Raw genomic sequence first — 230686 nt, 5'->3', positions numbered from 1 at the left:
CATTCCAAAAATACCAATGATAGATAACTGCACGACAGGGTAATACTTCAATTGTGCAAGTAATGAGGAGTTGCGATAGTATATAAACTGATACCCCGTAATGTTCCCATCTGTACGGAGTGTCACGAGAAGGGGCTCGTGCTCCGACTCCATAATTTCCAGTTCTTCCTTGAGAATCTTATTTTTTTCTTTGGGTGTCACGGCCCGGTCTACTTTGGGAATGTTTCGAGACTGAAGCGGCTTTCCTATTTCATCCGTCACGATTACTGGGATGGACTTATTGGATACTATGATTTCCTCAAACACAAAATTCATGTCAGAATTGTTTTGCTGATTGGCTATGTACTCCAAAGTACTTGCATATAGGCCAATGTGTTTCTCCTCGCGACTTTTGAGTTGGCCGACAAGGACATTCGTATAGTAAATGGAAACCAAACTGATAAACACAGAAACCCCAAGTACAACCCATTTGAATTTGGATCGGTTTTTATAAAGATTAAGTGAAGTGTTTGGTTTTGTACCCGCCATCTGAACTACTCGTAATAATGCCAACAAATATAAGAAGCACAACGAGACCACCTAACGAATGGCAAGACATTCCAAGAAACAAGAGTGGCTATTCTAAGAATCATTCTATTTCATATTTAGAAATTAGATTCCTATCGAAATCTATTGATTGGAATAATCCAAAAAAATTAATTTTTTTTGTCATCTTTGAGCTTGAATTGAATACTGAACCTAACACCATGTTTCTAAGACCCATTCTAGCTTTACTCCTTGTGAGTTTATGTACACAAGTGATAGCCCAAGATCAAGACAAAATGATACGTGTCACAGGTACTGTGACAGACCCCAACGACAACAAGGCGATTCTTGCCAGTGTTTTTTACGAAAAGCTACCCTACTATGACGACATGGGGGTCTCCAAAACAAATCAGTCCAATGGGGTCTACGAACTCTATATGATCGAAAACCAAAAATACATTCTCAATGTCAAGGCAGATGGATACAAAACAATAAGTGAAGAGTTTGTCGTAACAGACAAAGGGATTGGACTCATCGAAAAGAATTTCAAAATGGAGCCAGATGCCATGCATGAAAAAATATCACTCGACAATCTAATTTTTGCAAGAGGAAAATCCGTCATCACTCCAGAATCATACGAAGAGTTAGATGCCTTAGCAGATTGGCTCGACCAACGACCTAACACCATCATTCAACTTGAAGGACATACTGATTTTCAGGGAAATGCTCAAGCCAACTTAGAGCTTTCCGAAGAGAGAGTTTTAGCCGTCAAAGAATATTTAATCAAAAAAGGAATTAAGAAAAGCAGAATTCGTACAAAAGCCTTCGGAGGGACCGAACCTTTGACACGAGAAAGAACACCCGAAGCTCGTACAAAAAACAGACGAGTAGAAGTAAGAATAATTCAACAATAAAATAATTTGAATATCTTTGATTCCTGCCAGTCTATGATTCAAATTTACATCAATCGTATCTAACCTGAATGAAGAAATTTACCATTCTCCTCATTATAGTATTACTAGGCACTAGAGCATCGGCTCAAGAGACTGTACAATGGGCATCTGAAGTCATGTTTGTCACCTCAGAATTGACAGCTTTGCAGTATGCCGCAAGCCAAGCTCTTCATTCTCCAAATGTATATCCATCGGGCGGAGAAAGCCCAAATGCCTGGCGACCCGCTAAAACAAATGGCCAAGAATATATAGTTGTCAAGTTTGACGAGCCTATTCGAGCACAACAAATTGCAATAGCAGAAACCGAAAACCCAGGTGCTGTCAGCAAAGTCTTCGCCTATGATTCATTAGACAATGAGTATCTACTTTTCGACCTGAATGCAAGACCCATTCCTCTTCAAAGTAGACTACTCAATTTATTCTTTGAAAAAACACCTTACCGCATTGCCTACATTCGAGTAGATCTCGACTGTACAACCGTACCAGGATACAATAGTATTGATGCCATCGGGTTATCTTCTTCAAACATACCAATTAGTGTGTTGATCGAACTCGCAGATAATGTCAACAACAACTTGAGTACAGAAAGACTAAGCACTAATGTAAACAGTGAATATGTCGAACTCGGCCCTTTGCTTTCGCCAGATGGCAAGCGGCTGTATTTCAGTAGAAGGAGCCACCCAGACAATGTCGGAGGAATGGACGACTATTCAGATATTTGGTATTCTGAACTTGACGAAGAGACTCACGAATGGCTACCCGCCAAAAATATCGGTGCACCTCTCAACACTCCTGGACCCAACTATATTTGCTCGATTACCCAAGTAGGTGACGAAACGATTTTGCTCTTAGGCAACCGCTACGAAAAGAGAGGCAGAATGGGAGAAGGCATATCCATGTCAAGATCAAGTGACGGAGACAAATGGGATAAACCAGAAAACATCGATATCGAAAACTCCTACAACTATTCAGATCAGGCAGATTTTTATATGAGTGCTGATACCGAAATCATCATCATGTCATTGGAGAGAGATGATACCAATGGAGATAGAGATCTCTATGCCTCATTCAAAAAGCCCAATTCGGAAATGTGGTCCGAACCGCTCAATATGGGCGTAACCATCAACTCTGCTGATGCAGAATATGCCCCTTTTCTAGATTCAGACAATGAAACCCTCTACTTCACATCCAAGGGGTTCCGAGGATACGGTGGGGCAGATATCTATGTATCCAAGAGATTGGATGATACATGGACCAACTGGTCTTCTCCAGAAAACATGGGAAGAGGAGTCAATGGACCAGAGGATGACACATATTTTAACTTACCTGCTACAGGTAGCCATGCCTATTTCACACGAGGGTCTTCTGACGAGAATACTGATGTCTTCCAGTTCCGCATAGACGAACTATTCATCGACCCAGAGAAAGAAATGCCTGAAGAAGGAGTCATTGCAAGTACAGACGAACCTGTAGAAGAAGAGCCTGTGGTTGCCGCTGCTCCGGTTGTCCCAATCACCGAAATATTCGTAACCGTCAAAGGCCAAGTGATAGACGAAGAGACCAATCAACCTATCGTCGGAAAAATCATCGTAGAAAGACTACCCGACGGCCTTAAAGTAGGTGAAACACAAACTGACGAAAATGGCATCTACGAATTCAAAGTAAGATCAGGAGCACGCTATGGTTTCTTGGCTGAAAAACGAGGATATCTTGCTCAGAATGAACACATCGATCTAAACGAAGAAACAGAATCTAGAACAATAGTTCAAGACCTCACACTCAACCCAATCCATACAGGAGCGGCTGTTGTACTCAACAATATCTTCTTTGATTTTGATCAAGACGAACTCAAAACAGCATCTTACCCTGAGCTACACCGTATTTTGGAAATGCTGCAATCAGGAGAAATTGAGAAAATAGAAATCTCAGGCCATAGTGATTCGATAGGTGACAAAGACTACAACCAACAACTATCCAAACGTAGAGCAAATTCGGTTTACAATTATTTCAAATCACACGGTATAAACACCAGTAGAATGGTCACCGTCGGCTATGGAGAATCTCAACCAGTAGCATCCAATGATACTGTAGCAGACCGTAAGCAGAATCGACGAGTTGAATTCAAAATTCTCGAATAAAAGCATTAGAATTGAAGGCTCAAGTTTGAGCCTTCAATCATCTTTAAACTCATTGCCTTGACACTCGTCCAGCTAGAATATATCGTCGCTCTCGACAATTACCGTCATTTTGCCCTTGCGGCAGAAAAATGCTTTGTGACTCAACCCACGCTAAGTATGCAAATTCAAAAGCTGGAAGATTCACTTGGTGTGAGCCTCTTTGACCGATCCAAACACCCCGTACAACCCACCGAAATCGGCAAGAAAATTTTGGAACAAGCACGAGTGATTCTCAACGAATCGCAGCGCATCAGCGAAATCATTGACGAAGAAAAACATGATATCAAAGGCGACATCAGAATCGGGGTAATTCCTACATTGGCTCCCTATCTTGTCCCTCTTTTCATTTCTAGTTTCATCGAAAAGTATCCTTTTATCAACCTACAAATCTCCGAGCACATGACGGATAGTTTGGTTGACCTACTAAAAAAGGATCAAATTGATATTGGTATACTTGTGACCCCTCTCAAAGAAACGGATTTTAAGGAAATTCCGCTTTTCTACGAAGAGTTTTCGCTCTATGTCTCACACCGTCACCCATTATACAACAGTTCAAAAGTAGAAGCCAGTGAACTCAACCCTGAAGGTTTATGGATATTGAACGAAGGACACTGCTTTCGTCAACAAACACTCAACATCTGCAATGTCAGTCGCTCAGAACGCTACAACAATCGTGTACACTACGAAAGTGGGTCGCTAGAAGCTCTCAAAAAACTTGTTGACAAACGGGGAGGCTATACTTTGATTCCGGAGCTTTTCACATATGATCTAAGCAAAGACGACAAATCCAAAGTCAGAAAATTTACAGAACCTATTCCCACTAGAGAAGTAGGACTGGTGATTAAGAAAAGTTTTGTGAAGCATAAAATGGTCAAGGCACTTCGTGAAGAAATCAACACATGCCTTCCTGCCACTTTGACAAGTCAAAAAAACACTACAGTCATCAAGTTCTAAAACTTCAGACGGAGTAAAATTCTCCGCATAAAAATTGGCCTATGCACAAAATCAACCTATAAGAAGAATTCTAAGAACTACTTATTGATATCGGTTTTCAAATTTTCGATCAAATCCGAAAATTCACCTAGCGTAGCGTTTTTGAAGTCTACTACCGTTTTGCGTAGCTTGTCCACATCGACACTAAACCGCTCGGTTTCATCGCCTAGTTTCAGCTGTGCACGACTAAAAATCTTCCGACAATTGTCCGCCTTCTTACCAAGAATGGTAGTCAAATCAGAATAATCAAAATTGAACAGTTCCTTTAGTACAAATACTGCGCGCTCTGTCGGAGCAAGTTTTTTAAAGATCAAAGACATAGCGTGAGTTACTTCACATTTCAAATCCAAATTTGAGAAATCAGGAGTGAAACTTACAGATACTGCTGCAGGGCTTACATTATCAATCAGTTCCTCTCGCTTGATCTTGATAGATTTCAAATAATTCAAGCACTTGTTTGTAACGGTTTTTGTCAGATACGATTTCGCATCCTGTATAGTATGTGTATCCAACCTAAGCCAACTAAAAAAAGTGTCTTGTACCAAATCTTCGGCAGTCGACCGACAGCCTACGAGGTTGTAAGCGACTGACATCAAAAGGGGGCGATATGATAAAACCTCTGTCTGTGACATTCTAAGGGCAAATTTACAGAAAATTCTTGCATTTGTGTCTATATGAATAAACCATTAAGATTTCGCGACATTTATTCTATATCATTTATCAAATAATTTGACCAAATAGACAATATTTTGAATACTTTTGGATTTTATTAATAGAAATGAGTTTACAGGCTTCAAAGCAGTTGCATTTGAAATTCTTAAGACTAATTCCTGCTGAAAATCAGTAGCGAAACGGTTTGCAATTTGTTTTGTTGAATTTTGTAGCTATTTTAGGAGTTCGAATAAAATTTGATAATTGTTATGAAGAAATTTATTCCTTTCTTAAACGCATCAGCGTTTATCCTAGGACTAGGTTTTGCATTAAGCTCTTGTGGTGGAGGTGGCGGACATGCAACTAGTCAAAATCCTGGGAATTATAGTTCCGTAACGGGACTAGAATACAACGAAGAAGGTGCATTTGAAGTCAGTGAATTTAGAGGTCAGCCTGATGGGCCGAACTTGCGATTCATTGAAGGTGGACGTACCATACTCGGAACTTTCGAGGAGGACATCATGCATACCAACAACAACCTGGAAAGGACTGTGACGGTAGCATCGTTTTACATGGATGAAACAGAAGTAGCCAATGTGCACTGGTTAGAGTACCTACACTATGTGCGCATGGATTCATCTGCAGCATTTTTCAAGTCAGCATTGCCAGACACGACTGTATGGTCTAGAGAGTTGGCATACAATGACCCTTATGTTGATCATTACTTGAGGTACCCTGGTTTCCGTTTTTTCCCAGTAGTGGGTGTGACATGGAAACAAGCACAAGATTACTGCAGCTGGAGATCAATTGTTGTCAACCAGAAGCTCGCTGAAGAAGCAGGCTACTACGAAGACTATGAGGGTGGGGCAGAGGCCGAAACCAAACCAAACCAAAGAATTCCTTTGGAAACTGGTTTTGTATTGCCGAACTATCGACTCCCTACTGAAGCAGAATGGGAGTATGCTGCACAAGCTCTTATCGGTACACAATGGTTGGATGAGAACCAAACGCACAGACGTCTCTATCCATGGGATGGTCACGCACTCAGAAATCCATACGGCAAAAAGATTGGTACATTCATGGCCAACTTCAAAAGAGGTCGTGGAGACTATGCCGGTATCGCTGGTAAGTTGAATGACGGAGCAATGATCACCACATACATTTATGATTATCCTCCAAATGATTTCGGTCTATACAACATGGCAGGAAACGTAAATGAGTGGGTACAAGATGTATACCGTCCATTATCTTACCAAGATTTTGATGATCTAAACCCAGTCAGAAACGATGGTTTCTTGGATGAAGAAGATGGTTATGATTTTGAAAATTTCCAATCACTCATCAGTGACAGAGTAAGAGTATATAAAGGTGGATCATGGGCAGATGTAGCTTATTGGATGTCACCTGGTACGAGGAGATTCTTGGCCGAGGATTCTGCCACATCTACCATTGGATTTAGATGTGCGATGATTAGAGCTGGAACCAACTACTAATAATCCTTAAATTAAGGAAAGCATTTAAGGCTTGTTGCACTGCAGCAAGCCTTTTTATTTTCCAGTCGCCAAGCATGCCACAGACAGAGCTTTCACACCATGATCTAGAAGTAGTTTAGAGATCGACGTGATAGTAGCCCCTGTTGTAATCACATCATCAACCAGCAAGACACGCTTCTTTTCCAATATTGATTGATTCACCACTTGATATTCAGATTGATTGCTCTTGAACCTGTCCAAACGGCTTTTTTTCGCCTGAGACGTTGACATAGAAACACGTACAATAGCGTGTTGCATGATTGGAGTTCCCAACACTTTACTCATCCCCTTAGCAATCTCTAAAGACTGATTATATCCCCTTTTTCGCATGCGAGAGAGGTGCAAAGGGACAGGAACAATACAATCAAATTGAAGCTTATCGGACACCATTGCATGTCCCAACCATTTGCCCAAAACAAAGCCCGTTTGAGACGATCCCTGGTACTTTAACTGACGCAGCAGCGTCTGAGCCATCCCATTCTTCTGATAGCGCATATAAGCGTAAGCCGCTTCAATTTCTATCACACCACATAAATACTCATACAATGGATTGTCACGTACTTTATAATAATCTATGAGAGGTAGATCCATTCGGCAATGCAAACACAGCAACTCTTCACCATCAACAAGTGGTCGAGCACAATTTGTACAGGTCATGGGATAAACCAAAGAGACAAATCCCTTCCAATATTTGGTTAAATTCATATCTTATCGGGCTTTCTTCAAGATAATTATAGATTCCTGTATAGAGGTCAATTATCTTTGAAAATAGAAGTAGATAGAATGAAAAGAGATCTTGATTTGGACCGGAAATGGCTCAAACTACGCGAGTCATTAAAAATTGTCATTGGAAAAAAACCCAGTGATTTAAATAGCATTCTATTCTTGATCGGCGTACAAGAATTGGGTAGGGGACATGTTCCATTTTCCAAAGAAGAAAAACAAGACCTGATTCATATCGGTATATGCAAAGTACTCAGTCTATCAGGATACTATACACTAGAGGGACTCGATGAAGAAGGCTGGCCTCATTGGATTGAAGACAAGAAAGTACCGAACCTGAATTTGATGGAACAAGAAAAATTACTGAAAATTCATACTATGGAATATTTTGAGAAAGAAATAGGTTTAGTATTTTGACCATGCGCAATACACTCCATTCTCTTATCATATTATGTGCTCTAATATCGTGTAAAGATATAGACCAGCATAGTATTGAATCTGATTCACGTGAAACACTCAACATCAATTTCACCAGCAGTATACTCACGTTAGATTCTACACAAAACAAAAATATAGCTGAGCAATTCGTCGTAGAGCTCTCCCAACCCATTGAAAAACAAGAAGCCGCACCATACGAAATCACACTTGCAGATACGGATATTCTCTACCGTCTCCACGCACTAGACTCTAGCAGCAATATCCAAACTATCAATCTCAGGTTCCTTAAAAATGAAGAAGCCATACTTCATGAGTTTCGGGAGAGAAATATTGATATCATTCAAGTGTCATCCCGAGACTCTTCCAAGATAAAGTCCGTTCATTTTTTAAACCAAATACTATCCAATAAATACAGCGAGTTCAAAGCGATTAGAAGTAACACTGCCTTTGTAGAGTTTTATACTTTTGAAAACTTCCACAATCTAGAAGATATCATTCTATGTAGAGACTGGTTAGGCTTGGACTCTCTTGATATACAAATTGATACAACCACACTTCTACATAATAGTTTAGAAGACACTATCACCATAGGAATTCAAAAATTGCCCGAGTTAAAAAATGCCGTTTTAGACCCACGTTTTTTGGCAAAAATCAGGGTAGAGGTACGGAATGAATCTGAGAACACGCCGTATAAGCCTTTCATTTCTAAAAAATTGATAAAAATTGACTCATTAAGTTCTGATAATCAATACATTATAAGATCAATCAAACAATCTTTCAATTCATCGTCAAAAACGAACGCAATTGGTGTTTTCAACATATATCCAGAGTATTTCATAACTCCACGGACACTTCAAGGGTTAAAAGACTATGAAAAGCTATCGAAGCAGATCGAACACATCTATTTCGAAAAGATAACGAGCTATTGAAAAAAGAAACACAACATAGAGCAATCAAACTAACACAAAAGATACAGGCGTATAAAAAGAAACTGTTTTTGAACAAACTCATCAAAAACGGAATTCTCTTCTTCATCGTTTTGCTCAGCTCGTATCTTATAGTCAACAGCTTAGAATTTTCCTTTCGCTTTTCTGAGTCAGGCAGATTTTCTCTATTGCTCCTATTATTCGCCACCTTTTTGTTCACGCTCATTCGCTATCTCATACTACCACTCTATCACTATCTAAACAGTAGCAAACAGATCAGCGACAAAGATGCTGCGCGAGAAATTGGCAAATATTTTCCAAATCTCGATGATAAATTACTGAATACTATACAGTTACAGATAAACCACCAAGAAACCTCTTTACTTAAAGCAAGTATTGAACAGCGTACAAACGAACTATCGGTTTTTGATTTTAACACAAGCATAAATCTCAAAACTAACTACAAGTATTTACGCTATTTACTCTTCCCTGCAGCATTGATACTACTGCTACTCATGATTATTCCTCATTTCTTGACGGAGAGTACCCATCGAATTATCCACTACGATAAAGAATACAATGATGCATTGTTTCATGTGAAACCTGCTTTTGAAACATTTGTTGCTTTCAAAAACGAACCCTTTACCATTGAGATGGTTGTAGAAGGAGAGGCCGTACCCGATCAGTTCTATTTGAAAGCTCACGGCAAAACGAACAAAATGAAATTCAGTGATGCAACACACATCAACTACCAATATCCGAGAGTACAAAATGATTTTTCCTTCCAAATCTTGGCTGGAAACTACAAGTCCAAAACCTATACGATAGAAGTCAGATCAAGACCAGACATCAAAAACCTCAATATACAATTACAATATCCCCCGTATACGGGTCTAGAAAACACTAAGATTTCAAACAATGGCAATCTTACAGTACCCGAAGGAACCACAGCGCACTGGACAATTGAATCTATAGAATCGAATGGCATCAGTTTACAAATGACAGAAGACACCATCGAAATGCAATCTCCACATCAAAATCAATTTACCGCATATAAACAGCTCCTCCATACCCAAGATTATCAAATACAACTCCGTAATCAGCACGGTAAGAACAAACAGCCCATTTCATATCAAATAGATGTAATCAAGGATCAATTTCCAATCATAAACCTACAAACGATATCAGATACTACCTTGTACCAATATGTAATAGTCACTGGAAGTATCATGGATGATTACGGGTTTAGTAGCTTAGAATTCATCTATGAGGTCCATGAGGAAACCAAAAGACTACCTATGCAATTGGTCTCATCGCACAACGCTCAAAACTTCTTTTATCAATTATCCTTAGATTCGATCGATCTACACCCTGGAGAAATACTCCACTATTATGTTCGCGTATACGACAATGACGCAATCAATGGATACAAACCAGCACGCTCTCAAAAACATAGTTTCAAACTACCTGATAATACAGAAATCGACGCAGAAATAGAAAAAACTGCTGCTCAAGCGAAATCAGATATCCATAGGACACTTGACAAAGCAGAAGACATTCGTGAACAAATAGAAGAGATACAACGAGATCTCAAAAAGAACAATAACAACAACTGGCAAGAAAAGAAAAAAATAAACACCCTACTACAAGACAAAAAAGGGCTCGAAAAAGACATCCAGCAATTAGCTAAAAAGCACAAAGAATTGACAGAAAAGCAAAATAAATTTCATAAACCCAACCCAGAACTACAAAAAAAATCCGCACAGTTACAAAAATTGATGGAAGATATCTTGGATGAAGAAACAAAAAAACTTTATGAAGAGCTACAAAAATTATTGCAAGACGATCAAAGCAAAACGAATTTGGACGAATTGATGCAAGACATTCAACAAAAGGAAAAGAATCTTGAAAAGGAAATAGAACGCGCTCTGGAAATGTTCAAACGCATGCAATTCGATTACAAAATGGATGAAATCATCCAAGATCTTGATCAACTTAAACAACAGCAATCTGATCTCGCACAAGAAACAGGTGAAAAAGATACGAACCTCGAAACAACTCAAGAAAATCAAGAGGAGCTCAACCAAAAGTTTGATCAACTTCAAGAAGAGATAGACAAACTAGAAGAACTCAATGAAAAGCTCAGCCAACCCGAAAAACTAGATGACCTCAGTACGGAACAAGAAGAAATCAACCAAACTCAAGAAGAAATCAACCAAAGCCTAGAACAAGGCAAACGCAAAAAGTCACAAGAACAACAACAAAAAGCAGCTGAACAAATAGAAAGTCTCAGCAATCAGATGAAGTCCATGCAGACTTCAATGGAAATGGAAATGTTACAAGAAAATCTTGATCATCTACGAGATATACTCGACAACCTACTCAAGCTATCCTTTGATCAAGAAGATCTCATGGAAGAATTCAAAGCAGTCAATCAAAGCGACCCCCGTTTTGTCTCCTTATCTCAGCTACAACTCAAACTCCGAGATGATGCAGTCATTATTGAGGACAGTTTACTCTCATTGGCTAGTAGGGTATTTCAGATACAAAGTTTCGTCACTCGTGAACTAGATGCCATGAACAACCATATTGAAGCCAGTCTGCAAGGCATGAAAGATCGCAAAAAGAATGATGCGGTAGTCAATCAACAATACACAATGACCTCCATCAACAATCTCGCCTTGCTTCTCAACGACGTACTACAACAATTGCAGCAGCAAATGGCAGAATCCATGGGCATGCCACAGCCCGGACAAAAAGGCAAGAAAAAGCCCATGCCAAGCATGTCACAGCTCCAACAAGAACTCAGTAAGAAAATTCAAGACCTAAAGAAAAGTGGCAAAACAGGAAAACCACTCTCTCAAGAATTAGCAGAACTCGCTGCAGAACAAGAAATGATACGTCAACAGCTCCAACAAATAGAAAATGAGCTCAATAATGGGGACCAAGGACTCTCAAACAATCTAAAAGACATCATCAAAAAGATGGAACAAACCGAAACAGATCTCGTCAATAAGAACATCACGCAACAAACCATACAACGCCAACAAGACATCTTGACTAAGATGCTACAATCCGAAGATGCACTAAGAGAACGAGAACTCGATCAACAAAGAGAAGCACAAACAGCACAAGAAGAAATCCACAACACAGCCAAGAAATATGAGGAATACATCAAAACCAAACAATCCGAACTGGAGTTGTTGCAGACATTACCCCCTAAAATGAACCCTTACTACAAGGAAGAAGTAAATAAATACTTCCAAAGGTTAAATGAACAATAATATATTTGTGACCGCTAAAACAATTAACAATGGACGCCATTAAAATTCAGATCCCGTCACTGTCAGAAAACATTCGAATCATCGAAAGCTTCATTGACAATGCCAAAGAGAAATTCCAATTTGACGATGACATCTATGGCAACATCATGATCGCTGTGACAGAGTCCGTCAACAATGCTATCGTACATGGCAACAAGTCAGACAAGGATAAAAACGTCGATTTGTCTCTCAAGCTAGAAGACAGTCTCATCCTGTTCACTATTCAGGATGAAGGTGAGGGCTTTGACTATGACACATTACCTGATCCTACAGCACCTGAAAATCTAGAAAAACCAGGCGGTCGAGGCATCTTCCTAATGAAGAATCTATGTGATGAAGTCAAATTTGAGGATGATGGAAAGAGAGTCCAACTTAGTTTTTACATCCACTGATGCACGAAATTCATTTCTTCTACGAGGATACTGACTTCACTATTAGCAAAGAAGCAACCCTACAAGATTGGATACATCACTGTATTCAAAATGAAGGATACGAACTCACCAGTATCAACTACATCTTTTGTTCGGATGAGTACCTAAGACAAGTCAACATAGACTACCTCGACCATGACTACTATACAGACATCATCACCTTTGACAATTCAGAGGAGGAAAAGCATGTAGAGTCTGACATATTCATTAGTATAGATCGGGTAAGAGAAAACGCTCAACAACAAGACACTGCATTCGAAACGGAACTCAAACGAGTCCTCATCCATGGAGTACTTCACCTTGTCGGATACAACGACAAGACAGAGAGTCAAAAAATGGAGATGAGAGAAAAAGAGAATGCTTATTTATCTTTGCCGCAATTTCAAATATAACACAACAAGTGCTCCACGTGGAACACCTCATCGATCGTCGAAAAAGGTTTCACGTGGAACACTTCTAAGGAGAATAATATGTTTCCAGAATACGACGTAATAGTAGTAGGGGCAGGACATGCAGGTTGTGAAGCCGCCGCTGCAGCTGCCAACATGGGTTCAAAAGTCATGCTCATCACCATGAACATGAACACCATAGCACAGATGTCTTGCAATCCCGCAATGGGTGGCGTTGCAAAAGGACAGATCGTACGTGAGATAGACGCGTTAGGAGGATACTCCGGTATCATATCTGACAAATCCATGATACAATTTAGGATGCTCAACAAATCCAAAGGACCTGCCATGTGGAGTCCACGTACACAAAACGATCGCATGCGCTTTGCAGAAGAATGGAGACTCGCACTAGAACGAACACCCAATGTAGACTTCTGGCAAGAAATGGTCACTGGATTGATTGTCAAAGACAATCATATCAAAGGCGTTAGAACCTCTATGGGTATAGAAATAAAAGGAAAATCAGTTGTTCTCACCAATGGAACATTTCTCAACGGAATCATACACATTGGAGAAAAACGCTTCGGAGGTGGACGCACAGGAGAAAAGGCAGCAACAGGTATAACTGAACAACTCATCGAACTTGGATTTGAATCAGGCAGAATGAAAACCGGTACACCTCCTAGAGTAGATGGTAGATCCCTCAATTGGGATGTGATGGAAGAACAACCCGGAGATACTGATCCTGGAAAATTTTCATTCACTGATACCAAATCTCTTGTGAATCAACGACCGTGTCATATCACATATACCAATCCTGAAGTACACGAAATACTCAAAACAGGATTCGAGCAATCCCCAATGTTCACTGGAAGGATAAAAGGATTAGGTCCAAGATATTGCCCATCAATCGAAGACAAAATCAACCGATTCGCTGAACGCGATCGACACCAAATATTCGTCGAACCAGAAGGATGGAATACTGTAGAAATATATGTCAATGGATTCTCCACCAGCCTACCAGAAGATGTTCAGTACAAAGCCATTACAAAAATACCTGGGTTTGAGAATGTCAAAATGTTCAGACCAGGATATGCTATAGAATACGACTACTTCCCACCGACACAACTCAACGCAACCTTAGAGACACGTCTAATCAGTGGTCTATACTTCGCAGGACAAATCAACGGAACTACCGGATATGAAGAGGCAGCCAGTCAAGGACTCATGGCAGGTATCAATGCACACAACAAAATACACGACAAAGGAGATTTTGTACTCAACAGATCCGACGCCTACATCGGGGTACTCATCGATGATCTTATCAATAAAGGAACAAACGAACCCTACCGTATGTTCACTTCAAGGGCAGAGTTCCGGATACTACTCAGACAAGACAATGCGGATGTACGATTAACTCCACTTGGACATCAACTAGGTTTAGCTTCTGAAGAAAGATTAGAAAGAGTAAATCAAAAGATAAAAGAAACAGATCAGTTCATCGCTGATCTCAAAAAAATCAAAGTTAAACCAGAAGAAGTCAATCCCATACTAGAAAAACATGGATCAGCTATCATCAAAGAAAAAGCACCAATCATCAATTTCTTGAGAAGACCAGAATTCGAAATAGATGACATACTCAAGCTACATCCAGATGCACAGAACAAAGCAAATGAACTGACACCAGAGGTCATACAACAAGCTGCTATATTAGTCAAATACGAAACATACATAGAAAAAGAAAAAAGCCTAGCAGACAGAATGGGTGATTTAGACAACAAAAAAATACCGTCCAATTTCAACTACAAAGAAATACCAGCACTCTCATCAGAGGCCAAAGAAAAACTATCTAAGATTCAACCAACGAATCTCGGACAAGCCTCAAGAATCAGTGGCGTCAATCCTGCAGATATTTCAGTTCTCATGGTCTATATGGCAAGATAAATATGTACGAAAAAATAGAAACCTGCCCGTCGTGCAATTCCAAAGAATTCACCAATCACTTGATTTGTGACGATCATTCCCTGACCAAAGAAAGCTTTGCCATCATGAAGTGCAACAATTGCAATTTGCTCTTCACCAGTCCCAGACCAAATCAAAAATCCATAGGTCGATACTATGCTTTTGACGATTATATATCTCATACCGACAAAGCCAACAACCTTACCAATAGGATCTATAAACTTGTCAGAAACTATACGATCAAAACCAAATACAAACTCCTGGACCGTCTCAGTGAAAACAAAACCATACTCGACATAGGCTGCGGTACAGGACAACTCCTACAACACCTCAAAGAAAAAAATTGGACAGTAACTGGCATAGAACCTGATCCCTCAGCACGAGCGATAGCCATACAGCATCTCAAAGAAAATATATACCAAGACTACCAGGAGTTACCCAATAAGAAATATGGTATTATCAGCCTTTGGCATGTACTAGAACATGTACATGATATCAATGGAACTCTACAAAAAATAAGAACACATCTATCCAAAAAAAGTAGGTTGGTCATCGCTTTGCCCAACTGCGACTCCTATGATCAAAGATTCTACAAAAATCATTGGGCAGCTTACGATGTACCCCGACACCTCTATCACTTCAATCAACAAACCATCACTGAGTTGATGAAATACAATGCCTTCGAATTGGTAGAAACTATACCCATGAAATTCGATTCGTTCTATGTCAGTTTGCTCAGTGAAAAATACAAACGCGGTAAGAGCAATTATCTCAAGTCGTTCGTGATAGGATTATTGTCCAACAGATGGGCAAGCAAAAACAACAACAACTATTCTAGCATCATTTACATATTCAAGAAAGTATGAGAAAAGCACTTCTACCCATTCTGCTCAGTATAATCTCCCTATACATATACTCATGCGCTACCCAAGGTTCGCCTACTGGAGGGCCTAAAGACACCATTCCACCTATACTGCTCGAAAGCAATCCAGAACACAAGTCCATCAACTTCAAAGGAAAAGAATTTCATTTCTCATTTAGCGAAAGGATAGATGCCAGCAAACTCAAACAAAAACTCATCATTACTCCTTTTATCGAAAACAATTACAAATTTAGAAGCAAGAAAGACGAACTCTTCATTGAATTTGAAGAAGACTTTGAAGACAGTACAACCTACACCTTCAATTTCTCCGATGGAGTAGTAGATCTAACCGAAAAAAACCCCGTTGAGAATTTTACCTTAGCTTTTTCTACTGGACCCTACATAGATTCGATAAGCGTCGAAGGTCATATATACAATCAATACACCAACAAGAAAATAGAAAAAGCCACTGTAGCCTTATATGCAGTCAAAGATACGCTCAACATCCTAACAGGAAAACCAAGGTACTTCACCAAAACAGATACTTCAGGATATTATCGCATTGAAAACATCAAAACAGGATACTACTTCATCTATGCATTCGAAGACGCCAACAACAACCTCAAATGCGAACCAGACACAGAGCCCCACGGCTTCATCAAAGATTCCATCAACCTGTATAGTCATTTAAGTGAGCAAGACATACTCATACAGCTACTCAATGTGAATACATTCAAAAAGATTCGATCCAAACAAACTGGTTCCTACTTCGATATTCTTTACAACAAATTCATCAAAGAATACACCTTGACCAAACTCGATACTACTCAAAACTTGCCCATACCACAAAACAACAAAATCAAAGAAAACACAATCATCAGAATGTATCATGACTCCAGTTACAGATATGATCAGGACAGCCTTGGAATTATACTCACCGCCAAGGATACGGTCTACAACCAGATTCGAGATACTGTATATGTCAAGTTTACCGAAAGCAAACGCAAACCCGAAAAACTAAACTACAGTGTAAATCCTAAGGATAAGGCTTCAGTAGATCAAACATTTGACATCAGTCTATACTTCACCAAGCCCATCACAGCATTTTATAAAGACAGTATCACAAGGCGTTACGATACACTGATCGCACAACACATGCCTGATAGTCTTTTCACATGGAACACCAATCATACGCAACTCACCATCCATGAAACTCTAGACAAACGATACTTTCAAACCCATGTGGATAGTTTGTTATTGACCATCATCGATTCCACGCTTGACGCCACGGACAGCCTCTCAATGGACAGCCTCTCAATGGACACTCTCAAAATGCAGCAACGAAAATACCTCGAACGCCTGAATACTGATCACTTGACCTATATCTTTCCTAAAGGCACGTTTATAAGTTTAGAAAGCGACACTGTAGATCAATTGGATCGAACGTATTCGTTCAAAAATCCGGAGAACTATGGCAAAGTCTCAGGTGAAGTTATCACAGATCATACACACTACATTCTACAGCTCGTCAACAAGGATCACAAAGTGTTTGCACAGTTGCACAACCCCAAGAAGTTTACCTTTACCTATGTCAAACCAGGTAACTACAGTCTTCGAGTACTCATTGATATCAACAAAGATGGTATCTGGTCTCATGGCAATTTGTCTCTACAGGTGGCACCAGAACCTATTTACTTCTATACCGATCGATTCGATATACGTGCCAACTGGGAAATTGAAAACATCCAGGTCATGTTCTAAACTCTGTGGATAACTCGTGAAAACAGCCGTAACAATGTGTGGACTAAATCACAACAAATACCAACCAACTTCAGATCACTCACTGACCCCAAGGATAACTTTCCAAAAGTCGAACATATCCACAAATAATATGCATGACCCAAATGAACAATTGAGTAATCAACAAAAGAAAAATAAGTGTGGAAAACTATATTAATCCTTAAATATCAATAAGTTAGAATGTAGATAAGTTGTACTTAACCGTGGACTAATAAACGAGTCCTTCACACTCTCTATCCAACCACTGACTTATCAACATATCTACACAGATAGTAAATAATAATAGTTTATTTATAATCTTATATAATATTAAAGAGAAGAAGAAAAGTGTGGAAAAGCATTCATGAAGAAAATCTTAATTGTCATAGCAATATTAATTCCGGGGCTTGCCGCGGCACAAAATAATCAACAGATCCAGTTGGCCAATGAATACTACGTCAACGGAGATTTCGCAAAGGCCAAGGATGTCTACGACGAGCTGGCGAAAAACTCTGTGAACATACCAGATATCCACAACAACTATTTTAATGTGCTGATGACTCTCAACGAGTACAGTACGTTGGAAAAATATCTCAAAAAAACATTGAAACAATACCCTTCGAATGTCTATTATAGAATAGATGAAGGAATCTATCTCAAAGCGACCAATCATGAGGATCAAGCGAATAAAATATATGAACAACTTATTGTTGATATCAGGAGCAACGGATTTTTGATCCGCACTGCTGCGCAGTATTTTATCAGTAAACAACTCACCGAGTTTGCTAAGCAAACATATCTTGAAGGGAGAAAGCATAGTGGCAATCCAGAAGATTATGCTTTAGAGCTAGCGAATGCTTATCGTATATTAGGCGAGAAAGAAAAAATGGTCAACGAATATCTCGCCTTCGCTTCGCTCAGGCCACAAAATTTGCGTTATGTCAAAAATCTATTGCAGAATATCCTACAGGATGAAGAAGACATGACCAATTTTCAAAAAACGCTTTTGGTCAATATTCAAAAATACCCCAATGATAACATGTATTCTGATTTACTCATTTGGGCCTTTTTGCAGCAGAAGGATTTTCATGGTGCTTTCATTCAAGCACGGGCCATCACCAAGCGTATGAAAGAAAATGGTTACCGACTCATGGATATAGGAGCGATTGCATTGACCAATGGAAATTTTGTCGAGGCGGAAGAGATTTTTGAGTACATAGTAGAAAACATGCCAGAGAGTCGTTTTTATATTTCGGCACGACAGCAATTGATCAAAGTGCGTCAAGAGAAAGTTAAGAGTACCTTTCCTATTGATTATCCAGCTATCCGAAAATTGACAACTGATTATCAACAGTTGATTCGCGAAATGGGTTTGAACCAAGAAACACTTGAAGCTTATCGTCAAAAGGCCCTTCTTCATGCATTCTATCTTGACGAGAAGGATTCGGCGATTACTATTCTCAACGAAATCATCTCAATACCTCGTGCCGATCTACGTATCAAATCCATGAGCAAATTGGATCTTGGTGACATCTATATTCTCATAGATGAGCCCTGGGAAGCGACTCTGCTTTATTCACAAGTAGAAAAAACCAACAAGTCTAGCAAGATTGGCTATGAAGCCAAGTTTAAAAATGCACAGCTCAATTACTTTATGGGCAATTTTGAACTGGCAAAAAGTCACTTGGATATTTTGAAGAATGCAACGACTAAGGAGATTGCCAATGATGCCATGTCTCTGAGTCTACTCATACAGAATAACACGGCATTGGATACCTCTGATTTTGTGCTAAAAAAGTACGCTGATATTGAGCGAGTCGTGTTTCAAAACAAACTCACCGAGGCTAAAACCAAATACCAACAAATGCTCGTGGATTATCCAGGTCACTCACTCACAGATGAGATCTATTGGCAGCTTGCACAAGTGAATATGACATTGGGAGAATTTGAGAATGCGCTGTTGAATCTCGAGGTTATTGAAACCAAATATGGGAATGACATCTATGGCGATGATGCGATGTTTCTTAAAGCCAAAGTGTTGGAAGAAAATCTGCTAAACAAAGAACAGGCAATGGATGTGTACAAAGATTTTCTATTGACTTATCCAGGGAGCATCTATGTATCAGAAGCCCGCAAGCGATTCAGACGTTTGAGAGGAGACAGCAACTATCAATAAACCGTTTGGTGTGTTGACAACTAATCATTAACTTGGTATGCATGCATACCAAAATTTGTATATCTTTAGCTTTGAAGGGAAGAAGTGTAAGATATGAAAAAAGAACAAACGGTTGATTATCACATCAAAGTTGTGTGGCATGCGATTTCAAGAATGTACAATCAAGGGGGTCTGGAGAGAGGAATCACCGCTTCATCAGGATTTGTATTACTCAACATAGATATTGAAAAGGGTACGCCCGCGACTAAAATCGCGCCCATGCTTGGCATGGAAGCCCGCAGCTTGACGCGAATGCTGAAAAACATGGAACAAACAGGTTTGATCTACAGGGAAAAAGACCCAAAAGACAAACGGTCAGTGAAAATCATGTTGACGGAAGAAGGCAAAAAGAAGAGAGAGTTTTCAAAAAAAGCTGTTTTGTATTTCAACGAAAGTGTCCGCAAAAAAGTCTCGGAGGAAAAACTCTCTGCATTTTTTGACGTGATGTCATCTATAGAAGAAGTCATAGAAGAAAACAGAAACATAGAACAACAAATAATTTTGATCGAAAATGAATAGAGCCATCAAAAAAGTTGCTGTGCTGGGTTCCGGTATCATGGGATCAAGAATAGCATGTCACTTCGCCAACATCGGAGTGGAAGTGCTGCTGCTCGATATAGTTCCACGTGAACTAGACGATGCAGAAAAAGCCAAAGGACTGACACTCGCCGACACGACTGTCAGAAACCGAATTGTAAACCAAGCGTTTGAATCCACCCTTAAAGCCAAACCTGCCGCGCTGTATGATAGCACCAAAGCATCACTGGTCCAGTTGGGAAATTTTGACGATGATATGTCCAAGATCGCCAACTACGATTGGATCATCGAAGTAGTCGTCGAAAATCTGGATATCAAAAAACAAGTCTTCGAGACGGTAGAGAAATTTAGAAAGCCAGGAACACTCATCACCTCCAATACCTCAGGGATTCCGATACACCTGATGACCGATGGACGTAGTGATGATTTTAAAAAGCATTTTTGTGGCACGCACTTTTTCAACCCGCCACGTTACCTGAGATTGCTTGAGATCATCCCGACCAAAGATACAGATCCAGAAATCGTAAAATTTTTGATGAACTATGGCGACTTGTTTTTGGGAAAAGAAACTGTGCTTTGCAAAGACACTCCGGCCTTCATCGCCAATCGGATTGGGATCTACGCCATCATGTCTGGGATGCACACGGTCGAAAAAATGGGACTTACCGTCGGCGAAGTGGATCGCATGACAGGACCGATCATCGGTCGTGCCAAATCGGCGACCTTTCGTACGATGGATGTGGTCGGCCTAGATACTACGGTCAAGGTAGCGACTAATCTCTACCAAGGTTTGCCAAAAGACGAATCGCGTGACACATTTCAGCTGCCGCGCATCGTCCAAGAACTCTACGACAAAAAATGGTGGGGAGACAAAACCAAACAGGGTTACTTCAAGAAAACCGTGGATGAAAATGGAAAAAAGGAGATCTTAGAACTGAATCTCAAGACCATGGAATATGGTGAGCGAACCAAAGCACACTATGAGAGCCTCTCTAAGGTCAAAGACATCGAAAACGTCAAAGAACGTCTCCCGATCCTCGTTAACGCTGAGGACAAAGCAGGAGAGTTTTACAGAGCGACGTTCTACGATATGTTCAAGTACTGTTCCTACCGAATCCCTGAGATCGCCGATGAGCTATATAGGATCGATCAGGCGGTCGCCGCAGGCTTTGCTTGGGAGATTGGTCCATTCGAGACCTGGGATGTCTTAGGCGTCAAGGAAACGGCTCAAAAAATGGAGGCCGCTGGAATGAAACCCGCCGACTGGGTAGGAGAGATGATCGCTGCAGGGCATGATCGATTCTACAAATTCGAAAACAGCAAAAAACTCTACTACGATATACCGACCCAATCCTACAAGGTAGTACCTGGTACTGAGGGATTTGTAATTCTGGAAGCCTACAAGGAGAACAACATTGTCTTCCAAAACCCAGGTGCGACAGTCTACGATATCGGGGATGGTATCCTAAATGTCGAGTTCCATACGAAAATGAACGCCATCGGTGGCGAAGTGATCGAGGGTATCAACACGGCCATCTCTATGGCCGAAGAAAATTTCCGCGGCGTGGTGATCGGTAACGAAGCACAGCAGTTTTCGGCAGGAGCCAATCTCGCGATGCTGTTCATGTTTGCTTCGGATCAGGAGTATGACGAGATCGATTTGATGATCCGTCAGTTCCAGCAGACGATGACACGTGCACGATTCTCGGACATACCGGTGATCTCTGCGCCATCTGGCTTGGCCTTGGGTGGGGGTTGTGAGTTGTCGCTGCATTGTGACGGGATCCAGGCACATGCTGAGACTTACATCGGATTGGTGGAAGTAGGTGTGGGCCTCATCCCAGGTGGGGGAGGTACCAAAGAGTTTACACTCCGTGCCTCAGACCAGTACGCTACGGGAGATCCAGAGCTCAACGTCCTACAAGAGTATTTCATGAATATCGCTACAGCGAAAGTTGCCACGTCGGCAGCTGAAGCAGCTGGCATGCATATCCTCAAGGATTCGGATCGAATCACCCTCAATCGTTCTCGACTTTTGGCGGATGCCAAAGCACGAGCCATCGAGATGGCCGAAGCAGGCTATACTCGCCCGATTGAGCGCCAAGATATTAAGGTACACGGACGCAGTTCGATGGCGATGTTCGAGGCAGGTGTGACAGGCATGCTCTATGGCAATTATATCTCAGAACATGACGCGAAAATAGCCAAAAAATTGGCCTACGTCATGAGCGGTGGAGATTTGACTTCCAGCACTTTGGTGTCAGAGCAATACTTGCTGGATTTAGAAAGAGAAGCATTCCTCAGTTTGACGGGAGAACCCAAAACTCTGGAACGTATCCACAGCATCTTGTTCAAAGGAAAACCGCTTAGAAACTAGTATTTAGATCCAAGAGCCAAGATTATAGAATTAAGACAACATGCATAACTACAAAGAATTGAAGATATGGAAAGAGTCGATCCAATTGGTGAAAGACTTGTATCCTGTACTCAATTCTTTTCCAGAAGACGAAAAGTACAATTTGATTTCGCAGATAAAAAGATCCTCCGTATCGGTACCTTCCAATATCGCGGAAGGAACCTCACGCAAATCGAATGTAGATTTCAAACGCTTTTTACAAATCAGTTTGGGGTCACTTTTTGAGATGGAAACGCAGTTATACTTGTCTTGTGAACTAGGTTTTATGGCTAGTCAGGATTTTAAGTTGTTTGAAACGAGAATTAATGAATTGCAAAAAATGATCTACGGGTTTTCTAAGAGTCTTGACTCTTGATTCTTGAGATCTCAAAATCTAAACAAATGGAAGCATACATAGTCAAAGGATATAGAACAGCAGTTGGGAAATCAAAAAAAGGTGGATTCAGATTCACCAGACCTGATGATCTCGCTGCAGATGTGATCAAGCACCTCACGGCACAAGTGCCCGAGCTCGATCCGAAAAGAATCGACGATCTCATCGTCGGCAATGCCATTCCCGAAGCGGAGCAAGGCATGCAAATGGGTAGGATGATTTCGCTGCTGGCTCTGCCAGTCGAAGTGCCTGGCCTGATTGTCAACAGATACTGTGGTTCGGGATTGGAAACTATCGCGATGGCTACCGCCAAAATCAAAGCGGGAATGGCCGAGTGTATCATCGCGGGTGGTACCGAGTCCATGTCACTCGTCCCGATGATGGGATACAAAACTGCCCTCAATTGGGAAATTGCCAAGAATAACCCGGAGTACTATTTGTCCATGGGTATGACAGCCGAAGAAATTGCCAAGGATTTCGGGATCACACGTGAAGCAGCTGATCAGTTTGCAGTCAATTCGCACGACAAAGCTCTTGCTGCGATCAAGGACGGAAAATTCAAAGACGAGATCGTACCGATCACCGTCAAAGAAACCTACATCAATGATGAGGGCAAAAAAGCCGAACGTGAATATGTGGTGGATACTGATGAAGGTCCAAGAGCCGGCACTTCTATGGACGGTCTGGCCAAACTCCGCCCTGCTTTCAAAATGGGTGGTCAAGTCACAGCAGGTAATTCGTCGCAGACCTCTGATGGAGCAGCTTTCGTCATGGTGATGTCTGAGAAAATGGTGAAGGAACTCAAACTCGAGCCGGTTGCGAGATTGGTGACCTATGCCGCGGCAGGGGTGAACCCACGCATCATGGGTATCGGACCAGTCGAGGCAATTCCGAAGGCATTGAGACAGGCAGGTTTGAAACTTAACGATATTGAGCAAATCGAACTCAACGAAGCATTCGCTGCGCAATCACTCGCCGTGATCCAAGAGGCAGGACTGAACCCAGACATCGTGAATCCAAATGGAGGAGCAGTGGCACTCGGTCACCCGCTCGGGTGTACAGGAGCGAAGCTCTCGATCCAACTGCTCAACGAAATGCGCCGTAGAAAACAAAAATACGGAATGGTCTCCGCCTGCGTCGGCGGTGGACAAGGTGTCGCTGGCATCTACGAGTTTTTGAGCTAAACGAAGATTTCAGCGAAAAACAACAAAGGCTTTCCAATATTGGGAAGCCTTTGTCTTTACAAAATCACTCCAGTGGAAAACTCAGGTCTTATCCACAAATACCACCTTGCCTTTGTCGGCTTGGATGATGTCTTCGCAGAATTGGCGGTACTCCTCGTATGCTTCTTTGGAGAATCGACCTTTGTTCTTCTCAAGTCTCCGTGTGTAGATCAGTTGGTGGTTTTCGAACTGATAGCTATTCTGATAGGTGCCAAACTGTGTTTCTATGCTCGTGCTTTCGGGTAGATACTCGATGTGGTATTTTTCGGGTAGCTGATAGACGATGCTGTCCATGTCTGTATATTCGAATGTCAAAACCATGTCTGTTTTTCTGTCTTTGACACGCTTGGGTTTGGTCTTCCATTGATTCATGAGGTTGGGTGTGATGAAGAGGCGTTTGCCTTGGTCCGCCGCAAGAGCACGAATGTTGAGTTGTGCAGTCTCTGTGATCGTAGGGATTTTGTCTTTGGTTTCGACAAAATCAAAATCAACGATTTGAAATTCAGAAATGTCCGTGTTTTTATATATCCACTTTTCAAGTTTTTCATCACCATCGTTGATGATCCAGTTTAGGTTGCCGTTTTCGTATTGCAAACCCGAATATTTGATTTGAAGTTTTGCCGTTGCATTTCCGTCTTCTAGTATCTGGACTGTGGCATAGCTCTCTTGGCGATTGACAGTTTTGTCATAGATGGTGGTATGTGCAATTTTTCCCCCTTCGGGCGTGATCAGTAGTACATCACGGTCTCCGGTGAATTCGCCTTGGTAGCCAAAGGGGTTGGTTTGACTCGTGCATTCGAGCCAGATCGTGTCTTGTTGATTGGGGACACATAGAATGATGTGGTTGAAAACATCTACGGGGAAATCAAAATCTAATTGTCTAACAGGAGGACGATCCCCACCATAGACCAGCGTATAGTAGGATTCTATCCCGATGCTTTGCAATAGTGCGTGCGTATAATTGGAAAGTGCTTTGCAATCACCATAGCCCAATTCATCTACCGTGCTGGCAGGGAAGGGCTGCATACCACCTATACCGAGTTGGATGCTGACGTAGCGTGTTTTGTTTTGGACGTATTGGTAGACTGCTTTGATTTTTTCTTCGTCAGTACTGAGATTGGTGGTGAGTGCTTTGACCTCTTGAACCGTCGCTTGGCTTAGGTCTCCTCTTCCTTGATTGAGGCTAAGTTGCCACAGTCCCATGTTGTGCCACGAATTGAAATCGCCGCTGTATCCATCATAGTGGAACGCCGAAGGAGAAGCGTAAATCACGGGGGTAAAATCCGAGACAGGTGGCCCATAGGGTTCGTGTTCCACAGCTTTGACATGAGCAAAAGAAATGCTCGACGTGGTGATTCCGTCCTGACTGACTATGTTGAGTGTTTTGTTTGTATTCACGAGTTTGAAATTTGGTTGTAGTTCATCTGGTGCGATGACTGTATAGTTTGACTCTACAACTGCTAGATTTGAAGTGGGGCTAATGTACCAATCCGGTATCGAATAGGTGTATGCACGTTCTTCTTCATATTCGAACTCTACAATGTATGGGTATTGATTTTGAGTCAGATCCAAATGTTGATAGCGGCTGTCGTCGAAGATCGTGCCCCCCGATGTAGCACTTCTGTCGTAGATATCGGATTTTTTGGATTTGGCGACCAATTTGCCAAATTGGTCGTAGCGCTTGCCTGTAAACGAGTTGATTTTGGTGAGTTTGTCATAGCCTATGGTTTCAGACGCCAGTCTTTTGGCTTTGGCATTTAGGATTGCTATCACCTGATGGCTGTGGTAGATAGCTTTCTTCTCGTCGATGATTTCGAAGGTTACTTCGTCAATGAGATATACCGCATTTGCATTTTCTTTGAGGCTATCTGGGATTTGATCGATTCGATAGGTTTGGGCCTGTGCCAAAGAAAATGAGCTGAGTGCTACACAGCACCAGCTCATCCATTTTTTATATTTCCAATTCATCGTTTAGGCTTTTTTCAATACGATTTGTTCGTTGAGTTTGGCAATCATTTGTGCGTAAAACTCTTTGAGATAAGGGTATTCATCTTGTAGATAGAGTGTTTTGTGTATTTTGAACCGAGTGAAAACCGTGAATTTGTTTCCTTGCGGTATGATTTTATATGTGAAGGATGCAGTACGGTTGGGCATGGCGAGGGAAAAGGCCTGAGGAATTTCATCGAGTACATAGCCCTCAGGTATTTCGAAGGACACGTAGTAGTCTTCCTTGATTGGGCTTGGATAGCTGACAGGATAGGTGCGCTCTTGCACATGGTAGATGTTTTTTTCTAAGTGCTCGGTGATGATAGGGTTGAAATAAATGAAGTTGCCCATTGCTTCTGCCCCATTGCTATTTTTGAACTGTATCGATTCGACGAAATGCTTGCCGATGTCTTTTGGATTGGAGAGGCTTAGACTGTCTATTTCCCAAGGTGATTTTTCAATGAGGTCGTTTTTGAATTTTTCTTCTCCATCATAGAAGTATGCTTTGCGTTTAGTTAGTGCGTTGTATCCACCATAGGACTTGTTGAGTAGGCCTTCGATCGAACCGTCCTCACGGAGGGTGATGTTACCAGTTATTTTCGATTCGTCGCTTTCCTTGCTGTTGAGTTCCACCCATCCCGGCTTATCTTTGGATATGGTGTACCCGCGTCCGTTGAGACAGCGAGTGGGTAGTACGCCTATTGGTAGATATTTTTCGGTAGCATCGAGCAGCATGTATTCCTCGCCGACCCAGGCTTTGCAGATCACATAGTTGAATTGGCTTGTGCTTGCGTTGAACTCCTTGACCATGCCATGTGATCTCGTACTTACTAGTACAGGTTCTGCTTTAATGTCTGCTTTGTTGAGGAAGTTTATCAATAGGAAATTGATGTCGGCTGATGAGCCTTTTCCTGCTTCGTAGAGTTTCTGCTCATTCTCGCGGGCATACTTCGAGGATACTCCATCCCAGGTCATATGTTTGGATACGACTGCAAATATCTTTTCAATTTTTTGTTGCTCGGTGTCTGACTCCTCAAGGTGTGCATCTAGGATGGATTTGCTCAGCGATCCGGCACCTCGGGTTCTATCTCCGAAATAATCGTGTTCTAACATTTCGGAGTTGACGGATTCCCAAGTCCCACGATATCTTTTGGGTATTGATCCAGGGAAATCAATAAGCTCCAACTCATAGTTGATCATCGAAATGAAATCACTGGGGGTCGTAAGGTTTGGTTCTTTGACAAATGCTGGAACATCTTGCATTACGATGCGCTCTTCGTCGAAGCGCACATTGTAGGTTTGTAGAGAAGCGGGGGTTCGGCTATTAAAGTCGGAGCTCGCTGCGATTCGCACCTGAAAGGATTGATTGCCCATTTCGTGCTCACTGATAGTGGGGGCCAGATAACCTTGAAAATCCTTTTGGTATTTGTAATAGTCGATGAATTTGGCTTTGTACTCACTCCATACTACAGGGATGTAGTATTGGAATTGCCACCCTTGGAAGTTGAACAGGAAGTCGGAAGTGATGCGGTAGGTAAATTCAATGACCGAACCGACCTTGACGGCAGGCATGGTTATCTTGATTTTGTCATGGTTTTCGTCGATTTCTTCTTCGAAAATAGACTCCTTCTCCAGTTTGGTTTTGACGATGCTGCCATCTTCTAGGTTGTAGGTATAGCCTTTGAGCTGGCTGTACGTTTCTTTTGCACTGGATTGCTTGTACAACTGAAACGAGTGGTTGGCATAATCATACCCGTCCTTGGTCAAAATCTTGATGCGGGTAGTTCGCTCGTGGATCACTTGAAACTGGTCCGTACCATAGTCCATGAAAGACTCGCCATAGTCGCAGAGCACCACTGCACTGGCCGATGAATCCAAGGCGTAGTGGGTCATGCTGAGTTCTTCCTCCGATATTTTTCCGAATTTGACGGGTGTTTTTTGAGCGAAAGCGGTCGAAAATAAAAATAAAATCGAAACCAGTAGTAGGGTAGGTTTGAAGTTGGTCATAGTAAAGTAGCGTTATATGTAATCCGCAATAAAGTAATTCTACGAAGGATATACAAATGTCAATACAAGAGCTAATCAAAAAATAAAATACAGTCGTAGGTGTTTGAGAGGTGGTATTTGCCTCTCGCTATCCAATTTGTTGTGCTAGAACATCCTCAAATTTTGATACCGAATAGAGGGGTGATACCTTTATGCATATGAAAAATCTATCCCCAATCCTCTTCGTACTGATGGCCCTAACGGCCTGTACGACAGATCAAAAAGAGAAGACGCAAGCCACAGATCGAAAAGCCGAACAAGATCTTGTAGGAAAATGGACGAACCTGTCGCTATTGGTGACGATGAAGCGGTTGGAAGAGAGCGATTCGGTACTGCAGGCCAAGGAAGGAGAGTGGGAGCGAGTGCTCAAAATAAAACCAATAGAGACGACATTTTTGAAGGATAGTACGTTTGCTTCTGAGTATTATACTCTCGAAGGTCAGAAAATGAACACGACATATGGCAAGTGGTGGGTGGAGAAGGACTCTCTGGTCATGCTCACTGAGTCGGGAGAAACTCGCTATGATTTCGAGCTGACGGGAAACCGTGTTCGGTTTCGTGCCACACTGGATTGGGATGGTGATGGTCTAGCGGATGATTACTATGATGGTGTTCAGGTGAGAATGGATTAATATTGCCCCAAAATTTCTTAAACTATGTTGAAAGTAGGAGACCAATACACCACCGAATTTATCATTACCCAAAAGCAGATTGAGGCATTTGCGGAATTGTCTGGTGACAAAAACCCCCTTCATCTTGATGCGGCATATGCTGCAGAGACGCCTTTCAAAAAGCCCATCGCACACGGGATATTCTCGGCCTCATTTATTTCTAAAGTACTGGGTATGGATTTTCCCGGTGAGGGGACATTGTATCTGTCACAAAATTTGTCGTTCAAGCGCCCGGTATATCCAGACCAAGCCTATGAGGTTCGAATGGAAATAATAGAGACTGTAGAAGGTAAACACACAGGTACGATCAAAACCCAAGTTTTTGACAAAGAGAAAAACAAACTCGTCGTGGATGGTGAGGCACAGGTCCGTCATCTGGATCAATTGCCCTAGGCTCTGTTCTCCAACGAATAAACCAACAGGATGAATAAGTCGATATATTTAGTACTTGTAGCAACTGGAATGTACGCATGTACTCCTCGCCCCACCGATCCAGAGGATACACCGGCAGTGCTTCAAGAGTCAAGTACAAAACGAAGCCTCACAGATCTAAGTTATACGTACCGAGAGGATATCATCGATCGTCTGTTTGACGAAGCGGTGAACGAGGACCCTAAGTTGGAAAGCTTGGTGGGTGCTTTGGGATCTATGGATAAAGTTTCGTGGGATAGTTTGGACGCTTACCGGTCTTATACGCAGACTAATGAGCAATACTGGAGCAGCTTCAAGGAGTATGTGTCTCAGTTCAACGATAGTACTTGGGAGAGACCCATGCACTTGCTCCTTGATTCGCTCCAAGAAATTCAGCGCCAACGAATGGCTCAGCATACGAGCGCTGAGGAGCATATCCAAGAAAACCAAAAGAGACTTGCTGACCAGGTCGTACTACTCAAAGTCTGGGTAACACAGTCCATGATGCAGCGTTATCAGCAGAATGAATTGCCAGATTTAGCGACGCTCAAAGCCATTCAAGAGAGGTACGACTCCCTGATTCGAGAAGTAGAGGCAATCCATAAACTCTCTCAATGAAGGGGGATGACCAAAATCATGTTTTAGAAGCAGAGGGAAGTGTCCCTCGCTAGCATTATCTTTTTTATCTTTGACCGTTTTACAAACTATACGAACATGTATATAAAAAAGGCAGGTAGGATCTTGTTGATTTTGTTTTTGATCAACGCAGTGTTGGTATCTACTCACAAAGGGGAGTTTTGGCCCTTCAGTATATATCCTATGTTTTCTATGGCAGGAAAGCCATGGACTCGAGCGATTCTTCGCGATGTGACGGAAGTACCGGACTCGTTGATATGGCAGACACATGACTACCCGGATTTGCCAGGCCTACCCATCTCTACGATAGAGATAGGGGTGGATCAGATCGATTATTCCAATTTCGTCTGCAAGACCAAAAATTGGGACGAAAAACGCCTCGAAGCGCTTCGCTATATGATCGGAGAGGATGTGCTTGGTGACCGCAAATTTCTAGCGATCAAAGTTTCTGGTCGATTGGTTGGAGACGATAGTGTAGAAGCCAAGGCTTTACCCTTTATCTTGATGGACCAAAACAAATTTTTATTGAATCAATCTCTCGACAAATCTGCCTATTACTCGGATGAAAGCAATTAATTTCACTTTAACCAATTTGTTTGGAGACGGTAGTCCAGTGACTACTGGTCAAAAACTGTTTTTCAAATTATTTGAACTTTTCGTGGTGTATGCCTCGATAGATTTGGCTTGGTTTTGGGCCAACTATACGCTCAAGATACAGGATGTGGTTCTGCCATTGGGTATTGCTGAGCATATTGATATCTCTTTCATGCATGGCAATATGTTGCCGCTGTATGTCGCAGGTGTCATGTCGTTGACTTGTGTATTGGCATTTTTTAGAATCGGTCCAAGTTGGTTGTATTTGCTCTCTGCATTGTTGCTGCACTTATTGTATGCGGGCCGTTTTTCGATTGGCGAGATTCCACATAGCTCTAACTTTGTGGGCTTAAGCATATTGGCAACTGGTGTAGGCTTTGTGGTATACAAGGATCCTGACAACCGCATTCCTATTGTGATGGGCTTGGTGCTGTTCTTTGTGGGTTTTGGGTATACGACGGCAGCATTTTCTAAGTTGATTGCCACTGGCTTCAATTGGGTTGATGGTCGTCATTTGTGGATGTGGATGACAGAGAAGAGTGTGGACAACCTGTCCAAGTACGGTGTACACGAGTACAACTTTTTGCAAAAATGGGCTTTCATCAGTATCCCAGTAGCAATGCTGAGTTTGATTGTGGGTATTGGGACGGAGTTTTTCGGTTTTCTTCTTTGGTTTAGAAAAACGCGACCTTTCATGGCCATACTCGTCATGGGTATGCATGTCGGTATATTCATGACGATGAATATTTGGTTTGGAAAATTTATGATGGAGCTTATCATCATTGGTTTCCCATGGGGCGCATGGTTTGACAAACTGGATCTTAGCCGGATTGCAAACCTCAAGCTCATCAATAAGTAGTCAGTAGTCTTTGACTTAATCTATAAATGAGTTTTTGATATGGTCGAGTTGGCGGATAGCTACCTCGATTTCTTCTACACCAGTGATGATGAGCATGAGTTTCCCTTTCATCTCTTTGATCTGGTAGTCCTTGGGGTGTTGCTGAATGTAGGACATGACTTTGCCAAATACAGGCGATGTATAATAGCGGTCGTTTCCTTGTGGCGGAAAATAGCACCTCATGCGCCCGTTTTTGATGATCAGTTTTTCGAAACCGAGATCGATTGAGAGCCATCTCAACTTGACTGTTTCGAATAGTGCCAATACGGATGTTGGGATTTTTCCGAATCGATCTTGTATTGATTGAGAGAAGATCGCTAATTCACTATTGGTTTTTATGTTATCAATTTGGGTATAGAGGCTGAGTCGTTCGGTGATATTCTTGACATAATCTTCTGGGATCAAAATTTCCAAATCTGTCTCTATGATACAGTCATTGATGAGTGTTTTGGAGAGGTCTTTTTCTTGATCAGCAAAAAGTTCTTTGAACTCATTCTCTTTCAGGTCTTGTACTGCTTCATCGAGGATTTTGTGATACATATCGAATCCTATGTCTGTGATGAAACCACTTTGTTCTCCACCGAGGAGGTTGCCTGCACCTCGAATGTCCAAGTCTCGCATGGCGACTTTGATTCCATCTCCAAGGTCTGAAAATTCCTCCAGAGCGCTGAGGCGCTTACGCGCGTCGGTCGACAGTTTGGAAGTTGGGGGCGTAAACATGTAACAAAAGGCTTTTTTGTTGGAGCGTCCTACTCGGCCTCTCATTTGGTGTAGGTCTGACAACCCGAAATTTTGCGCACTGTTGATGATGATCGTATTGGCATTGGGAATATCGAGACCTGATTCGATGATATTGGTCGAGACCAGGACATCATATTCGCCTTCTATGAATTTGAGCATGACCCTTTCCAATTTTGGTCCGTCCATTTGGCCGTGAGCCACACCCACCCTTGCATCAGGGACTAGACGGTGGATGAGGTTGGCTATGCTTTCGATATCGCTGACCTTGTTGTGAACGAAAAATACTTGACCTCCACGACGCAGTTCGTAACTGATAGAGTCACGGGTGATTTCTTCGTTGAATACGTGCAACTCTGTGGTGACGGGCTGACGATTGGGGGGTGGAGTAGCAATGATGCTGAGGTCTCTTGCCCCCATCAGTGAGAAATGCAACGTACGAGGAATTGGAGTGGCGCTCAGAGTGAGTGTATCCACATTGACTTTCATTTCCTTGAGTTTGTCTTTGATTTTTACCCCAAACTTTTGTTCCTCGTCAATGATGAGTAGTCCGAGGTCTTGGAAGTTGACATCTTTGTTGACGATGCGATGTGTACCGATGAGTATGTTGACCTTGCCCTGCTTGACTTTTTCGAGCACATCTTTGATTTCTTTGGTCGTACGAAAACGGTTGATGAATTCAACGGTCACACCAAAATCTTTGAGACGGTTTTGAAAGGTGTGGTAGTGCTGCATGGCGAGGATGGTTGTCGGCACGAGTACGGCCGTTTGTTTACCTTCGACGCTGGCTTTGAATGCTGCACGGATGGCAACCTCGGTTTTTCCAAAGCCCACGTCTCCACAGACGAGTCGATCCATCGGGTGGGCTTTTTCCATGTCGACTTTGAGGTCTTCTGTGGCTTTGGCTTGGTCGGGTGTATCCTCGTAGACGAATGACGTTTCCATTTCTGTTTGCAGATAGGTATCTGGCCCATAGGCAAATCCAGGGGCGGCTTTGCGTTTGGCGTAGAGAGCGATGAGTTCTTTGGCGATGTCTTTGACCTTGCTGCGAACTTTTTTCTTTTTATTTTCCCACTCGGGAGACCCTAGCTTATTGACCTGTGGAGGGCCACTTTCCTTGCCGCTATATTTGGAGATCTTATGCAGTGCATGGATACTGAGGTAGAGTAAGTCATCGTCACGATAGATGATACGAACGGACTCTTGTTTGTTGCCGTTGACCTCTACGGTATCCAGTCCCGCGAAACGCCCTATTCCATGGTCCACGTGTACAATATAATCCCCAGGGTTGAGCGTACGCAGTTCTTTGAGCGTAAGCGCTTTGGATTTGGAATGTTTTTGACGGAGCGCATATTTGTGATAGCGCTCAAATAGCTGATGGTCTGTATATAGTGCTAGGCGAGCATTGTTGTCGATGAAGCCTTCACGAAGACTGAGTACTATGCTGTTGAATTTGACAAAGGGATTGACCTCATCAAAAATAGACTCTAACTGTCGAATGGGTTTTTCGGAGTCTGATGCGATGATGGTAGCATAGTCTTTTTGCTGATAGCTTTCGAAGTTTTCGGCCATCAGCTCAAAATTCTTTTGGAAGGAAGGTTGCGGACTTGCTTCAAAATGGAATTCTTTTCCTCCCTTGCTATAAAAGCGGTTGCCAAATTCGATCTTCGCGTATTTTTCGATGGCCTTTTGGAAAGTATCACTGGTTTCGAAAAGTAGCTCAGGCTGGAGTACAATGCTCGACTGTCCACTGGCAGCCATGATGCTGTCAAAACTAACGCTAGCTTTTTCGAAGTACTTGTCAAGGATATCCAATGTGTGGTGCATGTCCTTGACCCAAATTTTCGAGTTTTTGGGGACATAATCCATGAAACACTGTCGCTCCTCTTCGAGGAGTTTGGTTTGGATATTGGGGATGATGTTGACGGTTTTCATGTCGTCTTTGGACAACTGAGATTCGGGATCGAAGGTTCGGATACTTTCGATATCATCACCAAATAGCTCGATGCGGTAGGGCAACTCGCCCGCATAAGAATAGACATCTATAATCCCGCCGCGTACGGCAAACTGGCCAGGCTCGTAGACGAAATCGTCCTGTTCAAACCCATAGGTGACGAGTAGCTCTGTGAGAAACTCGGTATCGACGGATTCTCCGACACGGGCAGTCCAGGTGTTTTCGACGAGGGATTTTTTGTTGATGACTTTTTCGGTCAGTGCTTCGGGATAGGTGACGATGAGCTCTCCAGTGCTGGCTTTGTTGTTGATGCGGTTGAGGATTTCGGCGCGCATTAGGATGTTGGCATTTTCTGTTTCCTCAAACTGGTAGGGGCGTTTGTAGGAAGAGGGAAATAGGAGAACCTCTTTGTCTCCTAGCAGGTTTTGGAGGTCATTGTGAAAGTAGGCCGCTTCTTCTTTTTCGTGTAGAACAAAGATGTGGTTCTGATGATTGGTCTGAAATACCGAGGCGGCTATCAGCGCATCCATGCTACCGACTAGCCCTTTGATTCGTATGTTGAGGTTTTCGTTGGCCTTGATACTTTCGGCGATACCGATGACTTGGCTATCGGCGCGGTAGATGGATAGAAGCTCTTTGCTTTTCAATGTTCTCTTTTTTGTATGCGAATATTTGCCTTTTGGTTGAGTAACCTAGGCACATGCATCCCTACGTGAAACTAGTTTCTCAAGCGAATAAGGAACAAAGGTATGTCCAATTGGCGACTCTTATCAGTGATAAATAGATGCTTTGGCAAATTAATTAGCTGATCTGCAACCTTCAGGGGTGAAAATCCATTTAAAGAGTAAGTAATAAGTTCTAGTTAGTATTATTGATATTTCGGACTATCCCTAGTCCGTGATGTTAAGGTTAGGTTAGCAATTCAGCACCCTCGTTTGGGGGTGCTGAATTCATGTTAGGGCTAGATTGTTTATCTTTTCATTTCGCATACTACAGGCTTATCTTGACCCAAATAAACAAAGTTGTTTTTTTCCCACCCATAGTTTTATTGCTGCTGACATTGGCGATGAGTCAGCTGTACCCCGAAATATTTGTTGAGTTACTTTCCAATGCCAATGTATGGGTGTTGCGCCACTTTGGATGGTTGTTTTCCTGGACAGCTTTTGCCATGGTTCTTTTGGTATTTGTGATTTATGTCTCCCCCTTGGGGAAATGGAGAATTGGAGGAGAGGATGCTCAACCGTTTTTGACACGGTGGAAATGGTTTGCAATCACGACGTGCACTACCATCGCTACGGGTATTTTGTTTTGGGGAGTGGCAGAACCGATTTTTCATTTGAGCGCCCCACCAGAAAGTTTGGGTATGGAACCAGGGTCTTCAGAAGCTATGATTTTTGCCATGTCTGCATTGATGATGCATTGGACCTTGACCCCTTATTCCATCTATACCTTGGCCGGAGTGGTCTTTGCGCTTTCGTTTTATAACATGAAACAGCCTTTCAGTTTGGGTTCGATGGTTAGTCCTTTGATTGGCAAAGAATTGCACCCAGCATGGTCCAACTTCATCGATGTGCTGTGTCTCTATGGTTTGGTGGCGGGGATGGCAGCTTCTTTGGGGGGAGGATTGCTGAGCCTCATGGGAGGGTTGAGACATGTGCTGGGTATAGGAGAGAGTGCAGGGCTGTTGTTTGTGATTGCAGGAGCGATTGTCTCGACATTTATCCTGTCTGCCGTATCGGGATTGATGCGTGGGATTCGGATTTTGTCAGACATCAACATTCGTGGCTTTATTGTACTGGCCGTTTTTGTGCTTGTGACAGAGCCGACATTGCAACTGCTGGATCTGGGAGCCAAAGGGGGCTGGTCCTACGTGCTGCATATGGTGCCTAGGAGTGTCAATTGGTCAGGGCAACTGTCACAGTCCTGGTTCGACGATTGGACGGTTTTCAATTGGGCCAACTGGATGGCGTGGACACCTATCACTGCATTGTTTTTGGGTAGACTTGCGCGGGGGTATACGGTGCGGGAATTTATTCATTTCAACCTCCTTTTTCCTGCTCTGTTTAGTGGCACATGGATGGTGATTTTTGGAGGGAGTGCTTTGCTCATGGACCAGTCTCAAGGAGGAGTGCTGACGACAAGTCTATATACTTTGGGGTCCGAGAGTTTGATGTATAAAATACTAGATGATCTGCCTTGGTCGAGACTCTCGAGTGTGTTGTTTGTGTTCTTGATCTTCATTTCCTATGTTACTGCGGCAGACTCCAATACCTCGGCTATGAGTGCATTGAGTACAGTGGGGATCACATCAGCCCAAGCAGAAGCCCCTGTGCGGATCAAAATCATATGGGGTACATTGATTGGACTCGTAGGATGGGTGATGGTCAGTACTGTGGGAGTCGAGGGTATACGAATGACCTCCATTTTGGGAGGGTTTCCGATTTTGTTTTTGTTGATTGCAGTGGGCCTTGCCGCGGTTCGGATGGTTGTCCAATCGGTGTGCGATAGACATTCGTAGGATTATTTGTCAGGACAATTTGTGCTTTGGAGTATTATTTGGAATCTTTATCAAAAAATTAAAACAACATGAAATTAAGAAGCATTTTGGTTCTCGTACTGTCATTTTCGAGTCTTGCCGTTTTCGGTTGGGGCAAGACAGGGCATCGTGTCGTAGGAGATATCGCCTACTGGCACCTTAGTAAAAAAGCAAAGGGAGAAATACACGGTATACTCAAGCACGAACACCTCAACATGGTGGGCAATTACATGGATTTTATTCGTTCGGACAAAGACAACAACTTTATGGTACCGTGGCATTATTGTACAGTGCCTGATGGGGAGACGTATGAAGAAGCAGGTACTCCTGAACAAGGAGATGCGGTAGTCGCGATAGAGCGAATCATCCAAGAGTTGAAAACGAAGCAGTTTACTCAAGGAACGGAGTTGGAGAACTTGAAATACCTTGTTCATCTTGTTGCAGACATTCATCAGCCTCTGCATGTCGGTACGGGTGAAGACAAAGGAGGAAACGATGTGAAGGTGACTTTCATGTGGGAGCCAACTAACCTGCACAGCGTTTGGGACAGTGGGCTGATCGATTATCAGCAGTTGAGTTTCACAGAGTATTCGAAGTGGGTCAATCATATCTCAGAACAAGAGTTGGAAAAATGCCAGTCCGAGGGAATCGATGTATGGATTGATGAAGCCAAAAGCTATCGCAAAGCCATATATGATATCCCCGAAGACGGAAAGTTGTCTTATGAATACAATTACAAAAACATAGGGATCGTCAACGAAAGATTGCTAAAAGCAGGAGTACGTTTGGCAGGAATCCTCAATGAGATATATGGCTGATCATAGCAGAGGTGTAAGATAGAAAGGGAGCGTACACCAAAACAGGACTTTATGATTGAGTTCCGTTCTATACTTAGGGCGGACTTTTTTTTGCCTTTATGGGCTAAGCACCTTTCGTTCTTTACCTATGTTATTTTGCGCCAGGTCCTATGATCTATTAGGGTACCGGTTGACGGTGTGTATTTGTTGAGAGTAGTTTTTGCAGTACCGAATACCTACTCCAAAGCTATATTTATACGTACAGTACTCATAATATACTGATAAATGGGTATTGTATGCGGAAGATAAAAGTAGGTACTTTGTAATGAACAAGCCTGACTACTGAACCAAGAAAAGTCTAAGGAGTATGAAAAAATCAATACAGTTGATAATCAATATTATATTGTTTGTACTGTTGTTATTCAGTTTTCGGGTGTATTCACAACAAACCAAAGTGAGCGATGATTCAATAATCGTCGTAGGACAAAAACCAAACTAACCTAGTTTACCTACTAGTATACCTAACCTATGGGGGGTTCATTCAATGAGCCCCCCATTTTTTATATAAAAAAAGCAGGCAAAGCCTGCTTTCTACATATTTGATATTTTCTGTGAATCGGATTCAGTTTTACTCTTTCAAAAGGGCAAGTCGTTCATTTGTACATTGCCACCTGTGATGATAATTCCTGTTTTCTTCCCAACAAAAGTGTCCTTGTTTTTGAGTAGTGCGGCTACTGCTACCGCACTTGATGGCTCTATGACGATTTTCATACGTTCCCAGACCAATCGCATCGCTTGTATGATTTCATCTTCGGTCACACAGTAGATGTCATGTACATATTCTTTGATGATGGCAAAATTGAGCTCACCTACTGACACCAGTAGTCCGTCTGCGACAGATTTTGGATCTTTGACACCTTGGAGTTTTCCTGACTGGAATGACAAATAAGTATCGTTGACAGCTTCGGGTTCGGCGAGTATCATCTTGGTCGTAGGACTCACATACCCGAGAGTCAAGGCAGAGCCTGCTGCTAAGCCTCCACCACCTACCGGTGTGATCATGTAATCAAGGTCTGGCTGTTCTTCGATAAATTCTTTGGCGGCAGTAGCCTGTCCTGCAATGATGCGTGCATCATGGTATGGGTGTACTTGTATCGCTCCAGTCTCTTCGATGACTTTTTTACAAGCAGCTGCTCTGGCTTCCTCCGTAGGTTCACAGAATGTTATTTGTGCCCCGTAGCCTTTCACCGCATCGATTTTGACTTGTGGAGCATTGTGAGGCATGACGATGTAGGCGTTGACACCTGCTTCTGCAGCCGCTTTGGCTACCGCTTGAGCGTGGTTGCCTGACGAGTGCGTCGCGAATCCATTTTTCCTCTCTTCTGGACGGTAGGACATGATCACGTTGGCTGCTCCTCGCATTTTGAAAGCGCCTATTTTTTGAAAATTCTCACATTTGAAAAACACTTCCCCACCGACCATCTCATCGATGGTACTTGAGGTCATGATTTGTGTGTTGTAGATGTACTTGTTGATTCTAGTGTGTGCTCGTTTGATGTCACTCAAGCTTGGAAAGTCCATGTTTTTATCGTTTACTTTTTCGGGTGCGAATTTAATCTTCTAAAATTTCTAATACCCTATTTGGGTAATCTGATATGATCCCATCTACTCCCCAGTGGATGAGTTTTTTCATATCCTTTTGATCATTGACCGTCCAGGGGATCACCTTCATGTCGTTATCGTGGAGATAAGCGACTTTTTGGCTGTCGAGCATTGGGTGATAGCAGCTGTAGATCTCTGGGTTAAAACCCAGTACGGTCAAATTTTCTTCGATAGGGAGTGTGTTTTCGATCAATACCGCGAGGGTGATTTCGGGGTGTTTTTCGTGATAATATTTCAATACGCGAAAATCGAAAGATTGGATGTTGAGATGTTTCAAATCCATTTTGTTTTGGGTGATGAAATCGTAGACTAGCTCAGAATATACCTCTGGACTAGGATGATACTGGTCATCACTCATCGTCATGCTTTTGATTTCGATGTTGTAGTGTATCGGGGGGAGCTGGTTGGCATGAGCATAGGCTTGTGTTGCAGCGAGCATGTCTTTGAATAGCGGCTTGTAGACTTTCAATTTTTCTTGGTCTGGAAACCGCTTGTTGAATTTTGACCCCACGTCATATTTTTTGATTTGCTCATAGTCCATCCTATAGATGTTGTGCTGTAGCTCTTCGGTCTTTGGGATCTCCTGGCCCAAGGAGTCGAGTGCTATGGCGTGATTCATGTAGGGCTCGTGTGAGATGACCAATTGATGGTCTTTGGTGACGGCTAGATCGAGTTCTAATGTTGTCACCCCTAGTTCCAGAGCTTTGAGAAAAGCCGGGATGGTGTTTTCAGGCATGAGCCCTCGTGCTCCGCGGTGTCCTTGGATATCTATGTTGGCATGTTGCATTTCGTTTGATTTTTGACTGCAGCCTACGACGCAGAGGAATAGGGCAACAGGGAAGAGTACGTTTTTGTACAGTGAAAAGTTCATGACTTGGTTTATTTGAGTGTGATACTGATGGGGCAGTGATCTGACTCGAGGTATTCGCGGTGGATTTCTGCTAGATCGAGTCGATCGATGAAGGATTCGCTGAGTAGGAAGTAATCGATTCTCCAGCCGACATTGCGTTCGCGTGCTCCTGCCCGATAACTCCACCATGTATAAGCATCTGTCGTATCAGGGTGTAGCTGGCGAAAGGAGTCAACTAAGCCTGCTGCAACGAAATTGTCCATGCCATCGATTTCCGTTTGAGTGAATCCTGCAGACTTGTTGTAGTTGGCTTTGGGACGGGCAAGGTCTACATCTTTGTGTGCCACATTGAAGTCTCCGCAGACGATGACGGGTTTGGTTTCTTCGAGTTTTTTGAGGTAGGTCATGAAGTCTGCGTCCCAGCCTTGGCGGTAGTCAAGTCGACTCAGGTCGTTTTTGGAGTTGGGGACATAGACATTCGTCAAAAAGTAATCTTCGAATTCTACAGTCAATATACGCCCTTCTTGATCATGTATATCGATACCCAATCCTCGAGAGACACTGAGGGGTTCTTTTTTGGTGAGGATGGAAGTACCGCTGTAACCCTTTTTGACGGCACTGTTGGAGTAGGTATGATAGGGGATATCTCCGAGTGCTTCTAGGATTTGATCATCCTGAGCTTTGGTCTCCTGCAGGCAGATGACGTCTGCATTTAGAGATTGGATTGATTGATGGAAGCCTTTTTTGATGGCCGCTCGGATTCCGTTTACATTCCAGGAAACTATTTTTTCGCGCATAATTACTTCAATTTCAAACAACCAAATCTAATGAATGTGATTTATTCCTCACGGTCAATTCATGTTTAATGAATGTTATTTATTGAGCCGATAGTGCTTGCTGATGATCCACTGAAAAGCTGTATGTGGTAAAATTCGTTTTAGTTTAGCGGCAAGCAAATCCAAAGGTTTTCCGACAGCATAGCGCAACTTTGGTTTTCGTTTGTTGATGATGTGTTCTATCAAGCGTGCGATTTTGATCGAATCCTCGCCGAGGAGCTCTCCTTTGATGATGGTTTCGTGTGCTTGGGCGAAGGAGGTTTTGTAATCTGTGTCGTCTTCGACCGCAGACACAATGCGGTGTTGAGAGATGGATGTACGAAAGTCACCAGGCTCGACGAGTGTCACAGAGATGTCGAATGGTTGTAGTTCCATGCGTAGACTCTCCGAATACCCCTCCAACGCATGCTTGCTTGCCGAGTAGTAAGATTGGAAGGGGATGGCGAATAGCCCAGCGAGTGAACTGATATTGATGATTTTGCCACGACGAGCTCTTCGCATATGGGGCAGTACGGCATTAGTGACTTGTACAGCACCCCAAAAGTTGGTCTCGAAAGATTGACGAGCATCTTCGGCTTTGGTGTTTTCAGCCGAACCAAGGACTGAGATGCCGGCGTTATTGATGAGTACATCAATTTGTCCTTCTTTTGTGATGATGTGATTTACAGCGTGAGTGATGGACTTGGCGTGTGTGACATCCATCTGTAGGAGGTAGGGGTTGTCTTCGTTTTTTTTGCGGCTGGTGCCGTAGACGCGGTAGCCGAGTGCGAAGAGGTAGTCAAAGCAAGCTTGCCCTATGCCAGAGGAAGCTCCGGTAATCAATATGATCAACGAATCGTTCATAAGTAGGCTGCTCCGAATACCCCAGCTGAATCACCGAGTTTGGGTTTGAGAATTTGTGTATGACATGTTGGATTGAATACGAATCGTTTGACGGATTCAAAGCCTTCGGTATATAGTGCATCGATATTGCCGACACCACCACCTATGACGATTACGTCTGGGTCTATCATGTTGATGATTGTCGAGAGCGCTAAGCCGTAGTAGTGTATCAATCGCTCGTAGGTCTGTTGTGCAAAGATATCAGAGGATCGCATGGATAGAATGTCAGGGAGCGAGGCTTCTTGGCCACTGATTTGCTTATAATACCGTTGGAGGTGTGGGCCAGCGATGATCGTTTCGGTACATCCAATTTTGCCGCAGTAGCAGAGGCCGCCGCTGGTGTCCAAGTAGTTGTGTCCCCATTCTCCACCTATACCATGTGCTCCATTGATGATTTGGCCGTTGATGACGAGCCCTCCACCGACTCCTGAACCGATGATTACTCCGAAGACGACATGGGCGTTTGGCGCATGCTCGGGGACACATCCCATTTGTGTTTCGGCCAAGGCAAAGCAATTGGCATCATTGGCCATGGCTACCGAGACACCTATTTTACTTTCTAGGTCTTGATGTAGAGGTTTGCCGTTGAGGTGTACAGCGTTGCAGTTTTTGAGCAACCCGGAGAGGGGATCGGTGGTACCAGGGGTGCCGATTCCGATGTGTTTGGGTGTCAAGCCAGAGTCTGATTTCAATCCGTCTATGAGGAGGTTGATTTGTGACAAGACATGTTTGTACCCATTATTTGCTTCGGTGGGTATCCGTTTTCTAGAGATTATTTGTTTGGTATGGGTGTCGAGTACGACTCCTTCTATTTTTGTTCCTCCTAAATCTATTCCCCAGCGTATCATTCAAATACCGTCGCATCGACTATTTTTTGGTTCAATTCATCAAGTTCTTTTTTCTTCTGCTCGGAGGACCAACCTAGCTCGTTTGTCATTTGTTCGGCGACAAAGTCTTTGTGCGCATTGACACTGTCTATGTCAAAGAACAAGCGGCCCGTCCTGTAGATGAAAAAATCAGTGAGGTGCAAGACCCATTCCTTTTCTATGCAAAAGCGAAGCTCTGCTTCGATCAAAGAGGACCCATCTGCATTTTGGAGGATTTGAGTTGACTGTTTGCCGTACAGATCTACCAAGTATGAGATATCTTGAGCAGAGGCATAAGGGTGACTTTGGACCAATTTTTTCTTATACCTGGCAATGGATTTGATGTTCTTGAAGCCATTGCCAGGTAGTTTGTATTTTTTTGTTTTGCACTTAGGGACTTTTTGACGGGTGTTGTGGTGACGGATATCGAGGAGGGTTTCTACCGCTCGTTTGGCCATTTTTCGATAGCCAGTGAGTTTGCCTCCTGCGATGGTGATTAGACCTTGTTCGGAGATAAAGATTTCGTCTTTTCGAGAAATCTCTGAAGCAGATTTGCCTTCTTCTTCGATCAATGGACGAATACCGGCCCAAGAAGAAACTATGTCAGTAACTTGGAGTTGTGCCTCAGGAAAAAAATGATTGACTGAGGCAATGATATAGTCTACATCAGTTTTTTCAGTTTTGACCTGGTCGGGTGTTTCGACATAGGTGGTGTCTGTAGTGCCGATGTAGGTGATGTCTTTTTTCGGAATGGCGAACATCATTCGTCCATCGGGTACATCAAAATAAATCGATTGCTTGACTGGAAGCTTTTCAAACGGTACAACGAGGTGTACTCCTTTGGTCAAGTGCAATTTTTTGCCTTGGACAGATTCCTGAAAACCGCGTAATTGGTCTGACCAGGGGCCAGCAGCATTGATTACATAGTCGCTGTAGATATTGACTTCTTCGCCGGAGAGTGTGTCTTTGATTGTGATGCCACTGATTTTACCGGCCTTTTGGATGAAAGCTGTACAAGTGGCATAGTTGAGGATTTTGGCTCCTTCATTTTGTGCAGCTTTGAGTAGTTCGATGACTAGGCGAAAGTCATCGGTTTGGTATTCGGAGTACAGTCCACCTCCTTCGACCTTGGCTGGGTTGAGGAGGGGCTCGAGAGCAAATGTCTCTTGAGGGGAGAGCATTTTACGTTGGTCTTGTTTTTCTACATCGGCAAGTACATCGTAGACCATGAGGCCTACGGAAGCGATGATCTTGCCATAGTTGCCGTCTTTGGTGAGTGGGAGCAGCATTTTTTCGGGTCTAACGAGGTGCGTCGCGAGTTTGTGGAGTATGGCTCTTTCTTTTCCTACTTCTCGGACTAGCCCAAACTCGAGTTGTTTGAGATAGCGTAGTCCGCCATGTATAAGTTTGGTTGACTTGCTACTGGTACCAGAGGCGAAATCATTTTTTTCGACAAGAGCTACCTTGAGCCCACGAGTGACTGCATCCAACGCGATGCCTGCTCCCGTGATGCCTCCGCCGATGATGACCAAATCGAAGTAGTCATTTTCCAATGTTTCGAGGGTCTCTTTTCTATGATCTAAAGCTTGCGTCATCTATGCTTAATTTCTGCTCAAATTAATCAATTCTTTGTTTAGGCCATGCTATCCTTTGGATTCTTAATCTTCAGATAATAGAGTGGAGGATCTAGGCAGAATGTCGTATTTTGCTCATGATCATGACAGAGCTTGAACAATATATTGAATCGAATTTTGATGTTCCTCCTTCGGAAGTCGCTGCGCTGAGTACGCTTTTTGAGCAAGAAACCCTGGAGAAGCACAGTTTTTATGTAAAGACAGGTCAGCCTTGTGGTTGTTTGAGTTTTGTCCGTAGTGGATACTTGAGGGTTTTCAAGTACTATGAAGGAGAAGACATCACCCAATGGATATCTTCTAAAGGCGAGTTTATTGCAGAATTGTCAGGTTGGATTTTTGGTACGCCCTCTCGATGGAATATTCAGGCGCTGACGGATTGTGAACTATATACGATATCCCCGTCTAATTATCAGCGTATCTCTACTGTAGTACCACAATGGCCTGCGTTGGAGAGGCGCTTCATAGCCAAGTGTTTTGTGAGTTTAGAGGATCGAGTGTTTTCGTTTCTTTCCCTGTCTGCAGAAGAACGTTATCTGAGGCTTTTTGAAGTAGACAAGGAGCTGATCAATCAAATACCGTTACAATATCTAGCGTCAATGTTGGGTATGTCTGCGGAGACTTTGAGTAGAATTCGTCGTAAGTTGAGTTCTTGACTTATGTCAAGCGTCTTGACTCGAAGAGTTCTCATTTTTGTGCCCAACGAAATATCAATCATGGGAACAATGGATTTAGAAATTGAAACGAGTATCGTAATAAGCGCTAGTGCAAAGGAAGTCTGGGAAGTACTAATGGATTTTGAGAACTACCCGATGTGGAACCCTTTTGTACAACAGATTTCTGGTGTGGCGGAAGTAGGAGAAAAACTTCGTGTTCAGTTACCTGGAATGGTTTTTGAACCTAGGGTGCTGTGCCTGGATCATATGAGCGCATGGTCTTGGTTGGGAAAGCTATGGATCAAAGGGTTATTTGATGGAGAGCATTATTTTCGTTTGGTACCTGATTCTGAAGGTCGTACTGTTTTTGTGCACGGCGAGCGGTTTGGAGGCTGGTTAGTTCCCTTGTTGCGTAGAAAACTGGAAAGCGAAACAAGGGGTGGTTTTATGGCTATGAACAAGTCTTTGAAGGATAGAGTAGAGCGAATGTCTGCGATGAGCTAGAAAATGAGCGAGGATAGTTTTGATGGAACGTTTATATATTGTAATATTGCAATGAAACATTGTCAACAATGGGGATAACAAAATCAGAGATATTCACAGCTGAGCAAAATAAGTTGGCTACATGGGCTAAAGTACTGGGGCACCCAGCACGTATTGCGATCTTGCAGCACATGATGGAGACCAATGCATGTGTATGTGGAGATTTGGTAGAGGTTATTGGCTTAGCACAGCCGACTATCTCACAGCATTTGAGAGAGCTCAAGCAACTTGATTTGATCAAAGGCAATATCGAAGGGACCAGTATTTGCTACTGTATACATGAAGCCAAATGGCAAGAAATGGAAGATTTGCTTACCGGTTTTTTGAGATTGAGGCCTGGGGTCAAAACGGATTGTTGCTGATAAAAAAATTTGAATCTATTAATCGTATTATAGCAATATATAAACAACAGTATCATGAAGATATCAGAAATAAAAGCGCATTTGAACGGGCTGGAGCAGATTGCTTTTCAGTTGCCTGATGGCTCTTTGGTGCCGAGCCATTTTCATGTGACAGAGGTAGGCAAGGTCACCAAAAATTTTATCGACTGTGGTGGAACAGTGAGAAAGGAAGAGGTTGCTAATTTTCAACTTTGGAATGCCAACGACTATGATCATCGTCTGCACCCCGAAAAACTCGTACACATCATCGAACTTTCTGAAAAAATCCTGGCACTCGGAGATCTACCGATCGAGGTAGAGTACCAAGGAGATACCATAGGCAAATACGGTCTAGAGTTTGATGGCAATCATTTTGTATTGACGACTACACAAACAGACTGCCTTGCCAAAGATCAATGTGGTATACCTTCGGAAAAACCCAAAATCAGGATTTCTACCAAGCAACAAGAAGCACAGGGATGTTGCACTCCAGACTCAGGATGCTGCTAGGATGAAGATAGAGCTGATCACGGAGTCTAACTATCCTCAGGTTGCGCAAATTTATCAAGAAGGAATCGATACAGGCATAGCCACTTTTGAGCAAGAGGCTCCTAATTGGGATCGATGGGATGCCGCGCACTTGTCTTGGAGCGGGATAGTGTTGTCAGACGCAGGAGAGATGCTCGGTTGGGCAGCTCTGACCCCTGTGTCGGACCGTTGTGTCTATAGTGGTGTGGCGGAAGTTAGTGTATATGTCTCTACATCGGCGAGAGGCAGAGGGGTCGGTACTCTGCTATTGCGTGAGTTGATCACACGCAGTGAGCACCATGGAATCTGGACATTACAAGCCGGCATCATGCGTGCCAACCTTGCCAGTATCCAATTGCACGAGCGCTGCGGCTTTCGTAGGATAGGCTACCGCGAAAAGATCGGTCAGCTTGATGGAGTTTGGCACGACAATATCATTTTAGAAAGAAGAAGTAAAACCATAGGAACTTAACAAATTAACATGAATTTTGAAGCTATTGAAAGTGTCATTGCTGGATTGGATATCCAGACGATTGATGCAGAGCGAAAGAGAACACTACAGCCCCTCGTCGACTATATTCAATCTCAAGTGAAGGCAGGAGAGTCGGTTCGCCTCAATTTTATCTGTACACATAACTCACGGAGGAGCCACTTGTCGCAGGTCTGGGCACAGGCGATGGCAGAGCATTTTGAAATCAACAATGTATACTGCTACTCAGGAGGGACTGAAGCTACGGCAATGTATCCGATGGCTGCTCAGACTCTGAGTGATCAGGGCTTTGATGTACGGACGTTGGCAGAGGGGAGCAATCCTATCTATGCCATCAAGTATGCCGCTACGGCACAGCCGCTGATCGGTTTTTCTAAGACTTGGGACGATGATTTCAATCCTACGTCGGGTTTTGCAGCAATTATGACGTGTTCGAGTGCAGACCAAGGCTGCCCATTTATTGCAGGAGCCGACAAGCGTATTCCTATTACTTTTGAAGACCCTAAAGCTTTCGACGGGACTCCACAGCAAGCAGAAAAGTACGCTGAGAGGAGTTTACAGATCGCTACGGAGATGTATTTGGTGTTTTCTTTAATTCAAAAATAACATGACCACAGCACGAAAAAAACTGAGTTTCCTCGATAGTTACCTGACACTATGGATATTCCTAGCGATGGGAGTCGGTGTTAGTTTGGGCTATTTTGCCCCTTCAATTCCAACGGCCATCAACGGCATGAGCAGTGGGTCCACCAACTGGCCCATCGCTATCGGTCTTATCCTCATGATGTATCCGCCGCTTGCCAAAGTCAATTATGCCTTATTGCCCAAGGTATTTCAGAATGTGAAAATCCTTACTATCTCTCTGGTTCTCAACTGGGTCATTGGTCCCGTACTGATGTTCGTGTTGGCGATCTTGTTTTTGCAAGATTATCCAGAGTATATGGTGGGATTGATTTTGATTGGCCTGGCACGTTGTATCGCGATGGTTCTCGTTTGGAATGATCTCGCAGAAGGTAGCAGCGAGTATGGAGCAGGTCTCGTTGCACTCAATAGTATATTTCAAGTCTTTGCCTATAGCTTTTATGCTTGGTTATTCATCACGGTTCTTCCTCCATATTTTGGGTTTGAAGGAGCGATTGTGGATATCTCTATTGCAACGATTGCAGAGAGTGTGGCCATTTATTTGGGGATTCCATTCCTTTTGGGTTTTTTGAGTCGATTGATTTTGGTCAAGGCCAAAGGAGAAGCATGGTACAAAGAGAAATTTATCTCTCGAATTTCTCCTATGACACTCATCGCATTGTTGTTTACGATCGTGGTGATGTTTTCGCTCAAAGGGGAATTGATCGTGGAGATCCCTATGGATGTACTGACGATAGCCGTTCCATTGTTGATTTACTTTGCCTTGATGTTTGTGATTGGTTTTTTTATGAGTCGTGCCATGGGGGCAACTTACGATCAGAACGCTGCGATTGCTTTCACAGCGGCTGGCAACAATTTTGAGTTGGCTATTGCAGTAGCGATAGCGGTATTTGGGCTCAATTCTGGACAAGCCTTTACTGGAGTCATAGGACCTCTTGTGGAGGTACCTGCTTTGATTTTGCTCGTCAGAGTTGCTTTTTGGCTCAAAGCCAAATACTATAAATGACCCGAAAGTCAAAAGAATAAAAAAGAGCCAAGGCAATGTGTTTGTCTTGGCTCTTTTTGTAAGCGCATAAACTTAGTGCATCGTTTTTCTTTTGCTGATGAATAGGATCAAGAATACGACAGAGAGCAAAACAGGAATCATCGCGATGTTGGCGAGAGTGGCTTGTCCAGCAGCCAGCTCCAAAGCCTCTCCTGTCAAACCTTCGGCTGCCTTGGTGGCTCGATGCCCTTCGATCCACCCTCCAATGATGGGTTGGAAGATCGAGAGCCCGAGCATTCCTACTCCACCAATCAAAGACATACCGAGAGCACCTGTTTTGGGTTGGTGCACGGCGACAAATGAGATCATGTTGGGCCAAAAATAACAAACACCGATTGCGAAGAAGACAGCTCCGACGTAGACCATGCTACCAGTCGCAGTACTCAAAAAGTAAATGGCTAGAGCCGATATGATCGCTGAGCCGAGCAGCACGCCGGTGATGTTGAGTCGATGGATCAGTGGACCGGCAAACATGCGGCCTACAGCCATCAGTACAGTGACGAGTGCCAACACCAACAGAGGCTGTGCGCCTGAGTTGGCGAGGATTCGCTCGACCCACGATTGAGTACCTAGCTCCGTAGTGGCTGTGAGTGCCATGCAGATGAGCATCACCCAATAGAGCGGAGAAGTCAGGATGGCTTTGAAATTTTCGGCTGTGGATGCACTGGACTCTTGTCTAGTTTCGGGAAATTGCTGTCCTCTAAATAGCAGAAAATAGATGATGGCAGGGATGTACATGATGGATAGTTTGATTTGCCATCCTCCACCTATGTTGGCGATCAACAGCGCTAGGATGGATCCGATGGCTATTCCTCCTGGAAACCAAACGTGAAAACGGTTGAGCATTGTGGCTTTGTTGTCCGTGTACATCGAGGCGATCATCGGATTGTAAGCTGCTTCGACCATGCCGTTGGCAAAACTGATGAAGAAGGTAGAGAAAAACAACGTATAGAAGCTGTTGGAAAGGATTGAAAAGGTGATGCCTATGAAGTGGCAAGCAAAAGCGACATTGCCGATTCTTTTGGGCCCGAGGGTGTTGTAGAGCGGACCTCCAACTAATGTGGCTATAGGAAAACCGAATATCCCCATAAAATTGATCCAGCCGAGTTGTTGGTCACTGAGACTCATGTCTGCTACTAGGTCATTCATGATGCCTGCTCGTATGCCAAAGGCAAAGGCAGTAGTGAGTAGTGCAAAGCAACTGGCGATAAATAGCCGGTTGCGATTTAGTGTTGATGTCATGTTTGAAAATTTAGTCTTTGGTAATATTATCTAAAAGTTTTCAAAACTAGGGGAGACATATGGTTAGAATCAAGAGGGCATATGTTTAGCGGAGAGCGTTTCGCAGTGTTTGGGATTTGGCTTTGACCTCTTTGGGCAGGATGATTTGGCCTTGCCCGTCTAGGACAAGGTAGCGTGGGACCCAGTCCAGTACGATGTAGTTGGACAGAGGAGTGTTCCACCCTGAGGTCGTTCGGTAGTGCTCGCCTGGTATTTTGTACTTCTTGATGGCTGTTTTCCATTTGTTGTCCTCTTTGTCTACAGACAAAAATATGTACTGCACACCGTGGTCTTCGGTATCCTGCATGAGCTGTCGTAGGTCCGGAAGGCTGACGATACAGTCACGACACCAAGAAGCCCATAGATCGAGAACGATTTTTTGACCAGTATGTGCGGCGAGTACTTGGCCAAGAGTTGTTTGTTGATCGTCAAATGAGATCAGTGCCATCGTCAGCACACTATCTGGCATAGTACTGCCCATGAGGTAGGACGGTGCGGGTTTGTTTTGGGCCTTACCCAAAAAAGGAAACGTAAGAATGACGAGGAATATGGAGAGAATCTTCATAAAATAAATAGAATGTTCGAGACACTGGGTTTAGTCCCGAGAGTTGCCAGAGTTAGAAATTGACCTTCACAGTATGAATTATCTTGCATACGCAGTAAAATTGGTTTTTACTTTTCGATTTGCAAACCCTTTGACCTCCTAAATGTATGAAATACCTGTTGATGACCGTTCTTCTCAGCTTGTCGATAGCGACAGCAGTGTTAGGTCAGTACCGTACTGTCCAAGCGTCAGACTATGCGTTGCTCAAGACCGAAAACCAGAGGGCATTGTTGATCTTGTTTCCTGGATATGGCGGGAGTAGTGAGACGATCAAGAGGGAGTTGGATATTGTGGAGAAAGCAACCAGTCTTGGGGTGTCTGTTTTGTTGATGAGTTTTAATCAGCATCTCTATTTGAAGCCCAAAGACCAAGAGTACTTGGCACAGAAGCTGCTTGAAGTGGTAGAGGAAAATCATCTCAAGAAAGACCGTGTGGTGATTGGTGGGTTTTCAAGTGGAGGCAATGTGAGTTTGCTCCTGTCGAATTACTTGATCAAGAGTCACCACGATGTACAGCCCCAAAAAGTCTTTGTGGTAGATGCTCCTGTAGATCTGCGGGCTCTTTACTTGGTGGCAGAGAAGAATGTCGAACGCAATTTTTCGGAGGCATCGGTCCAAGAGGGACGCTGGTTGATGAATCTATTGAATGCGGAGTTGGGTGACCCAGAGGAGGGGATCGAACAGTACGAGCGTTTCTCTCCATATACTGCCGAAACCAATGATATCCATAATGTCGCCTCATTGCGCAAAACACAAGTGCGGTTCTATACCGAACCGGACATCGAATGGTGGCGTGAAAACCGGAAAAATGAGCCTGAGGATCTCAATGCTTACTCGATCAAACAACTGGCTGATCGGATGATGGCGGAGAGCAAACGTGCAAATGTAGAGCTGATCACCACTGAAAACGCTGGCTTCCGAGCGAATGGAGAAAGGCATCCACATGCTTGGTCGATTGTAGAAGTTGATGAGTTGCTCTCTTGGGTATTGAAGCAGTAGATGGGAGCGAGGGATACTTTCCCCTCAAATACCGACTGGAAGACATGTAGCTTGTATATCTTTGGAGTTTGTATATTGACTAGCATGGGCTATGAGAGAAAAAACTGTTTGTGAGGAGCAAAGCTTTTTGCAAATACACCGGGAGCATGCCGTATCGTTGCGGAATTTTCTCTACTATCGTTTTGGTAGTATGGAGAAGGCCAAGGATTGCGCGCAAGAGGCTTACCTTCGGCTTTGGGAAAACTGCAGTAAGGTCACCTTTGACAAGGCGAAGAGCTACCTCTTCACTGTCGGCAATCGCTTGTTTCTGGATGCCGCTGCTCACCAAAAAGTGGCATTGAAGTTTGAAAAGCGCGAGAGCCGTAGCGAGAAGCAGTACGAAAGTAACCCTGAGTACCTCTACCGTGGAGAGGAGTTCCAAAGCCAGCTCGAAGAGCTTGTTTCGAGTTTGCCAGACAAACAGCGAACGGTATTCTTGATGAGTCGTATCGACAAGCTACCCAATCAGGCCATCGCAGATACGCTAGATATATCTATCAAAACCGTAGAAAAGCACCTTTCGTCGTCTCTCAAAAAACTCAAAGAGCAGATGGACGAATTAAATAATTTTAAAATATAGTAGGGTATTGACCTAGCTAAGCGTTGTATATCCAGAGAAGAGACAGCATGTCAACGAACCATCCACATATCGAAGAACTACTCCACCTATGGATCCAAGGAGATCTGTCGGACGAAGAGTTCCAAGCCAAAATCGGAGCACGTGATTTCGCCAAATATCAGCAGATCCTCCAGGAAGTAGACCGATGGACGCCCGCGGTAGACGAGGAAACATTTGACCCGAGAGAGATTATAAGTCCTAAACCTATCGCCAAAAGCAGGAGGCTTTGGCCTATTGTGTCTGTCGCTGCTTCTGTGGCTTTGCTCATAGGAGCATTGTACTTGCTGATGCCGAAGGGGACGAGTTATCATACAGGTTATGGAGAGAAAAGGAACATTTCCTTGCCAGACGGTTCGCAGGTAGTGTTGGCCTCTCATTCTACCTTGAGTTGGGCAGATGAGAATTGGACTGAAGACTCGCGGCGAGTCCAGTTGGTAGGCAAGGCTTTTTTTGATGTCGAACCGGGGAGTCCATTTTCGGTATGGACTAGTGAGGGGTATGTAGAAGTGCTCGGGACGGAGTTTGACGTACAGAGCTATTCACTGGGTATGCAGGTGGTTTGCTATGAGGGCCAAGTCCGTGCCACCCATGGAGAGGCCGACAGTAAGATAATCTCCGCAGGGGAGTCGAGCCTCTGGGTCGATGGAGAGTGGGAAGAGACCAAAGAAGTGACGGATGACAAGCCGGTATGGATCAACGGTAACCCGGCATTTCGCAATACGCCATTGCGACTGGTGATCCAGGAGATGGAGGCTTTGTTTGGGATCAAGATAGTGGTGGGAGAGGTAGATTTGAACCGTAGGTTTACAGGATCAATTCCACAAGATAGTTTGGCGGTGAGCCTAAAAATAGTATTTGACACCATGGGTATCAAATACAGTCAGAAAGGCCAAGAGGTCTTTTTGTCGAAAGACTGATAAGACATGAGGAGGAAATTTTGGGGATGCCTACCGATGTTGCTGTTGACATGGAGCGCTATCGCGCAAAATACGACAGAAACCTTGGAGGTGGTTTTGGAGCGTTATGAGCAAGAGCAGGGAATTAAATTTTCGTATGATGCGGAGCTAGTAGTTGAGCTGACAGGAGAATTTGATTATCAACCAGATGTTAGGGACTTTGTTTTGGAAGCAGAAGTGTCACTTCCGGTGCAGTTTGATGAGGTTTCTGAAGGCTATTATGTAATCAAGACGGCAGAAAGACACTATGAACTAACGGCGTGGGACTCTCTGGGTCAAGAGATGATTGTCCCCACAGATATCATGGTGCTCATCAATGGCGATCCGATCACCTTGGAATACTCGTCCAAGTATGTGGGTTTTGACTATCGACCCAATCTCAGAGACAGTGTGTTGATATACGCCCTGGGTTATGGAAGGAAGTCTGTGTCGGTAGGACGTCTGCTACGAGAAACCTCACTCAATATCTCGCTGACCTATGTGGAGATGCAACTCAAGGGCATCACCATCCAAGAGTATCTGACACAGGGTATAGCTCTCAATGCCTCGAATCAGAGCGTTTCGATTGATACCGAGGATTTGCCTCTATTGCCGGGAGAGACTGATGGAGATATCTTCGCGTCTATCGCCGCTTTGCCAGGCGTGACTTCACCGGACGGACGAGCGGGTAATCTTTTCATACGGGGCAGCCATACAGATCAGTCATTGATTCTCTTTGACGATATTCCGATCTATCACAGAGGACACTATTATGGAACGATCTCTCCCTACAACCCCAAGGTGGTTTCTAATGTGGAGGTCTATCGTAGTGGTTTTCATCCTCGATTGGGTGACCGAGTTGGTGGGGCAGTGGTTATCTCTTCGGATGAGGAGGTCGACGAGCAGGTGCAGGGGGGTGTAGGAGCCAACACGATGTACCTCATGGGGTTTGCCAAAGTACCACTGGCTGAGGACAAGGTGAGCTTGTCCATCGGGGCGAGACGGTCGTATCCGAGTAGTTTTCAGTCCCCCAAGTTGAATGCAATCTCCGAATCAGTGTTTTCAGGTACTGGAGTAGAAGGCCCCAATGGCAACATCATCTCCAAGATTGATTTGCTGTTTGAAGATTACCACGCCAAAGTCATCTATGCGCCCAACGCAAAACAGCACTTGTCGCTCTCATCAATTTATACTGAGACGGATGTGAAGTACAACGGGGATGTGAACCAAAAGAATTCGCCGTACAATGATCAAAATAGATTCAGAAACCTTGGCTTTAATCTACAGTGGCAAAGTGTCTTTTCTAAAAATTGGCAATCGAATTTCTCAACCACTCTATCGGCGTATGATTTTGGGTATGTGTCGCAGACGGGTCCAGATAGTGAGTCTGTGGCATACAACAATTTGAAGGATTTCAATGTCCGTGAGGAAGTCGTCCGGTCATTTGGGAGGTCATCACTGGTGCTAGGTGCAGATTACAAATGGCAAAAAGTAGAAATTGAGTATGCGGACACGTTGTTTCAGCAGCCGGTGTTTTACGAAGAGGAAACGAAGCAATTGGCATATACATTGGCACCTTATATCAACTTGGAGTGGAACCAATGGGAGAAGTGGAATATTCAATTGGGTGTAAGGGGGAGCTATTATAGTTTGATGGAGAGTTTTCAGTTGGATCCACGTGTGTTTGTCAACTATAGGGTGATGAGTCCCCTGACACTCAAAGCCTCGGCGGGTAGATATCATCAGTATTTGAGTCAGGTGAAGTATCTTGAATTTGGGGGCGGAGGATTTGACAATGAGCTTTGGACTCTTGCGGATGGTGAGAATGGACATATTATATTGGGTACTCAGGCGACTTTGGGTTTTATGCTCGAAGAGGGTGCCTGGATTCTGGATGTGGAAGCCTTTCACAAGGGGGTCGATGGTTTTTCGATCTACGAAGGACGCCGGTATTCGCCCACGGCGGAGACATTGCGAGCCAAGCAGACGATCGATGGGGTAGATGTGTTGCTCAAGCGACAGCTGGGGGCCAAGGCAAGTGTTTGGGCCTCCTATACTTATAGCCAGTCCGATATAGTTTTTGACTCGGCAAGACAACGGTCCTATCCTGCCAAATATGTACAGCCCCACGTCTTTTATTTTGGAGGGGCCTACTATCATGAGCGGTGGAAAGTATCGATGGCCTATAAGTGGGCGACAGGATTGGTAGCCAAGTCGCTCGATATGGTTTATGCTGAGGGTGTGTTTCTTCAAGGTCCAGCTCCTGGTCAAGCAGGACGTCCAGCGCGAGGACCTCGCCCTGATGGTCAACAAGGAGGTACACCTCCTCCTCGTCCTCCCAATCCGTTTGCAGAAGTAGGCGGGCGATACCCCAACATGCATAGCCTTGATTTGTCTGTTTCGTACCGTATACCTCCCAGTGAGACGCATGATTGGAGTATGAGTTTTGGTCTGTCAATCATCAATGTATTCAATCAAGTCAACTTGATCGACCGTGTATATCGTGGAAATCCTACACCAGCATTTTTGGATCGCGATGCGATTGGTTTTGCTCCCAACCTGATGGTCTTGGTGGAATGGTAGTCTCGCCATCTTATGGAGTTGTAAAAACTTGATTTATTTAGGTGCTGAGGGTAGGGTATACTGTGCTGTTCTCGTTTCATCAGTAGAGAAAAATGATGAAATAATGAAAACCAAATGTTTAATTTCCCTAGTGCTAATTTTTTGTTTGAGCTCTGCTTCGATTGCCAATGAAGCGCGTTTGACTACTTATTATCTGCGAGAGCATGGCAACAGTTGGGTGCTCAAAACTCAACTGGAAAAGAAAAATCTAGATCGTGCACTGCAAAAACACAAGCCTCATAGAGATTTGGATGAACTGGAAGAAGAAGAGTATCGTATGCTTGTTTCCAATTATGCATACGATCATTTCGCCTTGTTGCACAAAGATGGCAAGAGGGCGTTGCTGAGCCGTTGCAAGGTGGATGTGATAGATGACCATGTACAGCTTGATCTATCGATACACGAAGTGGAGGGTGAGTTGGAAGAAATGATCATCTCTCTTTCATTTCTGAAAGAAATTCCAAATAATCAAAATTTATTGGTGTTTCCGGACGATGCACAGATGGGCCGCTTTGTACTCAATGAGAGCAACCAGTATACGGTGGTTCCAGGGTTATCCCTGCACTCTGGTTTGAGTTTTGCAGGAGTGGATTTGATGACGATAGTTTACACTTTGATCATTGGAGGAGTGGCGATTTTTTTGATCAGTTTTGGGCTCAATATCTACGAGCGTCGTGTGATCAGAGGATCGTACTGAATCACATCGGTGGAGTTTCTGCCTTGATCACACCGATATGCATCACGGCATCTCCTTGGTGCAGGATCGGATTGTTGTTGAGACCAATTACATACCCCGTGGCCCCCGAGCGTACTGGGATGGTAAATTCGCCAAAGGGATCTGAGATATAGCCAACGACTTGGTTTTTTTTGACTTTTTGCCCGCTCTTGATTTCGGAGAGGAATAGCCCAGAGGCTTTGGCACGTATCCATGACGAAGATTTGATCAATATACTAGGGTGTTCGATGGGAGCCGTGTGATCAGTCATACCCATATGGTGCAAAAAACGTGTAGCACCCTGAATGCCTTGATTGATGGCATACTCGTCAAATCGAGCCGATTCGCCTCCTTCATAGACGAGGATTTTTTTGCCCAACTTGGCGGCTGCCCAACGCAGCGATTTGGGTCTGAATGGAGAGTGCAAACTAAAAGGGGCAGCAAAAACACCCGCCAACTTGGCATTGTCTGGGTCGGTCATGACGCACCGTAGCTGAGGGAAGTTGGTACGGTCAGCTCCTCCCGTATGAAAATCTAGCCCATAGTCGATCTTGGGTACAATCTCTTTCATGAGATAATAAGCTACTCGGGCAGCCAAGGAGCCATTTTTGTTACCAGGAAAGGAACGGTTGACGTCCTTGCCGTCTGGTACGTATCTCGAAAAATGAATAAAGCCAAAAATGTTGATGATTGGAATGCAAATTGTTGTTCCCTTTTTGGGAATGTGGAGATTACGTTCGATAATTCGACGTACGATTTCTATGCCGTTGATTTCATCACCATGTAGTCCCCCCATCAGCAAGATGGTCGGTCCGGGTTCTAGTGCTCTAGAGACCGTGATGGTGATTTGGATAGGAGTGTGTGAAGGAAGCCGTGCGATGTTGACGGTGATTCTTTTGGATTCACCAGGCTTCACTTCCGTATGGTCGATCAACAGGGCCTTGCTTTTCATTAGGCGCTAACTTTCTTTTTCACGGTTTTCTTTTTCGATTTTTCGATATACTCTATGATTTTTCCAGCGATATCTACTCCTGTTGCTTGTTCTATTCCTTCTAGTCCTGGGGAGGAATTCACCTCTAGGACGAGGGGTCCTTTTTTGGATTGTAGCATGTCGACTCCTGCCACAGCGAGCCCCATGCTTTTGGCTGCTTTGAGAGCTGTAGATTTTTCGGCACGGCTTAGCTTGATGACATTGGCTTCTCCTCCACGGTGCAGGTTGGAACGAAACTCTCCTTCTTTGCCCTGACGCTTCATCGCTCCGACGACTTCTCCATTGACGATGAAGGCACGGATGTCCGCTCCGCCCGCTTCTTCGATGAATTCTTGCAGGATGACACGGGTTTTGAGGCTTTCGAATGCCTCGATGACTGAGGTGGCGGCCTTGTTGGTCTCTGCGAGTACGACGCCCAGGCCTTGTGTTCCTTCGAGAAGTTTGATCACTACAGGAGCTTGCCCGATATGCTTGAGTACTTTATTTTCTTTTTTGTTGAAATTGGTAAAGGCAGTCTTGGGCATACCTACTCCTGAGCTGGAGAGGATCTGTAAACTGCGGAGCTTGTCTCTAGAGCGGGTGATGGCGATCGAATCTACTACACTGAATACCTTCATCATCTCGAATTGTCTGACTACAGCAGTACCATAAAAGGTCACTGAAGCACCAATTCGCGGGATGATCGCGTCTATGTCGTTGAGGACTTTTCCTTCGTAGTACACGGAGGGTCCCTTTTCGTCCATGATGATGTCACACTTCATATGATCGAGTACGAGTGCTTGGTGTCCCCGCTCCGAAATCGCCTCTACGAGTCGTTTGGTGGAATAGAGATTTGGGTTTCGGGACAATACCGCAATTTTCATGATATGTTGTTTTTTTTCTGAAAAGATAAATTTTTTAATTTGACGTCCACTAGGAACTTGCCGGAGAGAAATTTTCTACCAAGCAGTATCGGGTTTTTCATGTTGCTGCGGTCTGTGAGCGAAAATTCAATGACTTTCACTTTGCCGAAGAGTACCATGGTGGTTTTGATTGTATAGCGATGCTCGAGCTCACCGTTGGAGCTTTTGACACGTTTTTGGTTGAACTTGGTTGTGTAGTAGACCTGTCCTTCATACTCCGGATGATCAGGGTCCAATATTTTGAAAGCCAAAGTCTCCACTCCATCGCGGAGGACTATTTTGGTGCTGTGACAGTGGAGAGCTGAGCCATAGGCGCCCGTGTCTACTTTCACATCGATATCGTACAATTGAAACTCAGGTAGGTCTATTTTATCCTTTCGCCCAATGGTTATCATTTCGTAGTTATTATAATAAATGATCAAGGTCACCTTTCTGTTTTGGAAAACAAAAAATGTGCGCTACTAAATTAGAAGAAATTTGGGTCTGACAAGCGGTTATTGTAGGATCTATGGAAACTTTAGTTAGCGAGGGGTGAAAATTGATTTGTTGTGAGTGAGCAAGAAGGGAGGTATAAAAAAAGCTCTCGATTAGTCGGTCTAACATGACCAAACAATCGAGAGCTTTGCTTGCGGATGGACCAGAGGGCCTTACCTGTTACTTCTTCGTCTAAATGGGTTTTTATTGCTGCGTTTTTGTCCGCCACCACCACCACGAGAGTGCGGTTTCTTTTCGGTTTTTGGTGGAGCCGTCTCAGTAGGCTCAAACCCTTCGACGATGTCAGTAGGGAGTTTTTGTCCCAACAGTTTTTCTATCCCCTCGAAATATTCGAGTTCGTCGACACTGACTAGCGAGATAGCTTCGCCATTGGCACCTGCTCTACCTGTACGGCCTATACGGTGTACGTAGTCTTCGGGTACATTGGGTAGCTCAAAGTTGATCACATGCGGCAGCAATGGAATATCTAGTCCTCGGGCTGCTATGTCTGTCGCTACGAGCACACGGATGCTCCCATTTTTGAAGCCGGCGAGCGCTTTGGTACGGGCGCCTTGGCTCTTGTTGCCGTGGATTGCTGCCGAGCTGATACCTTTTTTGACCAATTGTTCGCTGAGGCGATTCGCTTTGTGCTTGGTACGGGTGAATATAAGTACTTGGTTCCAGTCTCCTTCTTCTATGAGTTTGATCGTGAGTGCTGGTTTCTGTCCTTTGTCTACCTTGTATGCTCTTTGGATGACTTTTTCGGCCGTCGTATTTTCTGGAGTAGCTTCTACTGCTATGGGGTTGTGAAGGATGCCGCCGGCTAGTCGTTTGATTTCTTTGGAGAAAGTCGCCGAAAACATCAGGTTTTGTCTACGGGAGGGTAAGAGCTGAATGATCTTGTTGATGTCACGAGAGAAGCCCATATCCAACATGCGGTCTGCTTCGTCTAGGACAAAAATTTCGATTTTACTTAGTGTAAACACCTTTTGATTGTACAAATCCAGTAGTCTACCAGGAGTCGCGACGAGTACGTCCACGCCCCTGCGGAGGGTCTTGATTTGTGGGTTGGCATTGACTCCTCCAAAAATCACTGTAGACCGTAGGTCTGTAAACTGGCTGTATTCCTTGACGTTTTCATAGACTTGTGCTGCGAGTTCGCGAGTCGGTGTGAGTATCAAGGCTCGTACAGGCCTGTTTTTGGGCTGCTCACCTTGATTGAGGATCTGCAGTAGTGGTAGTGTGAATCCAGCAGTTTTGCCAGTTCCGGTCTGTGCTGAAGCCAGCACGTCGTTGCGCTCCAATATTTGAGGAATTGCTTTTTCCTGAATAGGAGATGGGGTTGTATACCCTTTTTTGATGATAGCGTCTAAGATGCTATCGGATAATCCTAATGATTCGAATGACATATATATCGTTAATGAAATGACGACCGTATGACAAGCATCATTTCCGTAAAAGGATGCAAAGGTAGGGTTAATTGCCATCAGATGATCTGCATTCTGTGTTTATCTTTGGTTTGTGGCTATAATGGGCGGTAGAGCGAGACTAGGCGAGGTGGAGAGGGCTTGGGTACGCTTGAGGATCGTTGGGACATAGAGGGTGTTTCAGACAAAATGCGGCTAAATTGCGTGTTCAAAATCAGAATCTATGAAAGCCGCTAGTGTCAAAGAACTCAAAGATGCCCTCAAAGAGAAGTCAGAAATGGAGCTGATGGAGCTGTGTCTACAGCTCTCCCGTTTCAAGAAGGAAAACAAGGAGTTGCTGACTTACCTGCTCTATGAATCACATGATGAGGATAGCTATATACACGGTGTCAAACAAGAAATGGACGAATTGTTTGGTGACATCAATCGCCACAGTTTTTATTATGTCAACAAGAGTGCACGGAAAATCTTGCGTTTGACAAAGAAGTATATTCGTTATTCTAAGAAGAAAGAAACGGAAGTGGAGTTGCTTATATACTACTGTCAGTCGCTGATTGACTTGGACCCGCCACTCCAGCGCAACGCTACACTACATAACATCTACCAGCGACAAATGACGGCAATTCGTAAAACCGTGGGGGGATTGCACGAAGACCTGCAGTATGACTACACGATGATCATGGACCAAATGGCCTAACGGCTCGAACAAGGTATCCTTGCTGCGTTGATGGGTATTTCACAAGCCCACCTGTTTTCGCTAAATTGCTGGTAAATAGTTTAATATTAAAATATCTATGATTGTAGTTTTTGCGCTTTTATTGCTCTTTTTTGCCGGGATCGGCGTCTCTTCTTCTCTTCTCAAACAAAAAACCACGAAAGACTATTTGCTCGCGGGACAGGATGTGCAACCTTGGTTGGTTGCTCTATCTGCTGTCGCTACGAACAACAGCGGGTACATGTTCATCGGGATGATTGGCTATACTTATATGACAGGTATGCAATCGATTTGGCTGATGGTGGGTTGGATTTTGGGAGATTTTGTAGGCTCGATTTTGGTTTATGGCAAGCTGAGAAGCATGAGTGAGAAGTACAATATTCTAAGTTTTGGGAGTTTGATCGCTAATCACAAGGGGAAGGTGATTCCAAGCATTCGTTTGCTGAGTGGAGTGATCAGCTTTGTGTTTTTGAGTACTTATGCTGCGGCACAGTTTAGCGCAGGGGGCAAAGCTCTAGCGGTGACGCTGGAGTGGGAGCAATGGATAGGCATTGTCGCTGGTGCGTTGCTAGTGGTTCTGTATTGTTTTTCTGGAGGAATACGAGCTTCGATATGGACGGATGCAGCTCAGTCTATTGTGATGTTTGTCGCGATGGGTACGTTGCTGTGGTATGCTGTGGAGCATATGGGTGGGTGGTCAGACACCTTGGATTCTTTGCGTGAAGTAGAGGAGGGGTACATGTGTGTTTTTGCGTTGGATAAGAGTCTGTCTGCTGCACTATTGGTGGCGCTAGGTTGGTTGTTTGCTGGTTTTGGGGTGGTGGGGCAGCCTCATATCATGGTGCGCTACATGACGCTAGATAATCCGCGCAATATCAGGAAAGTACGGAGCTATTACTATGCCTGGTTCACGGGTTTTTATGCCTTGGCGATTGGTGTAGGGCTGTTGGCGCGTGTGGTCTTGCCTGGCAAAGGGAGTTTTGATCCAGAGTTGGCACTACCGATGATGTCCATGCAGCTGCTACCAGACTATCTGGTGGGAGTGATGCTTGCTGGTATTTTCGCAGCGACGATTTCTACTGCAGATTCTTTGATCATTAGTTGTACCTCTTCGATTTCCAATGATATTTTTCCGAAGTTCAAGCACAACTATACTGCGAGCAAGATTTTTACAATTGTGATTACGCTGTTTGCAGTTGGGATTTCACTCTATGGGCATTCGAGTGTGTTTGAAATTGTGATTTATGCTTGGGCCGTACTGGGGACGGTTTTTGGGCCAGTGATTACGCTACGCATGCTTGGCAAGTCTCTCAATGCACAGACGACACTGACCATGATGATTGTAGGTGGTGCGGTGACCCTGTCATGGCATTTCCTTGGTTGGGGCAGCATCGTGTATGAGATGATGCCTGGGATCATTGCGGGTTTTATGGCTTATGCCGTTGGCAAGCAAGTCTGGCCGGAGCGTTAAGCGCTATGAATGTCTAGCCTTATGTATAAGCGTAGTGGCTGTTTAAAATTTGGCCACCCAAGCACGGATACCACTCATGATCATCTCGATGGAGAATGTACCAATCAGCAGTGCGGCGACTCGTCCAATGATGTCGATGTAGCGTAGGAGCAGGGGTTCGTTTTTGGTCTTGACTGCCACGTAGATGTACTTGAGTAGAATCACTGTGGCGATACATACGATGAGGGATGTCACGATGATCGCGATGGCTATGGGGTAGTCAAGGCGCTGTCCGACGATGATACTGGCACTGATGGTGCCTGGACCGACCATGATAGGCATGACGATTCCTCCCTGGACGTATTGTGGTGCGCCACGGAGCTTTTTGATGGCTTTGTTGCCGTTGAAAACGTATTGTATTCCTGTGATCAAAAAGACAATCCCTCCGAATATTTGGAAGGAGGCAAAATCCGCCTTGAACAGGGTATCAAAAATTTCATTGCCTAGGATTGCAAAAGTGATGTAGCAGCACCCGCTGATGAGTCCAGCGCGGATTAGGACGATCGAGAAGGTTTTTGCGTCAAGCTCTTCGACCAGATCAATCAAATAAACGATCAGGAGAAAGGGGTTGAGCATGAAGAGCATCAAACCAAGGGAGTCGTAGAAGGCGTCGTTGAACATGGCAATGAAATTTGTATGTGGCTAAGGTAAAAAGAAAAAAAGGTCATGATACCCATGTTGGTGAGTATCATAAACCTTTTTTATGGAACTGATATAACGTCTTGTTTATCTGTGCGCGATGAAATCTGGTCGGGGCTTGGTTCCCCCAAAGGGCTCTTCGAGCTTGTTGGATTCGGCGTTGAAGACGAAAAAGATATTGCGGCGTGGCAGTGGGGTGATGTTGCCATTGGAGCCATGCATCGTGTTGCAATCGAATAGGATCACTGACCCTGGAGGGCATTCTGCTACGAGGATTCCGTTTTCGTCATAGTATCGCTGGAGGCTTTCTTGGTCGGGTACCCCATACTCTTGCTTGCGAAGCGAATCTTTGTAGTGGTCGTCAGGTGTCTGACCGACACAGGTGACGAATTTTTTGTGGGAGCCAGGCATGAGCATCAGCGAACCGTTGTAACTTTTGTTTTCGGTCATGGTGATCAGGCAGCTGATGGCGCGCATACGCGGCATGCCATCTTCTACGTGCCAGGTTTCAAAGTCCGAGTGCCAGTAAAATTCTTTGCCTTTGAATCCAGGCTTGGCATTGATGCGTGCTTGATGGATGTAGGTTTTGTCATCCAGGAGGTAGTCGACCTTGGCGCGGATACGGGGATCATTGGTCAGGGCTTCATATTTGTCACTAAACTTGTGCGCAGCAAAGATCGAGCGGACGATTTGGCTGTCTGGTTCCTTGATGAATTCTTCTTTGGCAGACAGGATTGGGTCGCTACCTAGGCGTTCGAACTCTTCGTTGAACTCGTCTATTTCTGATTGGGAAAACACCTTGTCAATGATCAAAAAGCCATCTCGGTCGAAGCTTTCGATTTGTTCTTGGGTGAGAACATCAGTTGGCTTGCCTTGGGCATAGACGACCGGGTCTTGTCGATCGATCCATTGGGCGGTTGGTTCTGTTCTTGATGGATACAAGTCTTCTATTACCATAGTTTTATTTTTTTCTTGCCCGACATCTGGTCGGGGTATTCGGTGATGCATCCGCAGTACGGCAACTAGGTGCAGAATATCTGGAGACCTGATCTTATGGTCAGGTCTCCAGCGTACTTGGATTGTCTATTGCTGTTTTTAGAATTGTACTCGGGGTCAGACACTGAGAGTGTCTTCTTCGACGAGCGAATAACTGCCGTCTGGGTTGTGTTTTTCCTGTCCTGTGACAGGAGGGTTGAATACACACATGACGGTCATTTCGGTGATGCCCTCGAGAATATGCTTGTCATTTTCGTTGAGAGCGTACATTGTGCCAGGTTGGATATCCCATGATTCGCCTGTAGCGAGTGCTGTGATTTTCCCTTGTCCTTTGACACAAAATACGGCTTCCAAGTGATTTTTGTAATGCATTTTCAGTTGGGCCCCTTTTGAGATGATGGTCTCGTGAAACGAAAAGCCCATCTGATCTTTCTTCAAAAGGTATCTTCTACTGGTCCACCCTTCTGATACGACTTCATTGCCGGAGGCGACCACTTCTTCACGTGTTCTTACGATCATGCTAGCACTCCTTCCGTTATACTTTCGACTGCTTCTTCGAAGATCTTAACTCCTTCGTTGAGGTAGTTGTGGTGAATATTCAGAGGAGGGAGGAATTTGATGATGTTGCCTCCAGAGCCACAAGTCTCGATGATGAGTCCGTTGGCGAATGCCGCACTAGTGACTGCACTGGCTGTCTCCGGGTCGAAGAACTCAAGTGCCACGATGAGCCCCTTGCCTCTTACCTCTTTGATCACGTCGGTGTGTTGTGCTTGGATCTCGTTCAAGATTCTGAACAGCTTGGCAGATTTCTCCATGATTTCCATTTCGAATTCGTCATTCTTCCAATATTTGATGATGGCTTCTGCTGCTGTCACAAACGCGAGGTTGTTGCCTCGGAAAGTACCGGTATGTTGGCCTGGTTCCCATTCGTCCAATTCTGGCTTGATCAAGAGCAGAGACATAGGCATACCGTACCCACTCAATGACTTGGAAAGCGTCACCATGTCAGGGTAAATCCCGGCTTCTTCAAAGCTAAAAAACTTGCCTGTACGTCCACAGCCTACTTGGATGTCATCGATGATCATCAGGATCCCGTGTTTTTCGGTAATCTTTCGGAGTTTTCTCAACCATTCGTTGGGAGCCACATTGACGCCTCCTTCTCCTTGGATCGTCTCTAGAATGATCGCTGCAGGTTTGTCGATACCGCTACCATTGTCGCTGAGGACCTGGTCGAGGTAGTCAGCACTGTCAAATCCACTTTCGACATAGCCGTAGTATGGGAGGAAAGTTGTGAATTGGTTCAATTCATTTTCGAGCCCTTTGCGGTAATGTGCATTGGCCGTCAATCTCAAAGCACCTTTGCTGTGGCCATGGTAGGCATTGGTAAAAGTGATGATGTTGTTTCGTCCAGTGACGATCTGTGCGAGTTTGATGGCCGCTTCTACCGTATTGGTGCCTGTGGGGCCTGTGAACTGCATTTTGTACTTGAGCTCACGTGGGTCTAGAATGTATTTGTTGAATACCTGGATGAAGTGCTCCTTGGCGGTAGTAGCTAAATCCAGCCCGTGTGTGATGCCGTTTTTGTCGATATAATCCATCAATTTCATTTTGAAGAAGGGGTTGTTGTGCCCATAGTTGAGCGCCCCAGCTCCAGCGAGGAAATCGATGTATTGCTTGTGGTCATCGTCATGGACGATGGCACCATTAGCGGTCGTAAATGTCGTAGGAAAGCTTCTGCTATATCCTCTTACTTTCGATTCGTGTTTTCTAATCTGTTCCATTATGTGTTTAATAGTTCAAAATTCCAATGTTATATAAGTATTCAGACTGATGGCTATCGTAGAAGTCCTGTGCGTCGATGTACAAAGTCTTGTGCATTTCGGCTTGATAGGACTTGGCTATAGAGGCAAACAAGGCGCGAGAGCCTTGATTGTCATCTGAGATAGTCGCTTGCAGGTATTTTATCTTTTCCTTTTGATTTTCTAGGATGAAGTGAAGCATCTTTTTGGCCATACCCTGTTTTTGAATTTGAGGGTCGGTACATATTTGCCAAACGAAGAGAGTGTCGCCTTCGCCCTGACGGGGAAGGCATGATGCAAATCCTAGTATGCCAGTGTGATCTGGCGAGGTGACGATCGCGCATTGGTCTCGGTAGAGATCTGCTAACATAAAGTAGCAGTACTCTGAGTTGAGATCTAAATTGCCCGTTCGTTTAATGAGTTTCCATATTTCTTTTCCATCTGTAATTTGAGGTTTCCCAATTTTTAAATTCATGAATGTTTCGGCTTGAACTCGCCGTCTTGATTGATAGTGATTTCTGGTTCACCTACCACATTTTCACCACTTGCCAAGATAGGACTGGAGTCCACATCTTCTGCTTCGATCGCTGTGATCAACAGCCCTAGCGAGTCGAGGATTTTTTTACGTTCTTCGGGTGAAAGATCTGATAAGTTGTTTTCCAGTTTTTTATGCAAAAACATCGGAGAGTTAGAAAGTATTTCTTCTCCCATCTTAGTCATTTCAATTTTGATGATTCGCCGGTCCTTGTCGGAGCGTACGCGCTCTACCATTAGTCTGGTTTCGAGTTGGTCGATGATGTTGGTGAGCATGCTTGGCGAGAGGTTCAGCATCTTGCCCAGATCAGAAATCGATCGCGGACCGTACTCACTCAAGTAGTTTAGACAGGTCAATTGCGACGAATTGAGCCCGATTTGCTCCTTGAGTCTATTGGAGTAGATGTCCACTGCGCGTATGATTTTTCTGATGCTGGCGATAATTTCTTGTTCTATTTTCACTGTATTTGTATGGTGTATGATTCACTTCGTAAAATAGTACACCGCTGAATCTTATGCAAAAGTAAAAAATCTACTTCATTTAAAAACCTTTTAGTGGTGAAATATTAATTAATGAAAATTATTGTGTTGATTGAATCTTTCAAATCCAAGAGATAGGCGAGATAGCCATGATTTGGCACAAATTTTTTTTTCTGAGTTTTGCGTGTTTTTGCGAGTAAAAACAGGAATTGTTGATGAAATGGTTAGGCTTTATAGCAACCGTGATACATACAGGTCAACATCACTATACAGTAAACCAGGACTCGATGCAGTAGAACAAAAACATGTAGACCAAGGAGCTTACTCCAATGCACAGGTTTGCTTCACCGCTTCGCATAGCGAGTAGAAGTGGACCTTTTTGATGCCGTGACGTACATTGGGTATACAGCCAAAATTGGGCAAAGTAGGTTGTATTCAAATGATTGGAAATAGCCCAAGTGGAGATTTCTTGAATAAACTTGTGGAGTGTGAGGAGCAAAATCATAATTTGCGTTGAAGTTCACTAAACTGGCGAGTAACCTATGGAGCATAGCAATCGAACCGATACTCAGACCAAGCGCAAAGTATGGGTCTTATTTTTAATCACGGGAGTGATCACGGGGTGTATCTGCTTTGCCAGCTACGAGAGTTTTGTGGGACTGACACAGTCGATCGATCAGTTGAGTCAGCCAGACGATCGTGTCGAGTTGATTAATGAGACGTTTCAGGAGATCGTGGAGGCAGAAAACAACATTCAATCCTATATACTCAGCGGTGACCCAAACATGGAGAAGCAATACTTGCTACATAGCAAGTATGCCAAATATAAAATACATCGGCTAAAAAACAGACTCAGGGAAGACAGTGTGCAATATGCTCGTGTGGATTCATTGGAAACGTTGTTTGAGACCAAGTTGCTAAACCTAGAGGCCTTTCTCAAAATCAAAAACAGAAGACAGCAAGCTGTTTTTACCGGCGAAGCATTGGATGAAATCCAGAGGCAGCTGAATGATTCGACGGTCACAGAGCAGCAGCTGCTGCGTCAGGAGATTTTTGAGGGGGAGTTTGTTCCGACGGAGCGTCAGCAGGTGCAAGTAGTGGAGGATGATTATCGTGGGGTCAAAGGGTTTTTTCGAAAAATGCTCGGTGGGGACAACTCATACCTCGATACTGTCATGGTCCATGGCGAGGAACTCCAAATGTCCAAGGTCATTCGGATAGACACCAGTGTGGTACGGGGAGCCAATGCCGACACGACTTTGAGAGAAGTAAAGACTATTCTCACCGAGGTGCTCAAGAAGGAGAAAAGAATAAAGCGGCAGATGTCTGCCCAGGAGTTGGCCATGCTGCGTCAAGACATGGCCTTCATTGCCAACATTCGGTCGATCATTTTTGCTTTGAAGCAAAAAGAAAAGCAAGAATCCAAGGTGAGCAATGAGCTAGCTACACAAAAGGCCGCTCGTTCTACGATGTTCATTATTTCGATTGGTTTTGTGGGGCTGCTTATGAGTGGAGCTTTTTTGTTTTTGATTCTCAAAGACATTACTGGGGCCTATTTTTATAGGGCTCAGCTAGAAAAGGAAAAAATCCGTGCGGAAAAATTGGCACAAGCCAAAGAGGACTTTCTTTCCAATATGAGTCACGAAATCCGGACCCCTTTGCAGAGTATCAAGGGCTTTGCAGAGCTTATCGGACAGACCTCTATGACCGATAAGCAAGCCAAGTTTTTGCGGGCCATTCGCTATTCGAATGACTACCTGTCTGAGCTCATCAATGATGTGCTCGATCAGGCCAAAATAGAGTCTGGTATGCTTGAGTTTGAGGAGGAGCCCTTTGATATGTGCGGACTCATCGACGAACTCGAAACGGTCTATGGCAAAGCTTGTGAGGCCAAGGGGATTTCGCTCTATGCCGATATCTCAGGCCTGGGTGATTGGTACTTGCTCGGCGACTCAGTCAAACTCAAACAAGTCTTGATTAATCTGCTGAGCAATGCCATCAAGTTTACCAAAGAGGGGCATGTCCGTCTGCAAGTACTGGCAGAGCAAACGGGTGAAACAATGGCACTGACCATGACGGTGACAGATACGGGCACGGGTATTTCTGATGAAATGCAACCGGTCATTTTTGACCAGTTTACCCAAGAGGTCAATACCGAATCCAAAAATTACCGAGGCACTGGGCTTGGGCTTTCGATCGCCAAGAGTTTGGTAGAGGCCATGGGAGGTGAGATTAGCTTGACGAGCGAATTGGGTAAAGGGTCGGTTTTTGAGGTGCGTTTGAAATTGCCATTTGTTGAGGGGGGCGAGGAGGAAAACGATGATATGATGAAAGTGCCCGTAGGAGTCAAGTTTGCCGTGAGAGTCATGGTGGTAGAGGATGACGACTGGAATGGTACCTTGCTGCGTGAAGTACTGTTGCAACATGTCGATGAGGTACAGGTTTTTCAAGACGCTGAGTTGGCTTTGGCTTATTTTGATGAGTATCCAACCTCGATGGATTTGGTGTTTTCGGACATCAAAATGGTAGGTATGGATGGAGTGGAGTTTTTGAGAGAAATCCGAAAGCGAAACATTCATATCCCTGTGATCGCCTTGACGGCACATGTCCAGACCGATAAGTTGACGGAGCTCAAATCGGAGGGGTTTGACGAGGTGTATAGCAAACCATATGAGACGAAGGATATCCAGCAGATACTTATGGGGTATTTTGTGCCAGTGGATCAAGAGCAGGTATCAGAAACGGTGACGAGTATTTCTGGTGAGGGAGTGTTTGATTTTTCGGTGATTCGTCGTTTTGCTGGAGACGATGAGGAGACTTTTCACCGCCTGCTGTCGTCACTGCTAGCAAACAACCAGCGGCAATTGGCTGAATATGAAGCATATCTCAACGCGCAAGATACGCATCAGCTCGGGGAGCTTTGCCACCAAATGAAGACGACTTATGATAATCTCGGACTATCGTCCATTAGTGAATCATTGGCGAGTATTGAACTCCACGAGCAGTTAGGCCAGACCGATCGTATTGTGTCTACAGCTACAGATCTACTGCCTGATTTGTATAGTGTGTTCGAAAATCTAAAGAAGGATCTTAAATCTCGATTTGATATTTCGTGAGTTTATTGTAGAGTGTTTTGCGATCTATATTGAGCATTTTGGCTGTTTTGCTTTTGTTGTATCTCGTTTTTTCTAAGGTTTCGATGATCAACTGTTTCTCGTTTTTTTCTTGCAGCGCTTTGAGGTCCATTTCTGGAGGCTCGGGGGTTGGAGTCACTGGGTCCTCGTGACCGTTTTGTGCAGGGATACTGGTTTCGTGAGCGAGCTCACCGGGTAGTTGTGCAGGTGTGATGAACTCACTTGTACTCAGCAATACGGCACGCTTGATTACGTTTCGGAGTTCGCGGAGATTGCCTGGCCATGAGTACTTGGTGACGATGGCTTCTGCAGCTGCATCTAGACCGGAGACCTCACGGTCTAGTTCATCACATGCTTGACGCAAAAATAAATCGATGTATTCTCCCAGATCTTCTTTGCGTTCACGCAGGGCTGGGATTTTCAATTCGAATTCGTTGAGTCGGTGATAGAGATCTGCTCTGAATTCTGTTTGGCTGCCTGTCACTGCGATGTTTTCGTTGGTGGCCGCTATGATGCGTACATCCACTTCTATTTCTTTTTCACTCCCGACGAGACGTACTTTTCTCTCTTGGATGACACGGAGTAGCTGTACCTGTACTTCGTAGGGCAGGTTGCCGATTTCGTCTAGAAATATCGTACCCCCATTGGCGTGTTCAAAAGCCCCTTTTTTGTCTTGTGTAGCACCTGTAAACGCCCCCTTGACATGACCGAATAGTTCGCTAGCGGCGAGCTCTTTGGAGAGGACACCACAGTCTAGTGCAACGAAAGCCCCTTTGGCACGCTTGCTTTTTTCATGAATCATCTTCGCAGCATATTCTTTGCCGGTACCACTTTCTCCCAAGATGAGGACAGTCATCTTGGTAGGAGCGACCAGTTGCATGTGTTGCCAGAGGTCTTTGGACTGAGGACTCGACCCGATCACGTATGTTGGGGAATCTGTCGATGTGCCTTGAGCCTTTGTTTGTTTGGGCTTGGGTGATTTTTTGTCTTGGAGCGCTTGACCGATGGTCAGTAGCATCTCATCTGGGTTCACGGGTTTGGTGATGAACTCAAAAGCCCCGAGCTGTATCGAGGTGACCGCTGTACGTACATCAGAGTAGTTGGTGATGAGGATGACCGGCATGTCTGCACGTTCTTCCTTGATGGTTCGGATGAGTTCGAGACCATCCATACCCGGTAGCTTGAAGTCCGTCAGGACCAAATCGATGACTTGGCTTTTGAAAGCCGATAGCGCGGACTGTGCCGAAAAGGCTTGCTCTACTTCGTGGTTTTGCCTGCGCAAATAGGAAGACAACATTTCGTTGAATGAAGGGTCATCGTCTACAACTAGGATTTTGGCCATATAATAAGGGTATGCAAGTGTTTCTCGTCCAAATATAGAAAATTGCCGTTGTTCGTTTGTCAAAATTTGGAGATATGCTATCCTACGTACAAAACGTAAGCAAGGATATAGACGTAAAAAAAAGGAGCCGACGCATCGGCTCCTTTCACAAAAGGGGAATAATATACTAATTAAATGAGAGCAGTTTAACTCAAAGCAGTCTTGTTGACATAGTTTCCTTGATCATCAAACTGGATAGCCCATTTGACATCTTGGATTGTCACAACGAATTCGTACAAGACTTCGTCAGTAGCTTCTACTTGATAGACCTCTTCTACTTGTGCGGTTTGGATGTTGGTATCTTCCAGACCTTCTTGTACCTCGACAGGTACTTCTTCCATCGCGATGGCTTTTTTGTTGGTTTGTTCGGTTTGCATTTCTGTATCCTGATCAGCAGGAGTGACTTGCTCAGGAGTTTGAGCAAAAGCAGCACCAGCTACAGCGAAAGACAACATCAATGAGGCGAATAAATTTCTTACAATTTTCATGATTATAAATGTTTAAAGTGAATTTTAAATTTGTTTGATAGCTATATATACAATCCCGTGCCAATGCATTAAAAAACTCATAAATAACTGATAATCAGATATTAGAATATTTTTTGAAGGATGTGTGTGGTCGTACAGATTGCTACGTATCGCCTCAGAGTGTGGAGTTACTTCCACGAGTTGGAGCAGGGACGATCGGTTGCCGTGACGAGTCTCGAGTGACAAGGTTTTCTTTTTTGTTGTCTCTAGATTGGAGTTTCGCGCGATAGCCACGGATAACTACGTATATGTCTTGTTCCCCTCTGTCAAAGTGTTAAATTTGGTCAACATTCAAAAACAATCGTATGAAAACCAAAAATTGTATCCCAGTTATTTTGGCGCTATTCGCGCTGTATTCGTGCTCACCCAAAAAAGCACAAGAAGAAAAATCAGAAGAAGCTACTGCGGTAGTATATGATGTTGCTGCAGCTCAGGTCAAATGGACGGCATTCAAACTCACGGATAGAGTAGGCGTATCCGGTACGTTCAATGAAGTTGATGTCACGGCAGGAGGAGCAGGGTCAGTAGAAACTGTATTGACCAACGGCATGTTCTCAATCAACACGGCTAGTGTAGATTCCAACGAAGCAACAAGAGATCCAAAAATTAAAGAGTCCTTCTTTGGAGTGTTCAATACGCCGGCGATCACTGGGACGATCGTCTCTGCAGAAGGGGGCAAGGGCCAAGTCGAATTGATGATGAACGATACGACTAACATGGTTCCGTTTAGTTACATCACCAGCGACTCTACATTGGTATTGACTACCTCTATCGATGTGACCAACTGGAATGGTGCTGCAGCGATTGATTCGCTCAATAGTGTATGCGAACTCTTACACAAAGGGTCCGACGGTGTATCTAAGTTGTGGCCTGACGTGACTGTACAAGTCACCATCCCTGCCAAAAAATAAGAACAGAACTGTACAAAACCGAAAAGGCCGCTCAGCATCTTGCTCAGCGGCCTTTTTGTGTCGCAACAGCACAGGTTTGTCGATTAGATAGTTTGTACGGTTGTGGTCATGATTTCAAAGACGAGGGTCACATCTGCATCTGTCGTTCGCCAGTTGACAAATGAAGCACGGATGCCCTGTTTGCCTTGATAGACTGTAGGAGTCATGAACACCTTGCCTGTCTCATTGATCGCCGCGAGGAAACGTGAAACCTTGTGTTGGTTTTCGTCTCCAGTCAGTGTGAAGCATACATTGTTGAGTCGGGTGGGTGCGAGCAGGACAAAGTCTGAGCTCTCTTCGATGTTGTGGCTCAGTTGTTTCGCTCGGTCCACGGAGTTTTCGATGATTTCTTGGTAGCCTTCTTTTCCGTATGCTCTGAGCGAAAACCAGGCAGGTAGTGCTCGGAGCCTTCTGGAGTTTTCGGGCAAGAAGTTTAGGTAATTGAAATTTTCCATTGGATCACCTAAATAGGGGGCATTGGAATTTTGAAAGGTCTCTACTTGCTCCATTTGATGTTTCTTTAGGATGAGAAAGAAGGCACTTTCATAGGGTACATTGAGCCACTTGTGATTGTCGATGCAGAGACTATCAGCAGATTCCCATCCTTTGACGAGATGTTGGTACTTGGGAGAACAGGCGACATAGCCCCCAAAAGCCGCATCGACGTGCCACCAAAACCGGTACTTTTTTCTAAGTGAAGCGATCCCTGCAAAATCATCAAAGTCAGCCGTGTTTACTGTGCCGGCACTGGTAATTAGGACAAATGGAGCGCCATGTAGCGCAAGGATTTCTTTTTCTAAATCGTCTAGGTCAATGGCTTCTCTGTTTTGTGCTTGGGTTTTGATCTGGGTTAAATTTTGACTCCCTATGCCGAGCATAGACAGGCATTTGATCGCAGAGGAATGTGGCGTAGCGCTCAGCACCTGGATGGGCTGAGAAAGGCCTTCCTTGGCAAAGTCCTTCCCGAGCTCCTTGCCAATCCATTGTCTGGCAGTGGCTAGACAGGTGAAATTGGAGAGGGTAGCACCCGTGACAAACCCTCCAAAAAATTTTTGAGGTAAACCAAGTAGATCCAATAGGAGTTGAATTGTCTCGACTTCAATGCTCGCAGAGACATCTCCTTGGCCTTTGGTGGTTTGGGTGTTTTGGTCAAAGACCGTCGCAAGCCAATCACCCATGGTCGCTGCAGGTGTGGAGCCCCCTGTCACAAACCCCCAGTACCTGGGACCAGAAGACCCGACAAGGTAGGGTTCAAACCTTTGGTTGAATAGTTTCAGGGTTTCTTGTCCTCCGAGTCCTTTGGGGTTTAGGCTGATGGAGTCGTCGGTAGTATGGTCATGGGAGTTGGAGGTGTGGCGGTCATTGAGTCGGTTGAGAAAGCCTAAACTTTGGTTTTTGACCGACTCGAGCAGTTCGCTCAAGTGGTCTAGGTCGTGCTGGAGATGTGGATTCATGTTTGGTGAATGAATGGGTTTTGAGTAAAGCGGTTATTACGTGTGTGTGGTGAATAAGTTGAGCATAATCAATCAGCCAGCGGGACGGCATGTGTGTGTTTGATTTCACTCATCACAAAGGTACTGTGGGCACTACCGATGTTGCTTACCGAGCCGAGACTGTTGAACACGAAATCTTGGTAGTGCTTCATGTCCTTGACGAGTACTTTCAGTAGGAAGTCATAGTCCCCTGATATGTTGTAGCATTCGGTGACTTCCTTGAGGGCGGTGATCTCTTCTACGAACTGATTGCCAATTTCTTTGGTGTGCTGCTTGAGTGTGATGTGACAAAACACAATCAACCCTCGATCCAGTTTGTCCGCATCGAGTACGGCGATATATTTTTTGATGTATCCGTTTTTTTCGAGTCGCTTGACTCGTTCGAATACAGGAGTTGGAGACAAATTGACACGTTTGGCTAGCTCTTTGGTGGTCATGTTGGATTGCGTTTGGAGTAGATCGAGGAGGTGGAGGTCTACTTCGTCAAGTTTGTGACTAGAATTATTTTCTGTTTGGGTATTGTATATCATGTCTTGATAAAATTACTCTCTTTGAATGCGATATATGTTAGAATAAAACACCAAATATAATTTATAATTCGGGTTATTAATCTTGATATATAGTTTTGTAGGGAAAATTAATCTTATAAAATTATGAAAACCAGTGTGTTGGGTTACCCCAGAATAGGCAGTAAAAGAGAACTAAAAAGAGCTTCGGAAAAATATTGGAAGCTGAGCATATCAGATGCCGAATTGCTTCAAACAGGTAGAGACATTCGCAAACAGAACTGGCTGCTCCAGCAGGAAGCGGGTGTAGACCATATCCCATCCAATGATTTTTCTTTTTATGATCAGGTACTGGATATGTCCTTGACTTTGGGGTGTGTCCCGTCTCGTTACCAACAGGTAAAAGAGGAATCCTCTCGTTTGGATTTGTATTTTGCGATGGCTCGGGGGATACAACGTGACGGGTATGATATCACCGCGATGGAGATGACCAAGTGGTTTGACACCAATTACCACTACATCGTGCCTGAGTTCGTCAAACATCAGACCTTTGATCTTGACGCAACCAAGGTCGTCGAGGAGTACAAGGAAGCATTGGAGCTGGGGGTACAGACGAGGCCTGTCCTCATTGCTCCGGTGACCTTTCTCTTGTTGGGCAAGGAGAAGGAATCAGGGTTTAGCCGTTTGGACTTGTTGGATCAGTTGCTCCCTGTTTATTTCGACTTGATCGAGCAATTGGTTGATCTTGGTGTGACACAGATCCAGTTTGATGAACCGTGCTTGGCGCTCAATCTCGATGACGCGGCAAGAGATGCCGTTACACAGACTTATACTCAGATTTCTCATCGTTTCCCGAGGCTTGAAGTTACTTTGACGAGTTATTTCGAATGCTATGGAGACAACTTGGAGACTGTATTGGAGCTTCCAATTCATGCGTTGCATTTGGATTTGGTTCGTTGCTCGGCTCAGCTGGGAGATGTGTTGGCTTCCCCCAAATTGGACGAACAACTCATCCTTTCCCTTGGAGTGGTAGACGGTCGCAATGTCTGGAAGAATGAGTTTCAGTCGTCTTTGTCGACGATTGCGCAAGCGGTGCAGCAGTTAGGTTCGGAGCGTGTTTGGATAGCGACTTCTTGTTCGCTCTTGCATAGCCCTTGTGACCTGGACCTGGAGAGCAACGCTACACAATTGCCTGATGCAGTCAAAGGTTGGTTGGCTTTTGCCAAGCAGAAGGTCGATGAAGTGGTGACACTCAGGGCTTTGGCTTTGGGGGTCAAAGCAGAGGATGTTTTGCAAGCGCTAGTCGCGAATAAGAAAGCCAATGAGGAAAGAAAGAATTCGGGGTTCATTCATGAACCTAAAGTCAAGAGAAGAGTCGAACGTCTTGCTCCTTCACACAGTCAGCGAGTGTCTTCATTTCTGTCCCGTCAGGAGCTTCAGCGAGCCAAGTTGCGATTGCCGCTTTATCCGACGACTACCATTGGGTCGTTTCCGCAGACTCCTGAGGTACGTAGTTGGCGTGCAAAGTTCAAACTAGGAGACCTGACTCAGGGTCAATACGACCAGTTGATACAGAAGGAAACCGAAGCTACGATTCGTTTCCAAGAGGAGGTAGGTCTGGATGTACTCGTTCACGGAGAGTTTGAGCGAAACGATATGGTAGAGTACTTTGGAGAGAAGCTCGAGGGGTTTGTGTTTACTCAGTTTGGTTGGGTGCAGAGTTATGGGACAAGGTGCGTCAAGCCTCCGATTATATTTGGAGATGTATATAGGAGGCGGCCGATGACGGTCAAGTGGTCCTCCTATGCTCAGTCGCTGACCGATAGGCCCGTCAAAGGAATGCTCACAGGCCCAGTGACGATACTGCAGTGGTCTTTTGTGCGAAACGACCAGCCTAGAGCTACAACTTGTCAACAGATTGCTTTGGCCATTCGTGATGAAGTCTGTGATCTCGAAGCGGCAGGTATAGGTGTAATTCAGATTGATGAGCCGGCGATACGCGAAGGCTTGCCTCTCCGGCGTGAAGATTGGAAGAGATATCTGGACTGGGCAGTGGAGTGTTTTCGTATCTCAGCAAGTGGTGTGCAGGATGACACTCAGATCCATACGCATATGTGCTATTCGGAGTTCAACGATATCATTGATAGCATCGCAGACATGGATGCGGATGTCATCACCATCGAGACTTCACGCTCGGAGATGGAGTTATTGGATGCCTTCGTCGAATTCAAGTATCCCAATGAGATCGGGCCTGGCGTTTACGATATTCATTCGCCACGTGTACCGAGTCAAGAAGAGATCGAAAGGTTGCTCCACCGAGCGAGTGAGCTGCTGCCCGTAGGTAACCTCTGGGTCAACCCAGATTGTGGGCTGAAAACTCGACAATGGCCAGAGACAAAGCAGGCGCTACAGCATCTCGTCAACGCGGCAAGAAAACTGCGTGAAGAGGTAGCCGTCGAAGCATAGGATACATTTGGAATAAGTAGGTTAAAGTCGGTGAGAGCATCTCACTGGCTTTTTTCGTTTTGTATCGAGGCAGCAAATATTTTGATTCTTTACGAAGTGTTTTTTATTCTCAAACCAGAAGATCATTGTTTGGTCAATTACGTATTAAATGGATCAAGGATGTACCTTTGCGTCCATAAAAATCAATTGCCGATTATCCATCAAGTATTATGTCTACAGTCCAAACAGACCAACTCGAAAAAATCAACATTCCCAAGTCTGACTTACCACGAATCGTCATCATCGGCGGTGGCTTTGGTGGACTGAGGTTCGTCAAGAACATCGATACCCGAAAATACCAAGTGGTGCTTTTGGATCGCTACAATTACCACACTTTCCAACCTCTGCTCTATCAAGTCGCGACGGCAGGATTGGAGCCAGATTCTATTGCAGGGCCTTTGCGTAAGACCTTTCAAAAGAAGAAGAATTTTTATTTTCGCATGGCAGCTGCCAAAAATGTGGATCCTGTCGCAAAAATCGTAGAGACCAATATCGGTCAACTTCGATACGATCACTTGGTATTGGCCTGTGGTTCGATTACCAACTTCTTCAACAATGAGGAGTTTGAGCAACGTGCTTTTCCTCTCAAGCAGTTGCCCCATGCACTCAATCTTCGCTCTCAGATTCTGCAAAACTTCGAAAAAGCAGTGCTTAAAAATGACGAGCAAGAGGTACAGCGTCTCATGAACTATGTGATTGTGGGAGGAGGCCCGACAGGAGTAGAGGTGGCAGGGGCGTTGGGAGAGCTGAAGAAGAAAGTACTGCCCAAAGATTTTCCAGAGCTGAACCTCAACAAGATGCAGATCTATCTCATTGAAGGGCAGGATAGGCTCCTAGGAGGGATGTCTCAGAAGTCTGGAGAGAAAGTATTTGAATACCTCAAGAAATTTGATGTCAATCTCTATGTAGGAAAGATCGTCAAGTCATTTGATGGAGAGACAGTCGTACTCAATGACGGGATGACGATCCCATCGGAGACACTCATATGGGCAGCAGGTGTCAATGGAAATGCGCTGCAAGGCATGAATGACACAGTCACTCGAGACAACCGCTATCAAGTCGATGAATACAGCCAGGTCCGAGGTTTTGATGAGATATATGCGATCGGAGATGTAGCAGCCATGCAAAGCGAAGAGCTCCAGCGTGGACATCCGATGCTCGCACCTGTGGCGACTCAGCAAGGAGATCTTTTGGCCAAAAACCTCAACAAGGGCTTGGAAAAGAGCACTTGGAAGCCTTTCAAATATATGGACAAGGGCACGATGGCAACCGTCGGTCGCAACAAAGCAGTGACCGAATTGTACGGGAAAGTCAAGTTCGGGGGATTTTTGGCTTGGCTTACCTGGATGTTCGTTCACCTCGTGCTCATTGTTGAGTTTAGAAACAAGCTCGTCATTATGAGCAACTGGGTATGGAATTATTTCACCTATGATAGAGGGACACGTCTCATCATTCGCCCATTCATCAAGAAGAAAAAGAAGCAGGTCGAACAGGCTGAGGAAATGCCTGTTTGATTTGTCTTTGGTAGGAACCAAGGACGTACTCGTCTAAAAATTTTGGCAGAATAGGAGTGTTTTAGTATTTTGAAAAAAACTAAAACACTCAATAGCTATGCGCCTTACTCTTCTCACCTTACTTTTCTTCTTTTCTTGGGTAGTGACCTCTGCTCAATCTTCGTGTGCGTGTTGTACGGTACAGCACGGGCAGTTTGATTTTTGGTTGGGAGAGTGGAATGTCTCCTCTCCGGAAAACAAAGTGTTGGGGCAAAGTTCGGTGACCAAGATGGAGAAGGACTGCATTGTTCGTGAGGAATGGAGCGGCGCATCTGGCGTGACAGGTAGGAGTTTCAATTACTATGATGTAGAGGAGTCCACGTGGAAGCAGCTCTGGCTGGACAGTGGAGGGTCGAACCTGAATCTCACAGGAGAGTTTAAGGATGGGAGTATGGTGCTCCAGAGTGGATTGAAGCGAGGCAAAAAAATCTCGTGGTACTATGACCGAATCACTTGGACCAAAATCGACAACAATACCGTGAGTCAGATGTGGGAGATTCTGGATGCCAATGAACGCAGGGTGTCGGTGGCATTTCATGGTGTATATCGCCGAAAGATCTAGAAAATGAAGTCGGAAAAGGAAAAAATGCTCGCTGGAGAGCTGTATGATGCTTCGGATGCCGAACTCGACAAGGACCGGCACGAGGCAAGGTTGATTTTTCAAAGAATCAACGCGATGGGAGAAGAAAGCAAAGCCGAACGCAACGAACTCTTTTATCAGCTTTTTGGTGAGGCTGGAGAGGGGATGTGGATCGAGCCGCCCTTCTACTGTGACTATGGCTACAACATCAAGTTGGGTCACAAGGTCTTCATGAATTTCAACTGCTGCATCCTAGACGTGTGTGAGGTTCGATTGGGAAATAATGTGCTCTTGGCCCCCAATGTTCACATCTATACTGCCTCTCACCCACTCGATGCTAAGACCCGTGCCGAATGGCTCGAAGACGGTCAACCGGTCAGCATTGGCAATGATGTCTGGATCGGAGGGGGAGCGATCATCTGTCCAGGGGTCACCATCGGCAATGGCGTGGTGATTGGTGCAGGCTCAGTGGTCACCAAGGATGTGCCTGACAATGTCCTCGTGGCGGGCAATCCTGCCAAGGTCATCCGGCAGATAGACAATTCGGACCATATCGTATAGGCTAATTTGCTGGTGGTATTGACTAGGCTCCGAAACTTTCTCTAAATTTGAGTCGTTCATCAGTGATATGCCAAAATCTGTTTTATTTGATCGCAACCAAGTGCTTGATGTAGCCACGAAACTTTTTTGGAAAAAGGGATATCACGCTACGTCGATGCAAGATTTGGTCGATGCGACGGGACTCAACCGCTCCAGTCTATACAATAGTTTTGGAGACAAGCATCAGCTCTTTGAAGAATCCTTGCGTCACTATCAGCAGTGGCAATCTCAAACTGCAGCGCTTAGTTTTGAGAAGGATTTATCCCCAATACAGTCCATACATCATTTTTTTTATTCGATGGTTGCGAACATCAAGCAGGATGCAGAGCAGCGGGGTTGTTTTCTTTCCAATTGCACCACGGAGTTGGCGAATACGGATCGGAGTATACAAAAAATGCTCAAAGCAAATAAAGACGGTCTACTGGAGGTGTTTGCTCAAAAAATTCGTGCAGCGCAGCAAATGGATCAGATTGACCCGTCAAAGGATGTAGGTTTATTAGCGTTGTACCTGTATGCAAGTTTGCAAGGGCTGCAAGTCACAGCGGTTTTGTTGTCGGACTCCAATGACTTGGATGGACTGGTGGAGTTGATATTGGAGAAACTCTGATTTTTTTTGTCCTTATCTGAAACGTTCGTTTCATAATCCCGTTATTTGGATCAATCATTTCAAATAAAACCAAAACTATGAGTAGATTAGAAAACAAAGTAGCATTGATCACAGGAGGCAATAGCGGTATCGGTTTGGCGACTGCCAAGTTATTTGTAGCACAGGGAGCTAAAGTCGTGATTACAGGTAGAAGACAAGAAGCTCTGGATACTGCGGTCAAAGAAATCGGAGGGGATGTGATAGCCGTACTAGCTGATGTAAAAGATATAGGGGCTGGTACACGTGCAATCGAGCAGACTGTGGAGCAATTTGGTCACATTGATATTCTCTTTTTGAACGCGGGCATAGCAGGGTTTATGCCAATTGCTGAGATGACGGAAGAGTTTTTTGACGAGCAGTTTGATACCAATGTCAAAGGGCCATTTTTTATGATCAAATCCGCATTGCCTTATCTGAGCGAAGGGGCAGTGATCATAGGTAATACTTCGATCGTGAGTCAAAAGGGCTTCCCTGGGTCAGGCGTGTATTCTGCGACCAAGGCTGCAATGCGCTCACTCTCTAGAGTGTTGACCAACGAACTGCAAGCGAAGAAGATTCGCGCAGTGAGCGTGGCGCCTGGGCCAATAGATACGCCAATCTATGGCAAGATGGGTATGAGTGAAGCGGAACTTCAAGGGATGAGCCAAGGATTTGCCCAACAGGTGCCTCTCGGTAGATTTGGAACTTCGGAGGAGTTGGCACAGACAGTCTTGTTTCTAGCCTCTGACGAAGCGTCTTTCATCACGGGTGTCGAACTAGAGGTAGACGGGGGCTTGAGCCAAGTCTAAGCCATGTCTAGCAGTCAAAGCGGCCCTAGCCGCTTTGACTGCTTCTGTTTTGAGACATGCGTGGGTTTTGGAGGCATTGTCAAATCTTGAATATCAACTGACCAAAATAGTACGCGCCTGCTACACCAAACTGCTGAACACGACGGCTATATACGAAACGCCCTTCTTCGACATTGGCGGAGTGGTTTTGCTTGTCTGGGTAGACGTTGAATAGGTTGTTGGCCCCTGTGGATACGAATACGTGTGGTGTAATCTGGAACGTCACATCTAGATCAGTGATGATCTTAGAAGCGAAAAGTTGATCTCGTGATTGGGCCTGACCTGTATACTGGTTGATGGGCCAGTTGGCAGGGTCACCATCATCGGGATGTTTGTACTCTACTATGCCGAAGTAGGTGTTGCGCAGGTTGACTGAGAGTCGCTTGAGAGAGTATTTGGCATCAAAAATCAGCTTTGACCTGGGGACATTGGACTCCAAACGAGCGACTTCCTCGCGGTTGAATAGTTCAACAGGTGCTTGATTGAGGATACCAGATGCCTTGATGTTTGTGACGTCTGTTGCTGAGTAGTTGAACCCAATGGATAGGTCGAGTTTGCTATGATCTCGGATGAGCTGATAGGCCAAAAAGTAGTCGAATCCCCAACTGACGGTAGAGACAGCATTGGCAAAAAATTGGGCGGATTGCACCCCTAGTACATCAAAAACTTGATCAAAAATAGGGTCATCATCTCCTGAGAATTGCCCGGTCAGTACGATACGGTCTTCTATATCTATTCGATAAAAATCTAAACTGGTAGAAAAATTTCTAAACGGGCGGGAGGTCACACCTATGCTGTAGTTTTTGGAGGTTTCGGGGATGAGTTCGTCGATCCCAAACAGTCGTGCCAATGTGCTCTCGTTGTTGTAGTTGGCCACTCGGGTGGCGAGACCGTCGACAAATTGTGTACTGATTCGACTGTAGTAGAGCTGGTGGAGAGAAGGAGCTTTAAATCCCGTACTGAACCCCCCGCGCAGGATGAGTAAATCCGAAAACTTGTATCGTCCTGTGGCTTTGACACTAATGTTGGGTCCGTAATGGTTGAAATACGATTCTAGTCGCGCAGCAGTGATGATTTCCAGCTTTGGAGTGAGGTCTCCCTTAAGTTCGAGATAGCCCGCAATATTGGAGCGGAGTTTATGGATTTCATTTTCAGGGGTGAACCCCGAAAATACCTGAAATCCTACTTCGCGTGGTTGGCCATAGTTGGTCGTGTCTCCTCCATTGTAGTAGGACTCTTCATCTCCTTTGCGTATGCTAAAGTTCTCTAGCTTGTACTCCGCACCAAAGGAAACATTGACGGGTATAGTTGCTTCGAACCGTCGCGTCAGATTGATGCTGGCTATTTTGTGGCCGTAGGAAAATCCTCCAGCATATACGGTTAGTGGAGAGGCGATACCTAGAGAGGCATTGAGCGAGTTGTTGATGGTGTAGTCAAAGGTGTTTTCGCTGAGATTGACATTGAAGTCCAAATACCAGTCTTTGATTTTTCCTCTTTCGCCCAGAACGAAGGTCTTGTCTAAAATGTCTGGGCTGATTTCTGGTGAGAAGCCCTCTTCGTAGATGTAGTGTACCACTTTGGCACTGTCGTAGGGCAGGCGGTAGTAGCCTGTGGAGCTGCCTTTGCGGTAGTTGATTCCTCCAAAAAAATACAGCTCCATGTCTTCTTTTGGTTTGAAACTGCCGTTGTATGTGAGGTTGGCATTTTGGGTAGAAGCTCCGCCCACTTTCATGATTTTATCCATTTCCAAACCGGTTTGATCAAAAAATGTCGCTCGTGCGACAGGGTCTTGATCACGGCTGTCTCCGTAGATGATACCTGTGTAGTTCCCAGATCGGTTGATACTTTGTTTGTTGAGAAACTCACAAGTAAAGCTGAGGAACCCTTTGCCTCCCATACTGAACCCGTAGTTGCCAGCTATTTTTTCCACTTGTCCGTCTCCACCTTGAGTGCCTGCTAGATCAATTTGAAAGTGTGCTTCGCCAGTTTCTTCTTTGAGGACGATATTGAGTACGCCCGATATTGCATCTGACCCATATTGGGCGGCAGCTCCATAGCGGAGTACTTCGATGCGTTCGATGGAGATCATCGGTATGGTGTTGAGATCGGTACCCGCGGCTCCTCGACCAAAGGTCCCATTGACATGTACGAGGGCACTTTTGTGTCGGCGCTTGCCATTGACAAGGATCAATACTTGATCGGGACTGAGTCCGCGCATCGATGCAGGAGTGACAAAGTCCGTGCCGTCAGCGATGGTCTGATCGACACTGTAGAAGGTCGGGATCAAGTAGTGCAGTGCAGCGCTCAAATTGGGCTGGTTGGTGTCCATGATTTGCTGGCCCGTGATCACATCTATGGGTACAGAGGATTCCATCTGACGTACGAGTACTTTGGAAAGTGAGCCAGAAGCGACATCTTGCTCTAGGACTGTAGATTCCAGTGTTACGAGGATTTCGGTACTTTCATAGTCGCGCACGATCACTTGATGCAGTACACTTTTGTACCCAGGTTTTTTGATTTCCATGAGGTAGGTGCCTGTGTCTAGTTGGAAGGCGTAGTAGCCCTGCACATCGGTATGGATACCGTAGGGCGTGCCTTCGAGGGTGACGCTGGCTTCTGCCAAAGGGCCAAATTTGTCCGAGACGGTACCTGTGAGGTAGCCAAACTGAGCCCATGTGGGTACGGAAGCATAGCATAGCAGTAGAGAGAGCAATATTTTAGGGAATGTTTTCAATGTTTAGCGGCAAGTGTTGGGGTGTTGATTCAAATAAGTAAACAAGGCTTTGTGCAAAGTCAAATCTGTACTTCCTAAGATGGACTGGCACGCCACCGAAAAATCAAAATAGGGTTGATTGTCTCTCAGTGCGAAAAATTGTTGGACGGCCTTTAGGTTGTTTTTTTCCAGCTTGATATTTTCGGGAGCGGCCAAATAGGTGTTGATTCGGAGTGCTCCTTCCTGTAATTGTTTGATGGTGGATGGTGCGTAGTATTCCGTATGTGAGGTGAGCAGATACTTTTGCTGAAAGCCCTCCATGTTTTGTAAGCTTTGGGCTCCATATAGAAATAGGTAGTTGGATGCCTCGCTGTGCAGCAGGTTTTCAAATTTTTGTGCGGAGATTGGAATGAAGGAAATGTCGCTTTGCAAGAATTTTTGAACTAGCGGAACTAAATCTTGGTCTTGTTCTCGTACGAAAGCAATCTGGACAGTCTTTGCGTCGGGACTGCTATAGATTCCGATGTATTGAGAATAGAGCGGAATGATGAGTTTCAGTGTAGGGTCGAGTACGTGCTCTGTTGGGTCTGATAGCAAGGTGAGCTGCGGCTGTTTGGCGGTTCGTTTTTCGGTAGGCTTTGCTTGGTCTGCGGTGGTATATAGTGTGCAATTGTAGATGTTTGAGAGGACGTCTTGTAGTGAGTAGTCTCCTGATTGAAAAAGACCCGACTGTGGCAGAATGATGGATACGCTGGGTTTGGAAACCTTTACTTTGATGAAGTCAGAGCTTGTCTTTCGTCCATCAAAGGTATTCAACTCTACCTTGTAGTTGCCAGAGGCAGAGACCATCAAGTCGTGACCTTCGTTGACCCTGGCACCATCTCGATACCAGGCAAAAGTCCCCGACGTATTGGTTTGAGCATGTAGCGTACCAAACCCCTCAAAGGAGGCTTGATTGCCTTCGACGATTCGTACACTTGGTTTGACGAGCGAATTGACACGAACGATGATTTCTTCGGAACTAGAGATTTGTCCTTGAGGACTCACAGCCCGGACATGGTATCTGCCAGATTTTCGGACTTCTAATGTAGCATTGTTTTTGAGGACCTTGTCGCCATCAAACCATTGATATGTGACACCCTTGATATTGGATTGGGCATGCAAAAAACCTAAGCCTTCGAATGTGACACTTTCTCCTTCGATGATGCGCACTTGTAGGCTCATTTCAGGGATGACGTTGAAAACAAAGGGTTCTGTGAGTGAAGTAGTTTCCCAAGGGATTTGTTTCTTGTCAGAAGCTTTCAGTACATAAGAGCGCACCTGATGAAAGAGGTCACCGATCTCCAAGCCGGGCGATTGAATATACTTGAGGATCGCTTCGGTATAGAGTCCGTTGCGGCCCGAGCCGTCAGCTGCGGTCTTGCCAGGGCTGGTGGAGAAGCAAATGATAGACCCCTGGGGGGCGTCCATGAGTGCCAGTCCACCACTGATCTTGTCTGACTCGGCGAAGGTAAAGGGGTTGTTGCGACAAGCATCCATGATCACAATTTTGGTTTTGCAATAGGAGTATTTCATCGCAAGGATTAGCCCGTTGACAGGTACGTTCTCGGTGGTCACTTCGTCTATGGACGAGACTTTGGCGTCTATAGGTACGAAGTAGTTTTTGCCACTGATCTCTATGGCATGACCGGCGTAATAAAAGAGCCCCGTTTCATAGTCTTTGAGTCGTTTGCCGTAGGTTTTCATCACCGAGATGAGCGAATCATGTCCTAGATCCGTGTAGGTCATCACATCAAACCCCAGTTTACTTAGTTTGTCTGAGATATCATGTGCATCGTGCGTGGGGTTGTTGAGTGCTGTGACGTACTGGTAGGCAGAGTTGCCGATGACTAGCGCCAAGCGTTTCTCGGCTGCTGTCACATTCGTGAAATACAGAAAAAGAACAAATGCAAAAAATGACTTCAAAGACATTTTAGAAGAATGAGCTATACATACATTTTTGTCATTTTGGGAATGCTTACTAAACTATCAAAATGTAGTGTCAAATCAAAGGAATGGTGCGTGTAGCGTCAATTATCGCAGACAACTCTTTTGCAGGGTTGGATTTTTTGACTCGAGTCAAAAAAACAAGAGCTTGATTTTGATCCGAAAGAGTTCTACCATAGGGGGGTCATATAGGTCTCGGAGAGCTATACTACAGGTAGGGTGATGGGAAAGAAAGAGTGTATGTGGGCAAGGCTAAATTCGTACAGAAGAACCAAATACAGTCACCTATTGATTAGGATCAATAGGTGACTGTATGATTAGGAGGGTTAAACCGTAGCAGCCTCAAGTACTGGCGCTGCAGGAAAATCCACTTCGAACTGACCGAAACCGTGCAGGTAGTTGCTGATGGTTTTGTCACCGATGAGGATGATCGTATCTACTAGGTTTTCTTTGGTGTATCCTGCTGCAAAAAAAGCGTCTATTGCACTTTGACCTGCTTTGCTGCGGTTGATAGATGCATTTTTCACCAATTGAGCTAGGGCATCAAACTTGCTGTCAAATGTTGCGCGACCTGTTCTAATCTCTAAAATCTGCTCATCTGAGAACCCATTCATTTTAGATACTGCTGTGTGTGCTGCTAGACAGTAGTCACAGTTGTTGACCTGGCTGACAACTAGATTCACTACTTCTTTTTCTTTATTGGATAGAGACGTTTTTCTATTGCTCAGAGTGAGGTAGTCGCCGAGTGCTCCCTCGGCATGTGGGTAGGACGCATATAGGTTTGGTACGAAACCAAGAGTCCCTTTCAGTTGATCAAAAATTGCTTGATTGCTTGCTGATACTTCTTCTCTTGTTTTTGGATTTAAATTAGCCATTGTCTTATGTGTTTAGTGTTTCAAAAAATTGTTTCTGAGTATATAAACAGCGAATCACCGATTAGGTCATGGTGATGTTTTCCCGACGAATGGTCAATATTTCCCTAAGTGAGCTTTTTCTTCGATTTTTTGTAATCTATGGGGGCACAGCCTGTGATTTTTTTGAAAAGCTTGTTGAAAGCAGATGCATCCTCGAACCCCAGACTGTGCGAGACCTCCTTGGCCGTTTTGTTGCTATTCAACAGCTGGTACTGAGCCTCTTGGATCACCCGGTCGTGAATGACTCGAAGAGGAGTCTTGTCACTGTGTTTGGAAAATGCATTTGATAGTGTTTTGGGAGATTTGTGTAATAGATCAGCATAGTCTGCTATGTTTTTCATCTCACGAAAATGTTTGTCGACCAAGGCAGTATAGGCACGAATGATATCGGAGGCATCTTGGATATTAGGCTTTATGATAAGCTGTGCCTTGGCAAGCCTAGTACATTTGATAATGAGTCGAGTGAGTAGTAGCTGGAGCATTTCTCCCTGGATGACGTCTTTTGTGTCGAACTCCTCTTCGAATACCTCGAATAGGCTTTGCATCTTTTGGCTTTCGCTCTCATCTAGATGGATCAGCGGGATGTCCTGTGTGCCGTAGAATATGACGCCATTGCAGGATACTTCTTCCTGGTGGTCTTTGATACAATAGAATTCCCTATTGAAAGAAAGGCAAGTGATCTGTACGTCTCGGGTATTGAAAGTTACATTTTGAAGCTCAGTCGCAGTAGTAATGTGATTAGGAGCTAGTTTGACCTGTCTATGATTGATTTCAAGTTCAATGGTACTGGTAGACTGATTCCAAAACAAGTGGTTGAGACCTTTGCTCATCACAAGGTTTTCTGTCATCAAATCCAGCTGATTGCTGAGTCTAAAGTAGGCACTGAGTTGTCTTTCTTTGTATTCTAGGTGCATGTCACATGAAGGTATGTTTTCTAACAATATTTTAGAAAAAAGGTTCGGGTTAGTTGGGTTTAAATCGTCTTCTTGAGAAGGTGATTTTGGTGAATAGAATATGTTTTAGGCGAAAGGGGTAACTTTTTTATTAGAAAAGGACGTGAAAAGCTGAAAATTCAAAGCGGAATTCGGTTTTTATGTTTTGATGAATGGCCACATATTTACTTTTTCAATGAGTAATAAGAATGAGTGACGGATATTTTGATGAACAAGCTTATACGGCTGTCGATTTTGGTGCTGAATCATGGGAAAATGGGGAGTATGTAGACTGCACGTTCAAAAACTGCAACCTTTCGGGTTTAGATCTTTCAGGTGATAGTTTTTCGAATACAGATTTTGTAGGTTGTGATCTCAGTATGTCCAAACTTGGGCATACGGCTTTCAAAGAGGTGAGATTCAAAGATTGCAAATTGATGGGGCTTCATTTTGGGGATTGTAATCCGTTTTTATTGGATTTCAAGTTTGAAGGATGTGTGCTTGACTTCACTTCTTTCTTTCGATTGAAGATCAAAAAGACGCTGTTTCAAAATTGTAAGATGGAGAAAGTTGATTTTACGCAGACAGATATGACCGAATCGGCGTTTAGGGATTGTGATTTGAATCAGGCCGTGTTTGATCGCAGTGTGCTGATCAAGTGCGATTTTCGGACGGCTTACGGTTATACATTGGACCCAGAGAATAACAGCCTCAAGGGGGCGAAGTTCAGTAGGGAAGGAGCGATAGGACTGCTGAGCAAGTACAAGGTGGTCATCGAATAATTGCTTAATATTGAATCATGGCCTCCACAGCAAATCAAAAGTTTAAATTTGGCTTAGAAGATGACCTCATGCCTCAAATGAAGTATTTGGGCTATGCTCTGCTCCTGGCAGGTGTGTTGACGATGGGCACAAGTATTTTTGCGGCATTTTTGTTCTTCGGGCTGGCTATTCTGTTCATGTTTGCTTTTGGATCGACGACAGTAGAAGTGGATTTGGCTTCACGCCAAATCACGTTCATGGCAGGAATCGTCCAAAATCGCGTCGTGAACTATGAGCAGCTAGATGAACTCACGGTGCATTCGTCACAAGTGAGTCAGCAGCTCAACTCTCGAGGAGGCACCAACACGATTCGCTATACGGTCTATCGAGGTTATGCGCGCATAGATGGCAAGCGAGAACTCATCGCTGAATCGAGAGATAAGAAATCTCTCGATTCACAATTCCATTTTTTGGCAAAGGCAGCTGGAGTGGATTGGAGGGAGGAGTAATTTTACCTTGCCCAGTTCATGCAACGTTTGACGGCATTGTGCCAGCCTTCATAGAGTTTATCTTTTGTGTATGTATCCATCTTCGGTTTGAAGGTCTTGTCGATGGATTTTTTGTTGAAGATCGTGTCTTTGTTCCAGATGCCGGCGGTAATGCCTGCGAGGTAGGCTGCACCTAGAGCAGTGGACTCTATGTTCGAAGGTCTTTCGACAAGAATACCCATGATGTCAGCCTGAAACTGCATCAGGTAGTTGTTGGCGCTGGCTCCTCCATCGACCTTGAGCTCAGTGATTTTGAGACCTGAGTCAGCTGCCATGGCTTGCAGCACGTCGCGGGTTTGGTAGGCCATGGAGTCGAGAGTGGCCTTGACTATGTCGCTTTGCGTGGTATCTCTGGTCAGGCCAAACATCCCTCCGCGAGCATACATATCCCAAAATGGAGCACCGAGTCCAGCAAAAGCTGGGACCACATATACTCCTGAATCAGGGTTGGCTTTTTTGGCGATCGATTCAGTCTGGTCTGGCGTATCGATGATTTCTAAACCATCTTTGAGCCATTGTACGGCGGCTCCTGCTACGAATACACTGCCCTCAAGTGCATAGTCAATCTTGCCGTTGAAGCCCAATGCAATTGTAGTGAGCAATCCGTTTTTTGAATACTGGATTTCCTCTCCTGTATTCATCAAGATAAAGCAACCGCTTCCATAGGTGTTTTTGGCTTGCCCTGGGTCTATGCAGCCTTGACCGAACAGGGAGGCCTGTTGGTCACCAGCAACTCCAGTGATTTCGATGTCTGCCCCATTGAGTTTGGCTGTGCCAAAATAATAACCTGAATGTGTCACGTCGGGCAACATCTCTCGTGGGATGTTGAATTTCTCTAAGAGTTCATCGTCCCACTTTAGCTCTACGATGTTGAATAACATGGTACGAGAGGCATTGGTAAAATCCGTGATGTGGGATTGGCCTTGAGTCAAATTCCAAATGAGCCAAGTATCGATGGTACCGAATAGGAGCTCACCATTTTCTGCTTTTTTTCTGGCGCCAGAGACATTGTCCAAAATCCATTGGAGCTTGGTTGCCGAAAAATAGGGATCGAGAATTAACCCTGTGGTTTCTTTGATGTAAGACTCTAACCCTTCTTCATCGCTTTTTAGGTCGTTGCAAATGAGGTCGGTGCGGGTATCTTGCCATGAAATACAATTGTAGATCGGCTTGCCATTCTTTTTCTCCCAAACGACTACAGACTCACGCTGGTTGGTGATACCGATAGTGGCGACTTGACTGATGCTTACTTTGGTCTTTTTGAGTACCTCGTAGATCATCTCGATTTGATCCTTAGCAATCGCTTTAGGGTCATGCTCGACCCACCCTGGTTTCGGGAATACTTGCTTCAATTCTTTCTGAGCCATTCCGATCATTTTTGCATTTTGATCGAAAACCACAGCTCTCGAACTGGTCGTTCCTTGGTCTAATGCCAGTACGTATTGCTTCATAATCTCAAATATCAATCAAATTGCCCATATATCTAATAGATTAATTTATGATTTTTTGCAATCAAAAACTAGGATACGGACTCGAACGTTGTGGGAGTGCGGATTAAAGCCCTGTTGTAGAATGATATAGGTAATGGCTTGGGCAAAAGATAGGCGGACGCTAAATCGGAGACAAAAAAAGAGCCCTGATGGTAGCGTCCATCAGGGCCAAACTCAAAACATAACCAATCAACTAATCTATAAGTCCCGGCTGGACTATAAACTATGAAATTTGTAATCTAAAACTCGATAGAGCATAGGCAAGCCCTGTGCCAAACTTGTATTGGCCTGTATAAATTAAGTGAAATGCCTAGAAGATAGCCGCTATGTCGTTTTGTTACATGATCATCAATTGAAAGCTCGTCACTAGATGGATGAATTCACTGCGGTAGCCGTTTTCGTCTTTGCCCTTGGAGGCCTTGGCCCATGAGAGTACTTGCTGGCTCGTAGCGTCTCCTTTGAACTCTGAGTCGCGGAGGATCATGCCAAATGCCGCTACGCTGGCTGACCACCTGAAATTGTCCGAGGTTTGTTCCCATGAGATGGCATGATCAAGTAGCGGGTGTTCGATCAAGAGGCTCTTGTTGCCTTTGGGGGCTTTGTAGCGTAGTTTGACAGTCATGAGCTCGTCGGTTTGCTGTGCGGCAGGTGTTGTTTCTACGGTTTGATATTTCAATTGGTCTACGGGACTAAATTCACTTTTGATACCTACAGGGATGACTTCATAGAGAGCCGTGACGGTATGACCCGCTCCGAGTTCGCCTGCATCTTTCTTGTCGTTGTTGAAGTCCTCGTCTGCTAGGGCACGATTTTCATAGCCGATCAACCGGTAGGCTTGGACTTTGGCGGGGTTGAATTCTACTTGGATTTTGACATCCTTGGCGATGGTGAATAGTGTGCCGCCAAATTCGTTGACGAGGACTTTTTTGGCTTCCAAGATATTGTCGATGTAGGCATAGTTGCCGTTTCCCTTGTCTGCGAGGGTTTCCATTTTGGCATCCTTGTAGTTGCCCATCCCGAAACCAAGTACGGTGAGAAATACACCTTCTTCTCGCTTTTGCTCAATGAGTCGCTGCATACCTGCATCGCTGGATTCTCCGACATTGAAATCTCCGTCGGTTGCAAGTATGATGCGATTGTTGCCGTGCTCTTTGTAGTGGTCTTGGGCGATTTTGTAGGCGAGGTTGATCCCTGCTCCACCAGCTGTAGAGCCACCTGCTTCTAGATTGTCTAGGGCACGAATGATGGTTTCTTTGTCATCGCCAGGCGTAGAGGGCAGTACCACCCCAGCGGCACCTGCATAGACGACTATGGCGACTCTATCCTGTGGGCGTAGTTGCTGCACGAGTAGTTTGAAGCCTGATTTCAACAAAGGCAGCTTGTTTGGGTCGCTCATCGAACCAGATACATCTAGTAGGAATACCAAGTTGGAAGCGGGTAGATCGTCTGTAGGGATGTTTTTTCCTTGCAGGCCGATGTGCACCAGTTGATGCTGTTCGTTCCATGGGGCAGTGGAGATTTCGGTGTTGACTGAGAAAGGATCAGAACCTATCGGTTCGGCATAGTCGTAGTTGAAGTAGTTGATCATTTCTTCGATTCGCACGGCGTCTTTGGGTGGTTTTTGACCGTTGTTGATGAAGCGACGCATGTTGCTGTAGGACGCAGCATCCACATCGATGGAGAAAGTCGAGAGCGGTTTGTTTTGCGCCATATGAAAGATGTTTTCTTCGATGGCATCATAGTCCTCCGTGTTGTGTTGTATGTTGGCTTCTCTATCAGAAAAGTACATGGGGGCAGCCATGGCTTTTTTGGTGCGGCTGTTGAACAAGCGAGACTTGGCTGTGCCATAGCCTATGACGACACACTCTTCCAACTGAGACGAGTCCATGTGCAAGTTGACATGGATGGTGTTTTGATTTTTGATTTCAACCTCTTGTGTCTCATACCCGATGAAAGAGAAAGTCAAGAAGTTTTTGTCCGAAGGGACAGAGATAGCATAAAGGCCGTCTATGTCGGTGATGGTTCCGGTAGAACTACCCTTGATGATGACTGTGACCCCTGCGATCGGTTGGCCGTCAGCAGCGTCAGTGACGCGACCTTGGATTGTACGGTTCGTTGTGGGGGATTGGGCAGCTGTACCTACCAATAGGGCGAAAAGGATAATGGCTATTTGTCTCATGATTTTAACTTTTTGGTAAAACATTTGACCATAGGATGCAGCCTCGATTGGGATTCCATAAAAGTTTTTGAAAAAAGTGAATAGATTGATCTCTCATCCGAGAAAAAGAACCCGTATTTGACAAACTCCACGACTGATAGCGACCATTTTATTTTGCAGCAGTACCAACAGCATGGAGACATAGCGGTACTCGGCAGGTTATACCAGCGCTACATGCACTTGGTCTATGGGGTGGCGTTGAAGTATTTCAAAAACAAGGAAGAGGCACAGGATGCCGTACACAATATATTCGAAGAACTGGTCGTCAAGTTGCCCGGTCACGAGGTGGATAATTTCAAGAGTTGGCTCTATGTCTTGACAAGAAACCATTGTTTGATGCAGCTGCGAAGACAAAAAACCAAAGGCCAATCGTCAGAATTGTCGGAGGCAGTTATGGAATCGAGTGAAGATTTGCATCATGATGACGAAACCAGACTCGAAGAAAATCTCGTAAAATTAGAAAGCTGTATAGATAAGCTGAAAGAAGAGCAGCAGACTTGCGTTCGTTTGTTTTTCCTCGAAAGAAAGTGCTACCAAGAGGTGGAATTAAAGACTGGTTTTGGGATCAAAAAAGTAAAGAGTTACATCCAAAACGGAAAGCGAAATTTGAAACTATGCATGGAAGAAAGTGAATAAAGACCGTCCACATATCGAACCTCTGTCAGAACTGACACCTGCACTGATGCAACAATATCTACGCGACGAGCTCTCACCAGAGATGCGACATGCAGTAGAGCGCTATCTGCTGGATCATCCCTTTGAGGCGGAGGCCATGAGAGGCTATGAATCTGTGTCCGTAGAGATGGAAAAGGATGTAGCGGCCCTGGTTGAGCGTTTGGCAATGGCCAAGTCAGACGCCAAGGGTGTGCCGATATGGAAAAATCCTATGCGGATAGCTGCTGCAGTGGCGTTGTTGCTCATGGGGTCGTTTTCGATATGGATGGTGATGGATACGCTCAGGGAGGAAGACACTATCGTCATGAAGGAAGATACTCCAGTGAAACCAGAAAAGGAACAAGCCCAACCACCTCTCTCGAAACCTGTGACCGAAGAAATAGAAGCAGTTGAGCCGAGTAAGAAAATAGTAGCCCCGACTCCTAAGCATAAGGTTTCTCCTCCAAAGGAAACACCTAAGCAGGACATGCTAGAGATAGCTGTAGAAACAGAGGGTCAACCCATGCCAGAACAAGAAGAGAGCCCTTCTTTGGCTGATGAAGAATTGGCAGAAACCGTGTATTCTGTCGAAGAGGACGTAGTACCAATCAATCAGGCAGCAGAAGAATCTATGGCGATGAGTTCTCAGCCAGCCTTAGCTGCGCGAATGAAAAAGCGACAATCCGTCGCTACGTCTGATGGGAGCTACAGTAGCAAAACGGTTTATGGCAAGGTCGTAGGATCCGACGGAGAGGATATTCCGGGTGCGACAGTTTGGATTAAAGAAACCGGCGAAGGAACAGTCACGGATATCGAAGGACGGTTTGAAGTGTCGAATGCCCATGAGGGGGAGACGCTGGAGGTGAACTTTATTGGCTATTCGAGCGAACAGATCAGGATAGGCGCGAATGACACAATCCTTGCAGTCATGGAAACCGACATGGCCGCTCTCGATGAAGTAGTGGTGATTGGCTATGGTGAGTCTCGCCCTAAGCCTGACGCAGGTGCAACTCCCGTTGATGGTTTTTTGAAATACAAAAGATATATAAAGGAAAACCTACGCTACCCTGTCGCAGCGAAAGAGCTGCAGGTCGAAGGAAAAGTCACCGTACGGTTTACAGTAGACAGCTATGGTAATGTATCCGATATTGTGATCAAAAAAGGCTTAGGCTATGGCTGTGATGAGGAGGCCATTCGCCTGATTACGGAAGGGCCATCTTGGAAGCCATCGATTCGGGACAACCAATCTGTCGAGGATGTCATCACCTTGCGCATCAAGTTTAGTTTGGAATAAAGAGCCGTGGGTCCGGCTGAATCGCGTCTTTAAGGTGTTGTGGATTGAACATGAATTTCGTATTTTGTAATACGAATCAGTTCATAACCAACCCACAAGACCATGAGACCAACCCTACTCTTGTGCTTTCTCGTGATGAGTCTGCACGCTTTTTCGCAAATCACAGAGGACTTTTCGGATGGAGATTTCGCCAGCAACCCCGCTTGGTCTGGGGACATCACAGCGTTTGAGATCGAAAGCGGTCAACTCCACTCATATGGTCCGGATATTACCGAAACGCTCCACCTTTCTACACCCAACACCGTGATGGATTACACGGAGTGGACGTTTCTGGTGGATATGCGCTTGGCTCCATCTGGCAGCAACAAAAGCAGAATATATCTAGTCTCAGACGAATCGAACCTGGAAGGAGAGCTCAAGGGGTACTACATCCAGATCGGTCAAAGTGGAGAGGATGAAATTGATTTTTATAGGCAGGATGGGAGTTCGTCAAGTTTGCTTTTTAGCGGATCTACGAAGTTTTCAGGAGAGGTGCTCGCGCGAATCAAAGTCATGCGGGATGCCTTGGGCACATGGTCCGTTTGGTGCGACCCCATGGGAGGTACAGCTTTTGTTTCTGAAGGGGACGAATTTGTAGACAATACTTATGCTGCGACAGCTTATTTCGGATTTGTGGTTTTTCATACCAAGACGAATAGATATAATTTTTATTTTGATGATGTGGGTGTCTCAGCATTTGATCCGCCTTTTGGATTGGCTAGTGTAGATGTCGAGGGTAGTCAGTCCCTAAGACTGCATTTCACGCAGGGTTTGGATGCGACTTCTGCCGAATCGGTTGGCAACTACACGTTGAGCAACGGGTATGCTACCCCATCATCAGCCCTCATGGATGCCAGTAATCCCGATCAAGTGCTACTCACCTTCGCCGATGACTTCAGCAACAACGATTATATCCTAACAATTAACAACATCAGCAACGTCGATCAAGACGAGACCTTGAGCGAAGTAGAGCAGCCTATCAGCATCGAGACTGCCACAGCTTTTCGAGATATTGTCATCAACGAGATTTATGCGGATTTTAATCCTTCAGCGACGGGACTTCCAGACGAAGAATTCATCGAATTGTTGAATACATCAGATCAAGCGATTAAAGTTGAGAACTTCACTTTGAATGGAAATGCTTTGGAAGGTTTTACCCTCGAATCGGGGGCTTATGTAATCGTGACAGATGATTCTAACCTGACTGAGTTTGAGGATTTCGGAGACGTGGTGACGGTGGCTTCTTTTCCTGCGCTGACAAATGGTGGCATGAGACTCACGCTCCTTGACAATTTAGGAAATGTAGTGGATTCTTTGACTTACTCTACGCGTTGGTATCATGATGAGACCAAGGATGATGGTGGGTTCTCCTTGGAGCAAATCAATCCGTATCTGGCTTGTAACTACTCCGCGAACTGGACAGCTTCTAGACATATGGATGGAGGGTCACCTGGTCAACAAAATTCGGTTTTGGACGATAGTCCCGATACGACTAGCCCTAATCTTATTGCTTTGGACATTATAGATGAGAGGAGCTTAGAGCTAACTTTTGACGAACCGATGGACGAGCAATCTTTGTCTATGGCTACCTATGCCTTGAATCAGGGTAGTACCATAGGCAGCGTATCTCCTTCTTACTTTGGGGCAACGTTAGGAGTCATGCCAAGCTTGGTGAGTGGCACGACATATACCTTGACGATTGCTGGCGCTGAAGATTGTGCGGGTAATGAGCTGGAAGTGAATATGCTCAGCGAGACTTATGATGTAGAGCCGCCTGTTTTGGAAGAGGTGATCGTAGTGTCGGATACTGAATTGCAGTTGGTTTTTGATGAGGAGCTAGATTTGGAGGGTGTTTCGGAGGATAATTTTGTAGCGACGTTCGGTATAGGCAGCCCATCAGTGCTGAGTCAAGATGATAGAACGCCTACTGTAGTCCATTTGCATTTTGAGGCACCTTTTGTTCCTGATTTGACCTATGATGTGACTGCTCATGGGCTGTCTGATTTGGCAGGTAACGTTTCTGCCGATTCTTATGATCGTACATTCTCCTACCGGGCCAGTCTTGATACGGTTTGGGTGCTGGGGGGTCATCATCTGTTGTTGGCGTTTGAATTTCCTCTTCAGAGAGAAAGCATGCTTGACCCTAGTCACTATGGGTTGGGAGGCGAGGAGCTAGGGCCGATTTCTGTGTTTGCCAACAAGAATGACACGCTACAGGTCCATTTGATTTTTCAGACAAGCCTTGATGAAAACAAACTGTTGACGTTGTATGCCGAAGGGTTGGTAGACGAAGAAGGGGAGAGTTTACCTCGTTCGTCGGCGACATTGGTCTACGATACGGCTCCTCCTAAGGTCGACACCTTGGAGGTGCTTGATGAGCGGACTTTGTTATGCCGGTTTACCGAAAAGGTGGAGCAACAGAGTGCCGTGACATTGGATCACTATGAGTACGAAGACCACTATCCAGACTATGCCGAGCTAGATACAGCAATGAAAACAGTGAGGCTGGAGTTCGATGAAGTGTTTGAGTCAGAGGTGATATATGATCTTTTGATAGATCAAGTAGCAGATCAGTTTGACAATGTGATCAAAACCCGTATCCGTCGGTCTTTTGTCTATGATGAGGTACCACCACAGCTAGACAGTGCCTATGTCAAATCTCCAAGCGAGATAGTGCTTCTATTTCATGAGCCCTTGGACACTGCTCTGGCTGCAGTGGTCGACCATTATCATCTGGAGGCACTGGGTTTGGTTCCGTCAAAAGCAGTTGTTGAGCGTGAGTTTGCCCGGCAAGTAACACTTTATTTTGCGGAGGAGACATTCAATAGTGAAGTGTATGAATTGGGAGTAGCGGGTTTGGCTGATCAGCGAGGCAACACCATGACTGACCCGCTCATGCTGGCATTAGACCATGGCCCTTTTCGATTGAGTGGAGTTGAGGTTTTAGCGGCGGATGAGGTTCGTTTGGAGTTTAATCAGGTGTTGGGAACGTCCTTTGACGAACCGTTGCATTTTGATTTAGTCGCGTTGGATGTCGATTCTGTAGCGTCAGTAGGTAGGTTTGTGACATTGTATTTGTCTGGGGGGATGGAGGCAGGTACGTCTTATGAATTGCTTTTTTCAGCGCTAAGAAGTGTGGAGGGTCAAGTGCTGCAAACGGGGAGTTGTCAGTTTGTGTTTGATCCAAGATTGGAAAATGCTGTAATTCAAAATAACCATACAATTGCACTTACGTTTGAGACCACATTTGACGCGGTGAGCCAGGAGGATTTTTGGCTCAATGCAGACATACAGCCTGTGGCGGTGGTCGTGAGTTCAGAAGACTCGCATGTTTTGCAATTGGTTTTTGAAGAGGAATTTAGAGCCGATCAGCTGTATTTGATTGGCTGGTCTGTACTCCAAAATCAGTTTGGAAATCTCATGCCAGGGCATAGTGTAGCGGTGAAGATAGACCGCAGGGCACCAACCGTGGAGACAGTACGGCTTCTTGATGCTGAGACGCTTTCCATCCATTTTTCCGAACCGATGGATGAAAGTGCTGCGGAGTTTTTGGGCTATTATGAATCGTCTGAACTGGCTTGGGGTCAAGCGACTTATCTGGCGCAAGACACAGCGGTAATACTCACATTGGGATCCCCGATTGGAGAGCAGGAGTATTCACTGATGATACATTCGCTACACGACTTGTCCCAAAATCAAATCAAGGACACTACGGTTAATTTCAGCTACGAAATGCCGTATCTACCGCAGTACGGTGAGCTGATTATTACTGAGATCATGGCGGCTCCCACTGCGGATCAAGAGGAGTACATAGAATTGTACAATGCCTCTGAACAGTCGTTGAAGCTGACGGGCTTGGTTTGGAAGGATGGCAATGGCCAAACAACCTTTGAGTCTGGGGAGGTTGAGCCTGGCGAGTATATATTGCTGGCGGCTAAGCCCTCGAGTTTCCTTGCTCAAAATGTAGGGAGTCTTTCTTCATGGTTGACACTCAACAATGGAGGGGAGACCTTGTCTATCTATGCAGGGGATGAGCTGGTGTTTTCGACAAGTTATACGGACGACTGGTATGGTGTGGAGGAGCATACGGGGCTGAGTTTGGAGATGGTAGACGTGGCGAATTTTTGTGGAGAAGAAAGGAATTGGACAGGGTCTCAGGAGATAGGTGGCACACCAGGAATGGCCAATTCCCAATCGGCTGAAAACCCTGACCACAGGGGACCAGAGATCGTATCGGCGGTATGGGAAGGCAATCAGCAGATAGAGATCACTTGGGATGAAAAACTATACCCGACGATGGGAGGTCTGTTGGAGTACATGGTTTTCGACCCGAATCGAGTCATCGAATCGGCGGAGCTGGTGCTTCCAGGTAGTCGGAGCATGACCGTCACATTATTGGAGGAGTTGCAACCACGTCAACAATATGCATTGACTGTGTCTGGAGTCAAAGACTGCGTCGGTAACCTTGTCTCTTTGGAGGCTGGACAAATCATCGTACAAGTCCCAGAGTTGGCGGATAGTTTGGATGTTTTGATCAACGAAGTCTTATTCAATCCCGAATCAGGTGGAGTGGATTTTGTGGAGATCTATAATCATTCGGACAAGGTGATCGACTTGCAAAACTGGGTGCTCGCCAGCGGATCAGGAGAGGGCATCACCTCCAAAGTGATCACCACTGATCATCGGTTGGTCGAGCCATCGACTTTTGTGGTGCTGACGGCTGACCCTCTGGTGCTAGCTGCGCAGTATCCGTCGGGGGATGAATCGGCTTACTTTGAGATGGCTAGTTTCCCTGCCTACAACGATGGCGATGGTGAAGTGACGCTGATCGATGCAGTCGGGCAAACCGTGGATTATTTTGCATACAGGGAGGATTATCATTCGCGTTTGTTGGACAGTGAAGAAGGGGTGAGCCTAGAGCGAATTGCCTACGATGCTCCGTCCAATGACCCTAACAGTTGGCACTCAGCAGCCAGCACGGCATTTTATGCTACGCCTGGACGGCAAAACTCTCAGTACACCGAGGCAGGAGCAGGGCAAGGTCAACTGGTAGTAGAGCCGAAGGTTTTCATGCCCAATACTATGGGGCAGCCCGACTTCACGACGATCCGTTATGTACTGGATCAGCCGGGAGGCTTTGCCAATATCTCCGTATTTGATACGCACGGTCGCCCGATCAGAGCACTTGCCGAGAACCAATTGCTTTCTATGACAGGCTTTGTGACTTGGGATGGTACGACGGATGCAGGCGATTTGGCACCTATAGGGTACTACATTGTTTTTGCTGAGGTGTATGACCCCAGCGGCAACAAGCAAGTGATCAAAGAAACCGTGGTGCTGGGAGGGGAGCTGTGAGTGTATACTTTTGATTTTTCCTCAGTAGTATCTTCATGTGGTGAAGCCTATGACTAGAGTTCTCGAAGGATGTTTTGCATACAGCTCTGGTGGCAAGCGAGGGCTATATTGGCTTTTAGCTGGTTTTTGTGGAGATTTACGCCCCAGCGATATCCAGGTCGTGAGCAAACAAACCGCCCCTCGGGGAGATCGATTATGAACTATCAATTAGGTATCAAAACATTTGAAGAACTGAACACCACGGAGCTGTATCAGCTACTCAAACTCCGGGTGGATGTGTTCGTCGTGGAGCAAAACTGCCCTTATCCAGAACTGAGTGATCTGGATAAGGTGTCTGATCATTTCATGCTTTATGATGGCGAGAAGCTGGCGGCTTACTTGCGCACCTACCTACGTGATCCAGGGGTGTACGGGATAGGGAGGATCGTCACGGATGTACGCTATCGGAGCAAAGGGCTCGCTGGAGACCTGATACGAGCTGCCATGGCACGAATTCATGGTGTCGAGGGAGCCAAAGAAATCTATGTACAAGGGCAATCTCATCTGACGAAATATTACGAATCGTTTGGCTTTAAGGTCTGTTCTGAAGAGTACCTCGAAGACGATATCCCGCACACCGATTTACACCTAATGATATAGTCATGGCATATAATGAAGAAACAGCGGTACGAGTGAGACAACATCTAGCCCCTATGGCGCACGGATCACGGAAAAGAAAATGTTTGGAGGGTTGAGTTTTCTTTACAGAGGAAAAATGAGTGTAGGGATCGTCAAAGACGATCTTTGTGTACGTGTGCTGGCTCCCGATGACCAAATCGAATTGCAGAAGGAGGGTGTTCGTCCGATGGATTTCACTGGCAAGCCGATGAAGGAGATGGTTTTCGTGGCACCCGAGGGATTTGCCACAGAGCCAGAGCTCGCGTACTATGTCAACCTAGGTATTGCTCATGCCGAGAGCAAAGTCAAATAGTTCTGTTTATACGATGTTGTAGGCTTCTTCTTGGCTTTGGTAGTAGTTGAAGTCCTTGACCAGTGTGTGGAGAAAATTTACTGTGGAGCGGTCAGAGTTGATTTCTAGTTTCTTTTCCATGACAGCTCTGATTTTTTCGGCGGGCGCATTGAGGGTGTGTTCGAGACGAACGCGGAGCACGTCTTGGATCAGGTCGATGTCTTTTTGTTCCAAGCGGACTTTGACGGCCGGAAAGACAGGCTCATAGCCTTCCTCGACTTGGTGACGGATGAAAGCCTTGTCGTAGTTTTCTAATTTCTTTTCTTTGACGACTATGGTGCCGCCAGCCAGATCGCCGAGGCGCTGGCCTTGTTTGGTGAGGATGATCGAGCTGATGGCTATACCGCCAGACATCATGAAGTCTATCGGGCTCAGTACCCAACGTAGAAGGATGGAGGAGATTGTGACGGGTTCACCCTCTTCTTTGAGTACACGGATCTTCATTTGTTTTTTGCCTGGGCTCTGACCGTTCATCAAATACTCAAACAGCGGATGGTAGAATAGGATGGGCAGATAGAGGACGGATCCTATGCCAAAAGATTCGGTGGTGGATAGGACGAACGAGATGAACATCGCATAGGCAGTGAGTATCAACAAGTCGATTAAAAAGGCAGCGATGCGGTCCCCGATGCCTGCGATCTTGAAGTTAATAAAAATATTTTGTGCAGTGTAAACACCTATATGAGACATATTGCTTTACTTTAGAAACTAGAACTGTTGTACAATATCTAAAAAAACTATTCTTTGTCAAAGCCTTCGTTGATTTGCTTCATCGTCCGCACAGACAAAAGGCCAATCAAGAATGAAGGAAGCGTTGTTTATCAAGCTAAACCGAAAAGAGTGGGTGGAGATGGAGGATCGTTTGAATGCGCGCACGACCCTGTCGGCAGATAGGTTGACAGCCTATTATATTCGGCTTACAGATGACCTCTCTTTTGTCCGATCCAATTTCCCTCAATCCAAGACCCACACCTATCTCAACGAGCTCGCATCGGTGGTCTATCAGAGACTATACCGCAACAAGAAGGAGTCTAAGAGTCGCTTCATTACTTTTTGGAAAGAGGAGTTTCCTCAGGTGATGTATGATTCACGTCGAGAGTTGATCTATTCGTTTGTCATTTTCATGGTCTCTGCTTTGATTGGGGCCTTGTCGGTGGCGCTGGACGATACATTCGTTCGGCTCATCTTGGGTGATCAATATGTCAACATGACCCTACAAAACATCGAGGAGGGTGACCCGATGGCTGTCTACAAAGAGGCTCATCAGATGCCGATGTTTTTGGGTATTACCGTCAACAATATCATGGTGTCCTTCATGGTTTTTGCCTATGGGGTAATGCTGTCGGTCGGCGCGGCATTTATGCTCATGCGAAACGGCATTATGCTTGGGGCTTTTCAGTACTTCTTTCATCAGCAGGGCCTGTTGGCGACTTCTGCACTGACGATATGGATACATGGGGCGATCGAGATCTCGTCGATCGTGATCGCAGGTGCTGGGGGGCTGGTCATTGGCAACAGTATCATGTTCCCAGGTACACTGACGCGCAAGGAGTCCTTCAAGCGAGGCGCCAAGCGAGGTATCAAAATAGTGGTGGGGCTCGTACCGCTGTTTATCATCGCCGGTTTTCTGGAGTCTTTTGTGACACGAATGACCGACTTGCCTACGGTTGTCAAACTGATTATTATCTTCGGTACTTTGGCTGGAGTGATTTATTATACGATTATTTATCCAAATCAACTTTTCAAGCATGGAAAACAAATACGTTCCTAAAATCCCCTACTATAAAGAGCGCGTTTTGGGCGACCGCATCAATGTGACTTTCGAGTTTATTCGAGAAAATTTCAAACATCTCTTCAAGACGATATTGATCATTGACGGACCTATTGTGCTATTGGTGGGTTTTTCGTATGCGATGTATATGCAGTCTCTCATGGGGTTTGCAGGAGGAGGTGCACCTGAGGAGGTAGACCCGACCAATATGCTGATCAGTAGTTTGGGAATGATGATTTCGGGCTTCTTCTTGTTCTATTCATTTTTTGCGATCGTATTGCGCTATCTCGCACTCTACCAAGAGATGCCTCCTGAGGAGATTACGACGGGCCTGATTGCTCGACATATTTTCAAAGACGGGGGCAAGTTGTTTTTGATTTCGATCCCTTTGTTTATCATGGTCTTTGTTTCCATGTTTTTTTTGGTGGTGCCGATGATTTATGTCAGTGTGGCTTTTTCGATGGTGTTTACGATTGTGATTTTTGAGAAGGGCAATCTCTTCCGTTCGTTTGGGAGGTCTTTCAAGCTGATCCAAGGACATTGGTGGAGTACTTTTGGTTATATGATTGTACTATATTTCATTCAGATGGCTATTGCGATGGTTTTTTATCTGCCGATGTATGGCTTCATGTTTAGTGAAATATTGGCGAATCAAGCTAACCCTGATTCACTTTTTACCGACATGTCCAACGCCAATATGCTCATGATGTCAGGGACTATGGCCTTTGCCTACCTTGGTATTTTGATGAGTTATACGATTTCAGTGGTCGCGATTTCGTTTCAGTATTTCAACCTAAGAGAACAAAAAGAAGCAGTCGGCTTGATGTCTAACATCGAGGAGATGAACCAAGCATCTTGATGAGTAGGCGAAGCTTCGATAGCAAGAAACTAGCGCAGCTGCAGGAGGAGTTTGCAAGTGAATACTATAGCCAAGAGAAGAGCTACGGTTGGTACGATCGTGTTTCGGTGTTTTTGGACTATTGGTTTGGTCGTTTGGGGTCTTTTTTTGCGGAGCAACTGAATTGGCATATCCCTCCTGTTGTGTTTGAGATTCTTTTTTATGGGTTTATGGTGGGAGGTATGTTGTACTTGATCCTCAAGATACTTGGGATTGAAATGAATTATTTGCTTCCGTTTGGTAAGAAAAAAGTGCCGGCCAAAGAGTATGTGCTCACTGACGAAGACATCGAGGGTTTAGATTTTGGCCAGCTGATCGAGGAGGCCAAGCGCAACGGCAACCACCTCATGGTGGTGCGCTACTATTATTTGCATGCACTGCAGATCCTTTCTGATCAAGAACTCATCCAGTACGAGATCCGAAAAACCAACCGCGAGTATTTGAGCGAATTGGCTGGCCATCAGTCACGGGAGACGTTTTGCAAGATGACGAAGTCTTTTGAGCAGATCTGGTACGGACACTTGCCGGTGTCAGTCGAGATGTGTGCACAAATGGAAGGTGATTTTCAATGGATCAAAGACCAACTGTCGTGAGCAAAGGAAGTATCTTGTATATCGTAGCGATTTCGCTGCTGTTGCTCTTGGCGATGGGTGGCTATGAGCGTCCGACCAACTGGACCAAAACCTATGCGAGCGTTGACCAAAACCCATACGGGGCGTATGCCTTGTCCGAATTAGCTCCGAGTATGTTTCAGGAGTGGCAGATGGATAACCATAGCTTTTACGAAGTGTTGAGGCGAAGCGAAGAGGGAGAAGGACTCTTGTCGATTTCTGAGGATCTCGTATTGGGAGACCCCAGTTACGAGGAGTTGGTTGCCCAAGTGTCACAAGGAAAAACGGTACTGCTGAGCACAAGCTACTTGGATCAAAAACTCGTTGACACCTTGTCCATCTATTTCGACACGAGGGATTACTATTACGACAGTGATGGTGACTCCTCGTTTTTGGAGGTGGAGGGCATGCCTCGGACGTACTTTTTGGAGACGGAGATTCTCCAGTACATCGATAGCTTGCCGCCTTCGGCAGTGGTCTACGTGACCAATGCCGAAGGACAAGCAGTCGTGGCAAGTATCCCGTTTGGAGAGGGTGAGTTTGTACTTTGTAGTACACCCATTATTTTCACGAATTATTTCATGCTTTATGGTGACAATCATCGATTGACAGCACGCGTATTGTCACTATTGCCCGATTCGGGGGTCCGGTGGACGAGTTATTACCAGAGTGGTGTAGCGACCAATTCTTCGCCTTTTCGAGAGGTACTGAAACACCCACCCCTTCGAAACGCTCTGTATTTTGCTTTGGCCTTGATCGCGCTACACATGATCGTGGGGAGTCGTCGGGTGCAGCGAGCCATTCCAGTGATCCGAGCACTGCCCAACCAGACGATGGACTTTATCAAGACCGTCGGGTTGTTGTATTTTCATCAGAGAGACCAGAGGGCTGTCGCCAAAAGTCGTATCGATTATTTCAAAGAGAACATACGAATGCAGTACCACGCTCATTTGCATCAAGACAATGATCGTGTACTAGCCGCCAAAATCGGAGTGAAAGAAGAGGACGTGACTGCTCTGGTGAAAGTGATCCAGGAGGTTGAAGGAGCAAAGGCCATCAACGACGAGCTTTTGATAGCGCTCGACAAAAAACTAAATGTTATTTACAAAAAATCAACGAAGAGATGAGTGAAGAAAATAGAAGTCAAATCACGGCCATCTCTGCCAAAGTAGCAGAGGTCAAATCAGAAATCAAAAAGGTGATCGTCGGGCAGGAAGAAATGCTCGATCAGCTGATCATAGGCTTGATCTCTGGAGGACACGTGCTGATAGAGGGCGTGCCAGGCATAGCCAAGACCTTCACTGCCAAGACGCTAGCTAAGTTGATCTCTGCACAATTTGGACGCATTCAGTTCACTTCTGATCTGATGCCTTCGGATGTATTGGGGACTTCCATTTTCAACCTCAAGACCAACGAATTTGAGTTCAAGAAGGGACCAATATTTACAGAGATATTGCTGATCGATGAGATCAATCGAGCACCTGCCAAGACCCAAGCTGCGCTGTTTGAGATCATGGAGGAGAGTCAAGTGACCGTGGATGGACATTGCTATCCGATGAGTGATTTGTTTTTTGCGCTAGCTACCCAAAACCCAGTGGAGCAAGAAGGAACCTATCGTTTGCCAGAAGCACAGCTTGACCGATTCTTGTTCAAGGTGGTGACAGGCTACCCAACCTTGGAGGAGGAAGTCAAAATCATGGAGCTGCACAACGAAGGCAAGATGAAGGCAGAGATCACTGCGGTACTTACCACTGCCGAACTCATGACGCTGCGAACGGAGGCCAAAAAGGTAGTGATAGATGCCAAATTGCTGGATTTCATTGCACGTATCATGGACAAGACAAGGACTTCTCCAGACATCTATTTGGGGGCGTCACCAAGGGCTGCTATTGGCATCATGCATGCCGCCAAAATCAAAGCCATCCTAGAGGATCGGGATTTTGTGATTCCTGAAGATGTGCTGTATGTTGCCTACCCTGTACTCAGACATCGTCTCATCTTGTCGCCTGAGAAGGAAATGGAAGGACTCACGACGGACGACATCATCAAACTGATCATAGATCAGGTCGAGATCCCGAGATAGATGACTATGCTCAAAAACATATACCTCAGTTCACGATTTTATTACTTGGGGATGGCATTGACCCTATTGGCCATGGTGGGCTTCATTTGGTCGCCAGCGTATGGAGCCTTCGTAGTACTTTCGTGGGTTTTTGTTCTCATGATAGGGGTGGATTTTTTGTGGTTGTTCGTATCCAAACGGACCGTGGTGGCACGACGCATCACCAGTCCGGTGTATTCTTTGGGTTATCCCAATGAGGTGAAGATATATGTGAGGAGCAATTTTGCCACGCCTGTGTCGGTGACAGTGATCGACGAAGCGCCAATTGATTTTCAGGAGCGTCATTTATTTTTCGAATTGCCTGGGTTGGGTCAGGAAGAAAAGATCATAAGTTATACCCTGCAGCCCACAAACCGGGGTTCCTATGCGTTTGGTCAGATCAATATGCTTACCAGTACCAGGTTGGGCTTGATTCGAAGACGTTTTGTACAACCCGAACCAGAGACAATCAAGGTTTACCCGAGTGTCAAGCACATGCGAGAGACGGAATTTTTGCTTCTGTCCAACCATAGTAAAGGACTGAAAAAGCTACGGAGACCCGGGTTCAATTTTGAGTTTGAAGAAATCAAAGACTATGTGACAGGAGATGATATCCGCAAGATCAATTGGAAGGCGACGGCTCGCAAGAACCAATTGATGATCAATGTATATCAGGAAGAAAAATCTCAACCAGTCTACTGTGTGATCAACAAGGGTCGGACGATGCAGATGCCATTTGGTGGGTTGAGTTTGTTGGATTATTCTATCAATTCGGCTCTGGCACTTTCTAATGTCAGTTTGCGCAAAGGAGACAAAGCAGGGTTGATAACCTTCGAAAAGACGACCCAGACCTTCTTGGCGGCAGACAATCGCTCGTTTCAGCTCAAGACCATTCTCGAGTGCCTTTACAACGAGCGGACCGCTTTCGAAGAGCCCAATTATTTTGATCTGTATACGACGATCAAGCGCAAAGTGACGCAGCGGAGTTTGTTGTTGTTTTATACCAATTTTGAGACGGAGTCTTCGCTGACTCATCAGCTTGAACTCATCCGTCGGCTCAATCAGGCACACCTTGTGGTGGTGGTCATGTTTGAAAACTCGGAACTCAAAGATTATATTCAGCAGGCACCTGACACCTTGCTAGACGTCTATCAGCTCGGGATCGCAGAGAAGTTTGATCTCGAGAAGCGCCTTATTCTCAAGCGTTTTCGTGCCCATGGGGTCCAAGCGCTATTGACCAATCCCCAAAACCTGACAATAGATGTGATCAACAAATACTTGGAGCTCAAAGGTCGAGGGTTGATTTAATGTATGTCGCATGTTTCTTCCTGTCTTAACAGACAAATGCTTTAGAATTAACAGGGGTTTTTTGGATCAGGGCCATGTATGACCGTATTTTTAGGTCAGATTCTATGCGTATGAAAACCCTCTTGCTGTCCCTTTCTATGGGAATATTAATGTGTCATGACGTTTTCGCTCAGCTCAATGAGTATGTGGTGTTTACTGCTGCTAAAAAAGTCCCCCAACCACTCTTTGGGATGGCGTATTGCTCTAGTGGCTCCAAGGCCATACTGGCGGGCGGACGGTCGCAGACGGCAGGCAACTCAGATAAAATCTACACCTATGACGCCCGCATCGACGAATGGCTCGACCTGTCCTCCACCAGTCCGCTAAAACGGACACTGTTTGGTAGTGCTGTGTATCTGGATGAGTATGAGAGTGTCCTTTTTGCTGGCGGTACGGTCGTAGGGCGTGACCATGTGAGGTTAGTCGAGGATTTGCAGTACTACGACATGAACAACTACAGGTCCAAAAGCTTGGGTCAAAACCCAAACCCTGCCAAATCTATGGGTTTGGTATATCATGAATACAAGGTGTATATGTTTGGTGGGTCTATAGCTAGTCAAGCCCGTAGCGGAGGGTTTGAATTGGTGTTTAGCCAAGACATGTATGTTTATGATCTCAAAACGGGAGCCTTAGAGCAATTGCCAGATTTGCCAGAGGCGAAGGAGACGCGTGGGGTAGTCGTCGGGAATCATTTGTACATGGTGGGTGGATATGGAGAAGAGGCTAGTGACAAGATTCATCGCTTCGATTTGTCCACGGAGCAGTGGGAGAAAGTTGGGAAGCTAGAGGCGCCGTGTTCGGCTTATGCTTTGGTTCGGTACCAGCACTATCTTTTTTTGGTTGGGGACTACAAGAACTTGGATCAGCTGTTGGTATATGATACGCAAACGGAGGAACTAAAAACCTTTCAGATGAATTTTGGAGGGCGCCACATGGGGGCGGCCGTGCTGGAGGGGGCTCTGCATGTATTTGGAGGGTATGATCCCGAGTCTGGTGCTCGGCACGCTTTGTCTCAGCACTGGAAGTTGGACCTTGAGCAGTTTTTCAAATACAACTATGGAGAACCCAAAGAGGAAGACTGAACAATTTAACCTCTGAGGAGACCATTCATAATAATTGGTGGCCAGTCTTCGCAACTGATTAATTAGATTTATCATTCATTTAAACAGCAACTTCATGAGAGTATTGACCCTAGTAGTGCTGATTTCATCCGTTTCTTGGATGTCTTTAGCGCAAGACAAAACCTGGCAGGGCAAGTTTGAGCCTATTGATAGAATGATTGACCCACCTAGCACCTATCGCACTGCTTCAGGTGCATCAGGGGCGGACTACTGGCAGCAGCGTGCCGATTACCAAATCAAAGCGTCTCTGGATGAGCAAACACGAGTCCTCACAGGAAAGGAGACCATCACATATTACAACAATTCACCAGATGTCTTGCCCTACCTCTGGCTTCAGTTGGAACAAAATGTCAACCGAAAGGAGAACGAAGGTTTTGGCGGTATTTTTAGTGTCAAAGATTCGATGACTTCTCAGCATATGCAATACTTGCTTCGCCCAATGGAGTTTCCTGCGGGCTATACGATACAGCAGGTCAAAGATGCTTCAGGCCAAAAACTGGAAGCTCTCGTCAACAATACGATGATGAAAGTGCTACTTATGGAGCCGTTGGAGCCTCAGTCGTCCGTGTCATTTTCGGTGGAGTGGTCCTATCCAGTAACCGATCGATCCAACTTCCTATTGTCTCGAGAAGGGTACGAATATTTTCCGGAGGATGACAACTGTGTCTTTCTGATCGCACACTGGTTTCCTCGGATGGCCGTGTACAATGATACCGAAGGCTGGCAAAACCAGCAGTTTCAGAAGTTGGGGGAGTTTGCTCTAGAGTTTGGCAACTATGATGTAGAGATCACTGTACCAGAGGATCATCTTGTCGCTGCAACTGGCGAATTACAAAATGAAAAGGATGTCCTGTCATTGGATCAAAAAAAGCGTTTGGCGAAAGCCCGCAAATCGTATGACGAGTCCGTCATGATTGTGACCCCAGAGGAGGCTGTTGCCAATGAAAAGACTAAAAGCACGGACACCAAGACTTGGAGGTTTCGTGCAGAAAATGTGCGTGACTTTGCCTTTGCGAGTTCGCGAAAGTTTATCTGGGATGCACAGGCTGTGAAGTTGCCCAATCGTACGACGATGGCCATGTCCTTTTACCCCAAAGAGGGATTGCCTGTTTGGAGTGAAGAATCTACCCAGGCGGTCATTCATGCACTAGAGGTGTACTCTGAGGCAACTTTCAACTATCCCTATCCAGTAGCGATTTCGGTCAATACGTCCAACATCGGCATGGAGTTTCCGATGATTAGTTTCAACGGCGGACGTCCTGTCAATGGGGAAATGAGCCACGCAGCGAAAGAAAACATGATCCGGACGATTGTGCATGAGGTGGGACACAATTGGTTTCCGATGATTGTGAGCTCGGATGAGCGCAAGTGGATGTGGATGGACGAAGGGCTCAATACCTTTCTCGATCAGCGAACGATGGCGGAACGCTACCCACAGTTTCATAGCTTGACGCCCAAGGACATGGTTCCTTACATGGACGGTGACCAAAGAGTGATGCGGCCGATTATGGTGACTTCTGATGTGGAGTCGCTGTTTAGTATTGGAGCCAATTTTTATGACAAGCCTACGGCTGGATTTCAGATCTTGAGAGAGTCTGTGATTGGGCCAGAGTTGTTTGATGCGGCGTTTAGGGAGTATGCGACGCGGTGGATGTACAAGCACCCAAACCCTGCGGATTTGTTTCGCACGCTAGAAGACGCCACAGCGGTGGACCTTGATTGGTTTTGGAGGGGGTGGTACTTCACCACGGACAAGGTAGACATCAATCTGTCGGAGGTCAAGTGGTATCAGATGAGCGAAGAGCCTGTCATCGTAGAAAATAAAGGGAAAAAGGTAGGAGGAAAAATCAGCGGCAAAGGAAACCAAGCTAAGCCGGCGAAAGACTTTTCAGCAGGACCACAGCCGTTTCAGATGGTTCCTACCCCAGACAAGAGTTATGGCGGATTCCTCAGTCGTGTGGATGAGGCAGAAATGCGCACTCTAGTCGGGGGCAAAAACATCTATGAGTTGACTCTCAAAAACGAAGGAGGCTTGATCATGCCGGTCATCATCGAATGGACGTATACAGACGGTACGACAGAGATCGATCGGTTGCCGGCGGAGGTTTGGAGGCTCAACGAGGTAGAGATCAAAAAGACCTTTTTGAAAGAGAAGGAAGTCGCTAGTGTGGCGATTGACCCTGATCAAGAGCTACCTGATGTAGACTTGTCCAACAATGCTTTCCCCAGAGTGGAAGACCCGTCGGAGTTTGATCAATTCAAGCAAGAGCAATAAGTAACAATAAATTAACAGATAGGGTCATGGCTTGTTTGGGGCGATGGCCCTTTTTTTATGGTTTTGGAGGAGGGAGATTCTGGACCTGCCAAAAACCATTGCTTTTGATTGAATTAATGCCCATTTTCATGCTTTCGTCCAAAACGTATTGACATGAAATACCAAAGCCGTGTAGGGAATTTTTCCTACTCATTTTCTGATCTCAAGACGGTGCTTGCCAAAGCCACGCCCGAGAAGTCAGGGGATGTGTTGGCTGGGGTAGCCGCTGAGAACGAAAAGGAGCGAATGGCTGCACGACTCGTGTTGGCAGATATGCCTTTGAAGCAATTCGTGGAGGAGCAGGTGATTCCGTACGAGCAGGACGCAGTGACACGGTTGGCGATCGACAGTTGGGATCAAAAGGCTTTTGCCCCTATCAGTCATTTGACAGTAGGAGGGTTTCGGGATGAGTTGCTGGCCTATGAGTCGGATGGCGAGTGGATTCGAAAGATCAGCCAGGGGTTGCTGCCAGAGATGGTTGCTGCGGTGAGCAAGATCATGTCCAACCAAGACCTCATCCTTGTGGCCTCTAAAATCAGTAAGGTGACGCGATTCAGAAACACCTTGGGGCTAAAGGGACATTTTTCTACTCGGTTGCAGCCCAATAATCCTACAGATGATCCGAAGGGAATCATGGCGAGCACAATAGATGGATTGATGTACGGTGTAGGGGATGCTGTGATTGGGATCAATCCAGTGTCGGATCATGCACAAAGTACCCGAAACCTGCTGGAAATGCTGGAAGAACTTCGTGTTCGTTTTGAGATTCCTACGCAGACATGTGTGCTGTCACATATTACCACTACCCTGTCGCTGATCAATGCAGGAGCACCTGTGGATTTAGTGTTTCAATCCATTGGCGGAACCGAACGAACGAACCGAAGTTTTGGAGTGACGAAAGAATTGTTGGATGAAGCGTATGATGCTGGGAAATTGTTGGACCGGGGTACTGTGGGTCAGAACTTGATGTACTTCGAGACGGGTCAGGGGAGTGCACACTCTGCAGGAGCACATCATGGGGTCGATCAGCAGACCTGTGAAGTGAGGGCGTATGCGCTGGCGAGGCATTATAATCCGCTGCTCGTCAACACAGTGGTGGGTTTCATTGGTCCAGAGTATCTCTACAATGGGAAGCAGATTATCCGAGCGGGTTTGGAAGATCATTTTTGTGGCAAACTGATGGGACTGCCTATGGGGTGTGACATCTGTTACACGAACCACAGTCAAGCGGATCAAGACGATATGGATAACTTACTGTCCTTGTTAGGGCTAGCGGGATGCAATTTCATCATGGGGGTCCCTGGAGCGGATGATGTGATGTTGCACTATCAAAGCACTTCTTTTCATGATCAGCTGTACATTCGCCAATTGATGGGACTGAAATATGCCCCAGAGTTTGAGCAATGGTTGCAACGGATGAGTCTAATCGACGAACACGGCCAAATGCTAGAAGGTAAATCGCGTCATAAACTGTTGTACTTATGAGTAAAGGAGACCCTTGGAAAGGCTATCGAGACTTTACGAAAGCGCGAATCGCATTGGGTAGAGCAGGGGGGAGCTTGACCACAGAGGAGCGCTTGGCTTTTCGTAGGGACCATGCGCTGGCTAGAGATGCAGTATGGTCTGAGCTGGATACCGGGTCTCTTTTGACCCAAATCCACGAGATGGGGTATGATACTATGTTGCTCAGAAGTCAAGCGATTGATCGAGAGCAGTACATTCAAAGGCCTGACTTAGGACGGCTGCTAGATGCTGAGTCCGAAGAGAGTCTTCAGAAGCAACAGTCCGGCTATGACATCAGTATCTGCCTAGTAGATGGCTTGTCTGCCATGGCCATTGCGCAGCACGCATTGCCTTTTTTGCGATGCTTGTTACCGTTATTGAAGGGCTATACGATTGGTCCTTTGGCTGTGGTGCAGCAGGGACGTGTGGCGATTGGTGACCCCATTGGGCAGCATAATCAGTGTCAAGTCTGTGTGGTACTCATCGGTGAGAGACCTGGGTTGACCTCTCCCTACAGTATGGGAGCTTACATGACCTACTCACCCAAAGGAGGCTTGACAGACGAAAGACGAAACTGCATCTCAAACATACGAACGGAGGGGCTCAGTTATGAGAGGGCTGCTCAGAAACTCTGTTTTTTGATCACGGAGGCAATACGAAGAAAATTATCGGGAGTCGATTTGAAAGATACATATGAGGACCAACTACTCAACTATGACAGAACAAAAGAGTGAATTGAAGAAGACCTTAGGGCCCTTGATGTTATGGGGGCTTGGTGTAGGGTATGTGATATCTGGGATGTACTTTGGATGGAACCTCGGCCTAGCCGAAGGCGGTACGCTGGGGCTTGCAGTGGCGACTTTTTTCATCATTGTGATGTATGTCACCTTTACCTTCAGTTATACAGAGATGGCTTGTGCGATTCCCAAAGCAGGAGGAGCATTTGACTATGCTCGAATGGGACTCGGCAAGCACTGGGGCTATTTAGCAGGCATGGCTCAAAGCATTGAGTTTATCTTTGCGCCTCCAGCGATAGCTGCTGCGATAGGAGCCTACCTTCATATGTTTCTGCCTCAGGTCGACGTGATGACTATTGCCATTGTGGCTTATCTGATATTCACTGGGCTCAACATGATAGGGGTTCGTTCGGCAGCTTATTTTGAGTTGTTTGTCACGGTGCTAGCGGTGGTAGAATTATTGATATTTTCAGGAGTCAGTTTTACGGCATTTGATGTTGAAAACCTGAAGCGAAATGCCCTACCCAATGGTTGGGGAGGTGCTTTCGCGGCGATACCATTTGCGATATGGTTCTTCCTAGCGATCGAGGGAGTGGCCAACGTGGCAGAGGAGACTAAAAATCCGCAAAAGAATATACTGAAAGGTTTCGGATCAGCCATTGTGACGCTAGTTGTTCTGTGTGTTTTGACCTTCACTGCCGCCGTTGGAGTAGCGGGCTGGGAAGCGGTCGTCTATCCCGAACCGGGAGCCACAGCATCCGATTCTCCATTGCCGTTAGCCTTGGCGCACATCGTGGGTGAAAACAATGTGCTGTATCACCTTCTGATTACCATAGGGTTGTTTGGGCTTATAGCTTCTTTTCATGGGATCATCTTGGCTGCTGGCCGTTCGACTTTAGAATTGGGGAGGGAGCGTTATGTGTCTCCTTTCGTAGGTAAAGTCCACCCCAAAACACAAACCCCAGTCAATGCACTGATTGTGAATATGCTGATAGGGATCATCGCGCTATTGACGGGCAAGACAGGTGAGATCATCACTATTGCATGTTTCGGGGCGCTGACACTCTACATAGTCTCCATGGTTGCATTTTTTGCTTTGCGCAAAAATCATGCAGAGATGGAGCGTCCTTTTAAAGTGCCGCTTTATCCTTATTTTCCGGCGATTGCTCTTTTGATTGCCGTTGTAGCTATGATCGCCATGAGCGTTTACAACCTGGAGTTGATGCTGATTTTTTGGGTGATCGTGGGGGTAGGCTATGTGAGTTTCAGGTGGTATCAGCGGAGTTGACATTCGTGCAAAGAAGCTGATCTAGGGGTGAGTTTTTGTTCAAATTAAATCTTCCCTTCACTCACCTTGCTCCACACCTCCGCTTTCTTGCGGTAGGCTTGAAAATGCTCATAGACCTTTTTGCTTTGGGGGTCCGTATCGATCATCTCGGTGATCACCTCTTTGGAGGCTTGGCGCAGGGGCGCCAGTACTTCGGGCGAAAAGGCACGAATATCGACACCTTCGTCGATCATTTTTTGGAGATAAATCGCGTTTTGAGCATCGAACTCCAGGAGCATCCATTGATTGAGGCGCATGATGGTTGCATAGAGGATTTCTTGAAGGTCTTTGGGTAGCTCGTTGTACTTGTCCTTGTTCATGGCCATCTCTAATACCGTACCAGGTTCGTGCCAGCCGGGGAAGTAGTAGTGCTTGGCGACCCGATGAAACCCCATCTTGTAGTCATGATAAGGGCCGATCCATTCTGTCGCATCGATCACACCACGCTCTAGGTTGGTGAACAACTCTCCTCCAGCCACGAGGACTGAGGTGCCTCCGACCTTGTTGATGACCTTGCCTCCGATACCAGGCATTCGGATTTTGAGGCCTTTGTAGTCTTCGATGGTGTTGATTTCTTTGTTGTACCAGCCACCTGCTTGCTGGCCGGTGTTGCCTCCAGGTAGTGGGATAAGGTTGAAGGGCGCGTATATTTCTTCCCAGAGTTTTTGTCCGTCAGCATTGAGTATCCAGGTGTTCATCTGCTGAGCAGACACCCCAAAGGGGATAGACGAAAAGAAGGTTGCTGCGGGAATCTTGCCCGCCCAATAGTAGCCCGATCCACTCATCATCTCTACCGCACCATGACTCACGGCATCAAAGCACTCCAAGGATGGAATCAATTCTCCCCCTCCATACACCTCGATTTTGAGGCGACCTCCACTCATTTGTTCCACCCATTTGGCGAGGAGCTTACAGCCTTCTCCCAATACAGGAAAATTAGGTGGCCAAGTCGTGACCATCTTCCATTGGTAGTTATTGTTGAAATTGATGTTTGGGGTTTCGATGGGGGATTTCTCGGTGGTACAGGATGCGAATGCACCCGTCACTCCTGCCGCCAAGGCTAAACTCCCTGCCTTGATGAATTTTCGTCTATTCTGTTCTGACATATCATGCGATTAATGGATCGAAGATAAAGAAAAAGCCCTATTAGTTCTCGGGTCATTTTTTCTAACTTTCTAAAGTATCCACGACTATGCGTGATAACAGGGAGCTACATATCTGTCATCCTGACTTGTTTTTGTGTTAGACACGTCCGATATCGGACACAATGACTTGATTTGAGTCAAAAATCAAAATGGAATAAGAATTGATGAAACCCTATCGCCATTCACATCGAAGGGATGAGTACCAACATAAACAAAGAAGAAAATGAATTTTAATCAATACACAGTCAAATCACAGGAGGTCATCAACAAGGCCGGGGAGATTGTATTGGCGCATGGCCAGCAAGCCATCGAGCCTGCGCATATCCTCAAAGCCATCGTGGAGACCGATGAGAATGTCATAGGATTCATTGTCAAAAAGCTGGGCATCAACAAGGAACAGCTTAGCATCAGGATAGATGAGGTCACGGCGAGTTATGCCAAGGTCAGTGGTGGACAGCCCTACCTATCCAATGAATCCGCCGCTGCTTTGCAAAAAGCAGAAGCTATTGCGAAGAAGCAAAAAGATGAATTTATAGCCATCGAACACTTGATTCTAGGTGTCTTGGCCGGAAAAGATAAAGCCGCTGCGCTACTCAAAGAATTGGGATTCAACCAGAAAGATTTAGAAGCGGCGATACACGAACTAAGAGGAGGAAACAACGTGAATAGTCAAAGTGCAGAGTCCAACTATCAATCACTTGAGCGATACTCCAAGAACCTGAATCAACTGGCCAAGGACGGCAAGATTGATCCGGTGATTGGTCGCGACGAAGAGATCCGACGTGTCTTGCAGATTTTGTCTCGTAGGACCAAAAACAACCCTATGCTGATCGGCGAACCAGGAGTCGGTAAGACTGCCATCGTAGAGGGCATGGCGCAGCGTATCGTCGACGGGGACGTACCCGAAAACTTGAAATCAAAGACCTTGATTTCCTTGGACATGGGAATGCTCGTCGCGGGTGCCAAATACAAAGGGGAGTTTGAGGAGCGGCTCAAAGCTGTCATCAAGGAGGTGCAAGACTCTGCGGGAGAGATCATCCTGTTCATCGATGAGATACACACCCTCGTCGGTGCGGGTGGCGGAGAAGGCGCCATGGATGCGGCCAACTTGCTGAAACCAGCGCTGGCACGTGGCGAACTACATACGATCGGTGCGACCACACTCAAGGAGTATCAGAAATACATCGAGAAAGACAAGGCGCTCGAACGTCGATTCCAGACCGTGATCGTCGATGAGCCCAACGAAACAGATGCTATTTCTATCCTGCGCGGGATCAAAGACAAATACGAGTTGCATCACGGTGTACGCATCAAAGACGATGCAGTCATCTCAGCAGTGGAGTTGTCGAGTCGCTATATCTCTGATCGCTATTTACCAGACAAGGCGATCGACCTGATGGATGAGGCTGCCGCCAAAATGCGGATCGAGATCGACTCCATGCCCGAGGAGCTGGACGAACTCAACCGCAAGATCATGCAGTTGGAAATCGAACGTGAGGCGATCCGTCGGGAGAAAAACAAAGAAAGAGAAAAAGTGCTCTCACGAGAAATCTCGGACCTGTCCGTACGCCGTGATGACCTCAAGGCCAAGTGGCAGAATGAAAAATCTGTGATCACCGGTATCCAGCAAGAGAAAGAGAACATCGATAAGTTCAAAATCGAAGCGGAGCAAGCGGAGCGTGCAGGAGACTTTGGGCGTGTGGCGGAGATACGCTACGGCAAGATTCAGGAGAGCGAAAAGAAACTCGAAGAACTGAAGGTCAAACTCGTAGAGATGCAGGGCGAAAGTACCCTGCTCAAAGAAGAAGTAGGAGCCGAAGATATCGCAGAGGTGGTTGCCAAATGGACTGGTGTGCCGGTACAAAAGATGCTGCAAAGCGATAGAGAAAAGCTTCTGCACCTAGAAGAGGAGTTGGGAAAACGCGTCGCAGGACAGGAGGAAGCCATCGAGAGTATCTCTGATGCGGTGCGTCGCAGCAGAGCAGGCTTGCACGATCCACAGCGCCCGATTGGTTCGTTTATCTTCCTCGGTACGACGGGTGTGGGTAAGACGGAGTTGGCCAAAGCCCTCGCGGACTACCTCTTCAATGACGAAAATGCCATGGTACGGATCGACATGTCCGAGTACCAAGAGAGTCATGCGGTGAGTAGACTCATCGGAGCACCTCCTGGGTATGTGGGATACGATGAAGGAGGTCAGTTGACTGAGGCGGTGCGAAGAAAACCCTACTCTGTGGTGCTTCTCGATGAGATCGAAAAAGCTCACCCAGATGCCTTCAACGTTTTGTTGCAGGTGTTAGATGATGGGCGATTGACGGACAACAAGGGCCGAATCGCCAACTTCAAGAACACGATTATCATCATGACAACCAACATTGGAGCGGGGTTGATTCAGGACAACTTTGCACAAATGGACTTTGACAATGAGGACGAGATCATCGATAAGACCAAACGCGAAGTAATGGAGATGCTCAAGAAGTCGGTGAGACCGGAGTTCTTGAACCGGGTCGATGAGACCATCGTCTTTAGACCACTGGATCGTGCCAATATCCGAAAAATCGTCGAGATACAGTTTAGACTAATCAAAAGGCGTTTGGCTGAAAACGGCGTGAAGCTTGAAGCTTCGCCCGAGGTACTGGATCGATTGGGAGAGCTGGGGTATGACCCGCAGTATGGGGCTAGACCGCTCAAGCGTGTCATCCAAAAGCAGATTCTCAACGAGCTATCCAAACAGATACTCGGAGGCAAGATCAGCAATGAGGCGGTAATTGGTATCACACTCAATGACGACAGGGAGATCGAGTTTATCAATCTCGATGAGGTCGAAATAGAGAAAGAAGTCAAGTAGCAATAAGTGAAAGGCCAGTTCGAAAGAGCTGGCTTTTTTATGTAAAACTATTTCAAACAGCGAAGATGCATTTATGCTTGTCTGAGTGATCCAAGGGATGGGCTTCGTAGCTTTTGGGGGATATAATAGGACGAAGCGTGCCAATTTCCAGTCTCTATTTTCTCATCTCGAATAATATATCTATATTGGTTGACCAATTTATGATCGTCCAAAAAAACACGTTTTAGGCGTTCTAGTCAAGAGCAAAGATTATAATACAAAAGGAAAGCAATGAGAAGGAATATTATTTTACTAGTAAGTATGATATGGTTGGCTGTCGCATGCCAACAAAGCACCAACAATAGCGGTTCGCTCGTCAGCGACGCGACAGAGCTGCAAGCTGCATTGGACAAGGCCAAGGCAGGGGATGAGATCATCATGGCCAACGGCATATGGAAAGATGTCCTGATCAGATTTTCGGGTCAAGGAACAGCAGAAGCACCGATCACCCTGCGTGCCGAGACCGCTGGAGAAGTATTCATCGAGGGGGAGTCAGATTTGAAATTCGGAGGAGAGTATCTAGTGGTTAGTGGATTGTATTTTCGCAATGGCTACACTCCGTCCAATGCGGTAGTTGACTTCAAGTTTGACAAAGACCAAGTAGCGAACCATTGTCGAATCACCAATACGGTCATAGAGGGATTCAATCAGATGAGTCGTGATAGAAAAGACCACTGGGTGGAGTTTTGGGGTCGAAACAACCAAATGGATCACTGCTATCTTGCCGGCAAATCCAACGAAGGTCCTACTGTTCGGGTAGAGATCAAAGGCAGAAGAAACATCAAGAATTTTCATCAGATCGTCAACAACCACTTTGGCCCACGCCCAAGAAAAGGAGGACCCAAGGGGGAGACGATTCAGTTGGGGGATAGTTTTAGTTCTATGTCTCCGAGCAACACTACAGTAGCCAACAATCTTTTTGAGGAGTGCAATGGAGAGGTGGAAGTCATTTCGAGCAAGACGAACTTTAATGAGTTTCGAAACAACGTATTTTACAAAAGCGAAGGGTCACTCGTTACCCGTCACGGCAACTATTGTACAATTGATGGCAATTACTTCATCGGGGATGAAAACTCCGAAAACATAGGAGGAATCAGACTCATCAATACGGGGCATGTTGTGACCAACAACTATTTTTATAAGTTGAAGGGCAAAAGCTTCAGAAGCCCACTGGCGGTGATGAATGGAATACCTAAGTCACCACTGAACCGCTACAATCAGGTGACGGATGTCATCGTGGCATACAATACCTACATTGACTGCCCTTCGCCTTGGCAGTTTGGAGTAGGAACCAACATCAGCCAAAAAGAGGTGCTACCTCTATCAGAAATCCGGTCCGCACGGCCAATTCGTACTGTGGTGGCCAACAACATCATCTACAATGAAAAGGGAGATGCCAATCCAATCGTAGAACATGACAAAGCGGATGGTGTGACCTTCGCCAGCAACGTGATTGAAAACCAAGGCGTGGAGTATCCTCAGAGAGAAGGGGTGATTACAGGAGATATCTTATTGACGGAAGTTGGTCAGGATGTGTATTTTCCTCAAATCAATAAGCCAGAGGTAGAGCCTTATGTTGGTTTCGAGTTTGATCAGTTTACAAACGACCTTTTTGGAAATGTACGTAGAGGCAATTCAAGCATTGGCGCAATGATCAAGGCACCAGCGGGTGACCCAATGATTTTGGATAAATCCAAATACGGTGCAACGTGGTATTCCAATGAAAAGCCAATGAGAGAACCAGCGTTGTTTGAAGTGAAGCCAGAAGAGGCTGATTTGATGCAGAAATTGGCGGAAGCCCAAGCAGGAGATATCGTGGTGATGACACCTGGTGTTTACGAAATCACCGAATCATTGGTGATTGACAAAGCGATTACCATCCAGTCCAAGGATGACAATGATGCAGCTACGATCCTATATTCAGGAGCTCCAGGCACACCTGCCTTTGCCATGCATCCTCAGGGAGAATTGACCTTGTCTCAAGTGAATTTGAAGGGAACAGGTGCCCAACAGGCCTTTGCTAGTTTGGAGAAAGACATGTCGAGTCATTACAACCTGACCGTACTCGGCTGTGCTATCAGTGATTTTGATTACGTCTTGAAGGCCTATAAGCAGACTTTCGCCGAGGAAATCACTTTCATGAATACTTCGATTGCCAAGTGTCAAAACGGGCTGGAACTTTCACAGGAAACCAACGACAAAGGAGATTACAATGTCGAGTTCTTGACGATCGAAAATTGTGCATTCAGCCAAATACAAGCCAACGTGATAGACTACTACCGAGGGGGCTATGACGAGTCGACGATTGGTGGCAACCTATCAGTTGCCAACAGTACCTTCACCCAATGCGGTGGAAAAGAGAGTAACGGGATATTGCTCAACACGCGAGGGATCGTCAATGTGAGAATCGAAAACAATACTTTCCGCAATAACCCAGTCAAATTGGTCGCTTTGCTTTGGGGTGCGAAAAACAATACGCACGCGAACAATGCGATCACGAATTCGGGCGAAATCCGTGTAGAGGAAAATCTAAAACTGACATTGGTGTACTAAGTATCTAAGAGTACTCCTACTCAAAAGAAGGTCTTGTCAAGCATGGTTTTGGCAAGACCTTTTTTATGCAATGCCATCATCCGAGTTTCATGGGTTTATGCTCTACGGTCTCGTCGAGTAAGTAAGCTTCTTGTAGGATGGGGTGGAGTAGTGACTCATCGATTTCATCGACAGAACCATAGGTGATGCCTGCCATTCTTTTTCTGTCTTTGAAGTCCAAAGCACCGGATTCATTGGACAGCTCTCTGGCTCGCCAAAACACGATCTCTACCGTTCCATCTTTCATGGAGTTGAGGTGACAGACAGGATTCTTTATTTTGTAGCAGGGCAAACTGTAGCTGATCTTTCCTTGAATCTTTGGGTGTTGGGAGATCATGCGATGCAGCTGCTCGAGTATTGCCGCTTGCTCGGGTGGTTTGCTATAGATGTAGGAGTGGATGTCTTTCATGTTGTATGCGATTGGATGGAGTTAGGAAATATAGATCAGCAAGGTGTGAATAGAAATAAATCTGTTAGAATCTTGAGAGAGTCAAGGTATTGGGTTAAGATATTAACAAAACAGTTCGTTTTTTGACAATTATTAAGGATGCCGCTAGAGATCAATTGCTTCTTGTCTGAATTGAGCTAATTTTGTCCTCAGATAGAATACAACGAAAAGGAACATCATGAAACTTGCAGTAGTAGGAGCAACAGGACTAGTCGGATCAGAGATACTAGAGGTGTTGAAAGAAAGAAATTTTGAATACGACGAATTGTTATTGGTCGCGTCTGCCCGCTCAGCAGGCAAGCAGATCGAGTATCAAGGGAAGACTTATACGGTGATTGGTTTGGAAGATGCAGTGGCAGCCAAGCCTGATATTGCTATCTTTTCAGCGGGAGGAGGGACTTCTCTGGAGTGGGCACCTAAGTTTGCCGAGGTAGGTACGATCGTCATCGACAACTCTTCTGCATGGAGAATGGATCCTACCAAGAAATTGGTCGTGCCAGAGATCAATGGTGATGCGATTACCATAGATGACCGCATCATTGCCAATCCCAACTGCTCTACTATTCAGATGGTATTGGTGTTGGGCCCATTGCATGAGAAATATGGAATCAACCGTGTGATCGTATCTACCTATCAGTCTGTGACTGGCTCTGGAAAAGGAGCGGTGGATCAAATGATGTCGGAGCGCGCAGGAGAGACACCAGAAATGGTCTACCCCCACAAGATTGACATGAACGTACTGCCCCATATCGACGTATTCCAAGACAACGGCTATACCAAAGAGGAAATGAAAATGACCAATGAAACGGTCAAAATCCTCAGAGACGAAAAAGTAAAAGTATCGGCTACTTGCGTGAGGATCCCTACGATGGGAGGTCACTCAGAGGCGGTCAATATCGAGTTTGACAATCCATATGATTTGGAGGAAGTGAAAGCGATTTTGTCCAAAGTGCCTGGCCTAGTGATCCAAGATGATGTGGCGAACAATATCTACCCCATGCCATTGACGGCTCACAAGAAGGACGAAGTATTCGTAGGACGTATCAGAAAGGATGAGTCCAAAGAAAATGCACTTAACCTGTGGATCGTAGCTGACAACTTGAGAAAAGGTGCGGCTACTAATGCGGTTCAGATCGCTCAGTACGTCACCGAAAACAACCTGGTGTTGTAAGACATTCCTATTTTAGTAGGGGCTGGTTCGGATTTGTATAAATTTGGATCAGCCTTTTTTTGTATATGATCAAAGCACTCTTGACTCCTGCCGTACGGCAATTTATCCATGAGCACAGGGAGGATAACCCAGCTCAGTTGGCATTACTTGCCAGTAAGTACCCAGATATTCCTACTCAGCTAGTGGCACATCAGGTCAAGTGTTATCAGCGAGCCAAAGTCAAGCTTCCAACTTTTGCAGAGACTGATGGGATTGTATATCCTGCGGGCGTGTCTTTGGAGCAAAGTTCGTCTGAAGCTACAGCACAATACAAAGCACGGTTGATTGAGGGGAGGTCTTTGACTGATCTGACGGCAGGTTTTGGGATCGATTCCTATTATTTTTCGAGAGAGCTCGAAAAAGTAGTTGCTGTAGAGAAGAACCCTGGTTTGACACCTGTAGTGACACACAATTTTGAGGTCCTTGGTGTGCAAAACATCACGTACGTACAAGCGGAGGCTATTGACTATCTCGAGAATGAATCCGAGCCAACAGCAGCTTATTTTATAGATCCAGCAAGACGGGATGATGCCAATCAAAAGCTCCATCGAATCGAAGATTGCCAGCCCAATATATTGGAACTTGTACCCTGGCTCCTGAAACGAAAAGCAGAGGTGTGGGTCAAACTGTCTCCGCTATTGGATATACATCAAGCACTGGGCCAGTTGGTCAATGTCTCGGAACTTCATGTAGTCTCGCTGCACAACGAGTGCAAGGAATTGTTGTTTAAGTGTGAGGCGGCATATGCCGGAGAGACGGTGGTTCGGGCGGTAAACCTGACCAAATCAGGAGCGGATGTATTGCGCTTCACCTATGCGGAGGAGGGGCAGGCTGTGGGCTATAGTGAGCCTCTTCGCTACATCTACGAACCCAATGCATCCATCATGAAGGCGGGTGGCTTCAAATCCGTGGCTAGGGCATACGGGCTTCTAAAATTGCAGAGAAATTCTCACCTCTACACCTCATCGGAGTGGGTGGATAATTTTCCTGGAAGGGGCTTCTTGCTTGAGGCGGTGACTGTGCTCAACAAAAAGAAATTAAAGCCTTATTTGCCAGCCAATAAAGCCAATATCACCGTCCGAAACTACCCGAGCACCATACAGGAGATACGAAAAAAAACCTCCATCAAAGACGGAGGTTCTGTATACCTGTTTGCTACGACGTTGATGGACGGCAGCCCAAGGGTGCTAGTCTGTACTCGCGTTTGATCCGTTTACGGTTTCATCAAAAGCGTTGAGTAGTGCATCTTGTCCAGCAAGTTTTTCTTGGATAGCACCTTGCAAGTAGTTAGGTATACTTTGGCCAGCTTCTAATTTGCTCTTTACATCGGCTAGCATATCAAGTAGTTCTTGTTTGTTTTCGAGCTCAGTTGCCTCTACTGAGGAGATCAAGTGGTCTATTTTTGAAGCATCGATCTGTGCGGCTATTTGCTCTACATGTGCGGCTGATTGAGCACCGATGCAGCTGTTGTAGTCTGCGATGATTTGCTCCAGATTGGATTTGCTGTATTCTCCTTCGTCGATTTTGACTGAGACCTCTTTACAGTCTTCAAGAAATTCGGCCAGACGCTTTTTGAAGCCAATGTTGCTGATGATGTGCTGACGACCATCCATGGTCACGAGGAGTTGTCCGGCATATTCCGAGCTGTTGAGCTCTAGATCGATGTAGCGGTAGAGGCTGAGATAATCTCCTTCAATTTCTACTTGCATGAATTGGTATCTTCCGTTGAATTTGACGGTGACATATTTGTCGTCTTTTTTGTAGATCTCTCTTATATCTGAGGCCAGAAACCGTTGTTTATCTTTTTTGTTTTTGACGGCTACACGGTCTGTATCATACTTGCCGCCATTTTGAATGATGATTTTGCCAACGAGCGTGTCGAGTTTGGTGGTGATGACTTTGTCTTGTGCGAAGGCACTGATCGTGGTGACCAAAAGGAGTGTTGTGAATAATTGCTTCATCATGCGTTTCTTAATTTTGCTCAAGCTTATAAAAAATAATTGAATTTGGCCTACGCCAAAGCGTCATATATAGACTAAGAAGGGGAAGGTTTCTTTAGGAAATGCTCTTCGGGTGTTTTGTGTTGCCTAGAGACAATTTGTAGAGTATTTGGTTTTTCTATCGTATTTTGGTGACATGAATGAATCCCAACTTTATGCACTTAAGTTTCCCTTGGGCGAATTCGATGATTCGATACATGTGGATGCAGAGGCAGTCCAAAATTGGATTGCAGAGATTGCAAGTTTTCCTCAGCGAATGAAAGACTTGACGGAGGGCCTTTCGGTTGAGCAGAGCAATTGGCGTTATCGCCCAGAGGGATGGACGATCAAGCAAGTGGTACATCACTGTGCAGATAGTCACCTCAATAGCCTCGTACGGTTCAAACTTGCGCTGACCGAGGAGGAACCAAAGATTCGTCCTTACTACGAGGACCGCTGGGCACAGCTGGTCGATGGGCAGGACGATGATTTGAGTTACTCGTTGATGCTTTTAGAAGGATTGCACTATCGCTGGGTCAAGCTACTGCGTGGTTTGAGTCCCATAGATTTGAAGCGTGGGTATTTGCACCCCGAGTTTGATAGTCGGGTGGCATTGGAGCAAGCGATAGGGCTATATGCTTGGCATGGAAACCATCATTTGGCCCATGTGCGTCAAGCGGTAGCTTTTAGGGGAGAATTTCTGTGATTCGGGACAGAAGACAGAGGAGATGTCCTCCGTCTTCTAGGTTTTGATTAGCTTATTTTTCTGAAGGGTATTCGTACCCATAGAGTTTCGTGATTTTTTTCTTGGAGAGCATTTCTACTTCCATAGTCATGAAATAGTCTTCTGTTGGTTTGTCTCCACGACCGGTTTGAACCGCAGCGATTTGGTCGATCACATCCAAGCCTTCTACTACTTTGCCGAATACCGTGTATTCATTGTCTAGATGGGGAGTTCCTCCGATGGTAGTGTAGGCTTCTTTTTGTTCATCGGTGAGTGCTGTAGGCTTGTAGATCTCGTCTACCTGTTGCATGACGATGGCGATGATAGAGTCGACGGCAGCTTGTTTGCCCTCCTTTTGAAATGTACGAGCATTGTCGAGATACTCTTGATTTTCTGGTTTTTGAATGATTTCACCAAACAGTTCATTCTTTTTGCCCATGTTCATTTGTTCTTGGTAGGCGTCTATCTCTTCCGGACTATAAACTTTGCCTTGGATGATATAGAATTGACACCAGCTTGATGCCTTTTTAGGATTGATATTGTCTCCTTGGCGCGCAGCGGCGAGGGCTCCTTTTTCGTGGATGTACCCTTGGCTGAGTTCTGCAGGGATCGTTTTGTTGCTACGTTCTCCGGTTTTGGCATCTATGTCGCCCCCTTGGACCATAAACCCCTCAATCACTCGGTGAAATGTCGTGCTGTCATAATCTCCAGACTCTGCGAGATCTATGAAGTTTTGCTTGTGCAGAGGGGTTTCGTCATAGAGTAGGACTTTCATGTCTCCAAAGGTTGTATGTATCGTGACGAGATAGTCTTTGCGGTCACTGGCGCAAGAGACCAGGATACTAAGAGATAATGCGAGTAGTGCGATGTGTTTTTTCATTTATTCTTCAGCTTGTTGTTTTCTTATTTGATCCAATATTTCACGTCCACCATGATCGAGCACGTATTGAGCCAGAGTTTGTCCGACTTGTGTCGCAGAGCTAGGGAGAGAAGTGCAGGTCTTCGAGACCTGTGTCTTGCCGTCCAGACTGATGATTCCTCCTTGTAGCGAGAGAGTGTCTCCATGGAGTTGGGCCCGTCCGAAGACGGGTATGCTACAACCACCATTCATGACTTTGAGGAAGCTGCGTTCTGCAGTGAGGCAGGTTTCCGCTTTTTCGTCATTGACGGCTTGACGAATGACGGCCCGTTTTTCGGGAGAGATGTCTCCATATACCTCTATGGCGACACTGCCTTGCCCGACAGCCGGCACGAATTCGTTCGGGTCGAAGTGGTGTACCATCATGTCGTCGTACCCCATACGATGAGCTCCAGCGTAGGCAAGCCACAGCGCATCACATGCGCCATCTTTCATTTTTTTGATCCGTGTCTGGAGATTTCCGCGTACAGGTACGGTTTGTACTTGAGGAAAATGCTTCCGTAAAAACGCAATTCTACGCGTAGAGGAGGTGCCTAGCACCAAATCTTTTTTGTCCCAACTGATCGGTTGATGGCTGACGAGTACATCGTGTTCTTTTTCCCTTTCACTAAAGGCAATGAGCTCAAAGCCATTGGGGAGTGTAGAGGGCATGTCTTTGGCACTGTGAACTGCAATGTCTATGGTTCTAGACTGCAGTTGCTGTTCGATTTCTTCGGTGAAGACGCCTTTGCTACCGATCTTCGAGATGCTTACATCGAGGATTTTGTCCCCTTTGGTTTCGATGGTAATGATCTCCGAGTCTACGCCCAGAGCGGCGAGGCGGTTTTGGACATAGTAGGCTTGCCATAGTGCTAGCTTACTCCCTCTTGTTCCTATTTTGATGTTCATTTGGCAGTCATGATGCGACCGATCGTCAGCGACAGGTCCATGAATAATATGCGCACGTTGGCGTTTCGGTCGAGGTGGTAGGCGGCTTGGTTGAGCTCTTTGCTGATGCTCTCCAGCTTGTCTGTGGTGAGCGCTTTTCCAAAATTGGTAACGAACCCTTGTTCTTCGTTGTTCAATTTCAATTTTTCATCTACCATGTATTGAGATACCAGAGAGTGACGAATCATGTTAATGGCATATTGCAAAAACAGTTTTTGTGTCGTTTTGTTCATTTTGAAGAACAGGTCGTTGGCTTGGTTGATGGACGTATAGTCTTTGGTCCAGCACTGTCTCATCCAATCTCTGAAGAGTACATGTGCGTCGTCTTCAGCACTGTCGACATTCTCGAGAGCCGCTTTGATGCTGCCTTCAGCGAGAACGGCGAGCTTTTGCGCTTTGTCGGCATCCATTGATAGATGATGAGTTAGATATTGAGCGACATCTGCATCATCGAATGACGGGACTTTGAAGAGCTGGCATCTAGAGAGAATAGTGGTCAGTAATTTTTCATAATCATTGGTCACGAGCAGAAACAGTGTTTTTTCTGGAGGCTCTTCCAAGATTTTGAGGATGCCATTGGCAGCCGAACTATGCATGAACTCTGGGAGCCAGATGATGAGGACTTTATATTCTGCTTCAAAGGATTTGAGAGAAAGCGACTTGACAATGTTTCGACTTTCTTCTTTGGAAATGTTGGCGTTTTTGTTTTCTGCGCCGTAGTGGCTGCTCCAGTTTTCAAGAGCACCGTACTTGTTGGCAGAGAGATACGTTCGCCATTCTTTTAGGTAGCTCGAGCTCACGACGTTTTTTCCAGTGATGCTTTTGGTAGAGCTGACTGGATAGACGAACTGCAAGTCTGGGTGGATCAGTTTGTCGATTTTGGCGCAGTTGCTGCATTGGCCACAAGAATCGTCTTCGCTGCGGTCTTGGCAGTTGATGTAGGCCGTATAGGCGAGAGCGAGCGCCAAGTTGGCTGAGCCTTGTTTGCCATAAAACAACTGCGCATGTGCGACATGATTGTTGCGGATGGCGTTGATGAGCTGGCTTTTGGCTTCTTCTAGACCTGGGATATCAGCGAACCTCATGATGCTTTGTTTTGGCTTTCGTCAAAGATATTTTTTAGTAGCGCTTGCATTGCGAGGCTGCAGCTCTTGCCCTTGCGTTGCATCACGATTTCTGCGGTTTCGATTGCTTTGTCGAGCTCGTAGGCCATCATGGAGCGATCTCCTCCCCATGTGAAGGATTTGATACGCTTGCGCGGAAACCCTGAGCCAAAGATGTTGGAGCAGACACCGACAGTTGTACCAGTATTGAACATGGTGTTGATGGCTGATTTGGAGTGGTCTCCCATGATCAGGCCACAGAATTGAAGCCCAGTATCGATGTAGCTTTGAGAAACTTCATCCCACATCTCGACAGGAGAGTAATTGTTTTTGAGATTGGAGTTGTTGGTGTCAGCGCCGAGGTTGCACCACTCTCCGAGTACGCTATTGCCGAGAAATCCGTCATGTGCTTTGTTGGAGTTTCCATAAATGACTGAATTGGAAATTTCACCTCCTATTTTGCATCCAGGCCCGACAGTGCTTCCTTCACGGATTTTGGCATTCATGTTGATGCGTGAGCCTGCTCCCAGAGCAAAAGGACCACGGATGGCTGCTCCTTCTTGGATTTCACTGTCTTTGTCTAGGTAGATAGGGCCATTTTCTGCATTGAGTATGGCTGCTTTGATGGTGACACCTTCTTCGATGAAGACGTTTTCGGGTGCATAGACGATGGTGTGTGGGTCACTGATTGGGGTACTTTGTCTCCCAGCAGTGAGTAGCGCAAAATCTGCTTTGATTTCTTCTGCATTGCGCAAGAAGATGTCCCAGGCTCTGTGGATATGTATGATGGGTTCATTGTACTCAATTTTTTTACTCTCTTGGCCAATGGTATGGCTGGCCAACGAGAATTGCCCTTTGACAGCAATCAGTAAGTCGCCTTGATATAAAGCAGTTTCGTCATGGAGCGCAAGGATAGCTTGGATCAACTTGTCACTAGGGCATATACAGGCATTGATGAGTAGCTCAAACTGGTCGCTTTGGGGAGGAAATAGCTCGGAGAGACTTTCGTGAGTGAGATACGAAACCTTTTGCTGCATGCGTTTTTCCCACTTTTCCCGAATGGTGAGTATGCCGATACGGAGATCAGCGATAGGGCGTGTGAGTGTCAAGGGAAATAATTTCGACCGATGTGACGGCAGGTCGATGAGAGCTATGTTCATGGGGTAAAAATAAAAAAGTCTCCAAGAAGTAAATCTTGAAGACTCCAATATTTTGAATCCAAAAAGGATTATTTCTTCTTGTATCTTTTGTTGAATTTCTCAACTCTACCAGCAGTATCCACAAATAGTTTCTTGCCTGTATAGAATGGGTGCGAAGCAGAGCTAACTTCAATTTTAACTACTGGGTATTCCTTACCATCTTCCCACTCGATAGTTTCGTTTGAGTTCATAGTAGACTTAGTCATAAACTTGAAGTCACTTGATGTGTCAAAGAAGATCACATCTCTGTACTCTGGATGAATGTCTTTTTTCATTTTATTATGGTTTTGATTTTGTCCATGGTTTTTGCCATGGCTCTATTATTTCGTTATTCCAGTCCTTTTAAGAAAAGGATTGCAAAATTATGCATTGAGTTTGGAAAAACAAACACGATTATGTAAATACTTTTCTGTTTATCAGCCTTTTATTGCAAATAATGAAAGGGCTAGTTCTATACTCAGAGAGAAATATCTATCATTGTTTATAAAAACAGGAGTAATGATAGGGAAGAATGTTTTGATAGGGTTGTTGCTAGGGATGCCGCTGTGGAGTATGTCGCAAAGTGTGTATGCTCCTCTCGATCAAGACTATTATCACAAGGTAGATCGTGGAGAGGTGCTCAATAAGCGCTTTAGCCCAGAGATACACTCGAGTGACAAACCTTATCGTAGGGTGGATATTGTACGGCAGGTAGACTCTCTCTCTGTCAATCCAGCCAACAAAAGTTATTTGTTGAAGGACAACTGGGAGTATGTCGAAGGGGGAGAGGAGATGGCAGCAAGTCGCAAGCCTTTTTTGAAGTGGTTTTATAGGAGCAAACCGGACATGTACTATGTCAAGACCAAGGATTTTCTACTCAAGGTCAGTCCTGTTCTCTATCTCTCGGCGGGCCATGATGCCAATGCAGCATCGACTCTATACATCAATACACGTGGGATCGAACTGCGTGGTAGCATCGATGACAAAGTGGGCTTTTACAGTTATGTCGGGGAGAATCAAGCCGTGTACCCACAGTATGTCCAAGATTATATCGCAGATCGGGGTGTTGTGCCCAACGAGGCGTTTTGGAAGAAATATGGAGACACTGGTGGAGTGGATTTTTTGTCTGCTCGCGGATACTTTACATTCCAAGCAACCAAACATATAGGTGTGCAGTTCGGCTATGACAAAAACTTCATAGGCAATGGTTATCGATCCATGCTTCTGTCGGACTTTGCGGCCCCCAGTACTTTTTTGAAAATCCAAACCAAGGTATGGAGAATTCAATACACCAATTTGTTTACAGAGCTTGTGGCAGATGCACCTTATTCGAGTTTTGGGTCCAATGGGACGGAGGCTTTTCCAAAGAAATTCATGGCTGCTCACCACTTGAGCATCAATATTACTGACAACTTTAATCTAGGAGTTTATGAGGCGATCATGTTTCACCGTGGGGATAGCACGAGTTCAGCTTTCGAATGGAACTACCTCAACCCGATCATGTTTTATCGCTCGATTGAGCAGTTTACAGGTAGCCCGGACAATGCTCTCTTTGGTTTGGATTTCAAGTGGAACGTACTGAAAGGCGTACAACTCTATGGACAAGGGCTTTTGGATGAGTTGGTCGTGAGAGAGCTGAAGTCAGGTGAGGGATGGTGGGGGAATAAGTATTCGCTCCAATTGGGGGCCAAATACATGAATGTTCTCGGAGTACGCAACTTGGACCTACAGGGAGAGTATAATGTCTCACGGCCTTTTACCTATGCTCACGAATCTATTTTTACCAATTACGCACATTATAGGCAGCCGTTGGCCCACCCGTTAGGCGCCAACTTTCAAGAAGCGGTATTCATCGTACGCTATCAGCCGATCAAATACCTGTACCTGACTGCCAAAGCCATAGTCAGTAACTATGGCACGGACCCTGTGGGTGAAAACTATGGTGGGGATGTGCTCAAAGATTACAATACGCGTACGCAAGATTATGGCAATACCATCGGTCAAGGTGTCGGCAACCAACAGTTGTATGTTGACATGATGGCCAGCTACATGCTACGGCACAATCTTTTTGTGGACCTACGTCACATCTATCGGGAGCGATCGAGTGACGATATTGCTCTGTCTCAGACGACGAATTTTACTTCGCTTGCCATTCGACTCAACATCGCAGCGAAGGATCATAGCTTTTAGACTGGCTAGGTGTTCAAAGTGCTCAGAAACAAAAAAGCCACGAGTAGTTCCCGTGGCTAAGTGTGTGATGTGTTGATTCCTTTACTTGTTGTCCGCAGCTTCTTTGACTACCTCCAAGAAGGGACGGCTTGAAATCTTGCTTTCCAACCAACTCATGATGTCAAAATACAACAGGGGTTTCGATTCAAATTTGTCATCTTGCAGCGGTTCTAGGCTGAGACGAAGGTTTTTCAGCTCTCCTTTGAGATCCAAAGGCATGATGCTCTCAGAACGCTTGATAAACTGTAGAATGATGTTGTGGAATTGCCCGAGGATGTTGCGTTGTCTGAGGTAGACAAATGCACGCTTACGAATCTTTTCCAACTTCTTGAAATCTCTCATTTCGTAAAGAGCGATCACGTAGATGATGTATGAGAAACTCTTGAGATCTTCTCTCAAATGCTCATCGTGATCGGCGAGGATACGATCGAGATAGTCGATGCATTTGTCGTACTGCTGTAGTCCGAAATAGAGAATGGCGGATTTGTAGAAGATTACCAGTTGGTTGTTTCTATCGATGTATTCTAGGCTGTCTTCGATCTTGAGGAGATATCTGCCGAGGTTGTGCTCATGTTTCTTGAACTCCCCGTCCATAAAACATTTGTTGAGAGTCTGTATCGTAAGACACCGAAGAAGTAGCTGCTTGCTGTTCGAATCGATGGCTTTCATGTAGAGCTTTTCAAACTCTAGTAACTCTTCATAGTACATGTTGAACCGGTCTCGGTCGTTGATACGAAAGAGTGATTGCAAGAGGCGATTTAGTCCTCTTAGGAACTCCGCGTGGCGGAGGTGTGTCAGGTTATTTTCTTTGAAAATACTGACCCAAATCTCCGTATACTTGACACATGATTCGAAATCTTGGATCAAGTAAGAGTACCAATAGTAGGCGCGACACATGTTGTACTGTTCACTGAAGGACAGGTGAGCTTTGTCATACTCAGGCAAGCTAGAATAGAATAGTTTGTTGATTTTTTCTAACTCGTCCTCGCTGCGTGCCATGCCGCCTTTGAGGAATTGTGCCTTCATGCGGAGAGCCACTGAAAAAAACGACTGAGCCACATTGATTTTGTTGAGGATACTTTTGGTCTCACGGTCGAGTTTGAGTGTCGTAGTGGTGTCTAGAGTCAGCATCTGCTGATTTTCTATGTTCTTTTCGTAGTTGAGAAGTGCGAGTTTAAAAATATTTTTTTTGTAGTTGTTGGCGGTCAGTTTGATTTTATTGAGAAGCTTCATGCTCTCGTCATAGAGCCCTTTTTTGTACAAAAGGCGCACATAATCAAGGTTTTCTCGGAGCTGAATATCCACGTCAGATTTGAGATGACTAATCCGTAGTACAAGCAGGACCTGCTTGTATAGGTGGGATTTTAGGTTGGCCAATTGTGCTTTGCTAATATTTGACATCTTCTTGATGATGATTTTTTCATCATATTCATCTAATTTGTCTAAGATATCAAAGAGCGTAATGAACTTGACCTCACTTTCATCATTGATGCGACTCACGTAAAGCTTAAAACTTCGCTTTTCGGACTTGGTCAGTGACTTGATAAGTTGGAAGAGAGGCTGTGCGTTAGATTTTTTGGACATGATATTAATGGCATTATTTTTAATGTGTTAAAACACTGTACATCAGTGAGTTAATAGTAAAGTCTAGGAATTTGGATTTGATATGCTTATGCTAATGTAACAAAATCTTTGAAAAAGAAAAATTTAGATTTGTAAACTCGAAAATGATCTGTGCCTCCCGACAACCCTATGTTGGAAGAGGACTTCCAATTGGGCACAGCCAAACAACATTATATTTTATCGGATATGTCTATGAAGCAAAATATAAAAAATACAGGATTATACTCTCCCGAGTTTGAGAGAGATTCGTGTGGAATAGGATTTATTGCACAGATAAAGAATAAGCCTTCACACAAGATCGTTTCGGATGGTCTCATTATGCTCGAGAAGATGGAGCACCGAGGCGGGGTAGCTGCCGATGGTGAGACAGGTGATGGCGCGGGTATCATGACGCAAGTGCCTTATGATTATTTTGGTGCAATCGCCCAAGAGGAAAACATCGTACTGCCCAAGAAAGAGCGATACGGTGTAGGGGTGCTATTTGTGCCTAAAAATCACGAAGAAGAGCAAGGTCATTTGGATATTGTCTCTCAGGCAATAGAAGAGCTTGGGTTCGAGAATCTGTGGCTCAGAAAGGTGCCCGTCAATGATAAAAAACTAGGAAGGATTGCCAAGCAGTCAGAGCCTACAATCTACCATGTGTTCGTTAAGAAGGGGAAATTAAAGGGGCTTGACCTCAATCGCGCATTGTATGTATTGAGAAAATCAATTGAGCACAAAGTTAGAGAGGTATATCCAGTGAGTGATTTTTACATCCCTTCTCTATCTTCTACGACGATCATTTTCAAAGGAGAGTTGAGAACATGGCAGATCCCAGAGTTCTATGTGGACCTGAGAGATGAGAGATACACTTCGGCGATTGCGTTGGTACATTCTAGGTTTTCTACCAACACTTTCCCAGAGTGGAGACTGGCACAGCCTTTTAGGTTCCTTGCTCACAATGGTGAGATCAATACCATCAAAGGAAACATCAACAAGATGACCGCCAAGGAAGCGCTCTTTACATGTACGAACTTTACGGAAGAGGAAATCGCCGTGCTGTCGCCGATATGCAACGGTAGATTTTCGGATTCGGCCAACCTCGATGCGATGCTTGAGCTGATGGTGATGGGTGGTACCAACATCCAGCATGCCATGGCGATGCTTGTGCCAGAAGCTTGGCAAGAAGAAACAGTCATTAGTCCAGAGAAAAGAGCATTCTATGAATTTCACTCGACGATCTTCGAACCATGGGATGGTCCTGCGTCGTTGGTGTACACGGACGGATATACGATAGGTGCTTCCCTCGACAGAAACGGATTGAGACCTTCTCGTATTGTATTCACGAAAGATGATAGACTAGTACTTAGCTCAGAAGTAGGTGTGGTTGATATCGCTCCAGAGAACGTAGCGAAGAACGAAAGATTAGGACCAGGCGAAATGGTCATGGTAGATTTGCAGTCTGGCAAGATCTCATACAATAAAGAAATAAAGGAGTATTTGGCGAAAGCCCAGCCCTATCAAGAGTGGGTGGACAAAAACTTGGTGCGTGTAGCGGAGCAGGTGAAAACACAGACTTTCGATCGAGAGTTAAAAGAGGATGAGTTGACCCAAAAGCAAATTGCATATGGGTTTACCAATGAAGACGTGAAGTTCATACTGGAGCCAATGCTTAAAGGAGGTACCGAACCGCTAGGTTCGATGGGCAACGATACAGCCTTGGCGGTATTTAGAGAGCATAGCACACATATCTCTCAATATGTGAAGCAATTGTTTGCACAGGTGTCTAACCCAGCAATCGACCCGATTCGTGAGAAAGCTGTCATGTCTCTGGTCAACTATCTCGGAGCATCACACAGTGTGTTGGATCATATCCCAGATCATGCGCATAAACTCAGAATCGAAAGCCCGATGCTTTCTACAGCGGAGTTTGAATACATCAAAAATATCAAAGTAAAAGGCTTCAAATCTGCGGTCGTCGATGCGACATATGACAATAGTCAAAAGGATCTCAAGCAGGCTTTGGCAGATGTGTCTATCGAAGTAGAGGAGGCGATCAATGCGGGAGCTAGTATTGTCATTCTGTCTAACCGTGCAGTAGATGTAGACAAAGTGAGAATCCCGTCACTTCTCGCTACAGGAGCGGTACACAATCACTTACTCAATACACAACTCCGTGCCAAAGCAAGTTTGGTTGTCGAAGCAGGGGACGTTGTAGAGACGCATCATTTTGCTACTTTGATAGGTTTTGGCGCTACGGCGATCTATCCATTCATGGCCGTAGAGACGATGCTTAGCGAGGGGGATCGCCTCGGGGAGTCTGATCCAGCCAAGCTGTTTGATCAATACAGAAAGGCTGTATCGTATGGTTTGAGAAAGATCTTGTCTAAAATGGGTATCTCAACTATCCAATCTTACGAATGGGCTCAAATATTTGAAATCCTCGGGTTGGATTTAGAAGTATCCGATATGTGTTTCAAAGGGACTCCTTCTAGAATCTCAGGAAAGGGATTCGAGCAATTGGAAAAAGAGATTCTCGAGGATCACAACATAGCATTCAAATCAGTCAACGAATCTCCAGCACTCAGCACGGGAGGGTTGTACCAGTGGAAAAGAGATGGCGTACGTCACCTTTTCTCTCCAGAGGTCATCCATGCGCTACAGAAGTCCACGAGACTCGGCGACTATGAGCTGTTCAAGACCTATCAAAAGGAAGTGGACAACCAAGCGAAGCGTAACATCACGCTGCGTAGTATGTTCAACTTCAACTCGAAGGGAGCTATCAACATAGACGAAGTAGAGCCGATAGAGAATATTTTGCCACGATTTGCGACAGGAGCGATGTCTTTCGGGTCGATCTCTGAGGAGGCACATACGACAATCGCCAAGGCGATGAATAAGATCGGCGCAAAATCCAACAGTGGAGAAGGTGGAGAGGACGCCATTCGGTACGAGCCAAACCCAGACGGTACCTTGTCTAGGTCAGCGATCAAGCAGGTTGCTTCGGGACGATTCGGTGTGACAGCTCATTACCTTGTCAACGCAGACGAAATACAAATTAAAGTTGCGCAAGGAGCGAAACCAGGAGAGGGTGGACAGCTGCCGGGCAAGAAAGTCGATGAGACCATCGGTCGTATCAGACACAGTACACCGGGTGTATCCTTGATCTCACCGCCTCCTCACCATGATATTTACTCTATCGAGGATTTGGCGCAGTTGATTTATGATTTGAAGAACACCAACCAGCAGGCAGACATCAACGTCAAGTTGGTTTCTGAATCTGGTGTAGGGACGATTGCAGCAGGTGTGGCCAAAGCAAAGGCAGACAATATCCTCATCGCTGGACACGATGGCGGTACAGGAGCATCACCGATCAGTTCGGTACACCATGCGGGCATTCCTTGGGAGATTGGTCTAGCGGAGACGCACCAGACTCTGGAAAAGAACGGCCTCAGAAAGAAAGTGAAGCTACAGACAGATGGTCAGTTGAGATCAGCACGTGATTTGGCCATTGCGGCTATCCTCGGTGCAGAGGAGTGGGGTATTTCTACTGCAGTACTCGTCGTAGAGGGCTGTATCATGATGAGAAAATGTCACTTGAACACTTGCCCAGTGGGAGTCGCGACGCAGAACCCTGCCTTGAGACAATTGTTCTCAGGTCAGGTCGATCACATTGTCAATTTCTTCCAGTTCTTGGCGCAGGGACTCAGAGAGGTGATGGCAGAGTTGGGTGTCAAATCAGTGGATGAACTGATCGGACGTACGGATTTGTTGACTTTCGATCGTTCGTTGGCAGCAGAGCATGCGGGCAACATCGATTTGGAAGCCTTGCTTCAGAATCCATTCCACTCAGCAGAAGATGGCCTGTCTTGCAAAACAGAAAACCAAGATCACGAATTGGATATCGTGATTGACAATACACTGATCAAAGATGCTGCACCAGCCTTGGACAACAAGGAGAAGGTGAAACTAGAGTATCCGATCAACAACCAAAACAGAACGACAGGTGCAATGCTATCAGGCCAATTGGCTCGTCTGCATGGGCCCAACGGACTGGCAGAAGATACCATCAAGGTGAAGTTCGTCGGATCGGCAGGACAGAGTTTTGGTGCCTTCCTCGCACACGGGATTACCTTCAACCTCGAAGGGGAAGCCAATGACTATGTAGGAAAAGGTCTGTCAGGTGGACGAATCATCGTCTCACCAAATAAGAAGTCTGATCTTGTGGCAGCAGACAACATCATCGTGGGTAACGTGAACCTATACGGAGCGACCTCTGGCGAACTCTATGCCAACGGTAAGGCTGGAGAGAGATTCGCTGTGAGAAACTCAGGCGCTACAGCCATCACCGAAGGGCTCGGAGATCACGGGTGTGAGTACATGACTGGTGGTCGTGTGATCGTACTCGGTGAGACGGGCAAAAACTTCGCTGCAGGTATGAGTGGAGGGATCGCTTACATCTATGTAGACAATTTTGACTTTGCGTCAAGATGCAACATGGAGATGGTGGAGCTAGAAACGCCAAGTGCGGAGGATTTTGATTTCATCCATGAGATGATCAACAAGCACCAGAGATTTACAGACAGCAAAGTAGCCTTTGGACTACTGGACAACTGGGAATCAGCCAAAGGCAAATTTGTCAAGGTGATCCCGACAGAGTACAAGGCAGTACTAGAGAAACAAAAGTTAGCTAAAAAAGAGATCGCATAAGGATGGGACAAGTAGACGGATTTTTGACATACGACCGACACGCATTGCAATACGAAGAGGTCGACGAGAGAACGAAGCATTACAAGGAGTTTGTGAAGCCTGTCTCTGAGCAAGAGACCAACGAGCAAGCGGCCCGTTGTATGGATTGTGGCATTCCTTTTTGCCATAGCGGTTGTCCTTTAGGTAATAAAATTCCTGATTTCAACGATGCGGTGTACCGCAAGGACTTCAAGGAAGCTTGGGGGATTTTGAAAAGCACCAACAACTTTCCAGAGTTTACAGGACGTATCTGTCCCGCTCCATGTGAGGGGTCATGTGTCCTTGGGATCAACAAAGACCCTGTTAGTATCGAGCACATCGAGAAGACTATCGCAGAGGAGGCTTTCGCCAATGGCTGGGAAACACCACATGAGATTATGGTCAAGTCAGGAAAGTCTGTGGCCGTGATTGGTTCAGGACCTGCTGGATTGGCTGCTGCCGAGCAGTTGTGCAAGCAAGGCCATGACGTGACAGTGTTCGAGCGTGATACACAGCCTGGTGGATTGTTGAGGTTTGGTATTCCGGATTTCAAATTGGACAAGAAAGTAGTCGAGAGACGTGTTGACCTGATGAAAGCCTCTGGTGTGAAGTTCGAGTGTGGTGTGGAGATTGGCAAAGACATAGATGCCCAAGAGATCGAGGAGAAATTTGACGCAATCACGATCACGACGGGTAGTACGGTAGCGAGAGATCTACCGATACCTGGGAGAGAGCTAGAGGGAATTCATCTGGCGATGAAGTTCTTGAAGAACTCCAATAAAGTGGTGTCTGGTGAGGACGCGAAGATCGTAGACGAGATGAATGCCAAAGATGCACACGTCATCGTGATCGGTGGCGGTGATACGGGCTCTGATTGTGTGGGTACGTCCATCAGACAAGGTGCACAAACAGTGACACAAATTGAGCTACTTGATAAGCCCTCCGAGAGCAGAGAAGCGACCAATCCTTGGCCAGAGTGGCCTTTGGTACTCAGAACATCGACTTCTCAGAAGGAAGGTGCGGAGCGAAACTGGTCTATCCTCACCAAGGAGTTTATCGGAAACGAGCAAGGACAGGTCACAGGACTCAAAGTCGTAGACGTAGAGTGGACGGACAAGTCTAAGTTCCAGTTCAATGAAGTGGCTGGCTCGGAGCGTATCCTACCATGTGATAGAGCATATCTAGCGATCGGGTTTATGCACCCGCAGAAAGAGGGCTTGCTGGAGCAACTCGGTATCGAGACCAATGAGCGAGGCAATATCAAAGACGAAATGTACCGAACGAATAAGGAAAATATCTTTGCAGCAGGAGACTGTCGTAGAGGGCAATCGCTTGTCGTATGGGCGATCAGCGAAGGCCGAAAGGCTGCCTATTCGGTCAACAAATATTTGACTGCTTGATTTAGTGAAGCAGTACCGTAGCGGTGGAAAAACTGCCGCTGCATACAGCGTGACCCCAATACAATGACCATTTGTGCCGTGAGGTGAGGATGGAAGGAGAAGTAGTTTTCTCATATTGTAGTTGGAAAGGACTTCAACCTAGACTTGGAAGTCACCACTTGGAAAACCTCGAAGATGTAAATCGTCGGGGTTTTTCCTTTTTTAGTGACGGAGTGTCTGAGTGACTTTTGTGGAGAGGCAGTAGATGACAGGTAGTCATCTTTCAGATCGATTGATTCATAGATTGGGAGGCTTCTTTCGTCGAAAGTCAAAACTATTTTGATCCAAGGAGGTATTTCGGAATGACTTTTGCCAATAGGCTTGGAGATTAATTATCAAAAATTAAACCTATAGTAAATATGAATTTATTAAAAAATTTTACCAGAGTGGCTTGTGTAGGTCTGTTGGCCTTCAACGTAGCGTGTGATACGAATGATGATCTCGTTGACGAGATTTTGGGGAATGAGGACATTGAATTGACGGTCAATGACATGGTGTCTGAGGATGTGACAGTTTATGTCAGTGACTTGGAGAGCGGTGCGACTTCCTTTACGGCTAAAGTAGAGTTTACCTCTTCTGATGCGAGCATGAAGAGATTGTATGTGACGGAGAACTATTTCGGAGCAGGTGATGAGCCATATGAGCTCAAAGGAGTGTCTGTCGATGACAAAGGAGATGGTTCGATTGATTTGGAAAAGGACTACAAAGAAAGTTTCTCGTTTGACATTCCATTTGAAGTGTACAACACTAGTACACAAGGAGAAGTGGTATATACGCTTTGGGCGACCTCTGGTCGAGGAGACTTCAGAGATACAGACAAAAGATTGGCTGTAGGTATTGGTACAATCACCGTGGACTATGGTGGAAACAACCCCGCTTCTGATGTAAAAGAATATACAGCAACTATTCTCGCAGCTCCTTTAGCTGATGGCTCTTCTGAGACTTTCATTTCGCTATTGGATGGTGAGGTATATAGAGTGGACGAAGGAGAGGAGTTTGCAGCATTTTGGGATTTTGGGTACTATTACGGAAATTCAAATAAAGCTTCATTAGCTTCAGCGTTTGACTTCCCAAAATCAATTATTGATATACCAACGGTGGCTAGTACGACTGAAGAAGAGTTGAACCACACCTATTTTGCGGTTTCAACGATAAGTTTTGATGATGTCACGAAAGCTAGTGATTTGAGTAATGTTAGCGCTTCAGATTCAGAAGCGATAAATATGCTTTCGGTTGGAGACGAAGTTGAATTTATTGACAACTACGGAAAAAAAGGAGTAATTAAGGTTGTCGAGTTAGTAGAAGGCTTTGGTACAGAGGCAAAAATAACTATCGACATTAAAGTTCAGCCATAATAAGAAAAGGTCTCTCAAAAGGAGAAAAAGTAAAAACCCAACAGGCAACTGTTGGGTTTTTTTGTGTCTTTAGTAGTAGATCTTTAGTTGGAGGCTAGTGAAAAGTTGGGTTTTGCTCTCCACCGTTTTTGATGCGCTCCTCTTTTTTAAGTTTTTCGTCGAGATACTCGTAGTAGCGGTCAAGGCTGTTGGGCATGATCTGAACGAGCTCGTATACGTTGCGACGTGAGAAGGTGTCCAAGGTCATTCCTGAGTAGTGGATGAAGTCTAGGTAGTAGTATTCGTCGAGGCGTTCTCCTATGATTTCTAGTACTTCGTCCATTTTTTTCTTGGCCAGCTCGTACTTCTCATCTTGTTTTTCTCTGACTTGAGATTCTTGGTAGACGCGTTTTTGTTGTTTGTATTTCTTGCTGGTCATGCGGTAGACCGCTTCTGCAGGGCTAAAGATAGATCCAGCAACACCCAGATGATAATCATCTGCTTCCGTTTTTTCATTGTATACCACACCTGAGACTTCCATGGTTTGTTGCCGAGGATTTTTGATGATGGTATTGGCTTGGTACATGCTATTGATTTGCACATCGTCGAGGACGACCGTGCCTCGTTTGAGGCTGATGATCATGTTTTGCGTTTCGGTGGAGTCGTTGATTCCGATTTTGGCGATTTGATAGCCCAGGCTGGAGAAGTGCAAGGTGTCTCCGATCGAAGCAAGGATGGCGAAGTTGCCATCGATATCTGCGTAGGTACCGTGGGTGAGCTCTACATAGACGTGAACATCACGGAGTGCTTCGAGGGATTCTCCATCTACAATGGAGCCGCGTACGACGAGCTCTTGTGCTTGCAAGCTGCTCACCGCAAAGAGTAAAAGAAAGGGGGCAAAAAATGTGTGTTTCATAGTAGCGCTGCTACAGGGACAAATGCAATGTTAGCTTGAAATGACGGCTCAATTATTTGAGAAATGCGGAAATTTTCTTTTTTAGGGCCATTTTTTCTTCTTTGATGACTAAGTTTTTATGTACTTGGGGGTACATTTCCATAATGGCCCCATAGCTATAGCCGAGTTTGTCGGCGATCATGTTGCAATATTCTACTTCTTCATTGATGATTTCATCATCGATTTTCATGAGCTGGATGATGCTGTAGAGAAATTCGAATTTTTCGTCCGGACTGAGCTCCGCCACCCCTTCGAGTTTGCTAGGGTGGTCGATGATCTCTTGTATCTCTTGGTGTTCCAATTGGTGTGCGCGCCCTATCCTAAAGATCAGTTTGAGCTCTCGGTCATCGATATTGTCATCACTCTTGGCGAGGTTGACCAATGCGGTGATTTGTTTTTTGATCATAGGGTTAGGGTTCGGTTTGTTTAAAACATTTTCTTGAGCGCTTTGGCGGCTTTCTTTTTGGCTTCTTCTGCTGCTTTTTTGGCCTCACGTTCAGCAGCTTCTTCCGCTGCTTTTTTCTGTTTTTCTATTTCTTCTGCTGCTTTTTTTTCTGCTGCTTTTTTTTGTTTTTCTAACTCTGCTTCTGCGATTTTCTTTTGTTTCTCCAACTCGGCCTTGGCTTTTTCTTCCGCTTCTTTGATCTGCTTGTCTATTTCCGCTTTGGCTGCAGCTTTGGCGGATTGTGCAGGGCTGCCTCCATCTGTTGATTCTGTACCTGCGATGCTGATTTTTGGTTTTTCGTAGGAGCCAAGGACCTTGAGCTTTACAAGAAGTGTTTCGTCCACAATATTTTTTCCTCCTGTGTATTGAGCGAGAGCTGAATTGATTGCACTGCCAGCAGCACCTGTTTTGACGAGTGTGTTGATGTTGTAGTCTAACGAGCCGTCCAAGCCATTGGAGCCATAGACTGTAGCTTTTTGTCCCTTCATGGAGACATCAAATGGGTCCACGTAGAGTCGGCCTTCTTTGATCTCTACTTTGAGCTTAACATCTTTCATTTCCATTTGATCTCCGCTGAACTTACTCACGGCAGATAGGGCTTTCATGAGGTTGTCTCCTTTGAGTGCTGCGTCATCGATCTCTACGATACCTTTGCCGTTGAGGTGTTCGTAGATCGGCATCATGTCATCTCCCATGTTTCCATCTAGTTTGAGTTGGGCCGAAAACTTGCCTTCTACATTTTGGGCTACTGGAGCGAGTTTTTTTACTGTGTTGAAGGTTTCGTAGGATTTGGAGATGGAAAGGTTCTTGATATTGAAATCAAAGTCGAAGAATGGTTGTTTTTCGACGGAGTTGTATGTGCCGTTCATGATGAAGTCTCCGTCTAGTAAGTGGAAGCCGACTTGGTTGAGTCGGGCGATTTCATCTTTGACGGTGATGAGCCCGTCTAGATCTTGGATTTTCATGCCATCATAGAGGATCGTATTGATTTTGGATTGTAGTTTAAAATCAATTTGGGAGGGGATACGAATGACTTCTAAGGGTGCGGAAGTAGTGTCAAGCTCCGTTTCTTCTACTTCGTCGGTCATCCATTCGTTCAAGTCAAAAGTCGTTGAAGTTAGGTTGAGCGTGCCTGAGAGTGTTTCGTTTTCGCTCAAGGCATAGCCGATAAAATTGGAGAGTGTTCCGTCCAGCTGGATGTCGCTTTTGCCGAGACTCGCGTCAAAATCTTGTAGGGTGATGAGTCGTGGAGTGAAGCTCATGTGTGTTTTGCGAATGCTCATGCCTTGAGGCAAATCTTCGCTGATCATCTCAAACCCTTCGAGAGCTAGGCTTCCTTCCGCTGGAATTTCGTCATAGCGTTCTTCGTCGATCAATTTCATGTGTCCGGACGTACTTAGGTCGGCAGTCAGACGTCCTTTGAGGTCTATGCCTTCCAGGGGTACTACTTTCAGTAGTTTTTCTAGGTCTAGGTTTCCGTGAAGACCAAAATTCCAAGTGTAATTTTGGAGGTTGCTAAACTTGAGTTGAGCCATGACAGTCTCTCCATCGAGGAGCATTGAGAACTTAGACATGTCAAAAGTCAAAGCATCCATGTTGTCTCCAGGCACGTGAAGTGCAGTGCGAAGGGTGAGGTTTTCTACAGGGATTGGGTATTCAGCATATTTTACTTTGCCGTCATCGACATCTAGGGTGGCTTTTATATCTGGGAGCCGCTGGTCGTTGTAAATGCCTTTGGCAGACCCTGTAAAGTTGATTTTGCCACTGGTCTCGACACCTTCCAAGTATTCGTGATAGACTCCTGGAATGAGCGAGAGTATGCTTTTGATAGAGATGTCTTTCCCTCCAAAGGTTAAATCCATGTCTATGTCATCACCGGGCATGGCGACATAGCCATCGAAACCAACGCCAAAATCGTTGAGTGAAATTTTATTTTCCTTGAAGGTATACTTGGCATTGGGCAGGTCCATGTTGAGCACAAGGTCTGCATGTAAGGTTTTGTTGTGGAGGTAGTTGATGCCTTCCATGTCGAATGAGAGTCCGTCCACGTGGGTTTGAGTGGTGATGTCAAAGTTGTCTTGCGTGAAATCTCCGCTTCCACTGTGGTTGAGACCAAGTAGGGTAGCTATCATTTGAGATGATTGGTCGACATAGATGATGTTGGCGTTTTGGATGGCCCATTGTTTGATAGCAATAGCAAAGTTGGCGGCCTCTCCTTCTTCGCTTGGAAGTGTGTCTGTCTCAGTGCTAGGCTTGGTGATGTCGTAGTTGGAAGTGCCATCCGGGAGTACTAGGACAAGGATCTCTGGTCGATCGAGTAGGATACTGTTGATTTGGATTTGTTCTCCTTTGATGACGGACATGAGGTCGATTTCAAACCCAAAAGAACCTACCTGAACTAGTGTGTCTTGATCAAAGGGAGCCGTGCCTACGATTCCAAAGTTGTCAATACCCAAGGTGAAGTTGGGGAAGTTTTCTATCAAAGAAAGAGAAAATCCGTTTCGGTCGTAGAATACCCGTGCATTGATGTTGTCAGCGATGGCTTCATCAACGGCTCGTTGGATGTCGTCCTTGAAGAGGACAGGGATGAGGACGAGTAGTGCAACGATGAGGGTGATACCCCCCCCTAAAATGATAAGCAACTTTTTCATTGATGAGTTGAATTTGTGTTGAGTATTCTAATTTAAACTTTAATAGACAAAGAGTGTCAATGTAGAAGGTCAAATCATCTTGTAAGGAAGAGGAAGACGTCTTCTACGAGTTGTAGTTTGACTTTGTTTTCTGAAGATTCGAGAATGACGTAGGGCATGCCAAACTCATCTCCCTGGTTTTTGACATTGAGTGTATCGCCGAGGATTTCCCACGTGAGGGAATGAATGAGCGTGTCTTTGCCAAAGATGCAGTTGTCATAGCCGTAGGCACTTATGGTGATTTGACCATTCTTTTTGAGGTCCATCTTGCCGTTCATGGTCAAGTTGATGTTGGGGTCCAAAGGAGCGTTCTTGTCTGGGTAGGTTACCCATTGGACGTCCCATTGCCCGATGAGGTTTGTGGGAGAATTGTTTACGGTTGCATTTTGTGAATCCTTGGATTTTTGTTCACAGGCAAAGAATGCTGCCCATGCAAAAAACAATAGGACAATGGAAAGAGAGGTTGTGATGTTTTTTTTCATGACCAATGATTAGGGTTGCTATGATAAGTTTGTTGCAAGGTAATTGAGAGTTTGCTCGAAAAAAAGGCATATCCCTTTCGGATATTCCTTTTTATTACGCGCATTTGAACCTAGATTTGCAGAATTTTATACCCCATAAAAAAACAAAAGTCGTCGGAAAATGCCAAAGGACAATAGCATCAAATCAGTTTTAATTATTGGAAGTGGACCCATCGTCATTGGGCAGGCATGTGAGTTTGATTACTCAGGATCACAGGCCGCTCGGTCGTTGAGAGAAGAAGGGATTGAGGTAACCTTGATCAATTCCAATCCTGCAACGATCATGACCGATAAGGTGACGGCTGACAATATCTACCTCAAACCCCTAACCAAAGCTTCGATTCGAGAAATTTTGGAGAAGCACGATATCGATGCAGTATTGCCGACCATGGGAGGTCAGACGGCATTGAACTTGGCGATGGATTGCGACAAAGCAGGGATTTGGAAGAAATACAACGTCAAAATCATTGGTTCTAACTTTGACGCGATCGAGACTACAGAGGATCGTGAGAAATTTAGAATGAAAATGGAAGAAATAGGAATCGGCGTGTGCAAAGGGCGTACGGCGACTTCATTTCTAGAAGGAAAAGAAATAGCACAAGAAATAGGATTCCCATTGATCATCCGATCCTCATATACGCTCGGTGGAGCAGGAGGTGGATTTGTAGAGAAGCCAGAGGATTTTGACAAAGCACTCAATGATGGTTTACATGCTTCGCCGATTCATGAGGTACTAATCGAGCAGAGTATCCTTGGGTGGAAAGAATACGAGTTGGAGATCATGCGTGATAGCATTGGGAACTTCATCGTCATCTGCTCGATCGAAAACTTCGACCCGATGGGTGTACACACAGGAGATTCTATCACGGTAGCTCCTGCCATGACTCTGTCAGACACGGTGTATCAAAAGATGCGAAATCATGCGATCAAGATGATCAGCTCTATTGGAGAGTTTGCGGGTGGGTGTAACGTACAGTTTTCGGTCAGTCCGGAAAATGACGACATCATAGCGATTGAGATCAATCCACGTGTGTCTCGATCGTCGGCATTGGCATCTAAGGCGACGGGGTATCCCATCGCCAAGATTGCAGCTAAACTGGCCATAGGTTTCAATCTTGATGAATTGAATAATCAGATTACAGGAACTACTTCGGCGTTCTTTGAACCATCGATCGACTATGTGATCGTAAAGGTGCCAAGATGGAATTTTGACAAGTTCAAAGGAGCTGACAGACATCTCGGATTGCAGATGAAATCTGTAGGAGAAGCAATGGGTATCGGACGTAATTTCCAAGAGGCTTTGCAAAAGGCTTGTCAGTCTTTGGAAATCAAAAGGAATGGTTTAGGGGCAGATGGCCGTGAGCTCAAGTCGCACGATGAACTATTGGAGAGCTTGAAACATCCAAGTTGGAATAGATTGTTTCATATCTATGATTCTTTCAAACTAGGAATTCCGTACAAGACTATCCGAAATTTGACCAAGATCGACCCTTGGTTCTTGTATCAAATCGAAGAGCTCATCGCTCTCGAAAATGAAATAGAGAAATACACGTTGACGGACGTCCCGAAGACACTCCTCATGACGGCCAAAAAGAAAGGCTATGCGGACAGACAACTTGGTCACTTGATGGGCTGTTTGGAGAGCGAAGTGTTTGCGAAACGAATGGAGTTAGGGATCAAAAGAACCTACAAGACTGTGGACACTTGCGCGGGAGAGTTTGACGCGAAAACACCATACTATTATTCTACGTTTGGAGAGGAGAACGAATCCAAGCCCTCTGACAAAAAGAAAATAATCGTGTTGGGTTCGGGGCCTAATCGTATCGGACAAGGCATTGAGTTTGATTATTCGTGTGTACATGGCATCTTGGCTGCCAAGGAGTGTGGATACGAGACGATCATGATCAACTGTAACCCTGAGACGGTTTCGACAGATTTTGATATTGCCGACAAGCTGTATTTTGAACCTGTGTTTTGGGAGCATCTCTACGAGATTATCCAACTCGAGAAGCCAGAAGGAGTTATCGTTCAATTAGGAGGGCAGACTGCTCTTAAGCTTGCAGAAAAGCTAGACAAATATGGTATCAAGATTTTAGGAACGAGTTACAAGGCTTTGGATTTGGCAGAAGACAGAGGGTCGTTCTCTGATCTGCTCAAAGAAAATGAAATCCCTTACCCAGAGTTTGGAGTGATTGAAAATGCCGACGAAGCATTGGAACTAGCCAAAACGATTGGCTTTCCTATGTTGGTGAGACCGTCTTATGTACTCGGAGGGCAAGGGATGAAAATCGTGATCAACGAGGAGGAACTTGAGGAGCATGTGGTGGAGATATTCAGAACCATTCCTGGTAACCGAGTCTTACTGGACCACTTTTTAGAAAATGCTCAAGAGGCAGAGGCAGACGCGATCTGTGATGGAGAGGATGTGTACATCATTGGAATCATGCAGCACATCGAGCCAGCCGGGATTCATTCAGGAGATTCGTTTGCAGTATTGCCTCCTTACAATTTGGGTGATTTGGTGATTCGAAAAATTGAGGATTATACCAAGAAAATAGCGAAAGCTCTCAATACAGTAGGCTTGATCAATATCCAGTTTGCGATCAAAGACGATCAAGTTTATATCATTGAGGCAAACCCTAGAGCATCTCGTACCGTTCCATTTATTTGCAAGGCCTACGATGAGCCGTATGTGAACTACGCTACGAAGGTGATGCTGGGGGAGAAAAAAGTCAAAGACTTTGATTTCAACCCAAAGAAAAAAGGATACGCGATCAAAGAGCCTGTTTTCTCGTTCAATAAGTTTCCGAATGTCAATAAGGAGCTCGGACCAGAGATGAAATCTACAGGTGAAGCGATCTATTTCATTGACGATTTGATGGATGATTATTTCCTCAAGTTGTACAGCGAGCGTAACCTGTATTTGAGTCGTTAAGCACCCGTGATTTTATGTTGAAGTTTATTGTCATATTTTTTCTGTTCTTTTGGATTGTATTCAAGCTGGGAGGGTTCTTGGTTCGGATGTTTTTTGGCAACATGGCCAATCAATCAAGACAAAACACAACACAACAGAACTATCAACAACGCCAACCGTCGGAGGGCAATGTACATATCGACTATGTACCCAAGCAGAAGAAGGGAAAGGTGGATAAGCACGATTTCAAAGGGGGTGATTATGTCGATTACGAAGAAGTATAAGAACCATAAAGCAAAAAACGAGGATCAGCATTGATCCTCGTTTTTTGCTTCTAGCCATGACACGTCCAGACCAAGAGATAGTAGAGCTTCGCCCCGAGATACCAGTGGCCACTACGAGGCGAAGTGGGGAAGCGGAGAGGTTTCAGAATGGCATCATTAGGCCCATCGTTAAGTTACAACATGAGCTTGTCATGGCCTTGGTGGCCAAGGAGAAAACCTTCGAACTAGCGGTTGTCCATGCTCCAAACAAAGAGGAATACCGCAACAGGATAGGTATTTGGCTACAGAAGCGCCCCAAAATCAAGAACCAGCTGTTAGGAGTAATCGTGGGGATGATGACCCTTGAGGAGCTCTCGGGCTACCACTTGCACTATAACGAGTACAACAAGCGAATTATTCAGATCCTCGTGACCCGTATAGCAGATACGCTGTATAAGGTCGTGGTATGATGAGGATAGAGTCAGTCCTGCTTGTCGAATGAAAGAGCTCCAGAATTGATGCAGTATCGTAGGCCAGTAGGAGGAGGCCCGTCATTGAAGACATGGCCTAGATGACCACCACATCGGGCACACATGATCTCAGTACGTATCATGCCGTGAGAAGTATCTTTGGCTTGTACTACGCTGCTGTCTGTAGCATATTCGAAGTAGCTGGGCCAGCCACAGTGTGAGTCAAATTTGGCATTGGAATTAAACAGAGGATTGTTACAAGCCGCACAGGAGTATAACCCTATTTCTTTGTGGTCTGTATATACTCCGGTCCCTGGCTGTTCGGTGCCCTTTTGACGGAGAATATAGTACTCTAGTTCGCTCAATTCGGACTTCCATTGTGCATCCGTTTTGTCTACGGTATAGCGGCTAAGAGCAGTGTTTTTCTTGTCTTGTCCCTGAGTGTTGCAGGCAGTGATCAGAACGAGGAGTACGATGCTTGTATATTTCATGATGAACAAATGTTGTTAATGATAACTTGATACCATTACGAAAAAGTTCCTTAGAGGGATGGGGATTTATAGGTATTTAAAGTAGACCAATACTTTCATGTGGAGATGTCAGGTAAGGTTGATTCATGATTTACGAAACTAATCCAGTGTCTCGTAGTACTTTGAAACCCATTTGGGTCAATTAGTTTCTTGTAGGGTTAATAATTTGATCAAAAATGAATGAGAAGCAATCGTTCATATTTTGATTCAAACTGGGGCAAAGTCAACATCTAATAACTTTTTTAGCTAAAATGCTTTTTGACTATTTCATCCATCATGTCAGTAGTGAGAGGTTTAGTTTTAAATTCTGAGAGTAGATCTAGTGATTCCGCTTTGGTCTGATCGTCTGGATTGGTTGAAGTGGTCAGCATGATAACCATGATTTGGGACTGGAACTTTAAGTCTAGTTTTTTATACTCTTCGATAAATTCCCACCCATTCATTCCTGGCATGTTGATGTCTAATAGAATGAGTTGTGGGTGTTTGTCTGGGTGCGCGTCTCGGCTGATGAGGTAGTCGAGTGCTTTTTGTCCGGACTGGATAGCAACGACTGATTTTGCATAATTTCCTTTGCGAATAACGCGTTCGTGGAAGAAGTTGTCATCTGGATTGTCGTCAATCAACAAGATACAGTCTATTGGTGCGTTCATGGTCTATTTTTGGATGTCGTTATACTGTAGTTTTTTACGAAATGTTCAGACAGCTATTTTCACTAGTCTACACCATAAGTGGTTTGAGCCTTGTGATTTAAATTAACAGGGTGATTAAGACGTTGAATATAACGAATATAGGAAACGTTTGAAAACGATGGACGGTATATATCTACTTTGCTAGCAAGGAAAGATTATCGAAAGGTTTAGCCCTTTATGCCTTCCAATCCTTTGTAATTTCATCCAATTTTTTGATTTTGTAGTCAAAGTCACCTTTGAGTTTGTCTCGGACTTTGGCCATTTGGTCGAGGACATCATCTATGGTCTCGGGGATCACCTCGGTGAGCATTTCACGCATACGTTTGGCGACTGTTGGTGACTTTCCATTGGTGGAGATGGCGATTTTGAGATCTCCTTTCTTGACAACTGAACCAAGATAGAAGTCACACAACGCAGGTTTGTCTGCTACATTGACGAGGATGTTTTGTTGGCGACATATAGCCTGGATGCTCGCACTGGTCTCTGGATCATCTATACCGACGATAGCTAAGTTGATTCCCGCTAGGTCAGAAGGATCGAATGGCTTTTCGACCAACGAAATATTTGGGTAGCCCTTCGCCATTGCTTTGATTTCGGCACTCATCTCAATGGCGATTATCCTGATGGTCGCTTTGGGGCTGTTTTTGAGTACTGCACCGAGCTTTTCACGACCCACATAGCCTCCGCCTACGATGAGTAGGTTCATGTCTTCGAGTTTGAAAAATACTGGAAAAAGATTGTTGCCTGTGTCAGTCATGTGTGCACTATTCGAGATAGATTATAAATTGAGCTTGTTGATTTCCTTGTTGAGTTTGGCCTGACCGAGTTGGACGGTTTGTCCTACGACGATGATGGCGGGTGATTGGAGGTCTTTTTCCAACACCAGCTGCACCAAGTTCTCTACGGTACCGATAACGATCTGTTGGTCTTCTCTTGAACCGTTTTGGATCACTGCGGCCGGCGTATCTTGTTTCCCATGCTTGACGAACACAGCCATGATTTCTTCGAGTCGTTTCATCCCCATCAGGATCACGACGGTGGCGGTGGATTGTGTGGCCAGCTCTATGTCTGCAGCCAGACTACCATCGCTTTTGACGGCTGTCATCACCCAAAAACTCTCGTTGAGCCCACGACGGGTGAGGGGAATCTGGTTGAGGGCAGGCACCGAGATGGCACTCGTCACACCTGGTACGATCTCTACCTCTACACCATTCGCTTCGGCATACTCTAGTTCTTCGTGTCCTCTACCAAAGACGTAAGGGTCTCCCCCTTTGAGACGAACGACATGCCCATGAGCCAAGGCCTCACTGACGATTGTTTCGTTGATTTTGTCTTGCTGATACACGTGGAAGCCTGCCCGCTTACCGACGAAAGTCTTGATGACTCCCTCTTTACAATAGTCGAGTAGACTCTCATTGGCCAGCGCGTCGTAGAGTACGACATCTGCATCTTCGAGTGCTTTGATGCCTTTGAGCGTGATCAAATCCGGATCTCCGGGACCAGCACCTACGAGTGTGAGTTTTGCTTTGCGTGCCATACGGTAAATTTATGCTAATTAGCGGATTGGAAACGCACTTGGTTATTCAATACACTAATTCAATCTTTCCTGAATAGGAAATAAAAAAATACCCTTCCATAGCGTCCTCAGTGAGGGATACAGAAGGGTGTGTTTCGTTTTGTGTCTGTGACTTATACGGTTTCTGCTTCAGCAGCTTGTACTTCTTTGACTCTCGCCAAATATGCGTCTGCCTCTGCGATGTATTTCTCCGCCCATTCTTTCGTCGGTTCGTTTTGCTTGATTCTCAAAACAAAATCTGTGTAGGATGATCCCACAACTCCTTCGAAATCAGAACCGAACTCTTCGTCAAAGCTCTGCATGATGCCTGCTTGGGTATTGACAGAGACACCTCTGTCTACCAATAGTGCCTTAGCTCCGTTGATGAAGACGTTGTAAGCGTGATAGATCGAATCAGCATAGTGGTCGAGCTCATAGGCTTGTTTGGCCCACTCTGCTTTCTCTTCTGCCTCGAACATCAGTGTCGCGAACAAATCGATGATCACGCCCGCACATTCTCCGACCTCAGTCTCTACTTTGAACTGCTGGTCTTTGCCCCAGTCCACATAGTCAGAGTCTACGAGATTGTCCGTGTCTGCCAAGAATTTCAGCAATTGGTAGAAGTAATCTTTGCCTTGTCTTCTGAAGTATGTCGCGTAGTACTCACCCTCTTCTGCATTGTCATCATAGTCGTTGAACAAGACTCTCAATACATCCGGTGCTTTCTTACTCGGCACTTTGATGACTTTCTCAGCGATGTAGCCATCTCCGTCTTTGTCGATACCTCCACCGAGTAGCACTTGCACAGCTGGCAAGACCTTTTTGTTGGCTTTGTTTTTCAAAGACGAACCGTGGAAACCGATGGAAGCAATCCCGTGGTGACCACATGAGTTAGGACACCCACTGATCTTGATCTTGATGTCGTTGTTTTTGATCAGCTCTGGAAACTCTCTTTCGATCACGTTTTCGAGTTCCAAAGCGACACGTGTACTGTTGGAGATCCCAAGGTTACAGGTATCCGTACCTGCACAAGCGATGATGTCGGCAGTACTGTCGAACCCTGGGTTTGCCAAATTCAAGTCATCTAGCTCTGTAAAGAGCGATTTCAAACTATCCTCTTTGACATATCTGAGGATGTAGCCTTGGTTGACCGTCACACGAATGTCATCTGCGGCATACTTGCCAATGATGTCTGCAAACTTGTGAGCCTTTGCTGCGCCAATATCACCATTAGGCACTTTAACCTCCACATAGTAGTAGCCTTCTTGCTTCTGCGGATGAACATTGGTCTCTTTCCATAGCGCAAATCGCTCTGGGTTGATCAATGCCTTGTCAGAGAATGCAATTGTCGCTGGCAAAGCAGGCTTAGGCACTGCATTCGTATCTATTTTGTAGCTTTTCGTGCTGAGCGATTTCCACTCTTCTTGGATGAGTTTCATCACTTCTTCCAGTCCGATATCCGCCAACAAGAATTTGAATCTTGCTTTTACTCTTCTCTTGCGCTCACCGTATCTATCGAATACTCTCAATAGCGCCTCTGCGAACGGAATGATTTGATCTTCTTCGAGGAAATCGTAGGCTTTGACCGCAGCAGCAGGTTGTGCACCGAGTCCACCACCGATCATTACTTTGAACCCACGAACTTCTTTGCCATCCACCATTTTGATTTTTGGGATGTAACCAATATCATGAATGAAAGAAATCCCTGTGTCCTTTTCGCTTGATGAGAAAGAAATCTTGAACTTTCTACCCATGGCCTGACAGATTGGGTTACGCAGGAAGTATTTGAAAACTGCCTGAGCGTAGGGAGATACATCAAAAGGTTCATTTGGATCAATCCCAGCGATGGGTGATCCCGTTACGTTTCTCACCGTGTTTCCACAAGCTTCTCGCAAAGTGATGTCATCTTGCTCTAGTTTGGCCCATAACTCTGGGGTACGGTCTAGACTCACATAGTGAATCTGAATATCCTGACGAGTTGTAGCATGCAAGTTGCCTCCGCCATATTCTGTAGAGATATCAGCGATACGTCGCATCTGCTGGATGGTCATCTTACCAAAAGGGATTTTGATTCTGACCATTTGGTTGCCAGGCTGACGCTGCCCATATACGCCCCTAGCCAGTCTTAAACTTCTGAATTTGTCAGGATCGATGTCTCCACCGTGGAATTTTTCGATCTTGGCTGCAAGATCAATGATGTCTTGTTGGACGACTGGGTTGTCTAGATTTTCGAGTTCTGTTCTGAAACTTTGCATAGTATGCTTTTCGTTTTAATCTAAAAAAAGCCTCTCCTATAGTGTGGGAGAGGCTTTTTAATGTTTCTTTATTGTTATTGATTAACTGCTGTATCCAAATAACGCATTAAAATATATCTCCACTGGTGCTCGTGATCGCACAGCAACAACACGGCTGACAACAGCCCATCATTCTTGAGGTATATAATGTGTTAATAGTCATTGTTTTATCCTTTGGGTATATGCTAAACGCATTAGACCTAAATGGGGTTCAAAGATAGATTGCTTTTTGATAAATAGGTCGCATATTTAGCTGAAATCAAGTCCGAGCCTCATATTTTTATCAAAATCGCAATAATTTGTTAAATATTTAATGTTTAGACAAAAGCTCATCCAAGCCATTGTTTGAAGGCGGTGGATTTTTCACTACTGACGATGACTTGGTCATCGAGTGTGAGCTTGGGTTCGATCAGGAGTTGGCTTTTGCCGTATTTGTGCACAGCAGCTATGCAGTGATAGCAGAGGATGTATTGACGGTTGACACGATAGAATTTTTCTGGGTTGAGTTGTTTACTGATTTCGTCAAGGGTCAGGTCGATCAGGTACTTTTTGCCCGAATGGGTGATGAGGTGGACGAGTCCATGACAAGCCTGAAAACAAGCTATGTTGTCTGTTTCGACAGACATCATCTTTTCTCCCATTTTGACGAGGAAGCGCGATTTGTATTTGGCTTGTACGAGCTGGATGTTTTTGACGAGTTCTTGTAGCTTGGGTTGGGAGTCGCTAAGCTGTGTTTTGAGTGTTTGATACTTCTCCAAGCTCCGTTGGAGCTCCGACTGCTTGATTGGCTTGAGGAGATAGTCGATGCTGTTGACACGAAAGGCTTTGAGCATGTAGTCGTCAAATGCGGTGGTGAATATGACGGGTTTTTTGACTTCTATTTGATCGAATATCTCAAAGCTGATCCCATCATTGAGCTGGATGTCCATGAAGATGAGGTCGGGAGACTCATATGTATGGAGCCACTCGATGGTGTCGCTCACACCATCGAGTACTTCTACGATTTCTATTGTAGGGTCGATTTCGGTTAGGAGTTTTTGCAGTCGCCTAAAGGCTGGCGCTTCATCTTCTATGATGAGTACTTTCATGATTATACGGTGGATTGGAGGTGCTCTACTTCGGAGATCAGTTCGATCAATGGAACTTTGACGGTAAAATAGTTAGCGTCATGTGAAATGTCGATCTTTCGCTTACCCAACAATGCATAGCGCTTTTGGATGTTGTCGAGTCCCAGTTTGGTGGATTTTTCTAGGGATGTTTTTCGTTGTAAAGTATTGGAGACTATCACATGGTTTGCTTCATCTATCTGGACACTCACTGATAGTGGATGGTTTTTGGATACGGTGTTGTGTTTGATTGCGTTTTCAATCAACATCTGGATGGTGAGTGGTGCGATGTAGAGTTGTTGATGAGAGGGACCCACATGTATATCGACGTGAAAATTCTCTGGAAAGCGTTTTTTCAATAGAAAAACATAACTTTCACAAAATTCGATTTCTTCCTCCAAACGGACCAGTTCACGCTCTTTGTTTTGTAAGATGTAGCGGTATACTTCTGAGAGGGTCTGGGTATAATCTATGGCTATGTTTTGATCTTCGGAGATGAGAGCAGTGAGTGTATTGAGGCTGTTGAAGAGAAAGTGTGGGCTCATCTGGTTTTGTAACACGCCGTACTGGGTACGAATCTGTTGACTTTTGAGTGCCTCATTTTGCACGACGGACTCTTTCCATTTTTGAAAAAAGTACGTCGCTTCATAAATCGAGGCAATCATGAAAGCCGAAATAAAATTGAGATGTAGATGGCGAAAGAAAAACTCTGGGGACTGAAGGTTCGAAATAGAACAAAGCCCTAAACTAACGCTTATCATATTTGAGCCTATTGTTAAAAAAAGAGCAGAGTAAAGGAAGGTTAAGATAAGGCGCTTGGCTGTTTGGTTGACTGCATCAAAACGTCTACGCATCCACTTGATAATCATAAACACCCCGTTCCATAGAATGGCAGTGAAAATCACAGAAATGAAAAATTCCTCAAGAAGTGACATCTGGTCATGCACATCGTCATCGATAAGAAACGTCATGATGAAACTCAGAATAGGAATTCCAATCCATCGGATATGTACCTCTTTGATTTGACGCATGTGCAAGGTTAGTGGTTATGGCGGCCAAAAGTAATCATTCCAGAATGAAGCAGGAATATCCCTAGTTGAAACAGGGGATTTTGCCAGTGAAAAAGGTTGCAGGTAAGGATAGGGCTTCAGATTCAAATATTGGGGGTTCATGTAGGTATTTGACGTGTTCGGTCTCGAATGGTTTGTGTCTTTTGGTGTGGTTTTTACTTTGGTCAAAAAATCAACAATCAATGAAAAAGACACTAACCATTTTACTAGGTATACTCTTGGCAGTGATGACGCTCCCAACAAAAGCGCAAGTCCAAACGGTGAAAGGCTCAATCCTCGATGCTCAATCAGAGTATCCGTTGATCGGAGCTACGGTCCAAGTGTTAGGTACGGAGAGTATACTTGGAGGGATCACAGATATCAACGGGCAGTTCAAACTGGAAAATGTCCCGACAGGACGACAGACCTTGGCTGTGAGTTACATGGGTTATAGGAGCCAAACGATTCCTAATGTCCTCGTGACAGTAGGCAAGGAGGTCGTGCTACGGGTCAAACTAGAAGAGTCTGTTGAGAGTCTTGATGAAGTGGTGGTGACGGCTGATTCTGAGCGGGATCTACCACTCAACGAACTAGCCAAAGTAAGTGCGAGGACTTTTAGCCCAGACGATGTGACGCGCTTTTCTGGTGGGAGAAATGATGTGGCGCGGCTTGCAGCCTCCTTTGCTGGGGTGAGTGCTCCCAATGACTCGCGAAACGATATCGTCGTGCGTGGCAATTCCCCGACAGGCTTGCTTTGGCGACTCAATGGCCTGCCGATAGCCACGACCAATCATTTTGCTACTCTAGGTACGACGGGAGGCCCTGTCAATGCGCTCAACACGAACATGCTGCGGAGTTCAGATTTTTTGACTGGAGCATTCCCAGCAGAGTACGGCAATGCCAACGCGGCGGTGTTTGATGTCAATTTCCGCAACGGGAATACAGAGGAGTACGAGTTCATGGGGCAAATGAGTGTGTTTTCTGGATTGGAGGCTTTGGCCGAAGGACCAATTAGCAAGAAGAATGGCTCATCCTTTCTCGTGTCATATCGCTATGGGCTGGCCAATCTCGCAGCGACTGGGACGAGTGCTGTTCCCGTTTATCAAGACTTGTCGTTTAAGCTCAATTTGGGAATGAGTCCTTTCGGGCGTTTTGAGATCTTTGGAATGGGAGGGTTGAGTAGTATTGATTTTTATGGAGATGAGATTGATGAGGATGACCTTTTTGCCAACCCTAATGAAAATGCGTTTGTGGATGATGATTTGGGCATGTTAGGAATCAATCACACTGGTCGTCTCGGTAAGAGGGCTTACGTCAAATCAGCTGTTGGCGTATCGACGTTTGCCAATCAATACTATCAGGACAATTTCATTCGAGATGCAAGTGGAACTGTGACTGATGAGTATCGAGCGGTGAATGTGGACAATCGGGAGAGTCGTATTTCTTTCACGTCCTCGCTGAATAAGAAATTTAATGCCAGGTGGTCCATCCGAACGGGTTTTCTGAGTGAAGTATATATTCCGAAATTTTTCACTGAGAGCCGGGATAACCAGCCGAATATTCCTGATGACAATGGAGATGGGATTCCAGATTATTTCATTCTGGCACGGGATTTTTCGGATCGATACAGTGTGACTCAGCTTTTCGCGCAAGCGATGTACAACATAAGCGATCGTCTCAGCTTGACCTATGGTCTACATGGACAATATCACTACTACACCCAGTCGACGGCCATAGAGCCGCGTGCTGCGGTGAGTTATGAGTTCAATGCGAAGCAGCGCCTTAGTTTAGCCTACGGTCTGCATGCCCAAGCGATCCCGAGCCCGATCCTGTTCTATGATGAGGAGGTGAGTCCAGGAGTATATGAGCAGACGAATGACCATCTTGGCTTTACAAGGAGTCATCATGTAGTGATGGGTTATGATAGGAGTCTGGGAGTGGATTGGCGGGTCAAGGCAGAAGCCTACGTTCAGTATCTCTACGATGTGCCTGTAGAATCTGTGGAGAGCAGCTATTCGGTGCTCAACGAAGGGGGAGATTTTGTGTTTGACAACCGAGGTTCTTTGGTCAATAAGGGGACAGGGCGCAACCTTGGATTGGAACTGACGCTGGAGAAGTTCTACAGCAAAGGCTACTATTGGCTCACGACGACCTCTTTGTATGATTCACGCTATAGGGGGAGTGATGACGTGTTGCGGAGCACTGCTTTCAACAACCAGTTTGTGTTTAACTCCTTGTTTGGGAAGGAATGGAAATTTGGGTTGGGAAGACAGCATGCTTGGACTTTCGATACCAAATTGACGATGGCTGGTGGTCAGCGCTATACCCCGATAGATATCAATGCGACTCGTCTCAACAATGGTGACGAAGTGCGCTACGAGGATCAGGCCTTTGAGAGTCAGTTGGCCACCTACATGCGCTGGGATGTCAAATTTGGTGTACGTCTCAATAGCACCAAACGAAAGATCTCGCACCAGTTTTACGTCGATCTCCAAAATGTCACGAATCACAAAAATGAATTTGTCCGTCGCTACAACGAGGTAACGGATGAAATCAACGTGGTAGAGCAGACGGGCTTCTTTCCAGACGTGCTTTACCGTATCAATTTTTGATTAAAGTTCTCTTACCATTGATTGAAACAAAATGAAACTAACAGGAAACAAAATACTAATTACAGGAGGGACTAAGGGGATAGGCTTAGCGATGGCGGAACGTTTCATGATTCTGGGGAATCAAGTCATCGTGACGGGGCGCAACACCTATGCACTCAAATGTCTCTCTGAGAAGTACCCAGCTCTGATCACGTATCAGAGTGACCTGACCATTGAAGAGGAGGTAGTGGCACTGATTGCTTGGGTCAAAGCGGAACACACAGACCTCAACATCGTCATCAACAATGCCGGAGTACAATTCAACTATGATATCACAGAGCAGGATAAGGTGATGCATTGGGTGTCCGAAGAACTGGCTACCAATCTTTTGGCGCCTATTCATTTGTCCGTAGGATTGTCATCATTACTTGAGTCAAACGAGAATTGTGCCATCGTCAATGTGTCTTCGGCTCTAGCATTCGTCCCCAAGCAGTCTGCTCCAGTTTATGGGGCATCTAAATCAGGACTGCATGCATTTACACAAGTGTTGCGCTATCAGTTGGAGGGCAGGGTGAGAGTGTTCGAATTGATTCCAAGCTTAGTAGATACGGGCATGACCGAAGGGAGAGGGAGCGGTAAGATTTCCCCCGATCAATTGACGGATTATTTCATTCGGGCTTTTGCCAAGGATCAACTAGAGGTCAACGTAGGTAAGGTGAAATTGCTTCGGCTGTTGCATCGAGTGGTGCCAGCTGTAGCATATCGTCTGATGCGGTTTAAATAACTGCTTCTTTGAATGCGAGTTCTCTGTGTTTGACTCCTTTGTAAAACAAGACCAGCGAGATGATCATGAAAACATGGCTGACGTCATCTCGATTGAACCATAAGTGAAGGTCAATACCACCAAGCCGGAAAGGTAGTGTCAATATCATCAAGCCAATGGAGTACAGGAAGAGATAATAGTGGGACTGACCCATACGGATGTGATGTATCGCAGAGGCTCCCAAGATAATCAGTAGGCCGATGGCTGTATGCACCATGACCCAGGTGAATTGTAAATCGATTGATAACAACAGCAGTATGATGACTGCTTTGATGCGTACGAGGTTTTTGAGCGTGTCTTGGCGACTTTCATACTGAGAGGCTACAGCCATTTCGATGCTGGAGATCGCCAAGACAGCTGCGAGCCATCCAGGAATCTTGCCCATCATGCCAAAGTAGTTGTAGAGCAGGTGTGAGAATCCACCAAACAAAGTGGAGACAGCAAAGAGCCAGTAGAAATTGGTCCAGTATTTTTTGAAGTCAGTGGCATCCTCTTCCTTCATTCGCAAATACAGTGCAACCGAAACGAGACACATCACCATGTTGAGAAGAAATCCCATGGGCTCCAATAACTCCAAGCCCCAGAGTTCAAAAGAAATTTTCGTCATGATACTTTTTGATCGAGATGCAAAATATGTATAAATGCCATAGAATAAATAATTTTGTCTTTGATTTATTGATAAAATAAACCCTAGAGAGATGAGTAAACTCCGTCCTATAACGGAACCAGAGCGAACAATCGTATATGCCATGCTGGCTCATGTCGGTGTGACTCCAGATCAAGTCCCTGTGCCTGAGACAGTCAGTGAGTATGGTGACCCCTTTATGGGGAGCATCAATTTTGACAATGATCGTCCCGATCTCTATGCTGGGGATGTGGCGCAGTGTGAGTATTTGGATGAGGATGGGGAGAAGGTCGTCCTGTCTTTGACTGTGGATAAAGAAGGAAAGCTTTTGGACTTGGATTTTTGGAAATCTAATTTTAAACCCTTGGTGAAATACCCCGCTCCAGACAAAGTGACTTTCAAAGAACAGCCGTCCTAGTAGTTTGCTCTAGGCAGAAAACAAATGAAGCCCATCATCCGATGGGCTTCATTTGTTTTGATCTATGTATAATGGGTTAGTCCTCTACTTTTTCGGTGACTATTTCCTTGATGTCCATGATCAGTTTTTTGGCTAGGACTTCCGCAGTGTTTTGGGATTCGGACTCAGAGTAGATGCGGATGATTGGTTCTGTGTTAGATTTCCTCAAGTGTACCCACTCACTATCAAATTCAATTTTGATACCATCCTCGGTATTGATGGGCTGCTTTTCGTATTTCTTTTGAATCTGCAGCAAGACGGCATCTACATCGATGTTGTCCGTCAGATCGATTTTGTTTTTCGAGATGTGGTAGTTGGGATAGGTCGCTCGCAAGAAGGAAGAAGATTTGCCAAATTTGGCCAAGGCGGTCAAAAACAAAGCGATACCTACTAGAGCGTCTCTACCATAATGTAATTCAGGATATATGATGCCACCGTTGCCTTCACCCCCTATGATGGCATTTGTGGATTTCATTTTGGTCACGACATTGACTTCTCCTACAGCAGAGGCCTCATACTGGCCGCCGTTTTTGAGGGTGACATCTTTGAGTGCTCGTGTCGATGACATGTTGGAAACAGTGTTGCCAGGGGTGTTTTTGAGGACATAGTCAGCGATCATCACGAGACTGTATTCTTCACCAAATGGCTCACCATTGTCTGCGACAAAAGCTAGTCTATCTACGTCTGGATCTACGACGATTCCTAGATTGTATCGACCACTTTCTACTTCACTGCAGATGTGAGTGATGTTTTCGGGAAGTGGCTCAGGGTTGTGAGGAAACAGACCGTTGGGTTCATCGTACAATATCTTGTAGTCTCTTACACCCATCTTGTCGAGCAACTTGGGTATGGCAATGGCGCCAGTAGAATTCACTGCATCTACGGCGATTTTGAGGTCTGCACCACGGACTAAATCTACGTCGACTAGATCCAAAGCTAAGATTTTATCAATGTGGTAGTCGATGTAGGTGTCGTTGAGGGTATAGCTGCCAAGGTCTTTGGACGGGACATACTCGATCTCTCCCGACTCGGCGATCTCTAGTACACGCTGGCCTTGTGCATCAGAGATGAACTCTCCATCTGCATTGAGTAGCTTGAGTGCATTCCACCCGTTGGGATTGTGGCTGGCAGTGATGATGATGCCGCCTGAGGCATTTTCATGAGGCACGGCCATCTCTACAGTTGGTGTTGTGGAGAGTCCAAGATCGATCACATCGATTCCTAGGCTCTGGAGTACACCTGATACAATTTTGGTAATGAGGTCACCCGAGGGCCGAGCATCTCTACCGATCACGATTTTTTTGTTGGCGCTGTTTTCCTTGGTCCAAAGACCAAAAGCTGCAGCATATTTTACAACATCATTGGGAGTAAGTGCTTGGCCTTCTTTCCCACCAATTGTTCCCCGGATACCGGAGATAGATTTTATCAATGTCATCTATGCGTGTAGTTTTTTGCGGAGCGCAAAGGTATTCAAAGCTATGAAAGCACAAAGGAAAAAGTGTTTCAAGCAAAATACAAGCGTCCAAAGAGCTTTAAAATAAGGAAAATGCTAGTTGAATTTACTTAGGACTTTGTCTACTTCGTTGTCTGGGTTGCCACATGACTCCCCAGGAGCGACGGTTTTTCCACAAAAACCGCAAGGTTCACCTGTTTTGTTCAGGTAGGGGTTTTGTGAAGCACAAGTTCCTTTAAACTCGCCATTCTTCAAAAAAATAAGTCTGACACTCATGAAGATGAAGAAAATGCCAATAAATCCGATTCCTAAAAGTACTGTTGTCATAATTTCGAATACTTGCTGCAAATTTAAACATTAAGGGGATAGCTTTGTTCATTATGGTACGAAAGAATCCATGATCAAGGTCATAATGTCAACTATTGTCTCACCCAATCTATATTGAATGTCTCAACCAAGAAGTAAGCCAGATACCCAACGCCCTGAAAAATTGGCAGCATTTGATCGTCTTCTGACGGTCATGGACGAGCTGCGGGAGAATTGCCCGTGGGACAAAAAACAAACCTGGGAAACGCTACGCCACCTGACAATCGAGGAGACTTATGAGTTGTCAGATGCTATCCTAGAGGATGACCATGAAGAAGTCAAAAAAGAACTCGGGGACTTGATGCTGCACATGGTTTTTTATGCTCGGATTGCCCAAGAAAAGGGGGAGTTTGATGTGGCGGACGTGTTGCATGGCATTTGCGAAAAACTCATCTATCGTCACCCTCACATATATGGTGATACCAAAGCAGACAATGAAGCAGAAGTCAAGGCCAATTGGGAAAAGCTAAAACTCAAGGAGAAAGGAAACAAATCTGTCCTAGGAGGAGTTCCTAAGTCTTTGCCCGCGATGGTCAAAGCAATGCGTATCCAGGAGAAAGCCCGTGGTGTGGGATTTGATTGGGATGATCAAGAGCAAGTTTGGAACAAGGTCCAAGAGGAGCTAGGGGAGTTTAAAGAAGAAATAGATAAAGGGGATCAAGAGGCCTCTTTGGATGAATTTGGTGACTTGCTTTTCTCAATGGTTAATTATGCGCGATTTGTTGGGATTGATCCAGAGGAGGCCTTGGAGCGCACCAACAAGAAGTTCATCAAACGGTTCCAATATCTAGAGTCCGAAAGCAAAAAGGACGGGAAGCGGATGGGAGAGATGTCGCTAGAGGAGATGGACGAGTATTGGGAAAAGGCCAAATCGCTATAGCTTGGAGAGGACGTGGGGATACTTGATTACAAGATATTCGACAGGTTGCGTGAGACGATACAAAGTCAGGAGCGGATAGAGGCCTTTGATTTTGTGAGAAGTATGGCTGCATTGTCTGTTATTCTTACCCATTTTAAAATTGTGGAGACGCATAGCATTGATATTGATGCCTTTTTTATCCTCTCAGGATACTTGGTTGTACAGATGCTTAGTAGAGAGACCCCCTCCGTCAACCAGCGTTATTTTGTGAGTCGATGGACCAAGATCATCCCTTCTTATTTTTTCTTTTTAGTCTTTGCCTTTCTAGTGGGCAAGGTGTTTTTTGCAGACATCTATGGGGAGAATATACCACATTTTAGTGAGTGGAAACAGTACCTCTTGTTTTATCGCAACTATGCCGGATTGCCCCACCGGTGGGCGTTTGAGCATGTTTGGACCTTGTGTGTGGAGGAGCATTTTTATGCTTTGATATGGATCGTGTCGTTGGTGGCTGGGAGTAGGTCATCCTTTCGAAGAAGGGCGCTTTGGTTTGCTTGCTTCATCATTGTGTGTTGTGTATTGGCTAAGACTCAAGCTATTTGGACAGATATAGCCGAGTATCCAACCTATACACACAATAGGCTCGATGCCTTCTGCTATGGTGCGTTGATCTTTTTGTTGAGGGACCAAATCCAGAGCAAAGGGTTGTTTCAGAGTAGATTGTGGTGTGTCGCAGTAGTTGTTCTACTGCTAGTGATTGCTCAGATAGATGAGAGCGCACATCAGCTAGCTTTGAGAATCGCTTCGCCGATGCTTCTCGCTATTCTGCTGGTGTATCTCATGCAATTCCGATTTCATTCCATCTTTAGAGTCTTGGCTTATTATAGCTACAATGCTTACTTGTGGCATTATTTTATTTTAATCCCTATCGTATTCTATTGGGGGTATACCTGGGTGGGCTTTTCTATTTATTTGGGACTGACGGTTGTTCTTGCATTTTTGACAACTCATTTTGTGGAAGACGTTTTCATAGGACGAAGACGGCAAATATTTGCAATTTTGTTTAAAAACAGTCGGGATTGATGGTGGTTGGTAGGGAGACTGCTTTTATTTACATATAGAAGAGAAAATATAGTAGATGAAACCAAATATACGAGTAGGCTATGGGTATGATGTCCATCAGCTAGCAGAGGGAGAGGAGTTTTGGCTCGGAGGGATCTTGGTACCGCATACACATGGAGCCGTGGGGCATTCGGATGCGGATGTGTTGATTCATGTGATCTGTGATGCTCTGCTGGGTGCGGCAAATATGAGAGACATTGGATATCACTTTGCCGATACAGATCCTAAGTTCAAAGGGATAGACAGCAAAATCTTGCTCGCAGATGTGATGCAGCTCATTCGTGAAGCGGGTTTTGAAGTAGGAAACATTGATTCTACGATTTGTCTTCAACGGCCCAAAGTCAATCCTCACATCAATGAAATGAAACGAGTCTTGTCAGAGGTGATGGAGATGGACGAAGAGGACGTATCGATCAAAGCGACTACCACGGAGAAGTTAGGTTTTGTAGGTAAAGAAGAGGGAGTGTCTGCACATGCGACCGTATTGATCTATCGAAATGCCTAAAGTAGAAATATTTGAGACCAAAGATGGCTCGCACTCACTGCTTTTGCCAGAGATGAACGAGACCTATCACTCTACACATGGAGCTTTGACAGAGGCAGAGTATGTGTTTTTGGACAAAGGGGTGAAGTATTGGAGGGCGCAACATCCAGAAGCATCGTCTTTGCGGATTTTGGAGGTCGGTTTTGGTACAGGGCTCAATGCTTGGCTTACTGCCTTGGTAGCCGAAGAGATGGCTTTTGAAATTGCGTATGCTTCGCTAGAGAAGTACCCACTCGATACCGAGGTGCTAGAGCAGCTCAACTATGCCAGTAAGCTTGATCGAAAGGGAGCTCTGGAGTGTTTTGCAGCGGTGCATGCGAGCCCTTGGGGCGATTGGGGATCTATCACGGACAGTTTTACGCTGGCAAAACTGCATACAGATGTGTTGTACTATCAAATTGAAGAAGGAAGCTTTGATTTGATTTATTTTGACGCTTTTGCTCCGTCCAAGCAGCCTGAGATGTGGAGTATGGCGGTGTTGACTAAAATGTACGACGCGTTGAAGCAAGGAGGAGTACTGGTGACCTACTGTGCACAAGGGCAATTCAAAAGGGATTTGAAGTCGGTAGGCTTCCAAATCGAAGAATTACCGGGACCTCCTGGCAAAAAGGAAATGACAAGGGCGGTAAAACCATAGTTTTTTCGCACTTTTGATGATTCAACTAAAAGCTGATAGGGTGTCACCGCCTAGATGGATGTATTATATTTGTCAGAGGCGATCGATACTTATTAGAACTCAATGAGAATAATAATTGCAGGAGCAGGAGATGTCGGGTTTCATTTGGCTAAGTTATTGGCCTATGAGGCACACGACATCAATATCATCGATATGGATGATGATAGACTTCAGTACATCTCCAATCACTTGGATGTACATACCACCAAAGGGAACTCTACGTCGTACCGTGTACTTGAAGAGGCACAAATCTCAAAGGCTGATCTACTGATCGCTGTGACTGAGTCAGAAACAACCAATATTTCGACTTCTATCATAGGCAAGCACCTAGGGGCAAAAAAGACCATCGCCCGGGTTTCCAACACGGAATATATTCAACGAAAAGACATTTTGGACCTCAAGGACATTGGAATCGATGAGGTCATCTCTCCAGAGTCCTTAGCTGCCAAGGAGATCAAGAGACTACTCAAGGAAAGTGCCTTGACAGACACCTTTGATTTCGAAAAAGGAGTTCTTTCGCTGGTGGGGATATCGATCGACGAAGAGTCAGAACTCAAAGACAAAACCCTAGTAGAGACGGCTTATCTTAACCCAGAGTATTCGTTCATTACTGTGGCTATCTTGCGCGGAGAGGAGACGATCATTCCTCACGGAGACAACAAGTTCATGCTCAACGACCATGCCTACTTCATCTGTCAGCCCAATGGTGTGGAGCGTGTGTTGGACTTGGCAGGCAAACAGCGTGAATCGATCAAGAACCTGATGATCTTAGGGGGGAGTAAAATTGGGATACAAGCAGCGCGGCAACTCAGCAAAAAGTACAACATCAAACTCATCGAGCAGGATAGAGACAAGTGCTTTGAACTTGCCGACACTTTGCCCAACACCATGATCATCAATGGAGATGGTCGTGATGTAGAGCTGCTCAAAGAAGAGGGAATTGACGACATGGATGCGTTTATCGCGGTGACGGGCAACTCAGAGACCAACATGATTTCGTCTTTGGTCGCCAAAAATCACAATGTGCCTAAGACGATTTCACTTGTAGAAAACATGGACTATATCCATCTGTCACAAAATATCGGTGTGGATACGATGATCAACAAAAAACTGATTGCGGCGAGTTTCATCTTCCGGTACATTCGCAAGGGTCAGGTGCTCAACTTGACGACCATCCATGGTGTGGATGCGGAGATAGTGGAGTTTGAAGTCAAAGAGGGGTCCAAGATTCTTGACGCGGAGCTTCGCAACTTGGATTTTCCACAGTCAGCACTGATAGGAGGAGTCATACGCGGAGGAAAGGGAATCACAGCTAGGGGTAATTTCATGTTTGAGCCCAAAGATCGCGTGGTGGTATTGTCCAAACCCGAGTGTATCCGCAAGGTCGAAAGTTATTTTAAATGAAATTCAACTACAAAGTCATCCTCAATGTCCTGGGCCTGCTGATCCTACTCAACGGCGCCTTCATGATGACCTGTATTCCATTCAGTCTCTATTTTGGAGGAGAAGATTTTCAAGCACTACTAGTTTCTGGCCTCTCAGCGATGGTGATCGGCTATTTGATTTTTGCGCTTTCGCGAAAAAATAGGTCCAAAGAACTCAAGAAAAAGGATGGATATTTGATCGTGACATTGGGTTGGGTGACGATGTCTCTCTTTGGGACTTTGCCTTACCTTCTTAGCGGTTCGATTCCTGATTTTACGGATGCTTTTTTTGAGACGATATCTGGATTTACCACGACGGGAGCGACTATATTGACTGACATTGAGAGTCTAGACAAGGGTATTTTGTTTTGGAGGAGCTTGACGCAGTGGATCGGAGGCATGGGGATTATCGTGTTGGCTGTAGCGATTTTGCCACTTCTTGGTATTGGGGGTATGCAGCTTTTCGTGGCAGAGGCCCCGGGGATATCTCCAGACAAACTAAAACCACGAATTACAGAGACGGCCAAGAGGCTATGGCTCATTTATGTCACGTTGACCTTGACGGAAATGGTCCTGCTATGGGCGGGAGGGATGACTTTTTATGACGCGCTTAACCATGCCTTGACCACCATGGCGACTGGTGGATTTTCGACTAAAAACGCAAGTGTGGCCTATTATACTTCTCCCTATATACAGTATGTGATCATTGTGTTCATGTTTTTGGCAGGGACGAATTTCACCATGACCTATTTCGCCTTGCATGGTCGGTTGGGTGTAGTACTCAAAAACGAAGAGTTTCGGTCTTATGCTTTGCTGACTGTTTTGGCAGCTACATTGACGAGTATTGGGATATACAAGACGATGGGGACGCCTTTAGAGGTTTCTTTTCGTGATGGGTTGTTTCAGGTTGTGTCTATAGTGACGACTACAGGGTACGTCACGGCGGACTATACGCAGTGGCCCTACGAAGTGATATTGCTGCTGTTTGTCCTGATGTTTGTGGGGGCTAGTGCAGGGAGTACTGCTGGTGGGGTCAAGATTGTTAGACATCTGATTTTAGTCAAAAACAGTGTGCTGGAACTCAATAGGCAGCTACATCCTTCGGCGATTTTACCAGTTCGGTTCAACGGCAAAGCGGTACAAAAAGACATTACCTTCAATATTCTGGCCTTTATCATGATCTATGTGAGCATTTTTGCCTTGGGCTCTATGCTGATGGCATGGATTGGTGTGGATTTCATGACGGCCATTAGTTCGGTGGCAACCTCACTGGGCAACATCGGTCCCGGGTTGGGAGATGTAGGACCTGTAGATCATTTTGGTAACCTGCCTACTTTGGGCAAGTGGGTGCTATGTATGCTGATGTTGCTGGGACGATTGGAGTTATTTACCGTATTGATTTTGTTCACGCCTTATTTTTGGCGCAAAGTATAAAGAAACATGACAGTATTAGAGATGATTATTTGGAGTCCAAGTCCGGACATTTTCACTATTCCTGGTTTGGGACACCCTGTCCGATGGTACGGGCTGATGTTTGCCTTAGGGTTTATCCTCGCGCAGCAGGTGATGTATTGGATTTTCAAATCTGAAAACAAGAACGTCAAGGATGTGGATCAGTTGACTATGTATCTGGTGATTGCAGTAGTCGTGGGGGCCAGACTGGGACATTGTCTGTTTTACAACCCGGGCTACTACTTGACCAATCCCTTCGAAATCATTAAAATATGGGAAGGTGGACTGGCTAGTCACGGAGGAGCGATAGGTATGTTGGTGGCGCTCTACCTATACAGTCGCAAGCACGGAGACCAAAGTTATCTTTGGATCTTGGATCGTGTTGCCATTGTGACGGTGCTTGTAGGGGCTTGTATACGTATTGGCAACTTCATGAATTCTGAAATCATCGGTTTGCCGACAGGCTCAGACCGGGGTATTGTCTTTGCGCGTAGTGTCGAGGATATGTTTACGAGTATAGACTCACGGATTGAGGACGTGAGCTTCGAAGAAGGAGGCGAGATTGTAAGTAGTCAGCCAGGATATATACCTATGACGATAAAGTTGACCTACAAGCGGGGGATTGAACTGGATGCCAACAATGCCCAGTTGTTTTTTGAGACGACAATACCACGTGCCATCGCTCGGTATCATCAAGTAGGGGAGCACATAGCTCTACCCGCCAATCAAACGGTGCATTACGAAACGTACGAGTTGCGTGGTGTGCAGCATGCCAAAGTCGCCGTACTCGCGATTCCTAGGCATCCAGGGCAGCTCTATGAGGCGATCGCGTGTCTTTTGATGTTCTTGGTACTGTCACATATTTGGTACCACCATAGGACGCAGATCAAGACAGGCTTCTTGTTTGGGCTATTCATGGTAATGTTGTGGTCGGAGCGATTCTCCGTTGAGTTTTTCAAAGAGAATCAAGAAGCATGGGAAGCTACTATTCCACTTAATATGGGTCAATGGCTGAGCATACCTATGTTCCTCATCGGAGTAGTTGTGCTGGTCAGGTCTTGGGGCTTTACAGCCAAAAAGAAATAGGCATAGAGAGGTTTCAAACCTCACTATGTCTTGAAGATATACATGACCATCATGATGAAGTGCAGGACGGTGCCTGTCATGACGAATAGGTGCCAAATGAAATGCGCATATTTCATGCGGTAATCTATGATGTAAAAGACAATTCCGATGGTATAAGAAAATCCCCCTGCAGCGAGTAGCCAGAAAGCAGGCTCTGGAAGTAGGGACTTGACCAAGTTGATCTTAAATACAACGATCCAGCCCATGAAGGCATAGAGCGCTGTAGATAGGGTGTTGTATTTTCCTGTAAAGAAGATTTTGAGCAGGATACCGATCAGAGCCATCCCCCACTGAATCGCAAAAAAAGTCCAACCGGTGACCCCTCCTATGGTGATCAGCAGTACGGGAGTGTAGGTCCCTGCGATCAACAGGAATATCCCGCAGTGATCGAGGATGTTGAAGACACGCTTGGCTGTCTTGTGTGTGAGACTGTGGTAGAATGTCGAAAAGGTGTAGAGTAGTACCAAGCTACTACCATAAAATAGGGCGCTAAACAAGCTCCACTTTTGATCGCTCTGTACAGCCATGACGATGAGTACGATGAGCCCTCCGATGGCGGTCAATGCGGTGATGCCATGTGTGATGGCATTGGATATTTCTTCACCGAGCGTCTGGTTTTTTCCTATTCTTTTACCCATGAGGGTAAATACGGAAAGTCAACAAAAGAGTCGATGCTTGACTGGGAATTTTGTGCTGACCTGTCATTTCTTTAGCAAGGCCAGTGCTTTACGAAGATAGTTTTTCAAACCTGTAGCCACAGCCCTCGATGCATAGGAGATAGATGGTCAGTTGGTTGCCTTCGAGAGTATAGGGCAAACCGTAATCTGGGACAATGCTAGTCTCTGGACAATCATCAGGATAGATTTTTAGCTCTTCTGCGCGAAAGGTGCCAGTGCTTTTGGTGTTGAAATCACCAAAGGAGCAGAGTGAACCTTCGAGTGAGTAGGTGTCATCCGTGTCTATGTGTAGAATCAGATATTGGCTAGTGGGTTGGAATGTCCCGCTCCCGTCACCAGGGTCGGCGAGTCGTTCGGTGAGCTGCCAGTCTCCAGCTAATCTGGAGTGGTTTGGAGTTTCTTGGCTCTCTTCTTTGCACGAAAACAGGGTAGTGAGGCAGGCAATGAATAATATTTTTTTCATAGGAATGAGGGTTTTTGGATAAGACACCGTTTCATTGCAAAGGGTTGGAATGTGAAGACAGGTTTGTCAACTACAAAGAGAAAGGAAGCCAAAAATGCAACTTGTTGGTCAAGGTAATGTAACGGTTCGATGGTTCAAAATCATACTATGGATTTGGGTATTGGTGAGTGCCACAGTGGGGTATGCACAAGATACCCTTGTGCTACACAGTGGTAGGCGTGTGCCTTTTACAAGGATGTCATTGTATGATGATGCAGTAGAGGTCAAGGACTATGAGGAACAGCGATGGGAATTGTATCCTCCGGATTCTATTTTGGGGTATAGTCAAGCGCTCAAGGAGGAGACCTATTTTTTGATCCAACCCGAAGAAGTGGAGGGGTATGTGTTTGCGGAGCGCCACGAAGTAGGAGAACTCACTCTCTATGTCGACGACCAGTCGGGTTATAGAATGTATGTGGAGAGGGCGGGCCAATTCGCATGTGTGTACGACGGCAAGGACAATCAAAGAGAGCATGCGGTCAAATTGGAGCGATTCGTGGAGTTGGTGGCGGATGATGAGGAATCACTTGCCTATGTGCAGGCAGCGACTTTTAAATATCGTCCGAGAGAAATCGAGAAGGTGATTGCGTACTACAATGAACGTAACTATACCGTGCAGACCTTGACAGATGAGACGGTGAGAGGTACGATATATTTGTATCGGACGCGTTTTCAGAAAACGAAGAAAAGAATCAAAATTAGACAGAGCGGGAGGTATCACGAGTTGTATATCAACGACTTCATCCAGTTGCATTTGCCGATCAATTATCCGACGAAGCTTTTGTTGTATGATGGATCAATCCAGACGGAAATTCTCGTGTCGGGAGGGTTGAGAGATCGGTTTTACGAAGTGCTGTATGATGCGCGTAGTGATGATTTCAGGCTGGATGAAAAAGACGGCACGGAATTGCACTACGAGTTTTATGGCATCAAGGAAAAAGTAGGGGAGAAAATGGCTGGAGACTAGTGATTAATGATGAAGGTTTTGGGTAAGCATTTTTGCGAGTTTTTCGAGGTAGGATTGGTCGATTTCGTCAAAACTATCTGTTGCGTCACTATCGATATCCAGCACGCCGATGACCTGATCTGCCACGAACAATGGGACGACTATCTCTGATTTGGAGGATGAACTGCAGGCGATATGGCCAGGAAATAGAGCTACATCGTCTACGATGACGGTCTTGGCTTTTTCCCATGAGGTGCCGCACACTCCTTTGCCTTTGGAGATGCGTGTACAGGCGATGGGCCCTTGAAATGGCCCGAGAACCAATTGATCTTCCTTCACCAGATAAAAGCCCACCCAGAGAAAATCGAATGCTGCTTTGAGCGCAGCGGAGGTATTGGCGAGGTTGGCAATCAGGTCATTTTCTCCACTGTTGAGCGCTTCGATTTGAGGAAGGAGTGTCGCGTAGGTTTCTTCCTTTCCTAGGGTCTTGTTGAGAGTGAGTTCTTCTGCCATTTTGGATGTGTTTTGGTGCAATTTTACGAGAAGTACTTCGATTTGTTGATTATTTTGTTTGATATTTAGCCATGCGTGACGTCATCATCGTAGGAGGAGGTTTGGCAGGCTTGATCAATGCCGTATTGCTGTCTAGAGCGGGGCTTTCGGTCTTACTGATTGAGAAGAAGAATTATCCCTTTCATCGGGTGTGTGGTGAGTATATCTCCAACGAAGTGGTTCCTTTTCTTCGGGCCAATGACTTGTATCCAGAGGGATTAGCGCCTAGTCAAATTTCTCGGTTTGAACTCTCATCGGTCAAGGGTCGTGTGGCTCGCCAACCTTTGGGTATGGGTGGCTTTGGGATCTCTCGGTATATGATCGACGAGTTTTTGGCCGGCAGAGCTAGAAGTGCGGGAGTGGAAGTAATGGAAGGTACGACCGTTAGGGATGTTCGCTATGTCGAGGAGTACTTCGAGGTAGAAACGAGCGACGGTGACTTTGAGAGTCGTTTGGTGATAGGGGCATTTGGCAAACGCTCCAAATTGGATACTCATTTGAAACGGGAGTTTATGCATCGCAGATCACCCTATCTAGCAGTCAAGTATCATGTGCGTACGGACTATTCCAAGGATTCGATTGCATTGCATAACTTTCGACAGGGATATTGTGGTGTCAGTAGTGTGGGAGGAGATACTTACAACCTATGTTACCTAAGTCATCGAGACAATCTCAAAGGGGTAGATATTCCGACGATGGAGGAGCGTGTTCTTCACCAAAACCCTCTTCTTGCGTCGCTATGGCGCAATGCTGATTTCTTGTTGGAGAGACCCTTGGTGATCAATGAAATCTCATTTGAAAAGAAAGAAGCTATTTGGGGCCATGTTTTGATGTGTGGCGATACTGCTGGGATGATTACACCTCTATGTGGCAATGGCATGGCAATGGCGATCCGTTCGGCATGGCTACTCAGTGGGTTGATTTTGAGGCACTGGAACAACGGGAGTATAGATCGTGGTACGCTCGAGTTGGCGTATCAAAAGGTCTGGAATGAACAGTTTGCCTATCGCCTTTGGGCAGGAGGGCAGTTTCAGCGGATGTTTGGTAGCCCCTTACTTTCCGAACTAGGGGTAGCGTTGATGCGACAGGGATTGATCGCACGAAAACTGATTGGGCTTTCTCATGGAGAGGTTTTTGAACAAAAAAGCCAGTAGTCTCTCATTGAGTCTACTGGCTTATCGTTTTTATGTGCTGTTTTTTCAAGCGGCTATTTTTTCTTTGGCTTGTAAATTTCTCTCGAACTCTTCCAATTTCTTTTGTTCTGCTACGGCGGCCTCTTCGTCGGCTTGGCTAAACTTGATGCCTAGACCGAGCATACTGATGGCAACTACTGCAATACCAAAGTACATGAAACTATTTTCGAGTGTGGCGCCACTTCTGAGTAGGAACTGTGCGTAGATGACCGCACCTACATTGCCTCCAGCACCTACTATACCTGCTACTGCACCGAGAGATTTCTTGTTGATGAAGGGTACGACAGAGTATGTGGCTCCTTCGGCCATTTGCACAAATAGAGAGAAGAGGATCATTGTGCCGATGGCGAGACCAAGCATGTCCATTCTAGAGAATAGAATCAAGGCAAACCCTTCGACGAATAGTACCATGACTAGCCATTTGACTCGGCCAGCTAGACCGCCTGTTTTGGAGAAACGATCTCCTAACCACCCACCCATTGAGCGAGCGAATAGGTTCATCAACCCAAATAGGGCAGCGATCATTCCTGCGGTGGTTTCGTTGAGGGCAAATTTGGTCTGATAGTAGGTCGCTGCACGTCCGTTGACGAAGAGCTCAAGCCCAAAGCATGCACCGTATATGGCGAACAAGATCCATACTCTGCGGTCTTTGACTGCTGTCATGAATAGACCTGATTCTCCCTCAGCTCTGGTCGCTTTGAGTGAAGGGTTGTCTGCAAAATTTCCTTTGGGAGTGTCTTGGGTAAATCTCCAGTATAGGTAAGCCACGATGAGCATGATGGCGGCAGGGACAAACATCGCAGGCCTCCATTTGGACAGTTCGGAGTTGGCCAAGCCTACGGCAAGCATGCCTGATGCAATCAAGGGCATCAAAGCTTGCGTCACGCCTCCACCGAGATTCCCCCAACCTGCGGTGGTGGCGTTAGCAATTCCTACAACATTGGGAGCAAACATTTTGGTCGTGTGATATTGAGTGATCACAAATGATGCGCCGATCACACCGATGGCCATTCGAGACAATAGGTAAGTTTCCCAATTGTATGCGAACGACGATCCTGCTACAGCGATCGCTCCGAATGTCAATAAATATGTGTAGCTTTTTCGTGGTCCGATTTTGTCACAGAGGTTGCCGATGATAAGTCGGGCTATGATTGTGATACCCACCGATGCGATGAAAGCTGTGATCTTTTGTGCCTTGGTTAGATCCATGTCTGGACCAATGGTTGAGTTCATGAGTGGTGCGTGTGCAAACCAACCAAAGAAACATAGGAAGAAGGCCAACCAACTGAGGTGGAAGGTTCGCATTTGTATGGAACTAAAATCAAGTAGGTTGATTTTAGTGGCTTTTTCAAGTGAAGGTGTGTTTGTTTTCATAACGTCAAGTCTTTTGTCTTTCTACGTAGTGCGTCGTTTGGTACGTAGATGTTACAAAAGTATGACGACTAATTAGGCATTAATATGGTTTGATGACACAGTGAAATAAGTTTGTTGTCAATATAAAACCTGCAATCTTGCATAATAAAATTCAAAAACCCCTCAAATTGCTTTTTTTGAGAGGTTTTTATGATTCTACGTAGTGTGAATTGGACTACCTGAGTTTGATGCCGATGACTAGGATGTCGTCACTTTGCTCAGCTTTTCCTTGCCATTGCTTGAGGTCGTCTTCGAGTATTTGTTTTTGTTCGTCTATTTCTACTTTTTGGGCTAGTTTGAGCTGGGCTTTGAAACTCTCTGTACTCAGTACCTTGCCGTTGGGATTGCACTGGTTGTAGTACCCATCCGTATAGAGGTAGAGGGTTTCGCCGGGTAGGTAGGAGATTACTTCTCTGCTAAACTTGTCCTTTTCGTCTTCGGGACTCTGCCCAATGGGCCACTTGCCACCCGTGTATTCTGTGAGGCTGCCTGCTTCGGTGTAGTGGAAGAGTCCGTTGTTTGCTGCGGAGAAATATACCTTCTGCTTGAGTTCATCGACGATGATGATTGAGACATCCATGGAGTCTTTGAGTTTGGCACTAAGTGTTTTTGTTCTTAGGGCATGATCAAACTTCTTGTCCAATAGCCTCAAGACTTTGTCGGGGTAGAGCAGTTTGTTGGTGCTGAAGATCTCTTTGATCAGTGAGATGCCGAGCATACCTAGAAACCCTCCCGAGACCCCTTGTCCCATGCAGTTGGATACGATCACTACTTTGAATTCGGCGATTTGCTTGAACCAATAGAAATCACCGGATACTTTTTTCTTGGGTTTGAAGAGGAGAAAAGATTGGTCAAAAAGGTCATTGAGTGCAGATTCATCTTCTAGCACGCCCTTTTGTAGTTCGTGGATGTGTTGTAAGCTATTGTCGTATTCATCTTGCCGTGTCTGTAGGACGTCTCGCTCGGCAGTTGCTTTGTCTTTCATCGTGTCGAGCATGAGACTGAGTTGACGTACAGCTACGAGAGGAGGAATGACCGAGCCTTGTTCATCCATGTATTTGACTCGATCCTCGGCGATTAGTTTTTTGCGTTTTTCTTGATTGATTGACAGGTATTCGAAGACATTGTAGATGTTGTAGCCTTTGTCACTGACACGGACAGAGACTTGCGCGACTCTTTGGTCGTCGAACTCGTCGATTTTTACATCAAGGGAGTCTTCATTGCCGACAAAGGAACCTCTTTTTTCTTCGACTGGAGATACTCTGAGACCGATGGTTTTTTTGATGATTGTAAACATGATATAGGATACAGCTGAAGTGAAGACAAAGCAGGTCGCAATGCCCATGAATTGTACGCCGAGTTGCATCCATCTTGTGTGCATGAGCAATTCTTCTTGCCCGAAGAGCGCTACACACAGTGTGCCAAATACTCCGCCGATTCCGTGTACTGCTACTGCACCTACGGGATCATCGAGTTTCCATTTTTCGGCAATGATCACATAGAAGACATTGTGTATGACTCCTGCCAAGGCGCCAATCATCAAACTGGAAATGGGTGTGACGACATTGCAGCAAGCAGTGATGGCTACCAATCCTGTCAAACTTCCTCCAGCGATTTTTTCGATGACGTCCGTTTTGTTTTGGATCAAGTAAGCGTGGAAGAAAGCGGTAAAACATGCTGCCGCTCCAGCAAGATTGGTATTGAGGATGATTTTAACGACGTCTTCGTTGAAAGCCAAAGTACTGCCGCCGTTGAATCCCCACCATCCGAGCCATAGGATCATCACTCCTAGGATACTGTAAGCATAGTCAGAGGCTTTGGAGGGTTGGATACGCCCGTAGGCGTCGTACCGTCCTAGCCGTGGCCCTACCATGTAGATGCCCATCACGGCAACCCATGCTCCAGTGGAGTGTACTACTGTCGAGCCTGCAAAATCCATGAATCCCATGTCGGCGAGCCATGGAGTACTGGTCGTGTCCCAGAGGTTGCCCCAGGCCCAGTGGCCAAATACGGGATAGATCAAGGTAGCAGTGATCAGTGAGACAATGAAGTAGGCGACTACTCCAGTCCGTCCAGACATGGCGCCCGAGACGATGGTCAGAGCAGTGCCTGCAAAGGCTAGTTGAAACAGGAAGAAAATGAGAATTTTGCCTGAATCAAGGGAGTCTCCGAAAAAATATTGAAATCCAAGAAAGCCATCGAGGGTGTTGCCAAACATGAGGGCGAATCCAACTAAGAAGAATGCGATACTCCCTGCAACCCAGTCCAAGAGGTTTTTGGCTCCTATCCCTGAGCGGTGTTCTTTTTTGACCATACCAGTTTCTAGGACCTTGAAACCGGCCTGCATGAAGAAGACCAAGGCCGCAGCGACCATGACCCAGAGGTCATCGATGTTCAATGCTACGAGTGCAAGGTTTTCGGTGGGGTTGGCAGTTGGTGGAGAAGCGATTAGACAAAGTATGCCTGTAAAAATAGGGTTCATAAAAAGGAGTTGAGTTTAAAAGTTCAAGCTCACTTTTAGGCAATGCTGCTGTTATTGGTCAACTACAGGGGCGGTCCAATCGCACGTGCGAATTGCGGGAGAAACCATAGCTGTAATCAATGAATATCCTCGAAATATCGAATGTAATGATAACTGAAGAGGGGGAGCTAAAAAATGACGGCTGACACGCCTAAACCTGTTTTTACCACATAGAAAAGCAGCCGCTCCGTGGATTGTGGAGGCGGCTGCTTAAACACATACTTACTTACCAATAACGGTATCCCGTCAAATAGACGTTTTGATTTTAGCGAGTTCTTTTTCTAAGTTCAGGATTTTTTTCTCGTATTTTTTGTTGAGTGCGTCGATTTGAGATTCCTTGACTACTTCTTCACTTTTGGCAATTGTTTTGGAATTTTCCATGTCATTGAGCTTTTGTTTGAGCTCTAGGTTGGCTTCTTTGAGTACTCTTATTTTCTCTTTAGCTTGGGCGATTTGTGTGGTGGCGTCCGTTTTGTCTTCCTGGCTTTTCCCCAAAAATGAGATTGATTTTTGCACATAATCATGCAACTCCGAAATTTCCGATTCTTTTTTCTTGGCTGTGTTAAACATCGGACGGAATATAAAGAAGGCCTCCAAGACAATCAGTACCAAGGCCACCGCGAGCAAATAATACTCAGATTGAGAGAGCTCTTTGACTTTTTGTGAGGCCAAATCGTCATACTCAAAGGTGATGTCGTTCATCAATTTCAAAAATGAAGGCTCATTGTTGGATATCGTTCGGATGCTTTCGTGGATCCGCTCTGCTTCAGCTCCCGATTGACTAGCCGAATAGCCAATGTCTCGAACTTGGTCGACGGCATCTAATATGGCACTATAATAAGGCTGTACTTGGATGAACAGCTCATTGAGCGCTGCAGACTTATTCATTTCTGAGACATCTATGCTGCCACTACCATGCTGCAATGCTTCGTGGGATTGTGCCCATAGGTCAGCGGCATTGGTGAGTTCCAGTTTGGTGGCATAGTACTCTTCGCGGTTGACACTGTTTTGCAACTTAAGTGCCGCCTTGGTGATTTTCTGACTGAGCATCCTTTGTCGTCCTGAGATGTTGATGATGCGGGAGTCAGTTTTGCTATCTGAAATCGCTTTTTGTACTAGTATTTGGCTGGTAATAATTGCTACGGTGAGTATGGCTAAAAAGAGCAAATACTGCGCGGACAATTTTTTCATAATCAATGGTTTAAAAAATTCATCAAATAACTTCGGTAATCATAGTAGTCTGCGTGTTCGAGTACGTGGACCCTGTCTCTTGGTCTGTCGAAGGGGATTCTTAGCTCATCTCCTATTTTGGCAAAAGGACCGCTGGTCATCATGATGACTCGATCAGCCAAGAAGATTGACTCGTCTACATCGTGAGTGACCATGAGTGCGGTGATTTGCTCTTTTTGCCACACTTCGAGCAATACATCCTGAAGTTCGCCACGTGTCAGCGAGTCCAACATCCCAAAAGGCTCGTCAAGTAACAAAACTTTCGGTTTAAGTGCAAATGCTCTGGCGATTCCGACACGTTGTTGCATGCCTTGGGACAACTCTACGGCCCTTTTGTGGAGGTCATTACCTAGTCCGACTTTGTCCAAATAGTACTTGCAGATGTCTATTTTTTGTTTTTTTGACCCATGGGGGAAGACTTGTTTGACCCCTATCATTACGTTTTGTAGAGCAGTCAACCATGGGAATAGGCTAGGAGATTGGAAGACTACTGCTCGGTCTGGTCCTGCTCCACGAATGGCCTCTTGATCCACGAGGACTTGGCCACCGCTGATTTCGTTGAGTCCAGCGATCATGGAGAGTAGTGTAGATTTGCCACAGCCAGAGTGCCCGATGATAGAGATGAACTCTCCTTTTTTGACGTTGAGTTGGAGGTCAGCGAGTACGGTATAGTCCCCTTTGGGTGTGGGATAGATCTTTGTGATGTTTTGACATACGAGCATTTCGGGTCTGATGTCTTTGCCTTTGAGATTGGCTTTCTTTTGTATGATTTGTTTTTCTAAAACTTCCATAAGTATGTGTGTTTGGTCTTGACACGTTCGTCAAGTAGGGTGGAAATTGAATAAGAATTAGGTTGGTTGAGTATTGGTTTTGCTTGGGATCAAAAGTATTTGACTTTCTCCTTTTCTTTCTTTTTGCCCCACTGCAAGCGGCCTGGCATAATAGGCTGTAGATCTGGTAGCTCCAGGGTCGTTTGCGACTCAGAGCGACGAGTTGCACCTACTTTGATCAGGTATTCAATCACCTCGTTTCGTAGGTGTTTGTAGCTTGGGTTCTTATTGATCTGTGTGATGACTCTAGGTCGCTCAAAATCCACTTTGAACTCAGGACCCAGAGTTGCGTTGGGGCCGGGTTTGAGGGGGATGATGCGGTCTGCCATCACGATACCCTCGTCCACGTCATTGGTGATGAGGAGACAGGTTTTTTGATCTTCGCTCCATATATTGACGATTTCTTCTTGCAGCGTGCCTCGTGTCAGCGCATCGAGTGCAGACAAGGGTTCGTCCATGAGTAGCATGTCAGGATTCATGGCGAGTGCTCGGGCGACAGAGACACGTTGTCTCATCCCTCCAGATAGTTCGGCGGGTTTTTTGTCGATAGCGTGCCCGAGGTGTACCATATTGACATACTTCTCAATTCGCTCGTTTTTGTCTGCTTTGGAGGCTTTGGGGTAGGCTTCATCAATAGCTAGTTTGACATTGTCACGGACGCTGAGCCATGGGAGTAGGGAGTAGTTTTGAAACACAACTCCCCGGTCTGGTCCTGGACCTTGGATGGGCTTTCCGTTGAGCAGGACCTCTCCCGTATCGGGAAAGAGCAGCCCATTGATTAGGTTGATGAGCGTGGTCTTGCCACTCCCGGTGAAGCCTACAATAGCTACGAACTCACCCTCTTCGATGTGAAGGTTGATATCCTTGAGTACTTCTACTTTGTCCTTGCCAGTTCCGTAGGATTTGCTGACGTTGTTTAGTTCTAAAAATGCCATGTCTTTTTCGTTGATGGTTAATAGGATAAGGTATTCGATTAGGCCACTTCTGCTTTGTCGAAAGACATGAACTTCTGAATGGTGAGCATGATACGGTCAAGTGCAAACCCGATGATGCCGATGACGAACATCGCTACGATGATTTTGGCATTGGAATCATTGGCTCCATTTTGAAATTCTTCCCAGACAAAAGAGCCCAACCCTGGGCTTTGGGCCAATAGTTCGATAGCAATCAATACCATCCAAGCCACTGATAGGGTTATTCTCAGGCCCGTAAAAATGAGAGGGAAGGAGGCAGGGAGGATGACTTTAAAGATGTTTTTGCCGACAGAGAGCCTGAGTACTTTGGAGACATTCATAAAGTCCTTGTCCACGGTGGAGACCCCCATGCTGGTGTTGACAAGAGTAGCCCACATGGCGCATAGCCCGACGCTGATGAATGAAATCATAAACGATTTGTCCAAATCAGGATCGGTGACCAGTGTTTTGATGATCATAAATACCAGAAGCAGCCATACCACAGGTGATACGGGTTTGAAAATCTGAATGAGCCAGTTGAGGGAGGTGCGTAGTGTGGCACTGAGTCCTATGATGATGCCTATCGGGATGGCAATGAATGCCGCCAAGAGGAAACCCGCAAACACGGTTTTGATACTGGTTTTGATTTGGTCTACGAAGGAAGGCCTGCCAGTATAAGCAATGGCTCCTTTACCTTGTTCGGCTCTTTTGGCGTTGATTTTTTCGGTTTTTTTGGCAAAATCATCTTTTTTCTGCGCAATAGCGCGATGGTCCTTGAGTAGAGAGAGGTAGGCTCCCCATACTTGTGCAGGAGAAGGTAGGGTGTTGGGTTGGCAGCTGACATCCCCAGAGTCGATGCATGCTTTCATGGCTTGTGCAGCTTCTTCTCCTTGATCTTCTCGTGCCTTTTCTATTTTTCGTGTTTCTTCTTTGTGGTAGAGGTAGCTGGCTCCAGAATGCCAAATGGCGATGAAGATGAGGATGGAGAAAATTGGGAAAAGTGCTTTTTTGACAAAGTTGGTTAGGTTTTTTTGAGGTTCTTCACCATAGGCGAGTCTCACGAGTGGTTCGAGGAAACCAAGGCCACAAAATCGGAATGTTTTTATGAGCTTATCTTTCATGGTATTGTGATTTAAGTATGTGTGTAGCGTGGATAAAGAGGGAGGGTTTAGCCTCCCTCATGTTGTATGTTAGTCTTTGTTGCCTATTTCGAAGCTATTGATGTAGCCAATCGGATCTTTGCCATCATAGCTTGTACCGTCGATGAAGTCCTTGGTAGCCGGTTTGTACCCATCTGTCTGTGGGATTTCATCTTGGGCTAAGTAGCCCTCTTCGACAAGTAGGGAGGCTGCTTTTTCCCAGATATCGGGTCTATAGATATCTTGAATAGTTTGGCTATACCATTCGGCAGGTTTAGACTCGGGAATTTGGCCCCATCTTCTCATCTGTGTCAAGAACCAAGTGCCATCCGAATAGAAGGGGTAGGTAGCGTGGTGTCTGAAAAACACATTGAAATCAGGCATGGATCTTTTGTCTCCCTTTTCGAACTCGAAGGTTCCAGTCATGGAGTTGGCGATGACCACAGAATCTGCCCCGACGTATTCGGGCATGGACAAGATGCCGACTGCTTCGGGTCTGTTGCCAGGTGTGTCGAGCCACTTGCCCGCTCTGATGAGTGCTTTGGTTACAGCTATGGCTGTGTTGGGGTATTTTTCGGTAAATTCTTTGGTCATTACAAAGACTTTTTCTGGGTTGTTTTTCCAAATATCGTAGTTGGTAGTGACGGGTACACCGATTCCTTTGAATACCGCCTGTTGGTTCCATGGTTCACCGACGCAATATCCGTAGATAGTGCCAGCTTCCAGTGTAGCGGGCATTTGCGGAGGAGGAGTCACCGATAGTAGCACGTCTGCGTCTACTTGACCTTGTATGTTGTCTGCCGTATAAAACCCTGGGCTGATCCCCGCGGCAGCTAGCCAATAGCGGATTTCGTAATTGTGAGTAGATACAGGAAATACCATCCCCATTTTGAATGCTTTGCCATCCTTTTTGTATTGGTCGATGACCGGTGCCAAAGCATCTGCCTTGATTGGGTGTATGGGCTTGCCAGATTCGTCGACGGGGACATTGGCTTTCATTTTGGACCACACATCGTTGGAGACGGTGATTCCATTGCCGTTGAGATCCATCGAAAAGGGTGTCACGAGTTGAGCCTGTCGACCAAACCCTGCTCCTGCAGCGATCGGTTGTCCAGCGAGCATGTGCGAACCATCGAGTTGTCCGTCGATGACACGGTCGAGAATGTTTTTCCAGTTGGACTGAGCTTCGATGGTTACGAAAAGCCCTTCGTCCTCAAAGTAGCCCAATTCTTTGGCAATGGCCAAAGGTGCCATATCCGTCAATTTGATAAACCCGAAGGTCAATTGAGGCTTTTCTACATCAAGAGGAATGGTCTGTGAGATGGCATCAGAGACAACTACTGTCGAATCTTCGGTTTTTTTACTCCCACATTGGCTGAGTATGATCATCAGCACAACAAAGGCACTGAGGCGAAATAGAATGTGATTGAATACGTGTTTCATCTGAATTTCAATTAATTAAAGTTGTGTTACAAAAATTTTGGTTTGAAAATGAGTTGAGCCCAGGCCCAGTTGTTGATTGAAGCTGTTTCGCTAGTGATACTCTTGATGTCATTCATAGAGTCTGTGGCAAACATTTGCGAATAGCCGATTTTGAATGTCCCGGACTCGCCCAGTTTGCGTACATAGACAAGATCTATTTCTGTGCCGAGTCCTTTGTCTATCGGTGAGCCATTTTCGAGAACTTCTGCAGAGGTTAGGAAATAGTGGAGGTGTCCAAGTAGTGCTCCTTTGCCGATTTTGAATTTGGTCTTGAGGTAGATGTCTTGTAGACCGCCTTTTGAACCATTACCAACATAGAAGTAGTCCATGAATCCGTAAAAGGCATGGTTAGTGCCAAACAGCGGGGCAAAATTGGTGACCTTGTCACTGTCGGGGTCTTGTCCAGACAAGTGGTCATAGCCTACGATGATGGGGGTTATAGGTGTTTTTAGTGTAGCGGACAAGGAGAACATGTAGGCACTCAAGTCTGCAGTAGCGTATTTGCCACCTTGGTAGAAGAATTCTCCGTTAAGTTTTAGTTTGCTGAGTTGTTTCATCCCCATGATTCCATAGGTCTGTCGGTTGGCGACAGAATCTTCCAGGCCGTATTGGCGTGCGTCGTTGATGAAGTAGAGGGAAAGACTTGCTGCATCAAATTTTTTGTTCATGTAGGCGTATTCCATGTGCTTGTAGTTTCCTGTAGCATGGTATGGGCCATTGGCGGTGAATGGAGGGTAGTAGGTACCTGTGAGTCTCACCGGTTCACCAGCTGTCGCAGGGTTTTGGTTGAACGCAAGGCCAGCGTGAATTTTCAGGCCCAAAGTATCTTCGTACATGAAGAGCAAGGCATCGTGTCGGAGTCCTTGCATTGCCCATTCGAGTCCTCCGAACATTCGCTCATTGTCATATGCGATGATCTGGCGACCTACCTTCAAGGATAATTTTTCGCTCATGTAGTATCTCGCGTAGGCTTGAGACACACCAAAGGAGGCTCCGTATTGTTTGTCAACGATTCCATCCTCTCCCCACATACGGATGTCTTGGAGGTCGATTTGGATTTCGAGATCTTTCATTTTGTAGCCTGCGTAGAGTCGAGTTCTTTGCTCGATAAAGAAGGCTGGGTCTTGTGTAGAAAGTATGGGGCGTTTGAATCCGTTTCGGTATTCACCTCTGGCGTTTACCTCGCCGCTGAGCGATAGCTGGGCTTGTGAGGAGTAGCAGCCCAGTAGTAGAACTGCGATAATCAAGTAGAGATTTTTCATGTTATTAAGTTTTTTGTTAGAATTTATGTTTTGCAAAAACTACGTATAGATACGTATCTGTGTCAGTAGTTATTTGACAAACATACGTGGCGGCAATTTCACGGGAAATGCAAAATTGCAGTATAAAACAAATTTTTAGAACATATAAAAAATGGAGTAAAGTCAGTTTATGTGCGAAAATCGGTCTAAAAATCGTTTTTTAGCATTTTTGTGAAATACTACGTAGAAGTGCATTTTTTTAGGCTGAAAAATTAATTTTTGCTAGAATTGCCCATAAATAAGTATTACTACGTAGCTATAAATATGACAATTCGAGACAAATTGAACACGGTGATCAGCAGTATGAGTGACTTCTCGAGGCAGACCAACATGGTGGCTATCAACGCTGCGATTCATGCTGGGAAGTTGACTGGCCGGGAGGCAGCTCCCTTCATGGTACTCTCTCGGGAAATACAGAATATGAGTGCCAGATCTATGGATAAGCTAGAGGAGTTGGACCGCTTGGTAGGAGATATTGGTGAGGTGTCTAGGCTTATCAATCAGACAGGGAGACAGCGCATGTTGTTGATGAAAATGGTGAATGCTAGTTTGATGAATGATACTACGCAGGTGGCGGTCGCAGTGAGCGCATTTTCGGACAGCATGGTTCAGATCCAAAGAGCATCGATCAATTCTGTGAGATGCGAGCAAGTGATCCATAGTATCCGGGAGTTGTGGGATGAGCTGCAGTCCGATATGAGTGGTATGGCTCCTGAGGAGATGAATGGTCGGGTACTGCACATGATCGATCTGATCAATGACTTGCTAAGGGAGTATGAAAAATTCGCGGGGCAATAAAAAAGGCCATCCATCTTCTACGAATGGCCTTAGAATTTGAATAAGTAAATTTTAATTTTTGGTACGGTCAAAGTCACTTGCGATTTGGGGAGCGGCTTGATCAGTCATCTTTTGAATCACACGGTGCATCCATGTGAGGCAAATGGCCGAGAGGGCTAGCATGACGATCCAACAGCTAGACCAGAGCCCAGTGCCTTCGAGCAGGTAGCCGAAGAGAATAGGACAGATGAATCCTCCAAGTCCTCCCAGTACTCCGACCATGCCTCCGACGACTCCCACTTCTTGGGGAAAATAGTCCGGAATGTGCTTGTACACTGCTGCTTTGCCGATCCCCCAGATCGAGCCAAGTAGTATAGCCAAAGTAGCAAAGACCCATACGTTGGCTTGAAAGTAGATGTGTGTCTTTCCTTCGGCTAACAATTCCTTTTTCTTGATTTGATCACCTACCGTGACGATTGGCTCTTGCCATACTTCTTTGATCGGCCAGAAGTGAAATTCATTTTCTACGTTGTTTAGCCTATCTGTTTTTTGCGTGAGCTCATAGCTAGTTCCATCTAGGGAGACCGATGTGGGGGAGACGGCGGTCACCGTACCGGATGCTTTGGCGGGGACTCCTTTGCCTGTAGAGTAGATGTCCATTTTGGGAAGAATCAGTGCTATCGATAGGATCAATGTGCCACCGAGTACACGGTACATGATCGTACGTGCTCCAAATTTGTCCGACAACCAGCCACCAAAGGCACGAATAACTCCAGAGGGGAGGCTAAAGCAGGATGCTAGTATTCCGGCTGTGGCCAAGTCGAACCCGTAGACATTGGTATAGTAGGGGACTAGCCATCCAGCAAAGGAGACAAAACAACCGAATACCAAAAAGTAATAAAGTCCAAACCGCCATACGCGAATGCTTTTGAGTGGGCTAAGTAATGTCGAGATGGACTTGGAGCCGGCGCTTGGCTTTTTGTTTTTTGTTGTGAGAAAGAAGATGATCGCTATGATCACCAGTCCTGCAGCGTAGAGCTGAGGCATGAGTCTCCAGTTTTCTAAGTTGGTCTTGTCGTCGGTGAGGTAGTCTAGGATGTTGGGACCGACCATCGTTGTGACTGCGGCGCCTGCATTGCCTGCACCAAATATACCCAGTGCAGTGCCTTGTTTGTCGCGGGGAAACCAAACCGAACTATAGGCGATCCCTATGGCAAAGCTGGTCCCAGCTAATCCGAAACCAAGACTACAGAGTGCGTAGGACCAAAAACTGTCGGCCAAAGAGAGTAGATAGAGAGGGATGGCACAAATGATAAGTAGGCTGGTGAAGACGGGTTTTCCTCCAAATTTGTCGGTAAGTATCCCGGCAGGCAGTCTAAATATGGCGCCTGTCAAGACGGGGATGCCGATGAGCCAGCCAATCTCTACAGCTGTCCAGTCAAAAAGTTGGTTGTCTACAAGAAAAGTGACCAAGATGCCGTTGAGCATCCATGCTGCAAAGCAGAAAGTGAAAGCGAGTGTGTTGAGGAAAAGTGTCTTGTTGGCCTGTGCCGGTTGAAAATCGGTCATTTTATTTATACGTATTTATACGTGCAAATAAAATGCGAATTGAATTCAAAAAATATGCCATAAAACATAATATAAACTGTCTTAGCACAGGTTTAATTTCAGCTGTCTATAAAGAAGTTGTGTTCAGATATCTCTTTTCGGAGCATGTCTAAGTCAATGATTCCAAGTCGTTTTCCACTGGCTCTCAGTAGATTTTCTTTTTTTAGACTGGAGATGACTCGGATGACTTGTTCGTCTGTTGTACCAGCAAAATCAGCTATTTCTTTTCGAGACAATTGGATATTGAGGTAGTCGTTGCTTTGTCCAAATTTTCGGTAGATGTATAAGAATGCATCGATAACTTTTTCACGGACAGTCATTTGCGCAAACTTTCGCACCTTGGTTTCGCTGCGGTTGAGCTCGTCTGCGTAGAACATCATGAAGTCATACGTGAGGTTAGGAAGCTTGTGCAGCATGTCTTGGAGCACATCATTGGTGAAGTTGCACAGCACTGTATCTTCAAGAGCGACAGCATTGATCTGATAAGATTGCCCGATCCCAAAGCCTCTGTGTCCTATGATTTCACCGTCTTTTGCGAAGCGAACTATTTGTTCACGTCCCTGAAATCCAGTTTTGGCGACTTTTACCTTGCCATTGTAAACGAAATACAACCCATGAACTGGTGCTCCTTCTAGAATGAATTGCTGACCTTTTTTGCACTGAATGGTGTGTTTTTGAGCCAGATAATCTTCTATCCCTTCTCCATAGCTGTTTCGTTTGATGATACACTCTAGGTTTTGACAGGTTTTGCACGCTTCATTTTTCATATCTCACAAGTATAATTACGTAATACTACGTACAAATAAATACAAATACGGAGTAATTAGCAACTAATCGTAATAAATGAACACTAATTTGGCAGGAAATAACACGTCGTAAGTTCAGAAAACAATCTGTATGAGGTTTAAAGGCAGATTTCTATAAAATTGGTATAATTTCGTTTTCTATGAAATTGACCAAAGCTTTTCCTGACCGTTCTCCATTCAAAAATTTGAAGCCATTTCAAGCTTCTCCTATACTCTATATGAAGGAGGCGGCAAATTGGGGATCCCCTGTTGATCTCAATCTTCCTATGGGGGATTTTGTCTTGATTTCGGATCCTGAGCACGCACACTATGTTTTGGCTACTAATCATCAAAATTATGTGAAGAGCCGAGGATACAAGGAGGTAGCTCGGGTGCTCGGCCAAGGCTTGCTGACTGCAGAGGGGGAGTTTTGGCATAAACAACGAAAGTTGCTGCAACCCTCTTTTCACAAGCCAGAACTGAAGAAATTGCTGCCTTCTGTGTGGGATACGGCAGAAGGCTATCTGGAGGCTATAGCTAGTGGCGGTACATTTCGTGTGGATACGGAGATGAGTGGACTCACCTTGACCGTGTTGCTCAATTCGCTGATACGGTATCAGCACGCTGAGCTGCGTGATACGATGAGCGAGAATATTGAGTTTGCGCAGGAATTTATCGTAGATAGGATACGGTCTCCATTCAAGTGGCCTGTGTGGGTACCTACCAAGACACATCGTCGCTATCACTATATGGTGCAGAAAAGCAACGAACTGATTCAGCAATGTGTAGATGCACGTCGAGCTGTAGGTGACCAAGAGGTCAATGATCTCTTGGCGGTGCTTTTGGAGCAGCATGATGGTGAGGGAGGTTTTGTGCGCATTAGGGATGAGATGATGACCTTTCTGTTTGCAGGACATGAGACTTCCGCTTTGTCGATGACATGGACCTTGCATTTGTTGGCGCATTTTCCAGATGTGCAGGCAAAGCTGTACGCTGAAGTCGGAGGGCTAGCGAGTTTAGCTGATCTGGACACGATGAATTTCAGTAATTTGAAATATACTCAGCAGGTGATCATGGAGGCCATGAGATACTATCCGCCGATATGGAATATCGTGCGTCGAGCTGTTGAGGATGATGTCGTGGGAGGAGTAGAGATACCTAGAGGCAAGCAGCTCATGATCAATATTTATCAACTCCATCACAACAGTCAGTATTGGGATGATCCCGAGCAGTTTAGACCAGAGAGATTTGCCGAAAGAAATTTCAAGCACAAGTTTCAATACTTGCCTTTTGGCGCAGGCCCACGTTTTTGTATTGGCAATAATTTCGCACTTTTAGAAATTACAATTTTACTTGTGCAGTTTGTGAGAGCGTTTGAGCTCAAACCACTTGGAGAAAAGGCACGAGCTTTCAATCCGCTATTGACGCTGCGTCCAGAGGCCCCGATAGAGCTTGAGTTAGTGCCTCGCTAGGTCAGCACACCTTCTATCAGACAGCGTGCGACGAGTTCGGCGGTGTTTTTCGAGGAGCTTTTGTTTAGCATGTTTTTGCGGTGTGTACGCACTGTACTGACGGCTAGATTGAGCACTTTGGCTATCTCATTTCCCTTGAGGCCCTTTGCCAGGAGACGAATAATTTCTATCTCTCGTTTGCTCAAAAGACTTGTGAGCTTCCCCTCGTGTTGGGGAGTTTGATTAAGGTCAAAACCCCCAGTCTGAGGGTCACAGTTGAAGTATGAGGGACTCCCGTTGAGACCGATGAATGAGACTAGATCATTTTTGAGCACATTGAAATGAGACACGTCAGTATGGATACTGAGTGCATGCTCGATGATGCCATTTTTGGAAAGCGTCAGCGGGATAGATTGATGCATCATAGTACGTTCCCTCCCATTCCAATCAACGAAACGAAAAAAGTACATCAATTTGTAGTTGAGTGCCATTTTAGGTGTTTGTCTGGAGTAGAAGTCCATGACCAAAGCCTCTTTTTGAACCAATAGGTCTGTTTCATGGGGAGAGAGAATACTAATCAGTCGATCTATAGTCAACTCGCTGGCTTTGATGCCAGTGATTTCTTCTACGTTGCCCTCGATCATTTCGATCTCTAATTGGTGAAGATTGAGTATGTAGCAGTAGCATAGCCCAGGGTTGAACAATGCTGCCATGTAGGTCAGTTGAGAAATGGGGTTGTAGGGTCGGTAGTGTTCGAGATGATCGGTATAGTACTCTTTCCATAGGTTGAGCACCTTCGCAGAGTTCTTTTCCATGCTTGCTTTCATTATCAATGGGCAAGGTATCAGAAAAATCTAGGAATACGTCTTTTTAGGTATTGTCTGGAGATTGGTAATTCCTCAATTTTGCAGAAGCAGAGTTTTTGCAGCATGAGATAGAGGAGACATAGAAAAGAGAGCGATGAAGAACAGCAAAAAGAGAAATGCTAGTATATGGAGATTGGTACTGATGACGGCTATATATAGCCTGTGTATGGGACTGCTCAAATACAAAGAGACAACTGATACTGAGAAGGACCATTCTGTTTGGCTCACCAAGTTGACAGATATGACGATCGGTTAATCTTTAGTATTGCCCAAAAATGCAAGACAAACCGACCTACCTATAGTATCAACAACTATAGAGTGGTACCAAATGCTCGATCGATGGGTCGGGCATTTACTTTTATTGGAGAGGTATGATTTGGCCTTGGGCAACTTTGAAGACCCGCAAAGGGTTGAAGTCATGGTTGAGTAGGCTCATGGTTCTTTCTTCGCGTGCGTCGGTGAGGAAGATCTGTTTGAATTTTCCAGAAGCGATGATGTCCAGCATTTTGCGAATACGACCATCGTCCAGTTTGTCAAATATATCGTCGAGTAGCAGGATGGGGGTCAATTGCAGGTGAGACTGTATGAATTCGAATTGAGCGAGCTTCAGAGAAATCAAGACGGATTTTTGCTGGCCCTGTGAGCCAAATTTTCGGAGCGCGTGCTCATCGATCGTGAAGAGAAACTCGTCTCGGTGTACGCCTACCAAGGTGCGCTGCATGGTTATGTCACGGGGCCTGCTTTCGCGAAATAACTCAGGAAAATGCTCGTCGAGTGCTTTGGATTTGTAAGTGATGTGTACTACCTCGCGTTGTTCGGAGATGGTATCGTAGTTGCTTTGGAAGAGAGGTTGGTACTGATTGAGAAATGCAAGACGCTTTTCGGCAATGACCATTCCTGATTGGATCAATACCTCGTCGTAGTTGGTCAAGAGCGTTTCGTTGAGTGAGCGCGTTTCTTTGACGCTTTTCAGTAAAGCATTTCGCTGTTTGAGGTGATGGTTGTAGCGAATCAGATGGCGGAGATAGTCTCCGTCATATTGAGAGATGATGCTGTCAAAAAATTTTCTTCGGACCTCGTTGCTCTCACGGATTAATTCATCGTCGTTAGGCGCGATCATCACTACAGGAAACTTGCCGACGTGTTGGCTCAGTTTGTCATATTCCTGCCCGTCGACCTTGAATAACTTCTTCCCCTGGCTCTTGAGACTACAATGAATCGTACGACGTTTTTCATGCAGCACAAACTCACCTTGTATGACAAAAAAGGACTCGCCGCGGCGGATGTTTTGGCTATCGATCGAGTTGAATGCAGATTTGGTCATGGACATGTAATAAATGGCGTCCAATACATTAGTTTTACCACTACCATTTAGTCCAACGAAGCAATTGATGTGATCGCAAAATTGAGCTTCTTCAGAGGAATAGTTTTTAAAATTGCTGAGTTTGAGTGATTGAAGAAACATATATTCTTTGCTGAAGTGGTGAAAATAACTAATTTCGCACTTCGCTGACCTAAGTGTTTTAGTCTAACCTTGAAAATATTGCGTGCTTACGCTTTAAACCTTATTTGAAATGGCAAGTGTAAAAGAAAAAAAGAATACCAGAGCAAAATCCAAAAGTGATTTTCCGAAAGAAACCTACATGGAGTGGTATGAGTCCATGTTGTTGATGAGAAAGTTTGAAGAGAAAGCCGGCCAGCTCTATGGTCAGCAAAAAATCAAGGGTTTTTGTCACCTTTATATTGGCCAAGAGGCATGTGTCGCCGGTGCAGTATCTGCCTTGGAAAAGGGAGATAAATACATCACAGCATATAGAGATCACGCCCACCCTATGGCTTTGGGTACAGACCCAAAGGCAATCATGGCAGAGCTATACGGGAAGGCAACAGGAATCTCTAAGGGTAAGGGAGGTTCAATGCACATGTTTGACAAAGAGAACGGCTTTTTTGGCGGACACGGGATCGTTGGTGGTCAGGTGCCGTTAGGAGCAGGGATTGCATTTGCTGAGCAGTACAACAACACAGGCAAGCTGTGCATGACCTATATGGGAGACGGTGCAGTAAGACAGGGGGCTTTTCACGAAGCTCTCAACATGGCGATGACTATGAAGTTGCCTGTTGTATTTTGTATCGAAAACAATGGTTATGCCATGGGTACTTCTGTAGCTCGTACTTCTAACGTCACAGGACTAGATCAGTTGGGTGCTTCATACGAGATGCCATCAGAGTCAGTAGACGGTATGTCGGTGATCGATGTACACCATGCAGTAGCAAGAGCGGCCAAGAGAGCTAGAGCGGGTGAAGGACCGACACTGTTGGAGTTCAGAACATACAGATACAAAGGACACTCGATGTCTGATCCTGCAAAGTATAGAACCAAAGAAGAAGTGGAGCAATACAAGCAGAGAGATCCAATCGAGCAAATCAAGCACGAGATTTTGGATCAGAAAATCGCTACCCAAGAGGATTTGGACGCGATTGCTAACAAGATCAAAGAAATCGTGACGGAATCAGTGAAATTTGCAGAAGAGTCAGAATACCCAACTGCAGATCAGGCCTACACAGACGTATATGCAGATCCTGCATACCCGTTCTTGGAGGATTAATAGGGCTAAAAAGACTAAAGCGGCGGCAATTCAAATTTATGATTAGATTTGCCGCCTTGAATTTGAATAACAATGACAAAAAAGAGAAAAGACGCAGAGCAGCATGGTAGTGATTTGCTAGAAAATCCAGAAGCACTTGCTCAGCAAATATCTAGAACCGAGCTTTTCATCGAAAAGAACAAAACACTCGTTTCGATTGTGTTGGGGATAGTGGCAGTAGCCATTGCTGGTTTTGTTTTTGGTAGATATTATGTCGACAACCAAAATGAAAGTGCACAGCGGGACATGTTTCAAGCCGTGTACTATTTTGAGTCTGATAGTTTGGGCTTAGCCCTCAACGGTGATGGTAATAACTATGGGTTTTTGGAGATCATAGACAACTATGGGATGACCGAAGCTGCCAACATCGCAAGCTACTATGCAGGAGCGACATATTTGAAACTAGGTGATTTTGACAATGCCTTGAAGTACTTGAAGGACTTCAGCGCATCAGACTATTTGATTCAGTCACGAACCTATTCATTGATCGGTGACGCGTACATGGAAAAGGGGCAGTTTGGTGAAGCAGCGAGCCAGTATGAAAAGGCAGCCGCTCACAATGCTAATGACCAGTTCAGTCCGACGTATCTTATGAAGGCTGCCATTGCCAACGAAAAAGCGGGTAGTACAAAGGATGCTTTGGATAACTACAAATCTATCGTCAAAGATTATAACAAATCTGCGGTCTATCAAGATGCAGTAAAGCATGTAGCCAGACTACAAGGGATCTAAGATTCAAAGACTTTTATTCATAAAAGGGATGGATATTTATCCATCCCTTTTTTATTTGCAAAAAATATAAACAGGATCATATCATGGCAAGCGCAATAAAGAATCTCAGTGACTACAGCAGCAAGAATTTAGTAGACATCAGTGAAAAGGTATTTGCAGTCATCGTCTCGGAGTGGAACGAAGAGGTAACAGGCTCTCTGTACAATGGCACAGTGCAGACCTTGATGGCCCATGGAGCTAAGACAGAGAACATCGTGAGGGTAGATGTTCCTGGTAGCTTTGAGCTTAGTCTTGGAGCCCAAAAATTAGCTCAACGTCAGGATGTGGATGCAGTGATCTGTCTAGGATGCGTGATCCAAGGGGAAACTCGACATTTTGATTTCATCTGTGACGCGGTTGCACAAGGGGTAACCAACGTGTCGTTAAAATATGATAAACCTGTCATCTTTGGCGTACTCACTCCAGAGACTCAAAAGCAGGCTATGGATCGTGCAGGAGGAAGACATGGCAACAAGGGGGATGAAGCAGCGATCACTGCGATCAAGATGTTGGCTTTGTAGTACAACCCTAGTTGTCAAGACATAAAAAAAGGGGAGCAAATCGTTTTGCGCCCCTTTTTTTATGGTTTTTTGCATTTATAATAAACCCCAATAAAAGAAAACCAACCATACCAACAGGAAGAGAGGCAACAAGATTGGGATGGAGAACCTTAAAATGTACCCAAAGAAAGAAGGCATCTTGATACCGACTTGTTCAGCGATAGACTTGACCATGAAGTTGGGGCCATTGCCAATGTAGGTCATCGAGCCAAAGAATACGGCTGCCACCGAAATGGCTTTGAGCGAGAGAACTGAGTTGACGAAGGCAGAACCTCCTCCAGCAAAATCAACAACTTGAGATAAATTGCTAATGGAGGCACCTTGTGAGGCCATAGCTGCCGTGAGGAAGTTGATATAGGTCGGAGCATTGTCGAGAAAGCCTGAGAGCAATCCCGTGCCCCAATAGAGTGTGTTGGGCGTGATCATTGCAGCACCTGTGTCTGATTGAGCAAAGTTGCCTACCAGTTCTAGTGCTGGCATCATCGTACCGAATATGCCGATGAAAATAAAGGCGACTTCTCGAATGGGTTCAAAGTTGAATTCATTGCCGTCCAATGCACGCTTGTCGGCAAATTTGAAAGACAAGAACCCACATGATAGCATGATGATCTCTCTTACGAAGGAGAATTTTTGGCCTTCGTATGTGATGGCAGGAACCCACTCGAGTACGTTGGGGTCTAAAAATACCGCCCCGACGATGACCGCTAGCCATGCAAAGTTTTTCGTACCAGTAAAGGTTATTTTATTCGTTGGAGTACCGGTGTCTTCTCCAAAGCTCAAATCTGTTTTGTTTCTTTTGTCAATCAAGAAAAATACAGCGCCAAGGATCAAGGATGCAAAAACCCAGGGAATCAAGTTGTGCTGTAAAGTCCAAAAGAAAGGAACCCCTTTGAGAAATCCCAAAAATAGCGGAGGGTCACCTATTGGAGTCAACGAACCTCCAATATTACTCACCATAAAAATGAAGAAAATAATATGATAGGGTTTGATTCTGTTTTTGTTGAGGCGGATGAAGGGGCGTATCAAAAGCATTGATGCTCCTGTGGTCCCGATGATGTTGGCAATGACCGCTCCAATCAATAGTATCATGACATTGGTCATGGGTTTGGCTTCCTTGTCTACTTCGATCATGATGCCCCCCGAGGCGATGAAGAGGCCGCTGAGTAGAGCAATGAACTGGACATACTCGGCCAAGGCGTGTACTGGCCCATGATGATTGTGCAGTGCAAACAAGTAATAGAGAACAACGATGGATGCTAGTACACAGGCTACAATGGGGTAGTTTTTGTGCCAAAAGTGTTCGTAAAAGAGGGGGCCTGTGGCAATCATAAGTAGGAGCATGACAAAGGGAATTACAGTCCATGCAGGAGCGTGGTGGTGAACCTCTTCGGTAGCATCGCTCACTACTGACATTTCTACATGTTCAGAAGTGCTTGTGGTTGCATCGGGATTTGAAGTGTTTGCCACACAGAGTTGTGAGGCGTTTAAAAGTAAAAATAGAAGTAAAAATTTGCGCATGAGGACACTAAATATAGTAAGGCAATTATAATACAAATGAGCTGAACCCGTCTATCTATAATTTACATTATTAATTCTTTTATCGGTTTTAGGGTTGTTTTTGACATATTAAATATAACTATGAAGAAAAGAAGCGAAAGCATGTTTGGGTAAACAAATATCGAGTTGGCATGGAATTAATACTTGGGTAACTTCACGATTCTTTTTTGAAGTAGTAAGATGAGAACTGTAGCTGTAGATATAGGGAATACGAAGATAAAGATAGGATGTTTTGAGGGAGACCAATTGCTAAATATCCTCTCAGTGTCTGAGCTGTCAGAAGCCAGAGAGCTACTGCTGCAGTTTGCTCCTATACATATCATTTCTTGTAGTGTAGCCGCTACTACGGAGGAGCAAAGAGTGTTTTGGGAGGGTTTTGAAGTCTTGTACCTCTCGCACGAGACCCCTCTTCCTATTCAGAATCTGTACGAAACGCCTACAACTTTGGGACTAGATCGACTTGCAGCGGTTGTGGGAGCCGAGAGCCTAAGCAACCAAAAGGACCAATTGATCATTGATATAGGGACATGTATTACCTATGATTTTTTGGATCGAAAGCAAAACTATCATGGCGGAAGTATTTCTCCTGGGATTGAGCTGAGATTCAAATCCATGAATGACTACACGCGAAATTTGCCTTTGATAGAATCTTTTGATGAGGTGAAGTTGATTGGGAAATCGACACGACAAGCATTAATAAGCGGTGTAATCAATGGTATCACGGCCGAATTGGAAGGGGTGATAGCGCAGTATAAGCAGAATTGGCCTGATTTACAGGTGATTCTCTGTGGAGGTGGTACGAATCGTTTTGAATCTAAATTAAAAGAATCCATCTTTGCAGCCCCTGAATTGGTGCTTGTTGGTTTGAAAAGGATTTTGGAGTATAATGAACATAAAAAGTAGAATAGCTCTTGTGGCTGCAATGTGTTGTGGCTATTGGGCTCAAGCACAAATTACGTTTTCCCCCTATTCTGTATTTGGTCTCGGCGATATGCAAAGTAGAAGCATGGCGCATCAAGCGAGTATGGGTGGAGTAGGTATAGCTGCTCCTAATTTTTACCATATCAATAGTATGAACCCAGCTCTGTTGACTTACAACGTTCTGAGTGTATTCGAGCTTGGTTTGCAGGGCGAATACCGTACGTCCAACAGTGGCTTAGACAAGCAAAAGACTGGCTCTGGTGGATTCAATTATCTCAGTTTTGCCTTTCCCGTCTTGTATGACCGAATGACAACCAATATTGGGGTAAGACCTTATAGTGTGGTCAATTACAATTTCGTCACCTCAGGGCCAGTGATTGGCAACCCCGATGTGGAGAACATTGCGGAGCGTACCGGAGAAGGAGGGATCACAGAGGTGTATTGGTCCAACGGGATCAAGGTCGTGGGAGACTTGTCGGTAGGAGTCCGAGCATCATTTTTATTTGGTTTTACGCAAGACGATCAAAAAATCATTTTGTCTGGTGATGATATCTCCTCTCAAATCCCAACTGGAGCAGCTGAAAAGACGAATTACAAAGGTTTTACTTTTGGGTTTGGAGCGGCATATCGCCTCAAGCTTGACGAAAAGAAAAACCTCAATTTTGGGGTGATATATGATTTGTCGCATGAGTTGGCAGGAGACCGTTTGGCCAGGCAAGTGAGCTATGCTGGTAACGTGACCATCCCTGGGGATACACTACAGAACCTTACATATAGCAGCACCTTTGATTTACCTAGTGAGCTAGGTATTGGGATCTCTTACGAATATAGAAACCGGCTGATCGTTGCACTGGACCTGACTCATACTGATTGGAAAGAGGATGCGCAGTTTGGGCACAATAGCGCGCTCAAATACCGGAAGACATATAGAGCAGGACTCGGGATCGAACTGACACCTAAGTACAACGATGTAGATAGTTATTTGAGTCGTGTTCGCTATCGTTTTGGGTTGAGCTATGAGCAGCTGCCATACCTTTCGGCAGGACACAAGATCGACGATTATGGCATTACTTTTGGTTGGTCACTACCAGTGAAGGCTGTCTCGGCATTGAATATGTCGTTCAAATACGGGCAGCGAGGGACGAAAGAGGACGGCTTGGTGAAGGAGAGTTACTTCAAACTCATCGTAGGCGTAACGTTGAATGACCGATGGTTCATTAAAAGAAAATATAATTAACAATTAGTTAGGGATAAGTTGAGAAAGTGGAATGTTCATCATAATTTTTCGCTTTTTAAAGAATTCAACTATCAAAACATAAATTTGATTGAAATATGAAAAAGCTACTATTGATAGGTTTTGTCGTTTTTATGAATGTCGCTGCGATCGCTCAGCCAGGATGGAAATGGCCAGAAGATATAGATAAGGCAAAGGAGAAGAACGCATTGTATGTAGATGCCCTGAAGAGTGATCAGTACGCCCGAGCGGTCGAGCCACACCAATGGTTGCTAGACAATTGTCCTGATCTCAATGAGTCACTGTACATCAACGGAGCAAAAATCTACGAAGGCCTAGAAGAAAAAGAAGCAGATCCTGCGAAGAAACTGGCCTATCAAGAGAAAGCCATGCAGATGTACGATGACCGTATCAAGTACTTTGGAGATGAAGCAGGTGTATTGAATAGAAAAGCATTCAGAGCGTATAAATTTTACAAAGGAAACAAGGACAAGTATCAAGAGTTGATGGATTTGTTTGACCGCACGTTTGAGCTCAATGGTGTAGATGTGATTGACAACAATCTAGTCGCCTATATGGATGTCGTAAGACGATACAAACTCAGTGGAGGGGATATTACCGATGAGGATGTGATCGATAAATACGGCTTGATATCGGACATCATCGCGGAGAAGGATGCGGCTAAAAGCAACCCTAAATACGAAAGGTATCAAGACAATGTCGACAAACTGTTGACGGCTACTGTAGATGTCAATTGTGAGTTTATCGAGACCAAGTTGGTGCCGAAAATGAACGAAACCAAAGACCCGAAGTTGGCTAAAAAAGTTTTTCAGTTGATGCTCTCTGCAAAGTGTACTGATAGTCCGGCATTTTTGGAGGCGGGCGAACTGGTGTATGAGAGTGATCCATCATATGGCATGGCCAAAGTGTTGGGTATCAAATTTGCCGCGGCGAAGGAGTATGATAAAGCAGCCAAGTATTATGATGCAGCTATCGACCTGTCAGAGGACAATTTGAAAAAGTCGGAGATCTATATGAATGTGGCGCAGATGTATGCCAATGCTGGACAAAAATCTACAGCCCGAACCAATGCAAGAAAGGCTTTGGCCAATGACCCATCTGCATCGGATGCTTATACATTGATCGGTAACCTGTACTTCCAGAGCTACAATGACTGTAGAAAAGGGGAAAGTAGAGTCGACGACAGATTGGTGTTCATCGCGGCATATAATCAGTACCAAAAAGCAGGAAACACGACAATGATGGCTAAGGCTCAAGAGCAATTCCCAACGATTGGTGAAATCTTTGAATTGGGATTGGAAGAGGGCCAGTCCATGACTGTAGGGTGTTGGATCAATGAGACGGTGATTCTCCAAAAGAATCCTAACTAATTATCTTGTAAGACATTTAGAAGAAAGCACTTACTTTTGCGAGTAAGTGCTTTTTTTCATTATATGAAACACATATTCTTTGTACTTCCGCTATTACTAGCGATTTGTTTTATTTCGTGCGAAAGCAAAAAGTCTGTCCTCGATCAAGAAACTTATGATGGCCCATCAGTATCAATGGACAGTATTGATGTTTTGATTTCTGATTCGGCACGGGTCAAGCTCCGGTTGGTGGCTGCCAAGCAGTTGGTTTATGAAAATGATGATCGTGATTTCCCTGAGGGGATTTATTTGGAATTTTACGACGGGTATGGCAAACTGTCTTCTACCCTGCGGGCCAATACGGGTTATTATTTTGCTGAAGAAGATTATTACAAGGCAGAGGGAGACGTGCAGATGTATAGTCTGGCCAAAGGTGACGATCTGCATACTGAGTTGCTCAACTGGGTGCCAGATGAAGAGAGAGTCCATACAGACAAGTTTGTGACGATAAAATCAGATGGTGAAATCTTGAAAGGAGAAGGACTAGAAGCGAGTCAAAATTTTGATGAATACACGATATTGAAACCGAAAGGAGTCATGACTATAAAACCCTCGTCAGGAGCGAACGCTGACGAAGAAGAGGTGGATACAGGGTTTGATGCGGACCTAGTATTTGAAGAGGATACGACGACTTATGAGGACTAAGCAGAGAGAAATTTAGATATGGGAGGATCATTGTTTCAAATCATAATTTTTACCTTGTGTGTAGGGTTTTTCTTGATCGGCTTGCATCAGACGATGCTCTATGGCTTCAGCCATTCGTATTGGATTTTTATGTTAAGCATATCTCTCCTATTTTTATATCAATTTAGAAAGAACAAAAAGTAGCTTTTCGATAATCAATGGATTCATACTTGATAGGAGCGATCCTAACCTCTGTCTTATTTTCAGCACTATTTTCTGGGATTGAAATCGCTTTTATCACAAGCGACAAGCTACACATCGAGTTGCAGGGGCAGCAGGGCAAATTGTCTGCGCGTATCCTGTCCAAACTATCAAATAACCCGTCCAATTTCATCGCGACTACCTTGATTGGAAACAACCTCACTATAGTAGTCTATGGTATTTTAATGGCCATGCTGCTAGACCCCTGGCTAGAGTCGTGGTTGCCCCCGAGTTTCAACAATGACATTGTGATTTTGTTGCTTCAGACCTTGATATCCACAGTTGTGGTGCTTTTTACTGCAGAGTATGTTCCCAAAAGTGTTTTCTTGACCAATCCGTACCGGTTTTTGTCCATATTGTCGGTGCCCATTTTTTTGATATACTATGCTTTGAGCCCTGTGGTTTATGTCATCATGGCGGCTAGTAAATTTTTGATTACCAAGGTGTTTGGGTTGGATTATTCGGATGATCGGCCAGTCTATGGGCTCACGGACCTCAACAACTACATCAAAAATATCATGGAAGATCATGAAGATCGCAATGAGCAGGATGTAGATGCCAAGTATTTCAACAATGCATTGGACTTCAAAGGTGTCAAGGTACGTGAGTGTATGATCCCTAGGACGGAGATCAAAGCGGTAGATGTAAACGATAGCATCACGGAGCTGCGTGAGCAGTTTGTAGAGACGGGCCACTCCAAGATTTTGGTCTACAACGAATCAATAGACGATGTGATTGGGTATTGTCATTCGCTGGCGCTTTTCAAAAAGCCGGAAGACATCCCCAGTATTCTCACCAAGATTATCATCGCGCCCGAGACGATGGCGGCTAACGAACTAATGATTGAGCTCATTCGAGAGCATAAGAGCTTGGCTTTGGTAGTAGACGAGTATGGAGGGACGTCTGGGATCGTGAGTTTGGAAGATATTATCGAAGAAATTTTTGGAGAAATCCACGATGAGCATGACGAAGATGATTTGGTCGAACTCAAAATTGATGAAAGCGAGTATATATTCAGCGCACGACAAGAGGTGGACTACATCAATGATACATACGCGCTCAATTTGCCAACAGGCGAATACGACACCTTAGGAGGCTTAATTTTGACTATCAATGAGAATTTGCCTGAGTTGGGTGATGTGATTGAGATACCAGGCTTTTGCTTTGAGATCATGCTGATGGAAGAAGCACGGATCGAAAAAATCAAACTTCGTATATTGGAAGAAGAATAGCCTCAAATCCAAGGATTTAACTAAGCACAGAAAATTTTGATATTAAGGAGAGGCTTTCTTATTTTGCGCTTCTTTTAACATAAAATACTCATGGCATTAATTAATACATTAAGGAATAAAGGAGGGAAGATAGTGATCGGCCTCATTGGGTTCTCTATTGTGGCCTTCATTGGCGCAGATTTGTTAGGACCTAACTCGAGGCTGTTCGGTGCGTCTACAGACGTAGGTGAGATAGCAGGACAGACTATTTCTTATCAGGACTTCTTGGCAAAGCAGGAGGAAATGACATACAATTTCCAAATGAACCAAGGAAGAAGTCCATCAGGTGCTGAGCAGGACTATATTCGCAACCAGACTTGGGATGCGCTGATTGGTCAGTATGCTTTCGAAACTCAGTTCAAATTGTTGGGACTCAGAGTTTCAAAGGAGGAGATCGTAGATATGGTACAAGGAGACAACATCAGTCCTCAAATCCGACAGGCGTTTACCAACCCAGAGACGGGAGCATTTGAGAAAGAAAATGTGATTGCATTTTTGCAAAGATTGAGCGAACAAACGCCACAGCAGAGAGCTTCTTGGTACAATTTTGAGAATAGCTTGGCACCAAGCAGACAGCGTGTGAAATACAATAATCTCATCTTGAAGACAAACTATGCGACAGAAGGAGAGGCTAAATTCGTATATGCCAGTGAAAACAACAATGCTGAAGTCAACTACATCTACGTACCGTTCTACTCGATCGAAGACTCCGCAGTGTCTGTTACAGATGCAGAGCTGAAGGCTTATTTGTCTAAGCACGAAGATGAGTTCAAGGCGGAGGCATCTAGAGCCATCCAGTATGTTGTGATTGATGTAGTACCATCTGCTACAGATAGTGCGGTAGTCAAAGAGGATATCATGAAATTGGTAGAAGGGTTTGAGACGGCAGAAAGTGATTCGCTCTATGCACTTGTCAATTCAGATATGCCAGGAGCATATAGAACATACACCGCTGCTGACCAACTACCAGCACCTGTGCAAGGAGCAGATACTGGTGTGGTAGTAGGGCCATTGGTGGAGAATGGTAGCTATGTGCTATACAAAGTGACATCGGCATCCGAAGAAGGCCCATATAAAGTAGCTAAAGTGGCTTTGGAGTTGTATGTGAGTGACGATACAAGAAACAGCTATTATAGAGATGCAGAGAAATTTGCCTTTGATACTGAATCTAGCAGTGATTTTGAGGCGAATGCTACAGCAGCAGGCTTGAGAACTAAATCTGCCAACAAATTGGGCGCTAATGATCAGAGGTTGCCAGGTCTCAACGAGGCAAGAAATATCGTATATTGGGCGTACAACAAGGCGTCTATTGGAGATGTGTCAGATGTATTCGAAATCGAAAACCAATATGTGATTGCTACTTTGGTGTCAGAACAAGAAGAAGGTTCTGCAAACTTGGCGTCAGTAAAGAACGAAGTAAGAAAGAAAGTAATCGATGAGAAGAAAGCAGAGATCATCACTCAAAAACTCAATGGTATCGAGGGAGCTGCTTTAGCCAACAAAATCATCCAATATGATGGCAACAATGCGAAGTACTATTCTATGTCAAACTTGAAGTTGAGTAGCAATTCATTGACAAGCGTCGGGTTGGCTCCTAAAGCAATCGGAGTGGCGTTTTCTATGGAGCCAGGTGAGGTGAGTGAACCATTCGCCATCGACAATGGTGTGATCCAGTTGGAGTTGATCAACAAAATAGATGCTCCTGAAGTATCGAACTACGAAAACTATAGAAACCAAGCCACGACCAAAAGACAGGCGAGACTGGCTTATAGCATTGATCAGGCGGTCAGAGAACTTGCTGATATCAAAGACGAGAGATATAAGTTTTTCTAGTAGAGAAACAAAAGATAACTTTGAGTCCTGATCGGTTGGTCAGGACTTTTTTATTTATGGACAATTCAGCACAATCATTCAAGGAAAAGCTCGAAAGCGTACATACCTTTCCGACGCTATATATGTTTAAGTTCATCGTGCCTGAGGCACAGATTGATGAAGTCAAAGCGCTGTTTCCAAAGCACGAAGTAGTGCTCAAGCCTTCTAAAAATGGAAAATATGCGAGTGCCACTATCAACGTGATGGTGGGCAGCAGTGATCAAGTCATAGAGATCTATGAGAAGGCCAAAAGAATCGAGGGGATCATGTCCTTGTAAAATTGATTGCGAGGAGGACATTCGTTCTGAGTTTTTGTCATTATTATTGAATCCATGATGCCTATCCGTTTTCTTTTTGTTTTGTCAATTCTATCTGTAGCCGTGATGTCGTCAGTATCACTTAGGGCTCAAGTCATGACGCAGGAAGATATGCCCACACGAAAGGTTGACCGCAAAGTGAAAGAAGATACTCGTAGAAACCAACCGGATCAGTCGAAGTTGAGTTATATCTATGTCGACTCGGGTCGAAGGTTGCTCTATGGTAACCCTTGTGCACTGGAAGTGACACACAACATGGGCTTTGAGTATGTACTGGAGCATCGTCCAGACCAAACAAGCAGAGAGCAATGGAGACGTTTTCAGAACAATCTTTGGGTAAAAACTAAATTGATTTTTACTAAAGGTCCATGGTGGAAGAGTACTGTGAATAAGCGTTTCAAAGAGTGTGCACAAGCGAGTGGTGATTTTCGGGGGTAGACTTTTCTCTTGGATCTTCTCAAAGGTGCCCGTGTATAGTTGTGTTACATATGCCACAATACGCCCTGTTTTTAAACAAAAAAGCAGGAACCTCAACGAAATAGCTCCGCTTTGATTCCTGCTTTGTATCAAATGATTTTTGTTATTCTTACTTCAGCGGGTTGATACCTGTGTAGTTGAATGGAGTAATTTTTTTCATTTGCGTTTTGAGTGCGTCACTGATTTCCAGTCCATCGATGAAGACCTTGAGGCTTTCTTGAGTGATCTCTTGGTTGCCTCTGGTGAGCGCTTTGAGCGCCTCGTATGGCTCTGGGTATGCTTCGCGTCTGAGGATAGTCTGAATGGCCTCCGAAACGACCGCCCAGTTTTGATCGAGATCATACTCGATATTGGCTTGATTGAGCTCTAATTTCCCTATCCCTTTTTCGAGAGACTTGAGGGCGATGAAACCATGACCAACTGGGACACCGACATTGCGGAGTACAGTAGAGTCTGTCAGATCTCGTTGTAGGCGTGAGATCGGTAGCTTTGCAGAGAGATATTCGTAGAGCGCATTGGCGATACCGAGGTTGCCTTCGGCATTTTCAAAGTCAATCGGATTGACTTTGTGAGGCATAGCCGATGATCCGACCTCTCCTTTTACGATCTTTTGTTTGAAGTAGCCCATCGAGATGTATTGCCAGATGTCACGGGCAAAATCGATGAGGATGGTGTTGATTCTTTTGAGGTTGTCAAACAGGGCAGCCATGTCGTCGTAGTGTTCGATCTGAGTGGTGGGGTAGCTGCGTCTGAGTCCGAGGGTGTTGTCTACGAAATTGTTGGCAAACTTGATCCAATCGATTTCGGGATAGGCGATGTGGTGCGCGTTCATGTTGCCAGTCGCTCCGCCAAATTTGGCACCATAGCGCACTGAGTCGAGCATGTTGACCTGCTGGGTCAGGCGCTCATGAAACACGAGGATTTCTTTGCCTAGCAAAGTAGGGGAAGCGGGCTGACCGTGTGTTTTGGCGAGCATAGGGATGTCTTTCCATGCTTCGGCCATGTCCATGAGCAGTGCTTCGATTTGATTGAGCGCTGGGATGTACTCGCTCTCGATGGCGTGCTTGAGTTGTAGTGGGATCGCCGTGTTGTTGATGTCCTGAGAGGTCAACCCAAAGTGGATGAATTCCTTGTAAGGCTCTAGTCCGAGTGTGTCGAATCTTTTTTTGATGAAGTACTCTACGGCTTTGACGTCATGATTGGTAGTGCTTTCAATCTTTTTGATCTCTAGTGCATCTGCTTCAGAAAACTCCACGACGATCTGGCGAAGCTTGCCATATACGCTTGCGTCTACACTCTCCAATTGTGGCAATGGGTGCTGACATAGCGCGATGAAATATTCGATCTCTACGTGTACTCTGTATTTGATCAACCCAAACTCGGAGAAAAACTCGGCAAGGTCTGCGGTGTGTCTTCTGTATCGGCCGTCTACTGGCGAAATAGCTGTCAATGCATTCAATTCCATCGTCTATGTATCTAATTGTGAGGCGCAAAATTAGCCAATATATGCTACTTATGCATCCGTGCGGTCAAGATTATTGGGTAGGCCAAAGTGTCTTGGAGGTCTGTCATTCGGCAAAATACGAAGAGCGATGAAGGGATCGCTGTGTTATCTCATCGAATTGTGTAATTTCGTTCCCTATTGATTTGAAAAATTATTATCATTCTCCATGCATAGGTTATTAGGGTTGATGTTGCTGTTGGTGGTTTCGAATGGTGTCTTTGCCGCAAAGCTAGACTCACTGCTCGATGTGCTCGATCAGGAGCTCGCCAAACGACCACTCTATGAGGAGCGCCGGGAGCTGAAGATCAACAGCATCAAAAGCCTCATGGATGACCCTACACTCACCGAAGCAGACCGCTACCACATCGATGTGCAGTTGATTCGGGAGTATGCCGCGTACAATTTTGACTCGGCACTCGCCTATATCAAAAGGAATTTAGAGATCGGTAGTCGTCTGCACAATGCTGCCTTCGAGGGGCAATCCGAGCTATATCTTGCCAAACTACTCGCACATTCGGGCAGCTATATGGAGGCGATTGAGATCCTGCAAAAAGTAGCTCCTGACAAACTGGATGAGTATTCGCTCAAAATGTACTATGTCGTCTACCGAAAAGTGTATGAGGATCTCCATTTCTACTCGCGCATCGAGTCCAACATCGTCATGTACCGTGAAAAGCTTGACAGTTATACGGATTCGTTGCTTAGGCATGTGGACGAGGGGTCGGATTTGTATTTGGACATTCAAGAAAAGGAATACCGTGATTCCCGTCAAATGGAGAAGTGCTTAGAAATCAACACGCGCCGAATGCAAATGGTAGAGATGGCGACTGCTGGGTACTCGTTGGTGGCGTTTCAGCGCTCACTGATCCATCAGATCAACGGCAATCGCGAGGAGCAGAAGGTTTATTTGGCGCTATCGGCGATCTCAGATATCCGTGCTGCGATCAAAGACAATGCTTCGCTGACTCAGTTGGCACAGTTGCTCTATGAAGATCACCAGATCGAGCGTGCCTATCGATACATCAAGTTCTCGTTTCAGGATGCGGAATTTTTCAACTCAAGACTGCGCTTTATTGAGATTTCTAACATTTTCCCGTTGATTACGGCGGCCTATCAAAAGCGCATTGACCAGCAGAATACTAAGCTTCGTTACATGCTATTGCTGATCAGTTTGCTCTCGGTGGGATTAGCCGTGATGGTGTTCATGATTTTCAGACAGGTCAAAAAGGTGCGTAAAGGCCGCAATGACCTGAGCAGAGCCAACCTCAGTCTCCAAAAGCTCAACGACGAACTCAAGTATGCCAATGATCAGCTCAATAGCCTCAACGGTCAACTTGTCGAGACCGATAGTATCAAGGAGCAATACATCGCCAACTTCCTCAACATCTGTTCGGACTTCATCGACAAGTTGGACAACTACCGTCGCATGGTGCGCAAGATGATTACCAGTCGAAAATTTGAGGAGCTGCTCCAGACGACCAGTTCGCCTGAGCTGATAGACCGAGAACTCAAGCAATTTTATGCGACTTTCGACAGTACCTTTCTCAATATCTACCCGGATTTTGTCAACCGTGTCAACGAACTCCTGCTGGAGGATGAGCGCATAGAGCTCAAATCGGGAGAGCTCCTCAACACCGAGCTGCGCATCTTCGCTTTGATTAGGTTGGGGATTCATGATAGTTCGCAGATCTCTAAATTGCTACGCTACTCTGTCAACACCATCTACAACTACCGTGTCAAAGTCAAGAACAAATCGGCGGGTCCCCGCGAGGAGTTCGAAGAGCAGATCATGAAGATCAGCGCACTCGTCCGTGGTGCGGGTAGCGAAAACAATTGATTCAATTTAGAGGTAGACTGGGCGTTCCTAGTATTATCGTTGCTTTTCCTTCACTGAGGGTTCTCCATATCTATCCACTTTTTTGACGGCACTGGTTTGTTTTAACTATTTGGTAATCAAACTATAAGTGGTTTTGTAGACTTCATTTCGTCCACTTCTTTACTACTCACCTTGGCGATTGGTTCTGGATCTTTCTTGGTTTACATATTCCTAAAAATGGGAACATGATTATTTCAAAAGACGAATGAACAACGCATGAAACACATTGACAAGATTAGATTATATGCTTGCGTGTTGGTAGTATTTCTACTGACACAAAGCGTCGCGATGGCACAGCAGAGTACTGTGGTGGGCCAAGTGACAGATGAATTTGCAGAGCCGATACCGGGCGCGACGATTCAGCTCGTCGGGACAACTACCGGAGCGGTGACGGACATAGACGGGAGGTTTTCGATCACCTATGATTTTTCCCCGACGGATCAGTTGGTGGTGAGCTCTTTGGGCTACTTGAGTCAGACTGTATCAGTGGGCAATCAATCCAGTTTCCAATTTGCGCTGGTAGAAGATGTCGTCAGTTTAGAGGAGATCGTGGTGGTAGGCTATGGGACGCAGGAGAAAAAGGACGTGACAGGATCCATCGCTGTAGTGGGTGACGAAGACATGAGCCTACGCCCCAACTCTCAGATCGGATCACTCATCCAAGGAAAAGCAGCGGGAGTGCAAGTGATGTCCAGTAGTGGGAAACCTTCTCAAGGACTCAACCTTAGAATCCGTGGAACCAACTCCATCAATGCGGGCAGTGAACCTCTCTACGTGGTGGACGGAGTACCCACGACTGACACCCGTTCGATCAATCCTGCAGATGTAGAATCTATTTCGATCCTAAAGGACGCTTCGTCGGCAGCCATATATGGGGCGCAAGGAGCAAATGGGGTAGTACTGATCACGACCAAACGAGGTACAACTGACAATGCACAAATCAATTTCAATGCCTACGGTGGTTTTGCCCAAGTATGGAAAAAAATGGATGTGCTGGGCAGCAGAGATTACATCGAGCTGATGCAGGAGATGGGCCAAAATACGGATTGGTCACAGTATACCGAAAACACGGACTGGCAGGATGAGGTATTCCAGCGCGGGGTATCACAGAACTATCAATTGTCGATATCTGGCAAGGACGAAAAGACGAACTACTACATCTCGGGTGGATGGACGGATCAAAAAGGAGCCGTACGTACTTCGGAGATGAGTCGAACCAATTTCAAAGTCAACTTAGACCATGAGGTGAGTGATTGGCTCAAGGTCGGAACACGTGTAGCCTATACGCTCTACTCCGATGTAGATGTGACAGACAACCAAGCCGTGAATTCGGGGGGAGTATTGCTTGGGGCATTGTCGACTCCATCGATCATTGGGATTTACAACCCAGACGGCAGCTTCACGAGCAACCCGTTCCAGAACTGGGAAAACCCACTTGCGAGTACCGATGGATCGGATAGAAAATACCGCAACCAACGTTTGATTGGAAATACCTATGCGGAGATCTCTTTTCTCAAAAACTTTAAGTTCAGGAGCAACATCGGTCTGGATCATAACAATGACATCTACGACTACTTTTTGAATCCTTATTTGACGAGCTATGGACGAGCATTGAATGGGCGTGCCGAAAACAACACGAACAAAAATCAGTATTACATTCTCGACAATACGCTATCCTACACCAAAGACATCGGGAAGAGCAGAGTGGAAGTACTGGTCGGAGCGGTACAGCAAAAATTCACTTGGGAATACAACAAGGTGGTGACTCAGAATTTTTCGAGTGATGGAATACAAACACCCAATGTGGGTTCGCAGATCATCGAGGCTACCGCGACCAAGTCGGAGAAGGCCAATCAGTCTTACCTCAGTAGAGTACACTACGAGTACAATGACAAGTATTTGTTGACAGCCAATTTTCGGGTCGATGGATCTAGTGTTTTTGGCCCTGAGAATCGCTGGGGATATTTCCCATCGGTATCAGGGGGATGGAGAATCTCCGAGGAGAGCTTTCTCGAAGGGATTTCTACCATCAGTGATTTGAAAATCCGTGCAGGATGGGGTATCGTAGGAAACGACCAGCTAAGTGGCGACAATCGCTACTCTTATCTTGGGTTGATTGGAGGAGGTGCCAACTATCCCATCGGAGGAGTGACTCAGCCAGGGACTTATCCAGCCTCGATCAGTAACAATACGCTCAAATGGGAGGAGTCGCAGCAGACCAATATCGGTGTGGATCTAGGCTTGTGGAACAACCGAGTGACGTTGACGGCAGATGCTTACCGCAAGACCACCACTGACCTATTGCTCAATGCTCCGCTGCCCCGATCCACGGGTTTTGACAATGCCATCCAAAACATTGGAGAATTGCAAAACCAAGGGTTAGAGTTTGTTGTCAGTACAGTTAATCTTGACAAAGACTTCAAATGGAATACGGATTTCAACATTTCATTCAATCAAAACAAAGTAATCGATATCGTTGGGCAAGAGATTTTTGACGGGGCTGTTGCAGGTCGTGGTGAAGCCAGTTTGGTTCGTGAAGGGGAGTCACTCGGTACTTTGTATGGTTATGTGTATGGAGGGGTGGATCCACAGACAGGGGATGCTTACTACCTAGATCAGAATGGAGAGAGCACTTTCACACCTACGGCGGACGACCGTCGTATCATTGGTCATGCCAATCCAGACTTCCTCTACGGGATGACCAATACACTGAGCTACAAGGGGCTCACCTTGCTCGTGTTCTTGCAAGGATCCTATGGCAATGACATCCTGAATGCATCGCGCATTGATATCGAGGGCATGACCGATCCTAAGAATCAATCCACGGCGGTACTGGATAGATGGAGACAACCAGGAGATGTGACGGATATTCCGAGAGCAACTTGGGGCAATACCGATAACTCTCGAATCTCTACTCGATTCATCGAGGATGCATCATACCTGAGAGTCAAAACCGTGACGCTAGGCTATGATTTGCCATCGTCACTCTTGTCCAAGGCCAACATCAAAGGACTGAAGGTTTATGTCACAGGTGAAAACCTCTTCACATTCACGGGTTATTCAGGTTTTGATCCAGAGGTCAATGCCTTTGGGTATAGCAACACTGCCCAGGGGATAGACTATGGTACCTATCCACAGACCCGCAATTTCATCGCTGGACTTAACCTCACTTTCTAAAATCGCTACCCATGAAAAAAATAAATGTAAAGATAAATATAGCCCTAAGCATGGCACTTGGTCTGTGCTTGGTGGCCTGTGATGATTTTTTGGACTTGGAGCCGATCTCTCAAGAGACGACCGAAGTAGGCTATGACAATGCTGGCCAGATCGAGGCAGCTTTGGTTGGCGCATACGAGTCCTTTCAGTCTTCAGATTATTATGCTTGGGACAAGATCTTGTTTCAAGATGTGCGCTCCGACAATCATTACGCAGGAGGAGACAACCCAGAGATTTTTCAATTGGACTGGTTGACGGTGACGCCTACTAACTCACGTCTGTTGACCAACTGGTCCAACATCTACAATGCCATTGCGAAAGCAAATGTGGTACTCGAAAGAGCACCTTTGGTAGAAGACCCACAGCTGACAGAGGAGCGCAGAGAGCAGATACTCGGGGAGGCGTATTTCTTACGTGCATATCATTATTATACACTAGTGACGACTTGGGGACAGGTACCGCTGGTGACGGAATTTGTCAAATCTACGGACCCTGATGTCATTCGTCCGGAGAAGTCTACAGAGGATGAAGTCTACGACCAAATCTTGTCAGATCTCACAATGGCGATCTCAATGCTGCCAGACACCTATGGCTCAGATGCGAGTGTCAACAAGGCACGAGCGACTGCTGGTGCTGCCAATGCCTTAGCCGCCAAGGCGGCATTGCAACGTCCGACGCCTGATTATCAAGCGGCACTGGATTATATCCTAGCGGTGGAGAGCAGTTCAGCCAATTACACACTGATTGACTATGCAGACTTGTTTGATGGGGCACACTACAACAATGCCGAGTCCATCCTGGAGGTGCAATATATCGGAGCACCTGAGGCGACTTGGGGACCACAGATGCATTTGCCTCCATCGATATCGGGAGATACTTGGAGGAAATTTACTACGCCTTCGCACAACCTCATCGATGCTTATGCTGCTGAGGGCGATGTGATTCGTAGAGATGCGACTGTACTGTTTGAGTCTGTCAATTGGGTGGATGAGTACTGGGGCAATGCCGTGGGCAGCTCGATTCCATTCGCTTATAAGTGGAAGCATGCCGATGGTTGGGCGAGTACAGACCGTCTGTACTTGCTCCGTCTAGGGGATGTGGTTTTGCTCAAAGCAGAGGCGCTCACAGGTCTCAATCGACTGGGTGATGCAGCAACTGAGGTCAACCGCATTCGGTCGAGGGTGAACTTACCAAATCTGACGGTCGCAGATCAGGCGAGTCAAGCTAGTATGAGACAGGCGATATTGGACGAAAGAAGGTTGGAGTTGGCACAAGAAGGTCAGCGCTGGGATGATCTCGTGCGCTTTGATCAGGTCGTATCGGTGATGAATAACCTGGTGGAAATCGATTTGCGTACGGGGCAGCCAGTTGAGTACAACATGGATGAGAGCAAGATTTTCGTACCGATTCCACAGGAAGAATTGGATAGAAATCCAAACCTGACACCCAACGAATAATTAAAATACTTCTGTCCAGATTGATAGCATGAAAGTCGGGATGGAAAACATAGGGGAAAGCCCGTTTGCCGACCCATGGTACATTTTATCAAATCAATTTTTAACAACTATAATTATGAAAAGACTATTTAGAAATTACAGTTATTTGGCGGCACTTCTCGTAGCGCCTGTGATTCTCAGCTCATGCGGAGAGGATAGCAAAGAAGACAAAACTGTGGATGCGCCTTTGGCGGGCTTCACACTCGAAGTGAACGAAGAGAATACGATGATGATCTCTGTGACCAATACGTCCATAGGAGGAGAAAGCTATGCTTGGGATTTTGGAGATGATTCAGACATTGTTACTTCTGCCAATGCTGAGCATACCTATACAGAGAGTGGTACCTATACAGTCACCTTGACAACTACCAATGAGGGAGGCAGTGATGATGCGACCCAAGAAGTGAAAGTGTCAGGGTTCGGCCCCAATCTCGTAGCAAGTGGAGACATGTCTGATGCGTCAGCATGGACATCCGCAGCACTGTGGACAGCTGATGACAACATCACGGAAGCGGCGTTTGTTGATGAGACTTTCATGTTCAAAAACGCGACGGATGATATGGACAAGGTTTACCAGTATTCGAACCATATCTTGTATCAGAAGGTGGCCTTGACAGCAGACAAAACCTATAAGTTCTCTGCCAATATCAGCAGTACGACAGGCAATGACGGCACGTGGTTCGAGGTATATTTCCTACATGAATCACCTGATTCAGAAGATATCATCAATAAGCCAGGGTCGCAAGTTGCACTCAAAGCCTACGGAGAAGGCGAAGATTGTCTCAAAGGTGCTTTTGATGGAGACATCATGGAAATCGCACAGGGGTGTACTGCTGCGAATGCTTACACTCAGTCGTTGGATGCTAGTGGTGAGTTTACTCTGCCCGCAGACAGTTTGACGGAGGATGGCTCGATCTATTTGCTTTTCAAAGCTGGTTCGGGATGGGCCTCAGATGAAGAAGTCTCTCCATTTGGTGAGGGCATGCACCTCGACAATGTGGAGATCAAGGAAGTATTATAATAAACAGGTTGAAAGCCGTTTGATCGGTTAGTGAATAAGTACAACATGAGCAGGTGAACTAGATTCACCTGCTCATCACTCCTGAATCGTAGGGTTCAGCAAATAACTCAAATGATGAATAGAAAAGTATGGATAGCAGTGCTGTGGGGAATGTGTTTGTGTTTACTCAATTGCGCAGAAAGTGACGACACTGTCGCACCACCTCCTCCAGTAGTCGAGCCTCCAGAGACAAACCTGCCCGAGGTGATGGTGTATTTGACCAAGGCCAATGAGTCGGTCAAGTTTGCTCAACAAGAGGGTTTAGTCGAAGCGGCAGTAGCCAATGCAAGTATCAACTTGACGATTAATCCAGAGATTGGCTACCAAGACATCGATGGTTTTGGGTTTGCCCTGACAGGTGGTAGTGCACAGCACATCAGCCAAATGAGTGATGCGGCACAGGATGACTTGCTCCAAGAGCTATTTGGAACAGAAGGGGATGGGATTGGCATCTCATATTTGCGCATTAGCATTGGAGCGTCGGATTTGGATGCTTCTGTGTTTTCTTACAATGATCTCCCGCAGGGAGAAACAGACATGGATCAGCTGCAGTTTTCGATCGAACCAGATCGAGCGGTTTTGATCCCGCTGCTCAAAAAAATATTGGAGATCAAACCAGACCTCAAGTTGATGGCAACCCCTTGGTCTCCTCCTGTGTGGATGAAAACCAATGGCGCATCCAAAGGCGGTCGGTTGCTTACCGAATACTATGATTCGTACGCGCTTTATTTGGTCAAGTATCTACAGGCTATGGAGGCAGAAGGGATCACGATAGAGACGATATCCGTTCAAAATGAACCCCTACATGGCGGCAACAACCCGAGCATGGAGATGTCTGCGGACGAGCAAAACGAGTTCATCAAAAGCAGCTTGGGGCCTCTCTTTGCTGCACATGATATTTCGACGAAAGTCGTTCTCTACGATCACAATGCAGACATGACGAGTTATCCGATCTCGATACTCGATGACGAGGAAACACGACAATATGTCGATGGTTCAGGGTTTCACCTCTATGCAGGCGATATCTCTGCCCTATCCTCGGTGCACAATAGTCACCCGGACAAGAACATATATTTCACCGAACAGTGGTTCGGTGCGCCAGGCAACTTCTCAGGAGACTTGCAGTGGCACATACGAGAGATCATCATTGGAGCGACGCGCAACTGGAGCCGCAACGTGATCGAGTGGAATCTATCGTCAGCGCCCAACCTACAGCCGCACACCGATGGGGGATGTACGGCATGCTTGGGAGGGATAGAAATCAGCGGCAATACAGTGTCGCGCAAAGCGGGTTACTATGTGATTGCCCATGCGTCGAAGTTTGTCGTGCCAGGATCGACACGTATCTCGTCCAATTATACTGGTGAGATTCCTAACGTGAGTTTTCTAACGCCTGAAGGGCAGATAGTCCTACTCGCCCTCAACAATACCGACGCTTACAAAACTTTCAATATGACTCAGGGCGAGCTGTCCTTTTCTGCTTCGTTGGATGCGGGGGCTGTGGCGACATTCGTCTGGGATCCAAACCAAACGATAGAATAATGAATCGAGTACTTACCTATTGCTGTGGTCTGATGCTAGCGGCGTGTGGAGCCAAAGACAGCCAAGAGATCTCAGATAATCAGACACAATCTCTTCATGTAGAACCCGTCGTACAAGTGTACGTGACTGATGCGAGTCGAGAGCGCCAGTTGGAAGAGTCCTCGGATTTGCTAGGCGAACCACGACTCGATGCTGATGTGCATGTGTTCGTAGAGCCAACACAAATGTATCAGCAGATGGAGGGGTTTGGCTTTGCGTTGACGGGAGGGAGTGTTTATCACCTCAGTCAGATGAACGAACAGGCACAGTCAGATTTGCTACAGGAGCTGTTTGGTGTCGGTACCAATGACATAGGCGTGTCGTATCTACGCATCAGTATTGCCGCATCGGACTTGGATGCAGAGGTGTACTCGTACAACGACCTGCCAGCAGGCGAAACGGATCTGATGCAGGAAAATTTCTCGATAGAGCGAGAGAGAGAACTGTTGATCCCTATGCTCAAAAAAATACAGGCGATCAATCCTGATATCAAAATCATGGCAAGTCCATGGTCACCTCCTGTCTGGATGAAAACCAATGGATCGAGTATTGGAGGCCATCTAAAGGAAGAATATTACGATTCCTATGCACTTTATTTGACTAAATACTTTCAAGCCATGGAGGCGGAAGGAATCACCATCGAGACGATGACCATCCAAAACGAACCCTTGCACCCTGGCAACAATCCGAGTATGAGCATGGAGCCGGAGGAGCAGGCCAATTTCATCGAGCGGAGTCTCGGACCTGCATTCACAGAAAAGGGGATCAAGACCAAGATTGTTTTGTATGATCACAATGCGGATCGACCGGATTATCCGATTTCAATTTTGGATCGTCCCGAGGTGCGAAAGTATGTAGCAGGGTCGGCGTTTCATATGTATGGTGGGAGTATAGCGGCACTGTCTGATGTACATAGTGCGCATCCAGACAAGGGACTCTACTTCACTGAGCAGTGGTTTGGCGCGCCCGGCAATTTCCCTGAAGATCTGAAATGGCATGTCCGTGAATTGATGATTGGTGCTCCGCGCAATTGGAGTCGTAGTGTCATCGAGTGGAACCTATCGTCTGCTCCTGATCTACAGCCACATACTGACGGAGGGTGTAGCCAATGTCTCGGAGGGATCACCATCGATGGCGATGAGGTGACCCGCAACGCTGGCTACTACTCGATTGGACATGCCTCGAAGTTCGTCCGACCAGGAGCGAAGCGCATCGCGTCCAACGCACCCGATGAGTTGCCAAATGTGGCGTTCTTGACTCCAGAGAATCAAATTGTGTTGTTGGCAATCAACAATACCGATACGAAACAAATATGTAACATCACCCAAGGAGAACAATCCTTCTCGGCAGTCTTGGAGGCTGGGAGTACGGCGACTTTCATTTGGGACAATTAGAAATTTATGATTCAGAATAAAATAGCATTCGTTGCATGGGGGCTAGGGCTGCTGGTGAGCTGCAGTGCCCCACAGTCTCCTGTAGAAGAAGTAGTTCCCGAAACAATACAACCAATAAAAGAGCTGAGTACAGCGACGATCTACACGACGGCCCGAGGTACAGACTTGAGACTGACGCGGACCGGTACGAAGACTTTTGGTCCGGGAGAGCAACCTTTGGAGACACAGATATCTGTTTTTGTCAATCCCGACAAGACCTTTCAGGAGTTGGTAGGGATAGGAGGAGCAGTGACGGATGCTTCGGCGGAGGTTTTCGCAGGACTCTCAGCGGACAAGCAGGAGGAGTTGCTGTCTGCGTACTATTCCCAAGAGGGTATTGGGTACAGTTTGCTTCGTACGACAATTCATAGCAGTGATTTTGGATCTGGATCGTACACCTACATCGAAGAGGGAGACACGGCTCTTGCGACTTTTTCGATAGAGCATGACCGAGCCTACCGACTGCCGATGATCAAAAGAGCGATTACAGAAGCGGGAGGTTCATTGCTGACCTATGTGAGTCCATGGAGCCCTCCAGCATTCATGAAGACCACTGGACGTATGCTTCAAGGAGGCTCGCTACTTCCTGAGTTTGCTCCTGCTTGGGCGAGATATTATGCCAAGTTCATCAAAGCATATGAGGCGGAAGAAGTGCCGATCTGGGGCCTGACGATACAAAACGAGCCCATGGCTACTCAAACCTGGGAATCGTGTATCTATACAGCAGAGCAAGAGCGTGACTTCTTGAAGAATCACCTCGGGCCGACCTTGGCGAGCGAAGGGCTGGGGGACAAGAACATCATCGTATGGGATCACAATCGTGACCTCATCACACAGCGAGCCAATACCATTTTTGGCGATCCCGAAGCGGCCAAGTATGCTTGGGGCATAGGGTTTCACTGGTACGAGACATGGACAGGTAGCGAGCCCAACTTCGAGAATTTGAGACGAGTCAAGGAGTCCTACCCAGACAAACAGCTGATGTTCACCGAAGGCTGCAACGAAAAATTCGATCCTGCGAAGTACCAGTATTGGCCAAATGCCGAGCGATACGGCAAGTCAATGATCAACGATTTCAATCGTGGCACAGCGGGTTGGACAGATTGGAATATTCTGCTGGATGACAAAGGAGGGCCGAACCACGTGGGTAATTTCTGTTTTGCGCCGATACATGCAGACAGCCAAACGGGCGACTTGATCTATACGCCATCCTACTACTATATTGGGCACTTTTCGAAGTATATCAAGCCAGGGGCTAAGCGGGTGAGCACCGTAGCGAGTCGCACCTCGCTCATGGCGACCACCTTTGTCAACGAAGATGGGAGCTACGCGACCGTAGTGATGAACGAGACGGACGAGGCGATAGACTATCAGTGCTTCGTAGGGACGCAAGTGATTGAGGCGAGTATTCCTGCGCGAGCGATTCAGACCTTGAGGTACTGAGTGCGAGAGTAGTTGCGAAACAAAAAGAGCCGCTACCTAAGATCAGTCTTGGGTAGCGGCTCTTTGCGCATCTGCTCGGTTGATATTAGTAACTAAAGCTATTGAGGAACTCGATCATTTGGTCTTTGAAGGACTCCTCTTCTCCGTATGGAATGTATTGCTTCAACTTCTGTTCAGCACTGACCAGCTGTTGGTTGTAGTTGTTTTGCTGATTGATGAACAGGAATTCGAGTTCTGGCTTGAGTTCTTTCAGTACATCGACGATATCGAGTACGGACATGTTGCGTTCGGACACGTTGTAGGTGTCTGCAGGGATGTCAGTCACCGCGATTTGCTCCAGTATGTCAGCGATCGAACTGATGTGAATGAAGGCACGCTGTTGGTTGCCGCTACCGTGGATAGAAAGTCTACCATCAAAGTTCGCCTCGAAGACAAATCGATTGATCACCGCATCGAATCGCATGCTACGGCTGTAGCCATAGACGTTTCCACATCGGAGGATGATCGGATTATGTGCTTTGTTGAGGCGCTTGACGTGCTCTTCGCCGCGCTGCTTAGAGATTGCATAGAAGGAGGCAGGGTTTACATCATGCCCTTCGGTGATTGGCTCATCCGAAAATCCATACACACCCATGCTACTGAGGTAGACGAATTTTTTCACGTCACTTTCTTCGATCGCATAGGTCAGCTCGGCAGTGCCCCAGTTGTTGATCTGCTCGTAGAAGTGTAAGTTGACATTGGCAAAGGGAGAAGTAGCCTTGGCAGCCAAGTGGAATACAACGTCCACGCCTTTGAGTGCGTTTTTGAGCGTGCGCGAATCCAACAGGTCTCCTTTGATGAATTCGATCGATTCTCCATGGATGAATTTGTCTCCCAAGAAGAGGTTGTAATTGCCACGCATCAGGTTGTCATAGACGATGATTTTGTCTATCTGTTTGTTGGCGCTCAATTTTTTGATCAATCTGGTGCCGATATATCCCGCACCTCCAGTTACTAATACTTTCATCTCAGTGTATGTCCAGTTCTCTCTGGATTATATGATTAAATAGCGCAGCACGGCAAGCGTGCTGCGTTGGATTATTTACTTACTAGTTCGGTGTGGAGTCCACATTCCGTTTTGTTCATGCCGTACCACCGTGCTTCACGCTCCATCATTTCGAGGCTTGGCTTGCGGGTACAAGGTTCACAACCGATACTGCTGTAGCCTACCGCATCGAGCGGATGGCGCGGCAAATCATGCTCTTTGATGTAGTCAAAGATCATCTTGTTGGTCCACTCCAGCATGGGATGAAAACGCACGGTGTTCATCTTGGAGGGTTCTTCGACACGCATCTTGGCACGGTTGGCATTTTGATCACGACGGATGCCGTTGATCCAGATGTCATAGTCCGAGAGGAGCTTGTCCATAGGCTGTACCTTGTTGTAGTAGCAACATCTGTCTGGATCCGAAGCGAATAGCAGTTTGCCTTCTGCATCTTTTTGGATGCTCTTGGGCACGTCGGGTTTGATGTCTTTGATGGTGATACCAAAGGCATCCGCTAGCTGGTCCTTGTACTCAATCGTTTCAGGAAACAAGAATCCTGTATTCAGACAGTATACTGGTATCGATTTGTCAATTCTACTCAACAAGTGGAGCAAAACGATACTGTGTGTCTGAAACGAGGAGGTGGTAAAGAGCTTTCGCCCGTCCTCCTGATACTTGATTATGCTACTTTTGATCTCTTCAAAATCCATATATTGCAGGACAATTTATTAAAAAACGAAGTTAGTACAGTTTGGATAAACTGATCTTATAAAAGTCTCGTTAACGCAGAATAATCTGATTTAGATGAAGATTATTGAATTTTTCTACTGAAGAATTGTTTAGAAAGTAAGATCAGCATTGAATTGTCGTCAGATTTGCAAAAATTTGTCAGTTCAATCCAAACGCCAAAATTTCCAAATCACGTAGCATGAAAACAGCTGTCATTCGAGAAGAACATTTTAATGCAGCGCATCGTTTGCATAATTCAGCCTGGTCGGATCAGCAAAACCAAGAGATTTTTGGGAAGTGCAATAATCCGAACTACCATGGGCACAATTATGAACTGCACGTGAAACTGATCGGAGAGATCGATCCTGAGACAGGCTATGTCTACGACATCAAGATCCTCAGCGACATGATCAAACGTCTCGTTGTAGATCGTTTTGATCACAAAAATTTGAATTTGGATGTAGCGGAGTTCAAGGACTTGAACCCGACGGCCGAAAATATTGTAGTTGTCATTTATGATTTGTTGAGAGAGGAGATTGACGAAAAGTATGACATAAAAATTCAATTGTATGAAATAAAAAGAAACTATGTCGAATACCCCGCTTGACAATGATGATATACTAGACGATCACGTTGCATCGTCTTACGATACGCCACTCAGACCAGATGCTTTCGAGATGGACGATGAGCTCAAAAAGGAGCTGATCGCAAAGCATTTCAAAGAAATCATGCAAATCCTCGGGATGGACCTGACAGACGACAGTCTAGCAGGTACACCGCGTCGAGTGGCCAAGATGTATGTAGAGGAGGTTTTCAGTGGGTTGAATCCCAAAAACAAGCCCAAAGCACGTCTGTTCGAAAATAAGTTTGGTTACAACCAAATGCTAGTAGAAAAGGATATCACGTTCTACTCACATTGTGAGCACCATTTTGTGCCAATCTATGGCAAGGCGCACGTGGCATATATCTCCAGTGGTGAGGTGATTGGCTTGTCCAAGATCAACCGCATCGTGCAGTACTACTCCAAGCGCCCACAGGTGCAGGAGCGACTCACTGTACAGATCGCCAACGAACTCCGCAAGGTGCTCAAAACCGAGGATGTCGGGGTGGTGATAGATGCCAACCACATGTGCGTGTCTTCGAGGGGAGTAGGCGATACCAACAGCAAGACGGGCACCGCCCACTTTAGTGGGAAGTTCCTAGAGGAGAAGTACAAAAACGAATTCCTCAACTACATCAATTCACCAGGAAACGGAATGGTATGAGTACGAGTATAGAGACAATGAAAGAAGTGTTTGCTTTGAACTTCGATAGACTAGAGACAGAGCTCAAAGCATACGAGAATGAATCTGATCTTTGGCTCTTGAAGCCTGGTATTGGCAATTCGGCGGGTACTTTGGCACTGCACCTTTGTGGCAATGCCCAGCATTTTTTCGGAGCGATGATTGGCGAGACGGGTTATGTCCGTGACCGAGAGGCTGAGTTTGCTCGGCGGAATGTTCCTCTCAAGGAGATTCTAGAAGAGATCAAAGCGGCGGAAAAGGCATTTGAGGCAGGGATGTCAAAATTGACGGAGGAGCAGCTAAGTCGGCCCTTTCCTGTCGAAGTATTTGGACATCCCATGACCTATACGTTTTTCTTGCTACGACTTCTTGGTCACTTCGATTATCACCTTGGTCAGATCAACTACCATAGGCGGTTGATGACTTAGCCCGTTGTTATTTGTTGCTGATGTGAGAAAATCCCATCAAGGAAGCCAAGTAGGGGTTTTCTTTTAAGATTTTATTGGCTTTGCTGACACTGGTATATCCATAGCCTACCCCCATGAGTACCAATATTTTCCAGAGTAGGCCGGTGATTAGATAGCCAGGGTTGATGAGTAGGAGCGCCAGGTAATATAGGATGATGAGTGCCAGAGGAACCAGTAAGGCAATTTTGGGCTTCTTGAAGGTGAAAAATCCAAAGCCAATGAATAGGACTCCAATGATGGCGCTGGTGAGCGTCACACTCGAAGTGGAGTTCATCAAAGGCGTGAAAGGAACCAAGACATAAAACCCTCCTAGCCCAAAGAGGATATTTCTTGCCGTTTTTAGTTTTTTGATGGATTCTTCTACGTCACTTTTTTGTCTGATTTGTTTAGAGAAGAATATGCCTTGTACTTCTTCTGTCCCATGTATTGGGAACTCGCATGTCGGGCACAGAGCCGTTTCTTGGCCTACTTCATTCTTACAGTTTTTGCAGTGCATGTGTTGTCATTTTAACAGATTGTTATCCAAGATGAATTGTAACATTCCTACTGCGGCCTCCTCTATTGGCTTGTAGGTGATGCCTAGTTCGTGTCTGCTTTTGCTGTTGTTGATTTGGAGTTTTTTGCCTACGTTTTCTAGGACGTACTTGCGTGTAAATCCTTTGGTGAAACCAAAGAAGTAGAGCATTCTACGAGACAACGTTTTGGTGGCAAAGCGAAACTCTTCTCCGAATTTTTTTTGCAAACTTTGAGATAATTTTAGCATGGAATAGACCTCACTTGAGAGGATGAATCTGCCTTGGGAATATTCGTCTTGAGCAGCGAATATGTGTGCTTGGGCTACATCACGCACGTCGACATAGGCATGGTTGAGATCGGGGACCCCCGAATCAAAAGTGCCGTCGGCTAAACTACGAATGAAGTCAATGCTGCCTGACTGGCTGTATGCAGTGAGCGAGGGGCCGACGCATAAGGCAGGGTTGAGTGTGGCTAGTGACCAGCGGGATTGGGCATCATGGATGCGCCATGCCTCGCGTTCTGCGACGGTTTTTGCAAATCCGAGTGGTTGATATTTGAGGTTGGAGGTTTTGTTCCAACTGGTCTCATCAAAGGACACAGCCTCTAGTCCGTTGATGTCGGTGGCATCTCCATAGACCGCTGACAGGGCACTGGTAAAGACTACTTTGCGCACAGAATGCGCATGATTGACTGCTCGCAAGACGTTTCTTGTTCCTTCGAGTGAGGGGTCGATGAGTTCTTTTTGTGGGTTTTTGACTCCCGAAAGAAGATAGGGCGAAGCAGTATGAAAGACGATGTTGCAGCCTGACATACAGCTCTTGAATGCCTCTGGATCGAGCAAGTCCGCTTGGAAGATTTCGAGACTCCCTTTGGATTGCTCGGCAATCTTGGTGAGATGACGGTACTTGTCCTCTGCATCCATGTCTCGAACAGTGATGCGGACCTTGTAGCCATCCTCGAGTAGAAACTTGACGAGCCAAGAGGCCATATAGCCTGCTCCCCCCGTGACCAAGACGGGGTAGTCTCTTCCAAGTATATTAGGGTTGGTCTCCTCTATCTCTGAGCTCGCATACATAGCTTCTAAAATAGTGACTATTCTGATGGAAATAAAATGGGTGCTTGAAAATCCGTATTAATTCGGAGGAAGTGAGGTCTATACGGGTTCGTTAGCTTTTCAATACTTAAATTTGCCGTATGAATCGAATCGTAGCTCTTTGTTTTTTATTGACCTCTTGTTCGGCTTTCGAAGGGAAGCAAAAGACAAATGTCAATGAGATCATTAAAACCCAAGAAATCAGACAACTCAATCATGCTGAAATCATCATCGCGGCGGAGCAATATGGTGCGCAGACGTATGCCCAAATCGACGAAGCATACCGTAGCGGACAGATCGATTGTGCCGATGCTGTGGCGCATGCTGATCAGACGATAGCAAGATTAGCCACAGAGATGGAGGGGCAGATAGTATTGGGTTTTGAACAAGGGGATTTTACCTCCAAGCAAGAAAAAGACCTTTTGGAAGCGTATCAGTACAACCAAGAAAATGCTGTGCAGAGTCAACCCTCGATACAGATGATGGATGACAAATATGCACTGTATACCGTCCCTTTCGCTAGGGAGGACTCTGTCTACAGCCATTGTGTCCCAGATACGGTAGTGGGAATGTGGAGTTTGGTTTTGCCGATCAAGACCGTGATCAACCACTTGGATTGATCAGCCGATCAATTCGATTCCTCCAAAGAGTACCAACCCTTTGACCGTGAGTACATTACCAAAGTATTCGGTAGGTTTGTGGATACGTTTGTCTTTGAAGCCCCCAAATACAGTAGTCGCTTCGTAGTTGACTACCCAGTCGTTGGGGATGAATAGCTTGACGGACCCAAAGGTGGTAAAGGAATCAAGGATGGCTTTGCCGTCTTCAAGAGAGGACTGTCTTAGATCCAGTTCTACCCCACCAAAGATTGTGGTGATTTTACCCCCTGCGAAATGCTTGCTTTGGACGGATTGGTTTGTCCCTCCGAGTATTGCGAGGTGATCGATGCTGTCTGTGTTCTCCTTATATATTTTTCCGGTTCGACTTTTGAAAAAAAAACTGAGTCCTAGCGCAATGAGAATCACAGGCCAATATTGTCTAAAACTGATGTCAAAATAATCAGGTAGCCACAGCACTAGTCCAATTGTAATGAGTAAGATGCCGCCACGTTGGTTACCAGTAGCGAGCTGAAAAACCCCAACAACCACTAGGATCATCTGCCAAGTAAATAGATAGTGTGGTACAGAAAATGAGAAGATCTGGAGGTTGTCAAGCAGAAATAGGATTCCGATGACGACTAACATAATGCCTAGAGAGGCGCGGCGATTGCTGTGATTCATAAGGTCTCAATTTAGACGTCTAATGTAACCAAAACCTCGATTTATCTGGGATTTTGGATCGGCAATTTCAGAAGATATCGAAAAAGGGCATAAAAAAACCCTACCGGTAGAGTAGGGTTCGAGGGTTAATGTGTCCTAGATTTTTTATTTGGTAGACACTAAGGTCACTTCGAGAGTGAACTTGTCATCGATGGCTTTGTCTCCTAAGTTGTCAAAGAAACTGCCTGACCCGTATCGGATGCCAAACTTCGTGCGATCCAAGGTGATGACCGCTGTGGCTGTGATTTTGTCACCTGCCACAGCTAGTTGTGCTGGGAAGTTGACAGTTTCTGTTTTGCCTTTGATGGTGATATTGCCAGTCACGTCATAGCTGTTGGAGCCTGTTTTCTTCACTTTGGTGATTTTAAAGGTAGACGTTGGGTATTTCTCTACTCCGAAAAAGTCATCTGACTTCAAGTGGCCGTCGAGCTTGTCCTTATACTCGCCTTCTAAGTCAGTCGTATTGATAGAGGTCATGTCGGCGGTGAAGGATCCCCCTTTCAATTCCGTTCCTTTGAGGACCAGAGAGGACTCCGTGAGTGTCACGGTGCCTTCGTGTTTGCCCGTTACTTTGGAAGCCTTCCATACAACGGTACTTTCAGTGACGTCAGCAGCAGGTGTGTGATTTTTTTCTCCTGCGAGGGTGACGAATGTCAATAGTGCTAATAGTGTGTTCAACATGGTTATTTATTTTGAATATGATTTTATTTTTTTAAACGTATCAACATTAAATGTTACAACGACAATACGCAGTGTTCCGGAAATAGTTGTTAAAAAGGTAAAATTAATTGATTCTCCACGGTGGATTTTTGCGGTTGTCCCCGGCATGGTACAAAATGATCCAATGACCATCTGGGTCTTGGAGTCGAGCTTCTCTCCATAGCCATTCTTGATCGGTCGGTGCTGTGGCAAATTGCACGCCTGCTGAGAGTAATCGTTTGTACTCCGCATCGACATCTTTGCACTCGAAGTAGATCGTAGTGCCGACATATTGAGCGGGTTGTTCCTCTTGATGAATCGAAAACGTACTGTCTCCCGCGGGGCATACAAAGCGAACATAGCGAGGAGCCGAATCGACAATCAGTTGCAAACCCAGTTGTTTGTAGAATACTACCGATCGAGCGACATCTGTGGACGAGATTGTGATTTGATTTAGGTTCATCCCTGAGTTTTTATGTTACGATTGTGCTTACGCTAAAGTACACCATAGAGGTTGCACAAGACGACAGAGGCGATTGATTCGATAGGTCGGCAATAGCCACAACAAAATTTGGGCGCTACATCTATCTTGAATCTATTTGCCTATCTTTGTGGCTAAATTGCTGTAGAATAAAGCTATAATATATATGATACATTCAGTATTGGCATTTGGGATGCCTGGAGGTTGGGAACTAGTGATTATCGTGCTAGTAATCGTCCTATTGTTTGGAGCGAAAAAAATCCCTGAATTGGCGAAAGGTTTAGGGAGAGGTATCAGAGAGTTCAAGGACGCTTCGAAAGAGATCAAAGACGAAATAGAAGACGGTATCAAGGAAGATAAGAAATAAGATTTGAAGAGTTATCATTCATTGTCTCAGGTCAGGTCTGACATAGCATCTGGGACCCTTACTTGCATAGATTTAGTCAAAGGTTATTTGTCCAATATCGAGCAAGCCAACCCAGAGCTCAATGCGTTGACAGAAGTCTACGATCAGGAAGCACTTGCACAAGCGGCTGTCGTGCAGGAAAAAATCAATAGCAGTAAGGCAGGGCGATTGGCAGGGATGGTGATTACCATCAAAGACGTCTACTGTCATGATGGTCATTCCCTACAGTGCGGTAGCAAAATCTTAGAAAACTTCAAGTCCCAGTTTACAGCTACTTCGATTCAGCGATTGTTAGATGAAGATGCGATCATTATTGGTCGCAACAATTGCGACGAATTTGCGATGGGTTCATCCAACGAAAATTCTGTTTTTGGTCCTGTCAAAAACGCAATAGGAGAAAATAAAGTGCCAGGGGGATCTTCTGGAGGTTCGGCAGTAGCGGTACAGGCAGAGATGTGTTTGGTGTCGATCGGGTCGGATACTGGGGGGTCAGTGCGACAACCGGCATCTTATTGTGGTGTGATTGGATTCAAACCGAGCTATGGGCGCATATCAAGGCATGGATTGACAGCTTATGCCAGTTCGTTTGATTGTGTCGGAGTGTTGGCTCAGTCAGTCGACGACACGGCACTTGTATTAGAAGTCATGTCTGGTGCCGATGAGTACGACCATACGGTGAGCCATCAGCGTGTACCTGCATATTCCAAAGCTCCCGAATGGGCCGAGAAATTCAGGGTGGTGTCGTTTGACAACATCAACACTCACGAGGCATTGGCTCCAGCTGTCAAGAAGTCGGTGGACCAAGTATTTGCTAAAATCGAATCGTCAGGCAATACCATACACAAGATGAATTTTGAGTACCTCAAGTATGTATTGCCAACCTACTATATCTTGACCACTGCGGAAGCCAGTGCCAATTTGTCTCGATTCGACGGGGTGAGATACGGTTATCGCAGTGAGAAGGCCAAGGATCTCGACTCGATGTACAAAAAGACACGGACGGAAGGTTTTGGAGAAGAAGTCATCAAGCGAATATTACTGGGGACTTACGTCCTCAGTGAGGGTTTTTACGATGCGTATTATACCAAAGCGCAGAAGGTACGTAGATTGATTCGCGATGAAACCAAAAAGCTCTTTGCCGACAATGATTTCATTATTATGCCGACGGCTCCTACGCCGGCTTTTGACTTGAATAGCCACGATAGAGACCCTATAGAGATGTATTTGGAGGATATATTCACTGTACAGGCTTCTTTGGCCGGTTTGCCTTCGATTTCTTTGCCGAATGGCACGGACGAAAACGGAATGCCTATCGGAATTCAAGTAATTGGGAATTCGTTTGAAGAAGAGAAATTATTATCTTTCTCTAAATATTTGCAAGACCATATATTAGAAACATAGGCAGTATGAAGGGTAGACGCTACATAACGATTTTCTGTTTGATCGGTTTTTGGAGTACATCCAATGCACAGGAAAACGGCGTGGATGCCTTGCCCGATATCAGCTACGAGCTCGTCGAAGATCGTATGTCATGCCTCCAAAAGGAGTTGCCTCTCGTGTTCAACGAAAAGGTGTTTTCATTCATAGATTATTTCACTGTTCGCAACAGAGAGTATACCAAGGGAGTGTTGTCGAGGACAAATTTTTACTTCCCCATCTTTGAGAAGGAACTAGCAGAACGCGGCATGCCTGATGAGCTGAAATATCTGGCAATCATAGAGTCGGGACTCAATCCCAATGCTGTGTCTAGAGTAGGGGCAGGAGGTTTATGGCAGTTTATGCCAGCGACGGGGCAGCACTACAAGTTGGATCAGTCCTGGTACATTGATGAGCGCATGAATCCGTGGGAATCTACTGCAGCAGCGGTGCGCTACCTGGGTGTATTGTACAGCATGTTTGACGATTGGGAGCTGGCCTTGGCTGCTTACAATACTGGCCCCGGCAATGTGCGCAAAGCCATTCGTCGATCCGGATATAAGAAAAGCTTTTGGGATGTGTACAACTATTTGCCTCGTGAGACGAGATCGTATGTGCCACAGCTGGTAGCGATGATATATGTAGTCAACTATGCGGAGGAACACAATCTAGTAGATTTGGATTCGGATCAGCAATACCTGATGGCATATGACACAGTGCATGTCAGTGATTATGTGCATCTCGAGACTTTTGCAACGCAAGCTAGCATGTGTTTAGATGAGTTGCTACGACTCAATCCACAAGTGATCCGTGGAGCGATCCCAGAGGGTACAAAAAACTACCCTCTGAAAGTGCCAGTGGATCTAGTAGACTCGATACGTCTGCACAAAGTGGCTTTGCTCGATACAGCAAGCAAAGTAGGCCGCAAGGAGCTGGAATATATGGCACGAAATACGCCAGGGTCTACTTACGGTAGAGAGAGACAGGTGTATCGTGTACGCAGCGGGGATGTATTGGGGTCGATAGCAGAGCGGTATCACGTCCGAGTGTCAGACATCAAACGATGGAATAACCTGAATAGTAACATGATTCGAGTTGGTCAGCGACTGAATATCTACGTCATGCCTTACTACAACCAAAGTACAAAAGATGCTTATGCTGCACAGCCTACATCTACTCCCAGTACGGAGCAGAAAACAGTGCCTGGAGGCAAATATCACCTGGTCCAATCGGGAGACTCTCTTTGGAGTATCTCCAAACAATACGATGACCTCTCTATCGAAAAATTGAAAAAGCTCAACAACCTCACAACGTCTAGTATTAAACCTGGACAAAAGTTATTGATCAACATGTAAATTGTTGATCTTCGACTTTGTAGCTTTACTGTTCTTCAATCCAAAACCTCGTATAATCATGCCCAAGTTAGTGAGCTCTTTGTTTCTTCTTTTCTCGATACTACTTGTCGTGTCGTGCTCAGATTCCAAACCAAAGGGGAATAGCACCAAGCAGTCAGATAAAACCTATTTGCCTAAAGCAGCAGGAGAGCCCAATGCTCTGCTCGTAGTGATGGACACGACGGATTGGCATACCGAGATCGGGGGTGCCTTGCGGGATGTTTATTCTGTCTATGTACCAGGACTGCCGCAAGATGAGCCGTATTTCAAAATGCGCAATATCAATCCTCTTAAATTCAACAGCATCATCAAGCGTGCATCCAATTTGATTTTTGTTCACACTTTGGACAACAGCGGGCGTCAAAGTAGACAAATGGAAAAGTATTATTCAGAAGAGTCCCTCAGCAAAATAGCCCAAGATTCATCCCTGTTCATGCTGCCGCAAAAAAATGCCTATGCCCAAGGCCAAGACGTCTTACATCTCTTTGGCCAGACCAAAGAGCAATTGATTGCTCATATCAAGGCGAATGAGAGTATGTTGAGAAATCATTTTGTCAAGGTAGAGAATGATCGGATGGCACGAAAATTATTCAAAGTACGTGAAAAGAAAATAGAGCAACGATTGGAGGAGGAGTATGATTTTACCATGAACATTCCCTATGGGTTTGAAGTAGCCAAGGCACTGAAGAACTTTGTTTGGATTAGACTGTTAGACACGGAGTCTGAAAAAGACCTATTTGTGTATTTCCAACCTTTTGACAGTCAAGACCCATTTGACGATGTGTTGGATTTTAGAGAGACCATCACCTCGACGTACATGAGAGATATCGAAAAGCCCGAACTATACATGACGCTACAAGACACCTTGAGTGTTATCAAAGAAGTGAATTTCAAAGGGAAGTATGGCAAAGAGGCGAGAGGCCTCTGGAAGAACAGTGACATTTCCGCAGGTGGCCCTTTCATCAGCTATGTGTTTGTGGATGAAAACCAAAAGCGGTTGTACTATCTCGAAGGCTACGTCTATCAGCCCGGAGATGACAAACGTGTACCGATGCAAGAGATGGAAATTATACTGCAGACATTCACGTCAAGTTTAAGTATGTAATGATAAGGCGGAGGGCTCCTCCGTTCATTTTGTAAATACATCATAGCCCAACAATCAAATGAGCAAAATTAGAAAAAAGGACGCATTAGACTTTCACGAGTTTCCGACTCCAGGAAAAATAGAGGTTCGCCCTACCAAAACATTGTCTACACAGCATGATTTGGCTTTGGCTTATTCTCCAGGAGTAGCCGAACCTTGTCTCCAAA

The 230686-nt window shown here is 45.4% G+C and carries 200 protein-coding genes (2 of these 200 running past the window's edge); 118 read left to right on the top strand and 82 right to left on the bottom strand.

Annotated features, from left to right (window positions below; genetic code table 11):
- On the bottom strand, positions 1-528 hold the beginning of the coding sequence (locus BFP72_RS17310; RefSeq protein ID WP_099600336.1) for a PAS domain-containing sensor histidine kinase. Its footprint begins 687 nt before the window's first position; 528 of the gene's 1215 nt are visible here — the first part of the coding sequence; the start codon lies at positions 526-528; its stop codon lies off the left edge, out of view.
- A gap of 293 nt (positions 529-821) precedes the next feature.
- On the opposite strand from BFP72_RS17310, the gene BFP72_RS17305 reads away from it, so the two are divergent.
- The 3 genes from BFP72_RS17305 to BFP72_RS17295 all read left to right on the top strand — a co-directional run bounded on the left by BFP72_RS17305 (position 822) and on the right by BFP72_RS17295 (position 4609).
- Positions 822-1439 carry an OmpA family protein gene (locus tag BFP72_RS17305; protein ID WP_221406535.1) on the top strand — a complete coding sequence of 206 codons (618 nt, stop codon included), beginning with the start codon at positions 822-824 and terminating at the stop codon, positions 1437-1439.
- 68 nt (positions 1440-1507) lie between these two features.
- Positions 1508-3616, top strand: a complete 2109-nt coding sequence (locus BFP72_RS17300; protein WP_099600334.1) for an OmpA family protein — start codon at positions 1508-1510, stop codon at positions 3614-3616.
- Between the two features lie 57 nt (positions 3617-3673).
- The gene (locus BFP72_RS17295) at positions 3674-4609 is read left to right on the top strand and encodes a hydrogen peroxide-inducible genes activator (protein WP_099600333.1); all 936 of its coding nucleotides are present in this window, start codon (positions 3674-3676) and stop codon (positions 4607-4609) included.
- A 77-nt stretch (positions 4610-4686) separates the two neighbouring features.
- Here the strand turns inward: BFP72_RS17295 and BFP72_RS17290 are convergent, their stop codons facing one another.
- A complete protein-coding gene (locus tag BFP72_RS17290) occupies positions 4687-5280 on the bottom strand; it encodes a sigma-70 family RNA polymerase sigma factor (protein WP_099600332.1) in 594 nt (197 codons plus the stop codon).
- 288 nt (positions 5281-5568) lie between these two features.
- On the opposite strand from BFP72_RS17290, the gene gldJ reads away from it, so the two are divergent.
- Positions 5569-6792: a gliding motility lipoprotein GldJ gene (gene gldJ / locus BFP72_RS17285; protein WP_099600331.1), complete on the top strand. Its 1224-nt coding sequence runs from the start codon at positions 5569-5571 to the stop codon at positions 6790-6792.
- 54 nt (positions 6793-6846) lie between these two features.
- On the opposite strand, the gene BFP72_RS17280 is transcribed toward gldJ, so the two are convergent.
- Positions 6847-7536 (bottom strand): ComF family protein, encoded by a 690-nt coding sequence (locus tag BFP72_RS17280; RefSeq protein WP_099600330.1) that lies wholly within the window; start codon positions 7534-7536, stop codon positions 6847-6849.
- A 78-nt stretch (positions 7537-7614) separates the two neighbouring features.
- On the opposite strand from BFP72_RS17280, the gene BFP72_RS17275 reads away from it, so the two are divergent.
- The 13 genes from BFP72_RS17275 (at position 7615) to BFP72_RS17215 (ending at position 24389) form a co-directional block, all read left to right on the top strand.
- On the top strand, positions 7615-7971 hold the full coding sequence (locus BFP72_RS17275; RefSeq protein WP_099600329.1) for a hypothetical protein: 357 nt from the start codon (positions 7615-7617) through the stop codon (positions 7969-7971).
- Between the two features lie 2 nt (positions 7972-7973).
- Positions 7974-8921 carry a hypothetical protein gene (locus BFP72_RS17270; RefSeq protein WP_099600328.1) on the top strand — a complete coding sequence of 316 codons (948 nt, stop codon included), beginning with the start codon at positions 7974-7976 and terminating at the stop codon, positions 8919-8921.
- A 512-nt stretch (positions 8922-9433) separates the two neighbouring features.
- On the top strand, positions 9434-12202 hold the full coding sequence (locus BFP72_RS17265) for a DUF4175 family protein (protein ID WP_143520117.1): 2769 nt from the start codon (positions 9434-9436) through the stop codon (positions 12200-12202).
- Between the two features lie 29 nt (positions 12203-12231).
- Positions 12232-12633 (top strand): ATP-binding protein, encoded by a 402-nt coding sequence (locus BFP72_RS17260; protein WP_099600326.1) that lies wholly within the window; start codon positions 12232-12234, stop codon positions 12631-12633.
- A complete protein-coding gene (gene ybeY, locus BFP72_RS17255; RefSeq protein WP_099600325.1) occupies positions 12633-13064 on the top strand; it encodes an rRNA maturation RNase YbeY in 432 nt (143 codons plus the stop codon). The genes BFP72_RS17260 and ybeY overlap by 1 nt, the downstream gene beginning before the upstream one ends.
- A gap of 78 nt (positions 13065-13142) precedes the next feature.
- Positions 13143-15005, top strand: a complete 1863-nt coding sequence (gene mnmG / locus BFP72_RS17250) for a tRNA uridine-5-carboxymethylaminomethyl(34) synthesis enzyme MnmG (RefSeq protein WP_099600324.1) — start codon at positions 13143-13145, stop codon at positions 15003-15005.
- Between the two features lie 2 nt (positions 15006-15007).
- Complete coding sequence (locus BFP72_RS17245) at positions 15008-15889, top strand: class I SAM-dependent methyltransferase (protein ID WP_099600323.1); 882 nt, start codon at positions 15008-15010, stop codon at positions 15887-15889.
- Positions 15886-17646: an Ig-like domain-containing domain gene (locus BFP72_RS17240; protein WP_099600322.1), complete on the top strand. Its 1761-nt coding sequence runs from the start codon at positions 15886-15888 to the stop codon at positions 17644-17646. The genes BFP72_RS17245 and BFP72_RS17240 overlap by 4 nt, the downstream gene beginning before the upstream one ends.
- A 382-nt stretch (positions 17647-18028) precedes the next feature.
- The gene (locus BFP72_RS17235; RefSeq protein ID WP_143520116.1) at positions 18029-19840 is read left to right on the top strand and encodes a tetratricopeptide repeat protein; all 1812 of its coding nucleotides are present in this window, start codon (positions 18029-18031) and stop codon (positions 19838-19840) included.
- 93 nt (positions 19841-19933) lie between these two features.
- Positions 19934-20398 carry a MarR family winged helix-turn-helix transcriptional regulator gene (locus tag BFP72_RS17230; protein ID WP_099600320.1) on the top strand — a complete coding sequence of 155 codons (465 nt, stop codon included), beginning with the start codon at positions 19934-19936 and terminating at the stop codon, positions 20396-20398.
- Positions 20391-22793 (top strand): 3-hydroxyacyl-CoA dehydrogenase/enoyl-CoA hydratase family protein, encoded by a 2403-nt coding sequence (locus BFP72_RS17225; RefSeq protein WP_099600319.1) that lies wholly within the window; start codon positions 20391-20393, stop codon positions 22791-22793. Before BFP72_RS17230 ends, BFP72_RS17225 begins: the two co-directional genes overlap by 8 nt.
- A 40-nt stretch (positions 22794-22833) precedes the next feature.
- Positions 22834-23187: a four helix bundle protein gene (locus tag BFP72_RS17220; protein ID WP_099600318.1), complete on the top strand. Its 354-nt coding sequence runs from the start codon at positions 22834-22836 to the stop codon at positions 23185-23187.
- Between the two features lie 26 nt (positions 23188-23213).
- Positions 23214-24389 (top strand): acetyl-CoA C-acyltransferase, encoded by a 1176-nt coding sequence (locus BFP72_RS17215; protein WP_099600317.1) that lies wholly within the window; start codon positions 23214-23216, stop codon positions 24387-24389.
- Positions 24390-24470: 81 nt separating this feature from the next.
- On the opposite strand, the gene BFP72_RS17210 is transcribed toward BFP72_RS17215, so the two are convergent.
- The gene (locus tag BFP72_RS17210) at positions 24471-26396 is read right to left on the bottom strand and encodes a DUF3857 domain-containing transglutaminase family protein (RefSeq protein ID WP_099600316.1); all 1926 of its coding nucleotides are present in this window, start codon (positions 26394-26396) and stop codon (positions 24471-24473) included.
- 3 nt (positions 26397-26399) lie between these two features.
- The gene (locus BFP72_RS17205) at positions 26400-28421 is read right to left on the bottom strand and encodes a DUF3857 domain-containing protein (RefSeq protein ID WP_099600315.1); all 2022 of its coding nucleotides are present in this window, start codon (positions 28419-28421) and stop codon (positions 26400-26402) included.
- A 197-nt stretch (positions 28422-28618) separates the two neighbouring features.
- Between BFP72_RS17205 and BFP72_RS17200 the strand changes: the two genes are divergently transcribed.
- The 5 genes from BFP72_RS17200 to BFP72_RS17180 all read left to right on the top strand — a co-directional run bounded on the left by BFP72_RS17200 (position 28619) and on the right by BFP72_RS17180 (position 31631).
- Positions 28619-29092, top strand: coding sequence for a hypothetical protein (locus BFP72_RS17200; protein WP_099600314.1), 474 nt, complete (start codon positions 28619-28621; stop codon positions 29090-29092).
- Positions 29093-29116: 24 nt separating this feature from the next.
- Entirely contained in the window at positions 29117-29524 is a 408-nt protein-coding gene (locus BFP72_RS17195; protein ID WP_099600313.1) for a MaoC family dehydratase, read from the top strand.
- Between the two features lie 30 nt (positions 29525-29554).
- Positions 29555-30160: a hypothetical protein gene (locus BFP72_RS17190; RefSeq protein ID WP_143520115.1), complete on the top strand. Its 606-nt coding sequence runs from the start codon at positions 29555-29557 to the stop codon at positions 30158-30160.
- 96 nt (positions 30161-30256) lie between these two features.
- Entirely contained in the window at positions 30257-30754 is a 498-nt protein-coding gene (locus tag BFP72_RS17185; RefSeq protein WP_099600311.1) for a hypothetical protein, read from the top strand.
- Entirely contained in the window at positions 30741-31631 is an 891-nt protein-coding gene (locus BFP72_RS17180; protein WP_099600310.1) for a hypothetical protein, read from the top strand. The genes BFP72_RS17185 and BFP72_RS17180 overlap by 14 nt, the downstream gene beginning before the upstream one ends.
- 15 nt (positions 31632-31646) lie before the next feature.
- Here BFP72_RS17180 and mfd read toward each other — a convergent pair whose 3' ends face one another.
- A complete protein-coding gene (gene mfd, locus BFP72_RS17175) occupies positions 31647-35009 on the bottom strand; it encodes a transcription-repair coupling factor (RefSeq protein WP_099600309.1) in 3363 nt (1120 codons plus the stop codon).
- Between the two features lie 305 nt (positions 35010-35314).
- Here mfd and BFP72_RS17170 point away from each other — a divergent pair, with 305 nt between their 5' ends.
- A complete protein-coding gene (locus BFP72_RS17170) occupies positions 35315-36880 on the top strand; it encodes a BCCT family transporter (protein WP_099600308.1) in 1566 nt (521 codons plus the stop codon).
- A 68-nt stretch (positions 36881-36948) separates the two neighbouring features.
- Complete coding sequence (locus BFP72_RS17165) at positions 36949-37716, top strand: S1/P1 nuclease (RefSeq protein WP_099600307.1); 768 nt, start codon at positions 36949-36951, stop codon at positions 37714-37716.
- A 615-nt stretch (positions 37717-38331) separates the two neighbouring features.
- Here BFP72_RS17165 and BFP72_RS17160 read toward each other — a convergent pair.
- The 6 genes from BFP72_RS17160 to BFP72_RS17135 form a co-directional block, all read right to left on the bottom strand.
- The gene (locus tag BFP72_RS17160; RefSeq protein WP_099600306.1) at positions 38332-39276 is read right to left on the bottom strand and encodes a pyridoxal-phosphate dependent enzyme; all 945 of its coding nucleotides are present in this window, start codon (positions 39274-39276) and stop codon (positions 38332-38334) included.
- 31 nt (positions 39277-39307) lie between these two features.
- Positions 39308-40228, bottom strand: a complete 921-nt coding sequence (locus BFP72_RS17155; protein ID WP_255397246.1) for a glycerophosphodiester phosphodiesterase family protein — start codon at positions 40226-40228, stop codon at positions 39308-39310.
- An 8-nt stretch (positions 40229-40236) separates the two neighbouring features.
- Positions 40237-41004, bottom strand: coding sequence for an exodeoxyribonuclease III (locus tag BFP72_RS17150; protein WP_099600305.1), 768 nt, complete (start codon positions 41002-41004; stop codon positions 40237-40239).
- 75 nt (positions 41005-41079) lie between these two features.
- Complete coding sequence (locus BFP72_RS17145; protein WP_099600304.1) at positions 41080-41886, bottom strand: SDR family oxidoreductase; 807 nt, start codon at positions 41884-41886, stop codon at positions 41080-41082.
- Positions 41883-42773, bottom strand: coding sequence for an ROK family protein (locus BFP72_RS17140; RefSeq protein WP_099600303.1), 891 nt, complete (start codon positions 42771-42773; stop codon positions 41883-41885). Before BFP72_RS17140 ends, BFP72_RS17145 begins: the two co-directional genes overlap by 4 nt.
- A complete protein-coding gene (locus BFP72_RS17135; RefSeq protein ID WP_099600302.1) occupies positions 42770-44386 on the bottom strand; it encodes a glycerol-3-phosphate dehydrogenase/oxidase in 1617 nt (538 codons plus the stop codon). Before BFP72_RS17135 ends, BFP72_RS17140 begins: the two co-directional genes overlap by 4 nt.
- A 122-nt stretch (positions 44387-44508) precedes the next feature.
- Here BFP72_RS17135 and BFP72_RS17130 point away from each other — a divergent pair, with 122 nt between their 5' ends.
- The 7 genes from BFP72_RS17130 to arsB all read left to right on the top strand — a co-directional run bounded on the left by BFP72_RS17130 (position 44509) and on the right by arsB (position 48667).
- The gene (locus BFP72_RS17130; RefSeq protein ID WP_099600834.1) at positions 44509-45078 is read left to right on the top strand and encodes a Crp/Fnr family transcriptional regulator; all 570 of its coding nucleotides are present in this window, start codon (positions 44509-44511) and stop codon (positions 45076-45078) included.
- A gap of 69 nt (positions 45079-45147) precedes the next feature.
- Positions 45148-45582 carry an SRPBCC domain-containing protein gene (locus tag BFP72_RS17125; RefSeq protein ID WP_099600833.1) on the top strand — a complete coding sequence of 145 codons (435 nt, stop codon included), beginning with the start codon at positions 45148-45150 and terminating at the stop codon, positions 45580-45582.
- A 68-nt stretch (positions 45583-45650) separates the two neighbouring features.
- The gene (locus tag BFP72_RS17120) at positions 45651-45983 is read left to right on the top strand and encodes a helix-turn-helix transcriptional regulator (RefSeq protein WP_099600301.1); all 333 of its coding nucleotides are present in this window, start codon (positions 45651-45653) and stop codon (positions 45981-45983) included.
- A gap of 54 nt (positions 45984-46037) precedes the next feature.
- A complete protein-coding gene (locus BFP72_RS17115) occupies positions 46038-46511 on the top strand; it encodes a DUF6428 family protein (protein ID WP_099600300.1) in 474 nt (157 codons plus the stop codon).
- 1 nt (position 46512) lies between these two features.
- A complete protein-coding gene (locus BFP72_RS17110) occupies positions 46513-47001 on the top strand; it encodes a GNAT family N-acetyltransferase (RefSeq protein ID WP_099600299.1) in 489 nt (162 codons plus the stop codon).
- 9 nt (positions 47002-47010) lie between these two features.
- Entirely contained in the window at positions 47011-47625 is a 615-nt protein-coding gene (locus BFP72_RS17105) for a protein-tyrosine-phosphatase (protein WP_099600298.1), read from the top strand.
- 1 nt (position 47626) lies between these two features.
- Positions 47627-48667 carry an ACR3 family arsenite efflux transporter gene (arsB, locus tag BFP72_RS17100; RefSeq protein ID WP_099600297.1) on the top strand — a complete coding sequence of 347 codons (1041 nt, stop codon included), beginning with the start codon at positions 47627-47629 and terminating at the stop codon, positions 48665-48667.
- Between the two features lie 72 nt (positions 48668-48739).
- On the opposite strand, the gene BFP72_RS17095 is transcribed toward arsB, so the two are convergent.
- Together BFP72_RS17095 and BFP72_RS17090 are read right to left on the bottom strand one after the other, a co-directional pair.
- Positions 48740-49948, bottom strand: a complete 1209-nt coding sequence (locus tag BFP72_RS17095) for a sugar MFS transporter (RefSeq protein WP_099600296.1) — start codon at positions 49946-49948, stop codon at positions 48740-48742.
- A gap of 85 nt (positions 49949-50033) precedes the next feature.
- On the bottom strand, positions 50034-50552 hold the full coding sequence (locus BFP72_RS17090) for a TlpA disulfide reductase family protein (protein ID WP_099600295.1): 519 nt from the start codon (positions 50550-50552) through the stop codon (positions 50034-50036).
- Between the two features lie 146 nt (positions 50553-50698).
- Here BFP72_RS17090 and BFP72_RS17085 point away from each other — a divergent pair, with 146 nt between their 5' ends.
- The 5 genes from BFP72_RS17085 (at position 50699) to BFP72_RS17065 (ending at position 56501) form a co-directional block, all read left to right on the top strand.
- On the top strand, positions 50699-51589 hold the full coding sequence (locus tag BFP72_RS17085; protein WP_099600294.1) for a hypothetical protein: 891 nt from the start codon (positions 50699-50701) through the stop codon (positions 51587-51589).
- 91 nt (positions 51590-51680) lie between these two features.
- Positions 51681-52208: an RNA polymerase sigma factor gene (locus BFP72_RS17080; protein ID WP_099600293.1), complete on the top strand. Its 528-nt coding sequence runs from the start codon at positions 51681-51683 to the stop codon at positions 52206-52208.
- Between the two features lie 47 nt (positions 52209-52255).
- A complete protein-coding gene (locus tag BFP72_RS17075; RefSeq protein ID WP_143520114.1) occupies positions 52256-53164 on the top strand; it encodes a FecR family protein in 909 nt (302 codons plus the stop codon).
- A gap of 6 nt (positions 53165-53170) precedes the next feature.
- A complete protein-coding gene (locus BFP72_RS17070) occupies positions 53171-55765 on the top strand; it encodes a TonB-dependent siderophore receptor (RefSeq protein ID WP_099600291.1) in 2595 nt (864 codons plus the stop codon).
- 103 nt (positions 55766-55868) lie between these two features.
- Positions 55869-56501: a hypothetical protein gene (locus tag BFP72_RS17065; protein ID WP_143520113.1), complete on the top strand. Its 633-nt coding sequence runs from the start codon at positions 55869-55871 to the stop codon at positions 56499-56501.
- A 1-nt stretch (position 56502) separates the two neighbouring features.
- Here BFP72_RS17065 and BFP72_RS17060 read toward each other — a convergent pair whose 3' ends face one another.
- From BFP72_RS17060 to BFP72_RS17045, 4 genes are all read right to left on the bottom strand, one after another.
- Positions 56503-57471: a succinylglutamate desuccinylase/aspartoacylase family protein gene (locus tag BFP72_RS17060; RefSeq protein ID WP_099600289.1), complete on the bottom strand. Its 969-nt coding sequence runs from the start codon at positions 57469-57471 to the stop codon at positions 56503-56505.
- Complete coding sequence (gene rimK, locus BFP72_RS17055; RefSeq protein WP_099600288.1) at positions 57471-58373, bottom strand: 30S ribosomal protein S6--L-glutamate ligase; 903 nt, start codon at positions 58371-58373, stop codon at positions 57471-57473. The genes BFP72_RS17060 and rimK overlap by 1 nt, the downstream gene beginning before the upstream one ends.
- Positions 58370-58807, bottom strand: coding sequence for a RimK/LysX family protein (locus BFP72_RS17050; RefSeq protein ID WP_099600832.1), 438 nt, complete (start codon positions 58805-58807; stop codon positions 58370-58372). The genes rimK and BFP72_RS17050 overlap by 4 nt, the downstream gene beginning before the upstream one ends.
- A gap of 252 nt (positions 58808-59059) precedes the next feature.
- Complete coding sequence (locus BFP72_RS17045) at positions 59060-60295, bottom strand: DEAD/DEAH box helicase (protein WP_099600287.1); 1236 nt, start codon at positions 60293-60295, stop codon at positions 59060-59062.
- A 241-nt stretch (positions 60296-60536) separates the two neighbouring features.
- On the opposite strand from BFP72_RS17045, the gene BFP72_RS17040 reads away from it, so the two are divergent.
- Together BFP72_RS17040 and BFP72_RS17035 are read left to right on the top strand one after the other, a co-directional pair.
- A complete protein-coding gene (locus BFP72_RS17040) occupies positions 60537-61010 on the top strand; it encodes a hypothetical protein (RefSeq protein ID WP_099600286.1) in 474 nt (157 codons plus the stop codon).
- A gap of 97 nt (positions 61011-61107) precedes the next feature.
- Entirely contained in the window at positions 61108-62499 is a 1392-nt protein-coding gene (locus BFP72_RS17035; protein WP_099600285.1) for a sodium/proline symporter, read from the top strand.
- Positions 62500-62541: 42 nt separating this feature from the next.
- On the opposite strand, the gene BFP72_RS17030 is transcribed toward BFP72_RS17035, so the two are convergent.
- The 6 genes from BFP72_RS17030 to BFP72_RS17005 form a co-directional block, all read right to left on the bottom strand.
- Positions 62542-63159, bottom strand: coding sequence for a MarC family protein (locus BFP72_RS17030; protein WP_099600284.1), 618 nt, complete (start codon positions 63157-63159; stop codon positions 62542-62544).
- 105 nt (positions 63160-63264) lie between these two features.
- On the bottom strand, positions 63265-64134 hold the full coding sequence (gene thpD / locus BFP72_RS17025; RefSeq protein ID WP_099600831.1) for an ectoine hydroxylase: 870 nt from the start codon (positions 64132-64134) through the stop codon (positions 63265-63267).
- A gap of 156 nt (positions 64135-64290) precedes the next feature.
- On the bottom strand, positions 64291-64692 hold the full coding sequence (locus BFP72_RS17020; RefSeq protein WP_099600283.1) for an ectoine synthase: 402 nt from the start codon (positions 64690-64692) through the stop codon (positions 64291-64293).
- Positions 64689-65954 (bottom strand): diaminobutyrate--2-oxoglutarate transaminase, encoded by a 1266-nt coding sequence (gene ectB, locus BFP72_RS17015; RefSeq protein WP_099600282.1) that lies wholly within the window; start codon positions 65952-65954, stop codon positions 64689-64691. Before ectB ends, BFP72_RS17020 begins: the two co-directional genes overlap by 4 nt.
- A gap of 7 nt (positions 65955-65961) precedes the next feature.
- A complete protein-coding gene (gene ectA / locus BFP72_RS17010) occupies positions 65962-66447 on the bottom strand; it encodes a diaminobutyrate acetyltransferase (protein WP_099600281.1) in 486 nt (161 codons plus the stop codon).
- Positions 66444-66968, bottom strand: coding sequence for a MarR family winged helix-turn-helix transcriptional regulator (locus tag BFP72_RS17005; protein WP_158233449.1), 525 nt, complete (start codon positions 66966-66968; stop codon positions 66444-66446). The genes ectA and BFP72_RS17005 overlap by 4 nt, the downstream gene beginning before the upstream one ends.
- 560 nt (positions 66969-67528) lie before the next feature.
- Here BFP72_RS17005 and BFP72_RS16995 point away from each other — a divergent pair.
- Positions 67529-70102 (top strand): ATP-binding protein, encoded by a 2574-nt coding sequence (locus BFP72_RS16995; protein WP_099600278.1) that lies wholly within the window; start codon positions 67529-67531, stop codon positions 70100-70102.
- On the opposite strand, the gene BFP72_RS16990 is transcribed toward BFP72_RS16995, so the two are convergent.
- Positions 70077-71462: a sigma-54 dependent transcriptional regulator gene (locus BFP72_RS16990; RefSeq protein ID WP_099600277.1), complete on the bottom strand. Its 1386-nt coding sequence runs from the start codon at positions 71460-71462 to the stop codon at positions 70077-70079. The genes BFP72_RS16995 and BFP72_RS16990 overlap by 26 nt on opposite strands.
- Positions 71463-71647: 185 nt before the next feature.
- Positions 71648-71989, bottom strand: a complete 342-nt coding sequence (locus tag BFP72_RS16985; RefSeq protein WP_143520112.1) for a hypothetical protein — start codon at positions 71987-71989, stop codon at positions 71648-71650.
- Between the two features lie 344 nt (positions 71990-72333).
- On the opposite strand from BFP72_RS16985, the gene BFP72_RS16980 reads away from it, so the two are divergent.
- Positions 72334-72939, top strand: a complete 606-nt coding sequence (locus BFP72_RS16980) for a YceI family protein (protein ID WP_099600275.1) — start codon at positions 72334-72336, stop codon at positions 72937-72939.
- Between the two features lie 83 nt (positions 72940-73022).
- Here BFP72_RS16980 and BFP72_RS16975 read toward each other — a convergent pair whose 3' ends face one another.
- Positions 73023-74432 (bottom strand): pyridoxal-dependent decarboxylase, encoded by a 1410-nt coding sequence (locus tag BFP72_RS16975; RefSeq protein ID WP_099600274.1) that lies wholly within the window; start codon positions 74430-74432, stop codon positions 73023-73025.
- A gap of 68 nt (positions 74433-74500) precedes the next feature.
- Positions 74501-75001: an Lrp/AsnC family transcriptional regulator gene (locus tag BFP72_RS16970; RefSeq protein WP_099600273.1), complete on the bottom strand. Its 501-nt coding sequence runs from the start codon at positions 74999-75001 to the stop codon at positions 74501-74503.
- Positions 75002-75124: 123 nt separating this feature from the next.
- On the opposite strand from BFP72_RS16970, the gene metE reads away from it, so the two are divergent.
- From metE to BFP72_RS16940, 6 genes are all read left to right on the top strand, one after another.
- Positions 75125-77443 (top strand): 5-methyltetrahydropteroyltriglutamate--homocysteine S-methyltransferase, encoded by a 2319-nt coding sequence (metE, locus tag BFP72_RS16965; protein ID WP_185123735.1) that lies wholly within the window; start codon positions 75125-75127, stop codon positions 77441-77443.
- Positions 77444-77652: 209 nt separating this feature from the next.
- On the top strand, positions 77653-78996 hold the full coding sequence (locus tag BFP72_RS16960; protein ID WP_099600271.1) for an NAD(P)/FAD-dependent oxidoreductase: 1344 nt from the start codon (positions 77653-77655) through the stop codon (positions 78994-78996).
- A gap of 97 nt (positions 78997-79093) precedes the next feature.
- Positions 79094-79597: a hypothetical protein gene (locus BFP72_RS16955; protein ID WP_099600270.1), complete on the top strand. Its 504-nt coding sequence runs from the start codon at positions 79094-79096 to the stop codon at positions 79595-79597.
- A 3-nt stretch (positions 79598-79600) separates the two neighbouring features.
- On the top strand, positions 79601-80176 hold the full coding sequence (locus BFP72_RS16950; RefSeq protein WP_099600269.1) for a sugar O-acetyltransferase: 576 nt from the start codon (positions 79601-79603) through the stop codon (positions 80174-80176).
- A gap of 67 nt (positions 80177-80243) precedes the next feature.
- Positions 80244-80822, top strand: a complete 579-nt coding sequence (locus BFP72_RS16945) for a TetR/AcrR family transcriptional regulator (RefSeq protein WP_099600268.1) — start codon at positions 80244-80246, stop codon at positions 80820-80822.
- Positions 80823-80899: 77 nt separating this feature from the next.
- Positions 80900-81649, top strand: coding sequence for a glucose 1-dehydrogenase (locus BFP72_RS16940; protein ID WP_099600267.1), 750 nt, complete (start codon positions 80900-80902; stop codon positions 81647-81649).
- A gap of 79 nt (positions 81650-81728) precedes the next feature.
- On the opposite strand, the gene BFP72_RS16935 is transcribed toward BFP72_RS16940, so the two are convergent.
- From BFP72_RS16935 to BFP72_RS16920, 4 genes are all read right to left on the bottom strand, one after another.
- A complete protein-coding gene (locus BFP72_RS16935; protein WP_099600266.1) occupies positions 81729-84422 on the bottom strand; it encodes a TonB-dependent receptor in 2694 nt (897 codons plus the stop codon).
- 3 nt (positions 84423-84425) lie between these two features.
- Positions 84426-86372 carry a caspase family protein gene (locus BFP72_RS16930; RefSeq protein WP_099600265.1) on the bottom strand — a complete coding sequence of 649 codons (1947 nt, stop codon included), beginning with the start codon at positions 86370-86372 and terminating at the stop codon, positions 84426-84428.
- A 341-nt stretch (positions 86373-86713) separates the two neighbouring features.
- On the bottom strand, positions 86714-87262 hold the full coding sequence (locus BFP72_RS16925; RefSeq protein ID WP_099600264.1) for a carboxymuconolactone decarboxylase family protein: 549 nt from the start codon (positions 87260-87262) through the stop codon (positions 86714-86716).
- Positions 87263-87366: 104 nt separating this feature from the next.
- Complete coding sequence (locus BFP72_RS16920; protein ID WP_099600263.1) at positions 87367-88215, bottom strand: AraC family transcriptional regulator; 849 nt, start codon at positions 88213-88215, stop codon at positions 87367-87369.
- 227 nt (positions 88216-88442) lie between these two features.
- Between BFP72_RS16920 and BFP72_RS16915 the strand changes: the two genes are divergently transcribed.
- Together BFP72_RS16915 and BFP72_RS16910 are read left to right on the top strand one after the other, a co-directional pair.
- The gene (locus BFP72_RS16915) at positions 88443-89015 is read left to right on the top strand and encodes a pentapeptide repeat-containing protein (RefSeq protein ID WP_099600262.1); all 573 of its coding nucleotides are present in this window, start codon (positions 88443-88445) and stop codon (positions 89013-89015) included.
- Positions 89016-89032: 17 nt separating this feature from the next.
- Positions 89033-89503 (top strand): hypothetical protein, encoded by a 471-nt coding sequence (locus BFP72_RS16910; RefSeq protein WP_099600261.1) that lies wholly within the window; start codon positions 89033-89035, stop codon positions 89501-89503.
- Between the two features lie 2 nt (positions 89504-89505).
- Here the strand turns inward: BFP72_RS16910 and glpK are convergent, their stop codons facing one another.
- The gene (gene glpK / locus BFP72_RS16905; RefSeq protein WP_099600260.1) at positions 89506-90993 is read right to left on the bottom strand and encodes a glycerol kinase GlpK; all 1488 of its coding nucleotides are present in this window, start codon (positions 90991-90993) and stop codon (positions 89506-89508) included.
- Positions 90994-91369: 376 nt separating this feature from the next.
- Positions 91370-93211, bottom strand: coding sequence for a VWA domain-containing protein (locus BFP72_RS16900; RefSeq protein ID WP_099600830.1), 1842 nt, complete (start codon positions 93209-93211; stop codon positions 91370-91372).
- 117 nt (positions 93212-93328) lie between these two features.
- On the opposite strand from BFP72_RS16900, the gene BFP72_RS16895 reads away from it, so the two are divergent.
- From BFP72_RS16895 to BFP72_RS16875, 5 genes are all read left to right on the top strand, one after another.
- Positions 93329-93886: an RNA polymerase sigma factor gene (locus tag BFP72_RS16895; RefSeq protein WP_255397245.1), complete on the top strand. Its 558-nt coding sequence runs from the start codon at positions 93329-93331 to the stop codon at positions 93884-93886.
- Positions 93879-95198, top strand: coding sequence for a TonB family protein (locus BFP72_RS16890; RefSeq protein ID WP_099600259.1), 1320 nt, complete (start codon positions 93879-93881; stop codon positions 95196-95198). Before BFP72_RS16895 ends, BFP72_RS16890 begins: the two co-directional genes overlap by 8 nt.
- Before the next feature lie 102 nt (positions 95199-95300).
- Positions 95301-100592: a lamin tail domain-containing protein gene (locus BFP72_RS16885; protein WP_099600258.1), complete on the top strand. Its 5292-nt coding sequence runs from the start codon at positions 95301-95303 to the stop codon at positions 100590-100592.
- Between the two features lie 195 nt (positions 100593-100787).
- The gene (locus BFP72_RS16880; RefSeq protein ID WP_221406533.1) at positions 100788-101231 is read left to right on the top strand and encodes a GNAT family N-acetyltransferase; all 444 of its coding nucleotides are present in this window, start codon (positions 100788-100790) and stop codon (positions 101229-101231) included.
- A 64-nt stretch (positions 101232-101295) separates the two neighbouring features.
- On the top strand, positions 101296-101562 hold the full coding sequence (locus tag BFP72_RS16875) for a TfoX/Sxy family protein (RefSeq protein WP_255397279.1): 267 nt from the start codon (positions 101296-101298) through the stop codon (positions 101560-101562).
- A 6-nt stretch (positions 101563-101568) separates the two neighbouring features.
- On the opposite strand, the gene BFP72_RS16870 is transcribed toward BFP72_RS16875, so the two are convergent.
- Positions 101569-102291 (bottom strand): RDD family protein, encoded by a 723-nt coding sequence (locus BFP72_RS16870; protein ID WP_099600256.1) that lies wholly within the window; start codon positions 102289-102291, stop codon positions 101569-101571.
- Between the two features lie 112 nt (positions 102292-102403).
- On the opposite strand from BFP72_RS16870, the gene BFP72_RS16865 reads away from it, so the two are divergent.
- The 11 genes from BFP72_RS16865 (at position 102404) to eat (ending at position 115292) form a co-directional block, all read left to right on the top strand.
- Entirely contained in the window at positions 102404-103372 is a 969-nt protein-coding gene (locus BFP72_RS16865) for a stage II sporulation protein M (RefSeq protein ID WP_099600255.1), read from the top strand.
- The gene (locus BFP72_RS16860) at positions 103350-104231 is read left to right on the top strand and encodes a hypothetical protein (RefSeq protein WP_099600254.1); all 882 of its coding nucleotides are present in this window, start codon (positions 103350-103352) and stop codon (positions 104229-104231) included. The genes BFP72_RS16865 and BFP72_RS16860 overlap by 23 nt, the downstream gene beginning before the upstream one ends.
- Positions 104231-104863 carry a DUF4129 domain-containing protein gene (locus BFP72_RS16855; protein ID WP_099600253.1) on the top strand — a complete coding sequence of 211 codons (633 nt, stop codon included), beginning with the start codon at positions 104231-104233 and terminating at the stop codon, positions 104861-104863. The genes BFP72_RS16860 and BFP72_RS16855 overlap by 1 nt, the downstream gene beginning before the upstream one ends.
- Positions 104839-106008 carry a DUF4350 domain-containing protein gene (locus tag BFP72_RS16850; protein WP_099600252.1) on the top strand — a complete coding sequence of 390 codons (1170 nt, stop codon included), beginning with the start codon at positions 104839-104841 and terminating at the stop codon, positions 106006-106008. Before BFP72_RS16855 ends, BFP72_RS16850 begins: the two co-directional genes overlap by 25 nt.
- A complete protein-coding gene (locus tag BFP72_RS16845) occupies positions 106005-106964 on the top strand; it encodes a MoxR family ATPase (protein ID WP_099600251.1) in 960 nt (319 codons plus the stop codon). The genes BFP72_RS16850 and BFP72_RS16845 overlap by 4 nt, the downstream gene beginning before the upstream one ends.
- A gap of 6 nt (positions 106965-106970) precedes the next feature.
- A complete protein-coding gene (locus BFP72_RS16840; RefSeq protein WP_158233447.1) occupies positions 106971-108290 on the top strand; it encodes a DUF58 domain-containing protein in 1320 nt (439 codons plus the stop codon).
- A 110-nt stretch (positions 108291-108400) separates the two neighbouring features.
- Positions 108401-109411 (top strand): kelch repeat-containing protein, encoded by a 1011-nt coding sequence (locus tag BFP72_RS16835; RefSeq protein ID WP_158233446.1) that lies wholly within the window; start codon positions 108401-108403, stop codon positions 109409-109411.
- A 94-nt stretch (positions 109412-109505) separates the two neighbouring features.
- Complete coding sequence (locus BFP72_RS16830; protein ID WP_099600248.1) at positions 109506-111725, top strand: M1 family metallopeptidase; 2220 nt, start codon at positions 109506-109508, stop codon at positions 111723-111725.
- Positions 111726-111878: 153 nt separating this feature from the next.
- The gene (locus BFP72_RS16825; protein ID WP_099600247.1) at positions 111879-113249 is read left to right on the top strand and encodes an ethanolamine ammonia-lyase subunit EutB; all 1371 of its coding nucleotides are present in this window, start codon (positions 111879-111881) and stop codon (positions 113247-113249) included.
- Positions 113246-114001: an ethanolamine ammonia-lyase subunit EutC gene (gene eutC, locus BFP72_RS16820; protein WP_099600246.1), complete on the top strand. Its 756-nt coding sequence runs from the start codon at positions 113246-113248 to the stop codon at positions 113999-114001. The genes BFP72_RS16825 and eutC overlap by 4 nt, the downstream gene beginning before the upstream one ends.
- The gene (gene eat / locus BFP72_RS16815; protein ID WP_099600245.1) at positions 113982-115292 is read left to right on the top strand and encodes an ethanolamine permease; all 1311 of its coding nucleotides are present in this window, start codon (positions 113982-113984) and stop codon (positions 115290-115292) included. Before eutC ends, eat begins: the two co-directional genes overlap by 20 nt.
- Before the next feature lie 44 nt (positions 115293-115336).
- On the opposite strand, the gene BFP72_RS16810 is transcribed toward eat, so the two are convergent.
- The gene (locus tag BFP72_RS16810; RefSeq protein WP_099600244.1) at positions 115337-116437 is read right to left on the bottom strand and encodes a TRAP transporter substrate-binding protein; all 1101 of its coding nucleotides are present in this window, start codon (positions 116435-116437) and stop codon (positions 115337-115339) included.
- A 262-nt stretch (positions 116438-116699) separates the two neighbouring features.
- Between BFP72_RS16810 and clpB the strand changes: the two genes are divergently transcribed.
- Both clpB and BFP72_RS16800 read left to right on the top strand, forming a co-directional pair.
- Positions 116700-119324, top strand: a complete 2625-nt coding sequence (gene clpB, locus BFP72_RS16805; protein ID WP_099600243.1) for an ATP-dependent chaperone ClpB — start codon at positions 116700-116702, stop codon at positions 119322-119324.
- Positions 119325-119594: 270 nt separating this feature from the next.
- Entirely contained in the window at positions 119595-121916 is a 2322-nt protein-coding gene (locus BFP72_RS16800; RefSeq protein ID WP_099600242.1) for a chondroitinase-B domain-containing protein, read from the top strand.
- Positions 121917-121992: 76 nt separating this feature from the next.
- Here the strand turns inward: BFP72_RS16800 and BFP72_RS16795 are convergent, their stop codons facing one another.
- Positions 121993-122364, bottom strand: coding sequence for a DUF1801 domain-containing protein (locus tag BFP72_RS16795; RefSeq protein ID WP_099600241.1), 372 nt, complete (start codon positions 122362-122364; stop codon positions 121993-121995).
- Positions 122365-122581: 217 nt separating this feature from the next.
- Here BFP72_RS16795 and BFP72_RS16790 point away from each other — a divergent pair, with 217 nt between their 5' ends.
- Entirely contained in the window at positions 122582-123574 is a 993-nt protein-coding gene (locus BFP72_RS16790; protein ID WP_099600240.1) for an aspartate-semialdehyde dehydrogenase, read from the top strand.
- A gap of 65 nt (positions 123575-123639) precedes the next feature.
- Positions 123640-124821, top strand: a complete 1182-nt coding sequence (locus BFP72_RS16785; protein ID WP_099600239.1) for a class I SAM-dependent methyltransferase — start codon at positions 123640-123642, stop codon at positions 124819-124821.
- On the opposite strand, the gene BFP72_RS16780 is transcribed toward BFP72_RS16785, so the two are convergent.
- Entirely contained in the window at positions 124801-125577 is a 777-nt protein-coding gene (locus BFP72_RS16780; protein WP_143520111.1) for a hypothetical protein, read from the bottom strand. The two genes, BFP72_RS16785 and BFP72_RS16780, sit on opposite strands and share 21 nt — an antisense overlap.
- A 172-nt stretch (positions 125578-125749) precedes the next feature.
- On the opposite strand from BFP72_RS16780, the gene BFP72_RS16775 reads away from it, so the two are divergent.
- On the top strand, positions 125750-126298 hold the full coding sequence (locus BFP72_RS16775) for a YfiT family bacillithiol transferase (protein ID WP_099600237.1): 549 nt from the start codon (positions 125750-125752) through the stop codon (positions 126296-126298).
- 52 nt (positions 126299-126350) lie between these two features.
- On the opposite strand, the gene BFP72_RS16770 is transcribed toward BFP72_RS16775, so the two are convergent.
- The 5 genes from BFP72_RS16770 to BFP72_RS16750 all read right to left on the bottom strand — a co-directional run bounded on the left by BFP72_RS16770 (position 126351) and on the right by BFP72_RS16750 (position 130739).
- On the bottom strand, positions 126351-127196 hold the full coding sequence (locus BFP72_RS16770; protein ID WP_099600236.1) for a peptidylprolyl isomerase: 846 nt from the start codon (positions 127194-127196) through the stop codon (positions 126351-126353).
- Positions 127197-128123 carry a hydroxymethylbilane synthase gene (gene hemC / locus BFP72_RS16765; protein ID WP_099600235.1) on the bottom strand — a complete coding sequence of 309 codons (927 nt, stop codon included), beginning with the start codon at positions 128121-128123 and terminating at the stop codon, positions 127197-127199.
- Positions 128120-129247 carry an ATP-binding protein gene (locus BFP72_RS16760; protein ID WP_099600234.1) on the bottom strand — a complete coding sequence of 376 codons (1128 nt, stop codon included), beginning with the start codon at positions 129245-129247 and terminating at the stop codon, positions 128120-128122. The genes hemC and BFP72_RS16760 overlap by 4 nt, the downstream gene beginning before the upstream one ends.
- On the bottom strand, positions 129244-130425 hold the full coding sequence (locus BFP72_RS16755) for a GlmU family protein (protein WP_099600233.1): 1182 nt from the start codon (positions 130423-130425) through the stop codon (positions 129244-129246). The genes BFP72_RS16760 and BFP72_RS16755 overlap by 4 nt, the downstream gene beginning before the upstream one ends.
- A gap of 68 nt (positions 130426-130493) precedes the next feature.
- Entirely contained in the window at positions 130494-130739 is a 246-nt protein-coding gene (locus BFP72_RS16750; protein ID WP_099600232.1) for a type B 50S ribosomal protein L31, read from the bottom strand.
- Between the two features lie 223 nt (positions 130740-130962).
- Here BFP72_RS16750 and BFP72_RS16745 point away from each other — a divergent pair, with 223 nt between their 5' ends.
- Positions 130963-132633 carry a hypothetical protein gene (locus tag BFP72_RS16745; RefSeq protein WP_099600231.1) on the top strand — a complete coding sequence of 557 codons (1671 nt, stop codon included), beginning with the start codon at positions 130963-130965 and terminating at the stop codon, positions 132631-132633.
- Between the two features lie 81 nt (positions 132634-132714).
- On the opposite strand, the gene BFP72_RS16740 is transcribed toward BFP72_RS16745, so the two are convergent.
- Positions 132715-134256 (bottom strand): hypothetical protein, encoded by a 1542-nt coding sequence (locus BFP72_RS16740; protein WP_099600230.1) that lies wholly within the window; start codon positions 134254-134256, stop codon positions 132715-132717.
- A gap of 231 nt (positions 134257-134487) precedes the next feature.
- Between BFP72_RS16740 and gltB the strand changes: the two genes are divergently transcribed.
- The 3 genes from gltB to BFP72_RS16725 all read left to right on the top strand — a co-directional run bounded on the left by gltB (position 134488) and on the right by BFP72_RS16725 (position 141796).
- Positions 134488-138984, top strand: a complete 4497-nt coding sequence (gene gltB / locus BFP72_RS16735; RefSeq protein ID WP_099600827.1) for a glutamate synthase large subunit — start codon at positions 134488-134490, stop codon at positions 138982-138984.
- A 2-nt stretch (positions 138985-138986) separates the two neighbouring features.
- Entirely contained in the window at positions 138987-140402 is a 1416-nt protein-coding gene (locus tag BFP72_RS16730; protein ID WP_099600229.1) for a glutamate synthase subunit beta, read from the top strand.
- A 398-nt stretch (positions 140403-140800) separates the two neighbouring features.
- Positions 140801-141796, top strand: coding sequence for a hypothetical protein (locus BFP72_RS16725; protein ID WP_099600228.1), 996 nt, complete (start codon positions 140801-140803; stop codon positions 141794-141796).
- Between the two features lie 94 nt (positions 141797-141890).
- On the opposite strand, the gene BFP72_RS16720 is transcribed toward BFP72_RS16725, so the two are convergent.
- From BFP72_RS16720 to BFP72_RS16705, 4 genes are all read right to left on the bottom strand, one after another.
- A complete protein-coding gene (locus BFP72_RS16720; protein WP_099600227.1) occupies positions 141891-142691 on the bottom strand; it encodes a carboxypeptidase-like regulatory domain-containing protein in 801 nt (266 codons plus the stop codon).
- A 52-nt stretch (positions 142692-142743) separates the two neighbouring features.
- Positions 142744-143136, bottom strand: coding sequence for a TerB family tellurite resistance protein (locus BFP72_RS16715; protein WP_099600226.1), 393 nt, complete (start codon positions 143134-143136; stop codon positions 142744-142746).
- Between the two features lie 20 nt (positions 143137-143156).
- A complete protein-coding gene (locus BFP72_RS16710) occupies positions 143157-145826 on the bottom strand; it encodes an AsmA-like C-terminal region-containing protein (protein WP_099600225.1) in 2670 nt (889 codons plus the stop codon).
- Positions 145827-145900: 74 nt separating this feature from the next.
- Positions 145901-146347 carry a hypothetical protein gene (locus tag BFP72_RS16705; RefSeq protein WP_099600224.1) on the bottom strand — a complete coding sequence of 149 codons (447 nt, stop codon included), beginning with the start codon at positions 146345-146347 and terminating at the stop codon, positions 145901-145903.
- A 160-nt stretch (positions 146348-146507) separates the two neighbouring features.
- Here BFP72_RS16705 and carB point away from each other — a divergent pair, with 160 nt between their 5' ends.
- Genes carB through BFP72_RS16690 form a run of 3 tightly spaced genes read left to right on the top strand, consistent with a single transcriptional unit; the run spans position 146508 to position 150033 of the window.
- Entirely contained in the window at positions 146508-149321 is a 2814-nt protein-coding gene (gene carB / locus BFP72_RS16700) for a carbamoyl-phosphate synthase large subunit (protein WP_099600223.1), read from the top strand.
- Positions 149322-149335: 14 nt separating this feature from the next.
- On the top strand, positions 149336-149584 hold the full coding sequence (locus BFP72_RS16695; protein WP_099600222.1) for a DUF4834 family protein: 249 nt from the start codon (positions 149336-149338) through the stop codon (positions 149582-149584).
- Between the two features lie 56 nt (positions 149585-149640).
- A complete protein-coding gene (locus tag BFP72_RS16690; protein WP_099600221.1) occupies positions 149641-150033 on the top strand; it encodes a glyoxalase in 393 nt (130 codons plus the stop codon).
- Positions 150034-150044: 11 nt separating this feature from the next.
- Here the strand turns inward: BFP72_RS16690 and msrB are convergent, their stop codons facing one another.
- From msrB to BFP72_RS16655, 7 genes are all read right to left on the bottom strand, one after another.
- A complete protein-coding gene (gene msrB / locus BFP72_RS16685) occupies positions 150045-150524 on the bottom strand; it encodes a peptide-methionine (R)-S-oxide reductase MsrB (protein WP_099600220.1) in 480 nt (159 codons plus the stop codon).
- 281 nt (positions 150525-150805) lie between these two features.
- Positions 150806-151213, bottom strand: coding sequence for a response regulator (locus BFP72_RS16680; RefSeq protein ID WP_099600219.1), 408 nt, complete (start codon positions 151211-151213; stop codon positions 150806-150808).
- 214 nt (positions 151214-151427) lie between these two features.
- Positions 151428-152009, bottom strand: coding sequence for a bifunctional precorrin-2 dehydrogenase/sirohydrochlorin ferrochelatase (locus tag BFP72_RS16675; protein ID WP_099600218.1), 582 nt, complete (start codon positions 152007-152009; stop codon positions 151428-151430).
- 21 nt (positions 152010-152030) lie between these two features.
- Positions 152031-152789, bottom strand: a complete 759-nt coding sequence (cobA, locus tag BFP72_RS16670; protein ID WP_099600217.1) for a uroporphyrinogen-III C-methyltransferase — start codon at positions 152787-152789, stop codon at positions 152031-152033.
- A gap of 152 nt (positions 152790-152941) precedes the next feature.
- Positions 152942-155062 (bottom strand): HEPN domain-containing protein, encoded by a 2121-nt coding sequence (locus tag BFP72_RS16665; protein ID WP_099600216.1) that lies wholly within the window; start codon positions 155060-155062, stop codon positions 152942-152944.
- Between the two features lie 368 nt (positions 155063-155430).
- Complete coding sequence (locus tag BFP72_RS16660) at positions 155431-156189, bottom strand: LytTR family DNA-binding domain-containing protein (protein ID WP_099600215.1); 759 nt, start codon at positions 156187-156189, stop codon at positions 155431-155433.
- 2 nt (positions 156190-156191) lie between these two features.
- A complete protein-coding gene (locus BFP72_RS16655; protein WP_099600214.1) occupies positions 156192-157238 on the bottom strand; it encodes a sensor histidine kinase in 1047 nt (348 codons plus the stop codon).
- 221 nt (positions 157239-157459) lie between these two features.
- On the opposite strand from BFP72_RS16655, the gene BFP72_RS16650 reads away from it, so the two are divergent.
- Both BFP72_RS16650 and BFP72_RS16645 read left to right on the top strand, forming a co-directional pair.
- Positions 157460-159868: a TonB-dependent receptor gene (locus BFP72_RS16650; protein WP_221406532.1), complete on the top strand. Its 2409-nt coding sequence runs from the start codon at positions 157460-157462 to the stop codon at positions 159866-159868.
- Between the two features lie 31 nt (positions 159869-159899).
- A complete protein-coding gene (locus BFP72_RS16645; RefSeq protein WP_099600213.1) occupies positions 159900-160631 on the top strand; it encodes an SDR family oxidoreductase in 732 nt (243 codons plus the stop codon).
- Here the strand turns inward: BFP72_RS16645 and BFP72_RS16640 are convergent.
- Complete coding sequence (locus tag BFP72_RS16640; protein ID WP_099600212.1) at positions 160624-161277, bottom strand: hypothetical protein; 654 nt, start codon at positions 161275-161277, stop codon at positions 160624-160626. The genes BFP72_RS16645 and BFP72_RS16640 overlap by 8 nt on opposite strands.
- 91 nt (positions 161278-161368) lie before the next feature.
- Between BFP72_RS16640 and BFP72_RS16635 the strand changes: the two genes are divergently transcribed.
- Positions 161369-161713: a hypothetical protein gene (locus BFP72_RS16635; protein ID WP_255397244.1), complete on the top strand. Its 345-nt coding sequence runs from the start codon at positions 161369-161371 to the stop codon at positions 161711-161713.
- Positions 161714-161789: 76 nt separating this feature from the next.
- Here the strand turns inward: BFP72_RS16635 and glmM are convergent, their stop codons facing one another.
- Complete coding sequence (gene glmM / locus BFP72_RS16630; protein ID WP_099600211.1) at positions 161790-163187, bottom strand: phosphoglucosamine mutase; 1398 nt, start codon at positions 163185-163187, stop codon at positions 161790-161792.
- A 114-nt stretch (positions 163188-163301) separates the two neighbouring features.
- Positions 163302-163532 carry a hypothetical protein gene (locus BFP72_RS16625; RefSeq protein ID WP_099600210.1) on the bottom strand — a complete coding sequence of 77 codons (231 nt, stop codon included), beginning with the start codon at positions 163530-163532 and terminating at the stop codon, positions 163302-163304.
- Between the two features lie 118 nt (positions 163533-163650).
- Here BFP72_RS16625 and mazG point away from each other — a divergent pair, with 118 nt between their 5' ends.
- The 7 genes from mazG to BFP72_RS16590 all read left to right on the top strand — a co-directional run bounded on the left by mazG (position 163651) and on the right by BFP72_RS16590 (position 170734).
- Positions 163651-164451 carry a nucleoside triphosphate pyrophosphohydrolase gene (gene mazG / locus BFP72_RS16620; RefSeq protein ID WP_099600209.1) on the top strand — a complete coding sequence of 267 codons (801 nt, stop codon included), beginning with the start codon at positions 163651-163653 and terminating at the stop codon, positions 164449-164451.
- Positions 164452-164463: 12 nt separating this feature from the next.
- Complete coding sequence (locus BFP72_RS16615; RefSeq protein WP_099600208.1) at positions 164464-165513, top strand: acyltransferase; 1050 nt, start codon at positions 164464-164466, stop codon at positions 165511-165513.
- Between the two features lie 55 nt (positions 165514-165568).
- Positions 165569-166057 (top strand): 2-C-methyl-D-erythritol 2,4-cyclodiphosphate synthase, encoded by a 489-nt coding sequence (gene ispF / locus BFP72_RS16610; protein ID WP_099600207.1) that lies wholly within the window; start codon positions 165569-165571, stop codon positions 166055-166057.
- Positions 166050-166733, top strand: a complete 684-nt coding sequence (gene mnmD, locus BFP72_RS16605; protein ID WP_099600206.1) for a tRNA (5-methylaminomethyl-2-thiouridine)(34)-methyltransferase MnmD — start codon at positions 166050-166052, stop codon at positions 166731-166733. Before ispF ends, mnmD begins: the two co-directional genes overlap by 8 nt.
- Positions 166734-166835: 102 nt before the next feature.
- Positions 166836-168176 (top strand): Trk system potassium transporter TrkA, encoded by a 1341-nt coding sequence (gene trkA, locus BFP72_RS16600; RefSeq protein ID WP_099600205.1) that lies wholly within the window; start codon positions 166836-166838, stop codon positions 168174-168176.
- The gene (locus tag BFP72_RS16595) at positions 168173-169630 is read left to right on the top strand and encodes a TrkH family potassium uptake protein (protein ID WP_099600204.1); all 1458 of its coding nucleotides are present in this window, start codon (positions 168173-168175) and stop codon (positions 169628-169630) included. The genes trkA and BFP72_RS16595 overlap by 4 nt, the downstream gene beginning before the upstream one ends.
- Positions 169631-169636: 6 nt before the next feature.
- Complete coding sequence (locus BFP72_RS16590) at positions 169637-170734, top strand: prolipoprotein diacylglyceryl transferase (RefSeq protein WP_099600203.1); 1098 nt, start codon at positions 169637-169639, stop codon at positions 170732-170734.
- Positions 170735-170757: 23 nt separating this feature from the next.
- Here BFP72_RS16590 and BFP72_RS16585 read toward each other — a convergent pair whose 3' ends face one another.
- On the bottom strand, positions 170758-171411 hold the full coding sequence (locus BFP72_RS16585; protein WP_099600202.1) for a hemolysin III family protein: 654 nt from the start codon (positions 171409-171411) through the stop codon (positions 170758-170760).
- Between the two features lie 88 nt (positions 171412-171499).
- Entirely contained in the window at positions 171500-171913 is a 414-nt protein-coding gene (locus tag BFP72_RS16580; protein WP_099600201.1) for a hypothetical protein, read from the bottom strand.
- 94 nt (positions 171914-172007) lie between these two features.
- Here BFP72_RS16580 and BFP72_RS16575 point away from each other — a divergent pair, with 94 nt between their 5' ends.
- Complete coding sequence (locus BFP72_RS16575; protein WP_099600200.1) at positions 172008-172919, top strand: hypothetical protein; 912 nt, start codon at positions 172008-172010, stop codon at positions 172917-172919.
- 3 nt (positions 172920-172922) lie between these two features.
- Here the strand turns inward: BFP72_RS16575 and BFP72_RS16570 are convergent, their stop codons facing one another.
- Complete coding sequence (locus BFP72_RS16570; RefSeq protein ID WP_099600199.1) at positions 172923-173411, bottom strand: GAF domain-containing protein; 489 nt, start codon at positions 173409-173411, stop codon at positions 172923-172925.
- Between the two features lie 71 nt (positions 173412-173482).
- Between BFP72_RS16570 and BFP72_RS16565 the strand changes: the two genes are divergently transcribed.
- Entirely contained in the window at positions 173483-174604 is a 1122-nt protein-coding gene (locus BFP72_RS16565) for an NAD(P)/FAD-dependent oxidoreductase (RefSeq protein WP_099600198.1), read from the top strand.
- Positions 174605-174649: 45 nt separating this feature from the next.
- On the opposite strand, the gene BFP72_RS16560 is transcribed toward BFP72_RS16565, so the two are convergent.
- The 8 genes from BFP72_RS16560 to BFP72_RS16525 form a co-directional block, all read right to left on the bottom strand.
- Complete coding sequence (locus tag BFP72_RS16560) at positions 174650-176017, bottom strand: MFS transporter (protein WP_099600197.1); 1368 nt, start codon at positions 176015-176017, stop codon at positions 174650-174652.
- Between the two features lie 214 nt (positions 176018-176231).
- Complete coding sequence (gene amt / locus BFP72_RS16555) at positions 176232-178538, bottom strand: ammonium transporter (protein ID WP_099600196.1); 2307 nt, start codon at positions 178536-178538, stop codon at positions 176232-176234.
- Between the two features lie 285 nt (positions 178539-178823).
- Positions 178824-179768 (bottom strand): type IV pili methyl-accepting chemotaxis transducer N-terminal domain-containing protein, encoded by a 945-nt coding sequence (locus BFP72_RS16550; protein WP_099600195.1) that lies wholly within the window; start codon positions 179766-179768, stop codon positions 178824-178826.
- A 2-nt stretch (positions 179769-179770) separates the two neighbouring features.
- Positions 179771-180598: an ABC transporter ATP-binding protein gene (locus BFP72_RS16545; RefSeq protein WP_099600194.1), complete on the bottom strand. Its 828-nt coding sequence runs from the start codon at positions 180596-180598 to the stop codon at positions 179771-179773.
- An 89-nt stretch (positions 180599-180687) separates the two neighbouring features.
- On the bottom strand, positions 180688-181572 hold the full coding sequence (locus BFP72_RS16540) for an ABC transporter ATP-binding protein (protein WP_099600193.1): 885 nt from the start codon (positions 181570-181572) through the stop codon (positions 180688-180690).
- Positions 181573-181610: 38 nt separating this feature from the next.
- On the bottom strand, positions 181611-182711 hold the full coding sequence (locus tag BFP72_RS16535; RefSeq protein ID WP_099600192.1) for an ABC transporter permease: 1101 nt from the start codon (positions 182709-182711) through the stop codon (positions 181611-181613).
- A 69-nt stretch (positions 182712-182780) separates the two neighbouring features.
- Complete coding sequence (locus BFP72_RS16530; protein WP_099600191.1) at positions 182781-184172, bottom strand: CmpA/NrtA family ABC transporter substrate-binding protein; 1392 nt, start codon at positions 184170-184172, stop codon at positions 182781-182783.
- Between the two features lie 26 nt (positions 184173-184198).
- On the bottom strand, positions 184199-185473 hold the full coding sequence (locus tag BFP72_RS16525; RefSeq protein ID WP_099600190.1) for an alginate export family protein: 1275 nt from the start codon (positions 185471-185473) through the stop codon (positions 184199-184201).
- A 303-nt stretch (positions 185474-185776) separates the two neighbouring features.
- Between BFP72_RS16525 and BFP72_RS16520 the strand changes: the two genes are divergently transcribed.
- A complete protein-coding gene (locus BFP72_RS16520) occupies positions 185777-186310 on the top strand; it encodes a methyl-accepting chemotaxis protein (protein ID WP_099600189.1) in 534 nt (177 codons plus the stop codon).
- Positions 186311-186361: 51 nt separating this feature from the next.
- On the opposite strand, the gene BFP72_RS16515 is transcribed toward BFP72_RS16520, so the two are convergent.
- Together BFP72_RS16515 and BFP72_RS16510 are read right to left on the bottom strand one after the other, a co-directional pair.
- Positions 186362-187858, bottom strand: a complete 1497-nt coding sequence (locus tag BFP72_RS16515; protein ID WP_099600188.1) for a nitrate/nitrite transporter — start codon at positions 187856-187858, stop codon at positions 186362-186364.
- A 98-nt stretch (positions 187859-187956) separates the two neighbouring features.
- On the bottom strand, positions 187957-188664 hold the full coding sequence (locus tag BFP72_RS16510) for a Crp/Fnr family transcriptional regulator (RefSeq protein WP_099600187.1): 708 nt from the start codon (positions 188662-188664) through the stop codon (positions 187957-187959).
- 179 nt (positions 188665-188843) lie between these two features.
- Between BFP72_RS16510 and BFP72_RS16505 the strand changes: the two genes are divergently transcribed.
- The gene (locus tag BFP72_RS16505) at positions 188844-190154 is read left to right on the top strand and encodes a cytochrome P450 (protein ID WP_099600186.1); all 1311 of its coding nucleotides are present in this window, start codon (positions 188844-188846) and stop codon (positions 190152-190154) included.
- On the opposite strand, the gene BFP72_RS16500 is transcribed toward BFP72_RS16505, so the two are convergent.
- Positions 190151-190948, bottom strand: a complete 798-nt coding sequence (locus tag BFP72_RS16500) for a response regulator transcription factor (protein WP_158233445.1) — start codon at positions 190946-190948, stop codon at positions 190151-190153. The two genes, BFP72_RS16505 and BFP72_RS16500, sit on opposite strands and share 4 nt — an antisense overlap.
- A gap of 145 nt (positions 190949-191093) precedes the next feature.
- Here BFP72_RS16500 and BFP72_RS19245 point away from each other — a divergent pair, with 145 nt between their 5' ends.
- Positions 191094-191255, top strand: coding sequence for a hypothetical protein (locus tag BFP72_RS19245; protein WP_158233444.1), 162 nt, complete (start codon positions 191094-191096; stop codon positions 191253-191255).
- Between the two features lie 102 nt (positions 191256-191357).
- Here the strand turns inward: BFP72_RS19245 and BFP72_RS16495 are convergent, their stop codons facing one another.
- Complete coding sequence (locus tag BFP72_RS16495; protein ID WP_099600184.1) at positions 191358-192464, bottom strand: DNA replication/repair protein RecF; 1107 nt, start codon at positions 192462-192464, stop codon at positions 191358-191360.
- A 109-nt stretch (positions 192465-192573) separates the two neighbouring features.
- Here BFP72_RS16495 and pdhA point away from each other — a divergent pair, with 109 nt between their 5' ends.
- The 3 genes from pdhA to ribH all read left to right on the top strand — a co-directional run bounded on the left by pdhA (position 192574) and on the right by ribH (position 194936).
- Complete coding sequence (gene pdhA, locus BFP72_RS16490) at positions 192574-193605, top strand: pyruvate dehydrogenase (acetyl-transferring) E1 component subunit alpha (protein WP_099600183.1); 1032 nt, start codon at positions 192574-192576, stop codon at positions 193603-193605.
- A gap of 72 nt (positions 193606-193677) precedes the next feature.
- Positions 193678-194376, top strand: coding sequence for a tol-pal system YbgF family protein (locus BFP72_RS16485; RefSeq protein ID WP_099600182.1), 699 nt, complete (start codon positions 193678-193680; stop codon positions 194374-194376).
- An 83-nt stretch (positions 194377-194459) separates the two neighbouring features.
- The gene (ribH, locus tag BFP72_RS16480; RefSeq protein WP_099600181.1) at positions 194460-194936 is read left to right on the top strand and encodes a 6,7-dimethyl-8-ribityllumazine synthase; all 477 of its coding nucleotides are present in this window, start codon (positions 194460-194462) and stop codon (positions 194934-194936) included.
- Positions 194937-195011: 75 nt separating this feature from the next.
- On the opposite strand, the gene BFP72_RS16475 is transcribed toward ribH, so the two are convergent.
- Positions 195012-196493, bottom strand: coding sequence for a sodium:proton antiporter (locus tag BFP72_RS16475; protein WP_099600180.1), 1482 nt, complete (start codon positions 196491-196493; stop codon positions 195012-195014).
- A 219-nt stretch (positions 196494-196712) separates the two neighbouring features.
- Here BFP72_RS16475 and BFP72_RS16470 point away from each other — a divergent pair, with 219 nt between their 5' ends.
- The 8 genes from BFP72_RS16470 (at position 196713) to BFP72_RS16435 (ending at position 204900) form a co-directional block, all read left to right on the top strand.
- Positions 196713-197435, top strand: coding sequence for a type III pantothenate kinase (locus tag BFP72_RS16470; protein WP_099600179.1), 723 nt, complete (start codon positions 196713-196715; stop codon positions 197433-197435).
- Between the two features lie 88 nt (positions 197436-197523).
- Positions 197524-198690, top strand: coding sequence for a hypothetical protein (locus BFP72_RS16465; protein ID WP_143520110.1), 1167 nt, complete (start codon positions 197524-197526; stop codon positions 198688-198690).
- Positions 198691-198785: 95 nt separating this feature from the next.
- Positions 198786-200078 carry a hypothetical protein gene (locus BFP72_RS16460; RefSeq protein ID WP_099600177.1) on the top strand — a complete coding sequence of 431 codons (1293 nt, stop codon included), beginning with the start codon at positions 198786-198788 and terminating at the stop codon, positions 200076-200078.
- Between the two features lie 63 nt (positions 200079-200141).
- Positions 200142-200762: an LPS export ABC transporter periplasmic protein LptC gene (gene lptC / locus BFP72_RS16455; protein WP_099600176.1), complete on the top strand. Its 621-nt coding sequence runs from the start codon at positions 200142-200144 to the stop codon at positions 200760-200762.
- 197 nt (positions 200763-200959) lie between these two features.
- Entirely contained in the window at positions 200960-202234 is a 1275-nt protein-coding gene (locus tag BFP72_RS16450) for a hemolysin family protein (protein ID WP_099600175.1), read from the top strand.
- A 90-nt stretch (positions 202235-202324) separates the two neighbouring features.
- Positions 202325-204106 carry a SurA N-terminal domain-containing protein gene (locus BFP72_RS16445; protein ID WP_099600174.1) on the top strand — a complete coding sequence of 594 codons (1782 nt, stop codon included), beginning with the start codon at positions 202325-202327 and terminating at the stop codon, positions 204104-204106.
- A 56-nt stretch (positions 204107-204162) separates the two neighbouring features.
- Positions 204163-204423 (top strand): DUF493 domain-containing protein, encoded by a 261-nt coding sequence (locus BFP72_RS16440; RefSeq protein WP_099600173.1) that lies wholly within the window; start codon positions 204163-204165, stop codon positions 204421-204423.
- Between the two features lie 135 nt (positions 204424-204558).
- Positions 204559-204900, top strand: a complete 342-nt coding sequence (locus BFP72_RS16435; protein ID WP_221406531.1) for a hypothetical protein — start codon at positions 204559-204561, stop codon at positions 204898-204900.
- 148 nt (positions 204901-205048) lie between these two features.
- Here BFP72_RS16435 and purB read toward each other — a convergent pair whose 3' ends face one another.
- The gene (gene purB, locus BFP72_RS16430; protein ID WP_099600171.1) at positions 205049-206404 is read right to left on the bottom strand and encodes an adenylosuccinate lyase; all 1356 of its coding nucleotides are present in this window, start codon (positions 206402-206404) and stop codon (positions 205049-205051) included.
- A 205-nt stretch (positions 206405-206609) separates the two neighbouring features.
- On the opposite strand from purB, the gene BFP72_RS16425 reads away from it, so the two are divergent.
- The 7 genes from BFP72_RS16425 to BFP72_RS16395 all read left to right on the top strand — a co-directional run bounded on the left by BFP72_RS16425 (position 206610) and on the right by BFP72_RS16395 (position 218548).
- Entirely contained in the window at positions 206610-208280 is a 1671-nt protein-coding gene (locus BFP72_RS16425) for a DUF6377 domain-containing protein (protein WP_073123808.1), read from the top strand.
- A gap of 255 nt (positions 208281-208535) precedes the next feature.
- A complete protein-coding gene (locus tag BFP72_RS16420; RefSeq protein WP_099600169.1) occupies positions 208536-211496 on the top strand; it encodes a TonB-dependent receptor in 2961 nt (986 codons plus the stop codon).
- Between the two features lie 11 nt (positions 211497-211507).
- Entirely contained in the window at positions 211508-212992 is a 1485-nt protein-coding gene (locus BFP72_RS16415; RefSeq protein ID WP_099600168.1) for a RagB/SusD family nutrient uptake outer membrane protein, read from the top strand.
- A gap of 115 nt (positions 212993-213107) precedes the next feature.
- Entirely contained in the window at positions 213108-214052 is a 945-nt protein-coding gene (locus BFP72_RS16410) for a PKD domain-containing protein (protein WP_158233443.1), read from the top strand.
- Between the two features lie 111 nt (positions 214053-214163).
- Entirely contained in the window at positions 214164-215633 is a 1470-nt protein-coding gene (locus BFP72_RS16405) for a glycoside hydrolase family 30 beta sandwich domain-containing protein (protein WP_255397242.1), read from the top strand.
- Positions 215633-217066: a glycoside hydrolase family 30 beta sandwich domain-containing protein gene (locus tag BFP72_RS16400; protein WP_221406530.1), complete on the top strand. Its 1434-nt coding sequence runs from the start codon at positions 215633-215635 to the stop codon at positions 217064-217066. The genes BFP72_RS16405 and BFP72_RS16400 overlap by 1 nt, the downstream gene beginning before the upstream one ends.
- Positions 217067-217072: 6 nt before the next feature.
- Positions 217073-218548 carry a glycoside hydrolase family 30 beta sandwich domain-containing protein gene (locus BFP72_RS16395; protein ID WP_099600165.1) on the top strand — a complete coding sequence of 492 codons (1476 nt, stop codon included), beginning with the start codon at positions 217073-217075 and terminating at the stop codon, positions 218546-218548.
- An 85-nt stretch (positions 218549-218633) separates the two neighbouring features.
- Here BFP72_RS16395 and BFP72_RS16390 read toward each other — a convergent pair whose 3' ends face one another.
- Both BFP72_RS16390 and BFP72_RS16385 read right to left on the bottom strand, forming a co-directional pair.
- The gene (locus tag BFP72_RS16390) at positions 218634-219554 is read right to left on the bottom strand and encodes an NAD(P)-dependent oxidoreductase (protein WP_099600164.1); all 921 of its coding nucleotides are present in this window, start codon (positions 219552-219554) and stop codon (positions 218634-218636) included.
- A 71-nt stretch (positions 219555-219625) separates the two neighbouring features.
- Positions 219626-220282 carry a phosphoadenylyl-sulfate reductase gene (locus tag BFP72_RS16385; RefSeq protein WP_099600163.1) on the bottom strand — a complete coding sequence of 219 codons (657 nt, stop codon included), beginning with the start codon at positions 220280-220282 and terminating at the stop codon, positions 219626-219628.
- A gap of 218 nt (positions 220283-220500) precedes the next feature.
- Between BFP72_RS16385 and BFP72_RS16380 the strand changes: the two genes are divergently transcribed.
- From BFP72_RS16380 to BFP72_RS16370, 3 genes are read left to right on the top strand one after another with little or no spacing between them, the layout of a single operon-like run.
- Entirely contained in the window at positions 220501-220908 is a 408-nt protein-coding gene (locus tag BFP72_RS16380; RefSeq protein ID WP_099600162.1) for a 6-carboxytetrahydropterin synthase, read from the top strand.
- Positions 220889-221566, top strand: a complete 678-nt coding sequence (gene folE, locus BFP72_RS16375) for a GTP cyclohydrolase I FolE (protein ID WP_099600161.1) — start codon at positions 220889-220891, stop codon at positions 221564-221566. Before BFP72_RS16380 ends, folE begins: the two co-directional genes overlap by 20 nt.
- Positions 221563-222012, top strand: coding sequence for a DinB family protein (locus BFP72_RS16370; protein WP_255397241.1), 450 nt, complete (start codon positions 221563-221565; stop codon positions 222010-222012). Before folE ends, BFP72_RS16370 begins: the two co-directional genes overlap by 4 nt.
- A 7-nt stretch (positions 222013-222019) precedes the next feature.
- Here BFP72_RS16370 and BFP72_RS16365 read toward each other — a convergent pair whose 3' ends face one another.
- Both BFP72_RS16365 and BFP72_RS16360 read right to left on the bottom strand, forming a co-directional pair.
- Entirely contained in the window at positions 222020-222547 is a 528-nt protein-coding gene (locus tag BFP72_RS16365; RefSeq protein WP_099600160.1) for a hypothetical protein, read from the bottom strand.
- Positions 222548-222553: 6 nt separating this feature from the next.
- Positions 222554-223642 (bottom strand): NAD-dependent epimerase/dehydratase family protein, encoded by a 1089-nt coding sequence (locus tag BFP72_RS16360; protein ID WP_099600159.1) that lies wholly within the window; start codon positions 223640-223642, stop codon positions 222554-222556.
- Positions 223643-223761: 119 nt separating this feature from the next.
- On the opposite strand from BFP72_RS16360, the gene BFP72_RS16355 reads away from it, so the two are divergent.
- The gene (locus BFP72_RS16355) at positions 223762-224280 is read left to right on the top strand and encodes a hypothetical protein (protein WP_099600158.1); all 519 of its coding nucleotides are present in this window, start codon (positions 223762-223764) and stop codon (positions 224278-224280) included.
- Here the strand turns inward: BFP72_RS16355 and BFP72_RS16350 are convergent, their stop codons facing one another.
- From BFP72_RS16350 to BFP72_RS16340, 3 genes are all read right to left on the bottom strand, one after another.
- Positions 224281-224940, bottom strand: a complete 660-nt coding sequence (locus tag BFP72_RS16350; protein WP_099600157.1) for a LiaI-LiaF-like domain-containing protein — start codon at positions 224938-224940, stop codon at positions 224281-224283.
- Between the two features lie 144 nt (positions 224941-225084).
- Entirely contained in the window at positions 225085-225660 is a 576-nt protein-coding gene (locus BFP72_RS16345) for a YceI family protein (protein ID WP_099600156.1), read from the bottom strand.
- 103 nt (positions 225661-225763) lie between these two features.
- Positions 225764-226141 carry a VOC family protein gene (locus BFP72_RS16340; protein ID WP_099600155.1) on the bottom strand — a complete coding sequence of 126 codons (378 nt, stop codon included), beginning with the start codon at positions 226139-226141 and terminating at the stop codon, positions 225764-225766.
- Positions 226142-226325: 184 nt separating this feature from the next.
- Between BFP72_RS16340 and BFP72_RS16335 the strand changes: the two genes are divergently transcribed.
- The 5 genes in view from BFP72_RS16335 to BFP72_RS16315 are tightly spaced (at most 58 nt apart) and all read left to right on the top strand, a layout consistent with a single transcriptional unit that may run on beyond the window.
- Positions 226326-226526 (top strand): twin-arginine translocase TatA/TatE family subunit, encoded by a 201-nt coding sequence (locus tag BFP72_RS16335; protein WP_185123734.1) that lies wholly within the window; start codon positions 226326-226328, stop codon positions 226524-226526.
- 3 nt (positions 226527-226529) lie between these two features.
- The gene (gene gatA, locus BFP72_RS16330) at positions 226530-227966 is read left to right on the top strand and encodes an Asp-tRNA(Asn)/Glu-tRNA(Gln) amidotransferase subunit GatA (protein ID WP_099600154.1); all 1437 of its coding nucleotides are present in this window, start codon (positions 226530-226532) and stop codon (positions 227964-227966) included.
- Positions 227967-227971: 5 nt separating this feature from the next.
- Positions 227972-229336 carry a lytic transglycosylase domain-containing protein gene (locus BFP72_RS16325; RefSeq protein WP_099600153.1) on the top strand — a complete coding sequence of 455 codons (1365 nt, stop codon included), beginning with the start codon at positions 227972-227974 and terminating at the stop codon, positions 229334-229336.
- Positions 229337-229394: 58 nt separating this feature from the next.
- Positions 229395-230480, top strand: a complete 1086-nt coding sequence (locus tag BFP72_RS16320) for a DUF4837 family protein (protein ID WP_143520108.1) — start codon at positions 229395-229397, stop codon at positions 230478-230480.
- Between the two features lie 58 nt (positions 230481-230538).
- Positions 230539-230686: the beginning of an NADP-dependent malic enzyme gene (locus BFP72_RS16315; RefSeq protein WP_099600151.1), read on the top strand. The gene runs 2126 nt beyond the window's last position; 148 of the gene's 2274 nt are visible here — the first part of the coding sequence; it begins with the start codon at positions 230539-230541; its stop codon lies off the right edge, out of view.

This window comes from Reichenbachiella sp. 5M10 (genome assembly GCF_002742335.1).
Lineage (GTDB): Bacteria > Bacteroidota > Bacteroidia > Cytophagales > Cyclobacteriaceae > Reichenbachiella.
Note: the sequence above shows the minus strand (reverse complement) of the source record. Positions and strands in the feature narration are given on the sequence as shown.

Bases quoted from the DNA above. Each gene is read 5' to 3' on its own strand.
- BFP72_RS17150 (WP_099600305.1), bottom strand. From the start codon at position 41,004: ATGCGCGAAAAAATAGTTTCCTGGAATGTAAACGGAATCCGAGCGGCC.
- ectB (WP_099600282.1), bottom strand. From the start codon at position 65,954: ATGGAACAGATTAGAAAACACGAATCGAAAGTAAGAGGATATAGCAGA.
- BFP72_RS16655 (WP_099600214.1), bottom strand. From the start codon at position 157,238: ATGCGTCAAATCAAAGAGGTACATATCCGATGGATTGGAATTCCTATT.
- BFP72_RS17115 (WP_099600300.1), top strand. From the start codon at position 46,038: ATGAAGATATCAGAAATAAAAGCGCATTTGAACGGGCTGGAGCAGATT.
- BFP72_RS17070 (WP_099600291.1), top strand. From the start codon at position 53,171: ATGAGGAGGAAATTTTGGGGATGCCTACCGATGTTGCTGTTGACATGG.
- BFP72_RS16425 (WP_073123808.1), top strand. From the start codon at position 206,610: ATGCATAGGTTATTAGGGTTGATGTTGCTGTTGGTGGTTTCGAATGGT.
- BFP72_RS16540 (WP_099600193.1), bottom strand. From the start codon at position 181,572: ATGGCATTTTTAGAACTAAACAACGTCAGCAAATCCTACGGAACTGGC.
- BFP72_RS17185 (WP_099600311.1), top strand. From the start codon at position 30,257: ATGTATATAAAAAAGGCAGGTAGGATCTTGTTGATTTTGTTTTTGATC.
- lptC (WP_099600176.1), top strand. From the start codon at position 200,142: ATGAAACACATATTCTTTGTACTTCCGCTATTACTAGCGATTTGTTTT.
- BFP72_RS16380 (WP_099600162.1), top strand. From the start codon at position 220,501: ATGAAAACAGCTGTCATTCGAGAAGAACATTTTAATGCAGCGCATCGT.
- BFP72_RS16370 (WP_255397241.1), top strand. From the start codon at position 221,563: ATGAGTACGAGTATAGAGACAATGAAAGAAGTGTTTGCTTTGAACTTC.
- BFP72_RS17095 (WP_099600296.1), bottom strand. From the start codon at position 49,948: ATGACATCAACACTAAATCGCAACCGGCTATTTATCGCCAGTTGCTTT.
- BFP72_RS16830 (WP_099600248.1), top strand. From the start codon at position 109,506: ATGAGAGTATTGACCCTAGTAGTGCTGATTTCATCCGTTTCTTGGATG.
- BFP72_RS16985 (WP_143520112.1), bottom strand. From the start codon at position 71,989: ATGAAAATTGTAAGAAATTTATTCGCCTCATTGATGTTGTCTTTCGCT.
- eutC (WP_099600246.1), top strand. From the start codon at position 113,246: ATGAGTAAAGGAGACCCTTGGAAAGGCTATCGAGACTTTACGAAAGCG.
- BFP72_RS16750 (WP_099600232.1), bottom strand. From the start codon at position 130,739: ATGAAAAAAGACATTCATCCAGAGTACAGAGATGTGATCTTCTTTGAC.
- BFP72_RS16495 (WP_099600184.1), bottom strand. From the start codon at position 192,464: ATGTTTCTTCAATCACTCAAACTCAGCAATTTTAAAAACTATTCCTCT.
- BFP72_RS16925 (WP_099600264.1), bottom strand. From the start codon at position 87,262: ATGGCTAATTTAAATCCAAAAACAAGAGAAGAAGTATCAGCAAGCAAT.
- BFP72_RS16910 (WP_099600261.1), top strand. From the start codon at position 89,033: ATGGCCTCCACAGCAAATCAAAAGTTTAAATTTGGCTTAGAAGATGAC.
- BFP72_RS16915 (WP_099600262.1), top strand. From the start codon at position 88,443: ATGAGTGACGGATATTTTGATGAACAAGCTTATACGGCTGTCGATTTT.
- BFP72_RS16715 (WP_099600226.1), bottom strand. From the start codon at position 143,136: ATGATCAAAAAACAAATCACCGCATTGGTCAACCTCGCCAAGAGTGAT.
- BFP72_RS16445 (WP_099600174.1), top strand. From the start codon at position 202,325: ATGGCATTAATTAATACATTAAGGAATAAAGGAGGGAAGATAGTGATC.
- BFP72_RS17080 (WP_099600293.1), top strand. From the start codon at position 51,681: ATGAGAGAAAAAACTGTTTGTGAGGAGCAAAGCTTTTTGCAAATACAC.
- BFP72_RS16560 (WP_099600197.1), bottom strand. From the start codon at position 176,017: ATGAAAACAAACACACCTTCACTTGAAAAAGCCACTAAAATCAACCTA.
- BFP72_RS16770 (WP_099600236.1), bottom strand. From the start codon at position 127,196: ATGAAAAAACACATCGCACTACTCGCATTATCTCTTAGTATCCTGGTC.
- BFP72_RS16870 (WP_099600256.1), bottom strand. From the start codon at position 102,291: ATGTCTCATATAGGTGTTTACACTGCACAAAATATTTTTATTAACTTC.
- BFP72_RS19245 (WP_158233444.1), top strand. From the start codon at position 191,094: ATGAAGAACAGCAAAAAGAGAAATGCTAGTATATGGAGATTGGTACTG.
- BFP72_RS17305 (WP_221406535.1), top strand. From the start codon at position 822: ATGATACGTGTCACAGGTACTGTGACAGACCCCAACGACAACAAGGCG.
- carB (WP_099600223.1), top strand. From the start codon at position 146,508: ATGCCAAAGGACAATAGCATCAAATCAGTTTTAATTATTGGAAGTGGA.
- BFP72_RS17145 (WP_099600304.1), bottom strand. From the start codon at position 41,886: ATGAACGATTCGTTGATCATATTGATTACCGGAGCTTCCTCTGGCATA.
- BFP72_RS16725 (WP_099600228.1), top strand. From the start codon at position 140,801: ATGAATTTATTAAAAAATTTTACCAGAGTGGCTTGTGTAGGTCTGTTG.
- BFP72_RS16500 (WP_158233445.1), bottom strand. From the start codon at position 190,948: ATGGAAAAGAACTCTGCGAAGGTGCTCAACCTATGGAAAGAGTACTAT.
- BFP72_RS16790 (WP_099600240.1), top strand. From the start codon at position 122,582: ATGAAACTTGCAGTAGTAGGAGCAACAGGACTAGTCGGATCAGAGATA.
- BFP72_RS16705 (WP_099600224.1), bottom strand. From the start codon at position 146,347: ATGAAAAAAAACATCACAACCTCTCTTTCCATTGTCCTATTGTTTTTT.
- BFP72_RS16365 (WP_099600160.1), bottom strand. From the start codon at position 222,547: ATGCACTGCAAAAACTGTAAGAATGAAGTAGGCCAAGAAACGGCTCTG.
- BFP72_RS16595 (WP_099600204.1), top strand. From the start codon at position 168,173: ATGAAATTCAACTACAAAGTCATCCTCAATGTCCTGGGCCTGCTGATC.
- BFP72_RS16740 (WP_099600230.1), bottom strand. From the start codon at position 134,256: ATGTCCAAAAAATCTAACGCACAGCCTCTCTTCCAACTTATCAAGTCA.
- BFP72_RS16640 (WP_099600212.1), bottom strand. From the start codon at position 161,277: ATGACGAAAATTTCTTTTGAACTCTGGGGCTTGGAGTTATTGGAGCCC.
- BFP72_RS16520 (WP_099600189.1), top strand. From the start codon at position 185,777: ATGACAATTCGAGACAAATTGAACACGGTGATCAGCAGTATGAGTGAC.
- BFP72_RS16695 (WP_099600222.1), top strand. From the start codon at position 149,336: ATGTTGAAGTTTATTGTCATATTTTTTCTGTTCTTTTGGATTGTATTC.
- BFP72_RS17260 (WP_099600326.1), top strand. From the start codon at position 12,232: ATGGACGCCATTAAAATTCAGATCCCGTCACTGTCAGAAAACATTCGA.
- BFP72_RS17125 (WP_099600833.1), top strand. From the start codon at position 45,148: ATGGATTTAGAAATTGAAACGAGTATCGTAATAAGCGCTAGTGCAAAG.
- BFP72_RS17245 (WP_099600323.1), top strand. From the start codon at position 15,008: ATGTACGAAAAAATAGAAACCTGCCCGTCGTGCAATTCCAAAGAATTC.
- BFP72_RS16465 (WP_143520110.1), top strand. From the start codon at position 197,524: ATGCAAAGTAGAAGCATGGCGCATCAAGCGAGTATGGGTGGAGTAGGT.
- BFP72_RS17120 (WP_099600301.1), top strand. From the start codon at position 45,651: ATGGGGATAACAAAATCAGAGATATTCACAGCTGAGCAAAATAAGTTG.
- BFP72_RS16580 (WP_099600201.1), bottom strand. From the start codon at position 171,913: ATGAAAAAAATATTATTCATTGCCTGCCTCACTACCCTGTTTTCGTGC.
- BFP72_RS16510 (WP_099600187.1), bottom strand. From the start codon at position 188,664: ATGAAAAATGAAGCGTGCAAAACCTGTCAAAACCTAGAGTGTATCATC.
- ispF (WP_099600207.1), top strand. From the start codon at position 165,569: ATGAAACCAAATATACGAGTAGGCTATGGGTATGATGTCCATCAGCTA.
- BFP72_RS17280 (WP_099600330.1), bottom strand. From the start codon at position 7,536: ATGAATTTAACCAAATATTGGAAGGGATTTGTCTCTTTGGTTTATCCC.
- BFP72_RS17265 (WP_143520117.1), top strand. From the start codon at position 9,434: ATGATTATTCCTCATTTCTTGACGGAGAGTACCCATCGAATTATCCAC.
- BFP72_RS16885 (WP_099600258.1), top strand. From the start codon at position 95,301: ATGAGACCAACCCTACTCTTGTGCTTTCTCGTGATGAGTCTGCACGCT.
- BFP72_RS17195 (WP_099600313.1), top strand. From the start codon at position 29,117: ATGTTGAAAGTAGGAGACCAATACACCACCGAATTTATCATTACCCAA.
- BFP72_RS17220 (WP_099600318.1), top strand. From the start codon at position 22,834: ATGCATAACTACAAAGAATTGAAGATATGGAAAGAGTCGATCCAATTG.
- BFP72_RS16440 (WP_099600173.1), top strand. From the start codon at position 204,163: ATGGACAATTCAGCACAATCATTCAAGGAAAAGCTCGAAAGCGTACAT.
- BFP72_RS16345 (WP_099600156.1), bottom strand. From the start codon at position 225,660: ATGTTGAACACACTATTAGCACTATTGACATTCGTCACCCTCGCAGGA.
- BFP72_RS16415 (WP_099600168.1), top strand. From the start codon at position 211,508: ATGAAAAAAATAAATGTAAAGATAAATATAGCCCTAAGCATGGCACTT.
- ybeY (WP_099600325.1), top strand. From the start codon at position 12,633: ATGCACGAAATTCATTTCTTCTACGAGGATACTGACTTCACTATTAGC.
- BFP72_RS16825 (WP_099600247.1), top strand. From the start codon at position 111,879: ATGAAATACCAAAGCCGTGTAGGGAATTTTTCCTACTCATTTTCTGAT.
- BFP72_RS16675 (WP_099600218.1), bottom strand. From the start codon at position 152,009: ATGACTGACACAGGCAACAATCTTTTTCCAGTATTTTTCAAACTCGAA.
- BFP72_RS17165 (WP_099600307.1), top strand. From the start codon at position 36,949: ATGAAATTAAGAAGCATTTTGGTTCTCGTACTGTCATTTTCGAGTCTT.
- BFP72_RS16930 (WP_099600265.1), bottom strand. From the start codon at position 86,372: ATGTCTTTGAAGTCATTTTTTGCATTTGTTCTTTTTCTGTATTTCACG.
- BFP72_RS16760 (WP_099600234.1), bottom strand. From the start codon at position 129,247: ATGAGGTTCGCTGATATCCCAGGTCTAGAAGAAGCCAAAAGCCAGCTC.
- trkA (WP_099600205.1), top strand. From the start codon at position 166,836: ATGAGAATAATAATTGCAGGAGCAGGAGATGTCGGGTTTCATTTGGCT.
- BFP72_RS16405 (WP_255397242.1), top strand. From the start codon at position 214,164: ATGATGAATAGAAAAGTATGGATAGCAGTGCTGTGGGGAATGTGTTTG.
- BFP72_RS16575 (WP_099600200.1), top strand. From the start codon at position 172,008: ATGCAACTTGTTGGTCAAGGTAATGTAACGGTTCGATGGTTCAAAATC.
- BFP72_RS17105 (WP_099600298.1), top strand. From the start codon at position 47,011: ATGAATTTTGAAGCTATTGAAAGTGTCATTGCTGGATTGGATATCCAG.
- BFP72_RS16325 (WP_099600153.1), top strand. From the start codon at position 227,972: ATGAAGGGTAGACGCTACATAACGATTTTCTGTTTGATCGGTTTTTGG.
- BFP72_RS16535 (WP_099600192.1), bottom strand. From the start codon at position 182,711: ATGAAAGATAAGCTCATAAAAACATTCCGATTTTGTGGCCTTGGTTTC.
- BFP72_RS16960 (WP_099600271.1), top strand. From the start codon at position 77,653: ATGTCTACAGTCCAAACAGACCAACTCGAAAAAATCAACATTCCCAAG.
- BFP72_RS16945 (WP_099600268.1), top strand. From the start codon at position 80,244: ATGCCAAAATCTGTTTTATTTGATCGCAACCAAGTGCTTGATGTAGCC.
- BFP72_RS16390 (WP_099600164.1), bottom strand. From the start codon at position 219,554: ATGAAAGTATTAGTAACTGGAGGTGCGGGATATATCGGCACCAGATTG.
- BFP72_RS16450 (WP_099600175.1), top strand. From the start codon at position 200,960: ATGGATTCATACTTGATAGGAGCGATCCTAACCTCTGTCTTATTTTCA.
- BFP72_RS16920 (WP_099600263.1), bottom strand. From the start codon at position 88,215: ATGCACCTAGAATACAAAGAAAGACAACTCAGTGCCTACTTTAGACTC.
- BFP72_RS17205 (WP_099600315.1), bottom strand. From the start codon at position 28,421: ATGACCAACTTCAAACCTACCCTACTACTGGTTTCGATTTTATTTTTA.
- BFP72_RS16320 (WP_143520108.1), top strand. From the start codon at position 229,395: ATGCCCAAGTTAGTGAGCTCTTTGTTTCTTCTTTTCTCGATACTACTT.
- BFP72_RS17300 (WP_099600334.1), top strand. From the start codon at position 1,508: ATGAAGAAATTTACCATTCTCCTCATTATAGTATTACTAGGCACTAGA.
- BFP72_RS17180 (WP_099600310.1), top strand. From the start codon at position 30,741: ATGAAAGCAATTAATTTCACTTTAACCAATTTGTTTGGAGACGGTAGT.
- mazG (WP_099600209.1), top strand. From the start codon at position 163,651: ATGTCTCAACCAAGAAGTAAGCCAGATACCCAACGCCCTGAAAAATTG.
- cobA (WP_099600217.1), bottom strand. From the start codon at position 152,789: ATGGCACGCAAAGCAAAACTCACACTCGTAGGTGCTGGTCCCGGAGAT.
- BFP72_RS16810 (WP_099600244.1), bottom strand. From the start codon at position 116,437: ATGTCAGAACAGAATAGACGAAAATTCATCAAGGCAGGGAGTTTAGCC.
- BFP72_RS17065 (WP_143520113.1), top strand. From the start codon at position 55,869: ATGAAAACCAAATGTTTAATTTCCCTAGTGCTAATTTTTTGTTTGAGC.
- purB (WP_099600171.1), bottom strand. From the start codon at position 206,404: ATGGAATTGAATGCATTGACAGCTATTTCGCCAGTAGACGGCCGATAC.
- hemC (WP_099600235.1), bottom strand. From the start codon at position 128,123: ATGAACATCAAAATAGGAACAAGAGGGAGTAAGCTAGCACTATGGCAA.
- eat (WP_099600245.1), top strand. From the start codon at position 113,982: ATGACAGAACAAAAGAGTGAATTGAAGAAGACCTTAGGGCCCTTGATG.
- BFP72_RS17050 (WP_099600832.1), bottom strand. From the start codon at position 58,807: ATGATAACCATTGGGCGAAAGGATAAAATAGACCTACCTGAGTTTCAA.
- BFP72_RS16680 (WP_099600219.1), bottom strand. From the start codon at position 151,213: ATGAACGCACCAATAGACTGTATCTTGTTGATTGACGACAATCCAGAT.
- BFP72_RS16525 (WP_099600190.1), bottom strand. From the start codon at position 185,473: ATGAAAAATCTCTACTTGATTATCGCAGTTCTACTACTGGGCTGCTAC.
- BFP72_RS16645 (WP_099600213.1), top strand. From the start codon at position 159,900: ATGAAACTAACAGGAAACAAAATACTAATTACAGGAGGGACTAAGGGG.
- BFP72_RS16940 (WP_099600267.1), top strand. From the start codon at position 80,900: ATGAGTAGATTAGAAAACAAAGTAGCATTGATCACAGGAGGCAATAGC.
- BFP72_RS16470 (WP_099600179.1), top strand. From the start codon at position 196,713: ATGAGAACTGTAGCTGTAGATATAGGGAATACGAAGATAAAGATAGGA.
- mnmG (WP_099600324.1), top strand. From the start codon at position 13,143: ATGTTTCCAGAATACGACGTAATAGTAGTAGGGGCAGGACATGCAGGT.
- BFP72_RS17160 (WP_099600306.1), bottom strand. From the start codon at position 39,276: ATGGACTTTCCAAGCTTGAGTGACATCAAACGAGCACACACTAGAATC.
- mnmD (WP_099600206.1), top strand. From the start codon at position 166,050: ATGCCTAAAGTAGAAATATTTGAGACCAAAGATGGCTCGCACTCACTG.
- BFP72_RS16720 (WP_099600227.1), bottom strand. From the start codon at position 142,691: ATGAAACACACATTTTTTGCCCCCTTTCTTTTACTCTTTGCGGTGAGC.
- BFP72_RS16855 (WP_099600253.1), top strand. From the start codon at position 104,231: ATGAGTAGGCGAAGCTTCGATAGCAAGAAACTAGCGCAGCTGCAGGAG.
- BFP72_RS16780 (WP_143520111.1), bottom strand. From the start codon at position 125,577: ATGATGAAGCAATTATTCACAACACTCCTTTTGGTCACCACGATCAGT.
- BFP72_RS16350 (WP_099600157.1), bottom strand. From the start codon at position 224,940: ATGAATCACAGCAATCGCCGCGCCTCTCTAGGCATTATGTTAGTCGTC.
- BFP72_RS17130 (WP_099600834.1), top strand. From the start codon at position 44,509: ATGACAGAGCTTGAACAATATATTGAATCGAATTTTGATGTTCCTCCT.
- folE (WP_099600161.1), top strand. From the start codon at position 220,889: ATGTCGAATACCCCGCTTGACAATGATGATATACTAGACGATCACGTT.
- BFP72_RS16570 (WP_099600199.1), bottom strand. From the start codon at position 173,411: ATGGCAGAAGAACTCACTCTCAACAAGACCCTAGGAAAGGAAGAAACC.
- BFP72_RS16745 (WP_099600231.1), top strand. From the start codon at position 130,963: ATGATAGGGAAGAATGTTTTGATAGGGTTGTTGCTAGGGATGCCGCTG.
- BFP72_RS16385 (WP_099600163.1), bottom strand. From the start codon at position 220,282: ATGGATTTTGAAGAGATCAAAAGTAGCATAATCAAGTATCAGGAGGAC.
- gldJ (WP_099600331.1), top strand. From the start codon at position 5,569: ATGAAGAAATTTATTCCTTTCTTAAACGCATCAGCGTTTATCCTAGGA.
- BFP72_RS17270 (WP_099600328.1), top strand. From the start codon at position 7,974: ATGCGCAATACACTCCATTCTCTTATCATATTATGTGCTCTAATATCG.
- BFP72_RS17225 (WP_099600319.1), top strand. From the start codon at position 20,391: ATGAATAGAGCCATCAAAAAAGTTGCTGTGCTGGGTTCCGGTATCATG.
- BFP72_RS16865 (WP_099600255.1), top strand. From the start codon at position 102,404: ATGAAGGAAGCGTTGTTTATCAAGCTAAACCGAAAAGAGTGGGTGGAG.
- BFP72_RS16900 (WP_099600830.1), bottom strand. From the start codon at position 93,211: ATGAGACAAATAGCCATTATCCTTTTCGCCCTATTGGTAGGTACAGCT.
- BFP72_RS16990 (WP_099600277.1), bottom strand. From the start codon at position 71,462: ATGGCCAAAATCCTAGTTGTAGACGATGACCCTTCATTCAACGAAATG.
- pdhA (WP_099600183.1), top strand. From the start codon at position 192,574: ATGGCAAGTGTAAAAGAAAAAAAGAATACCAGAGCAAAATCCAAAAGT.
- ectA (WP_099600281.1), bottom strand. From the start codon at position 66,447: ATGAATTTAAAAATTGGGAAACCTCAAATTACAGATGGAAAAGAAATA.
- BFP72_RS16755 (WP_099600233.1), bottom strand. From the start codon at position 130,425: ATGAACATAGCTCTCATCGACCTGCCGTCACATCGGTCGAAATTATTT.
- BFP72_RS16530 (WP_099600191.1), bottom strand. From the start codon at position 184,172: ATGAAACACGTATTCAATCACATTCTATTTCGCCTCAGTGCCTTTGTT.
- BFP72_RS16730 (WP_099600229.1), top strand. From the start codon at position 138,987: ATGGGACAAGTAGACGGATTTTTGACATACGACCGACACGCATTGCAA.
- BFP72_RS17085 (WP_099600294.1), top strand. From the start codon at position 50,699: ATGAAATACCTGTTGATGACCGTTCTTCTCAGCTTGTCGATAGCGACA.
- BFP72_RS16545 (WP_099600194.1), bottom strand. From the start codon at position 180,598: ATGGAAGTTTTAGAAAAACAAATCATACAAAAGAAAGCCAATCTCAAA.
- BFP72_RS17275 (WP_099600329.1), top strand. From the start codon at position 7,615: ATGAAAAGAGATCTTGATTTGGACCGGAAATGGCTCAAACTACGCGAG.
- BFP72_RS17140 (WP_099600303.1), bottom strand. From the start codon at position 42,773: ATGATACGCTGGGGAATAGATTTAGGAGGAACAAAAATAGAAGGAGTC.
- BFP72_RS17135 (WP_099600302.1), bottom strand. From the start codon at position 44,386: ATGACGCAAGCTTTAGATCATAGAAAAGAGACCCTCGAAACATTGGAA.
- BFP72_RS16845 (WP_099600251.1), top strand. From the start codon at position 106,005: ATGAGTGAAGAAAATAGAAGTCAAATCACGGCCATCTCTGCCAAAGTA.
- msrB (WP_099600220.1), bottom strand. From the start codon at position 150,524: ATGAAATATACAAGCATCGTACTCCTCGTTCTGATCACTGCCTGCAAC.
- BFP72_RS16435 (WP_221406531.1), top strand. From the start codon at position 204,559: ATGACGCAGGAAGATATGCCCACACGAAAGGTTGACCGCAAAGTGAAA.
- BFP72_RS16515 (WP_099600188.1), bottom strand. From the start codon at position 187,858: ATGACCGATTTTCAACCGGCACAGGCCAACAAGACACTTTTCCTCAAC.
- BFP72_RS16690 (WP_099600221.1), top strand. From the start codon at position 149,641: ATGACACGTCCAGACCAAGAGATAGTAGAGCTTCGCCCCGAGATACCA.
- BFP72_RS17035 (WP_099600285.1), top strand. From the start codon at position 61,108: ATGATTGTAGTTTTTGCGCTTTTATTGCTCTTTTTTGCCGGGATCGGC.
- BFP72_RS17155 (WP_255397246.1), bottom strand. From the start codon at position 40,228: ATGAACTTTTCACTGTACAAAAACGTACTCTTCCCTGTTGCCCTATTC.
- BFP72_RS16400 (WP_221406530.1), top strand. From the start codon at position 215,633: ATGAATCGAGTACTTACCTATTGCTGTGGTCTGATGCTAGCGGCGTGT.
- glmM (WP_099600211.1), bottom strand. From the start codon at position 163,187: ATGACATTGATAAAATCTATCTCCGGTATCCGGGGAACAATTGGTGGG.
- BFP72_RS17235 (WP_143520116.1), top strand. From the start codon at position 18,029: ATGAAGAAAATCTTAATTGTCATAGCAATATTAATTCCGGGGCTTGCC.
- BFP72_RS16625 (WP_099600210.1), bottom strand. From the start codon at position 163,532: ATGACAACAGTACTTTTAGGAATCGGATTTATTGGCATTTTCTTCATC.
- BFP72_RS17210 (WP_099600316.1), bottom strand. From the start codon at position 26,396: ATGAATTGGAAATATAAAAAATGGATGAGCTGGTGCTGTGTAGCACTC.
- BFP72_RS16775 (WP_099600237.1), top strand. From the start codon at position 125,750: ATGAATGAATCCCAACTTTATGCACTTAAGTTTCCCTTGGGCGAATTC.
- clpB (WP_099600243.1), top strand. From the start codon at position 116,700: ATGAATTTTAATCAATACACAGTCAAATCACAGGAGGTCATCAACAAG.
- BFP72_RS16565 (WP_099600198.1), top strand. From the start codon at position 173,483: ATGCGTGACGTCATCATCGTAGGAGGAGGTTTGGCAGGCTTGATCAAT.
- BFP72_RS17230 (WP_099600320.1), top strand. From the start codon at position 19,934: ATGAAAAAAGAACAAACGGTTGATTATCACATCAAAGTTGTGTGGCAT.
- BFP72_RS16550 (WP_099600195.1), bottom strand. From the start codon at position 179,768: ATGAAAAAATTGTCCGCGCAGTATTTGCTCTTTTTAGCCATACTCACC.
- BFP72_RS16475 (WP_099600180.1), bottom strand. From the start codon at position 196,493: ATGCGCAAATTTTTACTTCTATTTTTACTTTTAAACGCCTCACAACTC.
- BFP72_RS16635 (WP_255397244.1), top strand. From the start codon at position 161,369: ATGAGTAAACTCCGTCCTATAACGGAACCAGAGCGAACAATCGTATAT.
- glpK (WP_099600260.1), bottom strand. From the start codon at position 90,993: ATGAAGCAATACGTACTGGCATTAGACCAAGGAACGACCAGTTCGAGA.
- BFP72_RS16880 (WP_221406533.1), top strand. From the start codon at position 100,788: ATGAACTATCAATTAGGTATCAAAACATTTGAAGAACTGAACACCACG.
- BFP72_RS16835 (WP_158233446.1), top strand. From the start codon at position 108,401: ATGAAAACCCTCTTGCTGTCCCTTTCTATGGGAATATTAATGTGTCAT.
- BFP72_RS16660 (WP_099600215.1), bottom strand. From the start codon at position 156,189: ATGAAAGTACTCATCATAGAAGATGAAGCGCCAGCCTTTAGGCGACTG.
- BFP72_RS16785 (WP_099600239.1), top strand. From the start codon at position 123,640: ATGATCAAAGCACTCTTGACTCCTGCCGTACGGCAATTTATCCATGAG.
- BFP72_RS16955 (WP_099600270.1), top strand. From the start codon at position 79,094: ATGCGCCTTACTCTTCTCACCTTACTTTTCTTCTTTTCTTGGGTAGTG.
- BFP72_RS17240 (WP_099600322.1), top strand. From the start codon at position 15,886: ATGAGAAAAGCACTTCTACCCATTCTGCTCAGTATAATCTCCCTATAC.
- BFP72_RS16355 (WP_099600158.1), top strand. From the start codon at position 223,762: ATGAATCGAATCGTAGCTCTTTGTTTTTTATTGACCTCTTGTTCGGCT.
- arsB (WP_099600297.1), top strand. From the start codon at position 47,627: ATGACCACAGCACGAAAAAAACTGAGTTTCCTCGATAGTTACCTGACA.
- thpD (WP_099600831.1), bottom strand. From the start codon at position 64,134: ATGGTAATAGAAGACTTGTATCCATCAAGAACAGAACCAACCGCCCAA.
- BFP72_RS17060 (WP_099600289.1), bottom strand. From the start codon at position 57,471: ATGAAAAGCAAGGCCCTGTTGATCGACCATACGGAAGTGAAGCCTGGT.
- BFP72_RS17090 (WP_099600295.1), bottom strand. From the start codon at position 50,552: ATGAAGATTCTCTCCATATTCCTCGTCATTCTTACGTTTCCTTTTTTG.
- BFP72_RS17045 (WP_099600287.1), bottom strand. From the start codon at position 60,295: ATGTCATTCGAATCATTAGGATTATCCGATAGCATCTTAGACGCTATC.
- BFP72_RS17170 (WP_099600308.1), top strand. From the start codon at position 35,315: ATGTTAGGGCTAGATTGTTTATCTTTTCATTTCGCATACTACAGGCTT.
- ribH (WP_099600181.1), top strand. From the start codon at position 194,460: ATGGCAAGCGCAATAAAGAATCTCAGTGACTACAGCAGCAAGAATTTA.
- BFP72_RS16585 (WP_099600202.1), bottom strand. From the start codon at position 171,411: ATGGGTAAAAGAATAGGAAAAAACCAGACGCTCGGTGAAGAAATATCC.
- BFP72_RS16335 (WP_185123734.1), top strand. From the start codon at position 226,326: ATGATACATTCAGTATTGGCATTTGGGATGCCTGGAGGTTGGGAACTA.
- BFP72_RS16420 (WP_099600169.1), top strand. From the start codon at position 208,536: ATGAAACACATTGACAAGATTAGATTATATGCTTGCGTGTTGGTAGTA.
- BFP72_RS17215 (WP_099600317.1), top strand. From the start codon at position 23,214: ATGGAAGCATACATAGTCAAAGGATATAGAACAGCAGTTGGGAAATCA.
- BFP72_RS17020 (WP_099600283.1), bottom strand. From the start codon at position 64,692: ATGATCGTAAGAACACGTGAAGAAGTGGTCGCCTCCGGCAATGAAGTC.
- BFP72_RS16665 (WP_099600216.1), bottom strand. From the start codon at position 155,062: ATGCAAAGTTTCAGAACAGAACTCGAAAATCTAGACAACCCAGTCGTC.
- BFP72_RS16410 (WP_158233443.1), top strand. From the start codon at position 213,108: ATGAAAAGACTATTTAGAAATTACAGTTATTTGGCGGCACTTCTCGTA.
- BFP72_RS16360 (WP_099600159.1), bottom strand. From the start codon at position 223,642: ATGTATGCGAGCTCAGAGATAGAGGAGACCAACCCTAATATACTTGGA.
- amt (WP_099600196.1), bottom strand. From the start codon at position 178,538: ATGAACCCTATTTTTACAGGCATACTTTGTCTAATCGCTTCTCCACCA.
- rimK (WP_099600288.1), bottom strand. From the start codon at position 58,373: ATGAAAATTGCGGTATTGTCCCGAAACCCAAATCTCTATTCCACCAAA.
- BFP72_RS16850 (WP_099600252.1), top strand. From the start codon at position 104,839: ATGGATCAAAGACCAACTGTCGTGAGCAAAGGAAGTATCTTGTATATC.
- BFP72_RS16340 (WP_099600155.1), bottom strand. From the start codon at position 226,141: ATGAACCTAAATCAAATCACAATCTCGTCCACAGATGTCGCTCGATCG.
- BFP72_RS17075 (WP_143520114.1), top strand. From the start codon at position 52,256: ATGTCAACGAACCATCCACATATCGAAGAACTACTCCACCTATGGATC.
- BFP72_RS16395 (WP_099600165.1), top strand. From the start codon at position 217,073: ATGATTCAGAATAAAATAGCATTCGTTGCATGGGGGCTAGGGCTGCTG.
- BFP72_RS16505 (WP_099600186.1), top strand. From the start codon at position 188,844: ATGAAATTGACCAAAGCTTTTCCTGACCGTTCTCCATTCAAAAATTTG.
- BFP72_RS17110 (WP_099600299.1), top strand. From the start codon at position 46,513: ATGAAGATAGAGCTGATCACGGAGTCTAACTATCCTCAGGTTGCGCAA.
- metE (WP_185123735.1), top strand. From the start codon at position 75,125: ATGAAAACCAGTGTGTTGGGTTACCCCAGAATAGGCAGTAAAAGAGAA.
- BFP72_RS16460 (WP_099600177.1), top strand. From the start codon at position 198,786: ATGAAAAAGCTACTATTGATAGGTTTTGTCGTTTTTATGAATGTCGCT.
- BFP72_RS16970 (WP_099600273.1), bottom strand. From the start codon at position 75,001: ATGATATACAATACCCAAACAGAAAATAATTCTAGTCACAAACTTGAC.
- BFP72_RS17200 (WP_099600314.1), top strand. From the start codon at position 28,619: ATGAAAAATCTATCCCCAATCCTCTTCGTACTGATGGCCCTAACGGCC.
- BFP72_RS16975 (WP_099600274.1), bottom strand. From the start codon at position 74,432: ATGAATCCACATCTCCAGCACGACCTAGACCACTTGAGCGAACTGCTC.
- BFP72_RS16590 (WP_099600203.1), top strand. From the start codon at position 169,637: ATGACAGTATTAGAGATGATTATTTGGAGTCCAAGTCCGGACATTTTC.
- BFP72_RS17190 (WP_143520115.1), top strand. From the start codon at position 29,555: ATGAATAAGTCGATATATTTAGTACTTGTAGCAACTGGAATGTACGCA.
- BFP72_RS16860 (WP_099600254.1), top strand. From the start codon at position 103,350: ATGGAAAACAAATACGTTCCTAAAATCCCCTACTATAAAGAGCGCGTT.
- BFP72_RS16840 (WP_158233447.1), top strand. From the start codon at position 106,971: ATGCTCAAAAACATATACCTCAGTTCACGATTTTATTACTTGGGGATG.
- BFP72_RS16795 (WP_099600241.1), bottom strand. From the start codon at position 122,364: ATGAAAGACATCCACTCCTACATCTATAGCAAACCACCCGAGCAAGCG.
- BFP72_RS16485 (WP_099600182.1), top strand. From the start codon at position 193,678: ATGACAAAAAAGAGAAAAGACGCAGAGCAGCATGGTAGTGATTTGCTA.
- BFP72_RS17030 (WP_099600284.1), bottom strand. From the start codon at position 63,159: ATGTTCAACGACGCCTTCTACGACTCCCTTGGTTTGATGCTCTTCATG.
- BFP72_RS16950 (WP_099600269.1), top strand. From the start codon at position 79,601: ATGAAGTCGGAAAAGGAAAAAATGCTCGCTGGAGAGCTGTATGATGCT.
- BFP72_RS16650 (WP_221406532.1), top strand. From the start codon at position 157,460: ATGAAAAAGACACTAACCATTTTACTAGGTATACTCTTGGCAGTGATG.
- BFP72_RS16710 (WP_099600225.1), bottom strand. From the start codon at position 145,826: ATGAAAAAGTTGCTTATCATTTTAGGGGGGGGTATCACCCTCATCGTT.
- BFP72_RS17290 (WP_099600332.1), bottom strand. From the start codon at position 5,280: ATGTCACAGACAGAGGTTTTATCATATCGCCCCCTTTTGATGTCAGTC.
- BFP72_RS17040 (WP_099600286.1), top strand. From the start codon at position 60,537: ATGAAAGCCGCTAGTGTCAAAGAACTCAAAGATGCCCTCAAAGAGAAG.
- BFP72_RS16800 (WP_099600242.1), top strand. From the start codon at position 119,595: ATGAGAAGGAATATTATTTTACTAGTAAGTATGATATGGTTGGCTGTC.
- gltB (WP_099600827.1), top strand. From the start codon at position 134,488: ATGAAGCAAAATATAAAAAATACAGGATTATACTCTCCCGAGTTTGAG.
- BFP72_RS16980 (WP_099600275.1), top strand. From the start codon at position 72,334: ATGAAAACCAAAAATTGTATCCCAGTTATTTTGGCGCTATTCGCGCTG.
- BFP72_RS16995 (WP_099600278.1), top strand. From the start codon at position 67,529: ATGGAGCATAGCAATCGAACCGATACTCAGACCAAGCGCAAAGTATGG.